This window comes from Thioalkalivibrio sp. AKL19 (assembly GCF_000420165.1).
Classification (GTDB): domain Bacteria; phylum Pseudomonadota; class Gammaproteobacteria; order Ectothiorhodospirales; family Ectothiorhodospiraceae; genus Thioalkalivibrio.
Genome location: NZ_ATUK01000010.1, coordinates 1 through 226551, shown reverse-complemented (window position 1 = coordinate 226551; position 226551 = coordinate 1). Strand labels below are relative to the sequence as shown.

Here is a 226551-nt window from a genome sequence, read left to right as displayed (position 1 = left end):
CCAGGACCGCGAACGGGAGCAACAACCCCATCAGTGCAAGACTGCCCCAGGCCCACCACCGCTGCCGGTCAAGTCCGTCGGTGGATGCCTGTAGTCCGGCCTGCCAGCGCCACAGGAAACGCAGCAGTAGCACGGTGGTGCCTGCCGCGGCGAAGGTCAGCAGCAACTCCGTGTGCGCCAGCCAGCCTGGCAAGGCCTCGGCAGCCAGCGGATCCTTCAGGGTGTTCTTGGCCAGCGCGCCGCTGGTGAACGGCAGCCCGGCCAGGGCCAGGGCCGGCAACAGGGTGAACAGGGCAAACGCGGCCCGGGCCAGGCGCGTACCCGGCCACTGGTTCTGCACGCCCGCCGTCAGGAACAGGGCCCCCTTGGCCAGGCCGTGATGCACGGCATACAGCGTGACCGCCGCGAGCAGCCAGCCGCGCGCCTCCGGCAGCAACAGGGCCAGGCCAATGCCGACCGTCATCAGCCCCATCTGCGAGATGCTGGAGTAGGCGAGGATGGTCTTCGGTCGTACCTGCAGAACGCCCACCAGGACCCCGAGGAAGGCCGCTGCCAGGCCCAGCAGGACCAGGGTCTCGCCCAGCACTGCATGCCCGGTGGCGTCGAGCGGCAGCAACCGCATCCAGCCCAGCAGCCCGGCCTTGATCATCGCCCCGGACAGCACGGCGCTGGCGGGTACCGGGGCCGCCGGGTGGGCCAGAGGCAGCCAGAAATGCAGCGGCAGCATGCCGGCCTTGATGCCCAGTCCCAGGACCAGCAGCGCCAGGGTCCAACCCTCGGGGCGGGCCGTCGCGACCGCCGCGAGGCTGGATTGACCCGCGGCGTGGACCGCCAGGATCAGGCCGGCGAGGAGCAGCACCTCGCCCAGTACCGCGAGGATCAGGTACACCCGCCCGGCGCGCCACGCCTCCGGCTTTCCGGAGTGGACCACCAGCCCGTAGGCGGAGAGGCTCATCAGGGAGAAAAACAGGTAGAACGATGCCGCGTCCTGCGCGAGGACCAGGCCCAGATTCCCGGCCAGTGCCAGCAGCCAGAACACGTAAAATCGATGGCGCCGGGTATCGCCCCGCCGCTCGCCGAGGGCGAACAGACCCGCCGCCAGCCACAGGCCCGCGGTCAGCGCCAGAAACGCCCGCCCGGTTGGGTCGACGGCCAGATGGGTCCCCATCAGCACGCTATCGAAGGTTGCCTCGAGCCCGGTCGGGGCCAGTGCGGCGAGCAGCAGCCCGGGCAACGCGGCCCAGGGGACCAGGCGGTTCAGGCGTACCTGTCCCGGGCGCAGGCCGATGAATACCGCCAGTAGCAGCGGGAGCAGCGGGACGGCGAGCAGGATGGCGGCGCTCACAGTCCGAACTCCGGCAGTGAATAGTCGCGTCGTACGATCAGGCTGACCCAGCCCAGCGGGCTCAGCTCCAGTCCGGCAAACAGTCCGACCAGCAGGCCCAGCGCAGCGGTGAAGATCACCGGGAACAGCAGCATCCAGTGGGTCTCGAAGCGGGTCGGGCCGGCATGCGCCTGCAGCGGTTCATTCCACGGCTTGCGGCGCTCACCGAGCCAGCCACGGATCACCGGCGGCAGGAAGTAGGCCGCGTTCAGCAGGCTGCTGAGGACCAGCACGCCGAGCACCCAGGGCATGCCGGCCTCCAGCGCACCCAGCCCCAGGTGCCACTTGGTCACGAATCCTGCCAACGGTGGCAGGCCGATCATGCCCAGTGCCCCCAGGGTGAAGGCGAGCATGGTCAGCGGCATGCGCCGGCCGACCCCGTTGAGCTCGCTGATGCGGTGGATGCCGAGGGTCTCGGCGAAGTTGCCGGCACAGAAGAACAGGGTGATCTTGGTGATGCCCTGGTGCACCAGATGCACCAGCCCGCCGATGATGCCCAGCGGCCCGGCCAGCGCCACGCCCAGGATGATGTAGGAGACCTGGCTGATGGTCGAGAATGCCAGCCGCTGCTTCAGATCGTCGGCGCGCAGGGCCTGGATGGAGCCGTAGATAATCGTGATGGCCGCGACCACCAGCAGGCCTGCAGTCAGGCCCAGTTCGATCGCCAGTTCGGCCCCGTAGACGTCGTTGACCACGCGAATGATGCCAAACGCCCCGGCCTTGACCACGGCCACCGCGTGCAGCAGCGCGCTGACCGGCGCCGGAGCGACCATCGCAATGGGCAGCCACGAATGCAGCGGTACCAGCGCGGCCTTCACCCCGAAGCCGATCATCAGCAGCACGAACAGGATCTGCAGGGTGGTCGCGTGGGTGTCGGCCAGGCCGTCGAGGTACCCCCCCGGGGTAAAGCCCTCGGCCCCGGCCAGGAGCGTGAGCCAGACAATCGCCGTGAACAGCACCAGCCCGCTGGTCAGCGTGTAGGCGAGATAGAGCCGTCCGGCCCGCAGCGCGGCCGGCGTACCGCGGTGGACCACCAGTGGCCAGGTCGCGAGTGTCAGGATCTCGTAGAAGATCAGGAAGGTGATCAGGTTGCCGGACAGGGCGATGCCGACCGTCGCACTGACGCAAAGCGAGAAGAACCCGAAGAAGCGACTGCGTCGGGGCGATCCTTCCAGATACCCGATCGCGTAGACCGTGGTCACGAACCACAGCACGGCGGACAGGCTGGCGAACAGCAGTGACAACGCGTCCGCGGCCAGGACCAGATCGATTCCCGGCATCAGCGGGAGACTGAAATAGTACTCGTCGCCGCGCAGCACCCCGTCCAGCAGGAACGCGACCAGCGCCAGCTTGGTGCCGGCGCCGCCCAGGTTCAGCGCGGTACGCAGGCCCTGGCGATGCTCGGGCAGGAAAAAGATCGCGATCCCCGGCCCGAGGGAGCTGAAAAGGATCGCGAGCAGCAGCCAGCCGCCGTCCATCAGGGAGCCCCCGGCGTCAGCGCGAGCGTGTTGAGGGTCAGCGGCCCGGCCAGCCCGGCGAGCGCCGCGACAGTCGCCAGGCCCAGCGGTACCCAGTCCATCCACGGCGAGACCGCCTCGCCGGCATCTGCGCGTCCGCGCTGGAACGACGGGGCCACCATACGCAGCACGTAGGCCGCCGCGAGCAGGCCGCCGCCGGCGATCGCCAGCACCCACAGTACGCCGATGAAGCTACCGGCCAGTACCGTGCCCAGGCCGGCCTCCAGGAGCAGGTACTTGGCGATGAATCCGCCGGTGAACGGCAGCCCCATCAGGCTGACGCCGGCCAGCCCCAGGGCGAAGACCGTGCGCGGCCGGGCCCGCAATACCTCGCCGAGATCGGCCAGCCGATCATGCCCGGCGGCGTGCTGCAGCGTGCCCGCCGCCAGGAAGACCGAGGCCTTGGCCAGCGCGTGGACGACCGCGAAGAACACCACCACCCGCCAGGCACCCGGATCCACCAGCATCAGCGGAAAGGCGACCAGCAGATAACCGAACTGGGCCACGGTGGAATAGGCCACAATCGATTTGAGGCGCCCGGCGCGCAGGGCCTGCAGCGAGCCCCAGACCAGCGCCGCCACGCCCAGCATCCCGACGAGGATGCCGAAGGCCGGGGTGGCCAGCGGGGCGAACACGCCCATCCACAGACGCAGGATCAGGTAGAACGACCCGGTGACCACCAGCCCGGAGAGCACCGCGCTGACCGGCGCCGGGGCCGAACCGTGGGCCGGCGCCAGCCAGACATGCAGCGGGAACAGCGCGGCCTTGAGCATCAGCCCGGCGGTCATCAGCACGGCCGCCATGCGTTCGGTGGGGCCTGCCTCGGTGCGCGCCTCCAGCAGCACCAGATCGAGGACCCCGTGCTCCCCAAACAGCAGCACCACGCCCATCAGGAAGCTGAGCGAGCCGAGGATGTTGATCAGCAGATAGCGCACCGCGCCGGAGACCGCCGCGGCCGTTCCGGTGAAGGCGACCAGCGCCACCGCGGATAGCGAGACCACCTCCAGCGTGATGTACAGATTGAAGGCATCGCCGGAGAGAAACAGCATGTTCAGGCCGGCCCACAGCCAGAGCCACAAGGGCCAGAACTGGCGCCGCTCGATGCGATCATGCACATAGCCCAGGCTGTAGAGGCTGGTCGCCAGCCCCACCACGGCAGTGAGCACCAGCAGGGTCATGGACAGCCCGTCCAGATGCAGCATCAGGCCCAGTGGCGCCTCCCAGCCCCCCAGTGCCACCCGTGTGGCCGCGGCCTCCGGATCCGGTCCGGTGTTCAGGAACAGCGCGCTCAGACCGAGCACCCAGGCCGTGATCGCGAGCGCCCCCAGCAGGCCGACGCGATGGGCCTGGCGCGGCCAGGCCGTCGCCAGGACCGCCACCGCCAGCGACAGCCCCACCAGCCCGGCGATCCCCGCCGGGAGCCATTCCGCGCCTGGCGGGCTCATGCGGGCCGATCCTCGTCGGGGGGGGGATCGGCCGGGCCACCATCGGCGTGGTGTTCCTCGCGCGAGATGTCCTCTACCGGGGCGTCGTCGTCCGGCGGGCCGGGCAGCATCACTGCGTGGCCGGTCAGCCGCGTCAGGTGCACCACCAGGGCCAGGGCGAAGGCGGTCGCGCTGACCGCGACCACGATGCCGGTCAGGGTCAGGGCCTGCGCCACCGGGTCCGGCGGGCCCTCGCCGCGGGCCGCCACGCCCAGCAGCACCATGAACACGCCCGAGCCCATGATGTTCAGGGCCAGGATGCGCAGCACCAGATGGTGCCGGCGGATCAGCCCGTACAGGCCGAGGGCGAACAGGATTGCCCCCCCGGTGGGATAGAGCAGGCCCGGGGCCAGGGTGTGGACAACCGTCTCGGCGAGGCCGCTCATGCGTCGTCCCCGGCCGGGCGCCCGGCCACGAACAGGGCCACCAGGGTCAGCGCGATGGAGAGCGTCGCCGCGACCTCGATCAGGATGATCAGGGGATAGGCCCAGGCCTCGGCATAGCCGAGGAAGCCGTGCCCGGCGGCAAGGCCGTACACCCCCACCAGCAGGAACAGGGCGACGCCGGCGGTTATACCCAGGCGCAGTGGTACCCCCGGCGCCATTGGCAGCTGGTGCGGTCGCGCCAGGACCAGCAGGATGCCGGCCGCGCCAAGGATGGCGCCGGCCTGGAAGGCCCCGCCGGGGGCGTGGCTCCCGGCCCACAGCACGTAGACCCCGGTGACGATCGCGACCGGGACCAGCAGCCGCAGGGTGCCAGGGAGGATCGGGCCCGGCGCCGGGCGCGCCGGGATCAGGTCATGTCGCCCAAGGGACCATGCGCCGAGCAGCGCGATCAGCACGATGGCCAGCTCGAGGAAGGTGTCGTAGGCGCGGAAGTTCAGCAGCACCGCGGTGACCGGGTGATCGACGCCCGAGACGTCCATGTGGGCATCCACCACCGGCTCGAGGCCCACCGACTGCGGCTGGTGCCACAGCGCGGTGGCCAGCAGGCCGCCGACCACCAGGGCGAATGTCAGCGCAGGGATGAAGGTCCGGCGTTCGGGCGGCGGGTCGTGCAGGGCGCGCAGCAGGGCATGCGGCCCGGCGGGATCGGGCGGGGGTGTATGCGGGCGGCCACTGCGCCGCTCGGCCATGATGCTGCGCAGGCGTTCCAGCGTGACCAGGAGCAGGGCGCCGGTGATGCCCGCGCCGATCGCGGCCTCGGCGAGCGCGATGTCCGGCGCCTCCAGCCGCACCCATGCCAGCGCCAGCAGCAACCCGAAGGTGATGAACAGCACCACGGCCCGAAACAGGTCGGTGCTCGCCAGGCAGCGCCAGGCCACCCCGACGATGCCGGCCAGCAGGACCAGATCGAAGAGGACCAGCAGGGCGTTCATCGATCCGACTCGAACTCTCCGTGGGTCCAGGTCCGTTGCGCCACCATGTGCGCGGCGGTGGTCCCCGCGGCCAGGACCAGAAGCCAGATCAGCAGCAGCTTGAGGATATCCGACGGTCCGCTGGCCTGGAACATCAGCCCGAGCACCACCAGCCCGAGCCCGACGTTGTCCGCCTTGGTCAGCGCATGCAGGCGCGAGTAGACGTCGGGAAAGCGCAGCATCCCGGCGGTGCCGGCCGCGAAGAAAACAAGCCCTGCCAGGATCAGTATCACGGTCAGGGTATTAGCGATCATCGTTTGGCTCCTTCGGCTTGGCGGATTCCGGCTGTTGGCGGTGGGTCGGGGTATCCGGCGGTTCTGGCAGGCCGTGCTGGCGGACGAAGGCCACGGCCGCGACGACTGCCAGCAGCGCAAAGACCAGCGCCACATCCACCAGGGCGGATTCCTCCAGAGCCAGCGAGAGCAGTAGCAGGATCGTCACGCCGGTGGTGCCGAACAGCTGTGCCGCCAGCATCCGGTCACCGGAGCCCGGACCGCGCAACACACGGACTAGACCCAGCAGGATCGTGCCCAGCAGGAACAGTGCTGCGAACAGGTAGAAGAGGCTCATGGCGTCTCCCCGTTGGTATCGTTCCGCCGGTGCCGCGGATCGCGGAAGGCCGCGCGGATGCGGCGTTCCAGCGTGCTCAGTGCCGCGCGGGTGTCGGCATGGCGGTCCAGTACATGCAGCGTCAGCAGCCGCCCTTCCAGGCGCACGCTGAGCGTGCCGGGCAGGAGACTGATCACGGCCATGAACAGGGTCAGGGGCGGACCATGGGCCAGATCGGCCCGATAGGTCACGAAGCCGGGATCGATCGGCAGGCGCGGGTCCAGTGCGCGACGCGCGACATCCAGTCCGCCCAGGAACGAGCTGCGCAGGAAAAATCCGAGAAGGCCCGGGAGGGCGCGGAGCCGCAACGGGAGCGGGCGCCCGGCCGGCAGAAGCAGGCTGGTGACCCCGGCCAGCAGGATGGCGAGCAGCGCCAGCGGCTCCAGGAGCGCCCCGCTGCCGGCGAGGATCCACCACAGCATTGCGGCCGCGGCCATTGTCGCGACCGCCCGCCGGGTGCGTGACCGCCCGCGCCCGGGGAAGCCGCGATCCGGTTGGCGCGGGGCCAATGCGCGTGCCATCGTTGAGTCGCCTGACGGTTCGGCCGTGGACGGGTGTCCGGGTTACTGCAACTGGTTGCTGGCGTCGGTGAAGCCCATCAGGGACACGTCAAAGACGAACGGCTGTTCCTGGTGCAGGGCGCGGAAGGCCACCGTCAGGGCCTGTCCACCGCGCAGCGCGCTCATCTGCCGACTGTTCAGTTCGCGTCCGGCGACACAGCCCTGCTGCACGCAGGTCACGAAGCCGGCGTCCATCTCCTCGCCCGCGTCATCGACCTGCATGCGGATGCCGGGTCGCAGATCCACGCCCAGCGGCACCAGCACCTCGATCACGTGCTGCTCGCCCTCGCGACGCACGGTCGCCTGCAGGAACAGGCCCTGGGCCTGTTCGTCCTGGATCTGCAGCGTCTGCTGCATCCGGCAGCGCTCGCCGTTCGGGGTGTCGATACAGGCGACCTCCCAGTCCTGGTAGACGGTGGTTTCCGGCTCCTGCTGCGCGGGTTGCTGCGGTTGGCCGGGTTGTCCCATGTCCTGTGCCGCCCCCGGGGCGGCGAGGGCCGTGAGCAGCAGGGCAACAATGGCAACGAAAGGGCTGCGGCGGGCGTGGGGAAAAGACTGGATGGCCATAGGCATGACAGGGGTCGCTCCGATGTTGAAACGTGGTCCTACTCTAGCGCGCCACGCAAGCGGGTGCCCTGAAGGCGCTCAGGTTTTGTCCAGAAGATCCTCCAGAGGTTCGGGGCGATGGAGTCCGTAGCCCTGGGCGAAGTCCACCCGCAGTTCGCGCAGCCGAGCAATGGTCGGGGCGTCCTCGGCGAATTCGGCGATGGTCTGTTTGTCCAGCAACCGGCTGATGCTGTGAATGTTACCGACCAGAGCACGGTTCACCGGGTCCTGATCAATGCCGCGCACGAAGCTGCCGTCGATCTTCAGGAAGTCGACCGGCAGGGTCTTCAGATAGGCAAACGATGAGAGTCCCGAACCGAAGTCATCAAGGGCGAAGCGACACCCCATGGCGCGTAGATCACGTATAAAGCGGAGGGCGGCCTGGAAGTTGGAAATGGCCGAGGTCTCGGTGATCTCGAAGCAGAAGATGGACGGCGGCAGGTGGTGCAGACTGAGCTGGTTCTTGATGAACGGCAACAGGCTTTCATCGCCAAGCGTGCCGCCCGAGAGGTTGATCGCGCAGTGACGGATGCTGTGTTCGCCGTGCTTAACGATATGGGCAGCCACCATCGAGAAGGCGCGGGTGATGATCCAGCGATCGACGATGCTGATCAGATTGAAGCGCTCGGCCGCCGGGAGAAACACGCCGGGTGCGATCAGGTTGCCTTCCGCGTCGCGCAGCCGCACCAGGATCTCGAATGCCAGTCCCTGTTGCGGAGATTCCGGTGACGGATCCGCCAGCGGATGGATCTCCTGCGCGAACAGGACCAGCCGGTCGTGTTCCACGGCCTCCGAGATCTGAGTGGCCCAGTCCATTTCGCGATGATGCTGCTGGAGGTCGGCATCGTCGCGATGGAAGACATGCGAGCGGTGGCGGCCCGCGTTCTTCGCTGCATAGACGGCCATGTCGGCGCGGCTCAGCAGCTCGGCCACGGTTTGGGCCCCGGGGCGGAATTCGAGGATGCCAATGCTGGCGCTGATGCGGAATATGCGCTCCTCCCAGCTGAAGCGGAATTCGTCCAGCACGGAGTGGATGGCATCCGCCACGCGCCGCGCATGCCCGACATCACAATGGGCGAGGATCACACCGAACTCGTCGCCGCCCAGACGGGCCAGCAGGTCGGTTTCGCGAACCTGATCCAGCATCAGACTGCCCACCTGGCGGATCATCTGGTCGCCGGCGGGATGGCCGGCAATGTCATTGACCACCTTGAACTGGTCGAGGTCGATATAGAGCAGCGTGTGATGTTCGGACCCGGTCGGGTTTTCCGGCCCCGCGACCAGTTGCTGCAGGCGGTCCTCGAACATCCGTCGGTTGGGCAACTGGGTCAACGGGTCGTGTGTGGCCTGCCAGGAGAGCTGGTTGGCCAGATCGCGCGCATGAGTGACGTCGTGGAACACCAGGACGACACCCGTGATCTCGCCGTCGCGCGCGCGGATGGGGGCAGCCGAGTCCTCGATGGCGAACTCCTCCCCGTCCGTACGCAGCAGGATCGTGTGATTGGCCAGGCCCACGATGCGTCCTTCGCGCAGACAGCGTGCGACCGGATCGATGGCCGGTTGACGCGAGAATTCGTTGAGAATCCGGAAGACTTCGGTCAGTGGCTTGCCACGGGCGCTTTCGTTGTCATGGCCGGTGAGGTATTCGGCCACCGGATTCAGGAAACGGACGCAGCCTTCGGTGTCGGTGGTGATCACGCCATCGCCGATCGAGGACAGGGTGACCTGGGCGTGTTCCTTCTCGCGGAACAGGGCCTCTTCGGCCTGCTTGGTCTGGGTGATGTCCTGGACCACGCCGTACATCCGCATGGGCTTCCCGGCGGCATCACGCAAGGTGTTGCCCTGGCCCAGAACCCAGCGGATCTCGCCATCCGGGCCGCGCAGGCGGTGTTCCACCACATAGCGCTCACCGGTCTCGAACGCCGAGTGGATCGCTTCGCGCACCCGTTCGCGATCCTCGGGCAGGATCTGATCCAGGTAGCGCTGGAAGGAGATGTCCGGGTCATCCGGTTCCACCCCGAACAGGCGATAGGTCTGTTCGGTCCAGATCACACGGTCACTGGCGATGTTCCACTCCCAGCTCCCGATCCCCGCATAGGTCTGCGCCAGATGCAGACGCTGTTCGCTGGTCCGCAGGGCCTCCTGTTCCGCGACCAGGCTGTCCGTCATGCGGTTGAACGCGCCGGCCAGACGCCCGATCTCGTCGTTGCCCGTGACCTCTGCACGCTGTCGGGTCTCGCCGGCGGCGATGCGCTCGGCGGCGTGGGTCAGCAGGCTCAGGCGTCGGCCGAGCACGCTGTACAGCAGCCACCACAGTGCAATGAACGCAGCCAGCAGCACGGGGCTCATGAGTGCGGCTGACTGAAGGGCCGCCTCGCGCGCCTGAGTGAACGGGTAGGACAGGTCCCAGACGAGGATGATCGCACCTGAAGGACTGGGTCCGAGCCGGGCGGCCGGCCCGATGATCTCGAGATGGGCGACGGCGATCAGGGCGGTGCTTTCGGGGACGTGTCGTACCCGTGCCGCGCGCTGTGCGCGTGCCGCTGACAGGAGGTCGCGGATCGGTTCCTCGAGTGCAGTGGTGTCAACCCCCTGCCGGCTGTTTATCAGAGGCTGCCCCACTGTACTGCGATCCAGGGCGGCCAGAACCCGGTCCTGGTCGTCGATGACCCGTGCCAGGCTGACCCGTATATCCGGACCCAGGGCGGCAACCTCTTCCTGGACTCGGGCGGTATCGGACTGGCTGATGGCGGCTTGTACGAGGCGCTGTAGACGGCTGATCTCGGTGGTCAGTTCGCGCTCGGCATTCGTCAGGATGGCTTCCTTCTGGTCTTCGATCAGCGCGACCGTGTAAAGCGTCGCCAGGACCAGGGCCGCCACGAACAGCAGGAGGGGCAGTGCGACATTGACCGGGAATCGGTAGAGCCAGCGGGTCATCCAGCATGCCCCGTCGACCCGGCGGGGCATCCCGCCGATTGTACGACCTGGTCATCGAACAGGGTGTCCAGTTCCACAACCCCGAACAGAAGATTATTCTTGCGCATATGCTCGACCAGCCGAGCGGTGGTGTCTTGCAGCATTTGGCCCTGGTCCGCCAGGGCGCGGCAGTTGTCCGCGAGCGACGGAAATTGCACCCCGTCCAGCGCCTGCTGCAGGTGCTCCGGGGAAAGCTCGGTATGACGCGCGATGATCGTGCGCGCATCCACGGGGTCCTGTTCCAGATGGTTCAGGGCCCGAAACCAGGCGTTCACCAGGTCCGCCAAGTGTCTCCGGTGGATTTGCAGGGCCGAGCGATGTGCGACCAGTACGTCGACGATCTCGCCCGGGATGCGGGTGCTGTCGAACAACTCCACGGCCCCTTCCTGCAACAGGCGGCTGCGGATCGGTTCGAAGGTGGCCAGGGCATCGACTTCGCCGCGGCGGAAGGCCTCCGCATGGCGTCCGGCATCCACTCGAATCACCTCCACCGCGTCGGCATCGAGATCGGCGTGCTCCAGCCCGCGTGCCAGCAGGTAAGCGGTTGCGGCCGAGTTCTCGACTCCAACGCGCCGACCTTCGAGTTCGGCGAGCGTCCCGATGCCCGGGCGGGCCAGGATGCTGTCCGCACCGTGGGAATAGTCCATCAGGAGGATGACCCGGATGTCGTGCCCATCGGCACGCAGCAGCAGGGCTTCGTCCAGTGTCAGCGCGGCCACATCGACGTTGCCGTTACGGAATGCCCGCAGGGATTCGGTGTTGGACGTGAAGTGAGCCAGCCGGATTTCGTCGCGCGGCAGTTCACCCCGTTCCAGGGCGATGTTCAGGGGCTGATACCCGATCCACTCGATGGTGGCGACCCGCAGGGGTGGTTCGTCGCGAGTCCCGCACGCGGCCAGTAACAAGACTGCTGCGACCAGAACAATCGCGGCATGCCGCCACCACGGGGACACGACGACCTTGTGACGGGATCGCCGGATCATTGAATTCACCATCAAGGGTCCTGGTTCGGGGGTCACCTGGCCGCGAGTCCTTTCGCCATCCGTGAGAAACATCGAGAGAGATGCCACTGGTCTCGAGTATCCCGACGGCGAAAGCCCCCGTCAACGACGGGGCGATTGGGGCCTAGTTGTAGCGGTCGGTGAAGGCGCAGCGGCCCTCGGGTAGCCAGTCCGGGAAGTCGTAGTAGCGCGCGAGCACGGGCTCCAGGACGCGATCGTGGTAGGCGGCGTAGTCGAAGCCGCGGCCCTCCGCGAGGGTCCAGTCGACGCCGCGGATGGTGACTTCGCGTATGCGCACCTCGTCGAAGAAGGGCTCCACATGCGCCGGGTCCAGCTCGCCGCGGGTGGGGACGTAGAGCAGGTTGGCACCGTCCAGGGCGCGGAAGTCGGTAAGCAGGTCGTCCTGGCGGCCATAGTGCGAGCCGGGGCCGAACACCCCGACCTCGCGGCCGGCGTAGTAGCCCAGTACCGCCGAGCGCGAGTAGCTGCGGGTGAAGACGTGCCAGTCCGCGTCGTATTCGCCCACCACCCCGGCCACCGATTCCGGGGCCAGGTAGAACACGGCGTCGGCGTAGCGGTCCTGGCCCTTCAGCCATTCCACCGGCATCAGCGCGAGGGTCAGGATCGCGACGGCGTGCAGCATCGCCAGGCCCCCGGAGAGCCAGACGCCAAGCGTCAGCGAGCGTCGGGCCAGGAACAGCGCGGGCAGCAGCAGGAAGGGCGCGAAGGCGGCGAGCCAGTGCAGCCCGATGCTCTTGAACGGGGCGAGCAGGGCAAACAGGATCAGCGGGATCAGCCCGGCGGAGAGGAACACGCCCAGTTGGTGCTCGCGGATGCCGGCGGCCAGGGCGCGCCACTGGCGGGCGTAGAACCACAGCAGCCAGGGCGTGAACAGATAGACGAGCAGGATCGCGTAGGTGAGCCAGTTGCCCGGATCGAAGCCGCCGTCGCCATGCCGGTTCACGACGTTGAACATCACGTTGTACCAGCAGTTGTCCCAGTTCCAGTACAGGTTGAGGGCGACCGCCGGCACCACGCCGAGGATGATCAGCAAGAGGCCGCGCCAGTGCTGCCGCGCGAACAGCAGGATGTGCAGCCCCAGCGCGATGCCCAGGAGCACCGCGAAGTACTTGGACAGGAACGCCAGCCCCAGGGCCAGCCCGGCGAGCAGGAAATAGGCCGCGCGCCCGGTGCGCAGCGCCAGCCAGGCGAGGCCGGTGGCGAGCAGGGCGAACAGGATCAGCGGGGTGTCCGTCGCGGTGATGACCGCGATGAAGAACAGCGGCATGAACAGCGCCAGCAGCGAGACCAGGCGCGCCCGGACCGGATCGGTATGTCGCCACCAGAGAAAGACCGCAAGCGCCGGGGCCATCGAGGCGAAGATGCCCAGGGCGCGGATCGCCAGCGGGTGGTCCGACAGCGGCAGGGTGGCGCCAAGCCACCAGCCGATCATCGGCGGGTGGTCGTAATAGCCCAGATCCGGGTGATGGCCCCAGATGAGGAAATAGGCCTCGTCGCCGGTGATCGGCAGCGCCCATGCCATGCCGATCTTGACCAGCAGAACGGCCAGCAGGATCGCGCCGTAGTGGCGCGCGAGCCACGGCCACGAGTTGGGTGTCGGTCTCACTCGGGGGTGTCCTCCAGGGCGGGTCCGTGGACGCGCCGGAAGCGGCCCCGACGCAGCCGGTAGCCGCTGCGGGCCAGCTCCAGCATTGGCTGGTCGGCGTCGCTGTCGCCGTAGGCCGCGACCAGGTCCACCGGCTCCTTCGGGCGCAGGGTCGCCAGCCAGGCGGCGATGGCGGCCGGCTTGGCCGCGCCCCGGCAGTTGGTACCGTCGAGGCGTCCGGTCACGCGTTCGCTGTCATCGACCGCCAGGCGCGAGCTGACTACGCCGGCAAGGCCGTGGCGCTCGGCCCAGGGCTGCAGCCAGAGATCCAGCGAGGCGGACACCAGCACGCAGTCATGGCCCGCGGCCTGGTGGGCCTGGATCGCGCGCATGCCCGCCGGGCGCAGCAGCCGGTCCAGGCGGCCCTCGGCGAACTCGCGGCCCTTTGCCTGCAGGTGGGCGAGGGTCTCGCCGGCCAGCATGCGGGTCAGCACGGCCTCCTTCGCGTCCTGGTTGGAGAGGCGCTTCAGCGCCAGGCCGGTCAGGGCGGGGAGGCAGTCCGGCAGGCGGCGCAGGAATTCCACTGTCCCCAGTGCGTGGCGCAGGAAGGGGAACAGGCTGTCGCGCCGGGTCAGGGTGCCATCAAAATCGAACAGCACGATCTGCCGCGCGGGGCCGGGCCGGGTGGAGGCGGACATGGCTAGGGAAACACTGATCCATGTACACGCTCGCGCTCGAGTCGCTTTTGCGTGCGAACAAGGCGCGGTGACTGGCGTGCAGTCATTCTGCACAAGGGAACCGCAACGCCGTTCCCACGCAAAAGCGGCCGAGCCCCTGCATTCAATCGCTTGTGGGGTTGGCACCCCAGGTTCCCCGATCCTGCGTTGCGGCCCTTGCCGGTAGAACCACTACCGGCTGCGCACCGCGCCTGGTCTCGGCAAACCTGGGGTTCCAACGCGAGTGTGTACATGGATCAGTGTTTCCCTAGAGCTTGAGGCGCTTGAACAGGTATTCGGGGATCAGGCGGATGATGGTCATGATGACCCACCACTTGCCGGGCAGGTAGGCCACGTCGCGGCCACGGTGCATGGCGCGGATGATGCCCCGGGCGACCGTTTCCGGTTCGGCCCACAGGGCGCCGGCGCGGTTGAAGCCCTCGGTCATCGGGGTGCGCACGAAGCCGGGTTTGAGCGTGACCACGTCCACACCGCTGAAGAACAGCCGGTTGCGCAGGCCCTGCAGGTAGATCGCGAGCATGCCCTTCGCCGTGCCATAGGCGTAGTTGCTCTGGCGCCCGCGGTCGCCGGCGACCGAGCCGATGGCGGCGATCACGCCCCGGCCGCGGGCCTCGAAGTCCGGCGCGATGCGGGCGAGCAGGGCGATGGCGCTGGTGCCGTTGACGTGGATCGCCTCGAGGGTCTCGTCCACCGAGGCGTTGCAGGCGGCCTGGTCGGGCAGGGTGCCCCAGGCCAGCAGCACGCTGTCCACCTCGCCCAGGGCCTCCTGCGCCTGTTGCCAGATGGCCGCGTGGCCGTCGATGTCGGCGAGATCCGCCGTGGCGCCGAGGATGCGGGCGCCGTCCGGGTCGTCGCCACGCACCCGCAGGTCGGCCAGCAGGGCCTCCAGCGCCTCGCCGTCGCGGGCCACGCAGAACAGCCGGGCACCGGTGTCCACCAACTCCCGCGCCACCGCGGAGGCAATGGCCGATGTGGCACCAAAAAGGACAACGTTCTTCATTGGGTTCATGCAGTCACCCTGCGCCAGAAGCCGGAGGAGAATTCGGGGTCCACATACTCGGCGAAGGCCTCCCAGCGGGGGAACCCCTGGCGGAAGACGTCGGTCGGCATGCGTGCGTCCTTCGCAGGGTACAGGGCACCGCCGGCCTCCTGCACGATCGCGTCCAGGCGCGCGAACAGGCGTTCGGTGTCGCGGCCCTTTTCCGGGAAGTCCAGCGCGAGCGTGGCACCCGGGCGCGGGAAGGACAGCAGGCCCGGGGCGGCGCGGTCGCCGAAGGTCTTGAGCACCGCGAGGAACGAGCCCTGGCCACTGGCGGCGATGGCATCCAGCAGGGCCTGCACGCCGTCCTTTGAAGCCGCCGGCGGCAGCACGCACTGGTACTGGTAGAACCCGTTGTGACCGTAGATCCGGTTCCAGTGCCGGATGGCGTCCAGCGGGAACAGCCAGGGCAGGTGATGGACCGCGCGCGGGGTCGCGTGTACCGGCTGGCGGTAGTAGAGGTGGTTGAACGCGCGCAGGGTCAGGCGGTTGACCAGCGACACCGGCGGGTCCAGCGGGATGCTGCGGCGGCGTTCGTGCCAGGCGTCCTTGCGCGGCGCGGTGGTCGCATGGCGCCCGCCGCTGTAGATGCCGCGACCGACCCGGCCGCCGGCTCCCGGGTTCAGGCAGTCGATCCAGGCCACGGTGTAGGGCCACTCGCGCTCGGACTGGGTGTTCAGTTCCCAGAACGCGTCCAGCGAGTCGAAGCGCTGCGACCAGGCGCGCATCCAGGCGCTGCGGATCGGGGCCAGCTGCAGGGTCACGGTCTCGATCAGGCCGGTCAGGCCCAGGCCGCCGACGGTCGCGGCGAACCAGTCGGGTGTGTTCTCGGGGGTGACCTCCAGCACCTGGCCATCGGAACGACGCAGGGTCAGGGCGCGTACATGGTCGCCGAAGCTGCCGGCCTGGTGGTGGTTCTTGCCGTGCACGTCATTGGCGACCGCACCCCCCAGGGTAACGAAGCGCGTGCCGGGCACCACCGGCGGGAACCAGCCGCGCGGCACGGCGAAGCGCAGCAACGCATCCAGCGATACCCCGGCCTCGGCCGTCATCCGTCCCGTGGCCGCGTCGAAGGCCACGAAGCGATCCAGCCCCGGCGTGTGCAGCAGCGAGGCCTCCGGGTTCAGGCAGACGTCCCCATAGCTGCGCCCCAGGCCGTGGGCGAGCAGAGGCCGCGGCACATCGGGCAAGGCCCGACCGCGCCAGCCCAGCGCGACCTCGGCGGCGTGCTCGACCCGCGGGATACGGTTCCAGCTGGCGGTCATGCAAGGCCTCCGGCGCCTTTCCCGTACCCGTCATTGCGAGGCCCCGCAGGGGCCGCGGCAATCTCCAGAAGCTGTTCCCGGCATTGGGGGATAACTCGCTGCACTCGCCCTTCGGGCCGGCCTGCGGCCGTTCGACGCGCTACGCGCTTTTGTACCCCGGCCCCTGCGGGTCCTCGCAATGACGGGGTTGTGGAATGTCGGTTGCGCACGACGATGTCGGGATGGCACCAGGAGAATCTTGCGGACCCTGCGGCTCTGTGGCTTCGAACCTGTAGGAGCCCGGCCCTCCGGGCGATTGGGGCATTGGTTGCACCCCATCGGCCAGGGGGCTGGCCTCCTACAGGGCTTCGCCATGACGTGGTGAGAGCGAGGCGCCTACGCATGGTGCTCGTCCGGGAGTTCGCGGCCGCGGGCCTCGGGGTTGGTGCCCAGCGCGATCAGGCCGAGGATCACCGCGAACCACAGCGTGGTGAAGCGGATCAGCATGGTCGCCGCGACCGCATCGGCCGGTGGCATGTCGGCCCATAGCAGCAGGGCGATCATCACCGCCTCGGTGCCGCCGAGCCCCCCCGGCAGGAAGCTCAATGCGCCCGCCAGCATGGCCAGGGCGAACACGAACGCGGCAAAGGCGAACGTGGCCTCGAAGCCCATGGCGTTGAGGATCCACCAGAAGGCCAGGGCCTCCGCGCTCCAGGCGATCACGCTGAGCACGGTGGCGCCGGCCAGCAGGGCGGGCCGGTGGCAGCGCCGCGCCTGCAGCAGGACGGTAACCAGATGGTGCAGGGTGCGCCACAGACGCTGGCCCGGGCGGTCGCTCACGGTTTGCAGCCACGCCAGCGGCCGGCGCCAGGCGAGCACCACCAGCGCGGCCAGGATGCAGGCGGCACCGATCAGGATCAGCCAGGTGCCCTGCGCGACCAGGGTCAGCCCCAGCATGGACAGCAGCACCACCGCGATCAGGTCGGACAGGCGTTCGGAGACGAACGCCGCGAAGCTGTCGGGGTAGGGTACGTGGCGACGTTTCAGCAGCACCCCGCGCAGGGCCTCCCCGGCCTTGACAGGGGTGGTGGTCAGGGCAAAGCCGGCCACGTAGATGTGCAGGCTCGCGGCGGCCGGGACCGCATGGCCCAGGGTGTGCAGGTACAGCTGCCAGCGGGTGAAGCGGAGGCTGTAGTTCACCAGTGAAAGTGCCAGGGCCAGCAGCAGCCCCCCGACGCCCACCAGCTTGAGGGCGCGCCAGACCTCGTCGGCCCCCGCCCACAGGGCGACCCCGAGATAAAGGGCGACGGCCACGATGATCGAAAGCACGAGCCCGCGCAGGCGCCAGCCGGAGAGCCGGATCGTGCTCATGCGAGCACGGCGATGGTGACCCCGAGCCACACCGCAACGGTGGCCAGCAGGTGGGGGTCGGTGACCAGGTCGCGCGAGGTGTCGTTGCCGCCGCCGCGGGCGTGCAGCAGGAACAGATAGCGGAAGATGCCGTAGATCACGAACGGCAGGGTATAGATCAGCCCGTCGGTGCCGTGCAGGGCCATGGTCTCCGCGCTGACGGTGTACAGGCCATAGGCGAGTACCGTGCAGGCGGCGCTGATGGAGGTGAACTGATCGAGCAGGCTGAGGCTGTAGTCGTCGAGTACGCGCCGCGGCCGATCGGCGTTGCCGCGGCGTTCGATGGTGTCGTCGGCCAGCTCCGCGCGGCGCTTGGCGAAGCCGAGAAACAGCGTCAGCATCAGGCCGCACAGCAGCAGCCACTGCGAGGGCTCGATGCCCAGGCCCAGGGTGCCGGCGAGGATGCGCAGCATGAAGCCGGCCGCGATGCTGAATACATCAAGGATCACGATGTGCTTGAGCGACCAGGAATAGGCCACGTTCAGCACCAGGTAGGTCAGGATCAGCGCGATGACCCAGGTGCTGACCATCGCCGCGAGGACCAGCGCGAGGACCGCCGCCGTTGCGAAGATCGCCCAGGCGGTGGGGACGCTGATCGCACCGCTGGCGATGGGGCGGTCGCGCTTGGTCGGATGCTGGCGGTCGGCCTCGACGTCGACGATGTCGTTCAGCACGTACACGGCGCTGGCGATCGCGCAGAAGGCGAGGAAGGCGAGACTGGCCGCCAGCACCGTGCCGGGTTCGCCCCACTCGTGCGCGAACACCACACCGAGGAACACGAACCCGTTCTTGATGTACTGGTGCGGGCGCAGCAGTTTGATCAGCGAATACAGCATGCAGGCGTCGGTCGTGAAGGTCGTTGCAGTCTACTGACGCACTCGATGCGTTACCATCGGCGGCGCTGAAGCGCGCCCGTGCTGCGCGCCCTGATCCCCATGTTCTGACTCGCAGGAGAACTGTCATGTCCCGTATCGCCCGATCCTTTCTGCCCGCCGTCCTGCTGGCCGCGGCCGGGCTTGTCGCCGGTTGCATGTCCGGCGGTGGCCCGGAGCCCGAGTTCGCCGAGGGTCAGCCGTTCCCCGAGCGCACCCTGAACGACCAGCACGGCAATCCGGTGGAGCTGCCGGGCGATGCCCGCGTGATCCTGAAGACCGTGGAGGCCGCGCCGGCTGGTGTGGCCAATGCGGTGCTGGATGGCATGGGCGCCGAGGCGCGCGATGCGCTGGGCATCATCTACATCGCCGATATCCACGAGATGCCGCCGCAACCGATGCAGAACGTGGTGCTGCCGCGCATGCAGGCACGGGACTATTCCATCGTGGTGACCTCCAGCGCGGCCGATGCCGGCTTCCTTCCGCATGAGCGCGAACAGGTGACCGTCGTCCTGCTGGATGGCGAGGGCGTGGTGACTGGCGTCAGTCACGCCGGTAGCGAAGAGGCCCTGCAGGAGATGCTCGACAATGCCCGCGACTAGGCGTCGCGCATGACGGGCCCTCGTCGGGCCCGGGCCTGACATGGCCTTCTTCCTGGGGCTGCTGACGGCCCTTGGATTCGGCGCCGGGGACTTTTTCGGCGGCCTGGCCTCCCGGCGTATCCCGGCACTGGTGGTGGCCTGCTATTCACAGATCCTGGCCACCGTCGCGCTGCTGGTGATTGCCCTCCCGCTGGCGGGGCTGCCGGGCACCCAGGCCCTGCTCTGGGGGGGTGCCTCGGGGCTCGCCCTGGCCCTGGGGCTTCTGGCCTACTACCACGGCCTGGCCGAGGGCTCGATGGGACTGGTGGCCGCCGTGACCGGTGTGATCTCGGCCCTGGTCCCGCTATTGGTCGGGCTGGTGATGGGCGAGCAGCCGGGACCGCTGGCGCTGGCCGGGGTCGCCGCTATCGTGGTGGCGATCGGGATGATCTCGGGCGGGTCCCGCAAGGCCAGCCCGCGACGTCTGGACGAGCCCGTGCGCGGCCTGATGGCGCTGGCCCGGGGCGAGCACCCGGTGCGCGGACTGGTGGACGCGACCATTGCCGGGGTCTGCTTCGGCCTGGTCTTCGTCTTCCTCAACGAGGCCGAGGCGGGTTCGCCGCTTTGGCCGGTGGTGGCCACGTCGGCGGTGGGCGCGGCGGCCTTGCTAGTGGTAATGCTGATCCGCCGCCCGCAGACCGGGATGAGCCGGTCCACCCTGGTGCTGCTGTCGCTGGCCGGACTGTTCCAGGCGGCGGCCACGCTCGCGTTCGTGGTGGCCGTGCGCATGGGGCTTTTGTCGATCATCGCGGTGGCCGGGGCGCTGTCGCCGGCCCCGACCGCGCTGATGGCGCGCTTGTTCCAGGCCGAGCGCATGTCGCGGGTGCAGCTGACGGGCTTCGTCTTCGCGCTCGCGGGCATCGTGCTCATCGTGCTGGGCGGGCCCGGGTAGTCAGCGGACAAGTCTGCTAAGTTGGCCGCGTGAGCCAATCTACAGGAGGTGCCAGGTGTCGGAAGATCCAGAACCGGAAGTCGTGCGCAGTGAGGTGAGCGAGCCCGCCGCCGGGCCGCGCAAGGACGTCACCATGGTCACGGTGGTCTACGTGCTGTATCTGGTGAGCTTCCTGACCGCGCTGACCGCCATCGCCGGCCTGATCATCGCCTATATCAAGCGCGGCGAGGCCGACTCGGTGAGTGTCTCGCACTTCACCTACCAGATCCGCACATTCTGGATCGGGCTGTTGTTTGCCGTGATCGGGGTCATCACGTCCCCGATCGGTATCGGGTTCCTGATCTTCCTGGCCCTGATCATCTGGATGTTGGTGCGCTGCATCAAGGGCCTGCTGGCCAACAACGACAACCGTGCCATCGAACAACCCGAAACCTGGCTCTGGTAAGCGGTTTGTGCCGTTCCGGTGCCGCGTTCGCGAATGCGTGAGCGGCTGGAGCAGTACCAGGTCCTGATCTACCTGGTGACCATTACCCTGGGGCTCTTCCTGGGGGTGTCCGCGCCGGGGGCCAGCGAGTGGCTGGATGTGGTGCTCTGGCCCGTACTCGGGGTGCTGCTGTACGCCACCTTCACGCAGACGCCGCTGATCCACCTGGGCGAGGCGTTCCGCGAGCCGCGCTTGCTGCTGGCCGCGGTGATCGGCAACTTCGTGGTGATCCCGCCGCTGGTCTGGGCGATCCTCCAGGTGGCGCCGGGTGATCCGGCGATCCTGCTGGGGATCGCCCTGGTGCTCCTGGTGCCCTGCACCGACTGGTTCATCACCTTCACCCATCTCGGCGGCGGCGATACCCGCCGCGCCATCGCCTTCTCCCCGATCTCGTTGCTCATGCAGCTGGCCCTGCTGCCGCTGTACCTGTGGCTGTTCTTTGGCGGCGAGTTCACCCTGGCGCTGGCTGGCGAGGACGTGCTCAAGGCCTTCGCGGGGCTGATCCTGGTCCCGCTGATCCTCGCCTATCTGACCGAACGCTGGGCCGGCGACGACCCCGGCCGCGGGCGTCTGACCGCGGGCCTGGCTTGGCTGCCGGTCCCGTTGCTGGCGGTGGTGGTGTTCATCATCGCGGCCTCGCAGGCCAACACTGTGCGTGACGGGGCCGACGTGCTGCTGCCCCTGCTACTGATCTTTGCCGGTTTCCTGGCGGTCGCGGCCCTGCTGGCGCGGGCGCTGGCCCGGGTGTTCGACCTGCCGGTGGCGCAGGGGCGGGTACTGGCGTTCAGCCTCGGCTCGCGCAATTCCTTCGTGGTGCTCCCGATCGCCCTTGCGCTGCCGCAGGGGCTGGAACTCGCCGTAGTCGTGGTGGTGTTCCAGTCCCTGGTCGAACTGGTCGGCATGGCGGTGTACCTGTGGTGGATCCCCCGGCACCTGTTTCCCGGTCGCCAGCCCGCCTGAGGCGGTGCTTCCGAGCCCCGTATCTTCCGTATCGGATCGACCCTCAAGCACGTGCAGGCGGGATGTCGGCGGCCGATACCGCCATCCGCGGAGGCGATCATGGCTGGAGCGCTTCCCGGGCGCGTAGTGCGAAGGGTGGGCGTCGTGCGCCGCCAGGCTGGACACAAGACTTGTTCCGCGGGTCGCGCCTCGTCCGAGCGCGGGCCTCGGCACGGGGCCGCGCGGGGTGGCCGGCTGACCGGGACGGGTTCGACCGGGGTCAGCGCTCCAGGTACTGCAGTTTGTTCTCGACGCCGTCCCATTCTTCGGCGTCTTCCGGTGGGTCCTTGCGCGCGGTGATCACCGGCCATGTGCGGGCCAGCTCGGCGTTGAGTTCTATGAAATGAAGCTGGTCCTCTGGCACGTCGTCTTCCGGGAGGATGGCTTCGGCCGGGCATTCGGGTTCGCACAGGGTGCAGTCGATGCACTCGTCCGGATCAATGGCCAGGAAGTTCGGGCCTTCATGGAAGCAGTCGACGGGGCAGACCTCGACGCAGTCGGTGTACTTGCACTTGATGCAGTTATCGATAACGACGAACGTCATGGTGTTTCTCCCTTGTAATTCAGTCTTATGACCGGTCGTTTCCGCTGACCGGTCGGGCCGTGGCGCCACCAGCCGGCAGGATTTCGCCGCATTGTAACGCCTCCCCCGCGGCTGTCGGGAATCCCGGGCGAACCCTGGCCACATTCGGGGGGGCGCACCAGCGCCCAGCCGATGGCCACGGCCCCTGCGGGACCTCGCAACGACCGGGTCATTCGGGGTCGCGCAGGGCCTCCTTCATCCGGTACAGCGCGTCCAGGGCCTCGCGCGGGGACATCTCGTCGGGATCCAGGGTGTCGAACAGGGCCTTAAGGGCGCGTTCTTCCGGGGTCGTTTGTGGTTCCGGTTCCGGATCGCTTGTTACCTCGGGTGGCGCGGGCGTGAACAGGCCGAGCTGGGGCGAGTCGGTGGCGGCCGCGCGATCCTCCAGTTCGCGCAGGTGGCTGCGCGCGAGCTTCAGCACGTCGGCCGGAACACCGGCGAGCTGGGCGACCTGCAGGCCGTAACTCTGATTGGCCGGCCCCTCGCGGACCTGGTGCAGGAACACGATGCTGTGCTCGTGTTCCATGGCATCCGTGTGCACGTTGGCGACCGCCGGTTCGCGTTCGGCCAGCGCCGTCAGCTCGAAGTAGTGCGTGGCGAACAGGGTCAGGGCGCGATTGTGGCGCGTCAGGCGTTCGGCGCAGGCGAGCGCCAGGGCGAGGCCGTCGAAGGTGCTTGTGCCGCGGCCGATCTCGTCCATCAGCACGAGGCTTTCGGGGCCCGCGTTGTGCAGGATATTGGCGGCCTCGGTCATCTCCACCATGAAGGTGGAGCGCCCGGAGGTCAGGTCGTCGGAGGCCCCGATGCGGGTGAAGATCCGGTCCACCGGCCCGATCTGCGCGCGCGCGGCTGGCACGAAGCTGCCCATGCAGGCCAGCAGCACGATCAGCGCGGTCTGGCGCATGTAGGTGGACTTGCCGCCCATGTTGGGGCCGGTGATCACCAGCAGCCTGCGCTCTTCGGGGTCCAGCCCGGTGTCGTTGGCGACGAAGGGCGCATCCAGGCCGGCCTCCACCACCGGGTGGCGACCCTGTTCGATGCGGATGCCGGGCGTGTCGACCAGTTCCGGGCAGTGCCAGTCCAGGCGCTGGGCCCGCTCGGCCAGGCAGGCGAGAGCATCCAGTTCGGCGAGCGCGTCCGCAATCACGCGCAGGCGCGGGGCGCGACCCTGGAGCTCGGCGATCAGGCCATCGAACAGGGCGCGTTCGCGGGCCATGGCCTGCTCGCGGGCGGAGAGGATCTCGTCTTCGAAGCGCTTGAGTTCCTCGGTGGTGTAGCGCTCGGCGTTCTTCAGCGTCTGGCGGCGCATGAAGCGCCCGGGCAGCTCCGCCGAGCGCGTGCGCGAGACCTCGATGTAGTAGCCGTGCACCCGGTTGTAGGCGACCTTCAGCGTGGGGATCCCGGTGGCCTCGCGCTCGCGCGCCTCGATCTCGCGCAGGAACGAGTCGGCATCGTTCTCCAGTGCGCGCAGGCGATCCAGCTCGGCATCGAAGCCGGCACGGATCATGCCGCCGTCGGTGACCCGCAGCGGGGGCTCCTCGACCAGCGCGGCGGCCAGGGTCGCGCTCAGCTCGTCTTCCGGGGCCAGGGCCTCGTGCAGCGCCTGCAGGGAGGCCGCGCTGGCGGCCAGCGGGGTCAGGGCCTGGTGCAGGGGCGGCAGGCGTTCGAGACTCGCGAGCAGGGCGGTCAGGTCGCGCGGCCGGGCGCTGCCGAGGACGATGCGCGACAGGATGCGTTCGACATCCGCGCTGCCAGAGAGGGCGTCGCGCAGGGACGTCGTCGCCCCCGACTCCAGCAGGGCGGTGATTGCGGTCTGGCGCTCGCGGATGATGACGCGGTCGCGCAGTGGCTGGTGCAGCCATTGCAGCAGCCGGCGTGAACCCATCGCCGAGCGGGTGGTGTCCAGCAGGGCCAGCAGGGATCCGTGGCGTTCGCCGCCCAGGGTGCGGGTCAGCTCCAGGTTGCGGCGGGTGGCCGGGTCCAGCACCAGCATCTGGCTGCGCAGCTCGTGCGCCAGGCCGGTGATGTGCGCGAGATCCCCGCGATGGCGGTTCTGCACGTAGGCGAGCAGGGCACCGGCAGCGGCGATGCCGAGGTCGAGGCCGTCGCAGCCAAAGCCGGAGAGGTCGCGGGTGCCGAAGTGGGTGGTGAGAACGCGCCGCGCGGAGACACCGTCGAAATGCCAGTCGGCGTGGCGCTGCGGGGCGAAGCCCTCGATCCCGGGGATGGGCGCGGCCTGGTCCGGGATCAGGCATTCCACCGGGTCCAGCCGTGCCAGTTCGGCGGCCAGTTCCGTCGCGTCGCGCACCTCCAGCAGGCGGAACTGGCCGGAGGCGAACTCCAGGCTGGCAATCCCGTAGCCCTCCTTGCGGCCCTTGATTGCGGCCGAGCTGGCGGGACACACCGCGACCATCCGGTTGATGCTGCGGGCGTCCAGCAGGGCCTCCTCGGTGACCGTGCCGGGGGTGACGATGCGCACGACCTCGCGCTTGACCGGGCCCTTCTGTTCTCCGACGGCGCCGGTCTGCTCGCAGATGGCCACGCTCTCGCCCAGTTTTAGCAGGCGTGCGAGATAGCTCTCCAGGGTGTGCACCGGGATCCCGGCCATGGGGATCGGCTGCCCGGCGGACTCGCCGCGCCGCGTCAGGGTGATGTCGAGCAGGCCGGCGGCGCGTTCGGCGTCGTCGTAGAACAGCTCGTAGAAATCGCCCATGCGGTAGAGCAGCAGCGTGTCCGGGTACTCGGCCTTGATGCCGAGGTACTGCTGCATCATCGGGGTGTGGGCGGAAAGGGGTTCGGCAGTGCTCATCGGTTCGGCGACGCTCGATCCGGGCAAACGCGCAGTATACGGATGCTGTGTGATTCTTGGCAGGTGGGTCAGCGTGGCCGTGGTTGTGCCACACTCTTGGCAGGGTAACTGACGCGACGCCAGGGAGGAGGGGAGCATGATCGGCGAAGAGGACCGACGCGATCACCGACGGATGCAGGTGAATGCCAGGGCGCGGATGACCTGGCGTTCCAGTGGCGAGTCCGTCTCCGTGCAACTGGAGGACCTGTCGGCCACGGGCTGTGCGTTCGTGGTCCAGCGCGAGACCGATCCCGGGGTCGACGTCAGCGTGGCCGTGCCGAGCCCGGATGGCCGGCTACCGGGACTGGAGCGCCAGGGTCGCGTGGTGCGCTGCGACGCCGTTGACGCCGCCGAAGGCGGCGGCTGGCGGGTTGCCGTCGCCTTCGATCCGGAGGGATGATCGCCTCATGACTGCCGAATCCAGCACCACCCTCCTGAGCCTGCGCGAGGCCGATGCCCCCAGCCTGTCGGCCCTGGTGTACGAGCTGGGCGAGCGCCTGATGGCGAAGGGCGAGCGCCTGTGTACCGTGGAATCCTGTACCGGTGGCGGCATCGCCCAGGCGATGACCGACATCCCGGGCAGCTCGCAATGGTTCGAATGCGGCTGGGTGGCGTACTCCAATACCGCCAAGACCGCGATGGTCGGGGTCCCGGCCGAACTGCTCGAGGAATACGGCGCGGTCAGCGAGGCCGTGGCCCGCGCGATGGTCGAGGGCGGCCTGGCCCGCAGCGGCGCGACGCACGCGCTGTCGGTCACCGGCATCGCCGGACCCGGTGGCGGGACCCCCGAAAAACCGGTCGGCACGGTCTGCTTCGGCTGGCAGACGCGCGGCCAGGCGGCGCGCGTTGAAACCCGCCATTTCGCCGGTGAGCGCCACGAGGTGCGCCTGCAGTCCATGCTCCACGCCCTGGGGCAGCTGCTTGCCCACGAGGCGAGCTGACGCCCCGGGGAATACCTCCTCATCCCGGTCCCCGGGCCGGCGTGCTCCGAACCCGGTCAGATTCCGGACCGGGTGTTCATGGCCCGGTGAACGGCAAGCCCGGAAAAGACTGCCCCGGCCTATTGGGACGCGGGCGCGTCGCGCCCGCGGGCTTCAGCAACGCAAGTCCGTCACAGACTTCGCTTTCGCGTCCGGACTTCGCGCCGGACCGTGAGCGGCTGCAACCTCCCGGCACTTCTCGCCTGCGGCCTCCTCGCGGCGGGCACGGCGTTCACGGCGCCCTGGATGGCGAACAGGCGAAGCGCTGCCGCGGGGTATATGTTGATTGTGTGGAGATCACGGACACCGGCGCGCAGCTGCAGCATGCCGGGTGCAGTCGCATTGTGCGGCGGGTCCGGGCGGACGCATGGGCGAGGGAAGGATGAGAGGGAACCGCGTATCGGGCAAAGGCCGCGGGTTTGCCAGGCTGGCGATCCATGCGGTGGCATTGCTGCTGTGGCTCGCGGCCGGCGGTCCGCTGGCCTGGGCGGACGAGGATCCGCTGCCGGAGACACCGGAGACACCGGAGGCGGCAAGCGTAAGCCCGGCGGAAGTGGATGCACTGGAGAGCGATCTCGCAGCCTTTCGTGAGCGTCTGCCCGAAATGCTGGATGCGGTGGATACGCAGGAGGCGGAGGCGTGGCTGGCGGCCAGTCCGCTGGAGGAACTCGAGCAGCACAGTGCCGATGAAGAACGCGCCGAATCCGAACGGGCCGTTTGGGATGAGGCCCGGGAGTACGAGCAGGCCGGCGTCGAACGGGTGCAGGGGGCGGTCGATCGCGCGGCCACCGCCCGGGCATTGCCCGAGCGCCTGGACGAGCTGGAGCGGACGCTGGCAGGGATTGGCGAATTTCCCCGCGGGCTCGGCGACGAGGTCTCGATCCGGCGCCTGGAGGAGGGCCTGGAACGGCTCGGGCGCGACCGCGAGCGTCTGGAGACCGAGTTCGATGATCAGCGCGTGCGCCTGTCGCAACTGGAGGAGCAGGCCGAGGTCCGGGCCGAAACGCTGGAACGCCTGCGCCGGGAGCGTCAGGAGTTGGAGGACGAGCTGCGCCCCCTTGCCGAGGGGGGCGACTGGGAGGCCGCAGGAGAGGCGGTGCAGCAGGCCCGGGTGAGGCGGGCGGATGCCGCCTTGCTGGCCGCCCGACTGGACGCCGACACTCTGCCGCCGCGCGTGCAGGCCCTGCGCCTGCTGGTTCGCGGCCTCGAACTGGAGCAGCGCTGGCAGCGCGTCCTGCAGGGGCGGCTGGAGCGGCGGCTGACCGAGGTTTCCAGCGAGGAACTGCAGGGGCTGCGGGGCGCGTTACGTTCGCTGCTGGAACGCGAACCGGAGGCACGGCGGCACTACGAGTCGGAGATCGACGAGCTGCATGCGACATTCGACCACGTCGCCGAGGCCCAGGCACGGATCCGCACCCTGCAGCGGGAACGGGATCGCCTGCTCCGGGTGGAGCGCGAACTCGAACAATCCCTCGGGCATGTCCAGGAACGGTTGGAGATCAGTGGCCTGACCGAGGCGCTCGGCGGCGTCTTCCTGGAGGAACAGCGGCGACTGCGCGACCTGGACCAGGTGCGGTTCCAGCTGCGGGATGTGGAGCGCGAGCTGGCGCGATCGCAGTTGCGCACCATCAGCCTTCGCGAGCGCCTGGCGGCCATGCCGGACGACCGCGAGATGGAATGGGAAGCCCCGGTCCGGTCTACGCTGCGCGACCTTCTTCGCCAGGCACTGAATGTCGAACTGCACACCGAGGAGGCGCGCACCGAGCAGTTGCGGCAGACCGACCTGCGCCTGCGGTCGGTGGTGGAACTGGTGGAGGAGCTCGACCGTACCCTGAGCGAAGCCCTGCTCTGGTGGCCGAGCCACTCCCCGGTCGGGGCTGCGTGGCTGGAGCGACTGCCCGCCGCGACCAGCGCGCTGCTCGACCCGGATGCCTGGGCCGATTTGCGCGAGACCTTCCTGCGCGAGACGCTGCACCGTCCGCTGATTATTGGCTTTCTGCTCCTGGTGACGGGGCTGCTGTACCTCGCGGGGCGTAACATCCACCGCCACCTGGAACGCCTCGCGGAGACCACGCAGCATCGGTACACCGATCGAATCGGGGTCACCCTCAGGGCCCTTGGCTGGAGTCTGCTGCGCGCGCTGCCGGTGCCGTTCCTGTTGCTGTCCGTCGCATTCCAGCTGCATGCGGTGCCGGAAACGGGATTCGGCGTGGAGGTCCTGTCCCGGACCTTGATCACTGTCTCGGTATGGTGGTTCACGGGACACCTGCTGCTGCTGTTTATCGGTCGCAACGGTGTCGGCACCACGCATTTCGGCTGGTCCGAGCCGTTGATCACCCGCCTGCATCAACACCTGCACTGGTTCCTTCCGGTGCAGACCTTCCTGTTTCTTCTGGTGGCGCTGACCTTCGGGCATCCGAGCGATGCGGTGTTCGATCTCTACGGGCGCGTGGCCTTGCTGGCGGTCATCCTGAACTTCGGTGTGCTGGCGTGGCTGCTCCTGGCCCCGAACCGCGCCAGTGGCGAACCGCTGATGGACGAGCGCCGGCGTCTGCTGCTGCGAGGGGTGGTCGTGATCGGCGTGCTGGCCCTGGTCACGCTCGCCCTGGCGGGCTACCTCTATACCGTCGCCGAGCTGCTGAGGCACCTGATCGGTACCGTGGTCGTGCTGATCGCGGTGGGCCTCGGCTATGGGCTGGCGGCCCGCTGGCTGCTGCTGGGCGAGACCCGGCTGGCGCTGTTCCGGATCCGTGAACGGCGCGAACAGGAAGGCATCACCGAGGGTGCGAGTGGCGGCGAGGCCGGGGTCGATGTGCCCGAGCCGCGACTGAGCATGGAGGACGTGAATGCCCAGAGTCGCACGCTGCTGCGGGTGGCGGCCCTGGGCGGCACCCTGGTCGGGCTGCTGTGGGTATGGTCGGATATCCTTCCGGCCCTGGCCTGGCTGGACGGCATTACGCTCTGGTCGCGCACCATCGAGATCGGCGAGAGCGAGATCACCACCAGCGTATCGCTGCAGGATCTGCTGCTGGCCACGTTCCTGGGGGTGCTGTTCGTGCTGGCCGCGCGCAACCTTCCGGGGCTGGTCGAGATCCTCCTGTCACGCAGCACGCGGATGGATGCCCCGGGGCGCTACACGTTCACGGTGCTGCTGCGCTACCTGATGGCCGTGGTGGCGGTGATCATGGTGTTCTCGCTGCTGGGGCTGCGCTGGAGCGAGATCCAGTGGCTGGTGGCGGCCTTGACCGTCGGACTGGGTTTCGGTCTGCAGGAGGTCGTGGCGAACTTTGTCGCCGGCCTGATCGTGTTGCTGGAACGCCCGGTGCGGGTGGGCGACACCATCACCGTTGGCGAATACAGCGGGACGGTATCGAAGATCCGGGGCCGTGCTACCACGATCGTCGACTGGGACAACCGGGAGATCGTCGTCCCCAACAAGACGTTCATCTCCGAGCATCTGATCAACTGGACTCTGAGCGACACCACCACGCGGCTGGTGATCCCGGTGGGGGTCAGCTATGCATCCGATGTCGACCTTGTCCGGGAGACCCTGCTGGAGGTGGCCCACGACGATCCGCACGTCCTGGCGGATCCCGAATCGGTGGTGTATTTCCTCCGGTTTGGCGACAGCGCCCTGCACTTCGAGCTGCGCGTGTTCGTGTGCCAGATGGCGGATCGGCTGGTTACGCTGAGCGGGCTCCACACCGCGATCATCAAGCGCTTCCGCGAACAGGGTATCGAGATCGCCTATCCGCAGATGGATGTGCATCTGAACAATCGAGATGCGGTCGGGGATCCGGCCGCCATGGACCCGCCGGCCTCCGGAAGTTCCGCACCGGGGAGCCCGCCGGCCGGGGGGTGACCGCCGGCGGCCACCGCGATCGAGCACGCCGGGGGCGCCTCGTTTGTCCATGGCGGATCACGGGTTGGGTCACTCTCCGCCCTGTGGGATACTGCGGCCCCGTATCCGCCCAAGGGAAACACTGATTAATGTACACGTTCCCGTCGGCACCCCAGGTTTTCCGAGACAAGGCGCGTCGTGCAGCGGGTAGTGGATCTACCCGCAAGCGGCGCAACGCAGGATCGGGGAACCTGGGGCGCCAACCCCGAAGGGGCTCGGCCGCTTTTGCGTGGGAACTGCGTTGCGGCTCCCTTGTGCAGAATGACTGCACGGCGGTCGCCGCGCCTTGTTCGCACGCAAAAGCGACTCGAGCGCGAACGTGTACATTAATCAGTGTTTCCCTAGGTTGGGCAACGGGTCGGAAACCATCGCTGCAAGTATCGGGAGGCATACCGTGGACGAGAATCGCAAGAAGGCCCTGACCGCCGCACTCGGGCAGATCGAACGCCAATTCGGCAAGGGCGCGGTGATGCGCATGGGCGATCAGGAGGCGGTCGACGTCCCCGCGATCTCCACGGGCTCCCTGGCGCTGGACATCGCACTCGGGATCGGCGGCGTGCCGCGCGGGCGCGTGGTCGAGGTTTACGGGCCGGAGTCCTCGGGCAAGACGACCCTGACCCTGCAGGTGGTGGCCGAGGCGCAGAAGGCGGGTGGTACCGCCGCTTTCGTCGATGCCGAGCACGCGCTGGACCCGACCTACGCCGAGAAGCTGGGCGTGAACGTCGACGACCTGCTGGTCTCGCAGCCGGATACCGGCGAGCAGGCGCTGGAGATCGCCGACATGCTGGTGCGCTCCGGCGCGGTGGATGTGGTGATCGTCGACTCCGTGGCCGCGCTGACGCCCAAGGCGGAGATCGAGGGCGAGATGGGCGACTCTCACGTCGGCCTGCAGGCCCGTCTGATGTCGCAGGCCCTGCGCAAGCTGACCGCCAACATCAAGCGTTCCAACACGCTGGTCATCTTCATCAACCAGATCCGCATGAAGATCGGCGTGATGTTCGGCAGCCCGGAGACGACCACCGGCGGCAATGCGCTCAAGTTCTACTCCTCGGTGCGCATGGACATCCGCCGCATCGGCGCGATCAAGAAGGGCGACGAGGTCATCGGCAACGAGACCCGCGTGAAGGTCGTCAAGAACAAGATGGCGCCCCCGTTCCGCGAGGCGTATTTCGAGATCCTCTACGGCGAGGGCATCTCGCGGGTCGGCGAGATCATCGAGATGGGCGTGAAGGAAGGCCTGATCGACAAGGCCGGCGCCTGGTACAGCTACAACGGCGAGCGCATCGGCCAGGGCAAGGAAAACGCCCGCCAGTACCTGAAGGACAACCCGCACATCGCCGAGGAAGTCGAAAAGACCCTGCGCGAACGCCTGCTGCCCAAGCGCAAGAAGGCCTCGGACGAGGACGTGCCGGTCGATGCCCCGGTCGAGGAGCAAGGCTGACCCGGCCGACCCCGAGGCCGCGCTGGAGGCGGGCCTGCGATTGCTGGTCCGACGCGAACACTCCGCGCTGGAGCTTTCTCGGAAGCTGGCCGAGCGCGGCTTCGAACGGGATGCGGTCGACGCCGCGCTGGAGCGCGCGCGCGAACTCGACTACCTGAGCGACACCCGCTACGCGGACTTCATGGCCCGCCACCGCACCGAACAGGGCTACGGCGAGCAGCGCATCCGCGCCGAACTCGCTCACAACGGTATCGGCAACGACACCGTCAACGCCGCCCTCGAGGCCCTGGAGATCGACTGGGTCGACCAGGCGCGCGGCCAGCTCGAACGCCACTTCCGCCACCCCCCCGAGACCCGCGACGAAGAGGCCCGCTACCTGCGCCACCTCGCCGGTCGCGGCTTCCCCGGCGGCGTCGCCCACCAGGCCCTCGCCGCCTGGAAGGACGACGCGGGCGACTCGTGACCGATGGCTTCGTCGCGCTGCTCCTCGCCATGACGCGTCAAGAGAACGTTATTGCGAGCGTAGCGAAGCAATCGCTTGACGGAACCACCTGATGCCGGTTTGGGCAGGCCCAGCCGATCGCCACGGCCCCTTCGGGGCCCGCAATGACGAGGAAGATGGCCGGAAACCGGGCCCGGCAATACGCGGGTGGGGCGCTTGCGTGATAGCATTCCGGGTTTGACCCCAACGCTCACCGGAACCGCATGAAAAGCGCCGACATTCGCCGGAGTTTCCTCGAATTCTTTGAAGGCCACGGGCACACGATCGTGCCGTCCAGCCCGCTCGTGCCGGGCAACGACCCCACGCTGCTGTTTACCAATGCGGGCATGGTGCAGTTCAAGGACGTGTTCCTGGGCCGCGAGAAGCGTCCGTACACCCGGGCGGTGTCCACGCAGCGCTGTGTGCGTGCCGGGGGCAAGCACAACGACCTCGAGAATGTCGGCTACACCGCGCGGCACCATACCTTCTTCGAGATGCTGGGCAACTTCAGCTTCGGTGACTACTTCAAGCGCGACGCGATCCACTACGCCTGGCAGTTCCTGACCGAGACCATCGGTCTGCCGTCGGAGAAGCTGTGGGTCACGGTCTACGAGACCGACGACGACGCCTACAACGTCTGGGCGAACGAGATCCAGGTGCCGGCCGAGCGCATCATCCGCATCGGCGACGACCCCGATGGCGGCTCCGACAACTTCTGGCAGATGGGCGATACCGGCCCCTGCGGGCCGTGCACCGAGGTCTTCTACGACCATGGCCCGGAGGTCGCGGGCGGCCCGCCCGGCTCCCCGGACGAGGACGGCGATCGCTACATCGAGATCTGGAACCTCGTGTTCATGCAGTACGACCGCGACGCGGACGGTACCCTGAACCCGCTGCCACGCCCGTCGGTGGATACCGGCATGGGGCTGGAGCGCCTGGCGGCCGTGCTGCAGGGCGTGCATTCCAACTACGAGATCGACCTGTTCCAGGACCTGATCGCTGGTGCTGCGCGGGTGACCGGTGCCCGCGAGAAGGACTCCGCCTCGCTGCGCGTGATCGCGGATCACATTCGCTCTATCGCCTTCCTGATTACCGATGGCGTGCTGCCGTCGAACGAGGGGCGTGGCTACGTACTGCGCCGTATCATTCGTCGCGCCGCGCGCCATGGCTTCAAGGTCGGCGCACAGGACGCCTTCCTTTACCAGATGGTCGGCGACCTGGTGCACGCGATGGGCGAGGCCTTCCCGGAGCTGGCCGAGGCACAGGCCCAGGTCGAGAAGGTACTGGAGAAGGAAGAGCGCAAGTTCCTCGAGACCCTCGACAAGGGCATGAAGATCCTCGAGGACGACCTGAGCGACCTGAAGGGCACGGTGATCCCCGGCGAGACCATCTTTCTGCTCTACGACACCTACGGGTTCCCGGTGGACCTGACCGGCGACATCGCCCGCGAGCGCGGCCTGGAGCTGGACATGGAGGGCTTCGAATCGGCCATGGCCGACCAGCGTGCCCGCGCCCGCGCGGCCAGCCACTTTTCCATGGAGGATGGCGGTCTGCCGCAGGTCGACGTCGAGACCGCGTTCTCCGGCTACGAGACCGTGGATGACGAGGGCCGTGTAGCCGCGCTGTATCAGAACGGCGCGGCGGTCGACCGTCTCGAGGTCGGCGCCGAGGGTCTGGTGGTGCTGGACCGCACGCCGTTCTACGGCGAGTCCGGTGGCCAGGTGGGCGACGTCGGCACGCTCAGCGGCTCCGGCGTGCGTTTCCAGGTCTCCGACACGCGCAAGCAGGGTGCGGCGCACATCCACGTCGGCCAGGTCCGCGCCGGCACGCTGGAGGTTGGCCAGACCCTGCAGGCTGCGGTGGAAGGCCCGCGCCGCGAGAACATCCGCCGCCATCATTCGGCGACCCATCTGCTGCACAAGGCCCTGCGTGACCAGCTGGGCGATCACGTGCAGCAGAAGGGCTCGCTGGTGGATCCGGACCGGCTGCGTTTCGACTTCACGCACATGGAACCGCTGACCGACGAACAGCTGCGCTCCATCGAGGCCCAGGTGAACGCCGAGATCCTGGCCAACGAGGCCACCGATACCCGCGTGATGGATATCGAGTCCGCGATGGAGTCCGGCGCGGTCGCGCTGTTCGGCGAGAAATACGGCGATCAGGTGCGGGTACTGAAGATCGGCACCTCGGTGGAGCTGTGTGGCGGCACGCATGTGGACCGCACCGGCGATATCGGGTTGTTCCGGATTACCTCCGAGGGCGGCGTGGCCGCCGGCATCCGGCGTATCGAGGCGGTCGCCGGCGAGGTCGCCCTGCGCTGGGTGGACCAGCAGATTGGCCATCTGGACGCGATCGCCGATCGCCTGCGCGCCGGGCGTGCCGAGGCGGCCGACAAGGTCGCGCAGCTGCAGGAACGCACCCGTGAGCTGGAAAAGCAGGTCACGCAGCTGAAGGGCAAACTGGCCAGCCAGGCTGGCGACGACCTTGGCTCGCAGGCCAGGGACGTCGATGGCATCCAGGTGCTGGCCGCGAAGGTCGAGGGCGTCGAGCCCAAGGCCCTGCGCGACATGGTCGATCAGCTCAAGCAGAAGCTCGGCAAGGCCGTGGTGGTGCTGGGCACCGCGACGGGCGAGGGCAAGGTCAGCCTGGTGGCGGGCGTGACCAAGGCGGAGACCGGCCAGTTCAAGGCGGGCGATCTGGTGGGCCATGTGGCCGCGCAGGTGGACGGCAAGGGCGGCGGTCGCCCGGACATGGCGATGGCTGGCGGCCAGAGCCCGGACAAGCTGGATGCCGCGCTGGCCTCGGTGGAGGCCTGGGTGCGCGAACGCGCCTGATTGTCCATCCCCGTCATCGCGAAGCGCGCAGCGCTGCGGCGATCTTCAAGGGTGGCCCACGCGGCAGGGCCTCGCAACGACGATGCAAATAGTGTTTAATGTTTGCTTCTTAAGTAAACGCTAATGGACGGGGCGCGCCCTGTCCGGACGGTCGCAAGGACCGGGCACGGAACGGAATCTTGAAATGGCGTTGCTGGTACTCAAATTTGGCGGCACCTCGGTAGGCTCTCCCGAACGCATCCAGGCGGTGGCGGAGCGCGCGCTGAAGTTGCGCGAGGAAGGCCATCAGCTGGTGATCGTGGTCTCCGCGATGAGCGGGGAGACCGACCGCCTGCTGGGCTTGGCGCATGCGCTGAACCCGCGCGCGGACGGCCGCGAGCTGGATGTGCTGTTGTCCACCGGGGAGCAGGTCACCATCGCGCTGCTGGCGATGGCGCTGGAGGCGCGGGGCTGCGATGCGCGGTCCTACACCGGGGCGCAGGTGACCATCCGCACCGACAGCGCCCACAACAAGGCGCGCATCCGCAGCATCGACGATGCCCGCGTGCGTGGCGATCTCGAGGCCGGGCGCGTCGTGGTCGTGGCCGGTTTCCAGGGCGTGGACGAGGAAGGCGCAATCACCACCCTCGGGCGCGGCGGCTCCGATACCACGGCGGTGGCCCTGGCCGCGGCCCTGAAGGCCGACGAATGCCGCATCTACACGGATGTCGACGGCGTCTACACCACCGATCCGCGCCTCGTGCCGACGGCCCGCCGCTTGCACAGCATCACCTTCGAGGAGATGCTGGAGATGGCGAGCCTTGGCTCCAAGGTGCTGCAGATCCGTGCGGTGGAATTTGCCGGCAAGTACAACGTCCCATTACGAGTGCTGTCCTCGTTCGAGGAAGGACCGGGGACCCTGATTACCACGGAGGAGGATGCGCAGGTGGAACAGGCGCTGGTAGCGGGTATCGCGTTCAATCAGAACGAGGCCCAGCTGACGATTCAGGGCGTCCCCGATCAGCCGGGGGTCGCGCATCGCATCCTCGGTCCGATCGCGGACGCCAATATCGAAGTGGACATGATCGTGCAGAACGTGGGCGCGGATCAGACCACCGACTTCACCTTTACGGTGCATCGCAACGACTACGACAAGGCCGTGGAGATCCTGCAGGCGGCGGCGAAGGCCCTGAATGCCCGCGAGGTCTCCGGCGATACCCACATCGTGAAGATCTCGGTGGTCGGAGTGGGTATGCGTTCGCACGCCGGCATCGCCAGCAAGATGTTCGAGGCGCTGGCGCACGAAACCATCAACATCCGGATGATCTCCACGTCGGAAATCAAGATCTCCGTGGTCGTGGATGAGAAGTACCTCGAACTTGCGGTACGTGCATTGCACGATGCGTTTGAACTCGAACAGACCCCAGTCGGTCAACAGGAGGACGGTTAAGGATGACAGACCGTAAAACGGTTACCGGACGACCGACTCCGTCCGACACAGGCACTGCGGAGAAGAGCATGCTCATTTTGACTCGGCGTGTGGGCGAGACCCTCATGATCGGCGAGGATGTGTCCGTCACCGTCCTGGGGGTCAAGGGCAATCAGGTCCGCATCGGCATCAATGCGCCCCAGGACGTCGCGGTCCATCGCGAGGAGATCTTTCAGCGCATCCAGCGCGAATCGAACGTCGCCGGTGGTGAAGGCGGCGGTGAGAACTCCGGTGGCGGTGGTACCGGGGCGGGGGGTGCTGCCGCAGGCGCACGCGACGACTGAACCTCTCGTGCGGGAATTGAAAGGCCCGGAGACCGCAATTGGTCTTCCGGGCCTTTCATTTGGCGGCTCAAGACCGTATCCTGTGCCGCGTTTCCGGAGAGTTGGCCGAGCGGTCGAAGGCGCTCCCCTGCTAAGGGAGTATGGGTCAAAAGCCCATCGAGGGTTCGAATCCCTCACTCTCCGCCAAATCCCGCGAAGGGGCCCGAGTGGCCCCTTTCGCATGTCTGGCCCCCGAGATTTCCGGGATTCGAACCCGAGATACAAGAACGATGGTTCGACCGGTGGCGCGTAGCGACACCGGAACGCCGCAGCGTAGCGAAGGCGGCCCGAAGGGCGACCGGCGCAGCCGGACGTAATCCTCACTCTCCGCCAAATCCTGCAAAGGGGCCCGAGTGGCCCCTTTCGCATGTCTGGCCCCCGGCGTTCCCAGTTTCCACTGTCATCCCGGACACCGCGCAGCGGAGATCCGGGATCTGGGCGGATAGGTGCTGTGGGCGTGCGTCATCCCGGCTCTTCGCTGCGCTACGGTCGGGATGACGCGGGCATCCTGGACGCCACGCAGGGCGGGTGCACCTGGTGGTCCCCAGTCATGCCCCAGTGGTGTGTGGAGGCAGGCGCCTGTGTATCGAGCCCTCGATCAGTTTCCCAGGCCGGTGAGGCGGGCGGGTTCGAGGATCTCGATCCAGTAGCCGTCGAGGTCCTTCACGAAGGCGATGTCCTTCAGGCCGCCCTCGTCGGGGCGCTTCACGAACTCCACGTTGTTATGGTCGAACCAGCGCACCGCGGCATCCAGGTCCGGGACCGAGAAGCAGATGTGGCCGAAGCCCTGCGGCTCCTCGTTGCCGTCGTGGTAGTGGAAGTCCGCGTCCTTCTCGGTCCCGTAGTTGTAGGTCAGCTCAAGGATGCCGCGCTGGCTGAACATCCAGCGGGTGGCCTCGCCGGCGTCCTTCGGCGGCTGCGGTTCGTCTTCGCCAAGCTGCGCGAGGAAGTAGAGCGTGAACTCGAACTCCGGGAAGTCCAGGGTCTTCACCAGCTCCATGCCGAACACGCGTTGGTAGAAGTCCAGCGCCTTCTGCGGGTCCTTCACGCGCAGCATGGTGTGGTTGAAGCGAAAGCCTGCGGTGGGATTGTCGCTCATGGTGCGTCCTTGTCTCGGCCAAAGGGGGTGTCCCGGAAGACTGGAACACAGGCGGCGAGGTTCCCTCAAGTGCGCCCGTCACGCGTTGCGCTCGGAGCGAGGGGCTCCGGCACCGCGAGTCGCACAGGTAGCGTCGCTGGCTTCAGGGAGTGCCCCGGCGCCGGTGGCTGCGTCGGGAGATCGCCACGGCGCTGCGCGCCTCGCGATGACGGGATTTGTGACGCGCCCGGCCAGTTCATTGTCCGTCACTGCGAGGAGGCGTAGCCGACGTGGCAGTCTGTTGGGGGTGCTCTCCGGCGGCGAGGCAGCGTTGGGAGATCGCTTCGCTTTGCTCGCGATGACGGGATGCTGGACTTGGGGCGCGTGCCCACGTCCAAAAGCACCGGCATCCCGGAAACCGCGCAGCGGTTATCCGGGATCTCCCGGGGCAGGTGCTGGTGTTCGTCGGTTCGGCTACTGCCGGCAGAACGGCCAGACCTGGTAGAAACGCCGGCAGCGGAACTCGGACTCGCAGCTCTGTAGCTGGGACTCGTAGCGGTCGGCGCGCTGCGCCACCTGGCGGGCCGCGGCCCGGACCTGCGGCTTGCTCTGGTAGCTGCCGCGGTTATAGCCGCCCTGGCCCTCGTGGTAGGCGAGGTAGAGGTGTTCCGAGTTGTACAACGACACGCCGGTCATGCGCCGGGTGCGGTCGTTGTACCAGCCGATGAAGTCGGTGGCGTGTTTCATGTGCGTGCGCCGCGCGGTCATGCTGCCGGCATCCTCGCGGTATTCGCCCCACACCGGGTCCTGGGCCTGGGCATAGCCGCGGGCGGACGAGGGGCGGCTCCATGGAATGAAGCCCAGCAGGCGTTCACGGTCCGGGCGGACGTGGCTGCGGAAGGAGGACTCCTGCTGGATGAACGACATCTGGGTCGCGATCGGCGTGCCCCATTCCCGCTCGGAATCACGCGCGTAGTCGTACCAGCGCGGCTGCTCGCGGAAGATCTCGCAGATGTTGCTCTGGTCATCGGGCGGGGAGGGCGCCAGCGTGGCACAGCCGGTGGTGATGGCCGCCAGTGTCAGCAGCATGCCGGCGCGCATGCCGGCGACGAGTGGCCGCCGTATCTTCCCTGATCCTGTCCCCTTCACCCGAATCTCCCGCCCGGTTCCCCAATGGCCCGCGAGTATAAAGCACCCGCCATCGAGAGCGGGGTTAAGCGAGCTCCCGACGCGTTCCCCGGGTCGGGGCACCCCCTGCAGACTGCCACGTCGGCTGCGCCTCCTCGCAGTGACGGGCAATGAACTGGCCGCGCGCGTCCATCATCCTGTCATCGCGAGGCGCACAGCGCCGTGGCGATCTCCGTCGGGGGACACCCGAATCGGCCGTCGTGCGCCGAGTCAGCGTTCATCGAATCCGGCCGCCTTTGTGGGAGTGGTCCCGCCCGAGAGGCGCCTGGGCGGATCTCCCGGTGGGAGCCTGCTTGCAGGCGAAGCCCCTGCTCGCGTCCGACTATGGCAGGGGCGTCGCCTGCAAGCAGGCTCCCACGGGGGGCGCAGGAATCGAGGGGTGCAAGGGGCGGGTCGGTATGCCACGGGTCTGGTTCGACGGGTTTGTTCGCGGTATTGCGGACGCGGGCGGCGGCTTCACCTGCGAGCAGGCTCTTACGGGACGGTGTTCCAGTCGGGGTCGAGGGCGCTCAGGGTCGGGTCGGTCCGCCACGGGCCTGGCTCGACCGGCTCGCGGGCGATGTCGCGGGTGCGGTCGATGAACGTCTGGCGGGGCAGGGTGGTGGCGCCCAGGTTGCGCAGGTGCGCGGTCTCCATCTGCACGTCGATCAGGGGCCAGCCCCAGGCGACCAGGTGGCGGCAGAGCCAGGCCAGGGCGATCTTGGAGGCGTCGCGCTCGCGCGAGAACATCGATTCGCCGCAGAACAGGCGCCCGACGCTCACCCCGTAGAGCCCGCCGATCAGGCGCGGGCCGTCCCAGACTTCCACGGAGTGTGCGTGGCCCGTGCGGTGCAGGGCGATGTAGGCGCGCTGCATGCTGGTGGTGATCCAGGTGCCGTCGGCGTAGTCGCGCGGCGCGGCGCAGGCCTCGATGACGGCCTCGAAGGCGCGATCGAAGCTGACGGTATAGCCGCGATTGCGGATGGCCTTCTTCAGGCTGCGATGCAGGCGGAAGTGCCCCGGTTCCAGCACTGCGCGCGGGTCCGGGCTCCACCACAGAATCGGCTGCCCGGCCTCGAACCAGGGGAAGATCCCGGAGCGGTAGGCGTTGAGCAGGCGCGGCACGGAGAGATCGCCCCCGGCGGCCAGCAGGCCGTTGGGCTCGACCAGGGCATGGGCCGGGTCCGGGAACGGCGCCTCCGGATGCTCCGGGTCCAGCCAGGGCAGGGTGATCTGCGGGCCGCCGTTCATGGGGCGCTTCCGTGCAAGACCCGAGATTGGAGGCGCGGGTTCTGTTGGAGCCTGCTTGCAGGCGAACGGCCTGTGGCGGAGCCCCGCGCGGGCAGGGGCTTCGCGGGCGAGCCCGCTCCCACGAAGATCGGCTCTGCGGGGCGTCCCGGGCCCCGGTGGTATGCCAGGCCCTGTAGGAGCCGAGCCCTCTCGGCGATTGCGGCATTGGGTACGCCCCATCGGCCAGAGGGCTGGCCTTCTACAGGTTGGGCCGGGCGTGCGGGGTGATGTAGGAGCGCAGCCCCCTGCGCGATCGGGCGTGAGGATGGCCCCCATCGGCCAGGGGGCTGGCCTCGTGCGACGGGTGATTCAGGTGCGTTCATCGTCGGGTTGGACCTGCCGGTAGGGCGAGTGTTCGTGCAGGCGTTCGCACTGGGCGCGCATCATCTGGGCCTCGCGCTCGCAGAAGTCGCGCACCGGCTGCTCGAAGCCCTCGGTCAGGATCAGGTGGGCGGAGTACGTGGGCGTGGGCAGGAAGCCGCGCGGGATCTTGTGCTCGCCCTGGGCACCCGGCTCGAAGCGGGCCAGCGCCTCGCGGATGCAGAACTCGATGCCCTGGTAGTAGCAGGTCTCGAAGTGCAGGTCGGCCAGGTCCTCGGTGCAGCCCCAGAAGCGCCCGTACAGGGTGTCGTGGCTGCGGTAGCAAAGCGCGGCGGCGATGGTCTCGCCGTCCCCATTCGCATCCGGGCGCTGCGCCTCGAACAGCACCACCTGGTCGCCCAGCTCCGCCGCCGTCTCCACGAAGAACGCCTCCGACAGGGTCGGGATGCCCATGTGCTTCTCGAAGGTGTCCACGTAGAAGCGGTGGAAGCGCGCCCAGTCCGCGGCCTCGCCGGTGGCCCCGGTCAGGGTGCGAAAGACGATCCCGGCCTCCTGCACGCGGCGGCGTTCGCGCTTGATGTTCTTGCGCTTCTTCGAGCTGAGCGCGCCGAGGAAGGCGTCGAAGTCCGCGTACCCCCCGTCCGGGGCGTTGGTCCAGTGGTACTGGCAGCCCATGCGCTCGGGCAGGCCCAGCTCGCGGGTCACGTCGAGATCGTCCTGGTTGGGGAACAGGATGTTCACGCCGGAGGCGTTCAGCTCGCGCCCGTGGGTGGCGAGGGCGCGCACGAGCAGGGTGCGCAGATGATCGAAGTCCGGCGCCTCCGGGTGCACCAGCAGGCGCGGGCCGGTGGCGGGGGTGTAGGGCACGGAGACGACCAGCTTGGGGTAGTAGTTGAGCCCGTGGCGGTTCCACGCCCCTTCCCAGGCGAAGTCGAACACGAACTCGCCGTAGTTGTTGGTCTTGGCGTAGGCCGGCGCCGCCGCGACCAGCGCCTCGTCGCGGAAGATCAGTACATGCTGCGGGAACCAGCCGAACTGCCGGCCCAGGCACTCGTGGCGCTCCAGGCCCTCCAGGAAGGCGTGGCGCAGGAACGGCTCGGTGCCGCCGGTCAGGGCGTCCCAGGCGGCCGGGTCCACCTCGGCCAGGCCGTCACGCAGCTCGACGCGCTCCGCCGTGTGGCCCGCGTCATCCTCCGGCGGGTCCGATGCCTGGGTGTCGCCCTCGGCGCTCACGCGATCAACCGAGCTTGTCCAGGTACTTCTCCGCGTCCAGTGCGGCCATGCAGCCGGTACCGGCGGAGGTGACCGCCTGGCGGTAGACGTGATCCATCACATCGCCGGCGGCGAAAACGCCCGGCACGCTGGTCGCGGTGGCGTTGCCCTCCAGCCCGCTTTGCACCTTGATGTAGCCGCCTTCCATGTCGAGCTGGCCCTGGAAGATGTCGGTGTTGGGCTTGTGGCCGATGGCGATGAACACGCCCATCACGTCGATGTCCTTCGTCTCGCCGCTCTGGGCGTGCTTCAGCCGCGCGCCGGTCACGCCCGTCTCGTCGCCGAGGATCTCGTCCAGGGTGTGGTTCCACTCGATGGTCACGTTGCCGTTCTTTTCCTTCTCGAACAGCTTGTCCTGCAGGATCTTCTCCGCGCGCAGCGCATCGCGCCGGTGCACCAGGGTCACCTCGGAGGCGATATTCGACAGGTACAGCGCTTCCTCGACCGCGGTGTTGCCGCCACCGATCACCGCCACCTTCTGGCCGCGGTAGAAGAAGCCGTCGCAGGTCGCACAGGCGGACACGCCCTTGCCGGCGAAGGTGGTCTCGGACTCCAGCCCCAGGTACTGGGCGGAGGCCCCGGTGCAGATGATCAGGGCATCACAGGTGTACTCGCCGGAGTCCCCGACCAGGCGGTAGGGCTTGTCCTTCAGGTGCACCGTGTGGATGTGGTCGAAGATCACCTCGGTGTCGAAGCGCTCGGCATGCTTCTGCATGCGCTGCATCAGCTCGGGGCCCTGCACGCCCTCGTTGTCGCCCGGCCAGTTGTCCACGTCGGTGGTGGTCATCAGCTGGCCGCCCTGTTCCAGCCCGGTGATCACGACCGGGTTCAGGTTGGCGCGCGCCGCGTAGACCGCGGCGGTCCAGCCGGCCGGGCCGGAGCCGAGGATCAGCAGCGGGCAATGGCGCGGTTCCTTCTCGCTGCCGCCCTTCTTTGGCTTGGACTCGGTGTCGCCGCCCAGCTGGACGGCACCGGTGGCGGCCTGCACGGCCCCGGTGGCGCTGGCCATCTTCGGGGTCTCGGCCTGGGCCTTGCCGGATTCGCTCTTGTTCTTGTCCTGCTTGGACTTCTTGTCCTTCTTGGCGTCGCTCATGGCGCTCTCCATCTCGCAATGTCGGATTTCGTGGCAGCGGCGGCGCGGCCGTCACCGCGGGTGATGCACACGATACCGGATCATCGGGCGGCGCCCGGGTTCCGTGCATCGGGTGGCGTGATCCGCAGTACGTGCCGCGCGGGCTGCCCCGGATCGGGGATCGATATGGCGGGGATTATTGGGACGCCGGACGGCTTTGTCCAACGGGGTCACGGGCACCGCGGGAACCGCGCGTGCGGGTGGCAACGGATCGGCTGTGGGTAATGGCGATTGATAAAACATTTTCATGATCGCGCCGTCCCGATGTGCCGGCCGGGCAGTCACTACATCAGCGTTTGGTGGATAACCCGGGCTGCCCGCCGGGAACGGCGGCAGGACGGGAGATCGCCGTTTTTATCCACAGCTTGCCCACGGGTTGTGCGCGGCTTGTTCTTTCGCCAGCCACTATATCTAGTGGCTATGCAGTTTCCGATCCCCGATCTATAGTACTTCACGTCCGATCCAACACCAGCGCGAGGCCGTCATGAACAGCGAACCCTACACCGCCGAAGCCCAGCAGGGCACCCAGTACCCGCCGCAGGCCGAACCGTCGGCCGAGGTCCTGGCGACCAGCCCCGGCCAGCATCAGGTGATTCGCCGCAATGGCAAGGTGACCGGCTTTGACGCCTCCAAGATCGAGGTCGCGGTGACCAAGGCCTTCCTCGCGGTGGAGGGCGGCAATGCCGCGGCCAGCCGGCGCATCCACGAGGTGTCGAAGGAAGTCGCCGGCCAGGTGGTGGACAGCCTGTTCCGCCGCGCCGGCACCCAGGGCATGACGGTCCACATCGAGGATATCCAGGACCAGGTGGAACTGGCCCTGATGCGCGGCGGCCACCACAAGGTCGCGCGGGCCTACGTGATCTACCGCGAGCAGCAGGCGCAAAAGCGCGCCGCCGAGGCCGCCGAGCAGTCCCCGGAAGAGCAGGAAGCGGCCGCCACCCTGAACGTGACCCGCGCCGACGGCACCCAGGCCCCGCTGGACGAAGAGCGCCTGCAGGCGGTGGTGGCCGAGGCCTGCGCCGGCATTGACCAGGTGGACGGCGAGAAGATCCTGACCGAGGCCCGCCGCAACCTGTTCGACGGCGTGGCCGAGAAGGACGTCTCCACCGCACTGGTGATGGCCGCGCGCGTGATGATCGAGAAGGAGCCGAACTACTCCGAGGTCACCGCGCGGTTGCTGATGGACGCGCTGCGCCGCGAGGCCCTGAGCTTCGTGCACGACCGTCCGGAAGAGGCCACCCAGGCCCAGCTGGCCGAGCGCTACGGCGAGTACTTCGGCGCCTACATCAAGCGCGCCGCCGAGCTGGAGCTGGTCGACAGCGAGCTGACCCGCTACGACCTCGAGCGCCTGGGCGCCGCGCTCAAGCCCGAGCGCGACCTGCAGTTCACCTACCTCGGCCTGCAGACCCTGTTTGATCGCTACTTCATCCATTCGGACGGCACCCGCTTCGAGCTGCCGCAGGCGTTCTTCATGCGCGTGGCGATGGGCCTGGCGATCAACGAGATCGACCGCGAGGCGCGCGCGATTGAGTTCTACAACCTGCTGAGCTCGTTCGACTTCATGAGCTCCACGCCGACCCTGTTCAACTCCGGCACCCTGCGCCCGCAGCTGTCCAGCTGCTACCTGACCAGCGTCCCGGATGACCTCGACGGCATCTACAGCGCCATCCGCGACAACGCGCTGCTGTCCAAGTTTGCCGGCGGGCTGGGCAACGACTGGACCCGCGTGCGCGGCATGGGCGCCCACATCAAGGGCACCAACGGCAAGTCGCAGGGCGTGGTCCCGTTCCTCAAGGTCGCCAACGACACCGCCGTGGCGGTGAACCAGGGCGGCAAGCGCAAGGGGGCCGTGTGCGCCTACCTCGAGACCTGGCATATCGATGTCGAGGAGTTCATCGAGCTGCGCAAGAACACCGGCGACGACCGCCGCCGCACCCACGACATGAACAGCGCCAACTGGATCCCGGACCTGTTCATGAAGCGTGTGGCCGAGGACGGTGACTGGACCCTGTTCTCCCCGAACGAGACCCCGGACCTGCACGACCTCGTCGGCACGGACTTCGAGAAGCGCTACTGCGAATACGAAGAGAAGGCCGCGCGCGGCGAGCTGCGCGTGCACAAGACCATGAAGGCCGTGGACCTGTGGCGGAAGATGCTCGGCATGCTGTTCGAGACCGGCCATCCATGGATGACCTTCAAGGACCCGTGCAACCTGCGCAGCCCGCAGCAACACACCGGCGTGGTCCACAGCTCGAACCTGTGCACCGAGATCACCCTGAACACCTCGGATGACGAGATCGCGGTGTGCAACCTGGGCTCCATCAACCTGGCCGCGCATATAGGCGACAACGGCGAGCTGGATCAGGACAAGCTCGAGCAGACCGTGAACACGGCCATGCGCATGCTCGACAACGTGATCGACTACAACTACTACTCCGTGCCGCAGGCGCGGCGCTCCAACCTGCGCCACCGCCCGGTGGGGCTGGGGATCATGGGTTTCCAGGATGCGTTGTACAAGCTGCGCATGCCGTATGCCTCCGAGGCCGCGGTGGAGTTCGCCGATACCTCCATGGAGGCGGTGTCCTACTACGCCATCAAGGCCTCGACCGATCTGGCCGAGGAGCGCGGGCGCTACGAGAGCTTCCCCGGCAGCCTGTGGAGCCAGGGCATCCTGCCGATCGATTCGGTGAACAAGCTGGCCGACTCGCGCGGCGAGTACCTGCAGATGGACACCACCCAGCGCCTGGACTGGGACACCCTGCGCAAGCGGGTGAAGAAGATCGGCATGCGCAACTCCAACACCATGGCGATCGCCCCGACGGCGACCATCTCCAACATCTGCGGGGTCAGCCAGTCGATCGAGCCGACCTACCAGAACCTGTTCGTCAAATCGAACCTGTCGGGCGAGTTCACCGTGATCAACCCGTACCTGGTGCGCGACCTGAAGGACCGCGACCTGTGGGACGAGGTCATGGTCAACGACCTCAAATACTACGACGGCTCGGTGCAGCCGCTGGACCGCGTGCCGGAGGACCTCAAGGCCCTGTACGCCACCGCGTTCGAGCTGGACACCCGCTGGCTGGTCGAGGCCGCCTCGCGCCGGCAGAAGTGGATCGACCAGGCCCAGAGCCTGAACCTGTACATGGCCGAGCCCTCCGGACCCAAGCTGGACGCCCTGTACAAGCTGGCCTGGGTACGCGGGCTGAAGACGACCTACTACCTGCGCTCCATGGGCGCGACCCACGTGGAAAAGAGCACCGTGGCCGACTCCTCGCGCGCCAACAAGCTGAACGCCGTCTCCGGCGGCCAGCAGGCGTCCGAGCCGGAAGCGCCGAAGGCGTGCTCCATCCTCGACCCGGACTGCGAGGCCTGCCAGTAAGGCGGGCCCGCGCGGGCACGCAGCGAACACGAACGACGCACTGACGACGACTCATTGAACAAGAGGCCCGGCCACCGCGCCGGGCCGCCACCGAAAGAAGAGGGGACACTATGCTTTCCTGGGACGATCCGATCGCAGCCATCAAGGGCGAAGGCCAGCAAGAGCCCGCCGTACGCCCGGGCATGGGCTTTCAGGAGAACGAAGCCCTGATGAGCACCGCCGGCGCCGCACCCAGCGTCTCGCCGGAGCCGGAAAACGCCGGCCAGCCGCTGGCCGAGCCGAACGAAGAGGCCCTGACCGGCACCGGTCTGGAAGACATCGAGATGGGTGCCGAGCGCATCCGCGTGGATGACAAGAAGATCATCAACTGCCACGCGGACCTCAACCAGCTCGTGCCCTTCAAGTACAAGTGGGCCTGGCAGAAGTACCTGGACGGCTGCGCCAACCACTGGATGCCGCAGGAAATCAACATGAACGCGGACATCGCCCTGTGGAAGGACCCGAACGGGCTGACCGACGACGAGCGCACCATCGTCAAGCGCAACCTGGGCTTCTTCTCCACCGCCGACTCGCTGGTGGCGAACAACCTGGTGCTGGCCGTGTACCGCCACATCACCAACCCCGAGTGCCGCCAGTACCTGCTGCGCCAGGCCTTCGAGGAGGCGCTGCACACCCACGCCTACCAGTACTGCGTGGAGTCCCTGGGCCTGGACGAGGGCGAGATCTTCAACATGTACCGCGAGGTGCCCTCCGTGGCCACCAAGGCCGAGTGGGCCCTGCCGTTCACCAAGCACCTGGCGGACCCGAACTTCCGCACCGGCACCCCGGACGCGGACCAGAAGCTGCTGCGCGAACTGATCGCCTTCTACGTCGTGTTCGAGGGCATCTTTTTCTACGTCGGCTTCGTGCAGATCCTCTCCATGGGCCGGCGCAACAAGATGACCGGCGTGGCCGAGCAGTTCCAGTACATCCTGCGCGACGAGTCCATGCACATGAACTTCGGCATCGACGTGATCAACCAGATCAAGGTCGAAAACCCGCACCTGTGGACCGAAGACTTCAAGAACGAGATGCGCACCCTGATCCATGATGCGGTCGAGCTGGAGGCGCAGTACGCCCGCGACACCATGCCCCGCGGCGTGCTCGGCATGAACGCGCAGATGTTCGAGGAATACCTGCACTTCATCGCCAACCGCCGCTGCGCCCAGATCGGCCTGGCCGAGCTGTACCCGGGTGCGGATAACCCGTTCCCGTGGATGAGCGAGGTGCTCGATCTCAAGAAGGAGAAGAACTTCTTTGAGACGCGGGTTACGGAGTATCAGACGGGTGGGGCGTTGAGCTGGGATTGACCGAGCCACGACCGCCGGAACGAACGGAGCCAGGGAAATGGCCGTGCAGCAAAAGAAGAGGGCGCCGCAAGACGGCGCCTTCTTCTTATGGTGCCTGAATTTAAGCATGTCTTGAATATTGAGAACGGCACCTCACTAACGCCCATCTTGCAAGCGATTAGAAAAATAAGGCCGAGCTATCCCAGCCTGTTGTAGGCGATCCGAAAGAATCAGTTCCCGTTCTGACCTTTAGATTTAAAAACAACCTATTAGGAGCTGTTCGTGGCGAAGAAAATAGCCTTTTTCAACCACAAGGGTGGCGTAAGCAAGACTACCAATGTGTTCCACTTCGGATGGATGCTTGCTGAGCAGGGGTATAAGGTCCTGTTGGTGGATGCAGACCCCCAATGCAATCTTACGGGGTTAATTCTGTCCTCGGGGAGCTTCGACCGGTTTGAGCAGCACTATCTAGACCGGCCGGACTGCAATTTAAAGTCTGCGTTATCACCGGTTTTTGATGGAGCTCTTTCACCCTTAACTGCGGCACCAAATCTCGAAATCGAAAGCCGTGATGGCCTATATCTTTTGCCAGGCCATCTGGCGCTATCGGAATATGAAATAACCTTGACCTTGGCACATGAGCTAAGCGGTTCTGTGCACGCGCTCAAGAATGTCCCAGGCGCAGCCGCTCACCTGCTAGATATAACAGCAGATGCCGTCGGCGCTGACTATGTTCTTATTGACTTGAATCCCAGCCTTAGCTCGATCAATCAAAACCTATTTCTTTCTTCCGACGGCTTCATTATTCCGAACTCGCCAGACTATTTCAGCCAAATGGCTATTCATTCCCTCGCTAGGGTCCTCCCTATGTGGAGCTCATGGCTTGACCGCGCTGTTGGTCATCCAGCCTTACAGGATGCGAGTTATACCTTGTCGGCCAGAAAGCCTAAATTCTTAGGGACCGTTGTTCAGAACTTCCGGCTTCGTGGAGGTGATCCAACAAAAGGGTTCCAAGACCAAATTAACCGCTTGTTCCGTGTTATCGATGAAACTCTGATGCCCGCTTTGTCCCAATCCGAGTTAGCATTCTCGCTAGAACGGTATAGCGAAGTGCTTGGGGAGCGATCTAGTGGATTTTGCCTCGGGTTGGTGCCGGATTTTAATAGTCTCGTGACCACATCGCATATCGGGTCTACACCTGTTTTTGCGCTGTCTGATGAACAGATAGGTTCCGTCGGATCGGTTCTTTCCCAGAATCGTGAGAAAAGGGGCGATTTCCACGATATATATGAGAAAGCTGTGAGGCAGGTGGTGGAGCTTCTGGGTTGAATATGAGGTCTGAAGCTTATCAGCGATTTCTAGCTTCGTACGATCGTGTTCATGGACTTTCCCATGTGGGAAGGGCATTAGAGGGGAAAGCCTTGGGTTCTGTCGATATGTCCGAGGCATTTCGGGCAGAGATTGTTTTGGCCGTTTCAGCATGGGACTCCTACGTGCACAACCTATGTGTTGAGGCGATTTATAAATCTTTCCTCGGGTCGAGAGAAAAAAATAAACATTATGGCGAAGCGCGGATCTGTCTTTCTTCGGCTGAGCAACTCGCGTCAGGTGGGTCTACATCTTGGGTTGAGGGTGAAGTGCGTGCACAGTTTTCTCGGGACACATTCCAACGGGCGGATGATATTGCCAAGGCGCTAAGGTTTGTCGACGATCGACCGAAACGTTTAGCTCGTGTGGCGGCTTCTATGACGTATTCATCAGAGGTGTTTCGGCAACGATTAAATGCTATCGTGGATAGGAGAAATATGATCGTACACGAAGCAGATATCGATCCTGTTTGGGGGTCTGTTCGGCCGATTGGAGCGGAGGAAGCGGAGGAGGCATCGGGATTTCTCTTAGATTGTGTTGTAGCGATTGAAGCGGAATGTTGGGAACCTCATAATGGAGAATAACGGGGTCGGGCCTCGGTAACCTACATAAAAACCGAGGGTAACCGGTCTAGAAAGGGCGGAATTCGAGCTTAAAGCGGTCATTTCGGCCATCAAATGGGCATACCAGGGTTGAAAAGAAGAGGAAGAAGCAGAAGAGGAGGACACCCACGATCTCTCCATGGCTTATATCTCTTGGTCATGGGGAATATGTTCGGTAGAGGGCTTATGCCGGATAGACAGCATTTACCATAGCTTCGTTACTATGACAACCCTTGGGTATGGAGATATATTCCCAGTTTCAGACCTGACGAAAATGCTCGCAACTGGTCAGACTCTAGTAGGTATGTTTATGTTTGAAATCGTAATAGGGCTGTTCCTGTCGAAGTCGAATCAAGGCCACTGAAAATTTAACAAGTGGCTGTTGTCGGACGCACCTACGCTGGCGCTCCGATGCGCCGCAAAGCCAAGTGTTGGGCGTAGGAGCCGAAGGCCATGCCACGGAAAAAAAGTATCCAGAATTCCGCAACCTCGTTCCAGAGTAATGCGGGCGATCTACTCGACTACGTCGCGGAGGCTGAGAAACATTTGTCGGATGCGCACGTTACCTGGTGTTATGAGTACGTGGTGATCCGTCTTTACCGTGAATTCGAGAATCTGATGCTCGAGGCACTTACTGGCGCCATCAACAACGACACGTCGACTATCTCTGAAACCACGGGAATCGAGTTCCCAGCTCACCTCACGGATGAGCTCTGTGAATACCTGATCGTGGCAAACGGGTATTTCGATTTTAAAGGACGTGACGGCCTGATAAAGATCGTCAAGAGATATGTGCCATCAACGCATTATCTTGTCGCGATACTCAAGAAGCGACGCTACAAGGATCCAATAGAATATCTGTCAGCACTTCGGAACTATGCTGCACACGATAGTTACCAAGCGAAATCGGCTGCCAAGAAGGCGACGGGATACGAAAGGATGGGGCCTTGTGGGGCATGGCTGAAGAAACAGGGTCGATTTAAATGGCTTGTTGACGAGCTCAATGCATTGGCCGGGGAGGTTCACGCTCATGCCCCATACTAGAGAAAACCCCAACAATTTCATCGAGGCGACGCTCGTACCTCGCGCGCCTCATGGATTTCGGCGTGGCATAACGGGGTCGGACCTCGGTAACCTACGGAAAAACAGCGGTAAACCGGTCTAGAAAGGCCGCGATTCGAGCTTAAAGCGGACATTTCGGCCATCAAATGGGCGTTCCAGGGAGGGAAGCCATGCCACGGGCGAATCGCCATCATCTGCCGGGCTATGTCTGGCATATCACCCACCGGTGTCATAAGCAGGAGTTTCTGCTGAAGTTTGCCCGCGACCGGAGGCTCTGGCGCTACTGGCTGTACCAGGCGCGCCAGCGTTACGGACTCTGTGTGCTCAACTACATAGTGACCTCCAACCATGTACACCTGCTGGTGCGCGATGGGGGCGGAGGCGAGATTGCGCGTTCCATGCAGTTGATCGCGGGCCGGGTTGGCCAGTCGTACAACCGGCGCAAGGCGCGCAAGGGCGCTTTCTGGGAAGACCGCTACCATGCCACTGCCGTGCAGACCGGGGCCCACCTCGCGCGCTGCCTGGTGTACATCGACCTGAATATGGTCCGGGCGGGGGTGGTGAAGCATCCATCGGAGTGGGAAGCCAGCGGATATCGCGAGATCCAGGCACCACCGGACCGTTACCGAGTCATTGATGAGCAGGCCCTGCTGGATGCGCTGGAGATCGGCGCCGGAGCCGAGCTGCGGGAGTGTCATCGTTTGTGGGTGGAGGAGGCGCTGGCCTCGGATCGCGCCAGTCGGGATGGGTGGTGGACGACGGCCGTCGCGGTAGGGGACCGGTCGTATGTGGACGAAGTGCGCCGGGCGCTGGGGGTGCGGTCGCCGGGGCGCCACGTTGAACAGACGGGGGATACCGCATGGGTGCGCGACGATGGGGCGAGTTATGGGGTTGATCAACGGTTTTGACGGCGAAATGGGGCGGATAAGCCTCTAGAAAGGCGGTTTGGCGCGATATAAATCCATTAAGTCAGTAGGTTGTCTTGGTCCGACCCCGTCGCCAACTGGCTATTTTGACGGCGAAATGGGGCGGATAAGCCTCTAGAAAGGGGGGTTGCGCGATATAAATATATGAAGTCAGTAGGTTGTCGTGGTCCGACCCCGTCGCCGAACGGTTGCGGCTCTCTTGTGCAGAATGACGGCACGGCAGTCACCGCGCCTTGTTCGCACGCAAAAGCGACTCGAGCGCGGGTGCGTACATTAATCAGTGTTTCCCTAGAGTGTGAGTCCGTGGACCAGAGATCCTTGACCAATGCCCGTTGACCTTCAAGCGCTCTCGGCCAGGCTGATCCATCTGATCCTCGACACGGTCTTTGTGGTCGATCGGGACAATCAGATCGTCTTCGTGAGCGATGCCTGTGAGGATCTGCTTGGTTATCGCGCGGAGGAGCTGATCGGAACCACGATCACCGACTATATGCATCCTGAAGACCTGGCGGCCTCACTGGCCTCCATTGTTCGGGTCATGGAGGGCAAGCCTCACGTCGATTTCCGTAACCGCTATATCCGCAAAGATGGCGGTGTCGTGTACATCCTTTGGTCGGCACACTGGGTCGAGGAGGAGGGTGTGCGGATTGGGGTTGCGCGGGACGTGACGACCCTGCGGCAGGCCGAGGAGGAACTGCGCTTCCTCGCCCATCATGATCCGCTGACAGGACTGACCAACCGATCGCTGTTCTATGACCGCCTGGATCTGGCGCTACATTCGGCCCATCGCTACCAGAACCACCTGGCCTTGCTGTTTCTGGATATCAACGACTTCAAGGTGATCAATGATGTCCATGGACACGCGGTGGGGGACCGTGTGCTTTGTACGATCGCCCGGCGGCTGGAGGGCTGCGTGCGGGAGACGGACACGGTGGCGCGGATGGGCGGGGATGAGTTTATTGTCCTGCTGACGGATATCCAGGTGGAGGGTGCCGTTTCCAGAAAGGTCGAGGGCATTCAATCGGCCATGGACGAGCCCCTGGGCGCCGAGTTCGGCGGGATCATACCGTCTTGTAGCATTGGCGTGGCCTGCTATCCCGCAGACGGAGAGGACGCCGATACCTTGCTGAGCCGTGCGGATGGCGAAATGTACCGGGTGAAGCGGAAAAGGGGAGAAGTAAGGGGGTCGGACCTCGGTAACGTACGGAAAAACCGAAAGAAACCGGTCTAGAAAGGGCGCGAGTCGGGCTTGAAGCGGTGATTTCGGCCATCAAATGGGCATTCCAGGGAGGGAAGTCATGCCGCGGGCGAATCGCCATCATCTGCCGGGAAGCGCGTGAACCGCCCCGGGTTTCCCGGAGACTCGTTGGTTGGGGTCACGCCACCTTGTGAGCTATGGGCTCAGAGCTCTCCTTTTGCCTCTGGAAGTTTCCGGCGGAAGGCAAGGTTTGACCCCGGCGTCTTTCCGCGGATGGAGTGGAACAGCTACTTCTGCAGGGCGGCTTCTCGATCGATGGTTGGGTACAGACCCTTGCGGGGCCGCTTGCCGGGAGGGGGGGGTATCGAACCCCTGCGGCCGGGGCACGGTGAGTGCGCGTTCGTCGTCGTGGCGGCTACCCGGAACGTCCATCGCAGGCGGGCGAGAAAAGGACACCCATGAGCTCGTTGCGGCAAACTCGGGGGCATTTCCTTTCCCTCGAGGACTCCATGACCCGAACACTGTTGCTGATCGTCATCTTCTACACGCCGTCGGTATGGGCGGAGCCGCCGGAGCCGATGGTGCCCGCCGACTATTACGACTTCGTGTTCGCGACCGAGCCGAGGCTTTCGCCGGATGCTGGCCATGTCGTCTTCGTGCGCAGTCGCGTGGACGATGAACGCCGCAATCGGGAATCGAGCATCTGGATGGTGCCGGCTGATGGCTCGGAATCGGCAAGCCAGTTCACCCAGGGTGAGTCCGATCGTCATCCCCGTTTTTCTCCCGATGGGCGGCAAGTGGCCTTCTTGAGGACCGTTGACGAGGACGCCCAGATTCATCTGATACCCATTGACGGTGGTGAAGCCCACGCCATCACCGAGATTGAACAGGGCAATCTTTCTCACTTTGCCTGGCTGCCTGATGGTCAACACCTGATCGTTACCCTGACCATCGACCCGGCCGTCGAGGATCCCGCGCAGGAGGAGCAGGGGGATGACGCACCGCAGGCGGATGTGAAGGTCTATTCGCGGCCGCTCAGCCGTCGTGAGTCGCAGGGTTGGCTGGATGAGAGCCGCCGCACCTTGTGGTTGCTGGATTCGGCAAGCGGCGAACTCGAGCGTTTGGCAGGGGACGCCGAGTGGAACCACAACAACCCGACGGTTTCGCCCGATGGCCGCTTCCTGGCGTTCAATGTCGACCGCAGCGGCCGCGAGTACGACGGCAGCTTCAATCAGGACATCTACCTGCTCGATCTCGAAAGCCGTGAGGAACGCCAGCTGTCCGCGCCCGATGGGCGTGTCACCGACCCACTGTTCTCGCCCGACGGGCGCCAGGTCGCCTTTCTCTATCAGTCCGACCGTTATCGTCCCGTGGAACTGCACCGCATCGGGATCGACAACGACGACCACAAGGTACTGCACGATGGCATGGACTTCTCCGTTACGCAGGCCTGGTGGCCCGAGGGGTTCGATCGCCCCCTGGTATTGGCGGACTTCCGCGGCAGCCGTCCACTGATTCGCTTGCATCCCGATGGTGACAGCGAGGTGGTCCTCGGTGATGAAGCCGCTCTCAGCGATATCGACTTTGCCGCCGACGGCGAGTCCCTGGCCTTGCTGGTCGAAGACGAAACCCGGATGCCGGAGGTGCACGTCGCCGACAGTGACGGGTTCGAGTCGCGACGCCTGACGGGCTTCAACGACACTCTGTTGGAATCACGTTACCGGACCGAGCTCGAACGCTTCAGCTACGAGGTCGAGGATGGCCGCACGGTGGATGCGTTCCTGCTACGGCCCAAAGGGCTCGACGCCGGCGATGACTGGCCGCTGGTGTTGAACATTCGTGGCGGTCCGGCGCATATGTGGGGCCATCGCTGGTTCCACGAGTTTCAGATGATCGCGGGCGCGGGCTACGCGATGCTGTTCACCAACTATCGGGGTTCGACCGGCTACGGTTACGAGTTCCAGGCCTCGGTGTACCAGGACTACGGTGGGGTGGACTACCGCGACAACATGCAGGCCCTGGACGCGGCGTTGGAGCGCTACGACTGGATCGACGAGGAGCGCCAGTTTCTGACCGGTGGCAGCCATGGCGGCTTTCTGACCAACTGGATCACCACGCAGACCGATCGCTTCCGCGCGGCGGTCACCCAGCGCAGTGTCTCCAACTGGATCTCTGAGGCCGGCACCCAGGACTACGTGCCGACAAGGATGAATGCCGAGTTTGGCGGCACGATCTGGACGAACTACGACTATTATTGGGGACGCTCACCGCTCAAGTACGCCGACCAGGTGAGTACGCCGACGCTGATCATCCACTCTACCGATGACCGGGTGACCCCGATCGGGCAGGGCCAGGAGTGGTTCTACGCGCTGCTTAATAACGACGTAGAGAGCGAGCTGGCGGTATTCGATGGCGAAGGCCACAACCTGTCCCGGGACGGCACTCCGGTGAATCTGGTCAAACGCCTGGAACTCATCCTCGAGTGGTTTGAGAGCCATAAACCGTGATCCGCAGTGCGAGGCATTGATTGCGAGGCGGGGGGCCAGTCGGGGAGAAGAGAGATGGGGATACGGAGGGATAACGGGGTCGGACCTCGGTAACGTACTGAAAAACCGAAGGAAACCGGTCTATAAAGGGCGCGAGTCGGGCTTGAAGCGGTGATTTCGGCCATCAAATGGGCATTCCAGGGAGGGAAGTCATGCCGCGGGCGAATCGCCATCATCTGCTGGGAAGCGCGTGAACCGCCCCGGGTTTACGGAGGGATAACGGGGTCGGGCCTCAGTAACGTACTGAAAAACCGAAGGAAACCGGTCTATAAAGGGCGCGAGTCGGGCTTGAAGCGGTGATTTCGGCCATCAAATGGGCATTCCAGGGAGGGAAGTCATGCCGCGGGCGAATCGCCATCATCTGCCGGGAAGGGCGTGAACCGCCCCGGGTTTCCCGGAGACTCGTTGGTTTGGGTCACGCCACCTGGTGAGCTGTGGGCTCAGAGCTCTCCTTTTGCCTCTGGAAGTTTCCGGCGGAAGGCAAAAGGCAAGGTTTGACCCCGGCGTCTGCGCGGACCCCGGCGTCTGCGCGCGCACGGCGGAAGGCAAAAGGCAAGGTTTGACCCCGGCGTCTCGCCGAAAGGCAAGGTCTGACCCCGACGTCTGCGCGCGACGTCTTGACCCCGACGTCTAAGTGGATGGCAAAAGGCAAGGTCTGACCCCGACGTCTGCGTGGGTCACGCCACCTGGTGAGCTATGGGCTCAGAGCTCTCCTTTTGCCTCTGGAAGTTTCCGGCGGAAGGCAAAAGGCAAGGTCTGACCCCGACGTCTGCGCGCAGTTGCACGCGAAAGGTGGAATCGGCGGGCGTCTCGGACATGGGACGCGGTTTCGAGGGATAAGCCGTTCATTTTGACAATCCGCGCACGCGGGGCGGCGTATGCCGCAGGCCAGACCTGGGCCCCTGCCTGCCAGGTACGGCCAACAGCCAGAGGCAAGGTCTGAAACCCGGGAGTCGACGCCGCAGCTTGGTCGCCGGAAAATAAACCGCTCGCTTTTTCGCAGTGCAGTCTTTAAAGCAAGGCGACCCGGTTGCGGCCGGATTCTTTGACGCTGTACAGCGCATCGTCGACGCGCTTGAGCAGACTGTGGGGCGATTCATCGGGACGGTACTCCGTGACTCCGAGGCTTGCCGTGACCTGCTCCTGTATCGGGAATCGAGTCCGGGCCAACAGGGCACGCAGGGTCTCGGCCAAGGCCCCGGCGTCCTCTGCTTTGGTCTCCGGCAGGAGTGCAAGAAACTCTTCGCCGCCCCAGCGTATCAGCACGTCGCTGCCGCGCAGATTGGCTCCCAGCGTGTCCGCTACCTGGCACAGGATTTCGTCACCGGTGGCATGACCATGACGGTCGTTAACGGACTTGAAGCGGTCGATATCACACATGATCAAGCTCAACGGCGACCCGTAACGGCGGGCGCGTTGGACTTCGAGCGGCAGCAATTCATCGAATGCCCCCCAGCTCATGAGGCCGGTCAGCCTGTCATGGTGGGCCTGATGATGCAGCTCGGCTTCGATCTGTTTGCGGGCAGAGATGTCGAATCCGGTCCCGGTAAGACAGGGTTGTCCGTTGAGTTCTACCCGCAGGCCGGTGAAGTAGTAGGGGATGTACGCCCCGGACGCACCGCGCATGGCTGCCTCGACGTCGGCCGAGCCGGTTTCGAAGACGCGACTGATCGACTGAGCCACACGAGGCTGATCCTCGCCGGCGAAGAGATCCACGGCATTGATGCGGGTCAGTTCGTTGCCCTCCAGGCCGGTCACCCGCTTGAAGTTGTGGTTCCAGCGGATGAAACGACCGGTGTCATCCAGCACACAGAACACCGCGGGCAGGCCGTCGATCACGGCGTCGCTGAAATCACGTTCCTGACGCAGCTTGTGCTGCAGTTCGTCATGTGCGGAGAGGTCGACGAGGGACGAAAGAAGAGGACACCCATGATCTTCTTGACGATTAGAACCTCCTTGGCGGCGGGAATCAGACATTAGCTAAAAATCAATTCCGCTATCGATCTTGTTGCTCTCCTGATGCGCAAAGCCCTCTGCTTGATCCAGCCAAGTATGTAGAGCCGGAATGATATCGACAGGATTTGTCGGATCATCATCGCGCGTTGGGTAGCGCCAGCCACGACACCATATTTCCTTTCTTTAATGTGATGGAACGTACCATGCACGAGTTCGAACGCCATCCCCTTCTCGAATTGCTTGGACGTGTAGTTCAAGGCGATCTCGATCTGGAAACCGCGTACGCAACTCGTCGGGACGGCCTCCCAGAGCCGGCGGGTCAATGCCCGATCGCCGCCGACAATTGGGAAGAATCGCAGCGCCTGGTTGAGCATCAGCGTCGATCGAGCCCGCAAGCCAACGTTCATCTCGACGCGTCCCTCGATGACGGGCTGCATAATCCGGGACAGGGTCTGCTGTGTGTGGCCAGTCACGTCAGCGTCGAGAAATAACAGGACGCTAGATTTCGCCGAACGCACGCCTGCATCCATCGCAGTCGCCTTGCCCGTGTTGCGAGCCAGACGGATGACGCGGGCACCCGCGACCTCTGCGACCTGGGCCGTCGCATCCGTAGAGCCATCATCGACTACGAGGACTTCCCCAACCCAAGGGTGCTGGCGTGCACACGCAATGACATCGGTGATGGTTCCGACCTCATTGAAGGCTGGTATCACTACCGAGACCATCGGTTCCTCAACACCCGGCTCGCGATATAATTGGCGGACACCGCCATCACGATGAATATCAGGAAGGCGAGCTCCAGATCGTCAATCAAATCGCCAAGTTGGCGCGTCGTGCCGATGACCGAATAGGCGAGAGCCACGAAGACGGCGGATAAGGTGAGGACGCCGAAGAAATTGACGATTATATAGGTGCGAAAACGCATATCGTGTACCCCTGCAAGCACTTGGGCCGCCGTTCGTGTTCCATATACAAACTTGGATAGAAACAGGATCTGTACGCCCTTGCGATTGAACAGGCGTTCCAGACCACGAACGGCACTATTGCTGTGGGCTCCAGGGATGCGGTCGAGTGCCGAAGCGGGGAATTTTCTTCCGAGCCCGTACCAGACGAGGTCCGACAAGATGGTGGCCAATATTGCCAGCGAGATGACTGCAGCAAGATCAAGGCGCCCGGTCGCAGCCAGGTATATCGCCGGCAAGAGCACGATTTCGCCCGCGACGAGCATGCCGAAGAAAATGAACAGGTACGGATAGGTCTGAAGCAGGCTGAGTACCTGTTGGAACAGTTCTTGCGCCATGGCATCCATCGGTAAATTAGGGGGGTGAGGGGGAATTCGCGGGCAGTTGGGTGGGCGAATGTTCGTGGTATTAGGGCGAGCTTTCAGGCTCACCGAGAGTCCGGTGGTGGCTAATAATTTGGATCACGAGTGGCTTGATGCGGTCGCCGGCGGAATGTTGGCTTGCGATGAGTCCCCTATCCGGAATCTGGTGTGGGCCGCCGCCAGCCGGGTGAAGCGGTTGAAAGCGGGTGTTCATTGCGGCCGCTCGTAAGTCCTTTAATGATCAATGGGAGATCCCGACGTACGTCGTCTGGCTTTGATGGAGCTTCATGCGGAGGCACTCGCCCCTGCCGATACCAGACGGCCACTCCGTGTCGAGCGCGCAAGCTCTTCTTACTACACGTGGAAACGATTCATCTGTTGGATAGCGCACAGATGAGCGGTTCTTGTTGGAATTTCAGTTTCCGCTGAGGCGTGAGGTATGGGTCCGCAGCAACGTGGATCTGAACCGCGGGCGTACGCGGGTGGCGGACACGCCCGAGAGCTCTGACATCACGTCGATACCGCAGCGATTCCGTACGCTGGCTTCCGATTGCGATGCGCGAGAGGAAGGCCCGTCCGATGACGAAGAAGAGAGACCGGAAGAAGAGGACACCCATGATCTTCTTGACGGTCTGGGGCGGTCGGGCTAGGTTTTGGGATGATTGCATGGACCAAGGAGGGTCCTGATGACGCGAGCCAGGAAGGAGCTCGTCTCGATCGAGGCGACGCCGTACTACCACTGCATTTGTCGTTGTGTTCGCCGCGCGTTCCTGTGTGGCGAGAATTTCTATTCGGGCAAGAACTACGAGCACCGGCGCGGCTGGGTGCTGGAGCGGCTGCGCGCGCTTCAGGGCGTGTTCGCGGTGGATGTGTGCGCTTATGCGGTGATGTCGAACCACTATCATCTGGTTCTGCGGCTCGACTCGGACCGGGCGGCGTCCTGGAGCGAAGATGAGGTGATGCAGCGCTGGGAGCGCTTGTTTGCGTTGCCGCTGCTGGTGGCGCGGTACAGGGCGGGGCAGACAGGCACGGTGGCCGAGCGCGAGCAGGCGCAGATCGCCCTGTGGCGGGAGCGCTTGCAGGACCTTTCGCGGTTCATGCGCAGCCTGAACGAGCATCTGGCGCGACGGGCGAACGCGGAAGATGGGTGCAAGGGCCGCTTCTGAGAGGGCCGCTACAAGAGCCAGGCGCTACTGGATGATCCGGCCGTGCTGACCTGCATGAGCTACGTGGATCTGAACCCGGTACGGGCGGGGGTGGCGGACACGCCCGAGGGGTCCGATTTCACCTCCATCCAGCAGCGTATCCGGGAACGTGGAAGCGTGCCGGACGCGAACGGAGCGGAAGGCAGCGATGGATCGCGGCCGGCGCTTTATCAAAGGTATCGGCGTTTCGGGTCGAATGTTTGTGGAGTCGCCAGAGTGTCCTGGATGAGACAAGGTCAGACTGAAGTGGACCCCAGCGTCAAGACAGAAAGTGCACGAGAAAAAGGGGTCGGACCTTGCCTTTGGCCCCGGGCGAACGTTGCCGGGGAAGAGGCAGGATCTTACTCCGACGTACAACGCTTGGTCTGGCTAAAGGCTGTTCATTAGCCGGCATCGGTCAACTCTATAGCTACCCTCTCGCCAGACGCCAACACCGAGGTTGCAGTCCACCTGTTGGCCGCGTTCCAGCGGATAGTATTTTTCGCTGCCCAGAATCTGGGACATGTCGGCTGGGTCGATGGTGAAGCGTGCGGCACCGGTCGAGACGTGGCCTACGCGGACGAGGTCGCCGTCGTACCACCAGTCGTAGACGCCGGTAGCGGGTTCTCCACGCACGGCCCCCAGCTGGAAGTACTTGCGCGTAAACCACACTCTCCCTTCCGCGCCTGGCTGGGTGCGCCATACCGGGTTGTCGTTGTGGTTGGGACGGCCCCTTAAGAACCGCATTTCCCATATGTGGTCGTAGCCGGCGTATTCGCCGGTGCGGCCGGAATGGATGGGGATCTGGGTGATCCAGAAGCCATCCAGAAGGTCGGCCTCGAAGTTTCCGCCGGTTGTCGCCTCGCTTGCGCTGGGTGCCTCTGTGGCGGTGCGTTGCTCGTTCTGCTGGTCAGGTTCTGTCCTGGCCGGGGCCTGGTCCGCGTGCGCGTGCGCGTCCTCGGCAGTCGGCGCGTCGTTCAGGTCGGCCGTGGTCGTATCGGCGGCGGTCGGGTCGTCGCCGGTGCCGGTGCCGGGGGCTTGGGCGGCGGATTCGGCAGTCGCGTCGGATTCGGGGCGGGTGCGCGATTCCAGCTCGGCAAGCTGGTGGTTCATGACGTGGGGGGCCGCGTCGGGGTACGTTTCGAGCAGCTCGCGGTATTGCGCCGCAGCGTCAGGGCGCTCGGAGATCCGCTCGACCAGGCGTTCGAATACTTCGTCGACGAAGGGCGGGTCGGGGTAGCGCTCGAGGAACTCGTAGTACGCTTCGACCGAATCGCGCTTCCGGTAGGTTTCGAAGTCCGAACGGGTAACGGTGGGTTCGAGGTCGAAGTGAATGTTGATGGGGTGCCCCATCAGGAAGGTCGGCTGCAGGTGGATCTCCGAATCTTCGTACCCGTCCTTGCGTGCCTGAAAGTACCGCTGCGACCAATTCAATGATTGCGAAGTGCGGCGCTCAAACGGGGTGGTCACGTAGTAGCCGAGCTGATCGGGCGAGGTGCCTACGTAGATCTCGGCCCCCTCGGGATCGGATGTGAGCCGGTAGACCGATTCGGGCGCGACAGGGGTGATGCAGCCTGCAATCAGCATGGTCGCAGGCAGCAAGGCCACTAGGGCTCTGGCGTGTCTCGCGTGGTTACGTGTCGCTTTGAAGGTGTTTGTTGTACGCATTGTTTTCCCCGTCGCTGCTTCCGTTCGTCGCCCGGTTGAGCGAAGTATAGCCTTGATAGGGAAATGGGTTTTCATACCATGACTGGAAAGCCGAGGCGTCGTCCTGGACGGAACGGCGGTGGGGTCTAAGTGGGAAAAGGTACCGAAGGTACGGAAAGGAAGGCGCGATGGATATCAAACCGGGCGAGATCTTCCTGAACGCCGCTTTGCAGTTCTGGTGGGCCTGGTTACTGGCTGCGCTAGTTGCGGTCGCCCGACTGCCGAAGGTGAAGGGGTGGCTGGGTGAGGTCTGGATCCGCCTGATCCTGGCGGTTGGCCTGGACGGTAAGTCCGGTCGCGTGGTTCACGACGTTACGCTTGAGACGGGAGAAGGCACGACCCAGATCGATCACGTGCTGGTTTCGCGGTCCGGGATATTCGTCATCGAGACGAAGAACATGCGGGGCTGGATTTCCGGCAGTGCGCGTGAGCCGCAGTGGACACAGCGGATCTATCGCCGATCATTTCGTTTCCAGAATCCGTTGCGCCAGAACTACCGGCATGAACGGGCGGTGGCCGATTCGCTGCAGGTGACGGCGGAGCACGTTCATTCGGTCGTGGTGTTCGTTGGTGGCAGCACCTTCAAGACGCCGATGCCGGAGAACGTGGTTCGAGGGCTTGGATTGCTGGGCTACATTCGGTCGTTTCGCACGGCGGCATGGAATGACGACGAGGTGCGGACCCTGGTTGAACGTTTGCAGGGCCAGCGATTAGCCCCGTCGCGACAGACACACCGTAACCACGTGCAGCAGCTTCGTGAGCGCCACGCCGAGCCTGCTTGTCCCCAATGCGGCAGCGCGATGGCGAAGCGCAAAGCCCGCCGCGGTAGCCGGGCAGGTCGGGAGTTCTGGGGATGCACGCGATACCCCGAATGCCGCGGAACGAAGGCTATCCAGTAATGCGACGAAAATGGGGTCTACCTTCGGATTTGGCAGGCCCGATTTTGGCGGGCGAAAGGCAAAGTGTGACCCCGACTTCGCGTGGACCCCTCGAGTTGACAGGACGATAACGATGGCGGGCCTGGTTAATATCCACAGAGTCAATTTGATCGCCGCGCGATCAGGTCCATCACCGCGCGGACAAGCTGCCACTGGCCGATGAACCCCACGCCTTGGGGATCGATGTGGGAAAAGCCATGGATCAGGTGCAGGTCGGTCTCGCCGATGGCACGGGCGAGGCGCTCGCTTTCGGTGTGGGGGATCATGGCGTCGGCGCGCCCGTGGATCAGGATGGCACCCCTGGAAAGGTGCGAGAGGTCACGGTCGGCCAGGGACAGCATCTCGATGGCCTCCCGGGCGCTGGCCGGCAGATCCTCCAGGAGTTTCGGCACGCGCTCCTGGTCATCGTTCAGGATTAATGCCAACAGGCTTCGCCCCGCGTCCCCAAGATCGTCGGCCACGTCGGTGATGGGCGCGTTGGGATCGGCCATGCGCCGGTGGGCAATCTCGTCGAGGATCTCGCGATCCTCGCGGTTATCGAGCATGTGCAGATTACCGCGCAGGAAGATCCACTTCGCCAGCGGGTCGGGAGTCCGCATCTGCCAGCGGTCCGATCCGGGCTCCCGGTAGGCCCCGGTGGTGGAGAAGGTGATCACGTTCTCGGTGTCGTAGTAGCCGCCGATCCCGACCAGGAAGTCGATGGCGTCCTCCCCCTCCGGTGTCAGCGTCGCCAGGACCGCCAGGCCCACGGCATACGAGATCGCGGCGACGCCGACGTCCTGTTCATCGGCTGCGCGCTCCACCTCCAGACGGGCCAGAAGGGCAGCGGCATCACGGATGGCAGAGGCATCCTCGTGGCGGACCCTGAGGTCTTTCGTGCCCTGCAGGTCGGGCACCAGCACGAGGAAGCGTGCCCGCGCCAGCGTATTGGCAAGTTGCACCAGCCGGCGGTCGTCCTTGCCCTGCGGCGTGAAGCCCGGCACGAGGACGATGCGGGCCCCTACATCCTGTCGGGGGTGGTAGAGGTCCGCCGCGATGTCGCCCCCGTCCGTCTCGAGCGTCAGCGTCTCGCGCGCGGGCTCGGGCGTACGGTCCTTCAGCGTGCTCGGTCCCGCACCGGCCTCGATGTCCTGGAGCACGCGTGTTGCCTCCCAACTTTGGGCGCCGATGTAGCCGGCAAGCAGCACGAGGCCCAACAACACAGCAGCGAGGCGAAGCATGCGCTTCTCCCGGACAGGGGACACCGATGATTATGATTGATCTGAGCGATCGGGGTTCGGGGTTCGGGGGGGGCGGCTGCAAGACCCGACCCAACGACCCAATGAGAAAGACCCAATGAAGACACCCACGATGCTCCCAGTGTTGGACACCGCACGGACGCCCGCCTGGCATCGGCCTATCATTGCGGCGTAGAAGGGTACGCCCGTGGTTTTCTGGCCGGTCTGCCCGAGGCGGGCCGGCGAATCTTCAGGGCGCAAGGACCTTGCGGAAGCGACCTGGCATCGAAGCAAGGTCCGGAAGGCGCCTCGTACGTTGCGTTTCGAGCTCGTAACACTGAGCGGGACAGTCGAAAGGAAGGAGCGAGATGATGGCCAGTGATAACTTCCCGACCGTGGACTGGCAGGACGGACAGAACGCGGATCGGGTGAAGTTCCAGGTGCGGCACGAAGAGCCGGTGATCCTGAAGATGCCAGTCGGCATGAATTGGACGGTGAACGGAAGCGAGTTCGAGTGCACCCCTGACCCGGACAAGGGGATGCAATGCGACTGCGAAGGCGGCCTGTTGCGGAAACTGGCTGAGCTCAACGACATGCCTGAGCTGAACGAGATCGCGGACGCCTGCGAATATTCGAGCTCTCGTGTGGATATCGACCCTGCCGGTGCGCGCATCATCGTCCACGACTGAGCTGCCCGAGAGAAGATCGCGGGGCATCGGCGTCAGACTCCGATGCCCCGTTGGCCGGCATTGCCCGAACGTTTTCGCGATACATCCAGGCCCGATCCGTCAGCGGCCCGTGGCGGGACCCGGGCTACATACCGGCACGGCGGATCTATACTCATTCTGTGCGGAGTGTTCTGGACGGATCGCGCGCGTGACCTGGAACGCTGGGGTCGCCCATGCCGGATCCGCGTTTCCCGGATCTACGGGCTGTCTGCCTGTGGATTGCCCGCCGGACGGTGGCCCCTTTCGCTCCCAGCCGTCGTCCGACAGCCCCTGATGCGGAGGGCTGAAATCATGAATACCTCCAGATGGTTAGCGCTCGTCGCGCTGATGGTGTTGGTGCCATCGGGCTGCGGCACAGAACCCTCGGCAGACACCGAAATGGAGGCCGTACCCGACGCCTCCGAGCCCTTGGCGTTGGATGCCAGGATGCTCGAGGGACGGCTGGTGCAAAACCTCCACGACCAGGCCGTGTTGTTTGAGGAGATCGGCGACGGGGTTGAGGCCATTGACAGCCAGTCGGCGGCCGATGAACTGGGAAGTCGCCTGGCGGGCGAGTATACGGCCCGGACGATCGCCCAGATGGACGCGATGATCGTATGGGCGGAGGCGCACTTGGCACCCCTCGAGCCCGCGGACCGGGCCGTGCTGGATCAGGAGGTGGAAGCGCTGCTGGTGAACTCGGACAGGCTCGAGGCCGCCGGGATGCGGTTCGATCGCGCGACCGACCGGGTGGCACAGCAACTCGAGAGCCTGATGATGCGGGACCCCGGGCAAGGGCAGGCGGTACTCGACGGGATGCTCGCGTTGGGGAACAACGTGGAGGCGTTCATGGACGATGAGCGCGTGGCGGCGCTGGATCTCCTGATGGGGCAGGATGCGGATCCCACACCCGTCGAGGCCGAACCATCGGGGACCGTGGGAACGCCGGCCTGGTGCGAGCGAATGGCGAACACGCCGCAGGCCCAGTGGACCATGAACGATGCCTTTGCCTTTGCGAACCACTGCACGGGCGGTTGAATAGCGCCGCCGGGTAGCGGGCCGGAAAGCCGGGTGACGGGGCGCCGGACTGACGTACTGTCCTGGGTGCGGTGCTGGCGCGCCGCACTGGACTGGCCGCCGCCCGAAGACCTCGCCCGTGTTGGCGCCCAGGGAAAGGCTGCTTCATGTGCACCTTCGTGCACGGCCCGCTTGCCGCTGCGCGAGGTGCGGCTCATCGCATCGCACGGATGTCGGCGATATCGCCGATCGCGATGGGTGCGTCGATGTAGCCGCTGCCGATGCGCCGGCGTACACGGATGTGACGGTCCTCGACGGTCAGCAACTCTCCGTGTCGGGCGCGACCGTCGGCCAGGGTGATCCGGAGGGAACGGCCGACGTGATCGTCCAGCGCATCGACGGCAATGGCGGGCGCCGGGGGCGGCGACGCGGACGGAGCCGGCGTGCCGGGCGCGGGTGCCAGGGCCCGGGGACCGGCGGGTGTGGACGGCGAGCGGGGCGCCCTGGGTGCGACGGCGCGCAGTTCGAGGCGGCCGAAATTTCGCCCTCCGACGGCAAGGCTGGATTCGACCCGACGCAGCCACTGGCCAGGGTGGTCGAGAGTGGTCCAGAGCAGGGCGGGGTTGTCGATTGGCCCGATGCGCAGGGAGTAGCCCGAGGGTTCCTGGATGAAGTGTTCGTAGGCCTCGACCATGCCGGGCCCCGGCTGCAGCCCGAAGGCGCGCCAGGATTCGAGCCAGGCGGCCTGATGATGCTCGATGTAGTCCTCGCGGGTCATGTCCATTTCGGCGGCGCACAGCTCCATCAGGGCCGGGTAGTAGCCCCGGTCTTCGTAGTCGACGGTCAGGGACTGCAGCGAGGCGGTCATCAGTGCCGGGGCGACATCGCGCGCCCGGTTCGAGGCCGTCTGGAGTTCGAAGTGACCGCTGGAGACGCCCTGACCCAGGGGGCCCATGCCGAGCGTGCTGTGGATGGTCAGGCGGTCGTGGCGATCCTCGAGGTGGTAGCGCATGCTGAAGTCCAGCGGGATGTCGCGATACCCCAGTGATGCCATCAGCTGATCCGGCGGGGCGCCCTCGTAGTGCCCGCAGCCGGCGGTGTCGAGCCACAGGGCCGGCATATCGCCCTGTCTGCCAGTGGCGAGGCCGGCCGGCGGAGTCAGGCCCTGTACGGAAAAGCCGAGCTGTCGCGGGAGACGGCGAGCGTCCAGCGTTTGCCGCAGTCGGGCGAGCTGCCACAGGTTGCCGGCTTCCAGCGTGATGCGGTCGGCGCGCATGCGGCCGATGGCCGAGTTGCGGGGTTCGAACAACAGCCCGTCGACATGCAGGTTGCCCTTCAGGCCAATGCGGACGTCCGTGTAGTGCAGCCGACCGAGGGGCTGCAGCGCCTCGGCCATCTCTTCGAGCTTTTGCTCGACCTGGTGTACCTCGTAGTGGTAATAGCCGATCCCGGCGGCGGCCACGGCAAGCCCGCCCACGATCCATTTCCCTGGCATGCAGTCCTCCTGTCCTTGCGATACGGGCCGCGCGATGTTGGGTGCGGCCACGGGATTTCCTGTCCCGCGGGTAGACGATAGCGGTTGTGCGGCCTTTTCGCACCTGCCGGGGCGGCGGGCATGTCCGGGGACGTGCCGGCGTCGCGCAAATCCCGGACCGGGGAGAGGCGGGAATGCCTTGGATTGACTGGCAGGCCGTGCGCGTCGAGGGGGGGCCCGAGGCGGGATCGGGCGAGCCGTGGAAAAGAGCGGAGAGTGCGGCGGACTTGCGCCCGGGCCCCGGCGCGTGGTGGGCGCACCGGGTTGCTTGCGTCACCGTTCGTGCATGGATCGTGGCCCGCGGCTGCACGCCGCGGGACGAAGGTGAGCCCCCGGAGGAGGCGTCAGCGGGAGATGATCCCGCCCTATTGGAGCCGCTCGAGATCGATGGCAACTCGATCCGGAACGCGGATGGCACCATGGTGCTCCGCATCCAGGATTGGACGGATGATATCCCGGTGGACGCGCGCCTCTCGCGTTTGGTGCGGCGGCGCGCCTTCAGGAGGTCGAGGCATCCCCGGACGCTGCCTGGCTGGTGGGTGAGGGCGGACAGCGACCAGGCACGCCCGACTGTTTTTAATATGGGGGGCGTCACGATCGAACCCTGGAGTGACGATGGGCGCCATGCGGTGTTTCCCTGTACCCGACCGAACCGACCGAACCGACCGAACCGACCGAATCGCTGTCGGGCTCGCTAGTCCTCGCGGGCGGACAGCGACGCGAAATAGGCCGAGACCGCGGCCATTTCGTCTTCTTCCATCTCCTGGATGATGCCCTCCATCAGGCCGGCCAGCGAGGTCTCGCGCACGCCATGGGCGTAGGCCTGGAGCTGGGCCATCAGGTAGCGCGGCGGGTGACCGGCCAGGGGCGGAAGGCCGGGGTTGCGTTCGCGCCCGTGCTCGCCATGGCAGGAGGCGCAGGACTGGACGTTGCGATCCGGAATGCCCTCAAGGGCAATCTCGCGCCCTTTTTCGACCAGCTCGTCGGGCACCCGGTACGGGCCCCCGGCGGGCTCCATCTCTGCGTAGTGGCGGCTTACGGCTCCGATTTCGTCATCGTCGAGATGCTGCGCGATCTGCGCCATGGTGGCATTCGGGCGCAGGCCTTCCCGGTAGGCTTTCATCTGCTCGACCAGGTAGGCCTCGGGCAGTCCTGCCAGGCGCGGGAATGGAGGTTGTCCCTGGCCCTGACCCTGTGCGCCATGGCACTGGATACACGCGGTTGCACCACGATCATTGCCTTCGCCTGCAATCCGCGCGCCCGGGTCATCCTCTGCCGTGGCGGGTGCCATTGGCAGGCACAGGGCGGCCAATAGTGCCAGTAGCCGGGGAATGCTTCCGTGGAGGGCCTGAGTGCGCGTCATCGTGCCGCCATGGTCATCGGAGATGATCCGGACACATTAAGACGGGACCGAAGACCATGCAATTGCGGCCATGCCGGGGCCCGGGGAGCCCGTGGGTCCGGTTACCGGTGGTATTTCGCCCGATCGGGGATGACGTTGCGGATGCCGCCGCGGGGGTCTTCGACGTCGCCCTTGTAACGTGGCAGGAGGATGACATGCAGGTGGTCGATGCTCCGCCCCGCTGCCCGGCCGTCGTTGTTGCCAATGGTGTAGGCGTCGGGCCGGTTCCCGAGGAAGGGCAGTTCCAGGACGCCTTCGATGTGGTCCTTCGGTCGCTCGCGCAGGTAGTCGCGGGTCAGCATCTCGCGATAAAGCGCGGTGAGGTCGGTGGATTCGATGACCGGACGGACGCCGTAAATGGCATCGAAGTAATCCGACTGCTCGGTTTCGTCGAGATCGAACAGGGAGACGACATGTCGCCTGGGGATGACGAGTGCATGCCCCGGATTGACCGGATTGGTATCGAACAGGGCGACGAACGAGCGGTTCTCGTAAATGATGGGGTCAGCCAGTCCGGCGGCAACGCGGCAGAAGTAACAGTCGTTGTGGGCTGGTTGGGCACTGGTCATTGGATGGCCTGTGTGGGGCTTGCGTCGAATTGAACGCGTTGGATTTTACGCGATTTCCTCGCGGGCGTATCCGTGCCCGTGCCCGCATCGTATCCGGCGTGCCGGGCCGCGGCGGTCCTGGTCCCTGATCGCCGGAACGAAGAACACCCCCTGATCGCCCCGATCCGGTCACCGGGAACGGCATTCCGGGTGCCGACGGGTTGTGCGCGACCCCAGCCACGGTTGAAGCACCGCTTGACTCATGGTAAGGCACCACGTAGGTTCCCTAGCATTGCAAGGGGTTTTTGCGGTCCGGCCACCGGAGTTTTCCAGCCCGATCCACCATCCCCCGATACGTTTGTCGAGGCTGCACGCCCGCGCTAGCGGAAGCCGCGCGCCTCGACAGGTCGCGTGGAGGCGCGACCTCGCAGCACAAACCGGATGCCCGGGATTGCGCCGGGCGGCCGTGTCGTGCCGACAGCCTGTCTGCCGGCCGTCACGGGTGCCAGGTGCGCCGGATCTTTTGTGTCACCACGTATCGAAGGGGGGAGTCCATGTCCATGCCATTTTTCGGCCTCGTGTTTGCGCTGCTGTGTGGCGTTGCCGCGCTCGCCTATGGTCTGTTTTCCATCCGCTGGGTGCTATCGCGATCGGAGGGCACCGAGGAGATGCGCCGCATTGCCCGCGCGATCCAGGAAGGTGCTTCGGCCTACATGAAGCGGCAGTACACCACGATTGCGGCGGTTGGGGTCGTCCTGTTCGTGGGTTTGTGGCTGGTGATCGGGATCGGATCCGCGATGGGTTTTCTGATCGGCGCCGTGCTCTCGGGGGCGGCCGGATTCATCGGCATGCACGTGGCGGTGCGCGCGAATGTACGCACGGCGGCCGCCGCCAAGTCGAGTCTGGAAGCGGCGATGGACGTGGCCTTCCGTGGCGGTGCGGTGACCGGCCTGCTGGTGGTCGGGCTCGGGTTGCTGGGCGTCGCGGGGTACTTCGCGGTGTTGTGGTGGTTTACGCCCGAGGGGGGTGATGTCGGGCTTGCGCCGTTGGTCGGGCTGGCGCTCGGGGGATCGCTGATCTCCATCTTCGCGCGTGTGGGCGGCGGCATCTTCACCAAGGGAGCCGATGTGGGTGCGGACCTGGTCGGGAAGGTCGAGGCCGGTATCCCCGAGGATGATCCGCGCAACCCCGCGGTGATCGCCGACAATGTCGGTGACAACGTCGGTGACTGCGCCGGGATGGCGGCGGACCTGTTCGAGACTTACGCGGTCACGATTATCGCGACCATGATTCTCGGCACACTGTTGATTCCCGAACTCGGGCTGATGGCGGCCGTGTATCCGCTGGTGCTGGGTGGCGGCGCGATCCTGGCCTCGATCATCGGCACGTTCGCCGTCAAGGCGCGCCAGGGTTCCGAGATCATCAAGGGGCTCTACAAGGGCCTGATGGTCTCCGGTGGCCTCGCGGCCGTGGCCTTCCTGCCCATTACCCTGATCCTGGTCCCGGACACCGCACTGGCCAGCAGCATGGGCATCGAGGAGGGTGCGGCGTTGCGCCTGTATGGCGCAGCCCTGGTGGGGCTGGCGCTTACCGGGGTCATCATGGTCGTGACGGACTACTACACCTCCACGGCGTTCCGACCGGTGCGGCACCTGGCCGAGGCCTCTACTACCGGTCACGCGACCAACATCATTGCCGGCCTGGCGTTGTCGATGAAGGCCACCGCGGCCCCGGTCCTGGCGGTATGCGCCGCCATCCTGGTGGCGTATGCCTTTGGCGGCTTGTATGGCATCGCCATCGCCGCCACCACGATGTTGTCGATGACCGGGATCATCGTGGCGATGGATGCCTACGGTCCGATCACGGATAACGCCGGTGGTATCGCGGAGATGGCGGATCTGCCGTCCGAGGTGCGCGAGACGACCGATGCGCTGGACTCGGTGGGCAACACGACCAAGGCGGTGACCAAGGGCTACGCGATTGGGTCAGCCGGACTCGCGGCGCTGGTGCTGTTCGCGGATTACACCCATGAGCTGCTCCTGCATACCGGAAGCGCGCCGAATTTCGAACTGAGCAATCCGAACGTGATCGTGGGCCTGTTTATCGGTGGCCTGGTCCCTTACCTGTTCGCGTCGATGACCATGGAGTCGGTGGGCCGGGCTGCCTCCGGCATCGTGAACGAGGTGCGGCGTCAGTTCCGCGAGATCAGCGGGATCATGGAGGGCACCACCAAGCCGGACTACACCCGGGCGGTGGACATGCTCACCAGCGCCGCGATCCGCGAAATGATCGTGCCTTCGCTGCTGCCGGTGCTGGTGCCGGTGCTCGTGGGCGTCTTCCTGGGCACCGAGGCCCTGGGGGGGCTGCTGATCGGGACGATCGTCACCGGGTTGTTCGTGGCGATCTCCCAGACCGCCGGTGGCGGGGCGTGGGACAACGCGAAGAAGTACATCGAGGACGGCAATCACGGCGGCAAGGGGTCCGAGGCCCACCATGCCGCGGTGACCGGCGACACGGTCGGCGACCCCTACAAGGACACCTCGGGTCCCGCGATCAACCCGCTGATCAAGGTCATCAACATCATGGCGCTGCTGCTCGTGCCTGTTCTGTAGGGCACCCCGAACCGAAAGGAGAATCGACATGCCGAGAATCCGCGTACAAATGGCCCCGGATGTGGAGTTCAACATGGAGCTGGACGTCGAAGGGGTTGATTGCGACAGCCGCGACTGGGACGTGCAACAGCACAAGGCCGAGATCTACGCCGAGTTCGAACGGCGCCTGAAGGCGGCGTTTCCCGAGGGGGTCAAGATCCATACGTTCGAGTACGGACTGGCCTGCAAGCCGGGCTAGACGAGGTCCGGCCAGACGGCGATGTGTGGGTTGTGAACGCGCGCCGTTCGGCTCGGTCACGTTGCGATTTGCGCCACACAACGAGCGTTTGAGGGGTGCGGGTCCAGGTGCGAAAGGCGGGAAGCAGCAACGTTTCGGGCCCGGCCTGCCCTGGGCAGACCGGGCCGGTTGGTGCACGGCCGGAAGGCGCGATCAGTCGTCCTGATCGACCGGATCTTCGGCCTGCTGCTGTTGCAGCCCCCAGGGTAAACCGTGGTAGGGGGCTGGATAGTAGTACCGGGCGTACCCATAACGTGGGTAGTAGTGCCCGTAGTGGCGGCCGTAGTAGTCGCCGTATCCGTGCCCGCTGCCGTACCCGTGTCCGCGACCGCGCATGCTGAAGTCGAAGTCGCCGAACATGTCGCCGAGGCCGAACCAGTCTCCCACCCCGCGACCCCAGCCAGGGCCGTACCCGTACGCGGGACCGTAGTAGGGGCCGTAACTCGGGGCGTGATATCCCGGACCCCACCACTGCGCCGAGGCGTGCATCGGGGTCGCGAAGGCACCGATCAACGCGGCGGTAGAGAGTGCTTTGGTCAGCTTGTTCATGGCATTGCCTCCTGAAATCAAGAACCACTTAAACAAGACCAAATGTCTCGGGGCATTCGGGCCCCGCCTGCTGGAGGGCGGGATTGATGAGCCCGCCAGAACCTGGCGACTCGCATATTAGAAAGAAGTACATCCAGAGAATCTGATATAGGTCAACAATTTGGCGGAAGGCTGGCCGCGTCGGGTTGGGGGCGTCAATGACTGTCGGAAAATTGGCGAATCGAGGACTGGCTGCTCAACCTTGCGCCGAGCATAGCGGGTTCTCTACAGCCGATCGCGGGTCGAGCGGGCGCTCCACCCGTCCGGTTACCAGGCGAGTGCCAGCAACCCGGCCCCGATACAGACGACGATGACCGGGATGATGGTCTCGCGGATTACCTGACCCTCGCGTGCCTGCAGGCCGGCAGCCGCTGCGGCCATCGCGATGTTGTGCAGCGAGATCATGTTGCCCACCCCGGCGCCGATCAGTTGCAGGGCGAGTACGGTCGGGAGCGCCATGCCCAGGGCATCGGCAGTGTCTGCCTGGAGTTGCGCAAACAGCAGGTTGGAGACGGTCGCGCTCCCGGTCATGAAGGAGCCCAGGGCGCCGATGAATGCGCTGAACATCACGAAGGTGCCACCCAGTGCTTCCGCCAGGCCATGGCCCAGCACCTGCGGCATCGATGGCAGGCCGGCCGCGTTATTGCCGGAGGTCAGCAGGAGCTGTGTGAGGGCGATGATGAAGGCCAGTACGATGGCCGCGACACGCAGCTTGCCCCAGGTGGCGGTCACCGCCTGCCCGAGGGTGGTGCGGCTCACACGGAACAGGATCAGCGCGGTGAGCAGGGCCAGGCCGAAGTAGAAATACGGCGTGTACAGGGGGGCGAGGCCTTGCCCGAGCTCAATGCCCTGGAACTCGCCGGGTGACCAGCGCACCGACTGCAGGGTCTCGCGCAGCGGCATGATGGTGCGCGACGCGATCAGTGCGACAGCCATCACCGCGAAGGGCACGAACGCCAGTAGCACGCGCCCGACCGGGGCGCGCTCGACCTCGGCCCGGCGCTCGTGTGCAGGGAGAAGGAAGCCGCGGTGCGCCGCCAGGGCGATCACGGCCATGGCCACCACGCCGCCGAGGATCGACGGCAGCTCCGGACCCACCAGCCAGGCGACCAGCAGGTAGGGGATGCCGAACGCCAGCGCCGATAGCGCGGCGAACGGCACGAACTCGCGGAAGCGCCCCCGTTCCTCGCCCAGCGTGGCCACCCAGACCATGAACAGCGTGATGAACGGTGCGAGGACGGTGTGGATGACGGCCGTCTGCAACACGGCCGAGCGGGTGGTCTCCGCATCCAGGCCGAGGCCGGCGAAGCCGATGATCACGGGGGTCCCGGCGGCGCCGAACGGGACGGCGGTGCTGTTGCCGATCAGGGCGATGGCCACCGCCTTCAGGGGGCGCATGCCGAAATAGACGAGCAGCGGCGCCGCCAGCACCGCCGGGGTGCCGAAGCCGGCGATGCCCTCGACGAAGCTTACCAGCCCCCAGCCCAGCAGCATGGCCAGCACCCGGTGATCGCGCGAGACGCTGGCGATGACCGACTGGATCGCGCTCATGTGCCCCGTCCCGATCATCACGTTCAGCACCAGCAGTGCCATGAGGATGATCAGCAGGACCTCCACGAAGACGATGGCAGCATCCAGGAGGCTCGCCACCAGCACCGTGCCGGAGACTTGCCACACCAGTACCGCCAGAACCAGCGTGGCGAGATAGGCGATGGGGGCGGCCTCGAAGGCGGGGCGCCGAAGCGGCACCAGCCACACGAACAACAATACGAACGGCACCAGCGTGAGCCAGAACAGCACGATCCCTCTCCCGTCATGCGCGAGTCGTCATCCTAACCCGCGGCTCGGCTCCGGAATAATCAGCCCGATACAACGCCCCACGGCGTTCCGTGATTCCACGCGAAGCGCCGTTTCGTCGAGCCGACTCCTCAGGGCCCGGGTCGAACGGGTGTGGTCCGCGCCGAAACCTGATGTTTACCCTGGCGGCTGCGCGGCCCCATGGGCTGCGGATACTTGTCTATATATTGACGCTGAGCCGCCCACGTTTAGGTCCGCATGATGCATAACTCCGAAAGACAGTCATCCGGGGATGCTTCGGATGCCCTTGATACGGGGTTTCTGACGAAACTTCCGAAGGCAATCAATGACCTCAAAGACCGCTGGTATAGCGTGCGCCAGCGCGGCTGCCAGCCACCGGACGTAATGGAGGTTCGGGGTATAACAAGGGCTCTGGTGAGTGGCCTGACCGGCTCGGCAATGGAGGCGTCCTTGGCCACTGCTCGCCGGATCGATGAACGTCTGGCGCAGTATGTGGACACCACGGTGTCTCCCAACCCGGCTGAGCTGGACAGCATGGGCGCCCTGGTCCTGCGGCTGCGGGAAAATGTGCTGGCAGAGCTTCCGGTGGCCGTGGACATCGCCGGCGACGCATTAGCGGCAGCCCTGACAGCCAAACGTCCCCTGGTGTGTCTATTCGGGGAGGGGGTGTCGCCCGAGAGCGAGATCGCTTTGTTATTGGGTATGCACGGGATTTCGGTTCTCGCGTGTGCGGATGAAGAGGCGCTAACGAACCCGAACGAGGCGATGTCCCCTGACATGATGGTGGTTGAACTGGCGGAGATGGATGACGCCGAACTGTCGCGTCTGGTCCATCTGCGCGACGGTTCGCTGCCCGGGGTCCCGCTAGTCATCGTGGCGCCCACTACTGGTGCGCCAGGCCAGGCCTGGCTGCAGGTCTTCCGTGCGGGAGCCGATGCCTTGCTCAATCCGCCCGTGTCGGATCTTGATCTGGCGGGCGTCATCCGCGGGCTGGTACAGGACGACTTTCTTGCCCCCTACCGGGTGCTCCTGCTCGGCGCGGACGTCGAGGCCGTCGAGGAGCCGGCGGCTATGCTGCGACAGGCTGGCCTGGAGGTGGCCACCAGCACGGCCCCTTTGGAGGTCGTCGATCAGGTGATGGACATCCAGCCGGAGGTCGTCCTGGTCGTCGGCCCTTTGCCGGGGGTCACCGCGGAGGATATCGGCTGCCTGCTGTTTCCACACGACATGTCTTTGGATATCCCCCTGTTGGTCCTGGACGCGGAGGCTGCGTCGGGGACGGCGGAGGGCGCATCCTTCAATGGGGTGATCGAGCACCTGCCGCCAGCCACTGCCGACGCGGACGTCGTGGGCCGGGTTCGTGCGCGGGCTGCATGGCATCGCCGAGTCCGGTCGCGGGCGCACGGGCAGGCCGCGAGCGGTCGGTCGTCGACGCTGGCGCATCCCCTGGAGTTCGAGCGTCTCGTGGCGTGCCATCTCGACCGTCTCGACGCTGCGGAGGGGACCACGGTGGTCCTGCAGTTGGCGTTCGACGAAGCCGGGGCACTACTCGAATGCCTCGGTCCGATCGACTACCAGAAGACTCGAAATCAGTCCCTGCGCTGGAGTCGCGAAGCCATGCGACCGGGCGATCTGGTGGTTAGCCATGGCGAGGCGGGCCTGATTGCAGTTGCCCAGCGCAAGGATCCCAAGGAGGTCGTCGAGCTCGCGCGCAGTTTGCACAAGCGGACCATCGGTGCCCGCGTGTCCGATTTTCCGGGCGAAACCGTTGCGGCCAGTATGGGTGTCGCGCAGGTGCCATGGGAACGTCCGCTCAAGGCTCTGGACCGCGCAAGCGCGCTTTGTGACGACGCCCAGAAGAGTGGTGGCAACCGGGTGCAACTTGATCCGGAGCTGCTGAAGCTGGACCTGGACGTCGAAGAGCGCAGTCACTGGCGGCACACTATTGCCCATGCCATCAAGGAGAAGCGACTGTTTCCGGTGTTTCAGCCGATCGCGAACATTAGTGGATCGGATCAGATCGAACGCCACGAGGTGCTGCTGAGAATCCGTGAGCCGAATGGGCGGATCCTGTTGCCGGGGCAGTTCGTGGAGATGGCGGAACGGCTCGAGCTCGACCGTCATCTTGATCGCTGGGTGATCAGTAATACCTTTGCCATCCTCAATGCCCGCACCGCCAGTCACCCCCAGTCCCGTCTATTCGTGAAGGTGTCCCGCGGCTCGCTGAGCGACTCGAGCTTTTTGCCCTGGCTGCGCAATAGACTTGCCGAACACCCGGTGCGCCCGGGAAGCCTGGTTCTGGAACTCCGCGAGAGCGATATCCTGCGTCGTCTGGATCAGCTTTCCGACTTTGGCGCCGCGCTGCGAGACATGGAGATCCGGGTGGCTCTGGAGCACTTCGGAGCCAGCACCGATGCCGATACCCGCCGGATGCTCGCCGAACTTCGGCCCGATTACGTCAAGATTGCCCGTGAACTGACGGTTGGGCTGCATCACTCTCCCGACGATCTCCTGTCACGCCTGACCAGTCTCCTTGGACAGGCCAAGGAGGTCGGTGCCTACACCATGGCCAGCTATGTGGAGGATGCCGACGGTCTCGCCTTGCTGTGGCAGGCTCAGATCGACCTGGTTCAGGGAAATTTTATCTGGCAGCCAGAGGAAGAGCTCCGCTACGAACTCGAATTTCCAGGTGACGATGACGTGGACTGATCGACGCGAAGGGCTCTCGGTCAAATGATGCGAACGAGAAGGAAGGGGAGCGCCATCATCGGGTTATCTTGGTCCGCCCCCTGTTCCGGGAAGGGCAGGACCTCGCGCAGCGGCATCATGGTGTTCGACGCGATCAGTGCGACAGCCATCACCGCGAAGGGCACGAACGCCAGCAGCACGCGCCCGGCCGACCGGGGCGGTTCACGGTCCCTCTCCCGTCATGCGCGAGTCGTCATCCTAACCCGGGGCTCGGTTCGGGAATAACCAAATTGGGCGGCGACAACGGGCTTTGGCAGTGTGCCGCACGAAGATCCGTTCGGTTGAGCCGTGTCCAGGAGGTCAGAGGTGCGGATACTTGTCTATAGTGACGTGGAATTCCTTCGTCGCGGTCCGCATGATGCATAACTCCGAAACCCAGTCATCCGGGGGCGCGCCAGACGCCGCTGATACCGAATTCTTGAGGAAACTTCCAAAGATGGTGGATGACCTCAGGGACCGCTGGTACATCGTGCGCCAGCGCGGGTTCCGGCCACCGGACGTGATGGATGTCCGGGGTGTAACGCGCGCTTTGGTGAACGGCCTGACGGGCACGGAAATGGACGACTCCTTTGCCACTGCTCGCCGGATTGACGAGCGTCTCGCGCAGTACGCGTCCACCACGGTGCGTCCCAAGCCGGCCGAGCTTGAGACCGTCGGAGCTCTGGTTCTGCGGCTGCGCGAAAGTGTGCGGGGCGAACTTCCGCTTGCCGCGCACGGTGCCGAGGAGGCCGCGATTGCCCCGGTGGCCCGGCGGCCTCTGGTATGTCTGTTCGGGGCGGAGGCATCGGCGGAGAGCGGGACCGCGTTGCTGTTGGGGATGCACGGTTATTCGGTTGTTGCGTGTACCGATGAGGACGCCCTGCCGCAACGGGGCGAGTCGGCCCAACCCGACGTGATGATCGCCGAACTGGCGACGCTGGACGATGCCGAACTGTCGCGTCTGGTTGGCCTGCGTGACGGGTCGCTGCCGGGGGTTCCGCTGGTCATCCTGGCGCCCGTGAATGGAGCACCCGGACAGGGCGAGTGGCACGTGCTCCACGCCGGGGCGGATGCCTTGCTGAACTGGCCCGTGACGGACCTGGACCTGGTGGGGGCGATTCGCGGGTTGGTACAGGACGACTTCCTGACCCCTTACCGGGTGCTCGTGCTCGGGGCGGATGCAGGGTCTGCCGAGGGACCGGCGGCCATGCTGCGCCAGGCCGGCCTGGAGGTCGCCATCAGTACGGAGCCCCTGGAGGTGGTCGATCGAGTGACGGAAAACCGGCCGGAGGCGGTCCTGATTGCCGGGCCTTTGCCGGGGATTACCGCGAATGCGATCGGTCGCCTGCTGTTTCCCCACGACATGTCCCTGGACATACCCCTCCTGGCACTGGGTATGGAGCATGCCCCGGGGGTGCCGGAGGGCGCGCCCGCCTGCGGGATGATCGATTACCTGCCGCCGGACAGTACCGATGCGGATATCGTCTCCCAGGTCCGTGCGGGGGCTGCATGGCACCGTCGGGTTCGGTCGCGCGCGGGCGGTCAGGCCGGACCGGGTCGGGCACCGACGCCGGCCCATCCCCTGGAGTTCGAGCGTCTCGTAGTGTGCCATCTCGACCGTCTCGATCCTGCGCAGGGGACCGCGGTGGTCCTGCAGTGGGCACTCGACGAACCGGGGGTATTATTCGAGCGTCTCGGCCCGATCGACTACCAGCAGGCCCGGAACCAGTTCGTGCGCCGGATTCGCGAGGCCATGGCCCCGGGCGATCTGGTGGTGAGCCACGGCGAGACGGGCGTGATTGCGATTGCCCAGCGCAAGGACGTGAAGGAGGTTGTCGAGCTCGTGCAGGGCCTCCACGAGCGGACTGCCGGTGCCGCTGTGGCCGGTCTGCCGGGGGGCGCCGTCGCAGCCAGTATCGGGGCCGGCCAGGTGATGTGGGACCGTCCGCTCAAGGCACTGGATCGCGCCATCGCGCTGTGTACCGAGGCCCGTAATAGTGGCGGCAACCGGGTGCAACTGGATCCGGAGCTGCTGACACCGGATCTGGAGGTCGAAGAGCGCAGTCACTGGCGGCGCACCATTGCCCATGCCATCAAGGAAAAGCGACTGTTTCCGGTGTTTCAGCCGATCGCGAATATCAGTGGGTCCGATCAGATCGAACGCCACGAGGTGCTGCTGAGAATCCGCGAACCGAATGGCAAGATCCTGTTGCCGGGACCGTTCGTCGAGATGGCGGAACGGCTCGAGCTCGACCGGCATCTCGACCGCTGGGTTATCAGTAATGCCCTTGGCATCCTCGATGCCCGAACCGTGAGCCATCCACAGTCGCGGCTGTTCGTGAAGGTGTCTCGTGGTTCGCTCGGTGATGCGAGCTTCTTGCCCTGGCTGGGCAAGCGACTTGCCGCGCACCGGGTGTGGCCGGGCAGCCTGGTTCTGGAATTCCGCGAGGGCGACGTGCTGGGCCGCATGGATCAGCTTTCGGCCTTCGGCGATGCGCTCCGGGATATGGAGATCCGCATTGCCCTGGAGCACTTTGGTACCAGTACCGATGCCGATACGCGCCGCATGCTTGCCGAAATGCGGCCCGATTACGTCAAGATCGCCCGCGAGCTCACCGTGGGGCTGCATCATTCCGGCGCGCCGTCGTCACGACTCAACGGCCTCCTGGGGCAGGCCAAGGAGGTCGGTGCCTATACCATGGCCAGCTATGTGGAGGATGCCGACGGTCTCGCCTTGCTGTGGCAGGCCCAGGTCGACCTGGTGCAGGGGAACTTCATCCGGCAGCCAGAGGAGGAGCTGCGTTACGAACTCGAGTTTCCAGGCCAGGACGGCGCAAGCTGATCGACCCGGTGGGACAGGACAGTGCGCCAGCGAAGAATGCGGTCAGGCCGGCAAGGTGCAGGGGGCGGTCACGAGCAACGGGTTTTCCATGAGGGCAGGATCGGCAGGCGGGGTCGCCAGGCCCCGCAGCGACGGACCGTTCCAATCACGTGACGCAGGGAGGCGTTCATGATTCTTCTGGTTGTATACAGTTTCGCGGTACTGGCCGCATTGGTGATGCTGTTGTCGCGACGGCGCGCCGCGCTTGGGGTGCGGGTGTTATATGCCTTCGCGACCTTGGTGCTGCCCTTTGCCACGGTATTGCTCGCGCATGCGCTGAACGGTGGCGAGACATCCGGGGCGGGGGCTTTCGGGCTGGTGCTGTTCGCGTTCCTTGGGAGCCCGCTGTTGATGTGGTGGGTGTTTGCCTGTCGCCACCCTGCAGGGGGCCGCGAGGGTCCTGCTGAGAGGGGCATCGCGCCGGGGTCGCCGCCGCCGGAGACGGCCACGTCGGCCGCGCTGGATGCCGTCCAGGAGTCCACGGTGGCCGCGGCACAGCGGCCGACTGTGCGGATGCACCCCTTCCGCCGTGCGGCGCTGGTGCAGACGCCGGCGTCGCTCCTGCTGGGGTTGGGACTGGCCGAAAAGCTCGGGGGTACTGATGGTCCGATCTTTCCGTTTCTGGCGAATGGCTGGCTGGTCGACGGCATGCTGGTGCTGGGGACGGTTCTGTTTGCCGTATCGATCCGTATGGTCGTCGCAGAATTGCGCCGGCGGTCCGAGCCGCAACGGGATACCGAAGCGCTGGGAATCCGTAACCCGCGTCGCTGAGCGACCCGCAGACGCAGTTCGCCGCGACCGCTTCTTGCACGCCAGGTGAACTGTTCCGGTGGGCTGGAGCTTGCGAGCTTTCTAACGGAACGGCGCTTCCGGGTATGACGGGTCGGTAGCGAGCCTCGCCGGCGCGGGCTATTGTCTGGATGGAGTGGCTGTGGTGGGCCAATTCCGCGACTCGCGGGGTCGGTGCGGATGGAGGCTGGTGCGGGGTCGTGGGTGTGGGTGAGTCACGCGGTTCGGAGGGTTTCGTCATGCAGGGGCGCGTCGTCGGCAGGGTGGAATCCGATTCGCGGGCAGGGCCTGGCTTGCGGTACCCATCACGTCGGTGGTTGTCACCGCGGCTGGCTGGGGGACGAAGGTATGACGACCGCATGGGGTGACCCCGCTTGAAGGTGCTCGTCATCCTCGGCCACCCGCGCACCGACAGCCTGTGCGGGGCGCTGGCCGAAGCCTACAACGAAGGGGCGCGCGCGGCCGGGACCGAGGTGATGTCCCTGAATCTGGCGAGCCTGGAGTTTGATCCGCACGTCCACACCCCTTCGCCCAATCAGCAGCCGCTCGAAAAGGACCTGGAGGCGGCGCGCGGCCTCGTCGAATGGGCCGATCATCTGGTGTTTGTCTATCCCACCTGGTGGGGCACCATGCCGGCGCTGCTCAAGGGCTTTCTGGACCGAATCATGACGCCGGAATTCGCCTTTCGTTCCTGCGAGGGTGGTACCGGGTACGAAGGGTTGCTGCAGGGCCGTTCGGCGCAATTGATCACGACCATGGATACGCCGCCGCTGATCCACCGGCTGGTGTATCGCCAGCCAGGTGCCAATGCGATGGCGCGCGCCACGCTGGGGTTTTGTGGCGTCCGGCCGGTGCGCTCGTTGATGTTCGGCTCGGTGCGCCATAGCGACGAGGCCCAGCGCAAGGCCTGGATGCAGCGCGCACGCCAGGAAGGGCTGCGTCTGGCCAAGGGGCGCGAAAGTGCGGGCGAGTGGCTCGCGCACAAGGCCGGTGCCTGGCTCCAGGCGTTGCGCTTGCAGTTCTATCCGATGACCTTTGTGGCCTACGCGGTGGGGGCGCTGGTGGCCGCCCCGGCGGGTGGGGTGTTCGGCAATCCGGTGTTCTGGCTCGGGTACGTGTGCCTGTTTCTTCTGGAAGTGGCCACGGTGCTGGTGAACGAACGCGTGGACTTTGGCTCGGACCGGCAAAACCGGTTCTATGGTCCCTTTACCGGTGGGTCGCGTGTGCTGGTGGAGGGGCTGTTGTCCGCGCGCGAGCTGGGCGTGGGGATTGCCGTCGCGCTGGTGGGCTTCGCCCTCGCGTTCGTGGCGTTGCTGGCGATCGCACCCGGAGATTCGGGGCCGATCCTGCTGGTGATGGCCGTCCTCGCGATCCTGGCGATCGGCTACACGGCGGCGCCGCTGAAGCTTAGCTATCGGGGGCTGGGCGAGCTCGATGTCGCGCTGACGCACAGCCTGGGCGTGCTGCTGTGTGGCTATGTGTTCCTGGCGGGCGACTGGACCGCGTCCTTGCCCTGGCTGCTGAGCCTGCCGCTGTTCCTGGCGATTGTGCCGTCGATCACGCTATCCGGCATTCCCGATCGCGAGGCGGACGCCGCGGTGGGCAAGGGCACCCTGGCCGTGCGGCTGGGGAACGACGGTGCGCTTTGGGTGGCGTTGTCGTTCACCATCCTGGCGGCCATCAGCGGCGCGTTGTTCGATGCGCTGGGATGGGCGCAGGGGGCCTATGCCGGGATCGGGTATGTGGTGGTCCCGTATGCCGCCTGGCTGGTCTGGCTTCTGTGGCGTGCGCTGCACCGAGAAGGTCCCCGGGGCCGGATCGACGGGCTGATGGCGGCATCCCTGGGCTATGTGCTCTGGTTCGGACTGTTCCCCCTGGTGAACCTCGCCATGGGCTGATGGTGGGAGCCATCGTGGGCCAGTGCGTGGCACGCGTTATTCGGACGGCGGTTCACTGGTGAGGCGCTGCTGGTTGCTGGCATCGGGGGTGCCGCGCAGCGTTCTCCGGTTCTTCTCCCGCCAGTTGGGGGCCAGTATCTAGCAATCGGCGGCAGGTCGATCTTGGCCGCACCGCCACGTGCAGAAAGCCTTTTCCGGAGTACCGAAGCCGAAGGGCTGTTGCCTTTCCGCGGGTCGTATTCTTTCGGCCCGATCAGGCACCCGTTATAGTCACAATGATCGGGGGGCATTTCCACCGCTATTGGCGGAAGGCCCCGTTGATGCCAGACGACGCATCGACACGCAAGGGGAGGGGGGGATGCGGGCACAACTCCGGTTACGGAACACCTGGCCGGCCTATGCGCGGTTCATCGGCATTTCGGTCGCGATCGTCACTCTGCTGGCGGTGGTTCAGATCCTGTTTGTCTATGGGGCCGATCGTTTCGAGCCGCGCTTGCTGGCGATCCCTTCCGTTGTCGGGATCCTTTTCGGGTTCATGCTGGCGCGCATGCACCTGCTTCGGTCGCAGACCGATCTCCTGAATACCTTTGTCGAAGCGACCCAGGCCAGGAGTGACCACGAGGAGGCCATTCGGCATTTGCTGCGGGTGGTTGCCGAGCAGCTGCGGATGGATGGGGTGGCCCTCTATGAACTGGACCCGGCCGGGATGGAGGCAAGACGACTCCGGCACTACCCGCCGCACCGCGCCTCGCCGTTGTCCGAACGTGCGCTGCGGGAGCTTGCGGCATTGTCCCTTGAGGAAGGCCGGTCCGGTACCTGCGAGGAACTGCGCTCCAGGGGCCTGGATTCGCTTCCGGCTTGCCTCGAGACGGTCGAACTTCCGCTTCCCGACAACCAGCGTGGCTTGTTGGTGCTCTATCGCGACGATGCGAGACGCAAGCCACCGGACGCGCTGGAACGGCGGTTCCTTCAGCTCAGTGCCGACTGGCTGAGCATGACCCTGACCCACATGCACCAGCGGGAGATCATCGCCACTGAACGGGAACAGAACCGGCGCGAGAAGGAGCGGGCCCAGACCACGCTGGAGTCGATTGGCGACGCGGTGATTACCACCGACGACCATGGGCGTATCGACTACGCCAACCCGGTGGCCAGCCTGTTGCTGGGCGAGCCCGCGGCACAACTGGCGAAACGGCCCCTCGACGAGGTGGTATGTCTGGAAGACGAGAGCGGCGGGGACTCGATGTCCGCGCGGCTCGGATCCAGTGGTCAGGTGCTCGCGGAAGCAGGCCACCCTGCCCATATGCGCCTGCACACCGCGAACGACCAGACCCGCCCGGTGCAGCTTTCCTTTACCCCGATCCTGAATCGCGCCGCCGACAGCCAGGCGAGCGTTCTCGTGATGCGTGACATCAGCGATCTGCGCGAGGTGATGCGCCGACTCGACTATCAGGCCACACACGATGCCCTGACAGGGTTGCTGAACCGGCCGGCCTTCGAGGCGTGTCTCGAGGACCAGCTACGTTCCGCGCGCACGCACGACACCCGGCACACCCTGTGCTATCTCGACCTCGACCAGTTCAAGATTATCAATGACACCCGTGGGCACACCGCAGGCGACGAGCTCCTGCGTCAGGTTTCGGCGCTCTTGCTTCATCTGTTGCACGAACGCGATATCGTCGCGCGCCTCGGAGGGGATGAATTCGGGATCCTGATGGTTGACCGGGACATCGAGGACGGACGAACCCTGGCCGAGGAGATCGGCCGCGAACTGGCCAGCTTCCGTTTCTACTGGGACGAGTCGACCTTCTCCGTGTCCGCCAGTCTGGGGCTGGTCGAAGTCAGCGGGGCGAGCGAGTCGACCCGGTTGATCCTGCAGCAGGCGGATGCGGCTTGCTATGTGGTCAAGGACACGGGGCGCAACCAGGTGCGCGTGTTCCGGGCGGAGGACGAGGACTTGCGTGACCGGGTGGGCGAACTGCACTGGGTCAGCAGCATTCCGGACGCGATCGAGCAGGATCGTTTCGAACTCTGGGCACAACCAGTTCGCAAGCTGGCGGATGACACGGATGCCTATTTCGAAGTCCTGCTGCGCCTGCGTGACAGCGATGGCCAGCTGGTCCGGCCGGATACCTTCATCCCGGCGGCCGAACGCTATGACCTGATGGGGCAGGTCGACCGCTGGGTGGTGTCCCGTACGCTGGCGTACATGCAGCAACTCCAGGCTGTCGGATGTGGTGACCTTCCGGTAATGGGGATCAACCTCTCGGGTTCGTCACTGAATAACGATGCCTTCCTGGTGTTTCTGCAGGAGTCGGTGGCGCAGTCCGGCCTCCCCGGTGACCGCTTGTGCTTCGAGATCACCGAGACCGCTGCGGTCCGGCACCTGCAGCGAACCGCCCGGCTGATGACCGAGATGCGGCGAACGGGTTGCCACTTCGCGCTGGACGATTTCGGCAGCGGCCTGTCCTCGTTTTCCTACCTCAAGCATCTGCCGGTGGATTATCTGAAGATCGACGGTGACTTTGTTCGGGACATCAACACCGATCCGGTCGACCTCGCAATGGTGCGTGCCATTCACGAAGTGGGACAGATCCTGGGGCTGACCACGATCGCGGAACACGTGGAAAATGATGCCATCCGGGCGCGCCTCGCGGAGGTTGGCGTTACTCACGGGCAGGGCTACGGCCTGGCGCGTCCGGAATCATTGGTCGGGCCGGTACGCGCCCATCGGGCGGCCGAATGGGCTACGCCCTGATGCGGATGGTGTATCCCGGATGGCCAACCGGGTTTACCGGTGATTCCTCGCGCCCCGGGGAAGGATGAGTTCGCGACGATGGTCTCGGTCGTTCTCCACCGGCATAAAGTGGTCGCCCGGCAAGGGAGCGCAGGCGCGCGAGGGTGGATGCGAGTGAGGGCAACGGGCTGATCAGGCGGGAGGGGGTCCGACGCCGATGATGGAATTCCAGTGCGGACGGACATGAGGGCAATCCCTGTCCCGCCTGCTCGGGCCATCGGAAAACGGGACGTGAAAGCCTGGTGACCGGGAAAATCGCCGGGTCTCTTCCGAGGCCCGGCGAGTTGATGGGCGTTGCCCTGCGTCAATCGATCTTGATGTAGGCAAAGCCCTTGTCATTTTGTAGTTCGGCGAGCCGAACTACACCGGATGGCACGAGATCCACGTTGCCGTGGACGTCACTTGCATCCAGCCGGACACGGGTCCGGGTGATGTCACACAGCTCGTACTTGACCCCATGCGTCTGGTGCAGGCCGGATAGTCGTGTGCGCAGTTCGTCGCGCTCCTCCTGAAATTCGGCATCCACCTCGAATGGGGTTTCCTCGAGGTTGTCGTCGGTGGCAAAGCGGATGCCATCCGACATGAACACGACCCGCACGTCCACATCCATGAACTCGTTCTGGTAGTGCGTCATCATGTTGTTGATGCTGGTAAGCATCGAGGAAAGCCGCTGGGGATCGCCATAGTCCACGTGGTAGACGACCTTGGCCTCGGGCTCGAAAGCCCCCGCGGACACGCTCCATCCGAGTCCGACAAGCGCGGCACAGGCAAGTGCGGCCAGATGCCGGGGTCGCGGCCTGGCGGGAGCCCGGCGGTCCCTGGCCGGGGATTCCGAATGTTTCATTTGAGTCTCCTTTGATGAGTTTTCAACGTTCGTTATTGGTTTTGTTTTAGTGGTTCGCCCGTTACACCCCTGTTCCGGGCATGGGTACTCTAAACCGAGCCTATCGGTGGCGCCAGCTCAGGCGCGGGGGCTGTCCCGGGGGCAGCACAACGGCAGACAGCAACCTCGGCAACCCGGGTTGAAGGAATTCTTCAGACCCGCGATGGGGGGCTTGTTGGCCGGCCTGTTGCCGGCAAGCATCCTGCAGGCGCATGCCTTGCACGTGTCGAATGTCATTTCGCGGTTTCGGTGCCGGAGCGGCCCGAGTCCCGCGTGAAGCTGGAGCGGGTGCTCTGCGCGGATGGAATGGCGGGTGATGATCGGCAAGCGCGCAGGCGCGGGATTGCGGAAGGTGAAGGGGTGCTTGCAGCTGTTACGGAGGGGTCGAATTGCTTGTGCCGGGCGCCCGGCTTCATTCGCGCTGGGCGGAGCACGGGGCCAAGGCGCCCGAGGGTTTTGCCGCTACAAGCGGTTGGGGCTTCTTCCGACCGTAGGCGTCACATCGCTCGAGCGGATGGTCGCGGTGCTTGAAAGGTCGGAACGAGACCTACGTCGCCGCCGAAGCACGATTTTCCGCAACGGCGTGCGCGGGCGGGACGCGTGTTCTCCCGTTTGGCAGGGGGCGGATTAGCGTTTGGCGGGCTCACCGGCGAGGCGCTGCTGGCTGCTGGCATCAGGTGCGCGGCGCAGCTTTCTCCGGGCCTTCTCGCGCCAGTTGGGGGCCAGGGTTTCGCAATCGGCGAGTAGCTGCAGGTGCTGGCGGCTCGGCTGTCGATAGACCGCGGTCATTGCGGCGGCGATGCTGAGGCTTTCCGGCAGGCGTTCGAGCCGTTCGATCGTGTCGCCCGCCGTGAGGTTGCCGGGTTCCAGCACGCGGTAGAACCAGCCGCAACGCCCGGTTTCCTGGACCTCGCGCGCGAGGCCCGTGATGTCGAAGCGGGCGTCGAGTTTCCAGCACGGGGTGCGGGGCTGGCTGACCTGCACCCGGGCGGTACCGATGCGATAGATGTCGCCGATGTGCACGCTGTGTTCGTCCATGCCGTGGCTGGCCAGGTTTTCGCCGAAGCCGGGGGGCACGAAGCGGGTGGCGCGGTCCGGGTACTGCTCCTGCCACCCGGCGTACCGATCGAGGCTGTAGTGGAGCAGGGCGCGCTCCGCGCCGCCGTGGTTTTCCGGGTCCGCCTGTTCGTCACCGGCCAGGCCGAGGGGGCCCAGCCCGACCGGGCCTTCCAGCGGCTGCTTGTCGATGGCGCTGGCACGGCCCCTGGCGTAGTCCGCGGTTACGCGGCCGGTGTAGATGCCGATGAGTCGGGTGGTGGTCATGCAGGGACACTCCCGGGCTGGCGCGGAGTCTCGACGATACAACAAGTCCGCATCCGGGGGACGACGGCTCGCTCAGCGCCCGCGCAGATACAGCAGGCGGGCGATAAAGGCGATACCCAGGATGATCCAGCCAATGGGATAGGGCAGTACGCCGGAGAAGAACGCGGTCAGGCTGGCGACGAGCAACGCGCCAATGACGAGCAGCGGGATGTCCATTCCCTTGAGAACCGCGATGCGGACCCAGGTTCCGCACGGACACCGGGTGACCGCCCGCAGGGTGGCGCGGCGTGCGGCCGGCGTGGTCGCTTGGTGGCGGGTCTCACGTGTCGGGGCCGTGGTGCCAGTGGTCGAGGATCTCCAGGATCGCGTCGATGGCCGGGGGCTCGTCCGTCAGCGGGCCGGGTACCAGCAGCCCACGATGCGAGGCCTCGAGTATCAGCGGGTCCGGATGACCGTCCAGGTGCAGGGATTCGACCGGCACCACGCCGTCGCCCAGTTCGTCGTCGGTCTGCTCCCACCATTCGCTGATGCGCCCGGCCACCGCCTCGAGGTCGATCTGTTCGTCCAGCGCGGCGAGACTCTCGCGCATGGCGGGCGTGGGTTCGGGCAGTTTTCCGCCGATGATGCGGACCGGTATGTCGTCCGGCCAGGGGCGTGCGTTGAGTTCGGCCAGGAAGTGGCTGCCCGGGCGCAGGTCGATCTTGGCCGCGCCGGTGCCGTCGCGCAGGCCGGCAAACAGCGAGAAGCGCTGCTGCTGGATGTCGGCCAGCCACTCGCGTACCTCCAGCCAGACCCGCAGCCGGGCCCACTCGGAGCCATGATTGGGGGTGGCCACCAGGATCACGCCGGCGACGGGTCGCCCCCCGACACGCGGAGTCGCATCCTCCGGATGCCGGTAGCGCGTCACGAAATCGCGGATCACCAGACCCCCCATGCTGTGGCCAATCAGGATCAGCGGGTCGTCGCCCTCGAGCTGCGCCCAGTGTTCCGCCAGCAGGTCCGCACTGTGGTCGATGGCCTGGTCGTTGGGATAGCGGAATTCCCAGCCATTGATTCCGGCGTCGTCCAGCGCGGGCGCAAGGGCGTCCCAGATATCGCCGGGCTCGTCCAGTCCGTGCAGCAGCAGGACGTCGGGCGGGCGCTCGTCATCGAACCGGTCCGAACGCGGCTGGAAGCCTCGCAGATCGTCGGGCAGCTCCATGGTCTCGGGGAACCATTCGTGCAGGCGGTCCTGGACTTCGACGCGCAGCTCGCGCTCCTGTTCCGGGTTCTGCTCGGCCCAGCCGACCCAGATGGCCAGGGCGAGCAGCGGCACGCCCACCAGGATCAGGAAGGCGCCGAGGCGCCGGCGGCGCCGGTTCGAATCGGGACGGCTGGCATTCATGGACGATCACCATCGGACAAGCCGAGCGCTACGGCAAGTAGGGCCCGGCACGGGCGATTGGATGCCCTGTGTATCATGGCGGGAAGTCCCTCATGGAAGTTTCGACATGCGACGCGCGTACCTGCTCCCCTGGCTTCTGGTCCCCCTCTTGCTGACCGCGTGCGCCGGGCTGGATGTCCGCGACTTCGGCCTCGACGGGGGTGGTGGTGATCGTGCCGAGGAGGCGATCCGCGAGGCCCTGCGGGTGGGCACCGAGCGCACGGTGGAGCGGACCGGCCGCGAGGATGGCTACTGGGGCAACGCGTTGATCCGCATCGGTCTTCCGCCGGAGCTGGAGCAGGCCGGCGATACGCTGCGGCGCGTCGGGTTCGCCAGCGAGGTGGACGATCTGGAGCGGCGGATGAATCGTGCGGCGGAGTCCGCAGCGCAGGAGGCCGTTCCGGTGTTTGTCAGCGCCATCCGCGGGATGCGGCCGGAGGATGTGTATGGGGTGCTGCGCGGGGCCGATGATGCCGCCACGCAGTATCTGCGCGATGCGTCGGAGTCCACCCTGCGCGAGCGCTACATGCCGATTGTGCAGGAGCAGATGGAGCGGGCCGACGTCTATCGGGTGTACCAGCCGCTGCGCGACGCGGCGGGCCGCATTCCGGGCCTGTCGGGGCTGGACGTCGATCTGGATCGCTACGTGACCGATCACGCCCTGGATGGCCTGTTTACCATCCTCGCGGACGAGGAGCGGCGCATCCGCGAGGATCCGGCTGCCCGCACGACCCAGCTCCTGCGCGACTATTTCGGTCAGTAGCACACCGCGTGCAGATGGCCGGTGTGCGGCGTGTCGGAAAGCAGCAGGGATGGGATCTCTTCGGCCCGTAACGGACGGGCGAAGTAGTAGCCCTGGATGCAATCGAATTTCAGTTCGCGGCCGATTGCCAGTTGTTCCTTCGTCTCCACGCCCTCGGCAATGGTCCGCAGGCCCAGTGACTCGGCCAGCAGGACCATGCCGCGCGAGAGGTCGTGGGCGGATGGATCGATCCCGAGTCCGGAGATCAGCTGGCGGTCGATCTTGAGGATGTCGATGGGGAAGCGGTTGAGGTAGGCCAGCGAGGAATAACCCGTGCCGAAGTCGTCGATGGCGAGCTGGATGCCGAGTGACTTGAGCTGCTTCAGGGCATCGGGGGCCGCGTCCATCGCCAGCACCGTTTCGGTCAGTTCGATGTGCAGCAACTCCGGCGGTAGCCGATGGCGATCCAGCGCGGCCGCGACATGGGCCGCCATTTCGGGGCGGACGATGTCGTGCGCCGAGAGGTTGATTGCCACGTACCATGCGGGGCGGCCGTGTTCGGCGGCCAGGGCCTTCCACGCGGCCGCCTGGCGGCAGCCTTCGTCCAGGGCCAGATCGCAGATGTCATGGATTAACGTGGAATCCTCCGCCACGTCCAGAAACTCCGCCGGGGATAGTTCTCCGCGGATGGGGTGTTGCCAGCGGATCAGCGCCTCGACGCCGACATGGCGCTCCTGCGCCAGGGAGTAAATCGGTTGGTAGCGCAGGAAAAACTCGTTGTGCTTCAGGCCCCTCCGAATATCGAATTCCTGCCGCATGCGCCGAAGCTCTTCCGTCACAGGGTGCAGGGCCGGGATGACCAGCCAGGCCATCAGCTGGCCGATGCCAATGAAAAAGCCGGTGCGGGTGAGCCAGCGTTCGGTCTCCTGTGCGATGCCGGCGGTGACATCCACCGGCGTCATGGGTCCGGCCAGCACGCCGGCCACCAGGGCCACGACCAGGGCGGCGCCCGCGCCGAAGCGCGCCGCGGCGAACAGGATGGGCACGTAATAGAAGTGCGGGACGATACTGTCGGCGCCACCGGCGGTGTAGACAAGCAGCCAGGACAGGGCGAGCCCGGCGAGGATCAGCAGACTGGCGCCCACGAAGGACATGCCCACCCACGCGCGCAGGGTGGTACGGGCCAAATGGTCCGAGTAGCGGATGGCGCTGGTAGCGGGGAGGGGCGAGTGGTACCTGCGCATCACGCACTTCCTTTGGCCAGTCCCGGGCCGGCTGCCGAGCCGCGCCACGCGTTCGCGCGGTCTACGCTCCGATCGGGGCTCCGAATGTCCGGAACCACGGTACCTTCAACCGAGTGTAGTACACCCGCGCAAAAACAATAGGATGCCGGTGCCTGTGCACGCCGGCGCTAGGGTTGTCGGGGCAAAGGACGGGATGCGGTGCGGGGCGCACCCCGCACCGGATATCACGGTTAGTCGCAGGCCGAGGCCGGGGCGGGAAGATTGCCGCGCACGCAGGTGCTGATCTCCGGCGGGTTCTCGTTGCTGCGCAGGCGCACAAAGCGACCGTCGAGTTCGCCTGTGGCATTGGTCGGGTAGTGATCGCCGAGATGCATGCCGGCCCCGTGCATGACCCAGTAGTTGAGGGTGTGCTCCTCGCCGTGGGGCTGTTCCAGGTAGACCAGCGTGGTCCCGTGGGTTGTCTCGGTCACGACCAGGCGCCGGACCAGCTCGCCGGCCTCAAAATCGGCGTAGCCCAGCGCGTGGCTGCTGGCATTGCCGCCGCGCATCCCGCGCATCTCGATGGTGTGGTTGGTCTGGATCAGCCGGAAGCGACCGTGGGGCTGGCCGCCCTGCATCTCGCCATCGAAGCGCATGACCATCTTCATGCTGCTGTCGGCGGCGGAGGTGGCGTACAGCCGACGCGCCTCCTCGATGCTGGAGACGGCCGCCGGCTCCATCGCCTGGTGGTTCTGGTACCAGGTCATCCAGAAGCTGACGGAGCCGTTGTCGACCGCATCCGGGCAGGCGCCGTCGGCGTGGAGCTCGAAGCGGTCAAAGCCCAGATCCACCGAGCCGCGCCCCTTGTTGGTGACCAGGGCGCGGGCAAAGATGACCTCGGGGGGCGTATCGAGGCTGGCCATGGCGCGGTAACGATCATCCCATGCGCATTGCGTGGCACCGCGTCCGGGCAGGGCCTGGCGGCTGACCTGGCGCGCCTCGCGCGAGCCACGCTCGGCGCGGTATTGGTCGAGCAGCGCCCGGGTGCCGGCGTCCAGCAGGCTTGTGTCCACCGCCTGGATGTTGCGGTCGAACTGGCGGTCGGCGCCCGGGGTGGCGTGCGCGGCCGAGGCCGCCATGCCGAGGGTCAGGGCCAGACCCAGGGCGAGTAGGCGGGCGGGTGTCGGGTGGGTACGCATCAGTCGGTTCTCCGTTGGGTTATTGCCATTGCAAGTCCATGCGTTGCTGCATGCGGTGCCATTCGGCGGTGATGATGTCGCCGGCCACGCGATGGGCGGCGTCCATGCGCGGGCGTGCCTCGGGGTAGAGGAGTATTACGGCCTCGCTGGCACGGGCGAAGTCGCGCCGCGTGCGGTAGTGCACCATGGTGTGCACCAGCAGGCTGTCGAGATCGTCGAAAGAGCGGTCGGCCGCCTGGCGGTAGCGCACCATGCGTTCCGGGGTCAGTTCGAGCTGACGGTGGGTCTGCGACAAGCCGTCGAACAAGGCGAAGAAGCCCATCCCCAGCTCGGCCCCCTGGCGCAGGGCCTGGTCGCCCAGCTGGCGCTGCAGGGCCTCGCCGGCGCCGAACAGCCCCGCGTTGTGATCGCGGGCCAGCAGGCCGAACAGGCTGCCGGGGGCACTGGACGCGAGGTTACGGGGTTGGGAGAGTTCGTGGATCTGGCGGTCCAGGCGCTGGTGGCCGGCGGCCAGCAAGAGTTCGAGGGCCGGGGCGGTGTCGTCACCCAGCGCGTGCAGAACTCCCTGCCGCTGTCCGGATGGCAGGCGCTCGAGATCCCGCAATACGCCGGCGACATCGCGCGATCCGATCTGCAGGCGTTCGAGCTCGCCGCGCACGGCGGCTTCCGGATCCTCCAGTACGCGCGCCAGCTTTCGCACCTGGTGCCCGGCGCGTTCGCCCACCACCCCGTGACGGCCGAACTCGCCGAGGATGGCGGTGACCTGTTCCAGCCCTCCCGCGGGCGTGTGGCCGGGTTCCGTGGCGGCGACCAGGGCGCTGCCAAAATCCATGGCGGGGATGCCGGAGGCGCGGCTGGCGTGATCGAGCATGCCGCTCATGCGGTGGGTCTGTTGCGCGCCGTAGGCCATCGCCGCAGTCTGCAGCAGGCGTCCGGCGAGCCCGGCGATATCGCGCGAGGACTCGCCCACCACCTCGTCGACCCAGCCGGCCAGATCGCCCTGCGCCGTATAGGGCGAGAGATAGGCGCCCCGGTTGTGGGGCAGGGGGTCCGGGCCCACGTCGGCCGCCGCGGATACGCCGAGCAGTATCCCCACCAGCGCTAGTAGACCAGGGCGAAGCGAGGTGCCGAACCTGGCGGTCGAGCCGGACATGCGCAGGGGCATGGGGCGTGTTCCTCCCTGTTGGGTGGTCGCGGCCCATTCGGATCCGTTCCTTCGTGTTTGCCACCGATCCCGGAGGATCACCACCTGATTCCGAGAGTAGGCGAAGCGGTGATCCGGGTCAAAGCCGGTTTCCGGGGCCGCATGGCCAGTGCGCCAGAGGTAGGGGATCAACCGGGGCGCGGATCCCTCTGCGCTGCACCGCCATATGGGCGTCCCGGGTGCAGGGCCCACCCGGGACGCCCATTCCCGGATTTCGTGATCTGTGGACAGGCCAGTGCCGCTGGCGCAGGGAAAAGACAGCGCGTTTTCGGAGGCGCTGGCGGCAGGGGTCAGAACAGGCCGCAAGCGGGTCCGGTGCGCGCCGCGCGGACTCCCCGGATGTCCGGGTGGGCCCGCAGCTCATCCATCATTTCGCTGTACAGGCCATCCGGGACATCGCGCGCAAAGGTGATGTCGACGCGGCCGCTGCGGCTCATGTTGTAGGCCGTAAAGGCGTCTGCGTCGTAGTCGAACAGGATGTGGGACAGCGCATTCTCGGACGCTCGCGCCTCCGGCGTGGTCGCATGGGTGGTAGCGCAGCCGGACAGGCCTAGAGGTAGAGCGAGAACCAGGATCAGTACGAGGGGCGATAAAAGGATCTGCATGGTGGACCTCCGTGCCGGACGCGATCAAATCGGCGGTTCCCGGGTTGTGCGGCTTTCCTGCGTCACCGGGTGGGAGGTGGCAACCAGGGGCCATCATTCACTTTTGAGCTTCGCCATCAGCTTTCATTTATGTCAAAACATGAAGGAAAGCAAGGGTTGTGCGCGGCTTAGAAGGGATACCCAGGGAGAGGCCGATTCAATCCGCGTCTCCCTAGGCGAGCAGGCGCAGGACGAGCTGGGGTGCCAGGTTGGCCTGGGCGAGGATGGCGATCCCGGCTTGCTGGAGGATCTGGGCACGGATCAGGGCGGCGACCTCGGCGGCATAGTCGGCATCCAGGATGCGGCTGCGCGCGGCCTGGAGGTTCTCGCTGCCGATGCCCAGGTTGTCGATGGTGGACTCCAGGCGATTCTGCACCGCGCCCAGGCGGCTGCGCCGGGCGCTGATCTGGTCCAGGGCCTGGTCGAGTCGGGCGAGTGCATCGCTGGCGCCCTGTGCGGTGCCCAGGTCGATCCCGGCCAGATGGCCCTCGACCGCGCGGGTGGCGGGCATGTCCAGGGCATTGAGACCGGCGTCGCCGCTGATGGTGATGGTCTCGCGTGCGGTGATTTCGAGGCGCCCATCGAAGGTGGCGGAGGCGTGGTTCGGGTCTCCGAGCTCGCGATTGATGGCGGTGGCCAGGGCCGCGACCGAGTCATAGTCCCCGTCCGGGACGTCGATCTCCGGCCGCTCGCCGATGCGGATGCGGAAGTCGGCCGCCACCGTGAACGGGCCGCTGGCGAACAGCGCTGTCAGATCCCCCGACCGGCTGGTCGCGACCGCGCCGAGCTGGCGCGTGCCCATGCCGTCGCCGAGGTCCACGGCGAGGGTCTGCCCGGCGTTGGCACCAACCTGAAAGAACGCGGTGGGGGCGCTGCCATCGAGCAGGGCCCGGCCGTTGAAGGTGGTCTGGCTGGCCACCCGGTCGGTCTCGGCCAGCAATTGCCGGGCCTCCTGGTTCAGGGCCCGGCGATCGGAGGCGGACAGGGTGCCGTTGGCCGCCTGCAGCGCCAACTCGCGGATGCGCTGGATGTTGCCGCTCATGGAGCCCAGCCCACCCTCGGCGGTGCGGGCCAGCGCGATGCCGTCCTGCGCATTGCGCATGGCCTGGTTCAGGCCGCGAATCTGGGTGGTGAAGCGCTGGCTGATGGCCAGTCCGGCGGCATCGTCGCGGGCCGAGTTGATGCGGCGCCCGGAGGCGAGGCGTTGCAGGGCCACCTGCAGGGCGCCCTGGGAAAGCCGCAGGTTGCGCTGGGTGTTGAGCGACAGGAGATTCGTGTTGATCACCTGGGCCATGTTGTCGGGTCTCACGGCCCGTCACCGGGCCTGTCGGTACCCGGTGCCATGCCGCCGGGATCAGGTCGCCGGATTCCCCCGGCTACAGCCCGTTGACGGCCGTCCTGAACCGAACTTTAGGGCCGGTGTTGGCAACCGGGAACGGGGAACGCCATACGCGCCCGGGGCGTCAGTGGCGAAGGACAGGCGGCGCGTCCCCCGCCGGGCGGCCCCAGAGGGCCTGCAGGCGCTCCTGCCGGCCACAGTTCGCTACGTAGTCGGCATAGCGCTCCGGGTTTGCCCGGTAATAGTCCTGGTGCGCGTCCTCCGCGGGGTAAAAGGGCGCGGCGTCGCGGATTCGGGTGACGACGGGCCGGTCGAAGTGTCCGGAGCGGTCGAGCGCCTCGCGCGAGGACTCGGCGATTGCCCTCTGGCGCGCGTCCTGCACAAAGATCGCGGTGCGGTAGTGGGGCCCGCGATCGCAGAACTGACCGTGGGCATCCAGTGGGTCGATACTGCGCCAGAAGACGTCCAGGATCTCGCGGTAGCCGACACGTGTGGGGTCGTAGTGGACGCGAACGGCCTCGACATGCCCGGTCCGTCCGGTGGTGACTTCCCAGTACGTGGGGTTGCGGGTATGGCCGCCGGTGTAGCCCAGCTCGGTTTCGAGCACGCCTTCCAGCGCGTCGAAAGGCGGCTGCATGGACCAGAAGCACCCGCCCGCCAGTACAGCCTGGTGACTCCCCTCCGTCTGGCTCAGGGCCGGCACCGGGATCAGAAGCAGGGCGACAATCAAGAGTGGTCGGATACGGGACATGATGGTTCACGAAGCGGCGTCGGCACGTTGGACCCGGCTTGACGCCAGAAGTGCACGAACCCCGGGAGCACGATGGGCGGTTACTGGCCCTCGCGGGGGATGGAGAGGACGGATTCGATCACGAGGTTGGCGTCGATGCGGATCTCGGTGGCTCTCGGCGACGGGATGAGCAGGGGGGCGCAAAGCGGGGGGTGGGCATCGCCGTTGCATCGTCGATAAAGGGCAGGTACAAGAACAGTACACAAGTTTCCAGCAAGGAATGCGGCGATGGGTAAACCGACACGATCAGGGGCATGCTCGGGCGCCCTGTGGCTGGGTCTTGCGTTGCTGCTGGTCGGGTGCGGCGGAACCTTTCCACAGCCCGGCCCGGAGGCGGAGTTCGACGATGGACTGACGGCGAAAGCGCTGTTCCAGCGCAGCCTGGCGGCCCACGGCGGAGATCTGCGCACGTTCGACGGTGACCTGAACCAGGCGACCGATGGCGAGTGGGGCCGCATGATCCAGCGCATCCAGCCGCTGGTGGCGGATGGCGAGTACCGCGGCCGCGGGGAGGAGCGCTACCGACCCGCCGACGACCTCTATGCCGTCCACTACACCGGACCCGAGGGCACCAAGAGCGTGTTCCGCCAGGGCGAAGAATTCCGCCTGTACTACGACGGCGAGCGCAGCACGGACCCCGAGCGTATCCGTGCCAGTGCGATGACCACCGATGCCGGCGAGCTGTTCCACTACGGCCCGAGCTTCGTGAAGCACCGCGCCACGGGGATGGAGCGGCTGCCGGACCGGCGCGAGGACGGGGTGGACTACTACCGGGTACTGGCCACCGTCGAGCCCGGTTTCGGCGAGGCGGATGCCGACCAGGTGGTGATGTGGATCCACCCGGAGACGGCCCTGTTGTATCGCGTGCACATCACGCTGAGCGGGTTTGGACCGACCCAGGGGGCCCACGTGGACACGACCTTCCTCGAGTACGCGGAGATCGAGGGATTTACCCTGCCCACGCGCTTCGAGGAGCGGGTGCGCGGCCCGCTGCGCCTGTTCGTGCACGAGTGGTGGGTGACCGGCCGCGACAGCGGCCGCGGCTGGGAGGCCGGGGATGTACGCGGCCCCGGATTCTCCGGGGCGGCGGCACCGGCTGCGGCCGAAGCCCCGGCCCCATAGCCGGGGACGGGGCATGGCATACTTCCCTCGCCATGAACGAGATGGACCGTAACGATTCCCCGCCGGCGAGCAAGTCGCCGGTCCGGGACGCAGAGGCCGACGCGACCCCGGCCGCCACGAGTGGCGCCTGGGGCAGCTGCTCGGCGGAGCCCTACTGGCTGGAGGTTGCCGAAGCGTTGGGGATCGACCCCGAGCCCGCGCCGGCGAAGTCGTCCTCCTGAACGCGACGAATGACCGCGAGGGCCGTACGCCGACTGTAGTCGTGGACCTTCCAGTGGTCCGGCATCCAGCCGACCAGGAAGCGGTAGAAGTCCGCCTGCGCGACGGGGAACAGGGCGCGCCACTCGCGCTCGATATCCGTGGCGATCTCTTTCCTTACCCGGTCATGCAGGGCCTCGCGCAATGCCGCGAAATAGGTATCCAGCAGGTCGGCCTCCCAGTTCTTTTGTTCCCGCTCGTCCAGGCAGCTCCCGAGGAAATAGGCCACGTCGCGCATCCCGCAGCCACCGCCGATGTACTGGAAATCCACGGCGGCGACGGCATCACCCGCCGGTGCGAAGCAGAAATTGGCCACCTTCGCATCGCCGTGGACGAGGGTGCGGTAGCGGGCGCCGGTCAGGGCGTTGTCGAGGGCCGCTGCCGTGTCGCGAATCGCCGGGTCCTCGATGGCGGCCCACTCGTCCGGGCGGGTGGCCAGGTGCCAGTAACTGCCCTCGGGCCACAGTCCCGTGGGCGCCTGTCCCATGAAGCGCGCGTGGAAACGGGCGAGCCAGTGCAGGCAGAGCCGCGCCTCGGCGCGGGTCAGGTGCTCCCTGCGCTGCGGGAAGCCGGCAGCATCGAGGTCCTCCAGCACGATCAGGTGCTCGTCGCCGATGGTCGCGGTATCCAGACAGCGGGGCACACGGCTGGTGGCGGCGCATGGGTTGGCCCAGTCGCGGTACCAGGCCATCTCCACCTGATAGGAGCGGACCTTGCGCTGATGCGAGCGGTTATTGCTCCAGCCGCGCGGATGGTCCAGTTCGTCGGGGAACACGATGTGCTTGAGGATGACCGTGGAGGAGTCGCCACCCTCAAGAAGGTAGCGCACGATCTCGCCGTAGCCACTCCACAGGGTCTGGATGACCGGGCCGCGCACCGCCGTGCGGGCACCGGTGGCCTGCAGGACAAAACGGGTCGCTGCGTCGGTCATCCGCGGTCGGGCAGGGCGCGGCAGCTCCAGAACACGCCCAGCATGTCGAGCATGGCGGCGTCGCCGCGCGTCCAGAACACGATGTCGTCGGTGGGATTGGCGTAGCGCCCGCCGTAGGCCGTCTCGGTGGCCTGCAGGCGGGCCCGCGCGCCGTTGAAGGCCAACAGGGCCTGGCCGTCCTCGAAGCTGGCGGTGAGTTCGGGACCGTAGGCGCAGATGTAGGCCACCTCGCGCGGGGCGTCATCGCCGCGCGGCAGCGCGCTGCAGCCGCCGATCAGCATGATTCCTGCCAGTATGATTGTGGCGCGCACGCGGTGCCCTCCGGTTGGTGGTGGTCCATCGTAGGGAAACACGGATCGATGTGCATGCTCGCTGCTGTGTCGCTCCTGATTAGCCACGAGGGTCAGCCAGGTCCAGGGACCGTGCGGACCTGGGTGTGTACAGCACACTACTCGAACGTGGCCCTGGAGCGCAGCGGTACGCGCCCCGGGGCTCCCCGCGCCTCCTGCTTCGTCATCCCGGAAACCGCGTAGCGGTGATCCGGGATCTCGGTGGCTGGGGTTACCTCGAAGGGGGAGATCCCGGCGCTTCGCTCCGGTCGGGATGGCAGGGCATGGGCAAGGCCGCCGGGGATGGTGACATTCCAAAAGCGCCCGGATTTAAAGCGACCGGCGACGGGCCATTTGCGCCCCCGGATGATCTCCGTGTCTGGCTGATTCTCGTTGTGAATCCAGTCGTCGCTTGGGCGCGCGAACAAAAAAGTGCGTGGGGAACCGCTCAGGCGCTGAAGCCCGGGTGCGCCGCCGCTGACTCGGGGCGGGCCAGCAAGTGTTCGCAGTCGGCGGCAGACTGGGGGCGGGCGAACAGGAAGCCCTGCAGGGTCTGGCAGCCTTCCTTCAGCAGGAACGCCTGCTGTTGTGCGGTCTCCACCCCTTCGGCGACGGACTCGAGGCCCAGGTTGTCGGCGAGGCCGAGGATGGTGCGCACGATGGCGGCGTCACCGGAGTCAGGTTGCAGGTCCGCGATGAAACAGCGGTCGATCTTCAGGACGTCCAGCGGGAAGCGACGCAGGTAGGCGAGCGAGGAATAGCCGGTCCCGAAGTCGTCGAGGGCGACCCGTACCCCGCGTTCGCGGAACTGGCCCAGGGTACGGATGACCTGCTCGATGTCGGCCATCAGCATGCTCTCGGTGACTTCCAGTTCCAGGGCATTGGGGTCGAGGCCGGTCTCCGCCAGGACCCGGTCGATGCAGTGGGCCATTTGATGATCCCTGAATTGCGGGGCGGCCAGGTTGACGGACATGCGCACCGCGGGCAGCCCCGCTCGGTGCCATGCGTGGCACTGGCGGCAGGCCTCGGTCAGGATCCAGTGACCCAGTTCGACAATCAGCCCGGTCTCCTCGAGGATCGGGATGAAGGCGCCCGGCGAATGCACCGTGCCGGCGGCGTCTTGCCAACGCAGCAGGGCCTCGACGCCGACGACGCGTCCGTCCCCCGCAGCGACCCGCGGCTGGTAGTGGAGGAAGAACCCTTCCTGGTGGTCGACCGCGCGCCGCAGCTGGCCTTCCAGCGAGACGCGGGCGCGTACATCGCTGTTGAGGTCGCCGGAGGAGAACTCGATGGCGTTGCCTTCGGTGCGCTTGGCCTGGTGCATCGCGGACTCGGCGCGGCGCATCAGGTCCGCGGTGTCCCGGGTATCGTGGGGATACACGGCGACGCCGATGGACCCCGGGATGTACAGCTCGTGTTCGCCGGCCTTGATCACCTGGCGCAGGGATTCCAGCAGGCGGGTGACCGAGCCGGCGACGGCCCCCGGGGTCTCCACCGGCAGCAGCGCGCCGAACTCGTCGCCGCCCAGCCGGGCGAGGACGCCGCCCACCGGGAGACGGTTCTCCAGGCGCCGCGCCACGTGCTGCAGGACCTCGTCGCCGGTGGCCTGGCCCATGCCTTCGTTGACGCTCTTGAAGCGATCCAGGCCGATGTGGGCCAGCACCAGCGGCCGACCCAGGCGTTCGGCATCGGCCACGGCCTGGTCGGTGCGTTCGCCAAACCGGGTGCGGTTGGGCAGGCCGGTCAGCGCATCGTGGTAGGTGATGAAGTGCAGCCGGCGTTCCGCCTCGCGCCGTTCGGTGATGTCGTGCACCACGCCGGCCATGCGTTGCGGGCGCCCCTGGGGGTCGAAGTCCACGGTCCCGCGCTGGTAGACGACGCGGATATTACCGTCCGGGCGGACGATGCGGTGTTCGAGGTCGTATTCCGGACCGTCCGGCGTCAGGGCGGCTTCGACCGCGCGCTGTACGCGCTCGCGGTCATCGGGATGTACTGCCTTCATGAAGGCCTCGTGGGTGGCACCCCACTGGTCGTATTCGAGGCCGAAGATCCGGAAAACCTCGTCGGACCAGCGGATGACGCCGGTATCGAAGTCCGATATCCAGTTGCCCAGGTGGGCAATCTCCTGGGCCTCCTTCAGCTCCCACTCGCGCTGTTCCAGCGCCTCCCGCGCGGCCAGGCGTTCGGTGATGTCCTGGAACGAGACCACCGCGCCGGTCACCCGCCCGCGGGCATCGAACAGCGGGGCGGCGTTGATCAGCACCGGGAAGCCGTGGCCCGTGCGGCTCCAGAAGTATTCCTCGCAGGCCTGCAGCGGCTCGCCGCTGTGCAGGACGCGGTAGACGGGGCACTCGGCGGGCGCGAAGGCCTGGCCATCGGGGCGGGTGTGGTGCGACAGCTCGTGCGAACTGCGGCCCAGGGCCTCGTCTTCGCTGGCGAACCCGAGCAACTCGCAGGCCGTGGGGTTGAGGAAGGTATAGTTGCCGTCGGCGTCGATCCCGAAGACGCCCTCGGCCAGGCTCCCCAGCAGGTTCTCGCGCAGGAGCTCGCCCTGCTTGCGGTCGGTGACGTCGATGCCGAGGGTCTGGAAGTGGGTGACCTCCCCGGCGTCGTTGAAGAAGGCGCGGCTGGTCCAGCGGATCCAGCGATCGGCTCCGTCGCCGCGGCGCACCGGATTCTCGATGGTGCGCACGGGCGCGTCGGGGGTATAGCGCAGCAGGTCGGCGCGGTTCTCGGACTGCCGGTCTTCGGGCAGGTCATGGATCCAGCGGTGCCCGAGCAGGCTGCCGGGGGGCGCCGCGAAGTACTCGTGGGCCGCCCGGTTGGCATAGAAGATGGTGGTGTCGGGCCGATAGCAGATGATGATGAAGGGGTGGTTCTCCACCAGGTCCTCGTAGTGGACCTCCACCCCGGACGAATCGCTCATGCATGTCCCCTCGGTCGGACGCGTCCTGGCGGCCCGTTCCACCCGCACGCGTTGGTCCGAGTCTGGCAGGGGACGTCCGGAGGCGCAAACCGTATTCGAGAGGCAGATTTCAGGGGTGGTAAAGCGGGGTGAACGCGGCGCGGTTCAGTGGGATGGCAGTACGGGCGGAGACGTCAGCGCGGGCGTTCGCCGGAATCGAGTTGATCCAGCGGGTCGTGGTCGTCCTCTCGCTGGCGGACGCGTTCTTCGTGTTTGCGGGGGTCGGTGAGGGAGGAGTCCGCCTGCACGTTCCGCACGACCAGGAAGGTCCATACCGTGGCGAACACCCACAGGAACAGACCGATCGCCAGCGGGAAGCCGCCGTAGCCGGAGATGCCCGCCAGGCCGGTCAGCAGGGCATAGGCGATGGAGACGAGGGCGGCCGCCCAGACGATGGCGATCGGCGCGGCGCAGCTGTGGGCGGCGGCGCCGTAGCGGTAGGCCCCCACGGGGGGCAGCACGATCCCGAGAAATCGGTAGAGCGCGGGTTCCCGAGCGGGGTGATGCAGGCTGGTCATGTCGATCTCTCCCTCCGGGGTGCCCCTTTCCCCGGAGTCTGGTCCGAATCCCGGATGTTTTCCATGTGGCCCGGCGAACGCTTCGCGAGATCCGACGTGGATCACGGCCCTGGCGCCCGGCCACGCCGCGGATGGACCGCGCTCGGGTCCCCGCCGGGCCCCGGCGTGGGGCGTGTGCCGGTGGCTATCCGTTCAGATCACCGGCGTTGGCGATGGTTCAGGTTGTCGGTGGGGCAGTGTCGCCCGCGGCGATGGCGACCCGGTCGCGCCCGTTGCGCTTGGCCTGGTACAGGGCGCGGTCCGCGGCCTCGACCACCTGCGTGGAGTGGCTGTTCTCGTCGGGGGTGATGCTGCCGACCCCGGCGCTGGCGGTCAGTGTGGGGGCCACGCGGGAACTCGCGTGCGGGATCGCCTCCTCGCGGATACGCTGCAGGCAGCGTTCGGCCAGCGCGTGGGCCGCGTCGATATCGGTGTCGGGCAGGATCAGTACAAACTCCTCCCCGCCCAGGCGTGCCAGCAGGTCCTGTTCGCGGCCGACGACGCCGGCGAGGCAGGTGGCGATCCGCTGCAGACAGCCGTCGCCGGCCGGGTGGCCGTAGCGGTCGTTGTATTCCTTGAAGTGGTCGATATCGAGCATGACGGCGGAGAGCGGGCGCTGGTCGCGCCGGGCGTGGGCCCACTCGCGTTCGAGTACGAGATCGAACTGCCGACGGTTGGCGATACCGGTGAGCGAATCGCGGTAGGACAGGGCCTCCAGTTCGGACTTCAGGCGCAGCAGCTCTTCTTCCTGTTGCTTGCGCTCGCTGATGTCGAACATAAAGCCCACGAGTGCCTCGACCTCGCCGTCCTTGCGCACCACGTGGACCACATCGCGAATCCAGATGTAGTGGCCCTCCCGGGTCAGGGCACGGTAATCGGCCTCGTGGTCGACCCCGGACTGCGACTGTGCCACACAGAAGTTGACGACCGATTCGCGGTCGTCCGGGTGCATACGCTCCACCCAGTCGTCGATACTGACCCAGCTCTCCGGCGTCCAGCCCAGCAACGCCTCGATCTGCGGGCCGATGTAGGTGAACCGCATGGTGGCCCAGTCGATGCGCCAGGGGATGGCACGGGTGGACTCCAGCAGCGTGCGATAGACGGTGCTGTCTGGCTCCATCTCGGTTCGGCGCGCGGGCGCTTCGGCGCCTGGCTGGATGGTCATCGGCTCCGGCGCATCGGATACGGCTTCGTTCATGGCCAAGGGCTCCAGTGGCGAGGGGGCTTAGCTGGCGGTCAGCGGCTGGATCAGCAGTTCGAGCCGCGGGGCGGGGATGAGGCTGGCGGGGTTGGCCCCCGCGTTATTCGCATCCGTGCCGCGCAGCACCAGGCGTTCGGGTGACACCCCGGCCCTTTCCAGCTGCTCGCCCGCGGCCAGCGCTGCGCCTTCCGCGGCGGTCCGCTGGTCGGTGTCGGGATCCACGCCGCCGCGATGCGCGACGACGGTCACCAGGCTGGCGCCGAACTCGTGGAGCAGGTGACCGATGGTCTCCAGCGCCCGGGTCTGGCCGTTTCCTTCCGCCAGGGTCACGCGGATGCCCTCGTCCCGGTGATCGATTGCGGCGGGTTGTTCCGCCAGTTCCTGGCGCAGCCGGGCGCCGAGGACATCCATGTAATAGCCCAGGCGGCCCGGGTCCAGCGTGTCGTGACCCTGTTCCCGCAGGGTGGCGCTGCGTTCCTGTTCCGCCTGGTCCGAGCGGGCGATGCGCAGGGGTGGGGGTGCCTCGGCCGGGGCCTCCGGGGTGGCTTCAGGCTCCGGTTCGGGCGGTGTTTCCGGGCTTTCGACGGACGGGGTATCCGCCGGCGAAGGCTCGGGGGGCAGGTGCTCGCCCGCGGGGGACGGGTCGTCCCGTTCGATCGGTAACAGACCGCAGCCGGTGGCGGTCGCGGCCAGCAACAGGGCGGGCGCCAGGGCGCGGGCCAGCGGGCGCAGAGCGGGGGTGTCGGGCATGATCTCCTCAGCGTTGGTGGCACCAGTCGAGGAAGGCCGCGGCGGACAGGGGACGGCTGAAGTGGTAGCCCTGTCCACTCTCCACGCCCTGCGCGCGCAGCCATTCGACCTGGTGGGGCGATTCGATGCCTTCGGCGACGATCTGCAGCTCGAGCGAACGGGCCATGTCGATGATGTGGCCGATCACGCTGCTGGTCACCGCCTCGTGGGCGATGGCGTCGGCGAAGGACTTGTCGATCTTCAGTGTATCCAGTTCGAAATGCTCGAGGTAGGAAAGGCTCGAATATCCTGTGCCAAAGTCGTCGATGGCGATGCGGTGTCCGCGCCGGCGAAGTTCCCGCAGCCGGCCGCGTACCGCGTCTTCGTTCAGCAGCGAGCGCTCGGTCAGTTCCAGCGTGATCGAGGTCGGGGCGACGCCCGCCTCGCGCAGGGCCGTGCGCAGGGCATCGCCGAAGCGGTCGGAGGCCAGATCGTGGCCGGTGATGTTGAGGTTGACGGTCTGTTCGGGGTGCGCCCGCAGGCGGTCGCCCAGGTCACGCAGGATGGCGCGCAGGATCGCGAGCGTCAGGTCGGTGGCCTGGCCGGTGTCCTCGGCCAGCGGGACGAAGACGTCCGGGCGGATGGTCTCGTCCCCCTCGCGATGCCAGCGGGCCAGGGCTTCGGCGCCCCGGCAGCGCCCGTCGGCGAGATCCACGATGGGCTGGTATTCCACGCTCAGGTGGCCGCGGGCGATGGCCTCGCGCAGTTCGCTGGCCAGGCTCAGGTGACGGCGGAGGTAGTGCACCACGAGGAGCAGCCACAGGGCCACCAGCATCAGTCCGAAGAGACCCGCCACGATCAGGGTCGGCAGGTAGCGGTCCCAGAAGGCGGCCAGTGGCTGGGCGGCGATGATGTCGATCGGGAAGATCGTGTCCAGCGAGAAGCGACTGACGATGCGCCCCCGGGCGCGGTCGACGCTCAGGCCAGTGGGGGTGGCGTCGGGCGAGGGGAGCTCGGCGTCCGCAGGGTGGTGGCTCATTGGCAGACCTTCCACCCAGAGGCCGACCTGCTGTTCCTGCAGCAGACCGGGGGTGATCAGCAGGCGCGGATCGATCGAGACGTCGTGCTGGCCGAAGCGCATCAGGAACAGCTCCACGCCGCCCACCGCGGTATCCGGGCCGGGCCACCAGGCGATGACCCCGCTGTCGTAGATGCGGCTGGCGCGCGGCGGTGTCAGTGCCTCGCCCTGGACGAACCCGGCCCCGCACTGGCGCTCTGCCGCGCGCCAGTAGCCGATGGCGCGCACGTGCGGCCGCGCCATGGCCGCGTCCTGAAGGTGTTCCAGGTGCTCCGGGGAACAGGCGTCCAGCTCCAGCTGGTTGAGGGTGTCCAGCAGCTCGCGGGCATCGACCAGGGCGGTCTCGGTCTGTTCGCCCAGGCGCTGGGCGAGCTCGGCCAGGCGTTTCTCCTCGGCGACCACGGACTCCTGCCACAGGAACCAGGCCAGCGCGGCCAGCGGCAGCAGGATGCCGAGCAGGGCCGCGGCCGAGACCGAGAGCAGGATCTTGTCGCGTCGGGCGATCATGTCCACCGGAAGCAGGGAAGGATCCTCTCGAGAGTAGCACGGGGCCGGGATTCGTCTGCTGGCCCGGGACGGGTGCCGGGGTCTATGCTCAAGGCGATGCGGATCCGCTTGGATCGCGTTTCTTGGCTTCAGGAGACTGCGCGTCGGGAGGTGCAGCCATGTCTCAACCTGAGGGCACGGCCGGAGGCCGGGTGGCGCGGGTATCCGGCAAGGCGCCGGAGGCGCGGATGGCACCCGCCGCGCGCAGCCGGCTCAGCATGCACGAAGGCGTGACCGTTTGGTGTGACTGCTGTTCCTGCGAGGCCGAGCCGTACTGGGTCGACGTGGCCGGCGAGCTGGGGATCGACCTGGATCCGGCCGGCGAGCGCGACGCCGAATAGGGCGCGTTGCGCGGCGAGCTAGTTGCAGGTGCCGATGGAGTCGCGGGCGCAGATCCGGCCGTCGGTCCATATGCTGCGGTCGAGCCGGGCATGGTCCAGGCGCGCACCGGACATCTCCGCGCCGGTCAGGTTGGCGTGTGCGAGGTTGGCGCTCTCCAGGCTAGCATCCACCAGGCGGGCCCGTATCAGGTCCGCGCCAGTCAGGTTGGCGCCCGCGAGATCCGCATTCTCCAGGCCGGCCAGGGAGAGGTCTGCAAAGCGCAGGTCGGCGTCGGCAAGGTGCGCGCCGTGCAGGCGTGCCCCGGCCAGCCGCGTGCTGTGCAGGGATGCCCCGGTGAGGTCGGCGGCGCGCAGGTCGGCCCCGGCCTTGTCGCAGTAATTCCAGTTGATACCGGGCGCCGGGGGTGCGTCGCAGTCGGGCCCCGTGTCGCGCTCGAAGGCGAGGCCGAAGCCGATCAGCAGCGCGAGGGCCCCGGCGACCGCCAGGCCACCCGCGATCCAGGGGCGTGGTCCGCGGACCCACTGGGTCCAGGGAGGTGACGGCCGTTCCAGGATCTCGGCCCATTGCTGCCGGTGGGAGACCGTTTCCGGCGATTCCGGGCAGCGGCGGTCGCCCTTGCGGCGTTCGCGGATCTCGGGGGGCGGGTCGTCGTGGCGGCGTTCGCGGCGGCGTTCGTCCTCGCGCAGGCGCGCCTGTTCCAGGCGCTCGCGGCCCTCCGGGGTATGGGCGTTCTGCAGTTCTTCCGGGATCAGGTGCGGGCGCTGGTCGATGCGCCACCAGGTGTCCCGGTCGAGGCTGACCTCGTCATCCGGGCGCAGGCGGCCGAGAATCAGGAAGCGGCCGATGGAGCGCTGCGGGTAGGGCCCGCAGACCTGGTCATCCCGCCGGGTGTACCACAGCTCGTGGCGTCCGGCTCCGGTCTCAAGGGGCGGATCACCCGGACCGGGCGGGTTATTGGAGTTGTCGTGGTTCACGCCTCTCCCGGGATGGCGTCGCGTCCGTTGCGACGGATGCCGCGATTATAGGGCACTGTCGCGGCCTGCACCGTGTCACGGCCCGGGCCGCTGGATGCCCCAAGCCTCGAGTTGTGCGCGCAGTTCGTCGGCGGTGGGCTGGGCCTTTTCGAGGATCTCGTCGATGCGGTTGAAGTGCAGCAGACGGATGCCGCTGGTATCCGGGACCAGGTAGAGGTCCGGCGGGTCCAGCCGCGTCATGTGACGGATGATGGAACCCTGCATGATGCTGAAGCTCTTGAACAGCAGGTCGCTGATGCCGATGTCGTCGGTGTCGTTCTGCGCGCCGTTGCCGGAGACGTCCACGGCAATCACGTAGTCGTATTCGCCCTGCAGCAGGTCGTATGGCAGCGGGTTGGAGGCGCCTCCGTCGATCAGGTACTGGGCATCGCCGTAGCGGACCGGCTCGAATAGTCCCGGTACCGCCATGCTGGCCTCGATGGCCTTGAACAGGTCGCCCTCGTCGATTACCACGCTTTCGCCGGTGCGAAAGTCGGTCGCGACCACCGCGAACGGGATGCGCAGGTCGTCGAAGTCACGGGCGTCGGTATGCTCGGCGAGGAAACGCAGGAATTCGCCGGAGTCGAACAGGGCATTGCGGCCGAGCCGCAGCGGGACGAGATCCATCAGCCGGATGTCCGAGCGCGCCAGGCCGGTCAGGGCGTCCAGCTCGGAGCCCGCGAAGTCGTCGAACAGGTCGAGGATCTCGTCGGCGGTCAGCCCCGCCGCATAAAGCCCGCCGATTACGGCCCCGATGCTGGTGCCGGTGATGCGGTCGGGCCGGGTATCGAGGTCGTCGAAGACCTGGAGGACGGCGATATGCGCCAGTCCGCCGGCGCCGCCCGAGCCCAGTGCCAGGCCGATGGTCGGGGGTGGGGCATCGGCGCGATCCGCCGCCAGTACGGCCGGGGCAGCCAGCAGCGAGAGGATTACGCAGAGGGCGGACAACGGTCTCATTGCGCAGCGTGCTTCCGAATCACGGGGTACATGCTGCTACCCTGAGCCCGAATGCAGCCGGGGGCAAGCGAAGTGAAGCCAGGGGGTTCAGTGGCGAGTGGTGGCGGGGTGCCGCACGGGGTCAAGTGGGGTTATCTCGCGTTCGTGCTGGTTCTGGTGCCGGTCTACGCGGCGGTGCATGGCTGGTTCAATTTCCTGTGGTTCTCCAATGTGGCGCTACTGGGCGGACTGCTGGCGGCCTGGCTGGAGAGCCGCCGGATCGCGAGCATGATGCTGGTGGCGGTCGTGCTGCTGGAACTCGGCTGGGTGCTGGACTTCCTGTTGAGCATGGTGGTCTGGGGCTGGGCACCGCTGGGCATTGTGCATTACATGTTCAACCCCGAGATCCCGTTGTTCGTGCGGTTGTTGTCGCTGTACCACCTGCCCCTGCCGTTCGTGCTGATCTGGCTGGTGTGGCGCCTGGGGTATGACCCCCGCGCATGGCGCTACATGCTGGTGCTGGGCTGGGGCATCCTGCTGCTGACCTTTGCGCTGGCCGATCCCGACAACAACGTGAACTGGGTACTGGGGCCGGGCGGGCAGGTCCAGGAGTGGATGCACCCCCTGGCCTGGCTGACGGTGGTGATGGCCGTGTGCGCCGCGGTGTGGTGGCTGACGCACTGCCTGTTCGGCTGGCTGCTGGGGCCGCGCGGGATCGCGCGTGCCCCGCGCGGTTGGTAGGCTGACGGGTTTCCCCCAGGAGGCAGGGCCGGCAATGATCGAGACCACCCCAGTGGAGCGGGTTGGGGCTGTCGCAGCGGACGCGTTCTTGCAGCAGTACAAGGCGGTCGCGCAACCGGTGATTCTGGAAGAGGTCACCCGGGAGTGGCCGGCGCGGGAACGCTGGACCACCGACTATTTTCGCAAGGTGGCCGGTGACGCCGTCGTGCCCCTGTACGACAGCCGCCCCGCGCGTGGCAACGAGCATCAACACGCCGCGTCCCTGCGCATGCCGCTGGCGGAATACCTGGACCGCCTGGCGGAGGGGGAACGCGATCTGCGCCTGTTCTTCTTCAATCTGTTCGCTGCCCGGCCGGCGCTGGCGCGCGATTTCGAGTTTCCCGAAATCGGGTTGCGACTGTTCCGCAAGCTGCCCGTTCTGTTCATGGGCGGCAAGGACGCACGCGTGCAGATGCACTTCGACATCGACCGTCCGGACATCCTGCTGTGCCACTTTGGCGGGCCGAAGCGCGTACTGCTGGTGGCCCCGGAATACACCGCGTACATGTACCACGTGCCGTTCTCGTTCAGCGCGCTGGCCTCGGTGGACTTCGAGAACCCCGACTACGAGCGGCATCCGGGCCTGCGCCATGTGCGCGGTCACCTGGCCGAACTGCGCCACGGGGATGTGCTCTACATCCCGCCTGGGTTCTGGCACTACGTGCTCTACGACGACGTCAGTTTTTCCATGGCGCTGCGGGCCTTCCCGCGCGATTTCCCGAATGCCTCGCGCATGCTGACCAACCTCCTGGTGACGCGGACGATCGAGGGGACAATGCGCAAATTGATCGGACAGCCCTGGAATGATCGCAACGAGCGCCGCGCAGTGGAACGCACCGAACGGTTCCTGGCCCGCCATCACGCGTCCTGACCTCTCGAGCGGCGCGCTTGTGGGATAAGATCGAGATACCGCTCTCTTACGATCTGGTCCAGACGAGGTGTTGCCGTGAGTGAAGCCCTGCATGTGGTCTGTCCGCACTGCGATGCGGTGAATCGAATCCCTTCCGCCCGCCTGGGGGCCGGACCGAAGTGCGGCCAGTGCCATCGGTCGGTGTTCGCCGGGGAGCCGCTGGAGCTGACCGCCGCGAACGTTCGCCGGCATCTGGAACGCAACGATATCCCGTTGCTGGTGGATTTCTGGGCGCCGTGGTGTGGCCCCTGCAAGATGATGGCCCCGCAGTTCCGGCAGGCGGCGGAGGATCTGGAGCCGGCCGTGCGGCTCGCCAAGGTCAATACCGAAGCGGAGCCCGGTCTTGGGCAGCAGTTCGGCATTCGCAGTATCCCGACGCTGGCACTGTTTCGCGGGGGTCACGAGGTCGCGCGCCAGGCAGGCGCCATGGGCGCCGCCGACATCGTGCGCTGGACGCGGGGGCAGATGTAGGGAAACACTGACTAATGCATGCGCCCGCGCCTCGTTTGTTAACCCAGGCGGCGCCAGGCCTCGTGGCCGCAGCTCATGCACTGGTACTGCGCCTCGAAGTGCCCCGGCTCGTCCGGGCGTTCCCGGATAGTGCCGTCCTGGAAGGTGAAGCTGCGCAGGGTGCAGCGCGGGCACTTCTCCACCGGGTCCCGCGGTGGGCGGGGTTCGCCGGGGGCGGCCGCGTGTCCGCCGTCTCCGGACCCGGTGGCTTCCTCCAGCGCGTGATTCAGCTCCCGGGTCAGTTCGGCGGCCAGGCGGTGGGCGGCTTCCGCGTGATCGTCCCGGGCCATGGCTTCCAGTTCGGCCAAGCGGTCGCGGATCGACTTCAGGCGGGATGCGAGTTCGGTCATGGATGCCTCCGCAGTGGTGGTGCCCGCAGCATAGCCGGTTCCGGGCGGGCCGGGGCGTCACGCGGTGCGGGCGTCCTCCGGATCCAGGCGGACCACTGTGCGCCCCCGAATCTGTCCCGCAAGGATCTGTCCGGCGAAGTACGGCAGGTCGTCCAGGCCGATCTCCGCGGTGATCGCGTCCAGGTCGTCGCCGGGTAGCAGGGTCGCGAGGCGTTCCCAGGCGGCCCGCCGCCGCTCGGTGGGGCACAGGACCGAGTCGATCCCCAGCAGGTTGACGCCGCGCAGCAGGAACGGCAGGACCGTGGTCCGCAGTTGCGCGCCGCCGGCGAGGCCGCAGGCCGCCACCGAGCGGCCGTAGGCCATGCCGGCGAGTACATGGGCCAGCATGTCGCCCCCCACCGTGTCCACGCAGCCGGCCCAGCGTTCCCCCAGCAACGGCTTGGGCGGGGTTTGGGCCAGCTCCGAGCGCGGCAGGATCTGCGTGGCGCCCAGGCGGTGCAGGTATTCGCCGTTCTCGGGACGGCCGGTGACGGCGGTGACCGCGTAGCCCAGTCGCGCCAGCAGGCACACGGCGATGCTGCCCACACCACCGGAGGCCCCGGTGACCAGGATCTCCCCGGCGTCGGGTCGCAGGCCGTGGTCCTCCAGGGCCTCGATGGCGAGCATGGCAGTGAACCCGGCGGTGCCCGCGGCCATCGCCTGGCGCGTGCTGTAGCCGGTGGGCTTCGGGATCAGCCAGTCGGCGCGTACCCGGGCGCGTTCCGCGTAGCCGCCCCAGTGAATCTCGCCCACGCGGTGCCCGGTGAGCACGACGGAGTCGCCTGGAGCGAAGCGCGGGTCGGCGGATTCGAGGACGGTCCCGGCCAGGTCGATGCCCGGCACGTGCGGGTATTCCCGGACCAGGTTGCCCTGACCCCGCAGGATCATGCCGTCCTTGTAGTTCAGCCCCGAATAGTGAACCTGGAGCAGAACCGCGCCCGCGGGCAGGTCGTCGAGGGAGAGGGTCCGGATCGTGGCTTCCGGGCCGTCGGGTTGCTGTTCCAGGAGCAGGGCCTTGAAGGATTCGGTCATGCGGATCAGCGTCTCGTGAGAGGGGAGCAACGGCAGCCTAACAAACAACCGTCTTTTCTGACGCGAAGGCCGGGGACTGTTGCTAACCTCATTGGGATGGGCGGACGGGATTGCGCGTGTTCGCCGGGCGGCGTTGCTGTGCGCGCCGATTGTTTCCCGTTGCGAGGATCATCATGGCGGCAGACCCCTCCGCGTGTTTCCATTCACAGATCATTGAATACGCTCCGGTTTGGGTAAACACCCTGGATACCGAGGGGCGGGTGACGCTGTGGAATCGCGCGGCGGAACGGATCAGCGGGTACAGCCGCGAGGAAGTCGTGGGACACGCGAGTATCTGGGAATGGCTTTTCCCCGACCCGGAGTATCGCGCGGCGGTCTTCGCCGAGGGGCAGGCCATCATTCACGAAGGCCGCGAGATCGCGGGCCTGGAGTCCACTATCTGCACCCGCAATGGCGAAGAGCGCACGCTGTCCTGGTATGCCCAGCGGTTTTTTGATGCCGAGGGCGCGCTGCTTGGGGCCAGCGTGATGGGCGAGGACATCACCGAGCGCAAGCAACTGGAACTCAGGGCACAGCACCAGTACCGGTTGCAGGAGGTGGTCTCGGCGATCTCCGCGCAGTTTGCGGACCTGTCGGCGGACGCGGTGGACGCGGCCGTTGTGCAGGCCCTGCAACGTCTGGGCGAGTTCTTCCGGATGGGGCGAGCCTACGTGATCTGTTTTCGCCCGGACCATGAGACGATGGACCTGGTGAGCGAGTGGTGCGCGCCCGGGGTCGGCCCCTTCCTCGACGAGATGCAAGGGATACCCATGGAGGCGCATGGTTGGGTGACCCGCCAGATTCGGCAGGGACACCCGGTGCACGTCCCCGATGTGGGTGCGCTCCCCGAGGCTGCGGTGGTGGAGCAGGCCGAGTTCCGGCGCCAGGATATCGAGTCCCTGTTGCTCATCCCGTTGATCAGTGATCAGAAGGCCTTCGGGCTCTTGGGCCTTGATTCGGTGGCCCGGCACTACGAGTGGAGCCCCGAACAGATCGCCGTGCTGCAGGTGGTGGCCGATATCATCGCCGGCACCTTCGCGCGCAAGGAGGTGGAGGCAGAGCTGGCCCGCCAGGCGCGGGTAGATGGCCTGACCGGCCTCGCCAACCGGCGCGAATTCGATGCCGTCCTGGAGCGCGAGTGCGGTTCGCGGCGCGAGGTGAACCTTGCGCTGTTGATGATCGATATTGACCACTTCAAGCCGTTCAACGACCGCTTTGGCCACCAGCGTGGGGACGACTGCTTGCGCCAGGTCGCGGAGGTATTGCGCGCCGCGGCACACCGGCCCACCGATCTGGTGGCGCGTTATGGCGGCGAGGAGTTTGCCTGCATCCTGCCGGACACCACCCTGGAGGGTGCGCGGGCGGTCGCCGAGCGCGTGCGCCGCAAGGTCGAGTCGTTGCAGCTGGGCCACCCGGATAATGTGACGGATGCGGTGACGGTCAGTCTCGGGGTATCCGCGGTCGACAGGGGGCGATCGGTGGCGCCGGAGGACCTTCTGGGAGAGGCCGACCGGCAGCTTTACTGCGCCAAGCGCGAGGGGCGAAACCGGGTTTGCGCGGCGGGGATGTGAGCCGGGCCGCCGGGGTTATTCGTCGCCGGCGGAGCGCGTCGGACGCTCGCGCGGGTCGGCGGATCGAGCATCGGTGCGCTCGAGCAGGGTGACCACCGGGGTCGATTCGGAGTCCTCGCTGGCCAGCTGGTCACCCTCCATCCACGGTGGGGGCAGTTGCGGGCGCATGTCCTGTACCTGGGCAAAGTTCGGGAACTCGACCTTGGAGAACAGTTCCGCGGCGGATTCCTGTGCCTCCGGGTTTTGCACGGTCAACACGAACCCGGTGGCCAGCACCAGCAGGGAAAACTGGAAGCGCTGATCGCGGTAGGTGGAACGTGAACGCAGCAGGTCGAGCATCGGGTGTTCTCTCGGGAGTCTTGCCTGTGTAGACAGTACGCCCGGAGACGGGTTTCCATCAAGCAGGCATGGCGATGGGCGGGGTTTTCGTCGCGCCCCCGCCCGGGGGTGGCTCCTGGGCCCGTGCGGGGAAGGTGCGGGCGGGCTCAGGGGCGGCGGCGACAGACCAGGAAGACCTCTTCCACGCCCTCGGTGGCGACCATGCCGGGGCGCAGTTCGAGCGGTTTCTGCAGGCGCAGGCCCAGGGGCATCAGGAACCGGTTGTAGACCTTCATCGCGACGGGCCGGTGGCGCTGCAGGAACCACATGCCGAGGTCATTGAGACGCGAGGATTTCGGCTTCATCCCGAAGATCGCGCTTTGTTCGATCTCCAGGTCGTGGCGTTCCAGCAGGTTCGCCAGCTTCGCCGGTTCATAACGCCGGTAGTGGCCGACGATGTCGTCGAATGGGGTCCAGTATTCCGGGTGCAGCGGGGTAGACAGCAGGAGCCGGGCGCCGGGCGCGGCGACTCGCGAGAGCTCCGCGAGGGCCGCCTCGTCGTCCTCCACGTGCTCGATGATGTCCAGTGCGCATACCAGATCGAAACTCTGGTCGGCGTAGGGGAGCGCGGAGATGGGCGCCGAGTGGGTCAACCCGCCTTCGCCTTTCAGCGCGGACAGGGCCGGGGCGCTGATATCGACAAAGTGGGTGTCCGCGATGGGCAGGCGTGGCCGCATCCCTGGCCCCACCTCGAGCCGGCGGGCATGGGACCGGGACAGGTCGGAGACGAGTGCCCAGGTATTGAAGCGCTCGGGGTGCACCAGGCGGGTGTCCGCCCACAGGCCGTCGTAGAAACGCTGATTGACGTCACCGATGTCCGAATGTGCTTGCGGGGCGGTATGGTGGGTCACGCGGTGGCCGGGCTTGAATGGTGTCCGACAGTGTAACCAACCTGACGGGTGGTCACAGACGGGCCGGGCAAACACCGCGAAGCAGTTCTCGGTTTGGCGGGGCCCTGTGCCATCCGCATGTGTCATGCGTCGGTCTTGATCGGCCGCGCATGCCGTTTCTGGATCCGGTAGCGCAGCACGGCGCCCAGCAACAAAAGGATCGCCAGTACGACCAGGGGCGCCAGGGTTTGTGGCTGAAGCGCATCGCCCGTCGCGAGGGCGTCCGTGGCCCCATGAATGGCGGTGGCGTACACGCCCCATTTGACCGCCAGCCCCAGCACGGCTGCCAGGAGAAAACGGGTGAGGGGAAGACCCAGTGCGCCACCGGCATAGTTCACCATCGAATGGGGAAAGCCGGGAAACACGCGCAGTGCGAGCTGCGTTGCGAGGCTGCTGTGACGACGCAGGAAATCGGCCAGCCAGGTCTCGTTGCCGGGGTCGCGAGCGGGCTTTCGGGCGAGGCGGGAGGAAACCCCGTACGCCGCCCAGGCACCACTGACGCTACCCGCGAGGAGCAGGCCGACCGCGACCAGGGGCGGATGGAACGGGGCGATCAGCCAGACGATCAGGGTGCCGGGGAGGGCGAAGGCGAGCATCAGCGCCATCAGGACCACCAGGGCCGCCGTGACCCAGGGGCCGCCGGCGATGGCCTCGCCCCAGGCCAGCAGTCGGACCGGGTCACCCACCCACAGGGCGAGCCCGATGCCCAGAGCGATCAGCAATACCAGCACGCCGCGTCCGAGGCTGGCGCGCGAGAGCCGGAAGGGCCGGGGGAGGGCAGACGGCATCGGGATGCCTCCGGGGCTGCAGCGGGCCGATGCCTCAGGGTACCGAATGCGCCGTCGTGGCGTGGGGCACGGCTCGCATCGGCGCGGTGAGTCGGTACACTCGGTGCCGACAATAGGGACCAGGCGGACGGGGCCACCCGGGGGAGAGGCGGATTGAGCAAGAAGCTCGAGAATCGGACGGCACACAAGATCCTGCGCGGACTCAAGTCGCATTATCCGGTGTTCTACCTGCTGGGCTGGGACGAGGACCGCATGGAACGGCTGCTGCGCTCGGTCGCGCGCTCGTTCTACGGCGAGGATGGTCACCTGGAGGTCTGGTCCGCGAGCCACGGGTTCGGCGAGCAAGACGACCCGGACGCGCCGACGAGGGACCCGGGCGCGGCGGTGGCCCGGGTCGCCGCGGGGGAGACGGATGCCCCGCGGATGGTCCTGCTGAAGGACCTTCCCATGTGGTTCGACGACGACCCGTCGCTGGTGCGCGGCGTGCGCGATCTCTACTACCAGCTGAAGAAGGGCCGCAACGTGGTGTTCCTCAGTTGCCCGTTGCTGAAGCTGCCGGAGATCCTGAAAAAGGAGGTCTTCCTGGTCGAGGTGGACCTGCCGTCCGAGGCCGAGGTGCTGGAGCAGCTCGAGCACACCCATGGTGCCGAGGCGGTCCCGCGCGAGCAGTTGTTCCGGGTGGCGGCGGGAATGCGCGGCCTGTCGCTGAACGAGGTCGGGCACTTGAGCGCGCGGCTGTTCCGCGGCAAGCCGCTGCCCGAGGCCGAGATGCTGGCCGAGATCCAGGAGGAGAAGGGCCAGATCCTGCGCAAGGAGAGCTGCCTCGAGTTCTATCCGCCACAGCGCTCGCTGGAGGATATCGGCGGTCTGGAGAATCTGAAGGAATGGGTGCGCACGCGCGCCGACCTGTTCACCGAGAAGGCCTGGAACGACAACGTCCCGCTGCCGGCCGGGGTGCTGTTCATGGGGGTCAGCGGCTGCGGCAAGAGCATGGCCGCCAAGGCGATCGCCACCGCCTGGGGGCTGCCGCTGGTGCGGCTGGACATGAGCCTGGTGCTGTCCGGCAGTTTCGGTACCCCGGAATACGCCTTTGCCCGGGCCACCCGGATCGCCGAGGAGATCGCGCCGATGGTGTTGTGGGTGGACGAGCTGGAGAACGCCTTCGGTTTCGACAGTCACGCCGCCGGCAGCGCCGGCAATGTAAACATCTTCTCCAGCTTTCTCACCTGGCTGCAGGAGAAGTCGCCGCGGGTGTTCGTGGCCGCAACGGCCAATCGCATCCAGCAGCTCCCGGCCGAGCTGATGCGCAAGGGGCGTTTTGACCAGCTGTTCTTCCTCGACCTGCCGAATGTGGAGGAGCGCAAGGAGATCCTGCGCATCCATGTCGAGCGCCATGGCGGCAACCTCGAGGACTTCAACCTGAACTACATGGCGGCCAGCACCGAGGACTGGAGCGGGGCCGAGATCGAGCAGGCGGTGAAGTCGGCGCGGATCGACGCCTACCAGGAGGGGCGGGTGTTTAACCAGCGCGATGTGATCCGCAACGTGATCAACACGGTCCCGCTGTCGCGGACCATGGTGGAGCAGATCCGCGAGATCAAGAGCTGGGTGTTCCAGCGCGCGATCAATGCCTCGAAGCCGGAGCCGAAGGGCGGCGTCGCCCCCACGCCGAAGAGTTCCGATTGATCGCAGCGATCCGGCCTCATGGGACACGGATAACGTGTCCCCGGTGGCCTATACTCCGACTCCGGTCTGGGAGATACGATGAGCGTGAGTGTCTCCCCTTGGCCCCGCGCACCCGCGGGGGTGGCCAACGGAGGAATGCTTATGTGGCGCAAGATCTTTTTTACGGTTGTCCTGGCCGCGTTTCTGGTTGTGGGTGGCTGTGCGACGCATCAAGGGTCGCAGGAGCGGGCCGGGATGGTGATCGGCGGCGTGCTGGGCGGGGCACTCGGCACGCAGGTGGGAGCCGGCCGCGGCCGCACCGCGGCGATTATTGCCGGAACCCTGGCGGGCGCGGCGATTGGTGGCTCGGTGGGTCAGTCCATGGACGAGGTCGACCGGTTGAAGACCGCGCAGACGCTGGAAAGCGTGCGGACCGGAGTGCCTTCGCAGTGGGTCAATCCGGACAGTGGCCACCAGTACACCGTGGTGCCGACCCGGACGTACGAGACCTCCGCCGGTCCCTGCCGCGAGTACACCATCGATGCGGTAATCGGTGGGCGGACGGAGCAGGTGTATGGCACGGCCTGTCGTCAGCCGGACGGCAGCTGGCGTATCCAGGGCTGATCAGCGGGCCCCCGCCTTGTCACGTGCCTCGGTGTCCCCCCTCAGCTGACCGGTTGCGCGGTCGGTTGTCCCGGCCCGGGCAAGTCGACGGCGGGGGTGCCTTGCTCGTCGGGTTTGGCGGCGGTGTCCAGGGCGCGGGAGACGACGCGGTCGCGGCCCTCGCTCTTGGCCCGATAGACGGCCTGGTCGGCGACCCGGAACAGGTCATTCATGCCGACGTCCTCCCCGGAGGGCCGGCTGGTCACGCCGAAGCTCGCCGTGATCGTGATCCCGGCCGGCTGCAGCTCGCGCAATTGCTGGCGCAGCTCCTCGGCCCGGGTGTGGGCATCGAACAGGTCGCACTCGGGCAGGACCAGCAGGAATTCCTCGCCGCCGAAACGCAGGGCCACGTCAGTCTCGCGCCCGGTGCTGCGCAGGAGTTCGCCGACGCCAACCAGGACCTCGTCGCCGACCAGGTGGCCGTGGCTGTCGTTGATCTGCTTGAAGTGATCGATGTCCAGAAGGATCAGGCTCAGGGGCATGTCCTTCTGGTTGGCCTCGGCGAAGAAGCGCGCGGCGCACTCCGCCAGCACGTTGCGATTGCGCAGCCCGGTGAGCGGATCGATCATCGCCATGTCGTAGAGTTTCTGGCGCTGGTCCTGTACTTCCTCGAACAGCCGCTTGTTGGCCAGGAGGTTACCGATGCGGGCCCGCACTTCGTCTTCCAGCACCGGTTTGGTGACGAAGTCGTTGACCCCCAGGCGGAAGAGCTCGGCGCGCCGGTTCTGGTCGTCCAGTCCGGACATCGCGACGATCGGCAGGCTGGTCTTGTCCGGGAATTGCTGTCGCAGCCGGCTGACCAGTCCCATGCCGCTGATCTCGCCCTCGACGAGGATGTCGGAGAGCACCAGGTCCCAGCTGCCGCGTTCAAAGGTCTGCAGGGCCTCGTCGGCGCTGCGGAAGTGCGCGACCTCGAGTCCCATCCCCTCGAGGATGCGGATCATCACGCGGGCAACGGTGGGGCTGTCCTCGACATACAGCACCTTGCCCTCGTGGGCATGTTCGACCGGGCGTCCGTAGCGGGCGGCCTGGTGGAACAGGTCGCGGATGTTGGTCTTGTCGTGGACATCGGTGGCACCGGCCTCGAACGCCTGGCGCCGGATGTCGTGGTCCTGCTTGGTCGTGAGCAGGATCAGTGGCAGGTCGTGGCCGGCGGCCCTGGCTCGGGCCTGGCGGCAGAACTCCACGCCGCTCATGTCGGGCAGCGTGATCGAGGCGCAGACCAGTTCCAGGTCGTTCTCGTCGATGCGCGCGAGCCCCTCGGCCCCGCTGCTGGCCATGATGGGCTTGTGTCCGGCGGCCAGCACCATGCGGCTCCACAGCGCCCGGAACACGCGCGAGCGGTCGACGACCAGGATCTTCATGAGCGGACTCCCGCTGCGGGTCTCCGGGGCGATGCGGTCGTGTCGGGCGGGCAGGGTGCGTTCGGCTTCATGGCGGGTTCTGACTCCTTTCAGGGATCCGCACGAAAACCCCGATCATGCGCGCCTTCGGTCCGCTCTTCAAACCGGGGCGGCGGGTACGGTGGACAGTGCGCACCGGCAGGGGAACAATGCGTTCAGACGGGTCGGTCTCGGCGCCCGTGGCTGAGGAAAGGAGTCCGGCATGAGTTACAGGCAGCGAATGGGCCGCCTGCTGCGCTTCGGCAAGGCCGGCGAGCGACGCAGGAAGTCGCGCCAGGAGGCCGCCCGGGGGCTGCGGGTGCTGGTGGTGGACGATTCGCGCACGGTGGTCGCGTCGCTCTCCGGCATGCTCGAGCAGAACGAACTGGAGCCGGTTTGCGCTGGTGATGCCGAGGAGGCGCTGGCACTGGCGCGCGAGAATCCACCGGACCTGATCTTCCTGGGTATCCTCCTGCCCGGGATGACCGGTTTTGCGATGCTGCGCCAGCTGCGCCGCGACCCCGCCACCGCGAAGGTGCCGGTGATCATGATCAGTGGCAAGGAGGATGCGGTGGAACCGTACTTTCTCGATCGCATCGGCTCCGACGACTTCATGCAGAAACCCTTCGGACGCGGCGAGGTGTTCTCGCGCATCGAGCGTCTGGTGGAGCAGGGTCGCCTGCCGGCGCGCCCGGCACGCTTCTCCGGGTAGTGTTCAGTGTTGGACCCACATGGCTATTTCCAATGGGATGCCTGCGCCGGCGCGGCGGCCGTGCGTGAAGGAGACACGACCCCCGAGGCCCTGCTGCGTTGCGCACTGGACCGCCTGGACGCGGTGAACCCGGTGCTCAATGCGGTCTGCGTCGATGCGCGGGCGCGTGCCAGGACGCAGATCGAGCGAGGGGTAGAGGGGGTGTTCGCGGGTGTCCCCTACCTGGTCAAGGACATCCTGCAGGACGTGGAGGGGTTGCCCAGCACCTGCGGTAGTCGCGCCTGCCGCGACGAGATTGCGCCAGTCAGCGCCGACACCGTGCGCCGGTCCGAGGGCGCGGGGCTGGTGATTCTCGGCAAGACCACCACCCCGGAGTTCGGGTTGAAGGGCGTCACCGAGTCCGCGCTTTGGGGCGCAACGCGTAATCCCTGGGACACCGAGCGCTCGCCCGGCGGTTCCAGTGGTGGCGCAGCCGCTGCCGTGGCGGCGGGGGTCGTCCCCATGGCTGGCGCCAACGATGGGGCCGGCTCGATCCGGATACCGGCATCGTACTGCGGCCTGTTCGGGCTCAAGCCCTCGCGGGGGCGGGTTCCCACAACCCCGTTGGCCGCCGAGGCCTGGGACGGGGCGGTCAGCGAGGGCGTGCTTTCGCGCAGCGTGCGCGACAGTGCGCGGATGCTGGATGTCCTGTCCACGGGGACGACCCCCTCCGCGCCCTTTCGCGTGGAACCGCCTCCCGCGTCCTTCGAGGACCTCGCGCGGCGCGCGCCGGGGCGGTTGCGTATTGGCTGGAACGTCGATTCGCCCGTGGCTGGGCGCGTCGATCGTGACTGCGTGGAGGCGGTTGAACGCACCGGTGCCTTGCTCGAGGCCGAGGGACACGCGGTCGAGCGTGTGGTGGACTGGCCGCTGGACGGTGAGCGCCTCGCGTCGGCCGTGCTTGCCCTTTATTTCGGGCAGGTCGCCGCGTTCGTGGCCCGGGCGCGTGAACGGGGCGCCCGCTGGAATGAGTTCGAGCTGGATACGCGCACGCTGGCACGCCTCGGCCGCGCGCTGACGGCGGGTGAGTACGCCCGGGCACGTCAGGGCTGGCAGCGCGTCAATCTGGCGCTGGCTGCGCTGTTCGAGCGCTACGATGTATTGCTGCTGCCCACGGTGGCGATGCCTTCGCCCCGGATCGGCGAGCTGGAGCCGGCCCCGAGCGTACGCGTCCTCCAGCGCCTGGCCCTGTACCTGCCCGTGGGGCGCTGGATGCTCAACAGCCGCTTTCTGGAGCGGCTGACCTTCGAGAGCCTCGAGCGCACCCCGTTTACGCTGGCGGCCAACCTGGCCGGGATACCGGCGATGTCGGTGCCGCTGCACTGGGATCGCGTGGGGCTCCCGGTTGGCGTGCAGTTCATGGCGCCATGGGGCGAGGAGGGGCGGCTACTGTCGCTTGCCACCCAGCTGGAGACCGTGCAGCCCTGGTTTCATCGTCTTCCGCCACCGATACCGGGAGCCGGGCCCGCACATCACTGACGAGTACCTCAGGGCATGCTCAGGCCAGGTTACGGCGCCAGTCCGTGATCTCGTCCTGCAGGCGCTGCCGGGCCGGCTCGTCCAGGAAGGATGCTGCGACCGCGTTACGGGCGAGTTGCTCCAGGTCGTCGAGGGACAGGGACAGCGCTTCGGTGGTCGCGCGGAAGTTCTCGCCGATGTAGCCGCCGAAGTAGGCGGGGTCATCGGAGTTGATGGTGACGCGCAGCCCGGCATCGAGCAGGCGCTTGAGGTTGTGATCCTCCAGCCGGTCGAACACGCAGAGCTTGATGTTGGACAGGGGGCAAACCGTCAGTGGTACCTGTTCGTCCACCAGACGTCGCAGCAGGGCGGGGTCCTGTTCGGCCTGCACACCATGATCGATGCGGTCGACGTGCAGCAGGTCCAGGGCCTGGCGAATGTATTCGGGCGGGCCCTCCTCGCCGGCGTGGGCGACCACGCGGAAACCGGCGGCACGCACCCGGTCGAATACCGCCTGGTACTTCTCCGGCGGGTTGCCCTGTTCCGCGGAATCCAGGCCGAAGGCGGTGATGCGCTCGCGGTAGGGTTGGGCCGCCTCGAAGGTCTCCATCGCGGCCTCGGCGCTGAGGTGGCGCAGGAAACACAGGATCAGGCGACTGGAGATGCCGAGCTCGCGTTCGCCGTCCTCCAGGGCGCGGGTGATGCCGTTGATGACCGTGTCGAAGGCCACGCCACGCTCGGTATGGGTCTGGGGGTCGAAGAAGATCTCGGTGTGCCGCACATGGTCCTGCTGACAGCGTTGCAGGTACGCCCGGGTCAGGTCGTAGAAGTCCTGCTCGGTCAGCAGGACGCAGGCGCCGGCGTAGTAGATGTCCAGAAACGACTGCAGGTCCTGGAACTGGTAGGCCGCGCGCACCTCGTCGATGGAGCCATAAGGCAGTTCCACCCCGTTGCGCTCCGCGAGCCGGAACAGGAGTTCCGGCTCCAGCGCACCTTCGATGTGCAGGTGCAGTTCGACCTTGGGGAGCGTGGCGATGGCATCTTGCATGATCGGCATCCGGCGTCTGGGCGTGGGTTGCGAATGGTAACGGCTCAGCGCGAATGCGCGAATTCGTCAGGGTCTCCTTGTGTCCGCGAATTGCGGGTATCCGGTTCGATTCGGGTCTGGCTGGCCCCGCCATGCTCGATCCAGCCATGGATCATGCGCGGTGTGGTGGTCCCGGCCGCGCAGCGTCCTTCGCGGTCGATCACGATGGCCCCGCCATAACCTTCGAGCCGTTGATGGAGTCGGTGGAGGCTTGCGGCGAGGGCCTCGGAGGCGTTCAGGCCCAGCAGATCGATGCGGTCGGCCAGATCCTTGGCGAAGACGCTGCGCAGGAAATGCTCGCCGAACCCGGTCGCGGAGATGGCGGCGGTGTGATTGTCGGCGTAAACGCCCGCACCCGGGATAGGCGAGTCTCCAACACGGCCGGGGCGTTGCCCGTTCATCCCGCCGGTCGACGTCGCCGCGGCGAGGTGCCCGTACGGATCGCGGGCGACGGCGCCGATGGTGCCGGGAGCAGGCTCGTCGTGGTCCAGTGTGGTTGTTCCCCGGCGCAGTGTTCGTTCCAGTTGCTCCCGCCGTTGCGGGCTGATCAGCCGGCTCTCGTCGACGCGGGGCCACCCGGCTTCCCGCGCGAACGCTGCGGCGCCTTCCCCGACCAACAATACATGTGAGCCGTCATTCAGGACCAAGCGTGCCACGCGGATCGGGTTGGCGATGCCGCGAACGGCCGCCACGGCACCGACCCCCAGGGTTGCACCGTCCATGATGGCGGCATCCAGTTCGATGGTCGCCTCGCGGGTCAGGACGGCACCGGTCCCGGCATTGAACAGCGGGTCGTCCTCGAGCCGCGCCGCGCAGTGCTCGACGGTATCGAGGGCGGTGTCGCCACGGGCCAGCCGCTCGCGCCCATCCTCCAGCACCCGACGGAGCGCATCGTGGTACTGCTCGGCGATCTGCGGGTCGCGTGCTTCCTGGATGCGCCCTGCGCCGCCGTGGACCATCAGCGAGAAGCTGTCCGACCGGGTCATTCGCCTGTCTCGACCTGTCCGCGTATCAGCAGGATGTCGCTATGACTGCCGGGGACAAAGCGGCTTTGCGCAATCGCGATCTCGCCGCTCGAATTGACGGCCATTCGCCGTTTCAGCTGGCCCTGAAGCCCGCCGCTATAGGGTGTACCGGTGGTGCCCGGGACGGGCTCGACGGGGCCGAATGCCGGGGACTCCAGCGGCGCGTGGGTAAACGCCAGGCCGTAGGGACGGTCGGTGGGGTGCGGATAGCGCTGCCACACCAGGTACAGCCGCTGGCCATCGCGGGCCAGGGTCGGGAAGCCGCCCGGCCAGTCGTCCGCGTCGAGCTTCTTCGCCGGTCCGAAGTCCAGGTCGTCGGCATCGGACTGGCTGACATGCAGGCGGCGGTGGTGGGGCTGACGGTAATCTTCCAGGTCATTGGCCGGGATCGCGCCGAAGGCGAGATGGACCGTGCCGTGAGCGTCCACCACCAGCGAGGGCGCATCGGCATGGCCCGGGTGTTCCAGCGCGGTGGTGGGCGTGGTAAAGCCCTGGCCGAGGTCGTCCGACGTGGCGATGCGGATGTCCGCATACGGGCTGTCGCCTTCCGACCAGGCCAGCAGTATCCTGCCGGAAGGGGCCTGCGCGAGGGTGGGTGCACGGGCCGGCACGCTGGCACCGTCGTTGATCGTGATGGCCTCGGAAAACGTCGCGCCGCCGTCGCTGGAGCGGGCCACGCGCAGCGGGCCCTGGTATTCCGTCCAGGCCGCAATCACGTGCCCTTCAGCGGCGCGCAGCAGGTCCAGGCTGCCGTTGTCCCAGCGATGCGCCGTGATACGGCCCTTGCCCGCGCCGTCCCGCGAGCGGGACAGGTTCTGGTGATCCTCGAAGGTCGCACCCCCGTCCGTGGAGCGTGCGTAGAGGATCTCGCCTCCATGATCCCCCCCGGTAAACAGGATCTCCTGCCAGAGCAGGTGAACGGTGAAACGGTGTTCGTCGTCCGGAGTGGGTTCAATCGCCACGCGCGGGAGCCAGGAGAAGGTATCGGGTTCGCCGCCGATGCGGGTGGCTTGCTCGAAGACGGGTCGGCCCTGGCGGTCATAACGTTGCAGGAAGATCGCCTGCTCCGTCTGGTCGGCCCAGACGACGACCACCTCGCCGTGATCGTTGATCGCGACCGAGGCATCGTCCACATAGCGAAAATCCGAAGCGTTCATCCGCCAGGGACCCCGGTAGGCCTCGCCCTGCGCGACCGTCACCGGTTCCTGCCACTGGATGTGCGGCTGGAGGTCGTCTCCGGACAGGCTGGGCGAGCCCCACAGGCCCATGCTGAGCCCGGCGACGACGCCCAGGGCGCGGAATGCATTTGGGTGCGTGGCGTGTGGCATGCGACCTCCCTACCCACCAAGCGGCGACAGCAGTTCCTGGAAGAAGCGGCCCAGCAAGGCGGGCTCCAGCAGCAGCATGAAGCCCACGCCCCAGGCCCCGCCCCACAGGTGGGCGCTGTGGTTGATGTTGTCGCGGTTTTGCCGCTGGGCATAGAGCGAATAGCCGATATAGACGGCCGCGAACACGATGGCCGGCACCGGGATAAAGAACACGAATAACAGCGACCAGGGCTGCAGCAGGATGTAGGCGAACAGCACCGCGGAGACCGCGCCGGATGCGCCCAGCGAGCGGTAGCCGGGGTCGCGCAGATGGCTCAGGTGGCTGGGCAGGCTGGCGAGCACGATGGCGGCCAGATAGAACAGCACGAAGCCGCCCATGCCGATCGCCGGCACCAGCACGCGTTCCATGGCCATGCCGAAGAAAAACAGCGTGATCATGTTGAACGCGAGATGGGTGCCGTCGGCATGGATGAAGCCGTGGGTCACCAGACGCCAGTACTCGCCGCGCTGCACCGACGGCGGGTGATGGATCATCGCCTGCAGCCAGCGCGGGTTCTGCCATGCGAGCAGGGAGACCACGACGGTGGCGACGATCAGGTACAGCGTGACGCTCGGTTCAAAGTTCACCGGCAACCTCCAGCGAGCCGTAGCGCCAGGCCTGTAGCTCCTCGGGCCAGCTCCCACGGGGGAGGCCGGCCTTTTGCAGCAGGGCATCCAGGAAGGCGTCGGGGTCCGGCAGCTGTTCCCAGACGGCCGGCAGGAAGGTGGCGCGCCGGGCGCCGGCCTGGATGACCAGTCCGTCGCGACCGGGTTGCAGTTGATCCAGCAGGGCCTCGCGGTGGTCGGCCTCGATCGGGCGCGAGGCGGTGAGCAGGGTCACCGAGTAGTCGAGACCCGCAAGCTCCGGGGCACGCAGTGGCGGGAAACGTGGATCGTTCAGGGCGGCTGCCCGCGCGTTGTGCAGCACGTCCGCGGCCAGGGGGCGGTGGGCCTCCAGCGTGCCGATGCAACCACGCAGGGCGTCCCCACGCTTCAGGGTGACGAAGCAGGCGCCAGGTTCGGGCAGCGGGTTGGGTTCCTGTGCCAGTGCAATGGTGTCGGCGGGGGTGTCGTGGGCGGCCCACCGGATGGCTTCCGCCGCCAGTTCCAGCAAGCGCTCGCGCGCCGGCGCGGGCAGGTCGATGGCGTGCTTCATTGCAGCATCCAGGCGCCGTAGCCGACCACTTGGTCGCGCGGTCCGGCGGTGTCGCCGGAGTTGCGCTGGTCCAGCGTGGTGATGGCAAGACCACGCTGCCGTGCCAGCCGCAACAGGCCCGCCAGCGGGCGGCAGCCGCAGGCCTGTTCCGGGCCGAGGGCGCGTTCATCCAGCCGTTCGATGGAGTGGGTGGTGGCCGCATCCAGGCGGCTGGCGGTGGCGTAGTCGTGGAAGTGGGAGAGATCCGAGCTGACGACGATCAGGGTCTCCGCGCCGCCCCACAGGTGTTCCAGCACGCTCGCGACCTGCTCGGCGGAGGCGTCTCCGACCACCAGCGGCACCAGGTCGAAGGTACCCAATGCAACCTGCAGGAACGGCAAGTGGGCCTCCAGGCTGTGTTCGGGGCCGTGGGCGACATCGAGTGCCTGCACCCCGGGCAGGTCCGCGATGGTGCCCAGGGCCTCGAGATCCACGGGAACGTCTCCAAGTGGGCTGCGGTAGGCCGAGGCCGTGGTGGTCGCGATCCCGTGGAAGGGCACGCGATGCGACGGGCCCAGAAGGATGACGCGCCGGATCCGGCCCGCCAGGGGACGGATGCGCGCATAGGCGGAGGCGGCCACCGGGCCGGAGTACGGGTAGCCGGCGTGCGGCGCGATCAGGGCTTTGGGCGGCGCCGCGCCGGATTCCACCGGAACCGCGTCCAGCAACCGGGTGACGGTGGCGCGCAGCTCGTCGGGGTCGGCCGGGTAGAACCGTCCCGCGATGGCGGGCTCGCGGACGCAGGGCTGTGCGGTCATTGGACGTCTCCGTCGAACATTATGTTGTTGAATATTGGGATATCGTCTTCATATTCAAGACCATGAAGAACGGGCTGGACCGGATATGAATGACACCCCCGAACATGATGATTTCACCGTGGCCACGCGCTATTGGCACGCCCTGGAGGACGGCCGCGTGCAGTGCGACCTGTGCCCGCGCTACTGCAAGCTGAAGCCCGGCCAGCGCGGGGCCTGTTTCGTGCGCGCCAACCTCGACGACGCGGTGGTGCTGACCAGCTACGGGCGTTCCTCCGGGTACTGCGTGGATCCGATCGAGAAGAAGCCGCTCAATCACTTTCTGCCGGGCAGTCCGGTGCTGTCATTCGGCACGGCCGGCTGCAACCTGGCCTGCAAGTTCTGCCAGAACTGGGACATCAGCAAGTCGCGCGAGATCCACACCCTGGCGGATCGCGCCGATCCCGAGACCATCGCACGTGCCGCCGAGGAACTGGGTTGTCGCGCGGTGGCCTTTACCTACAACGACCCGGTGATCTTTCACGAGTACGCCATCGACGTAGCGGCGGCTTGCCGCGCGCGGGATATCCGCACGGTGGCGGTGACGGCCGGCTACATCACCGAGCAGGCGCGCGGCGAATTCTTTGCCGCCATGGACGCGGCGAACGTGGACCTGAAGGCATTCACCGAGCGCTTCTATCACAAGCTGACCGGGGCCCATCTGCAGCCAGTACTCGACACCCTGGAATGGCTGGTGCACGAGACCGATACCTGGGTCGAGATCACCACGTTGCTGATCCCGGGGGAGAACGACAGCGATGCGGAGATCACCTCCATGGCGCAATGGGTCCGGGAGCATCTGGGGCCGGATGTGCCGCTGCATTTCACCGCCTTCCATCCGGATTTCAAGATGACCGAACACCCGCGCACGCCGATCGAGACGCTGCAGCGGGCGCGTCGCATCGCCCGCGAGCAGGGCCTGCATCACGTGTACACCGGCAACGTGCACGACGCGGACGGCCAGAGCACCTGGTGCGCGAGTTGCGGACAACGCCTGATCGGCCGTGACTGGTACGAGCTCTCGGACTGGAACCTGACCGCCGATGGCTGCTGCGATGCGTGCGGGGCGTCGGTGCCGGGGGTCTTCGAGGCGCGACCCGGCGAGTGGGGCGCCCGGCGTCAGCCGGTGCGTCTGGCCGATTTCCGCAGGGCCTGATTCGGGGGGGCTTGAAAAGTCCCTCTCCGCGACCTAGTTATTTCGGTAGACAGTAGTCTTTCCCGTGGAGGTGACGATCATGGACCTGCAAAAGCTCAAGCCGTGGAACTGGTTCAAGCGCGAGGAGACCGCGAGCCCGGAGGTGGTGCCGGCCCGGCGCGAGGCGCCCGATGCCCTGATGCGCGATCCCCTGGTGCGCATGCACCGGGAGATGGACCGGATGTTCGAGGACTTCTTTGGTGCCGCCCTCGGGGCGCGCGGGGGCGATGCGGCCTCGCTGCTGCTCAAGCCCAGCGTGGACATCGCCGAGACCCGCAAGGCCTACCGGATCACGGTGGAGGTGCCAGGGATCGACGAGGACGCGATCGACCTGACGGTGGATGGCGACGACCTGATCATCTCCGGCGAAAAGCGCCAGGAGACCGAGGAGGACGACCAGGGCTATCATCGTGTCGAGCGGGCCTACGGGCAGTTTCGCCGTATCCTCAGCCTGCCGGGCGACGCCGACGTCGATGGCATCCAGGCGCGGTTCAAGAATGGCGTGCTGAAGATCGACATCCCCCGGCGCCAGGAAGACGCCCGGCCGGGGGTGCGCCGGATCGAGATCGGCTCCTGAGGGGCATCCCACGGCGGTATGCCGTGCGATGAATGATCGCCGGCACCGCCCGACGACAAGGATGTGAGGCTGGCGAATGACACGACGGATCGTGATCTGTGCGGATGGAACCTGGAATCGCCCGGAGGAGGACGTCGAGTCGGACGTGCCGACCAATGTCTTGCGTCTGGCCCGTGCCATCGCGCCCGCCGACGCCAGCGGTGACCCGCAGCAGGTCTTCTACGACTGGGGTGTGGGGGCTTACTACGCAAAGATCACCGGAGGCGTGACCGGACGGGGCATCCACAAGAATATCCAGGATGCCTATCGCTACATTGTCCAGAACTATGCGCCGGGCAGCGAGATCTTCCTGTTCGGCTTCAGCCGGGGTGCGTACACCGTCCGCAGCCTGTGTGGGCTCATCAACAACTGCGGGATCCTGAAGCGCCCCGACGCCCGCCTGATCGAGCAGGCCTTCCGCCACTACAAGAACGTCGCAGCCAGCCATGCGCCCGAGGGCGAGGCCTCGCGCGAATTCCGGGCTGCGTATTCGCATCCCTCGCGGGAGATCCGCTTTGTCGGGGTCTGGGACACGGTTGGTGCGCTGGGCATCCCGTTCTCCCTGCTGGGGATGTTCGACCGCACGGACGAATTCTACGACACCAAGCTGGGTCCCAACGTGCGCATCGCCCGCCATGCCATGGCGATCGACGAGACCCGAGCCGACTTCGAGCCGACCCTGTGGGATCCGCGCCCGGGGCTGGACCTGGAACAGGTGTGGTTCAGTGGTGTGCACGCGGATGTGGGCGGCGGGTATGCCCCGGATACCAAGGGGCGCCTCGCGTCCGAGGTGCCGCTGGCCTGGATGGTTGAGCAGGCCCGGGCGGGTGGACTGGAAGTGGAAGGGCATCTCCCGGATGGCCTGCGCCCTGATCCACTCGCGCCGCTGCACCGCTCCCGGCGGCACATCTATCGCCTGCGGCGCCGCTATCGGCGTCCGCTGGACCCGCCCGGCCACCCGACCGAACTGCACCCCAGTGTCCTGCAACGCTACCGGCGGGATGCGGACTACCGGCCCGAGAACCTGCGCGTTGCCCTGGAAGCATGGGGCTGGCCGGACGCCGACTGAATTCCCCCGGGTGAAACAAACGCTCGCGCTTGGGGGGTGGGTCTCCGTTATCCTGTAGGCACAGCAGACGGAGAGTCCTTCAATGCAGCCATTTCCCTCGAAGAACGTGTTTGGCGGGGCGCTCGAGCCCTGCGGCCGGGACCCGGTCACCGGTTTCTACCGCGATGGCCGCTGCGCCACGGGCTACGACGACCAGGGCATGCACACGGTGTGCGCCGAGGTCACGCGCGAGTTCCTGGACTTTTCCCTGGCGCAGGGGAATGACCTGATGACACCGGTACCGGAGTTCGGCTTCCCCGGACTGGAGGCCGGCGATCGCTGGTGCCTGTGTGCGGCACGCTGGCTGGAGGCCTACCGGGCGGGGGCGGCACCCGGGGTCTTCCTGCGCGCGACGCACGAGGAGACCCTGGCGGTGATCCCGCTGGATATCCTGAAGGAACACGCCCGCGATCCGGCGGATTGACCTCCGCGGAGGGGGTTTCGCGAGCGGCCGGGGTGGGGCCGACTTGCAACCAGCGGACACAACGGGGAGAAGACGGATGGATCCGTATATGGCGGGGCTGACAGCAGGCGCCGTGGACAGGGGTGGGGCGCGATCAGCGGGGCAGGCCCATGGCTGATCCCGTGGCCGTTCCCGAGATCGAACGCTTCCGGATTACCCGGACGCTGGGCACCAGTGCTCGCGACGGTCTCTACGTGGCGCACGACCCGGTACTGGACCGCCAGGTGGCGATCCGCACGCTGACCGATGCCGCGGCCGATGCCGACACCCGTCGGGCGCTGCTTGAGGACGCGCGGCGTCTGAGCCGTTTCCGGCACCCGAACATCGCGCCGATCTTCGAGGCGGGGGACTATGCCCAGGGCGTCTACCTGGTCTTCGAGTACGTCGAGGGCGAGACCCTGGACCGGCTCCTCACCCGCGGCGCCCTGCCGATCGATCGCGCCCTGGCGTTGATGCGCGAGTTGCTGGATGCCGCGGCGGCGGCCCACGAGCAGGGCATCCTGCACGGGGCCTTGCAACCGGCGAACGTGACCGTGAACCCCGAGGGGCACGCGCGCATCACCGGCCTGGGCATGGCACTGCCCGAGGCGGCTGCGAGCGGCGAGAGCCATCTGCCGGATACCCCGTACTACCTGGCCCCGGAACAGCTGGCGGGAGAGGTAGCCAGCGAACGCTCCGACGTGTTCTCGCTCGGGGCCCTGTTCTTCGAGATGCTGACGGGCGAACGGGCGTTTGCCGGCGATACCCCGGTGGCCATCCGGCAGTCGATGCAGGCCGGCGCGCTGGAACCGCCGTCGGGCCGAACCGGCCATGGCGACGAGCGCTTTGATGCCCTGGTGCTCCGAGCCACGCGCCCGGAACCTTCGGAGCGTTTTGCGTCCGCGCGCGAATTTCGCGAGGCATTGCTGGCGGCCGTGCAGGGTGAGGGCTCGGTGGAGGATGGCTCGCAGGACTTCATCCTGCGAAAGATCCGGCGCAAGCCGGACTTCCCCGGAATCTCCAGCCACATCCGCGAGATCACCCAGTGTTCCGACGACACCATGAAGCGCTCGGTGGCGGAGTTGTCGAACGCGGTACTGAAGGACTACGCGACCACGCAGAAGCTGCTGCGGCTGGCCAATTCGCCCTTTTACAGCAATTTTGGTGGCAACATCCGGACCGTTTCCCGGGCGATCGTGCTCCTGGGCTTCGAGCAGGTGCGCACGGCGGCGCTCGGACTGGTGCTGTTCGAGAACCTCAAGGGCGGGCGCCATTCCGGCCGTCTGATGGAGGCCCTGGTCGGAACGCTGTTCAGCGCCATGCTGGCGCGCGAGCTGGCGGAACAGGTCGGCGGAGTGGAGAGCGAGCAGGCCTTTGTCTGTGCTCTGTTCCACGATATCGGCCGCATGCTGGTGCTGTACTACCTGCCCGAGGAGGCGGACGAGATCCGCATCCGTGTGGGTCAGGGTACGGGCGAGAACAGCGCGGCGCGGCAGGTGCTGGGGTTGTCCTACGAGGCCCTGGCGCGCAGCGTGCTGGAGGACTGGAACTTCCCGCGGGAGATCGTCACGTCGGTGGAACGGGCGCCTTCCGGCACCCTGCCGGCGGCCCGGGATGCCGATCAGCGCCTGCATCGCATCGTGACCCTGGCCTCCGAGATGGGCCAGTGCATTACCCGGGCGGACCGCGACCAGCAGGGTGCCCTGCTGACCGATCTGCGCCGGCGCTACGAACACGCCCTGGGCGTGGACGCGCGCGGCATGCAGCGGGCCATCAAGTCGGGGCGCGAGCACATGGATCATTTCCTGGCGGTGGTGAAGCTGCCGCCGGAAGGCCGCGAGCCGCTGAACCGCCTGAAGGCCAACCTGGGCGTGCGGATCGATGATGCTGATACGGCGGAGCTTGAACCCGCGCAGGGGAATGGCGAGGCGGCCGCCGAGGAGGCGAATGATCCCGCGGCCCAGGCCGCGGCGCTGATGGAGGCCCTGACCGACATGCTGGACAGCATGGTGGGCGAATTCGAGCTGAACACGCTGGTCCAGACGACCCTGGAGAGCCTGTACCGGACACTCGGCCTGCGCCGGGTGATGCTGATGCTCGCCGATCGCGAGCATCGGGTGCTGGTGGCGCACACTGCCTTCGGGCAGGACGCCGAGGCGCTCTCCGGGCGGTTGCGGCTGACGCTGGCCGGCAAGGGCGACATCCTGTCGCTGGCGCTGGAGCAGCAGAAGGACCTGGTCATCACCGACAGTCACGAGGCTTCGATCAGCCGCTACATCCCCGACGAGTTCCGCCAGGCTCTGGATGCGCGCAGCTTCCTGCTGTTGCCGCTGGCGGTGCGGGAGCGCTGCGTGGGCTTGCTGTATCTGGAGTTGCCGGAGGGCGCTGCACTGGAACCAACCGTCCTGCGCGCCCTCAAGGCGGTGCGCAACCAGCTGGCCCTGGCCATCCGGCAGGCGCGCGACTGACGCCGCCCCGGCCGCGCGCATCCGCGGGTGGTGCGGCCGGCGCAGTGTCGATCGCGCCCCTCAGTCCTCCGGATTGGGCCGGCGGATGCCGGCATTTGTGAACGCCTAGCGAGTTCTGCACTAAATCACTGTTCCGCCTCGAGAAGTAGCGCTAATGTAGAGGTGATGCAACGCTGGCCGAACATGGTAGCGGCCAGATGCGACGGTTGGACGACAGTGGTATGCCCTGGGGGCTGTTACAGCAGGAAATCCCGGTTTCCGATCTGCAGGTTGGTATGTACGTCAGCCGGCTCGATCGTCCGTGGCTGGAGACGCCCTATCTGGTCGAGGGGGTGCGGATTCGCTCGCAGGACGATATCGACGAGCTCGCCCGGCATTGTGCGCATGTATTCGTTGATCTGGACAAGAGCGCGCCGGAGTCGCTGAGCCGGCTGCCACCGGCCGCCGCGTCCGCACGGGCTGTCGCGACGGCTTCGGGCCAGCCCGAGGCCGCCCAGTTTCGCGGCATGACCGTTTATCGCGATCACTGCCCGGTGGAGCAGGAGCTCCCGGCGGCCAAGGAGGCTCAGGCGATTGCCGGGCGTGTGCTGGAGCAGATCCGTGCCGGCATGGAGCGTAACCCCGGGGTACCGATGGCGGCGGCCCGGGAGGCGTCCGAGGCGTTGCGCGAGAGCGTGGAGCGCAACCCGGACGCCCTGCTGCTACTGGCCAGGCTGAGCCGCTCGGACGATGTGCTGTACGCCCACTCGCTCAATGTCGCGATCCATCTTCTAGCGCTGGGCCGGCACATGGGGCTGGATCGAGCCGAATTGTCGATCCTCGGGCTGGGTGGCCTGCTGATGGATATCGGCAAGATGCAGATGCCGCCGACGCTCCTGGGGCGCCGCACGCGGCTGCCCCCGGATCAGCGGCGCGAGGTTCAGCGGCACGTGGAATATGGCGAGACCATTCTGCAGTGCTCCCGCGGGATCCCGGAGGGCGTGCGCGACATTGTCGCCCAGCACCACGAACGCGAGGACGGGCGCGGCTATCCACGGGGTCTGGTGGCCAACCAGATCAGTGCCTATGCGCGCATGGCGGCTATCGTGGATTCCTACGAGGAGATGCTGACGGAGGGCGGCCTGGCCGCGACCCCCTTCGAGGCCCTGAAGGAATTGCGGGAACACGCGCGCTGGGGGCTGAATTCGGCGCTTGTGGATCAGTTCACGCACTGCGTGGGGCTTTTTCCCGTGGGCAGCCTGGTGGAGCTGGACAACGGCGAGGTCGCGATTGTGTTGAGCCATCGCCGCACGCAGCGTTTCATGCCCCGGGTGATGCGCATCCTCGATCCGTCCCATATGCCGTATCCCGACCCGTGGGAGCTGGATCTGGGGCCGCTCGCGCCGGAGTCCGAGGGCGTGCAGCGCCAGATCCTGCGCGACCTTCCGGCGGGCGCCTACGGGGTCGATCCGGCGCGCTATTATCTTTGAGTAGATGCGGATCCCGTACCTTGGATCCGCATCTGCCAATTTCGCTGCATGGGCGCAGCAGCCGGGACTCTGTCGATGTCGAAGCTGTTTGAATATCACGATTTTCTCCGTGCCCTGGACGGGATTTCCCCGCGCCCGCAGGCGGCAGGGGCGCAAGCAGCCGTGACCGTCATCGAACTGGAGGGGCTAAGGGACGTGGACGCGGCCCTGGGGTACCCCGCGGGAGACGAACTGATCCGGAACGCGGGTCAGGCGCTGGCGAGCGCCCTGACCGACGGCCTGGTCGGGATCACCGGACGCCATCAGATCACCTGTGCGCAGCCGGCCGTGGCCGGGAGTGGGTTCGCCGAGCTGGCGGCCCACAAGATGCTGCGGGTGTTGAGTGAACCGTTTCCCTGTGGTGAGCGACAGGTGCTGCTGTGGCCGCGTGCCGGACTGGCGCTGGCGGCCCCCCGGGTGGTTGCCCCGCAGGAGTTGCTGGCGAATGCCTATGCCGCGGTTCGGCAGGCGCGCCGGGCCCGGGCGCGCCTGAGCCTGTATGCCCCGGAGGCGGCGGCGACCATGCTGGAGGGCGTGGGTCTGTGGTCCCAGCTGGGGCAGGCCATCGAGGAGGGAAGCCTGCACCTCGAGTATCAGCCACAGGTCGCGCTGGCATCGGGCTGCGTGCAATCGGTGGAAGCCCTGTTGCGCTGGGATCACCCGCAGTATGGCTCGATCCGTCCGGACACCATGGTGCGGGCGGCGGAGGGAACGGACCTGATGCCCCGGCTGACGCACTGGGTGTTCAACACGGCCCTGCGCCAGTGTGCCGAGTACCGCCAGGCCGGACTGGGCGCGGGGATCTCGGTGAACTTTTCCGCCGACGACCTGCAGGAACGGGAGGTGGTGGATCTGGTGGCGCAGTCACTGGAGGTCTGGCAGGTGCCGGCGGAGAGCGTCACAGTGGAGCTGACCGAAACGGCGGTGATGGAGAGCCACGACGCCGAGGCGCGTGCGGCCCTGCACGGTATGAAGGACCTGGGCTTGCGGGTGTCCATGGATGACTTCGGTATTGGTTATTCGTCGATGGAGCGGCTGCTGCGCATGCCGCTGGACGAGCTCAAGATCGACATGACCTTTGTCCACGAACTGGTGTCCAGCCGGCCGCACCAGCGCATCGTGGAATCCATGATCGGGCTCGGCCAGAAGATGGGCCTGAGCGTGGTGGCCGAGGGCGTGGAAGACCACGAGACCCTCGAGCGCCTGCGCGCTCTGGGCTGTGACCTGGTGCAGGGTTTTTATCTCGGCCGGCCGGCACGCCTGGCGCAATTCATGGAACAGACGCGTTCGGGCCTTGGCCCGGGCGTGTGCTGAACGCGCCCACCTCGTCCTCGTTGCGGTGCGTCAGCGCACCGCTCCCGCAGTCATGGAAACATGACGCGTGTTCCCGGGGCAGGCAGTCGGTGACGTCGACCCCCGCCCGTGGATGGTCATCCAGCAGGGGCAGGGCGGGGCTTGGCGGGCCCGTTCCCCCTGGATAACTGCTGGATGATCATGCGCCGCCCCTGCCGGCATCGCGGGAACGCAGGTACCAGTGGATGACGATCCAGTCATACAGGGCATGGGTGACGATCACCACCAGCAGGTTGCCGGTCAGGTGATAGAGCACCCCGAGGTAGAGCCCGATGACGGTGGCGAACACGAAGTACAGGCGGCTGATCGAATGGGCGAGTCCAAACACGATCGCCGCGGCAACGATGGCCCACTCGGGTGACCAGCGTTCGGTCAGCCAGCCCTGCAACACGCCCCGTACCAGCAGTTCCTCGCCCACGCCGGCGAGGATGGCGATCAGCAGCACGGCGCCAGGCAGGGCGTTGCGAAAGAGCTGGTGCACGAAATCGCGGACCTGGTCGGCCAGTGCGCGGTAGGGCTCCCAGCCGCTGAGTGCGAGCGTGCCGAGCAGCATCAGCATGGGCAACACGGCAAGGGCGCCCAGCGCGGCGGCCTCCAGGCTCCAGTCGATTCGCTGGTTGAGCGGGATGCCGGCCACCCGGGCCAGGATCAGGGCGAGCGGGATCAGCGCGGCCTGAAAGGCCATCCCGGCCAGCAGCGGGTGTCGCGCGACCGCTTGGCGGAGGCTCATGGGTGTTGGGCCGGGGCGTGTGGACTCATCCGCGAGAGGATGCCCGATTCCGGGGGTGGTTGTCCCCAACGGAACGACCCCCGCGGCGCCGAGACCGGCGGGCGCGGGGGCCGGGTGGGGAGGCTGGATGGCCTGTGGTGGCCATCCAGGCGGGGGGGGGGCGGCGTCAGGTCTTGGCTTCCTCGATGCGGATGAGGGCCAGTTCGTGGAACAGCCCCTTCATCAGGCTGACACACATCAGCAGCAGCACGATGACGAATGGCAGGCCGGTACTCACGGCCCCCGCTTGCAACGCGTTGAGGGCCGCCGCGCCGCCAACCGCCAGCAGGACCCCCGCGACCACGCCCTCGGTGGTGGCCCAGAACAGGCGCTGGGATTGCGGGGCGTCGGTCTTGCCGCCCGAGGTGATGGAGTCGATCACCAGGGAGCCCGAGTCCGAGGAGGTGATGAAGAACACCAGGACCAGGGCGATGGCCAGGAACGAGGTGATGGCGGTGAACGGCAGGTGCTCCAGCATCTGGAACAGCGCCAGGGAGGAGTCGGAGATGCCGTCCGCCAGGGCGCCAATGCCGTCGCGTGCCTGGCCCAGGCCGGAGCCGCCGAAGGCGCTCATCCAGATCACGGTGACCAGGGTCGGTACCAGCAGCACCGCGGTGACGAACTGGCGTACCGTGCGGCCGCGGGACACGCGGGCGATGAACATGCCGACAAACGGCGACCAGGAGATCCACCAGGCCCAGAAGAAGATGGTCCAGGCGTGGTAGAAGGTCTCGTCCTCGCGCCCGACCGGGTTGCTGAGCGGGATGAAGTACTGCACATACCCCGTGACCGTGGTGCCGATGTTGGAGAGGAATGCGAGGACGCCCCCGGCCACCATCACAAACAGCAACAGCAGTGCGGCGAACACCAGGTTGATGTTGCTGAGCACCTTCACCCCGCCGTGGATGCCGCGCATGATCGACAGCAGAGCGATGATGGTCACGCCGATGATGATGGCGACCTGGGTGTTCAGGCCGGAATCGATGCCGAACAGGAACTCCATGCCCGAGGCGGCCTGCTGCGCGCCGAGGCCCAGCGAGGTGGCCAGGCCGAACATGGTGGCGAGCACGGCGAGGGTGTCGATCACGTGGCCGATCGGGCCCCAGACGCGCTCACCGAGGAGGGGATAGAACGCCGAACGGATGGTCAGCGGCAGGCCCTTGTTGTAGGCAAAGAACGCGAGCGCCAGGCCGACGACCGCGTAGATTGCCCAGGGATGCAGGCCCCAGTGATACATGGTGGCGCCCAGCGCGGCCTGTCGGGATTCCTCGGTCCCGCCTTCGATGCCCAGTGGCGTTCCGAACCATTCGGTGAAGTAGCCCACCGGCTCGGCCACGCTCCAGAACATCAGGCCGATGCCCATGCCGGCGGCGAACAGCATGGAGAACCAGGAAATGACCGAGAATTCCGGCTTGGCGTCCTGGCCGCCGATGCGGATGCGTCCGATGGGCAGGAGGATCAGGGCCAGGCAGAACAGCACGAAGATGTTGCCGGCCGACAGGAACAGCCAGTCAAAGGTGCGGCCGATCCACTGACGTGTGTTGTCGAGGTGCTCGTTCGCCTGTTCCGGAAAGACCAGGGACAGGAGGACGAATACAACAATCAGCAGGGCGCTGACCACGAAGACCGGGTTGTGCAGATCCAGCCCCAGCGGGTTGATGTTCTGCTCGCCAATCTCGTGGTCGGTGTCGTATTCGGCTTCCAGTTCCTTTTTCTGTTCCTCGAGGTCTTGTGGATTCTCGCTCACCGTCGCCTCCTTGTGTCTTGTTCTTGTCGGTTGCCGTGGCCGAGGGGGCCGGTTTGGCAACCCCATCGAGTAAAGACGTGCAACAAGCAAAATGCAAAAGCGATGGCGCGAACCTCGTTTTGTCGCTGCGAGATACGGGATCAGGGCCTGCCGGACGTCTGACGCTCAGGCGCACAGCAAAGGACGCGGACATGGGCGGCCGCGCTGAGCCCGAGGGCGGGCAGGTCGTAGCCGCCTTCCAGCATCGAGACCAGTCGTCCGCCGGCGTGGCGTGACGCAACCGCGGCAAGCGCCCGCGTGACCCAGGCAAAGTCGTCCTCGTCGAGATTCAGGCTTGCCAGGGGATCGTCCCGGTGGGCGTCGAAACCGGCCGATACCAGCACCAGTTCGGGCATGAAACGGTCCATCGCCGGTATCCAGTCGCGTTCAAGTGCCGCGCGAAAGCCGGCTCCGGCGGTCCTGGCGGCCAGAGGCGTGTGTATCAGATGATCCCGTTCGGCGTGGGGCGTGTCGGGATAGTACGGATGCTGGAAGCTGGAGCAGTACAGCACCCGTGGATCATCGCGAAAGATATCCTCGGTACCGTTGCCGTGGTGAACGTCGAAATCGGCGATGGCGACGCGTGAGAGCGCGTAGTGTTCCAGTGCGTGGGCGGCGGCCACCGCCACGTTGTTGAACAGGCAGAACCCCATGGCGCGGGCGCGTTCGGCATGGTGCCCGGGCGGCCGAACGGCGCAGAAGGCGTTGTCCGCATCCCCCTCCATGACGGCCCGCACGCCCTCGATGCCGGCACCGGCCGCGCGCAGGGCCGCCTGCAGCGTGTGCTCGCCCATGATGGTGTCCGGGTCGAGTAGGGCCTGGTGCCCGGAAGCGGGGGTACTCGCACGGATGTGCGCCACATGCGCCGCCGTGTGGACCCGCTGGAGTTGTGCATCGGTGGCTGGCGGGGCGTCCAGCAGACAAAGGCCTTCCAGCAGGCCCTCGTCGAGCAGCGCGTTGCGAACGGCGTGCAGGCGCCCCGGCCGCTCGGGGTGATGCCGCCCTGGATCATGCAGCAGGCAATCGGGATGCGAGATGTAGGCCGTGTAAGGCATGGACGTGTCTCCGCCGGGTGCCTCCCACGAGTATAGGGGTGTGCGGGTCACGGACACGGTGGTCCTGTGGCGACGGGACCGCTACCGTAGTATCCACATGAATCGCGCCGGCAGAGGGGAACCGAATGAAGGCCTTGTTGATTGATCCCGAGCAGCAGACGATCGAAGAGGTGGACGTGGGAGGGCGCGAGGACATCGCGCGGCTGATCGGGTACGAAACGCTTGAATCGGACGAGATCGGGCCGCATGGCGATCGCCTGTTCTTCGACGAGGAGTGCTTTCTGCGCGGGACCACCGGGCGCTTTCAGATCGACAGCGTGATTCCGGTGTCCGGCAAGGGGCTGGTGGTCGGGAGTGCCGACGACGGCGCCAGCCTGAAGGATGTGGCCTCCGACCCGGCCTCCCTGCGGACGCGGATGAAGTATCTGTAGGGCAACCGGGATCCGTGTTGCCTGCCCGGGAGCGTCTCCCTAGCGTAGCTGGCTGTCCTTGGAGGCGCGCCGGTTGTAAGGGCTCGTGGCCTGCTGTTCGGCGTCCAGAGCCTCCTGGCAGGCCACGCACAGGCGCACACCCGGAAGGGCCCGGCGTCGACCTTCCGGAATCGGCGCGCCGCAATCCTCGCACTCCGACAGGCTCTCGCCTTCGGGAATCTGGCTGCGCACGCGCTGCAGGGCATCTTCCACCGTGTGGTCGATCTGCTCCTGCTCCGCGCCATCCTTCGCCCATCCGCCTGCCATTGCGTGCCTCGCGTCGGGGATCAATGTCTATCTGACCGCTGGAACCGGCCGTGAAGTTCCACCGGACGCGCGACTCGCTGCCGTTTGCGGGCGGGATCAGCCGTGCCCGAACTCGCGGGCGACGTAGTCGATGTCCTTGTCGCCGCGGCCGGAGAGGTTGGCCAGGATCGTCGTGCCCGGATTTTCCCGGCCGTGCTTCATGGCCCAGGCGACGGCATGGGCGCTTTCCAGCGCCGGGATGATGCCCTCGGTGCGCGAGAGCTGGTAGAAGGCATCCAGGGTCTCGTCGTCGTTGATGGCGTGGTAGGCGACGCGCTCGGTGGTCTTGAGGTAGGAGTGCTCCGGGCCGACGCCGGGATAGTCCAGGCCGGAGGCGATGGAGTGGACCGGGGCCGGATTGCCTTCCTCGTCGGCCAGTAGCATGCACTTGAATCCGTGGATCATGCCCGGCTTGCCGTAGGTCATGGTGGCGGAGTGCTCGCCCAGCTTGGTGCCGCGCCCCAGCGGTTCCACGCCGTTCAATTGCACCTGGTCGTCCTCGATGAAGCCGGCGAACATGCCCATGGCGTTGGAACCGCCGCCGACGCAGGCGACCACGTGGTCGGGCAGCTCGCCACCGCTCATCTCCAGGTACTGCTCGCGCGCCTCGATGCCCACCACCGACTGGAAGTTGCGCACCATCAGCGGAAACGGGTGCGGCCCGACCACGGAACCGATCGCGAACAGGGCCTCGTCCGCCTGCGACAGGTACGACTGGAAGGCGGAATCCACGGCCTCCTTCAGCGAGCGGCCGCCGAAGGAGACCGGTACCACCTGCGCGCCCATCAACTTCATCCGGGTCACGTTGGGCGCCTCCTTGGCGATGTCGATCTCGCCCATGTGGATCTCGCACTCCATGCCGAAGTAGGCCGCCGCGGTGGCCAGGGCCACGCCGTGCTGGCCGGCACCGGTCTCGGCGATCAGCTTCTTCTTGCCCATGTGCTTGGCGAGCAGGGCCTCGCCCATGCAGTGGTTCAGCTTGTGCGCGCCGGAATGGTTCAGGTCCTCGCGCTTGAGGAAGATATGCGCGCCCACCGACCGGCTCAGGTTGTGGGCGTAGTACACCGGCGTCGGGCGCCCCTGGTAGTGCTTGCGGATGTAGCGCAGCTCGTTGAGGAAGTCGCCGGAGCGGGCCAGGGTCCGGTAGGCATGGTTGATCTCGGCGAAGTGCGGTTCCAGCTCCGGCGGCAGGAACGCGCCGCCGAATTCACCGAAGTAGCCTTCCGGGTTGGGGAAATCCTTGAGATACGACATGGGCGGTCTCGATGCTGGATGGGTTGCGATCAGGGGCGTCCGGCTGCGCGGGCACCAGGGCGTATGATCCTTCGCGCGGCGCGGGATGCCAAGCCCGGGCGACTGGACCGGCATGCCGGTGGCGTCGGCGGGTGCTGCGGGACGCGCCATGACGCTGGAGCGGCGCCGTCGTCGCGCGGCGCGCAGCGCCGGGGGGGATCGCCGTGGTTGCCCGGCTGTCCGGGGAACGGTGGTAGCTCCACCCGATTCCCGCGGACCCTGCGTGGCCTCGCAACAACGGGGTCGCGGTTGCCTTCACGGTGGGCGGTGGTGCGGCCCCTTGCGGGGTGGGATCAGAAGGCGAGCTGGTTGTAGCGGATGACGCGTTCGAGTTCGGCGCGGTCCAGCGCGAGGCCGTAGTCCTGCTGCAGGCGGGCATGCAGATCGGCGGGGCTTGTCGGGGCCGGGTCCATCTCGCGGGCGAACTGGCCGACATCCTCGATGACGGCCCAGGGGTAGAGGATCCAGCGCCACTCCTGTACGGCCTGACTGCGGAAATCGGCGCGACAGCTTGTGGTGGCCTTTTCGTGCAGCACGGCGGTGCGCACCGCGACCGGCCCGAAACCCTCCAGATGGGGGCGGGCGGCCGCCAGGGTGTCCCCGGAGTCGTTCACGTCGTCCACCAGGAGCACGCGCTCGCCGCGCACGTCTCCGGCGAGCGGGACGGTGACCGCCGCGTGCTGCTTTTCGCGGGCGCCCGAGGTGTAGTGCTCGACCTTGAGGCTCAGCAGTTTGTGCACGTGCAGGAAGTCGCACAGGAAACGGGCCGGCATGAAGCCGCCCCGGGCGATGGCGACGATGCAGTCCGGCCGGAAATCGCTGTCCAGGATCTGGCGTGCAAGGCCGTCGGCGGCACGGACCACCTCCTCAACAGTGATCAGCTGGACCGGCATCCTGTTCGGTTCAGCCATGCGCTGCGGTCTCCACGCCGGCCTCTTTCATTTTAATTCGGGCCTCCGTGCCACCCTCCGGCGAGACCGGGAGCGAGGCATACGGGATCAGGTGCACGGCAAAGCCTTCCTTGCGCGCGTCCAGTGCCGTTGCGGCCACGCAGACGTCCAGGGCGAGCCCACCCAGCCAGATCCGCGCCACGCTCCGGTTGCGCAGTTCCTCCGCCAGGCCGGTCTGGTCGAACGCGGAGTACTGATCGTGATCGAAGCGGACTCCCTTGGTGACCTTGATCGTGCTCGCAGGCAGCTCGAGGTCGGCATGGAACCGGGCCCCGGGAGCGTCCTGCAGACAGTGCGGAGGCCAGGGACCACCCTGTTCCGCGAAGCTCGGGTGTCGGGACGGGTGCCAGTCACGCGAGGCGTACACCGGAATCTCCAGTGCAGTGGCTGCCTCCAGCCAGTGGTTGAGGACCGGGATCACGGTATCGCCGTGGTCGATGGCCAGGGCGCCACCGGGGCAGAAATCGTTCTGCACGTCGACGACCAGCAGGGCGTCCCCGGTTTGCAGGTGATCGCGTGGGTTGTCAGTCATTGGCATTCCCTCCGTGTATCGCTTGGCCCGATGCCGCATATCGGGCCCGGACGGTGCGGGTGACCGCATCCTGGTGTGCCTGTAGCGCCGGGCTGACGGACACCGGGTAGGGCGTGTCTGCGGGCTCGATAGCGCGGATCGAAGGGGGCAGTTGTTCCAGTTGGTGCGCGGTGTGGTTGCGCAGCACGTCCAGATCGCGAGTATGCGCGGGCAGGCGCTGGCCCTCGCGCATCACCGGCTGCAGTAACGGCTCCCCGGGTTGGTTTTCGTCCTGGCGACCGATGATGTCGCCCGCGAACAGGCCGTCTTGATGGCGGCGAAAGATCTGCTTGGCCCCCGGCAGGATGGGCTTGCCACTGGAGAGCTTCAGGCGGCCCTCGCCGGCGTATTCGGCCAGCTTGTAGGCAATGTCCAGGTCCGGCACGTCGGTGGAGATGCCCATGCTGGTGCCGACGCCGAAGGCATCGATCGGCGCCTCCTGTGCCAGCAGGCCGCCAATGGCGTACTCGTCGAGCCCGCCGCTGGCAAAGATCCGGACCTGTTGCAGCCCGGCAGCATCCAGCAGGTCCCGAGCCTGCCGGGCCAGGGCGCCCAGGTCGCCGGAATCCAGGCGCACGGCGTTCACGCGGAAGTCGTCGCCCAGCTCGTGGCCGAGCTGGATGACCCGGCGCACGCCCTCGAGCGTGTCGTAGGTATCGACCAGCAGGACGGTCTCCGGATAGAGCCGGGCAAATGCGGCGAAGGCCTCGGATTCGTCATGGTGCGCCTGGATATAGCTGTGCGCCATGGTGCCGCTCACCGGTATGCCGTACGCCTTGCCTGCCAGGACATTGGAGGTGCTGGTCACCCCGGCGACATGAAAGGCGCGCGCGCCTTTCACCGCCGCATCCAGCCCGTGCATGCGCCGGGCCCCGAAGTCGACCACTTGTCGACCTTCGGCGGCCGTCACCAGCCGGGCGGCCTTGCTGGCCTGGACCGTCTGCAGGTGGATCTGGTTCATCACCAGGGTTTCGATCAGCTGCGCTTCGGGCAGCGGTGCGGTGACCTCCAGGATGGGTTCGTTGGCGAAGACGGGCGTGCCCTCGGGCACGGCGCGGACCGATCCGGTGAAACGAAAGGCCTCCAGCCAGCGCAAGAACCGGTCGGAGAAGCGGTCGAGGCTGGCGAGGTAGTCGAGATCCGAGGGCTCGAAGCACAGGCCCTCCAGTTGTTCCAGGACCGTATCCAGCCCGCAGGCCAGCAGATAGTTACGCCGTTGCGGCAGGCGGCGCACGAACAGGCTGAATACCGCCGGGGCGTGCAGGCCCTCCTCGAAATAGGCCTGGAGCATGGTCAGTTCGTACAGATCGGTGAAGAGCGCCAGGCCATTGCCGTTCGGGGCCGTTGTGCGCCCGGTCCCGGTCATGATGTCAGCTCTTCCAGGATTCGCGCATGGATGTCGCGATCGGCGTCGGTGTGCAGGACAAAGCGGATGTGGCCGACCGCGTCCAGGCGCGGGGTGGCCTCGATGACCGTCTGCAGGGCGATCCGGGCGGCCTCTTCGATGGGGTAGCCGAACGCGCCGGTGGAAAGTGCCGGAAAGGCGATGCTGTAGACCCCGGCTTCTTCCGCCCGGAGCAGGGCGTTGCGGTAGCAGGCGGCCAGCAGCCGGCTGGCCGGCTCGTCATGCCCGTAGACCGGCCCGAGGCAGTGGATCACGAAGCGGTTGGGGAGGTTGTGGGCGTCGGTCAGGACCGCCTGGCCCGGTTCGATCGGGGCCAGGGGCTGGCATTCCCGCTCCAGCCCCGGGCCGGCTGCGCGATGGATGGCTCCCGCCACGCCACCGCCTGGACGCAGCCAGGCGTTGGCGGCGTTGACCACTGCGTCCATGTCGCGCTGTGCGGCGATGTTGCCGGTGGTGCATTCGATGGTGATGTCGTGGACCTTGACCCGCATGTGTTCCCCCGTCCGGGATAATCGTGGCCTTGCCAGCCCCTGCCCCAAGCATAGGGCATGCGTTCCGGGCGGGTGAACCGGTGCTCAGCGCGTCGCTCCGGCGAGCCGGTCGCGTACCGCGGCGGTCAGCTCCAGCGAGCGTCGCCTTGCCGCGTGGTCGAAGGTGGAGGTGGTGATGATCAGCTCGTCGGCGCCGGTCTGTTCGAGAAACCGGCGGATCCCTTTTTCCACCGTGTCCGGCGACCCGATCGCGGAGCAGGCCATGGTCTGCTCGACGATGGCGCGTTCAGCCCGGTCGAGCCGCTCGCGGTAGCCCTCGACGGGGGGCTGGATCGCTTCCGGGCGCCCGCGGCGCAGGCTGACGAAGGCCTGTTCCATGGAGCTGGCCAGGGTCCGGGCCTCCTCGTCGGTGCCAGCGGCGTACACGTTGTAGCCGAGCATGGCGTAGGGGCGGTCCAGCCATGCGGACGGCCGGAACTGGTCACGATACAGCGCCAGTGCATCCATCAGCTGCCCCGGGGCGAAGTGCGAGGCGAACGCGTACGGCAGGCCCATGCGGGCGGCGAGCTGGGCACCGAACAGGCTGGACCCCAGGATCCAGACGGGCACGCGCTGCCCGGCGCCGGGTATGGCCCGGATCACCTGATCCGGCCGCGGATCGTCCAGGTAGCCGAGCAGCTCGGCGACGTCCCGCGGGAACTGCTCGGGGTCGATATCCGGGGCCCGGCGCAGGGCGCGGGCGGTGGTCGGGTCGGTCCCGGGCGCGCGGCCCAGACCGAGGTCGATGCGGCCCGGGTACAGCGCATTCAGGGTGCCGAACTGCTCGGCAACCACCAGTGGGGCGTGGTTCGGCAGCATGATCCCGCCGGCGCCCACCCGAATGTGCTGTGTGGCTGCGGCGACCTGGCCGATCACCACCGCCGTGGCCGCGCTGGCGATGCCCGGCATGTTGTGATGCTCCGCCAGCCAGTAGCGCTGAAAGCCAAGGGACTCGGCGTGCTGCGCGAGGTCCAGGGTGTTGTGCAGCGCCCGGGTGGCGTCCCCGTCGGCGGTGATCGGGGCCAGGTCGAGGACGGAGAAAGCGGTCATGGGTCCGATTGTACCGGTGCGTGGCAGAAACGCAGGCGCCGGCAATCCAGCCGGGGTCTATAGTCAAGGGGAGGTACAGGGAAACCCGGATCAATTAGGCGCCTGCGGTGGTATGCCAGGTTTCCCGGGCCCAGGCGGGATCCGCCGCCGGTAGCGGTTCTACGGCCTGTTTTGACGGATTCGGGACGTAACGCGGGATCGGGAAACCCGGGATACCAAGCCCGAGAGGGCTCGGTCGCCCGTTGTGTGATGAGAGCGGGCGCGCACATGGCGTGGCGGCTTCCTTGTGCCGCGTGACTGCACGGCGCTCAAAGCGCCTGGCTCGCGCGCAAACGCGACTCGAACGCGAGTGCGTACGTTGATCCGTGTTTCCCTGTGGGAGGGCGCGCAATGAGTATTTCCAGGACCCTGAATGACTTCCTCGACGAGCACGCGGTGACCTACCAGCTGGTGCACCACCCGCATTCCGATTCGGCCAGCCGCACGGCCGAGGCGGCCCACGTGCCGGGTGACGCCGTGGCCAAGGCGGTCCTGCTGGTCGAGGAGGACGGGCAGTACCGCCTTGCCATCGTGCCCGCGACCCGCCGCGTGAAGCTGGGCCAGTTGCACCGGCTGCTGGGCGAGCACGTAGGCCTGGCCACCGAGGACGAGGTGGCCCACGTGTTTGCTGACTGCGAGCGGGGTGCGATCCCCGCGCTGGGCCCCGCATTCGGGCTGGAGACCCTGGTGGACGACAGCCTGCTGCAGCAGCGCGACGTGTACTTCGAGGCCGGCGATCACGAATCGCTCGTCCACTTGCGCGAGGCGGACTTCCTGTATCTCCTCGGCCGGCCCCGGCGCGGCGAGTTCAGCGCCCACGTTTGAGTGGCCCCCGAATGCCAGGCGGTCGACCATGCGGGGTCGCCCGGGGAGCGCGGATTCGGCTACTGTCTCCGGCAAACAGGTGAACCGGAGCGAGTGCATGACGACGATGGATCCGTTTCTGGAGATGGCGCTGGACGAGGCGCGCGAGGGTCGGGGCGAGGCCGGTATCCCGATTGGGTCGGTGCTGGTACACCGGGGCGAGGTGCTCGGTCGCGGGCACAACCGGCGGGTGCAACAGGGCAGCGCGATCCTGCATGCGGAAATGGATGCCCTGGAGCGTGCCGGGCGCCAGCCGGCGCAGGTGTATCGCGAATGCACGCTCTACACCACGCTCTCGCCCTGCGCGATGTGTAGCGGCGCGATCGTCCTCTACGGCATTCCGCGAGTGGTGATCGGGGAGAACGAGTCCTTTCGGGGCGAGGAGGAGTGGCTGCGCGGGCACGGCATCCAGGTGGATGTAGTGCAGGATCCGGGCTGTCGCGAACTGATGCGGTCGTTTATCGAGGTGCACCCCGAATTGTGGCAGGAGGATATCGGCCACTGAGGGATGTTTCCGGGCTGCGCGGCCTGTCGCTCGAAGATCCAGGCGATGGGATCAGGGGCTTTCGCGCGGGGGCGGATCGGCGTAGGGGTAGTCGCTGGCCTCGAGGTTTTCCTGGAAGCTCTCGAGCCGTTCCACGGCCAGATCGGTGCGGTTGAACTGGGCGATGTGGAACAGGGCGTCGCCCTCGTTGATCAGCGGCAGGTTGAGTTCGCCAATGATGATGCCGGACGCGGGGGCCAGGATCTCGGTCTCCGTCTCGCCGAAGGGGTCGGAGACGATCGCGAGCCGGGTCTGGTCGCGGAGAACCCGGTCGCCCTGGCGCACGAAGGTCCGCAGGATGCCGCTTTGCGGCGCCCGTACCCAGCCGCTGGTGCGCGCCATGATGGGCTCCTTGCGCGGTCGCCGGCGCACGGCGGGCAGCATCTCCAGGTGGCGCATCACCTCGATGATGCCGTGTACCCCGCCGCGGATGGAGAGTTCGTCGAAGCGCAGGGCCTCGCCGGCCTCGTAGAGCAGGATCGGGATCTGGCGTTCCGCGGCGGCCTCGCGCAGGGAGCCGTCGCGCAGGGCGGAGTTGAGGATGACCGGAGCCCCGAAGGCGCGCGCCAGGTCGAGAGTTTCGCCGTGATCGAGGTTGGCGCGGATCTGCGGCAGGTTGGAGCGGTGGATGGCGCCGGTATGCAGGTCGACGCCATGGGTGCTGCGCTGGACGATCTCGCGCATGAACAGCCGCGCGACCCGGGCGCCCAGCGAGCCCTTCTGCGATCCCGGAAAGCAGCGGTTCAGGTCGCGCCGGTCGGGCAGGTAGCGGCTCTGGTTGATGAAGCCGTGCATGTTGACCACGGGCACGGCGAGCAGGGTGCCCTTCATGCGCCGTAGCGCCGGCACCTTGAGTAGGCGGCGGATGATCTCGACGCCGTTGATCTCGTCGCCGTGGATGGCGGCACTGACGAACAGGACCGGCCCCTTGCGCCGGCCGCACAGTACCTGAACCGGCATATTGGTGGGGGTGTGGGTGTACAGCGCCCCCAGTTCCAGCTCCACCGTGCGGCGTTCGCCGGGACGGACCGTGGTGCCGCCGATCGTGATCGGCTTGTTGCGCAGCGCGCGCGGTATGCCGGGCACTAGTAGCCCCTGCGGTGAATAATGTAACGCTCAGAGCCCACTAGCCGCGTCCTTTGGTCTTGGTCCGGTTGGGCTTGCCGTTCTTCTCGATGAACTCAATGATCATGCCCGCGACGTCCTTGCCCGAGGCGTTCTCGATGCCCTCCAGGCCGGGCGAGGAGTTGACCTCCATGACCACCGCACCGTGATTGGAGCGCAGCAGGTCCACGCCACAGACGTTCAGGCCCATGACCTTGGCCGCGCGCACGGCGGTGGCGCGCTCCTCCGGGGTGATGCGGCACAGCGTGGCGCTGCCCCCGCGGTGCAGGTTGGAGCGAAACTCACCTTCCTTCGCCTGGCGCTTCATCGCGGCGACGACCTTGTCGCCGATCACGAAGCAGCGGATGTCCGAGCCCTTGGCCTCCTTGATGTATTCCTGCACCAGGATGTGCTGTTTCAGGCCCATGAAGGCCTGGATCACGCTCTCGGCCGCCTGCTTGGTCTCCGCCAGGACGACGCCGAGTCCCTGCGTGCCCTCCAGCAGCTTGATCACGCAGGGCGCGCCACCCACCGTGGCCAGCAGGTCGTCGATGTCGTCCGGCGAGTGGGCAAAACCGGTGACCGGCAGCCCGATGCCCCGGCGCGACAGCAGCTGCAGGCTGCGCAGCTTGTCGCGCGAGCGGGAAATGCCGACCGATTCGTTCAGCGGATAGACGTTCATCATCTCGAACTGGCGCAGCACCGCCGTGCCATAGAACGTGATCGATGCCCCGATGCGCGGGATGACCGCGTTGAACTGGTCGAGGATGTCACCCTTGTAGTGGATCTGCGGGCTGTGGGCGGTGATGTTCATGTAGCAGCGCAGCGGATCGACCACGCGTACCTCGTGGCCGCGCTGGTCCGCGGCCTCGACCAGGCGCCGGGTGGAGTATAGCTTGCTGTTTCGCGAGAGGATGCCGAGTTTCATTCAGGCGCCTGCTGGGCTGTTGGGTTGGGCGCACGGTGGCTGGCGACGAACGAGGCCTGCGGGTCGACCAGGAAGCGACCCCGCATGGCCTCGCGGCCGAGCAGCATGCGGAAGAGCATGGTATCGCGGCTGGTCAGGGAAAGTTCAACGGGCAGCATGATCGATCCGAGTTGTACCCGGGTGGCGATGAAGTAGCGCTCGGCGGTGTGCCCGCCCGAGTCGGTCACGCTGCGGATGTCCAGTACCGGCGCTTCGCACCAGACCTCGGTCTCGGCATCGTGCTGGTGCGGGTGGATACCGAAGCGCACCCACTCGCGACCGCCGCGGGTAAACGGATCGATCCGGAAGGTGTGCAGGGCGGAACTGCGCGCGCCGGTGTCGACCTTGCACTTGATCGCGGAGATGCCGAGATCGGGGAGTCCGACCCATTCGCGCCAGCCCAGGACGGACCGATGGTCGGCGGTGGCTGCGGTGAGGCTGGAAGGGGACGGGCGATCCACGTCGGCTCCCGGTGCGGGTGGAAGCCTCACTATAGGGAAACACTCATTAATGTACACGCTCGCCTTGGCACCCCAGGTTTTCCGAGACAAGGCGCCTCTGGCAGCGGGCAGTGGTTCTTCCCGCCCGTTTTTGATGTCTTCGGGGCGCCACACAGAATCGGGGACCCTGGGGTGCCAACGCGAGTGTGTACATTAATCAATAATCAATGTTTACCTAGCGAATCGCCCGCCCGGGGCGAGCGGCAAGGGCGCCGGGACCCGGGGTTCCCGGCGAAAGGCTCAGTCCTCGGCGATGGCCGCGTTGGTCAGGTTGTCCAACGCGTTGCTCATGGTGTCGAGGATGTCGTCGCGATCCTCGATCCCGTGCCGCTTGGCCATCCATTCCGGGTCGTTGTAGGCCAGCCAGGTCTGGCCGTCCGCGTCGGTCCAGGCCAGGGCCTTCATCGGGAGATCGATTCCGGCGGTCTGCTGGCTGGTGAACATGTGGCTGCCCAGCGCCGGATTGCCAAACAACAGCAACTCGGTGGGACCAAGATCGATATCCACGTCCGCCGCCTTTGCGGCGTGGTCCCAGCGCAGGGCGACACCGACATCGTTGGCCTCGAGCGCGTTCTCCAGCCGGTCCAGGGTCTCGGAGGCCGAATGCGGGCTGGCCTTGGCGATCATGCCGGGCACGTCGGCGGCCAGCGCCGGGGTCGCGGTCAGGGCCAGGGGTAGCAGGGCAGTGAGTAGTGTCTTATTCATGACGGTGTCCTTGTCTCGAGTGGATTGACGTGGCCGGGGAACGGATCGGCATCGCCGATCCCGAGGCGCCTGGATCACGAACGGCGTGCCCATGCCGCGGAAGGTAGGCGATGGATGCAGAACTTGCAGGGCTCGCGAACGTCGACCCTCCGCCCGGACAGTGGGACCAGCATGCGGGGATGGGCGGACGCCGGCCATGTCCGAGATGCGGAGAGACATGTTCCGGCGTCCGGCGGTGCGGAAGGATGGCAGGCGCAGGGGCCGGCCTTACTGCATCAGGAGGTAACCCTCGTGCTGGAGTTCGATGATCTCGGCATCCGCCATGGGCACGACGTTCACGAAACCGTGGATGTCGTCCAGCTCGATGCCGCGCAGGCGGGCCGAGGCCTCGCACATGCGGAATTCGATGTTGCCGGCCTGGGTCAGCGAGCGCGCCCGGCGCATCAGCTCTTCGTGCTCGTCGAATTCGTCGCGGGTGAAATACGGCACCTCGGCCCCGTGCAGCACCATGACGATATGTGATTCGAACGGGTCGGCCTCGTAGACGTTGTTCAGCATGCTTACGCGATCCAGCACCATTTCCAGCTCGCGCGGGCTGCTGGTGTAGACGTCATAGACCACCTTGCGGGGCTCGTATTGCCGGTCCATCTTCTCGGCCGAGCCCCACGGCATCGTGTCGTCCGCCCCGGCGAGCAGGGGTGCGGCCAGCAGGCTGGCGGTGGCCAGCAGGATCAGCAGCAGTCGGGTTAGCGAGTGATTGTTCCGGTTCATCGGGGACTCCTCGTTGCATGGGTTTGTGAAAGGTTGACGTTTTCCCGTGCCGAAGCGTTCCTTCTGGCCGCGGTTTCTACATCCGGCTCTCGGGTCCCTGACTGCGCAGGACGCGTTCGAGGATGGACTCCATGGCGAAGGTGATGCGCCGGCCCAGGGTCTGCGGGCGGTGATAGGTCAGTTCGAAGACGTCCGCCTCGCGGGTCAACTCCAGCAGCAGGTCGTCGCTGGTGCGGAGTTCGTCGGCCAGCCCCATCTCGCGTGCCTGTTCGCCGTACCAGTGTTCGCCGGTGGCAACCAGGTCCAGGTCCAGTTGCGGGCGGTAGCGGGCGAGAAAGGTCTTGAACAGCTCGTGGGCCTCTTCCAGCTGTTCGCGGAATTTCTTGCGGCCCTCGTCGGTGTTCTCGCCCAGCATGGTCAGGGTGCGCTTGTATTCGCCAGCGGTCAGCAGCTCGACGTCGATGTCGTTGCGCGACAACCAGCGGTGAAAGTTGGGGATCTGCGCGACCACGCCGATGGAGCCGAGCACCGCGAACGGAGCCGCCACGATGCGGTGCCCGACCGCCGCCATCATGTAGCCGCCGCTGGCGGCGACACGATCCACCGCCACGGTCAGGTCCAGTCCGCCCTCGCGCAGACGTGCCAGCTGGGCGGCCGCGAGCCCGTAGGAGGGCACCAGCCCGCCCGGGCTCTCCAGACAGATGATGGCGCGGTCCTGCTCCGGGCGCGCCATGGTGAGGATGGCGGTGACCTCCTCGCGCAGACTCTCGACGCTGGACGCGCGGATGTCGCCGTCGAAGCGCAGGACGTACACGCGCGGGCGCTCGGCGGTGGTGCCGTCGTCAGATTGCGCCTCGTCCGGGCCGCCGGTCGCTCCGACCCCGGACGTGGCGCCCTGGGGGGTCTCCGTGCCCGGGGCGGCGTTCGCGCGTCCCAGCTTGCGCGCGGTCCAGTTCCGCAGGCGCTCGATGCGGCCGCGGCGGCGTTCGACCGCGCGCCGCACGGTCTTTTCCATGCGTTCGAAGCGATCGTTCAGGCGCTTGACGTTCAGGCGGTCCGGCCGGCGCTCGCGCGAGCGGGCGACCAGGCCGCCGATTGCACTCAACACGATGAGCGCCGCGATGACGGCCGTGGCGGCCTTGGCGAGGAAGAGTCCGTATTCCTGAAGAAATTCCATTTCGTGTCCCGGTTGGATGGGGTGCTCGAAGTCGGTGCGTGCATAATGCCAGCATGGATACCGATACAGTTGAAGACCCCCGTAGTGCGGGACGGTTTCACGGGCGCGAAGGTTCCGCTGCCGGTCCGGTGCCGGAGCCGATTATCCACGCCGGCTATGCGACCCTGAGCCTGCGCCAGGTCGATGAGTGGAACGGGGTGCCCAAGGGCACGGCCTTTCGTCTGTTCAAGGCGCGCAAGGATCAGTTGCGCGAGGGGGTGGATTTCTTCTACATCCCCGAAGGCCGCGATCCCGAACTGACCGAGACCCTGCGCCTGGACGGCCGGATCTATCCCTCCACGGTGCACCTGGTTCTGCTGACCGGTGCGGCCTATGCCTCCCTGCGCGAGGAGTGGCACGCCCGCGCCCACAATCCGGGTTGTGGATGCCCGGACGAGCACCAGGGAAACACTGATTAATGTACACGTTCGCGTGGGTGCTCCCTGTTTTCCTGGACCGGGCGCGAACGTGCACATCAATCGGCGTTTCCCTATCGGGGCGCGAGCGCGGGCGGGCCGACTGATGCGTGTCACCCTGGAACAATGGCGGATGCTGCAGGCGGTGGTGGAGGCGGGCGGCTTTGCGCGCGCCGCGGAACGGGTGCACAAGAGCCCGTCGAGCATCAACCACGCGGTGCAGAAACTGGAAGAGCAGCTGGGCGTGGACGTATTCCAGGTGCAGGGGCGCAAGGCCGTGCTTACGCCCGCTGGCGAGGCGCTGCTGCGCCGGGCCGGGCACTTGCTGGAAGAGGCGGCGGAGATCGAGACCCTGGCCGAGGCACTGGCGGCGGGAGTGGAGTCCGAGATCCGGCTGGCGGTCGACCAGCTCCTCCCCCGCGAACCGGTGATCGGGGCCCTGGAGGCCTTCTCGCGGGCCTACCCGGCCACCCGGATTCAGCTGTACGAGGTGGTGCTGAGCGGGGGGCCCGACATGTTGCGGGATGCGGCCGTGGATATCCTGCTGGGGCCGGAACTGCCCTCCGGCTATCTCGGGAGCTGCCTCGGCGAGTTGTCCATGGTCTGTGTCGCGCATCCGTCGCATCCCCTGGCGCAGGCGGGCAAGGCGCTGACCCGGCGCGACCTGCAGGCGCATCGCCAGGTCGTGGTGCGCGATTCGGGTGACCAGGGTTCCGGCGAGGGCGGCTGGCTGGAGGCCGACCAGCGCTGGACGGTCTCGCACATGGGTACGGCCTGCGAGATCCTGCGCTCGGGCATCGGCTTCGCCTGGGTGCCGGAGGATCGCATTGCCGGGGACCTTGCCGCCGCGCGCCTGGTCGAACTGAATCTCGAGGCCGGGGCACGCCACATGGTGCCATTCCATATCGCCCATGCCGATCGCGACCGCGCGGGCGTGGCCAGCCAGTCCCTGATGGAAGAACTGGAGCGGGCTTTTCGCGCCGATCCCGCTTCCTGACAGGAAGTCCCGGGTAGGAGCGTGCTCGCACGCGAAGCCCCTGCCTGGGTCGGAGAATGGCGGCGCAAGCCAACCCAACAAGAATCAACAAGGAAATAACCGATGTGCGGGATCGCAGGAGAATTCGTCTGGGGCGAGCGGCGCGCGAGTGGCGAGGCCGTCGCGCACATGCTGCCCTGTCTGGAACGGCGCGGGCCGGACGCCGATGGGCTGTGGGCCTCCGGGCGTGTGGCCCTGGGGCACCGCCGGCTGTCGATCCTGGACCTCTCGCAACGCTCGCACCAGCCGATGTTCGACCCGGAGACCGGGCTGGCGCTGGTGTTCAACGGCGCGATCTACAACTTCCGCGCGCTGCGCACGGAGCTGGAAGGCCGCGGCCATCGTTTCTTCTCCACCGGCGATACCGAGGTCATCCTGCGCGGCTATGCCGAGTGGGGCGAGGGCATCGTCGCCCGGCTGCACGGGATGTTTGCGTTCGCGCTGTTTGACGGGAACGCCCAGCGCCTGTTGCTGGCACGCGACCGCATGGGCATCAAGCCGCTGTATCTGGCCCGCGTCGGCGATGGCATTCGCTTCGCTTCCAACACCCAGGCCCTGCTGGCGGCCGGCGACGTGGATACCGAGCTGGATGCCGAGGCGTTGCACATGCTGTTCTCGCTGCACGCGGTGGTGCCCGCGCCGCGTACCGTCCTGCGTGGCATCCGCAAGCTGGAGCCGGGGCACTACCTGAGCATCGATGCGCGTGGGCAGGAGCGTCTGCAGCGCTACTGGACGCTGCATGCGCACCGCCCCGCCGAGCCGGTATCGGACGGCGAGTGGCAGGAACGCATCGAGCATTCGCTGCGCCAGGCAGTGCGCAAGCGGCTGGAGGTCGCCGATGTGCCCGTCGGCGTGCTGCTCTCCGGTGGGCTGGATTCCTCCCTGCTGGTCGCGCTGGCGATGGAGGAGGGTGCGCAGGATCTGCGCACCTTTACCGTCGGCTTCGAGGACCAGCCGGAGGAGAAGGGTTCCGAGTTCGAATACTCGGATCCGGTCGCCGAGCGTTATGCCACCGACCACCAGGCCACGTTGATCCCCAACGATCAGGTGCTGGCGCGCCTGCCGGAGGCCGTGGGGGCGATGGCCGAGCCGATGTTCGGCCAGGATGCGGTCGCTTTCTATCTGCTGTCCGAGCAGGTCTCGCAGCATGTGAAGGTGGTGCAGTCCGGTCAGGGCGCCGACGAGGTCTTCGGCGGCTACTTCTGGTATCCGCAGATGGCGGAGGATCGCCATGGCGACTGGGTGGAGCGTTTTCGGCGCCACTACTTCGACCGCGACCATCCGGAGATGGCCGAGATGCTGCGTCACCCGCCGGCGAACGACGTCACCGGTGACTGGCTGCGCGAACAGTTCGCCGAACTCGAGACCGACCGCGCGGATTCCTTCATCGACGCCGTGCTGGCGCTGGACGTGACCACGCTGATCGTGGACGACCCGGTCAAGCGTGTGGACAACATGACCATGGCCTTCGGCCTGGAGGCCCGGGTACCGTTCCTGGACCACGAGCTGGTCGAGACCGCCGCCGCGATGCCGCCACACCTGAAGCTTGGTGATGGTGGCAAGGACGTCCTGCGTCGCATCGCCCGCGGCCGGCTGCCGGACGCGATACTGGACCGGCCCAAGGGCTACTTCCCGGTGCCGGCGCTCAAGTACGTGCGCGGCGACTTCCTCCAGTTCATGCGCGACATCCTCACCTCGCGCGCCTCGCGCGAGCGGGGCCTTTATCAGCCGGCCTACATCGACAAGTTGCTGGATGCACCCGACCAGTACTTCACCCGTATCCAGGGTTCCAAGCTCTGGCACGCCGCCCTGCTGGAGTACTGGTTGCAGACCCACGTGGACGGGTAATCGCCGTATGGAACGGGTGCTGATCCGGCGCGTCTACGACCCGGTCGATCCCGGGGATGGGACGCGTGTGCTGGTCGACCGCCTGTGGCCGCGCGGAGTGAAAAAGTCGGCGCTCGCGCTGGATGCCTGGGAAAAGTCGCTCGCTCCGTCCACCGACCTGCGACGCTGGTTCGGCCACGATGTGGAGCGCTGGCGCGAGTTCTGTCGCCGGTACCGGGCGGAACTGGGAGCGGCTCCCGAGGCCTGGGGCCGCTTGCTGGGGTATGCCCGTCGCGGCCGCCTGACGCTGCTGACGGCGACCCGGGACGTCGAGCACAGCCACGCGGTGGTCCTGCGCGATCTCCTCGACGCCGAACGGGCCGAGGAGGAACCAACGGACGAGCGTGCCTCGCCGGTATGCTTCGCACCCGAAAGCGGGGGGCGCGCGGGGTAGATCGTCTGGCCCCATGTCCCCCGCGCGTCCTGATCGGCGTCAGACCTTGAAGCGGTTGACGATCTCGCGCAGTTGCTCGGACAACCCGGCCAGGGTCTCGCTAGCCTGACCCATTTGTACGACGTTAGTGGCGTTGTGTTCCGAGACTTCGCTGACCGAGTGGATATTGCGGTTGATCTCGTTGGAGGTGGCCGACTGCTCTTCGGCTGCGCTCGCGATTTGCCGCGTCATGTCCTCGATCTTTTCGACCGCGGCGACAATCTGTTCGAGCGACGTGCCCGCCTGGTTGACCTGATCCACGCCATCTTGGGCCTGGGTCTGGCTGGCGGCCATCGCCGTTACGGCCTGATCCGCACGCTTCTGCACCGCCTCGATCATCTGCTGAATCTCGGTGATTGACTCCTGCGTGCGGACGGCGAGGTTGCGAACCTCCTCGGCGACCACCGCGAACCCACGACCGTCTTCCCCTGCGCGGGCTGCCTCGATTGCGGCGTTCAGAGCTAGCAGGTTGGTCTGGTCGGCGACGTTGTTGATGACCTGCAGGATGTCGCCGATGTTGTCGCTGTCACCCTTGAGCGCCGTGATGACCTCGGCGGTGCTCTGGATCTCGTTCGAGAGCTTGTTGATCGAGGTGACCGACGCGCTGACCACGTTGCGGCCACTCTGGGCCTGTTCCGTGGTCTCTCGCACGACATCTGCCGTGCTCTGGCTGTTGTGGGCGACCTCCTCGACGGTCGCGGTCATCTCGTTGATCGCCGCGGCCGCGTCACTGAGCTGGGCGTTCTGGCGATTCACACCCTTGTCGGTCTCTTCGTTGATGTGCGAAAGCTCGGTAGCGGCCGAGGCGACTTCCTCGGCATGGCCGCGAACGCTGCCGATCAGTTCGCGCAGGCGGGACTGCATGGTGGCGATGGCCGCGAGCAACGACGAGTCATCGCCCTTGCGCAGCTGGATCGGGACGGTCATGTCGCCCTCCGAGACCTGGCGGACGACGTTAGATGCGTAGGCAGGATCGCCCCCTAGTGTACGCAGGATGTTTCGGATCACCCCGAGGCTGATCAGCGAGGCCACGATCAGGATGACGATGGTGAGGCCGACGACCCACCACAGCGCGCGTTGCAGTTCGGCCAGTGCGACCCCTTCGTCGAGCTCCATCAGCAGGCCCCAGCCAAGCAGGGGGATGTCGGTAAAGCTACCGATCACCGCAGTCCCGATCGCGTTTTGGTAGCGTCCGACTCCGCTATCACCCGCGGCGATAGCCTGTGCAGCCCGGGTGTCGATTGGCTGGTCCGTATCGGGGGCCGAGTCCACCGGGGTCACGGGCTGGCGGTCGCGGTCCACGAGGTAGATCTCGGACCCCTCACCGAGATCGATCGCGTTGACCCGATCGAAGATCGTGTCGAGTTGCACCGCCCCGCGCATCACGGCAAGTGGTTCACCATCCGGCCCTTCGATTGGGATTGCGACGGTGCTGACCCGATTGCCCGTCGCGCGGGAAACCACCGGCCGCGAGAAGGTGTCCTCCCCACTGATCGCGCTCTGGAACCACGCCCGGTCGGGCACATTGAAATCATTCGCCTCCTCGCGGCTGAGGACGCGAGCCTGTCCGTCGAAGGCCACCCCGACCTCGCCCATGCCGTCGGCATTCACGACAAAGATCGTGTCGTATTCGCCGCGCAGCGAGGCGATCTGCTCGAGCAGGTGCTCGAGTTCATCGAGGTCCATGCCGCGGGCTGCATCGAGGCCTGCGAGGTAGCGCATTTCATCCTGCCGCCCCACGAGCCATTCGTTGAAGGACTGGGCGTTGGATTCGCCCATTGCGTGAAGCCGGTCGATGGTCGCGTCAGTGTAGGAGGCGCGGTACTGCAAGAAGATGAGGGTGGCAACGATGAGGATCGCGCCCACGATAAGAGAAAGGATCATCAGCGTCAGGCGGGTGCCGAAGCCGACACTGGAGAGGGGGGTCAGGGATGTCATCGCGTTGTCCTTCCATTTCGTTGTTCTAGTCGGAGGGCGACAAGCAGATCCGTGTGAGAGCCGCACCCGATACAGGGGGTAGCGGCACGCCCAAAGGCATTTTTAGAGCATTTTGGGCATTTTTCTTGTGGGAACCGTGTATAGCGTTTCGGTGCGGACGGATGTCCCGATAATCGTTATCCGGGATCCTGGCGGCAGGGGTTGTCCCGACGGGGGAGATCCCGGCCCTTCCCTACGCTCCGGCCGGGATGACGGTGCAGGGGCAAAGGGCCGGCGACGGTGATATTCCAGGAAAGGCCCGGATTACAGCGACCTGCGGCGGGCTATGTCGCCTCCGGATGATCTCCGTGACTGGCCGACTCTCGTCGCTCATCAGGTCCGCTTTTGACCTTGGCCTTCTTCGTGCCTTCGTGGTGAAATTCGTATCACCCTCAGGACTCCTTCAGGCGGGGCATCAGCATGGTGAGGTTGCAGGGCATGGTGCGGTCGTCGAGCTGGGCGCGGATGATGCGGTCCCAGGCCGTGCGGCAGGCGCCAGTGGAGCCCGGCAGCACGAAGATGTAGGTGCCGTTGGCGACGCCGGACAGGGCCCGTGATTGCAGGCTGGAGGTCCCGATCTCGTCAAAGGAGAGCATGCGGAACAGCTCGCCGAAGCCCTCGATGGTCTTGTCCAGCAGGACCGAGGCGGCCTCGGGGGTGCCGTCGCGGCCGGTAATGCCGGTGCCGCCGGTGGTCAGCACGGCGTCGATATCGGGATCGGCGATCCAGCGCGAGAGTTCGGCGCGGATGGCATAGATGTCGTCCTTCACGAGATTCCGCTCGGCCAGCCGGTGACCGGCACTTTCAAGGCGTTCCACCAGGGCGTCGCCGGAGCGGTCCTCCGCGAGCTCGCGGCTGTCGGAGACCGTGAGCACGGCGATGTTCAGCGGTGTCTTGACGGGGCTGATTTCCGGCGCGGAATCGGTCATGGCGACGTCCTGTTGGTGTATCGTGGCGCCCATCTTAATGAGTTGCTGGAGTTCCGGGAATGTCGGAGCGGGTACAGAAGGTCCTGGCGGCGCGCGGGCTGGGTTCGCGGCGCGAGATCGAGGGCTGGATCGAGCGCGGCGAGGTGCAGGTGAACAACCGCACCGTGAAGCTGGGCGACCAGGTCGACGAGCACGACGTGATCCGTGTGCGCGGCCGTATCGTGCGGCGCCCGGAGCATCCACATCGATGGATCGTGTATCACAAGCCGGTGGGCGAGATCTGCAGCCGCTCGGACCCCGAGGGGCGGCGGCCGGTGTTTGCCAGCCTGCCGCGCCTGAAGGGCCAGCGCTGGGTGGCCGTGGGACGGCTGGACCTGAATACCTCGGGCCTGTTGCTGTTCACCACCGATGGCGAACTGGCCAACCGACTGATGCACCCGAGCATGGCGCTGGAACGCGAGTACGCGGTGCGGGTGCTGGGCGAGGTGCCGGCCGCCACGCTGGACATGCTGCGCGAGGGCGTGGAACTGGAAGACGGCCCGGCGCGTTTCGACAGCCTGGAGGAGCAGGGCGGGGACGGCGCCAATCACTGGTATCACGTGATCGTGAGCGAGGGCCGCAACCGCCTGGTGCGGCGGCTGTGGGATGCCGTCGGAGTGACGGTGAGCCGCCTGATCCGCGTGCGCTACGGACCGGTCGTCCTTGGACGAGGCCTGAAGACGGGGGCGGTGCGGGATCTCGAGACCCGCGAGGTGGCCGGGCTGTACCAGGCGGTGGATCTGCCGGTTCCGGACTCCGTGCGCCCGCGCGGCCGCGGCGGGCCGCGCCGTGACGCGCCAGGCAAACGGCCTGGCAAGCCGGTGGCCAAGGGCAAATCCCGCAACAGCCGGGCGGCGCGCGAGGACGGCTGGAGTTCCTCGCCACCGAAGAAGCCGGGCAAGTCGTCAGCCCCCGGCGATCGCGGTGGGGCCCGGGGCGCGAAGTCCTCGGGGGGACGCCCCGACAGGGGCGGGAAACCGGGCGGGCGCCGCCAGCGGTAGGGCCGGGTGCGGATTCCCGATCTCCTGGACGCGCTGCGCGCGGAGTACGGCGACCTGCAGTGGTGGCCGGCGGACACGGCGTTCGAGGTGATGGTCGGCGCCGTACTGACGCAGAACACCAGCTGGAGCAACGTCGAGAAGGCGCTGGCCAACCTGCGCGCCATTGATGCGTTGTCTCCGGAGGGGCTGATGCGGCTCGATCCCGAGGCGCTGGCCGAACACATTCGCCCGAGCGGGTACTTCAACGTGAAGGCGGACCGGTTGCGCCACCTGCTCGCGTTCCTGGACCAGGCCGGAGGCGTCGAGGGCCTGGCCGCGATGGAGACGGATGCGCTGCGCCGCGCCCTGCTGGGCGTCAAGGGCGTGGGACCAGAGACCGCCGACGACATCGTGCTGTATGCCTTTGATCGCCCGGTATTCGTGGTGGATGCCTATACCCGGCGGCTGTTCGAGCGCCTGGATGTTGCGCACGCTCGGGCCCCATACGATGCGCTGCGCCAGCACGTCGAGGCGGAGCTGGGCCCGGATGTGGCGGGCCTGAATGACCTGCACGCACTGATCGTGGAACACGGCAAGGAGCGCTGCCGCCCGCGGCCGCGTTGCGACACCTGCCCGGTCCGTGGGTACTGTACCCACCCCGAGGCCTGAGAGGGCGCTTTCTTCCCGGTTGACGCCGGTGACGCGGCGCCCGAACCTGATTGCCTGGACCGACTGACCCGGGAGTTCGCATGCGCTACGTCTACACCCTCCTGATTATCGTGTTCGTCGCCGTGGTCGCGATCTTTGCGGTGCAGAACCTGCGGCTCGTGACCCTGAATTTCCTGACGCTGTACGTAACGCTGCCGCTGGCGCTGCTGATTGTCGGAATTTACCTGCTGGGCCTGGTCTCCGGGGGTGCGTTGGTCGCCTTGCTGAAACGCTGGATTCGCGGCGCCAGCCGCTGAACGGCCAGGCGGTCCTCTACCGCTTCACCGACTCCGCCCGCTCATGCCGTCACTGCTTCGGCGCCACCCACTCCTGGTGATCGTGGTGGCGCAGCTGTTCGGCACGTCGCTCTGGTTCTCGGTCAACGGGGTCGGGTTGTCGCTGCAGCAGGCGCTGGGGTGGTCGCCCGCCGAGATTGGCTGGCTGACGATGTCCACCCAGACGGGCTTCATCACCGGAACCCTTCTGGTGGCGGCGACCGGGCTGGCGGATCGCTTCCGCGCGAGCCGGGTGTTCGCGCTCTCCGCCCTGGCCGGCGCCGGGGTCAACGCGGTCTTCATCCTGCTGGCCGGCGTCTGGGAGTTGGCCCTGCTCGCGCGTTTCCTGGTGGGGCTCGCACTGGCCGGGGTCTACCCGCTGGGCATGAAGCTCGTGATCGCCTGGACCCCGGAGTACAAGGGCTGGGCATTGTCCTGGCTCCTGGGGATGCTGACGCTGGGGACCGCGCTGCCGCATCTGCTGCGCGGGGCAACACTGGATTTCCCCTGGGCGGTTCCGCTGTTGCTGGCCTCGGGCCTGGCGGTGCTGGCGGCGGCACTGATCCTGCGCCTGGGGGACGGGCCCCATCTGCCACCGGCCGGGCGTACACCGGGTCTGGGCAAGGGGTTTCGGGCCCTGAAGCGGCGGGACTTTCGCGCCGTGGCCGGGGGCTATTTCGGGCACTGCTGGGAGCTGTACGCCTTCTGGACGCTGGTGCCGCTGCTGGTGGCACGGGAACTGTCGCGCCTGGAGGCGGATGCCGGCTTGATCCCCTGGCTGGCCTTTGGCGTGATCGCGCTGGGTCTGGCGGGTTGTGTCTGGGGCGGGCGTCTGAGCCGCAGTCTGGGCAGCCTGCGTGTGGCGCGGGTGGCCCTGGCGACGTCGGGCCTCGCCTGCCTGCTGTACCCGCTACTGGCCGGACACTCGTCCTGGCTGCTGTTCGGTCTGCTGGGGCTCTGGGGGCTTGCGGTCATTGCGGACTCGCCGCAGTTCTCCGCATTGGCTGCGGACAGTGCGCCCGAGGATGCGGTGGGGTCGGCGTTGAGCGTGATGAACGCGATCGGGTTTGCACTGACCCTGCCCGGTATCTGGCTGACCGGCTGGTTATGGGCGGATGGCGGGGTGTGGGTGCTGTGGCTGTTGCTGCCCGGCCCGGTGCTGGGGCTCTGGGCGCTGGCCCGCCTGTCGCCACCGCGGGCCAGCGCGGCCTGATGGATGCCCGCGTCCGGATGGGCGCGGTGACGGGGTTCAGGCGTCGGGGTCCGTCGGCCCGGTGGTCGCGAGCAGGGCTTGTGCGCGTTGCAGAAGCTCGGCGGCTTCGTCCGGGCGTTCATTCAGGGCGCGGCTCCAGTGGGGGAACAGGTTCTGCTCCTCGCGGCCTTCGTGCTTGGCCAGCGCGCCGGAGATCAGCGCGAAGAACGGGGCCACCGCCCAGGCCTCGTCCACGCCTTCGCTGAATTCGTGCTCCAGCATCGTGGTTTGTTCCAGGATCTCGTCGTGTTCGCGCAGCATGATCGAGGTGGGATCCTGGCCGTTCGGGTTTCGGGGCAGATCCAGCAGGGGGACGATCAGTTCGTTTTCCACCTCCACGTGGCGCCGCAGGCCGTCGACGTAGGCGCGGAAATCCGGCGCCGCGCCTTCCAGGTCGCCGGCGTTGACCTTGTGCAGGGCGCTGGCGAACAGGCGGTCGATGCGCAGGTGATCGCGCTCCAGCAGGTCGACCAGGTTCACCGGGGCGACGTCCTCGCGGCGTTGCACCGAGAGTTGCCACAGTGGCGGGCCGTTCTCGCGGACCTGCCAATGGATGGCATGGCGCAACTGCAGGCTGACCGCGTCCATCAGCAGCTTCGGTTCCTGGTCCAGCAAGACCTCGAAGACCTGTCCGGTGCGCAGTTCGCGAAGGGTGTAGTAGGCGCGGGTATGCGCATGCTCGGCGAGCCCGCGCAGGTCGAGCACAAAGTCAGCCATGCCCGGGATTCCCGATACCGCGTCGCGCGGCCATGGAGGCCCCGATGGTGCGGCGTTCATCCGGACCCAGCAGGTACTCGGCGAACGGCAGGACGGCGCGCTCTTCGAGATCGAGATGGATGCGGTACTGGCGGATCCAGGCCTCTGCCCCGGTCAGGTCCGTAACCTTGCCGTGGGCAATGCGTTCCAGGGCCGGTTCCAGCCGGTCCCAGCCGGTCTCGATCTCGTCGTGCTCGGCGGTCAGGCGGTCCAGCCACTCGCACAGCTGCGGGTGACTCTCGGGGTGACCGCAGTGCTGGCGCAGCACGGGGAACAGGTCCTCGTCTTCGTCGGCGTGGTGGTTGGGGGCCGCCTCGTGGAAGTAGTTCAGTACCCGTTGCGCCGCGGTGCGCGCCTCCTCGTCGGCACCCTTTTCGGCGAGATGCGCAGGCAGACGCTCGAGGATATCCAGGGAGTTGAGGATCCGGCGGTGACAGGCCCGCAGCAACTCGATGGGCTGCTGGAATCCGGGAACGCTTTCGTAGAGTTGCTCGTGCATCGGGTATCGGACCTTCGCATGGTGCTCGGGAGACATACGACTGTCGCGGAAGCGCTCGCGCCCCGTCTTGATCTCGATCAATGTAAATTGAATATAGCTTAAAGTATGCTGTGCGAAACCTGCCCTGGAGCCTTTGATGCACCCTCGTAACCGGATGTTCATTCTCGCGGCCCTGATCTATGCCTTGCTGGGCGGGTTCCTCGGCATCCTGTGGCTGGCGCAGCCCGGACTGATCCCCGGCAACGTGCCGCGCATCCATGGACACCTGATGCTGCTGGGTTTCGTGACCATGATGATCTACGGCGTGGGTCTGCATGTGCTGCCGCGTTTTTCCGGGCGGTCGTTGTTTTCCGAACGCCTGGGGCACGTGCAGTTCTTGCTGGCGAATGTCGGGCTGTGGGTGATGGTCGCCGGCTGGCTGCTGTTCCACAACATGACGGTCGCGATCGGCGGTGCGATGGCCTGGGGTGCGATGATCCTGTTTGCGCTGAATATTGCGCTGACCGTGCGCCACTATGGTCCGAAGGGGGCGTAACCATGGCACGCGAGGAATACAACGGCTGCGAGCTGCCCGACGACCTGTTCTACGACCTGGATTATGTCTGGGTGCGCCCGGAGGACGACGGGACCTTCACCCTCGGGATTACCGATCCCGCCCAGACCATGGCGGGGCGGGTGCAGTACTTCCGGTTTCGCAAGCCGGGTTCGCACCGCGCCGCGGGCAAGCCGGTCGCGCGGCTGGAGTCCGGCAAGTGGGCCGGCGGTATCCCGACCCCGTTCGATGGCACGATCGAACGTATCAATCCGGCCGTGGAGGCGGATCCGGGGCTGGTCAACGTGGCGCCCTACACGGATGCCTGGGTGGTCGTGATGCGCCCCGACGACCCGGAAAAAGCCCTGGAACGGCTGCATACCGGATCCGAGGCGATCACGGGGCTCAAGCAATGGATCGATCGCTACGACATCCACTGCATGCGTTGCGCGGACTGAGGCCAGGGGAGACCGATTTATGAAGGTAGAGCTGCTGGTATCCGAATGGTGTGCCTCCTGCCACGATGCCGAGCGCATCTGGCGCGAGGTTGCGGAACACAAACAGATCGACTTCGCGGTGGTCGACATGGGCCAGCCCGAAGGGCGCGAGCTGGCGACCCGGCTGCGCATCCGCTCGATCCCGGCCGTGGTGGTCGATGGCGAGCTCAAGCACATCGGGCTGCTGGATCGCACGGCCGCGACCGAGCTGGTGGAGGAGGCCCCGGAACGCACTCAGAAGGCAGTGCGTCATGTCGGTCTGGGCCTGTCGGGCTCCAGCCGTGCCTCGGTGTTGGGGGCGATGGCCTGGTTGCTGATCGCGGGGGCGGCACTGCCACTGGGCGGGTTCTTCCTCGAGGGCGCGGCGCGCCCGGCCGCGCTGCACGGCTTTACGCTCGGGTTCCTCCTGCTACTGATCATGGGGCTTGGCGAGCATATGCTGCCGCGCTTTACCGGCCACCCGATCGCGGGTGGCTGGCTGTGGGCCTGGGCGCCGCAGGTCCTGGTGCATCTGGCGGTTGTGGGCATGGGACTTGGCTGGATGATGGGGGCGGCCATGCTGACCGCAATCGGTGCGGCAGCGGCCCTGGTCGGACTCGCGCTGTTCACCCTGCGGGTGTTTCCCCTGCTGGTGCGCCCCTCCCTCTGATCCTGCGCGATAGAATGGGGGCGCACCCACCATACGGAGTCCGTCCGTGAGTCTTTTCGAGAAGCGTATTAGCGATCTGGAGCAGAGCCTGCCGCATCTGGACCCGGCTGAGGTGGCGCGCTGGCGCGAGGCCGGGAAGCCGTTCCTGCTGGTGGACGTGCGCCAGCCGGAGGAGGCCGCCGCAGGGACCATCGAGGGCGCGATCAATATCCCCCGGCCCAAGCTCGAGGCGACCATCGAGTCCAGCATGAGTGGTCCCGGCCAGCCGGTCGTGGTGTTCTGCGGGGGGCGTGGGCGTTCGCAGCTGGTGGCCGACAACCTGCGGGCGATGGGGATCGAGGCGTATGTCCTGCGCGGGGGCTACGCGGCATGGCGGGACGCCGGATCGCGGTGATCCCCGTGGCGAGGCGAACCCGGCCGGGCACAGGTTGTGGTGAACGGCTGGATCGCTTTTTCGTCGAGACTTGGCTAATCTCGAACCTCGTTTCCCGGTTTCCGGAAAATCCTTGAAGATTCTTGCCTGGCGCGCCTCCCCGGAGGCGCGTCCTGCATTTGGAGTGTGAACGTGAACAAGCCGAAGATCATTGTCTCCGCCACGGACATGGAGCGCCTGGACAAGCTGCTGGAATCGCTGCCGGATGACAGCTTTCCCGGCAAGGCCGATCTCGAGTCCGAACTGGATCGCGCGGATGTCGTGGATTCGCATGATGTACCGGGTTCGGTGGTGACGATGAACTCGAAGGTCCGCTTCCGGGTGATCGAGTCCGGCGACGAGTTCTCGATGACACTGGTGTACCCGCGCGATGTAGACGAGAGCGGTGGCACGCTGTCGATCCTGGCGCCGGTGGGCAGTGCCCTGCTGGGCCTGTCCGAGGGCGACGAGATCGAGTGGCCGCGCCCGGGCGGGGGGCAGATGCACGTGCGCATCGAAGAGGTCGAGTACCAGCCGGAGCGCGCGGGCGAATACCACCGCTGACGCGGCGTCCCCCCTCAGCCCCAGTAACCCTGACGATACCACTGGCCGCTGCGCAGGCAGCGGTACAGCCAGAGCCGGCGGCCCTGGCGGTCGCGGGCGCAGGCGTAGTCGCGGCGCGCATCCTGCCCATGGTCCCACCAGCCGTCTTCCAGTCGTCCCAGCCATTGGGGCTGGTCGGGGGGCGCGGCGGGCTCGGGGCCCTGTAGCCAGAGGGCCGTTCCGCAGGCCTGTTGGCCCGGGGTTGGAGCGGTGGGGGCCGGAGTGGTGGCGAGATCGTGTCGCGGCCTCTGGGCATCCTCCGGTCTCGGTGTGCGGCGGTTGATCAGACGGGCGACGGCCTGCTCGCCCAGCCGGGCGCGCAGGCGAGCCAGCACGGCGGGTAGCTGATCGGCTGGTGGTCTTCTTGCTGGGTCTGCGGCGAGCAGACTGTCGCCCCGGGCCGGTGGGTCCAGCAAGCGGGGTGCCCGCAGGCGCAGGCCGATCACGGCCTCCGGCAGGGTCTCGCGATCCAGCCGGGTCTGCCACAGGGGCAGCCACTCGTCGGCGCGAATGCCCGGCTGCCCGCGTTCCAGCGTCAGCCGGGTGCGCGTCTCGCGGTGGGCCAGCTCCAGCGTCATCCCCTGCAGGCTGCGGTTCATGCCGCGCAACTGCGCCTCGGCCTGGCGCAGCAGCCGCTTGAGCGGGAAGGCCAGGGTCGCCGTGGCGTGGATCTCGTGCTCCAGGCGCAGGGACAGATCCAGCACCGGGGGTGGCGCAAAGCGGGGCAGGGTCTCCGCGCGCCGGGCCAGCAGGCGGTCCAGCAGATCCAGCAACTCCGGTCCGTGGCGCCGGGCCAGTTCGGGGCGTGACAGGCGCAGCAGATCGCCCAGCTGGCGCAGGCCCACGGCGCGCAGGCCCTCGCGGGTCGCGGCGGCCAGCGGCAGGGCTTCCAGCGGAACCGGGGACAGGATGAGGCGCAGAGCCTCGGGGTCTTCCGCGATCGCGGGGTTGCGCAGGCGGGCCAGCAGGCGCGCGGCGGCGGGGCTGCTGGCCAGGCCAATACGGGGATGGAAGCCCAGTTCAGTCAGGGTGTCCCGTACCTGTGCGCGCAACGCCTCCAGGCCGCCGAACAGGCGGCGGCTGCGTCCGACCTCCACCAGGATGCGCTGTGCCTCCGGTTCCGGATGCACGTGGTCGGAGAACCGCAGCAGTACGCTGGCCAGCATCTCCAGCTGGGCCCGCAGGGCGTCGGGGTCGTGCTCGACCAGTTCCGGGGTGTCCAGCACTGCCAGGGCATCCCCCAGCGCCATGCCGGGCCGTGCGCCCGCGCGGCGTGCCGCGCGGTTGGCGGCATGCACCCGGGGGCTGGCGCCGGATGCCACCACCAGCAGGGGGCGTTGCAATCGCTCCCGGTCCGGCTCCGCCCGGGCCAGGGTGTCCAGCGCGAGATGCGGCAGGTCGATCGCCATCCAGTGTTCCTGCCGCGCCCGGGTGGCGCCGGAGCTGGCGAGGCGCGTCTCCGGTGGCTGTGGTGCCGATACAGGCGCGGGTGTGGCGGCGGCCGGGAGCAAACTCAGTTGCTGTCGCGCCGGCTCCGGGGGCGTGGCCGCATGCGAGGGACGGGCGGGCTGCCCCACCTCAGGCCTCCGGCGGTTCGGGAACCCGCAGGGGGTGGCCGGAGCGGGCCCAGTGGCCGGCCCCCTTCAGGCAGTGCAGTTCCAGTCCGGAAGCCGCGGACTGCCAACGCAGTCGCTGGTGGGCCGGCGAGGGCTGTGTTGCGGCGTCCGGTGGCCGGTACAGGATGGCGCAGGCCCGGCTTTCGCTCGCGGCCAGGCGCAGCCGGCGCAGCAGGGCCGTCTCCACGGGGCGGCGCAGCCAGGCGAGCAGCACGCCAAAGGCCGGGTCGCGCAGGCATTGCTCCCCGGCCCACAGGGTGTCGCGGTCGTGCTCGGTGCGGATCAGTAGCACCCGTTCCGGCGGGATGCCGAGCGTCTGCCAGCCCGGCAGCCAGGGCGTGGCCGGGGGCGCGATCACCGCGATCCAGTAGCCGTCACGGCCGCAGGCGGCCAGCATGGGGACCAGCAGCCGGGTCTCGCCGCAGCCGAACGGGGCCCCCAGCAGTTCGATCAGCTGGCCGCGCGGCCAGCCGCCGCCCAGGGCCCGGTCCAGTTCCGCATGGCCGCTGGGCCAGACCGGGGCATTTGGGGCCGGGATGGCACTGCGGCCGCGCCAGAGCGCCGGGTGGTCGAGCAGGGTATCCAGCGCGCCCATGGCTTAGGGAAACACTGATTCATGTACACGCTCGCGCTCGAGTCGCTTTTGCGTGCGAACAAGGCGCGGTGACCGCCGCCGTGCAGTCATTCTGCACAAGGGAGCCGCAACGCCGTGCGCGCGCCCGTTTTCGTCAACAATGGGCGGCCGAGCCCCGTCGTTCAATCGCTTGTGGGGTTGGTGCCCCAGGTTTCCCGATCCTGCGTTGCGCCCCGAATCCATCAAAAACGGGCGGGTAGAACCACTACCCGCTGCACGACGCGCCTGGTCTCGGAAAAACTGGGGTGCCAACGCGAGTGTGTACATGAGTCAGTGTTTCCCTAGGTCTGGGGTTCGAGATCGCGCAGCACGCCCACGCCGATGCCCTCGATGGCCAGGTCCTGGCGCTCGAGGTCGATCTCGATGGGGCGGAAGTCGGGGTTCTCCGGGAGCAGGCGAACCTTCGGGCCGTCCTGTGCGAAGCGCTTGACGGTGACCTCGTCCTCGATGCGGGCGACCACGATCTGGCCGGGGCGGGCCTCCGGCGTCTGGCGCACGGCCAGCAGGTCGCCGTCGAGGATGCCGGCGTCGCGCATGCTCTCGCCGTGTACGCGCAGGAGATAGTCCGGGCGGCCGCGGAACAGGGCGTCGTCGACCCGGTAGTGGCGCTCGATATGCTCGGTGGCGAGGATCGGCGAGCCGGCGGCGACGCGCCCGACCAGAGGGAGTTCGGCCGGTGCGCCACGGGCGGCACCGGGCAGGCGGATGCCGCGGGAGGTGCCGCCCAGCAGCTCGATCGCGCCCTTCTTCTCCAGGGCCTTCAGGTGGCACTCGGCCGCGTAGGGCGAGCGGAAGCCGAAGGCCCGGGCGATCTCGCTGCGGGTCGGCGCCGTGCCCTGGGTGGCGACGGTCTCGGCGATGTAGTCGAGGATGGCCTGCTGGCGTTCAGTAAGCGACACAAGGCGCCCTCCGGTAACTGTCTATATATACAGTACAAGGGTGGCTCGCCGGAGAGCAAGGGCGATTTACAGGAAGGCTGGAAGATCGGAAGGGTCTCAGGGGAAAGACGATATCGGACAGGTACTCACATTTGCCTCTGACCTTCGTACCCGAAAATGCCCAGGATTACGATAATCCGTCTTCCAGCCTTCTTTTCTTCCTGTAGACCGTTTTTGATCTGGATCTGGGTCTTTCTGGTGCCTTCGTGGGCTTGGTGGTGAATCCGCGCCGGGTTTTCAGGCGCTTCAGGTGGGGGTGTAGTCCAGTGGCAGGGCGGTGCGGTCGACGACGCGGCGCAGCACGAAGCTGGAGTGCACGCTGTCCACGCCCTCCAGGCGGGTGATGCGGCGCAGCAGGAAGTCCTGGTAGGCGTCCATGTCGGGGACCACCACCTGCAGCATGTAGTCGGCGGACTGGCCGGTGATCAGGTAGCAGTGCTGGACCTCGGGGTAGCCGGCCACGGTCTCCTCGAAATGCGCGAAGCGCTCCGGGGTGTGGCGGTCCATGCCGATGTGGATCAGGGCAGTCAGCTCCAGGCCCAGGCTGCGTCGGTCCAGCAGCGCCACGCGGCGCAGCAGGATGCCGGCCTGCTCCAGCGCGCGTACCCGGCGCAGGCAGGGCGAGGGGCTGAGCCCCACGCGGTCCGCCAGGGCCTGGTTGGACAGGCTCGCATCCTCCTGCAGGATCTCGAGGATGCGGCGGTCATAGCGGTCAAGCGAGTGCGGTTGTGGTTTCATGGGGTGGATTATTGCGCATATTTCCCTTGAATGCGCAACGATAGATCCCAATTAAGGCCTCGATAGGGAAAAACGCAAGGTTATGCCCGGATAAATGCGTTAGGATGATGCACAGATAGAAATCCGGAGCGCGGCGTCCGACCCCACGGCGAGGCCGCGCCCCTTACAGGAGACGAACACGATGGCCTTCGATCACACCAAGTACGCCCCGTTCCCGCCGATCGACAAGTCCGATCGCCGCTGGCCGGCCCAGCGCACGACGGTTGCCCCGCGTTTTTGCGCGGTGGATCTGCGCGACGGCAACCAGGCGCTGGTGCACCCGATGAGCGTGGAGCAGAAGATGCGCTTCTTCGAGGTGCTGGCGGGCATCGGCCTGACCGAGATCGAGATCGGCTTCCCGTCCGCCTCGCAGATCGACTACGACTTTACCCGCCGCCTGATCGAGGAAGACCGCATCCCCGAGGGCGTGTACATCCAGGTGCTGACCCAGGCGCGCGAGGACCTGATCGCCAAGACCTTCGCGGCGCTGGAGGGCGCCCCGCGCGCGGTGGTGCACGTGTACAACTCCACCAACCCGGCGCAGCGCGAGCAGGTATTCCGCATGGGTCGCGACGGCGTGCGCGGCATTGCCGAGAACGGGGCCCGCTGGGTGCGGGATTACGCGGCGAAGTACCCCCAGACCGACTGGATCTTCCAGTACTCGCCGGAGAGCTTCTCCACCACCGAGCTGGACTTCGCGGTCGAGGTGGTCGATGCGGTAAACGCGATCTGGCGCCCGGATCAGGGCCAGAAGGTGGTGATCAACCTGCCGGCTACGGTCGAGTCCGCCACGCCCAACGTGTTTGCCGACCAGGTCGAGTGGTTCTGCGACCACGTGCAGTACCGCGAGCATTTCTGCGTGTCGCTGCATACGCACAACGACCGGGGCACCGGCGTGGCCGCGGCCGAGCTGGGCCTGCTGGCCGGGGCCGACCGCCTGGAGGGCACGCTGTTCGGCAATGGCGAGCGCACCGGCAACATGGACCTGGTCACCGTCGGCATGAACCTGTACTCGCAGGGCATCGACCCGACCATCGACCTGTCCGACATGGAGCGGCTGATGGACGTGTACAAGGAGTGCACCGACATGCCCATCAACCCGCGCCACCCGTGGGCGGGCGAGCTGGTGTACACCGCCTTCTCCGGCAGCCACCAGGATGCGATCCGCAAGGGGCTGGCGCAATACAAGGAGAAGGGCGGCCACTGGAACGTGCCCTACCTGCCGATCGACCCGGGTGACCTGGGCCGGCGCTACGAGGAGGTCGTGCGCATCAACAGCCAGTCCGGCAAGGGCGGCGTGGCGCATGTGCTGGAGCGCGACTACGGCATCGAGGTGCCGCGCTGGCTGGCAATCGAGTTCGCCCGCATCGTGCAGAAGGACGCCGAGACCTCGCAGATCGAGGTCTCCTCCAGGCGCATCCACGAGCTGTTCGAGCAGCACTACCTGACCCCGGTTGCCGGCTGGGACCTGGTGCGCTACGAGATCGAGAAGGAAGGTCCGGTGGTGCGGCTGGACGCGACCATGGGCCCGCCGGGGCGCGAGTCGCGCCTGCGGGGTGAGGGCCACGGCGCGGTCGAGGCGCTGACCGCCGCCATGCAGGCCGAGCGTGGCGTGCAGGTGACGGTGACCCATTTCGACGAGCACGCGATGGAGTCCGGCACCGAGGCGCGCGCGATGGCCGCGGTGGATGTGCAGGTGGATGGTGAACGCTCCGTGGGTGTCGCCCTGGGCGAGGACACCACCGCCGCCACCCTGCAGGCCGTGCTGAATGCCACCGGCCGCCGCCTGGGCGAACGCGCCGCCGACGAACCGGCCGCGGTCAACGCCTGATCCAGCGGCCCCTGCGTGTCCGGGGGCGCGCGGGGGGGGGGCGTTGCGCGCAGCGCAAGCACGGTTGTTGGGGTGAGGCGGGCTTTGGCGGGGCTTCGCCTGCAGGCAGGCTCCCACAGGGAGTGGGATGCGGTCTTGTAGGAGCCGCCTTGGCAGCGAAGCCCCTGCCCGCGCCGGAGCGCCGCAGCCGGGTTCCGTCCCGGGCTCTTTGCTTCACCCGCTTCTCCAGCGCGTCGGGTGCCGGAGACTTCAGAATCGACGAACGGTCAGGCTCATTGATGAAGCCGCGTCCGCCAGGACGTTGTCTGCGGTGGCGATGACTGGAATCTCGTGATGACGCGCGGTTGCGATGTGCAGCGCGTCCAGCGTCCGCAGAGGGTGTTCGGGATAGCGGGTGATCAGGTTGGCCGCTTCGTCGAACAGTGCGTCGTCGAAGGGATAGTGTTGTAACGAGGCGCTGGAGATATCGTCCTGGAAGGTGGCGAAGATGATTGCTTCCAGCTCCGGCGACAGCTCCCCCATGCATCGACGCCGCGCGAGTAGGGACCGTAGCTCGGTCGTCACCAGGCGGCTGATGATCGCGACGTCGATTCTCTGGAGATAGTCGACAAAGGCCTCGGATCCCGGTTCGTTCAGGTACCACTTGGCCAGGGCGCTGGTGTCGAGGTAGCTCCGTTCATCCGCGATCGTCACGCTCTTCCCTCAGGAGGGTTTCCGAGGGAACCAGTGGCCCGGTTCGCCGGCGAAGCTCGCAGTGGTCGGGCCGCTGGCGCCCACGATGAACGGGCAGGACCCGTGCAATGGCCTTTCCTCGACGGGTGATGGTGATTTCCCCGGACGCCTGGACGATTTCGTCCAAATGCCGAATGGAGGCCCGCATTTCGCGGACGTTCAGCTCTTTCATGGTGTGATCCCACATGTGCTGCATATATGGAAATTGAAGTACACCACCGAGTGTTCGGCAATGAAAAAGCCCAGCGCGGCACAAAAAACGTCTACCGTACGCGTTTCTCCAGCATGTTCTGCATGCGGGTGAGGCGTTCCTGCAGCTTGACGGTTTCCTGCTGGATTTCGTGGATCTCGGCGTGCAGGGCCTGGTTCTCCTCGTGCACGCTGTCGTGGATCATCTGCTGCTCGATCTCCATCGCGCGGTCGTGCATGCGCTGCATGGCGTCCACGATGATCGCGATGAACAGGTTCAGCACGGTAAACGTGGCGATCAGGATGAACGGCACGAAGAACGCCCAGGCCCAGGGGTAGACGTCCATCACCGGGCGGGCGATGTCCTCGGACCAGCCCTCCAGGGTCATCACCTGGAACAGGCTGTACATGGTGGCGCCGAGGGTGCCGAATTTCTGCGGGAACGATTCGCTGAACAGTCCGGTCGCGATGATCGCGAACACGTAGAAGATCAGCAGCAGCAGTCCGATGATCGAGATGATCCCGGGGATCGCCCGCAGCAGCGCCTCCACGATAAAGCGCAGCTTGGGCACCATGGAAACCAGGCGCAGCAAACGTAGTACGCGCAGTACCGAGAACGGACCGGACGCCGGGATCAGCGCGATCCCCACCACGAAGAAGTCGAACACGTTCCACGGATTACGCCAGAAGCTCAGCCGGTAGACGAACAGCTTGGCCAGCACCTCGGCGGTGAAGAGCGAGAGGATCAGGGCATCGGCGGTCAGGATGACCGGACCCATCCAGCCCATCACGGTGTCGGAGGTCTCGAGCCCCAGCGTCAGGGCATTGAGCAGGATCAGGCCGATGATGAAGCGCTGGGTCAGGCGGGCCTCGATGAAGCCTTCCAGGCGCGTGCGCAACGTGGGAGTCTCGCTCATGGTGTCGGGGGTCGTCGCAGTGCTCGGGGACGCGCAAGAGTAGGGTAAACCCGGGATTCCGGCAATCGTGCCGGCGGCGGCATGCCACGCCCGGTGCAGGGCGGGAGGCCGGCCCCCGCACGCAGACGGGTGAATGAAGGAGACGATGGATGTGGGATGAACGCTACGCCGCGGACGAATACGTCTATGGCACCGAACCGAACGATTTCCTGCGCGCTGCAGTGGCCAACGTCCCGCGCGGCCAGGCCCTGTGCCTCGGCGAAGGCGAGGGGCGCAATGCCGTGTTTCTCGCGCAGCAGGGGTTCGAGGTGCTGGCGGTGGACAGTTCCGCCGTCGGCCTGCAAAAGGCCGAGCGCCTGGCCGCGGACCGGGGCGTCCACATCGACACCCTGGTGGCGGATCTCGCGGATTACACGATCGAACCCGATGCCTGGGACCTGATCGTGTCGATCTTCTGCCATGTACCCCCGGCGATCCGGCGTCGCCTGCATGCCGAGGTCGTGACGGGCTTGCACCCCGGTGGGGTGTTCATGCTCGAGGCCTATACCCCGGCGCAGCTGGACTGGGGTACGGGGGGGCCGCCCACGGCCGAATTGATGATGACGCGGGATGCGCTGGTCGAAGAGCTGGAGGGGCTGGAATTCGAGGAGGCCGTGGAGCGCGAGCGCGACGTGATCGAGGGGCAGTTTCACACCGGTCGCGGCGCCGTCGTACAGATCCTGGCCCACAAGCCGCGGCAGGACTGGGCCTGACGCGGTCCACCCGGACGATGGCCGGGGTTCGCGGCCGGTTCAGTTCGCTGCGGGCGGGACGGCGATACCCGTCTCGCGAAGCCAGTGGCCCAGGGTAATCAGTGGCAGGCCGACCAGCGCGGTCGGATCGTCGCCGCTCATGCGCGCGAACAGGCTGATGCCCAGTCCCTCCGACTTGAAGCTCCCGGCGCAGTCCAGCGGCTGATCCAGGACGACGTAACGCCGGATCTCCTCCGGGGTCAGTTCGCGAAAGGTCACGGTGAACGGCACCTGCCCGGTGCGCGCCTGGCCGGTGGCGGTGTCCAGCAGGCACAGGCCGGTGTGGAAGGTGACGGTCCCGCCGGAAAGCACGGCGAGCTGCGCCTCCGCGCGTTCGGCGCTGCCGGGCTTGCCGAGGATGTGCCCGGCGTGGCTGGCGTTCTGGTCGGAGCCGATCACCAGGTGGTCGGGATAGGCATCGGCGACGGCGCGGGCCTTGGCCTCGGCGAGGCGCTCGACCATGGCCTCGGGCCGCTCGTGGGCCCGCGGGGTCTCGTCGACCTCGGGCCGTGCGGTCTCGAACGGCAGATGCAGGCGCCCCAGCAGTTCGGCGCGATAGGGCGAGGTCGAGGCCAGGACCAGTCTTCGCGGGGGCTCAGCCATCGTCGCTGTCGATCTCGATCAGGGCGTCGTCCGGGTTGGCGGCGGCTCCCTTGGCCACGTTCACCGCGGTGACTGTTCCGGACACGGGCGCGGCGATCTCGGATTCCATCTTCATCGCCTCCAGCACCAGCACCGGCTGGCCCGCCTCGACCCGGTCGCCTTCGGCCACCAGCACGTCGATGATGGTGCCGGGCATGGAGGTAGTGACATCGCCCGGCCGGGTCGCGCGGCGCGACTTCTTGCCTCCGCTGGCCCCGCGGCTGCGTTCGGCGCCGCCGTTGCCGGCGGTCTCGATGCTGTCCAGGGTCTCGATCTGGACCTCTTCCGGCATCCCGTCGACCGTCACGTACATTGGGCGGGTGTCCTCCCGGTGATGGCCGGAGCCGTTGACCTGGATATGGTAGGTCTCGCCGTGGAAGGTGACGTTGAACTCCACCGGCGCGGGGCAGCCGGCCTGGGTGTTTTCCGGCAGGTTGAGCGGTTCCGGGTCGAGAGTGCCGTCGCGGCGCTGCTCCAGGAACTGGCGTCCCACCTCGGGGAACAGGGCGAAGGTCAGCACGTCCTCCGGACCCCGGGCGAGATCGCCGATCTCGCGCGTCAGGCTGTCCATCTCGGGCTGGAGCAGGTCAGCCGGGCGGCAATCGATGACATCGGCATTGCCGATAGCCTGTTGCCGCACGACGCTGTTGATCGGGCCGGGCGCCCGGCCGTAGTGCCCGGTCAGGTATTGCTTCACCTCGTTGGTGATGGTCTTGTAGCGCTCGCCGGCCAGCACGTTCATCACCGCCTGGGTGCCGACAATCTGCGAGGTCGGGGTCACCAGCGGCGGGTAGCCCAGGTCCTCGCGTACCCGGGGGATCTCCTCCAGCACGGTATCGAAGCGATCCAGCGCGTTCTGGTCACGCAGCTGGTTGGCCAGGTTGGAGATCATCCCGCCGGGCACCTGGTTGATCTGCACGCGGGTGTCGACGCCGGTGTATTCGCTCTCGAAGCGCCGGTACTTCTTGCGCACCTCGTGGAAATACAGCCCGATTTTCTGCAGCGCGACCAGGTCCAGCCCGGTGTCATGCTCGGTGCCGGCCAGGGCGGCAACCAGGCTCTCCGTCGGCGGGTGGCTGGTACCGCCGGCAAAGGCGGAGATCGCGGTCTCGACATGCCGGCAGCCGACCTCGATGGCCTGCCAGTGGCACAGCTCGGACAGCCCCGATGTGGCGTGGGCATGCAGGTGTATCGGCACGTCCAGGGCATCCACTAGCTCGGTGACCAGTTCGCGGGTGGCGGACGGGGTCAGCAGTCCGGCCATATCCTTGATCGCGATGCTCTGCGCGCCCATCGCGACCAGCTCGCGGCCCAGGGCAACGAATTCGGCGGCCGAGTGCACCGGGCCGGTGGTGTAGCAGAGCGTGCCCTGCGCGTGGCCACCGGCCTTGCGGGTGGCCTCGATCGCGGTGCGCAGGTTTCGCGCGTCGTTCATCGCGTCGAAGATGCGGATGATGTCGATGCCACCCGCGACCGAGCGCTCGACAAAGGCGCGCACCACGTCGTCGGCGTAGTGACGATAGCCCAGCAGGTTCTGCCCGCGCAGCAGCATCTGCAGCGGGGTGTTCGGCAGCGCGGCCTTCAGCTGGTGCAGCCGCTCCCAGGGGTCCTCCTTGAGGAACCGCACGCAGGCATCGAAGGTGGCGCCGCCCCAGACCTCCAGCGAGTGGAATCCGATGGCGTCCATCTGCTCGCAGATCGGCAGCATGTCCTCGGTGCGCATGCGCGTGGCGATCAGGCTCTGGTGGCCGTCGCGCAGGGTGACATCGGTGATGTGAACTCGATCCATGGTCATTCCGGTGTCCGGGGCGGGGCTAAAGCCCGTGGTGAGCGGCGAGGGCGGCGGCGACGGCCACCGCGAGCTGGCGATCCGAGCGCTTGCCGGGGAACTGCGTCAGTTCCGGGTGGGCCGCCACGAATCCGGTGTCGAAGTGCCCGCTGCGGAACACTGGATGGTCGACGATCGCCAGGTGGAACGGGATGGTCGTCTTGACGCCGAACACGCCGATATCCCGCAGCGCCCGGTTGGCGCGGGCCAGGAGGTCGTCCCATTCCAGCGCCCAGCAGATCAGCTTGGCGCACATCGAGTCGTAATGCGGCGGGATGGTGTAGCCGGTGTAGATGGCGCCGTCGGTGCGCACCCCGGGGCCGCCCGGGGCGAAATAGCGGGTGATGCGGCCGAAGCTCGGCAGGAAGTCGTTCTTCGGGTCCTCCGCGTTGATGCGGAATTCGATGGCGTAGCCGCGGCGGGTGATGTCGGACTGGGTGTAGCGCAGCGGCTCGCCGGCCGCGATGCGCAACTGTTCCTGCACGATATCGATCCCGGTGATCATCTCGGTGACCGGATGCTCTACCTGAAGACGCGTATTCATCTCCATGAAATAAAAAGAATCGTCCGAGTCCATCAGGAACTCGACGGTGCCCGCGTTCTGGTAGCCGACCGCCCTGGCCGCGCGCACGGCCAGCTCGCCCAGATGCTGCCGCTGAGCTTCGGTCAGCTGTGGCGAGGGTGCGATCTCCACCAGCTTCTGGTGCCGCCGCTGCACGGAGCAGTCGCGCTCGAAGAGGTGGATCGCGTGACCGTGGGCATCGCCGAGAATCTGCACCTCGATGTGCCGCGGGTTGACCACGGCCTTCTCCAGGAAGATCTCGGTGCTGCCGAAGGCGCGGGTCGCCTCGGAGCGCACGCGCTCGAAGTTGTATTCCAGGGTGCTGGCATCCTCGCACAGGCGGATGCCGCGGCCGCCACCGCCGGTGGTGGCCTTGAGCATCACCGGGTAGCCGATGCGTTCGGCCACCTCCAGTGCGGCCCCGGCATCCTCCAGGTTGCCCTCGGAGCCGGGCGTGACCGGGACGCCGGCCTCGATCATCGCCCGGCGCGCCGCGACCTTGTCGCCCATGCGGCGAATCACCGCGGCATCCGGACCCACCCAGGTGAGGTCGCGCGCGGCGCAGGCGGCAGCGAAATCGGGGTTCTCCGAGAGGAAGCCGTAGCCCGGGTGGATCGCGTCACAGCTGGCGGCGCGCGCAACGCTGATCAGGCGGTGGATGCTGAGGTAGCCACCCATGGAATCCGGGCCGATGGCATAGGCCTCGTCCGCCTTCTTCACGTGCAGGGCGTGGCGGTCGGCGTCCGTATACACGGCGACCGAGATAATCCCCATTTCGCTGCACGCCCGGATCAGGCGCACGGCGATCTCGCCCCGGTTGGCAATGAGCAGCTTGCGGATCAAACGGAGGGCCCCGGGCAGGTCGATGACAACCCGAGTATCGACGTCGTTTGCGGGCGCTGCAAGTTTCTGTTTCGCTTTGACAGATCGCCCGCGCGCGCGTATATTCCGCGCCCTTGCAACCGAGCCGTTTATGAGTCGCATCCCCGTTTCTCTTGACCCGTGGCAACCGCGTGCGCGGCACTTGGAATTCGAGGGTGACCTGCGTGCGGAAGAGCTGCCGCGGTTACGTGCCGATGCCCTGTCGGGACACCCGTTGCGGGTGCACGCGCGATTCCAGCTGGAACGCGGGGCGCTGGACGAGATACGGCTGAGCGGGACGATTACCGGCGAGTTGTGGCAGACCTGCCAGCGCTGCCTGCAGCCGATGGCATGGGAATTCCGCCTCGAACCGGATGCCGTGCTGCTGCCACCGGAAGGCACGCCGGCTGGCATGAGCGAGGGCGATGACTTTGTCGCTCTCGAGGCGGATGGCCTGTTGCGCCCCGCGGCATGGGTCGAGGAAGAGGTCCTGCTGGCGTGGCCACTGGTGCCGCGCCATGCGGACTGCGAACCCGCCGCCGGGGCCGAATTCGAGGAAGGCGAGGGCGCCGAAAATCCGTTCGCGGTGCTCGAACAACTCAAGAAGGGCGGCCCGGACCGGGGCAGCTCATGACGTGAGCGCTGACCGGCGCATTGTCCGGGCCGAACCGTTATACTTGCGCCCGTTTTGATACCGGGCTCACTCCCGTCGCCACGGGATATTGATCAATCTGGAGATGCATCATGGCTGTTCAGCAACGCCGCAAGACCCGTTCCAAGCGCGATATGCGCCGTTCCCATGACGGTCTGACGGGCGCCACCCTGTCCACGGATCCGACGACCGGCGAGATCCATCGTCGTCACCACGTGACCCCGGACGGGTTCTACCGCGGTCGTCAGGTGATCCAGCAGGACGTCGAAGTCGACGAAGACGAAGATTAAGGTCCAGGACGTGACCGTCCCGGGGCCACGGCTGCGCTCGCACCGTGGCCTTTCCGCGTTTGAATACGGCCACACCGAGGCCGTCCGTCGGACCCGAACATGACTGCCAGTTTTACCATCGCACTGGACGTGATGGGCGGCGATCACGGAACGCCCGTCATCCTGCCTGCGGCACGCCGTGCCCTTGGGGTGGCGGATGACTTTCGTCTGCTGCTGGTTGGCGACCAGGACACCATCGAGGCCGGCCTGTCCGGCTGGACGGCCGCCGAGCGCGGGCGGATCGACATCGTTCATGCCAGCCAGGTGGTGGGCATGGACGAGCTGCCGGCCGTGGCCCTGCGCACCAAGCGCGATTCCTCGATGCGCGTGGCCATCGACCAGGTGAAGAACGGGGCCGCGCAGGCCTGCGTTTCGGCCGGCAACACGGGTGGCCTGATGGCCACGGCCCGCTACGTCCTGAAGACCCTGCCCGGCATCGACCGTCCGGCGATCGCGACAGCCCTGCCGTCCATGAACGGGCATACCCACATGCTGGACCTGGGCGCCAACGTCGATGTCGAGGCCGCGCATCTGTACCAGTTCGCGGTGATGGGCTCGGTCCTGGCGAATGCCGTGGACGGTCTCGAAGCACCCCGGGTCGGGCTGCTCAACATCGGCTCCGAGGCGATCAAGGGCAACGACCGGGTGCGCGAGGCCGGACGCATGCTGGAAGAGTCCAGCCTGAACTACATCGGCTTTGTCGAGGGCGATGACGTCTACTGCGGCGACGTGGACGTGGTGGTCTGCGATGGCTTCGTCGGCAACGTGGCGCTGAAGGTCAGCGAAGGCGTGGCCAAGATGATTTCCTCGAAGATGAAGGGCGAGTTCCGCGCCTCGCTCTATTCGCGCCTGGCCGGCCTGTTCGCGCTGCCGGTGCTGCGCCGCATCCGCCATCGGTTCGACCACCGCCGCTACAACGGCGCCTCGCTTCTGGGCCTGCAGGGCGTGGTCATCAAGAGCCACGGCAGCGCCGACGAACTGGCCTTCGAGCACGCGATCCGCATCGCGCGCATCGAGGCCGAGGCGAACATCTCGCGGCGTATCGACAAGCAGCTGGGCCAGCTCCTGGGGCAGGAGACAAGCGAGTGAAGCATGCACGCATCAGTGGGACCGGCAGCTATCTGCCCGAACGCATCCTGACCAACGCCGAACTCGAGGCGATGGTGGATACCACGGACGCCTGGATCCGCGAACGCACCGGCATCCGCGAGCGCCATATCGTCGCCGAGAACGAGGTCACCTCGGACCTTGCCCTGAAGGCGGCGGAACGTGCCCTGGATGCCGCGGGTATCCGTGCCGCCGATCTGGACATGATCCTGGTCGCGACCACCACGCCGGACCAGATCTTCCCCAGCACCGCCTGCATCCTGCAGGCCAAGCTGGGCGTGGGTGGCTGTCCGGCGTTCGACATCCAGGCTGTCTGCAGCGGTTTCGTGTACGCCCTGGCGACCGCCGATCGCTTCATGCAGAGCGACGAGATTCGCCACGTTCTGGTGGTGGGGGCGGAGACGCTCTCGCGTATCACTGACTACACCGATCGCGGCAACTGCATCCTCTGGGGCGATGGCGCGGGGGCCGTGGTCCTGTCGCGTTCGCCGGATCCCGGCATTATCTCCACCCACCTGCACGCGGACGGCCACCACAAGGGCCTGCTGGAGGTGCCGGGCGGCGTCTCCCAGCCGAACGATAACCCGGACCTGGAGTTCATCCGCATGGAGGGCCGCGCGGTCTTCCGCGTGGCGGTGAACACGCTGGACCAGATCGTCGACGAGACCCTGGAATACAACGGGATCGACAAGTCGGAACTGGACTGGCTGGTGCCGCACCAGGCGAACATCCGGATCATCCAGGCGACCGCGAAGAAGCTGAACATGTCCATGGACAACGTGGTGGTCACCGTGGATCGCCACGGCAACACCTCGGCTGCCTCCATCCCGCTGGCTCTGGATACCGCCGTGCGCGATGGTCGCATCAAGAAGGGTGACTTGATCCTGACCGAGGCCTTCGGTGGCGGCTTCACCTGGGGTTCCGCACTGATCCGGATGTAGTTCGCGCCTCAGGCTTTGGCGGGGGCTTCGGCTGCAAGCAGGCTCCCACAGGTGTTCACCAGGCGATTCGTCAAAAAGTGGAGTACTCGACGACATGGGGCGCGAAATCGAACGCAAGTTCCTGCTGGCCAGCGACGCCTGGCGTGCGCAAGTGGTGCGCTCGCAGTACATGCGCCAGGGCTACCTGTGCGGCAACGACCGCGCCTCCATCCGGGTACGGGTGGACGAGGAGGGGGCCAACCTCAACATCAAGAGCGCGACCCTTGGCGTGGAACGCGACGAGTACCAGTACGACATCCCGCTGGACGAGGCCCACCGCCTGCTGGACACCCTGGCGGGGCCCCAGGTGGAAAAGACCCGCCACTGGGTGGACGTGGACGGCTGGGAGTACGAGATCGACGTGTTCGAGGGCGCCAACGCCGGCCTGATCGTCGCCGAACTGGAACTGCCGAGCAGCGACGCTGAATTCCCGCGCCCCGACTGGCTGGGCGAGGAGGTCTCGCACGATCCGCGCTACTACAACACCGAACTCGCCCGGAATCCCTACCGCGAGTGGCCGGATGCCTCCTGAGCCACACGAGATCTTCGCGGCCGACTGCCGCGCCTGCCCGCGCCTGGCGGCGTTTTTGGAAGACGTCCGCACGAAGCACCCGGAATACCATGCCGCGCCGGTGCCGTCCTTCGGCCCGCTGGATGCGCGGCTGCTGATCGTCGGCCTGGCACCCGGCATGCACGGGGCCAACGCCACCGGGCGCCCGTTCACGGGTGACTATGCCGGCGTGCTGCTGTACCAGACCCTGCACGAACACGGCTTCGCCAGCGCACCGGAGAGCACGAGGGCGGATGACGGACTGGAACTGGTCGACTGCCGCATCACCAATGCGGTGAAATGCCTGCCGCCGCAGAACAAGCCGATCACCGAGGAGATCCGCACCTGCAACGGCTTCCTCGCGGCCGAGATGACGGCGATGCAGCCGCGGGTGATCCTGGCGCTGGGCAAGATCGCGCATGACGCCATCCTGCGCGCAAAGGGCCTGCCGCTGTCCAGCCTGCGCTTCGCCCACGGCGCCGAGCACGAGCTGGATGCGCAAACCCGCCTGATCGATTCCTACCACTGCTCGCGCTACAACACGCAGACCCGCCGCCTGACCCCCACCATGTTCAACGAGCTCTTCGCCCGGATCCGCACCCACCTCGGTTAGCGCCCTGGCCCGGAAGGCCTGGATCCTGGTGCCTCCAGGGCCTGCGTCCGGGGCGTCCGAGCAGATCGCCACGCGCCTGCGGCACTCGCGATGACGAACTTCTTTCCTCATCATTGCGAGGCCCCGAAGGGGCCGTGGCAATCGGGGGACCATGGCTCGCCCCGAGGCTTGGAACGTCAGGCGTGCGCAGACCCTGCTCGACCCGAGAGGGATGGTTTTCCGCTTGTTCGAGGGCATAGCGCAGGCGGGGGCTATGCCGGCTGGCCGGGCAGTTCCGGTATCCTGACGCGATCATGAGTACCCCCGAGACCGGATTCGATCACAAGGCCTTTCTGCAGACCCTGACGCAGTCGCCCGGCGTGTATCAGATGCTGGATGCGTCCGGGGCCGTGTTGTACGTGGGCAAGGCGCGCAACCTGAAGAGCCGGGTGGCCAGCTACTTCCGCGGCAGCGACGACCGCGGCCCGCGTATCCGTTCGATGGTGCGCCAGATCGCGGATATCCGTGTCGCGGTGACGCACACCGAGGCCGAGGCGCTGTTGCTGGAGGCCAACCTGATCAAGCGTCACCGGCCGCGCTACAACGTGCTGCTGCGCGACGACAAGAGCTACCCCTACATCTACGTCTCGAACCAGGAATACCCGCGCCTCGGGTTTCATCGCGGCGCGCGCAAGAAGGGCATGCGCTACTTCGGTCCGTACCCCTCGGCCGGCGCGGTGCGCGAAAGCCTGGCCCTGTTGCAGAAGCTCTTCCAGGTGCGCCAGTGCGAGGACAGCGTGTTCGCGCACCGCTCGCGCCCCTGCCTGCAGTACCAGATCGGGCGTTGCACCGCGCCCTGTGTCGGCTACATCTCGCCGGAGGATTACGCCCGCGACGTCGAGGCTTCGGTCAAGTTCCTGGAAGGCAAGAGCGAAGCGGTGATCGAGGAGCTGATGGAGCGCATGGAAGCGGCCTCGACGCGCCTGGACTTCGAACATGCCGCGCGCCTGCGCGACCAGATCGCGCGCCTGCGCCAGATCTCCGAACAGCAGTTCGTCTCCGGGGGCGAGGGGGATGCCGACGTGTTTGCCCTGGCGCAGGAGGCGGGGACCTGCGCGGTGGAGATCTTCTTTGTGCGCAACGGGCAGAACCTGGGCAACAGCGAGCTGTTCCCGAACGTGCCGGAGGCAACCGAGACCGACGAGATCATGGCCGCGGTCCTGGCGCAGTACTACGCGGAACGCGAACCGCCGGCGCGCATCCTGCTGTCGCACGAGCCGCAGGGGGCCGAGGCCTTGGAGGCGTTCCTGGCCGAGCGGCGGGGCGGGAAGGTGGCCCTGGCCTGGTCGCTGCGCGGCGATCGCGCGCGCTGGCTGGACATGGCACGCCGCAACGCCGAGCTGGCCCTGAAGACCCGGATCGCCAGCCAGGCGGGTCAGACGGCGCGTCTGGACGCGCTGACCGCGGAGCTGGGGCTGGAGGAGCCGCCCAAGCGCATGGAGTGCTTCGATATCTCGCACACCGGCGGCGAGGGTACGGTGGCCTCCTGCGTCGTGTTCGGGCCGGAGGGGCCGATCAAGTCGGATTACCGCCGCTTCAACATCGAGGGCATCGAACCGGGCGATGACTACGCGGCCATGCACCAGGCGCTCGGCCGGCGTTTCGCGCGGCTCAAGAAGGGCGAGGGCCAGGAACCGGATATCCTGTTCATTGACGGTGGCAAGGGGCAGGTGACCCAGGCGCTGAACGTGCTGGCCGATCTCGGGCTGGACCATATCAAGGTGGTGGGCGTGGCCAAGGGCGAGGAGCGCAAGCCGGGCATGGAAACCCTGATATTGAGCGGGGTAGAGGCGCCCTCTATACTCCCCGCGCATTCCGGTGCGCTGCATCTGATCCAGCAAATCCGGGACGAGGCGCATCGGTTCGCGATCACCGGGCACCGCGCCCGCCGCGCGAAGGCGCGCAAGGAATCGACCCTGGAGGCAATTCCGGGGCTGGGGCCGAAGCGGCGCAGCGCGCTGTTGAAGCACTTCGGTGGCCTGCGCGGGGTCAGCCGGGCCGGGGTCGAGGAGCTGACCAAGGTACCGGGGATCCACCGCCGGCTCGCGCAGTCGATCTACGACCAGTTTCACGAGAGCTAGGGAAACACTGATCCATGTACACACTCGCGTTGGTACCCCAGGTTTTCCGAGACAAGGCGCGTCGCGAAGCGGGTAGTGGTTCTACCCGCCCGTTTTTGATGACTTCGGGGCGCAACGCAGGATCGGGGAACCCGGGGTGCCAACCCCACAAACCCTTGAAAGCAAGGGCTCGGCCGCCAGTTGTTGTCGAAAACGGGCGTGCGCCCGGCGTTGTGGCTCGCTTATGTAGCTCGGCTACACTTCACTCATCGCGCCTTGTTCGCACGCAAAAGCGACTCGAGCGCGAGCGCGTACATTAATCAGTGTTTCCCTAGAACATGCTGCCCAAACTGCCCACCTGGCTGACCTGGTCGCGGATCGTGATGATCCCGTTGCTGGTGGCCGCGTTCTACGGCCTGGCGATGCCGCTGGCTGGCATCGTGGCCGCCGTGATCTTCGCGCTGGCCGGGCTCACCGACTGGCTGGATGGCTACCTCGCGCGGCGCTGGGAGGTGACCAGCCGGTTCGGGGCCTTCCTCGACCCGGTGGCGGACAAGCTGATCGTGGCCGCGGCCCTGGTGCTGGTGGTGGACCACAACCCGGGACTGGGCCTGGCGCTGGCGGCGATCGTGATCATCGGACGTGAAATCGCGATCTCCGCGCTGCGCGAATGGATGGCCGAGATCGGCGGCAGCGCGAAGGTCGCGGTGTCCTGGGTGGGCAAGGTGAAGACCACCGCGCAGATGGTGGCGATCTTCCTGCTGCTTTGGGCCGAGCCGATCGTGGGGCTCCCCACCTTTGTGATCGGCGAGTGGCTGCTCTATCTCGCCGCGGCGCTCACGCTGGTCTCGATGATCCAGTACATGCTCGCCGCCGCGCGCAATCGCTGACGCGAATCCGGTTCTCAACGCCGGAGCGTGCCGGCGCGAGGCGCTCCGGGCGGGGCATTGTGCGTTCCGCCGTGACGGGGTTGCGATACACTGCGAGGATTGACTACGTGTCGCCAGCGGGATCGCCCATGCTCGGCCCCCAGCTTGACCTCGACAACATGCAGACCCTGGAGGCGCTCCAGGATCTGCTGCCCGGGTTCGTGTACCAGCTGCGCATGCGTCCCGACGGGCAATTCGACTATCCCTACGTGGGCGACGTGGTGGAGCGCTGGTTCGGCGTGGACCGCGAGGCACTGAAGACCGACGGGGCGGCGCTTCTGGACTGCATCCACCCCGACGATCGCGACTGGGTCATGCGCTCCACCATGGAGTCGGTGGAGCAGTCCGAGCCGTGGAGCATGGAGTTCCGCATGCAGTGCCCCGGGGGCCAGGTGATGTGGCTCTCGGCGTACGATACCGTGCGCCGCTTCGAGGACGGGACTGTCGTCTGGACCGGCTTTGCCACCGACGTGACCGGCCGCAAGGATCTGGAGGCCTCGCTGCGCCAGAGCGAGGCCAAGTTCCGCGCCTTCGTCGAGACGGCCAGCGACGTGATCTACTCCCTGCGCCCGGACGGCGTGCTGACCTACGTCTCGCCCAACTGGACCGAGAACCTTGGCTACCCGATCAGCGCCGCGATCGATCATGCGATCGACGAGTACGTAGCCCCGGAGGATCTGCCGGACTGCTACGCCTTTCTCGACCGGATCGCGCGCACGGGCCAGAAGGCGGGTGGTATCGAATACCGCATTCGCCACCAGGACGGCCACTACCGCTGGCACACCAGCAATGTCTCCCCCGTGCTGGATGAAGACGGGCGGGTCACGGAGTTCCTCGGTATCGCCCGGGATATCACCGAGCGCAAGGCGACCGAAGTGCAGATGCAGCGCCTGGCCCATTACGACCCGCTCACCGATCTGCCCAATCGCACCCTGTTCTACCAGATCCTCGACCACGAGCTGACGGGCGCCCGGCGCGAGGGACAACAGGTGGCACTGATGTTCGTGGACCTGGACGAGTTCAAGCCGGTCAACGACCGCCATGGGCACGCGGTGGGCGACCTGCTGCTGCGTCAGGTCGCCCAGCGTCTGTCGGGCGCCATTCGCGATAGCGACGTCGCGGGACGGATCGCGGGCGACGAGTTCGTGGTGATGTTGCCGCGTTTCCACTCGCTGGAGGAGAGCCGGGCGCATGCCGCCGTGATCGGGGAGAAGATCCGCGCCGAGCTGGCCGCCCCGTTCGACTGCGACGGGATCGAGGTGCATATCTCCTGCAGTATCGGGATTGCTCTGTTCCCGCTGGATGCGGCGGATGGCCCGGCGCTGTCGCGGGCGGCCGATGCGGCGATGTACGTGGCCAAGAACGCCGGGCGCAACCAGGTGGTGGTGTTCGACCGGGCAGTGCACGGCGCGGAAGCGATTGGCTACCGTGGGTATTGACCTGACCCGAATCTGCGGTAGAATACGCGCCGTTAACGAAGAGCGGGAATAGCTCAGCTGGTAGAGCACAACCTTGCCAAGGTTGGGGTCGCGAGTTCGAATCTCGTTTCCCGCTCCAACAGATTCCTGAAACCCCGGTTCCGCCGGGGTTTTCTGTTTCGGCCCACGGCGATGCAAGGCGTCCTGCCGGGCCGGAACTCACCCGATACAGGCTGGGTGGCAGAGTGGTTATGCAGCGGACTGCAAATCCGTGTACGCCGGTTCGATTCCGACCCCAGCCTCCATCATGCAGTACCTGTAAAAGGCCGCCCCTGGGCGGCCTTTTGCGTTGGCGCCCATTGCTCCCGGGCCGGCAACTCGGCATGCTCGGGCAGGGTTGCTCAAGGACCTGCTCCAGGCGTCGATGACGGGCCCTTGTGCAGTGGCAGAATCGGGAAGGTGGCATGCAGGAAGAGATGACCGGGCGCGCACAGGTGGATGCGCAACGGCTACAGGCGCGCAAGCGGTTTGTCTATCTCGTCGCGTTGGCGGCCGGGGTCGTGATCTTCCTGCTCAGCTGGATGATCCGCACCCCGGGGGATGCCTTCCTGGCCTACCTGTATCCCCTGTTCGCGCTGGTGCTGGCCGCGCTGTTCGTGGCCGTGTGGCGCGCTCCCGGGGCCTTGTCGCGTCTCGAACCCTGGATGCTGGGTCTGGTGGCGGCCATGATCCTGAGCCGTCTGGCCTGGCATTTTCATGCCGGTGGCCCGCTGGACGCGCACCTGCTGGTCCTGGCGGGTGGACACTACTGGGCGGTGGGGATTGTCATCCTGGCCGCCTTCGTGATGCTCGAGCATCGCCGGGGGCTTCGGGCCGGGCTCGCCATCCTCGTGGTTGCCACCCTGATCGCGGTTTCCGGTATTGCGGGCGAGTTGCAGCAAGGCGAGTTCTCGCGCGAGGCGGCCGTCTATCTGCTGCGGATCCATCTGTTTCTGGCGGTCTTGCTGGGGCTGGCCAGTGTCGCGACCTCCATGCGCGACACCGTTAAGGACGCGCTGGTGCGTAGCGAGGCGCTGGAACAGGCCGCGCGGACCGACCCCCTGACCGGACTGGCCAATCGGCGAGCGGCGGAGGCGGTGCTCGAGCAGCATGCCGCTTCGGTTCGGCACGACGGGGTTCCGGTTTCCGTGATCAGCCTGGACATCGACCATTTCAAGTCGGTGAACGATACCCATGGTCATGCGACCGGGGATGCGGTGATCGCGGGGGTCGCGGCGATCCTCCGGGCGTCGGTCCGCAAGCCGGATCTGGTCGCTCGATGGGGTGGCGAGGAATTCCTGATCGTGGCGCCGCAGGTCGGACGCGAAGGGGGGCTGGAGCTGGCGGAGCGCTGCCGGCAGGCGATCGCCCGGGCGCCCATCGCCGAGGTTCCGGTTACGGCGTCTTTTGGGGTCACCACCTTCGAACCGCAGGACACCCTGGACGATGTCCTGGTGCGTGCGGACGGCATGATGTACCGCGCCAAGGAGGCGGGGCGTGACCGCGTCCTGTCCGACGACGGCCTCGCTTGCGCATGACGGGCTCGTCTTGCAGGACCGGTCGTGGTGGCTCGCCCGGCACCGGGCAGGTGGTGGCTTTCCGCCGCCTGTCTGTGTTCCGCGTGCCGGTGGAGGGGATGTGACGGCGGAATGCCGGGCAATGGTGGTGGCGGCCGTGACCCGGGTCCCGTTCCTGTGCGGGCCCGCCCGGCGCTGGATGGGTTGTTCGCCCCGCATGGTCGGGCCGGGCGTGGCACTATGCGGAGGTCGGTCGATTCGAGAGAGCACGGTGCGCCCAGCGGAAGGACCCCAGTCGCCCAGAGAAAGGAACTCCCGGTCGAGCCCTGCACGGAGCCTGTGTGCGGGCCCGGCCTCGGCTCTCGTGCTCCTCTTCGGGTTGCTGCTGGCCTGGACCACGCCCGCCGCGGCCGCCGAGACGGAGCTGCGCGTAGGCGTGTACGACAACGCGCCGAAGGTCAGCGTGGACGAACAGGGGGAGGCCGGTGGTCTGTTCGTGCGCCTGCTGAATTCCATCGCGCGGCGCGAGCACTGGGAGATCGAGTACGTCCCGTGCGAATGGGCCCAGTGCCTGTTGGATCTGCGCGAGGGCCGGCTGGATCTGATGCCCGACGTGGCCCTGACCGAGGTGCGCGAGGAATTCCTCGATTTTCATCAGGTCCCGGTGGTGCAGGGCTGGAGCCAGGTGTATGCGTCCCCGCAGTCCGGCTTCAGCAGCCTGGAGGCGCTCGGCGCGCGGCGGATCGCGGTGCTGGAGGGCTCCGTGCAGGAAAGCCATCTGCGTCAGCAACAGATCGGCAACCCCGGGCTGGAATACGAAATACGGACCTACAGCAGTATGCCCGCGGTACTCGGGGCGGTACGGGAAGGCGAGGCGTCGGCGGCCGTCAGCAACAATTTCTACGGGCGTCAGCATGCGCGGGCCTACGGGCTGGTCGAGACCCCGATCACCCTTGGCCTGGTGGGGCTGCACTACGCGGCAACGCCGGGGGCGCATGGGGAGCGTCTGGCGGTCATCGACGCCTATCTCGAACAATGGAAGCCACTGGCGGACTCACCCTACCAGGAGGCCCTTGCGGCCACCCTGCTCGCGGAGGACGCGCCCGGGTTGCCCGGGTGGGCGCTCTGGACGCTGCTCGCCGCACTGGCGCTGGTCCTGCTGCTGGCGGTGACGGGCCTGGCGTTGCGCTGGCAGGTGCACCTCCGTACGCGGGAGTTGGGGGCAGCCAACCAGCGGCTGGAACACGTGCTCGACAGCGGGCCCACGGTCATTTATCAGCTCTCCGCCGCGGATTTCCGTCCCCAGTGGGTGAGCCCCAACCTCGAGCGTCTGTTCGGGATCGATCCCGTCGCCGCCATGCGCCCCGGCTGGTGGGAGCAGCAACTGCATCCCGAGGATCGGGCCGGTGCGCTGCACGAGAATCAGCGCCTGCTGAAAGACGGCGAGATCGTGCGCGAGTTCCGCCTGTTCGACGGCTGGGGCAAGCTGCGCCACGTGCGCGACGAGATGCGGCTGGTCCCGGGCCGCAGCGGCCGGGGGGGCGAGCAGGAGATCGTCGGTAGCTGGACGGATCTGACGGACAGCGTCGAGCAGAAAGAGAAACTGCGCAGGATCTCCCACTTCGATGCCCGGACAGGGCTGCCCAACCGAGCCCTGCTGCAGGATCGCCTGGGGCATGCAGTGGAACGTGCGATGGCGGATGGCGAGGCACGCTGGGTCGTGCTGATGGATCTCGATCGCTTCCGCAACGTGAACGAAACCCTGGGCACGGCCGCCGGGGATGCCGTGCTGCAGGGCATCGCGCAACGGCTGGGCCAGACCCTCTCGCCGCAGGACACTATCGCCCGGATCGGCGCCGACGAGTTTTGTCTGATCATCGAGGATCCGGGCGACCAGGGTGCCGATACCTTCATGCAGCGGCTTCTGGACAGCCTGCGCGCGCCTTTCCATACGGCGGGGCGGACACTGGTGCTTACGGTAAGCGCCGGTTTGGCGCGTTTCCCGGGGGATGGCCAGACCCGTGACGAGCTGCTGACCGCGGCCGAACTGGCCATGCAGGAGGCCCGCAAGCAGGGTGGCGACAACTGGTGTGCCTACGCGCCGGAGATGGGCACGCTTACCGAACATCGGCTGTTCCTCGAGAACGACCTGCGCCAGGCCATCGCCAACAATGAGTTCGTCCTCCACTTCCAGCCGCAGTTCGACCTGGCCAGTGGCGCGTGCGTGGGGGTCGAAAGCCTGGTGCGCTGGAATCACTCGCGCCGGGGGATGGTGTCCCCGGCGGAGTTCATCCCCCTGGCGGAGGAGACCGGGCTGATCGTGTCGATCGACCGCTGGGTGCTCGAGGCCGCTTGTCGTCAACTCGCAGCCTGGGATGCGGCGGGCCAGATCGTTCCGATGATCGCCGTGAATCTCTCGGCCCGCGAGCTGCACGACGAGCAGCTGGTGGTGACGGTGCGCGAGAGCCTGGAACGCCACGGCATCGCGCCCGGGCGCCTGGAGGTCGAACTGACCGAGACCATGATCATGGAGGACCCGGAGCGGGCGCTGGCCATCCTGCGCCGCCTGGACGGCCTGGGGGTGCGTCTGGCCATGGATGACTTCGGCTCTGGCTACTCCAACCTGGCGCACCTGCGCCGCCTGCCGCTGCACCGGGTCAAGGTCGACCAGTCCCTGGTGCGCGATATCGGGCGCTCCCGCCACAACGAATCCATCATCCGCGCCATCATCGCGCTGGCCGAGGCCCTGGAACTGGACCTGATCGCCGAGGGTGTCGAGGAAGAACCGCAGCGCGCCTTCCTGCTGCGCGAAGGCTGTGCCATCGGCCAGGGTTTCCTGCTGGGCCGCCCGGCCCCCGCCGATCAGCTGTTCCGGGGCTGACAAGCGGAGGGCTCGCCGCGGTCAGGGAGCCGAGCCCTTGCGCCCGGCCTCCGCAACGACCCGCCGCCCATGTGGGATCGGCCGCGAAGCCCTTGCCAGAGTCGGTGGCTATTCGAGGCCTTGGGCAGTACTGCCGCCTATGGTCGAGAATGGCGTTCAAAGTGGGCGGCATTCAAAGTGGGTGTCCCTGAGAGAGCGGGGGAGTGCGGAAAGTGGGTGTCCCGGAGTTCGAGGTTTCTCGATGATCAGGCGCGCACCCAAAACGGCGCGGCTCTTCTTCCTGCTGGGTCAGAAAATATTCCATCCAAGACGACCGTTCATAGTGCGAAAACGACCGTTCATGAATTGTGTGGCCGTGTGACTGGAAATTCAGGCGGGTTCTGTTAGCTTGTGCGTCGGGGCAGGGAAGCCCCAAAAGGGTCGTCCAGGAAGGGAATCCGGGGCGGCCCTTTCTTGTTTCGGACTGCCCCGTCCGCACTTGGCTCGTCCACTGCGAACGTACTCGCCCGGGGCGTCACGGCACGGCCATACGCGGCGGCGCCTTCGAGAGCCGGTTCTGGCCTGCGCTCGCCGCAGGTCTTCGCCGGAATGGTATCCGTGGGTCGCTGGCACCTTCTTGCGCTGACAGGTGTACCGTTTCCGGCGGCGTCAGGCCGCGCGATGAGGGAAGAGCTTTCGGGCCGCGGCGATCCCCCGCAAGTAGCGGGTCTGGCGCGCGTCGCGTCGGGCGGTGATGCGAGCGGGTGTTCCGATCACGCTGCCAAACTGTCGCAGCATGTGGCTGGACGTGCGGATGAACTGGTCGGGGTCGATGCCCAGGCGCTCCAGCAACGGAGGGGTCTCCCCGTCGATAAAGCCACGCTTGTCCTCCCGAACCACGCGGCCGGTTGCATCCACAAGCTCCAGATAGTCCTCGAAGCCGAAGGGGATCGCTGGTTCGCTCCGGCCGGTAGCATCGAACGGTAGCAATGGAGCGCTTGTGAGCCCTTCCAGGGCCCACTCGGGGTTCAGGGATTCCGCAGCCTGTGGAGCGGTGCGCCGAGGAGCCACGGGCAAGCTGGACGCTTCGGAAGCCGTCGTCTTTGCCCGTCTCGTGGATTCTCTCACCTTGGTTCTCGAGGACCTGGATGGCGTCGGCTCCTCGTTCACGTGCGGCGCCCGAAAGAGGGCGGTCCTTTCGGCAATCGATGTGTAATCCGAGCGCTCGGGTGTCTTCGCGATCCCGGCGCGGATCGGATTCAAGTCAACGTACGCCATCGCCGTCAGCACGGCCTGGTCGTCGAGTAGCGCCTGGCTCTTGAAGCGACCCTCCCAGAAGCGTCCCGTCACGCCGTCCTCGGCGTTCGCCTGCCGCGCGATCGACTCGTTCAGCACACGCATGAACCACGACAGGTCCGCGAGTCGGGACCGGTACGTCTCCACCCAGGCATCCACGATCTTCATCTCGGCCGCGCCGAGTCTCTGCGGATCCGCCAAATAACGCTGCACCATCACCGGGCCCGAGAAGAGTTGCGTCCAGCGACGCAGGACCTCGTCGCGTTCCAGGCGCTCGAGGCGCGCCTCGTCCACCCGCACGACCATGTGGAAGTGGTTGCTCATGACCGCATAGGCCGCGATATCGACGGCGAACACGGACGCTAGCTGTTTTAGGCGGTCGGCGATCCAGCCGCGGCGATGCTCAAAGGATCGCCCGGAGTGGGCATCGTGTCCGCACAGAAACGCGCGGCGGACGCAGCGGGAAACGACGTGATACCAGGGCGTGTCATCGAGAGAGACGAGGGTCGAGCGGGGCTGGGTCATGATCGGCTCCTTCCGTGGAGTAGGTCTTGCAGCAGCGTAAGGTCCATTACGCTCCTGTAGATAGCATAGTGATTGTGTTGAAGTTTTCCAGGTCTTCGTGGCACGGCGTTCCGGGTTACGTATACAACAGCGCCCTGTAGCGCGAGGAAAGTGGGTGTCCCGGAAGGCTCCAATCCGGCTTATGTCAACAAGGTGGGTGTCCCAGAGAACAGTTCCAATCCGGCTTATGTCAATAAGGTGGGTGTCCCAGAGAACATACTGAGGATGGTCCGTAAGCGCTGCTTATCGACTATTGGAGCTCGGGGTGTGGTCCTTCAGCCAGTCTTTCAAAGCCGCATCCATGCGCGTTTGCCAGCCCTTTCCAGTTTCCCGAAATGCCTCCACGACCTCTGGGGACAGCCGAATCGTGATGCGCTCCTTGGTCACCGCCAGCGGTGGGCGGCCCAGGCGCCGCAGGTCTTTGGTCTCGGCATCGGAAGGTTCCGGCGCGTCGGGGTCCGCATCGATCCCGGCCTGAATCGCTGATTCTTCGTCGGCGTCGTTCAAGACGACGCGCCGACCGCTACGTAGCGTTAGTGATTTCGACATAGCGCACAATTTCCCGGTTATTGGCCTTGCGAAGGCTGATGATCCGGCGCACGGATGCCCGATCGGTGAACACGACGCAATACAAGCGGTTGCCCATCAATGCATATCCGAGCATTCGGCACTCGGCGTAGCTCTTCCGACGGTCTTCCATGGCCAGGAGCGTATCCCATTCGAGGCTCAGGGCCTCGCCAAGTGAGACCCCGTGTTTCGCGAGGTTGGCAGCGTCCTTGTCTGCGTCAAACTCGATCTCCATTGACTTATTGTATGCACACAAATGGCTGCGCGCAATCGGGAGAGCCGGATCCACTCGGAAGGGAACGGAATTCGTGTCACCTGGCGGTCAGTCCTGGACACGCCACGGCGGCGACCCTGGTGGATCCTGGTCGATTTGGGGAGTGGGGGGAGCGCGGCATGTAGAAGCGGAGTCTGAGCCAGGCGGCTTCGGCGAATCCGGCTTATGTGAACAAAGTGGGTGTCCGAGAGGATAAACAAAGTGGGTGTCCCAGAGGATTCTGAGGATGACAACAAAAAACCCCGGCACGAGGCCGGGGTTCGGGAAGGGGAAAAAATCTGTCCCCTTTTTGCTAGTTTATCTTACTAATCTGCGTTGGCGCGGCACGAGCCAGGCATGAACTCTTCCGGAGTACCCGTGCAAGTCCAACTGGTAATGTTCCCAGCATTGGCCAGCGGGGCAGGTGTGAGTGTAACGGTAATGAATTCGCCGCGTGCGTCGCCGGTGGCAGTGATGACTCCGGTATCCGAAACACTAATACCCGCATCTGCATCAGCATCGTAGTCTTCATCTACATTGCCACAGCTGGCGTAGTTCGCCGTGGCCGGATCCCGTGCGCCTTGGTTAATTTCCTGCACACAAGTGCGAGCAGCGCCTGCCGCCGTGACGATTTCCGATGCGGCTGCACGAACCGTATAGGTATTATAAGCCGGCAAAGCAATCGCCGCCAAAATCCCGATAATCGCCACCACGATCATCAGTTCGATAAGCGTAAAGCCCTGTTGGACGGATTTCTTCTGCATGGTCGTACTCCCTTGATGTGATGAAAGCTGGGCCTTCGGCCCGGCCACCCCGTGGGTAGCTGTCTCAGTAGATGCATCGGGCGTGCCAAGAGTGCGGAGATGCGTGAAAACGGCGCTCGGCCGCGGTGCGGTCTGTGGCATGGGTCACGCCCACACGCTTCCCGGGTGTGTCACGTGACAAAAATGGTCATGTTAAGTGACGCACGTTGTCACCTTGGGGGCTGGGGTGCCTCTGGTTGTCATAGCCGGGGGTCTTGATCTTGGGGGGGCGTTCGAGCGGTGGAGATCCCGGCTCTTCGCTGCGCTACGGCCGGGATGACGGGGGGGTGGTGCGGTGTCCGGGATGACGCGGAGGGGTGTTGGTGAGGTCGTGATCGCCTCGAGCTCGACTCCTGGCGTTCGGGGCAGTTCGTAGGGTGCGTTGAGCTTGGCGAAACGCACCGGGCGTTGGGGGTGGGGCGAGGTTGATGCGATTCGCTTTGCTCATCGCATCCTACGGGGGTGGGGTATGGGGGTTGGGGGAGCTAGAGGCCGAGGATGGCGACGGCGGTGGCGAAGTAGATGGTGATGCCGACGACGTCGACCACGGAGGTGATGAGCGGGGCGCTGGCGACGGCGGGATCGACGCCCAAACGGGTGAGGGTGAACGGCAGCAGCAGGCCGAACAGGGAGCCGAACAGGACGACCAGGAACATGCCCAGGGCGATGGCGTTGGCGACCTCGAGGCTGCCCAGCCAGTTGCCGGAGAGCCAGATGGCGCCGGCGAGGGTGGCGCCCAGCGCGGAGGCGACGAGGATCTCCTTGCCGCCCAGGCGCCACCAGTCCTGGAGCTTGACGTCGTTGGTGGCGAGCGAACGCACGACCAGGGTGGAGGCCTGGGCGCCGGCGTTGCCGCCGGAGGCGATGACCATGGGCAGGAAGAAGATCAGGGCGACCACGGTCTCGATGGCGGCCTCGAAATGGGCGATGGCCATGCCGGAGAGGATGTTCACGGCGACCAGGATGACCAGCCAGCCGATGCGCTTGCGGTAGAGCAGCTGCATGCTGGCGTCGCGCAGCGAGAGCACGACATCGCCCACCGCGGCCATGCGGTGGAAGTCCTCGGTGGTCTCGGCGCGCAGTACGTCCATCACGTCGTCGACGGTGATGATGCCGAGCAGGTGCCCGTTGTCGTCCACCACCGGGAGCACGTCCAGGTCGTAGTGGCTGATGCGGTGGGCGGCCTCTTCGCGGTCTTCCTCCGCCGTGATGCTGACGACATCCGTGTGCATGCGTTCGCGCACGCTGGTGGAGGGCCGCGACAGCAGCAGCTCCTTCAGGCGCACCCAGCCGAGCAGCTCGCCATTGGGGGTGATGACGAAGATGGTGTTGATGGTCTCGGCCAGGTCGCTGTGTTCGCGCAGGTGGTCCATGGCCTCGGCCACCGACCAGTCCGGCTGGACCGTCGCGAACTCGGGCGTCATCAGGCGCCCGGCACTCTCCTCCGGGTAGCCGAGCAGGGTCTCCAGGGCCTCCTGGTCGTCGTCCGGGAGGGTCTCCAGCAGGGACTCGGCCTGTTCGTCCTCCAGCCCGTCGATCACCGAGACCGCGTCGTCGTAGGACAGCGCCGCCACCAGGCGGCTGGCGTTATCGTCGTCCAGCGCCTGGAAGACCCGCGACTGGTGGTCCGGTTCCAGGTGGGCGTAGATATCCGCCGTGCACTCGACATCGAGGCGCTGGAAGAACGCCTCCATCTGCTCGGCCGGCAGCGCCTCCAGCGCGTCGGAGAGATCCGGCGCGGCGTGGCTGGCACAAATCGCCTGCAGGACGTCCGCTTCCGGTTCGTCCAGCGCGTTGGCGATGACCTGCCGCAGCGTGTCGAGATCGGGGTCGGTGGCGCTCATCCGCGGGAACCTTTAAGGAGTCGCCAGGCCAAGAATCGCCACGGCCAGCGAGAAATAGATCAGGATACCGCCGATGTCGGCGAGCGAGGTGACCAGGGGCACGCTGGCCGTCGCCGGATCGAGGCGCAGCTTGTTCAGGACCACCGGCAGCAGCATGCCGAGGATGCTGGCCACGGTGACGATGATGGTCATCGCCAGGGCCACCAGCAGCGCGATCTCCGGGCCGCCGCGCCACAGGCCGACCAGCGACACGGCAACGCCCATGCTGAGCCCGAGGGTCAGGGACACGCCCATTTCCTTCGCCCACAGCTTGAGCCAGTCGCGCGCGGTGACCTCGCCGGTCGCCATGGCGCGCACCATGAGCGTGGAGCTCTGCGCGCCGGCGTTACCGCCGGAGGCGATCAGCAGCGGCAGGAAGAACACCAGCACCACCACGGCCTCGATGATGTCCTCGTACTGCGAGATCATCAGGGCGCCGATGGTGTTGAAGGCGACCAGGCCCAGCAGCCAGCCGACCCGCTTGCGATAGAGCAGGAATGGGCTGGCCTCCTGCGGGGACAGGGGCAGGGTGCCCACGGAACCCATCTTGTGGAAGTCCTCGGTGGACTCGGCCTCGATCAGGTCCATCACGTCGTCGACCGTGACCACGCCCAGCAGCTCGCCGGTTTCGCCGACCACCGGCAGGGTCTCGAGGTCGTAGTGCTGGATACGGCGCGCGGCCTCGACCGCGTCCTCGGAGACGGCGATGGTGATCGGCTCGGCCTCGCCCAGCAGCTCGCGCACCGGGCTGTCGGCGCTGGCGCGCAGGAAGTGGCGGATGGGTACGGCGGCCAGCAGGACACGGTCCGGGTCGACCACGAAGATCACGTTGTTGGAGTGCTCGTCGGCGTTGCGGCGGATGAAGGCCAGCGCCCGCTTGAGGGTCCAGTCCGGGTCGACCGCGACCACGTCCGGCGACATCACGCGGCCAACCGAGTCTTCCGGGTAGTTGAGCTGCTTCAGCGCGCGGCGGATGGCCCGGAACGGCAGCAGGCGCAGGTAGCCGCGCAGGGTGTCCGGGTCCAGGGTCTGGAGCAGGGCGGTGAGGTCGTCCGCCTCCATCTCGGAGAGGATGAAGCGGGCGTCCTCGCGCGGCGAGGCCTCCAGCAGGCGGACCTGGTGCCCGGTATCCAGGTAGGCGAAGACATCCGCCTTGCGTCCGGGCGGCAGCAGGTTGAAGACGGCGCACAGGTCCTCGTCGCCCAGCTCCATCAGCGCGTGGGCGATATCCTGCACGCGCATGTAGTCGAGCAGCTCGTGGAGGCCGTCGCGGTCGTCCAGACGCAACAGCTCCTTCAGCTCGATGATGGACTGTTCGAGGTGAAGCTCCATGCCCTTCTCCCGGCGGCATCGGGGCGCCGCGGGTGGCCTGTGGTTGCGCACAGGCCCGCGCAGCGCCGCACGGATGCGGTGAATGGTCCAGGGTCGGGTCGGGCTGGGGCCCGGCCGCTCCCGGCTCTTTGATCAAAGAGGCCTGACGGAAGCGACCGGTCGGGGAACGGGCGCTTGCCGCTAGGCGCGGATAGATCGACTGCGTGATCGACGTTTCAAGGCGTGTTCCCGTGTGTGGAGACGGGACTTATTCTAACGGATGTCAGGCCTCAATCAACCGCTTGTGCAGGGTTTTGAAACATTCATCTACTCTTCATGGTCTGCAGTGGGCCGGAGGGTTTGGGGCGTTCGGTGAGCGCTGTTCGCCTGCAAGCAGGCTCCTGCAACGCCGGGGGAGCCCCCTGTAGAAGCCTGCTCGCAGGCGAAGATTCATGTGATTGAGAAGGTGGGTGCGATGGAGCAACAAGGCACGGCAGAAGGCGTGGTGCTGTCTCTGACCGATGTGGCGTTTGCGTACCCGGGCGAGGGCGAGGTGCTGCACGGCGTGGACTTTGATCTGGGCGCCGGCGAGCGCGTGGCGATCGTCGGGGAGAGCGGGAGCGGCAAGTCCACCCTGCTGCATCTGGCGGCCGGCCTGGAGGCGGCGGATCGTGGCGAGGTGCACCTGGCGGGCGAGGCGCTCGCGGGCTTGGACGAGGCGGCGCGTACGCGGCTGCGGAGGGTCCGCGTGGGGATCGTGTTCCAGTCGTTCCACCTGATCCCGACGCTTACGGTGCTGGAGAACGTGATGTTGCCGCTGGAGCTGGCGACGAAGGCCGGCGCGGCCGAGCGCCGTGAGCGCGCCGCCCGACAGCTGGCGGCGATGGGGCTTGCAGACAAGGCGGCGCGGTATCCGGAGGCCCTGTCCGGGGGCGAGCAGCAGCGCGTGGCGATCGCCCGGGCGCTGGTGCACGAGCCGACGCTGATCCTGGCCGACGAACCCACCGGCAATCTCGACTCGCGTACCGGCGAGACGGTCTTCGGCCTGCTACTGGAGCAGGTGCGGGCGACCGGCTGCTCGTTGTTGCTGGTCACCCACAGTCACGAGTTGGCCGGCCGGCTGGACCGGGCCCTGACGATGCGTGACGGGCTCCTGCAGCCCGCCGATCCCGCGGAAGCGGCATCCGGATGAGCGGTCTGGTCCTGCGGGCCTGGTTGCGCGACTGGCGCCGGCGGCCGCTGCAGCGGCTGCTGACGCTGGTGGGGGTGATCATCGGCGTGGCGGTCGTGCTCGCGGTGGATCTGGCGAACCAGTCGGCCCAGCACGCGTTCGACCGCTCGATGGACGAGGTGGCCGGGGCGGCCACCCACCAGGTGCTGGGGCCGGCGAGCGGCTTTGACGAGGGCTTCTACCGCGACCTGCGCATGGCCGGGTGGCGGGATACGGCCCCGATCGTGGAGGGCCCGGCGCGGTTGCCGGACGGCAGCACGATCTATGTGCTGGGCGTGGATCCGCTGGCCGAGGGGCCGTTTCGCGGGGCGGCCTCGGATATCGGCGATGCCCCGGTGCAGCGCCTGGTGACCGAGCCGGGGACGATCCTGCCGCCCGCGGGCTGGTTGCGGGACAGCGGCAAGGCGCATGAGGCTCGCCTGGAGCTGGACGCGGCCGGGGGCGAGCGCGAGGTGACCTTGATCGATCGCGCCGCCGAACGGGACGAGACAGACGCCGAGACCGATGACGGCGCTGGCGGCTCGCTCTGGGTGACGGATATCGCCACGGCGCAGGTGCTGCTGGACCGGCTGGGGCGACTGGACCGGATCGATGTCCGGCTGGCCGATGCCGAGGTGGGGGTGCTGGCCGAGGCCCTGCCCGCGGAACTCGAGCTGGTGCCGGTGGAGAGCCGGGGGCAGGCGGCACGCGAGCTGGCGCAGGCGTTTCGGATCAACCTGACGGCGATGAGCCTGCTGGCGCTGCTGATCGCCGCGTTCCTGATCTACAACACCCAGACATTTGCGGTGCTGCGCCGGCGCGAGGTGATTGCCAATCTGCGCCTGGTCGGTGTCGGGCGCCGGGCGATCTTCGGTGTGGTGCTGCTGGAGGCCCTGCTGGTCGGCGTGATTGGCACGCTGCTGGGGGCGCTGCTGGGGGTGGCCCTGGCGCAGGTGCTGGTCGCGCAGGTCGCGCAGACGGTCACGGACCATTTCTTCGCGGTGGCGGTGACCGGGGTGATGCCACGGCCGCTGGCGCTGGCCGCGGTGTTCCTGCTGGGCGTGGGCCTGTCGCTGGCGGCCGCACTGGCCCCGGCCTGGGAGGCGGCGCGGGTGGCGAGCCCGGCCGGCACCGGGCGCGGCGGGCTGGAACGGCGTGCCCGTGGCTGGGCCGCGTGGCTGGCGCTGGCGTCTATCGTTCTGTTGCTGGCGGGCGTCGGGTTGATCGTGACCGGTGCCGGGGCGCTGGTGGGCGGGTTTGTCGCACTGTTCCTGCTGATCGCCGGCTTCGTGCTGCTCCTGCCCTGGGTGCTGGCGTGGACCCTGCGCGGTCTGGCCGCCGGGGTCCGGGGGGTGACCATGCCACGCATTGCAGTGCGTAGCCTGGAGCGCAGCCTGTCGCGCAGTGCGCCCGCCACCTCGGCGCTGACGCTGGCGCTGGCGGCGGCGATTGGCGTGGCGGTGATGGTCGGCAGTTTTCGCGGGAGCGTGGAGCAGTGGCTGGGGCAGGCGCTGACGTCGGATCTGTACGTGGTGCCCGCCGCGCCGGCATCGGCACGCGCCGGCGCGCGCCTGCCGGAGGACTGGACCGCCGACCTGGTGGCCCGCTCCGGGGCGGTGTCGGTGAGTACCGGGTCCAGCCAGGAGGTCGTCAGCGATCACGGGCTGGTGGACCTCTACGTGGTCCGGCCGCATGCCGACTGGCTGGACTATCTGCCGCTTCTGGAGGCGGTGGCTGCACGCGGGACGCTGGGGGACCGGCTGGCGGCGGAGGATGCGGTGCTGGTGACCGAACCGTTTGCTGCGCATCACGACGTGGCGCCGGGGGATCGGTTGTCGCTGGTGGTGCCCGGTGGGCAACGCGCGTTCGAGGTTCTCGGGATCTACCGCGACTATGGCAATCCCAGCGGGACGGTGTTGATGACGCAGGCGGCCTTCGCGCGCGGGGGCGTTCCCCCGGACGGGGTGGGCTCGTTCGGGCTGCGCCTGCCGGACGGGGCCGACGCCGAGCAGGCGGTGGAACAACTGGAGGCGTGGTTGGCGGATCAGGACCATGCGGCGCTGGTGACCCGGCCGGGGGATATCGAGCAGGAGTCCATGGCGATCTTCGACCGGACCTTTGCGATCACGCATCTGCTGCGGGTGATCACGTTGGTGGTGGCGTTCATCGCGATCCTGGGGGCATTGATCGCATTGCAGATGGAACGGGCGCGCGAGTTCGCCACATTGCGCAGCCTTGGGCTTCTACCCGGCGGCGTGCGCGGGCTGGTGGTGCTGCAGGGCGGGGTGCTCGGGGTATTCGCCGCCCTGGCGGCGATCCCGCTGGGGCTGGGGATGGGCTGGTTGCTGATCGAGGTGATCAACCGCGAGGCCTTTGGCTGGGGGATGGATCTGCGTCTGCCCTGGATCGAGGTCGGGGAGACCGTGCTGCTGGGGATCGGAGCGGCCTTGCTGGCCTCGGTCATCCCGGCGTGGCGGATGGCGCGCATGCGGCTGGTGCCGGCGTTAAGGGAAGTGCCGTGATGCGGTGGCTTGATTTTGCAGGAGCGGGCTTGCCCGCGAATGGCTCGCGGCAGAATCCAGCGCGGGCGGGGGCTTCGCGGGCAAGCCCGCTCCTACAGGGGCTTCTGGTCATGTTGTTGGTGGGGTTACTGGCCGCATGCGGAGGTGCGGAGCCGCCGGAACGGGCCGATGCGGAGGTCACCGGCCTGCGGGTGAGCGAGGCCCTGGGGGGCGAGGACACCACGGGCTTTCGCCGCGCCGATGCGCCGCGGGCGTTCGAGTTTCCGCGCGATCATGGGCCGCATCCGGGGTTTCGCAACGAGTGGTGGTACCTGACGGGGAATCTGGACGGGCCCGAGGGTGAGCGTTTCGCGTTTCACGTGACGTTCTTCCGCGTGGGGCTCGCGCCGGCGCTGGCGGGCGATACGGCCTGGCACGCGTCCGCCTGGGCCAGCCCCGATCTGTGGATGGTGCATACGGCGGTGCTGGACCGTGACGCGGGGTTTCACGCATCCGCGGAGCGGTTCGTGCGCGATGGTGGCGGGCTGGCTGGGGCGACCGAGCCGGTGGGGCGCGTCTGGGCCGAAGACTGGGAACTGGCCGGGCTGGAGGGGGAGCGCTGGACGCTGCGCTTCACGGTCGAGGACTACGTGTTGTCCCTGGAACTGGAGCCGGCGCGCGAGCCGGTTCTGCAGGGCGAGGCCGGTCTGAGCCAGAAGGGGCCGGAGCCGGGCGATGCCTCGTATTACTACTCGATGCCGCGTATCGCGGTGGCGGGCGAGGTGCGCCGTGCCTCGGGGGTAGCGCTGGACGTGACCGGGCAGGCGTGGATGGACCGCGAATGGAGCACTAGTGCGCTGGCCGAGGATCAGGCGGGCTGGGACTGGTTCGCGCTGCAGCTCGATGACGGGCTGGACGTGATGTATTACCAGCTGCGCCGGCTCGATGGCGAGGCGCACGCGTTATCGAAAGGTCGCTGGATGCCGGCGGATGCCGGGGATGCCCTGCTGGAGCCGGAGCAGGTGCAGCTCGAACCGACCCGTTACGCCACCCAGCCATCCGGCAACCGCTATCCGGTGGAATGGTCCCTGCGCATCGAGCCTCCGGGTGGCGGGCCTGTGCGCGAGTGGACCGTGGTCGCGGTGCGCGAGGAGCAGGAGATGGATACGGTGGTCCGCTATTGGGAAGGGGCCGTGGATATCCTCGACGCGGATGGCGAGCCGGTCGGCCGGGGCTTCGTGGAGCTGACGGGGTATGAGGACGGGTGAAGGCGTTGGGTGGGGGCCTCTGCCTGCGGGGTTGATGCGATTCGCTCCGCTCATCGCATCCTACGAGAGTTCTACCCGCGCTTGTAGGATGTGATGAGCGGAGCGAATCGCATCGTTGGTGGGTACGCCAACAGGCTTCGGGAAAATCCCATGGAAGGGAGGTTTCAGGTGACGGATTATCGCCGTTTGTATGTGCCGGGGGGCACGTATTTCTTTACCGTGAATGCGGCCGTGCGTGACGGCAACACGCTGTTTGTCGATCATATCGAGGCGTTGAGAGACGCGTTTCGCGAGGTGCGGCATCGCCTCCGTTCGTGATCGACGCGATGGTGGTGTTGCCGGAGCATCTCCATTGCATTTGGCGCTTGCCGGACGGCGATGCCGACTTCAGCCGCCGATGGCGGTTGATCAAGGCGCGGTTCTCGCGCTTGGTGTGCGTTGGCGAAGCGCGCACGCGTAGCCGGGCAAGGCGCGGTGAACGGGGGCTCTGGCAACGCCGATTTTGGGAGCATTGCATCCGCGACGAGGACGATTGGGTCCGCCACGTGGATTACGTCCATTACAACCCGGTTAAGCATGGCTGGGTTGAATGTGTGGCCGAGTGGCCGTATTCCAGTTTTCACCGGTTTGTGCGCTCGGGTGAGTATCCGGTCGATTGGGGTGGTGTGCCGGAATTGGACGGCTTGGTTATGGGGGGGGCCGGGGGTGATTGATGTATCCGAGTGATGCGATTCTCGGGGCTCATCGCATCCTACGAGGCGGGGTGTTCACCGTAGGATGTGATGAGCGTAGCGAATCGCATCAGATGCCCGGGATGTGGGAAAGCGGGTTGGCCGCGGGGCCACCCCGGGGAACTACCACTCGAGGGCATCGTGGCTGGGGTCGAGGTCGAAGTCGTCCTGGAGGTGGGCGCGCAGGGCGCGCTCTTCCATCAGGCGTTCCAGGGTGCGGCGGGCGGCATGACGCGCCGGGCCGCGGTCGTTGACGAACTGGTTGTCGAACAGGCTGGCAATCTCGTCGGCGCCATCGGCCACGTCGTCGATCGTCGGGTCCATTGTCGGGTCTCCTGACAAGCCGGCCGGGCCACCCCGGACTGCGGTATCAGAAAAGCCTTATATATCGTTCCGGCCGGCCCGCAAGCAGAAAATTCTTATCGTTCGCCGGTTCGCCTTATGGACATCGCGGGGCGAACTCGGGCGATCGTTGCTGGTCCATGGTGCACGAGTGGCAGCGTTTCCCGCTGCCGCCGAAATCAGTTGCGAGGGCAGGCCATGCTGATCCGCACCCGACGTCGTTTCGATTGTTCCCGCGGCGAGATCACCCCGCCGGAGATCTATGCGCGACGGCGCGAATTCCTGCGGGCTGGGGTCGGGCTGGGCGCCGGCCTGGCGCTCGGAGGGCTGGGCGCGGCGCTGCCGGCATCCGCCGCGCTGCGTGGATACCCCCTGGAGTTCGAGTCCAGCGATTTTTCGACCGACGAGTCGAAGACCTCGTATGACGAGATCACCAGCTATAACAACTTCTTCGAGATGGGCCCGGGCAAGGGCGACCCCAAGACCTACGCCGATCAGCTCAAGACCGATCCGTGGACGATCACGGTGGACGGGCTGTGCGACAACCCGGGTGAGTACGCGGTGGAGGACTTCATCCGCCCGTGGTCGCTGGAGGAACGGATCTACCGCATGCGCTGTGTCGAGGGTTGGTCCATGGTGATCCCGTGGATCGGCTTCGAGCTGAATCGCATCCTCGACAAGGCCGAGCCGCGCGGGGGTGCCCGCTATGTCGCCTTCGAAAGTATCTACGATCCCGACAACCTGCGCGGACAACGCCGGCGGGGCAGCGGCGGGCTGGAGTGGCCCTATACCGAAGGCCTGCGCCTGGATGAGGCGATGCATCCGCTGACGATCCTGGCCGTGGGGCTGTACGACGAGGTGCTGCCGAACCAGAACGGCGCGCCGATTCGGCTGGTGGTGCCGTGGAAGTACGGCTTCAAGAGCATCAAGTCGATCCAGCACATCCGGTTCGTCGAGGAGCAGCCGCCGACGCTGTGGAACCAGGCGCAGCCCGACGAGTACGGGTTCTACAGCAATGTGAACCCGGACGTGGACCACCCGCGCTGGTCGCAGCGCACCGAGCGCCGGATCGGGGAATTCCGCCGCCGGCGCACGGAGATGTTCAACGGCTATGGCGACGAGGTGGCGTCGCTGTACGAGGGCATGGACCTGCGCGAGCACTTCTGACGGGGTGATGGCATGACCGCCTCAACCCGTCGGGCACGGGCCCGGCCGCCGCGCGGTATCTGGTGGGCGGTGCTGCTGGTTTCGTTGCTCCCGGCCCTCTGGATCGGCCTGCGCACGCTGGGCGGATTCGGCGGGCTGGGCGTGAATCCGATCGAGAAGCTGCTGGAGCTCTCCGGCACGCACGCGATGATCGCGTTACTGGTGGCACTTTCGGTGACGCCGTTGCGGCAGATGAAGGGGCTTGCGTGGATCGTGCGGCTGCGCCGGATGCTGGGGCTGGTCGCGTTTGGCTACGTCACCGCACACGCCCTGATCTGGCTGGGGGTGGACCTGTTCTTCGACTGGGAGCTGGTCCTCTACGACCTGACCGAACGCCCGTTCGTGATGGTGGGCTTTGCCGCCTGGCTGATCCTGCTGGCGCTGGCGGTCACCTCCACCGACGGCGCCCAGCGCTGGCTGAGGAAGAAGTGGGTCTGGCTGCACCGCGGCGTGTATCTGGCCGGCATGCTGGCAGTACTGCACTTCCTGTGGCTGGCCCGGGCCGACTACGCCGAGGTCGCCCTGTACGCGGCCATCCTCGCCTTCCTGCTCGGCTGGCGCATCGTCTACCGCTGGCGAACCCGCCGCCGCTTCCACGCCCGCCGCGCCACTGCCTGAGTCCGAACGCTGTAAAGCCAACCACGAAGCGATTCAAGGGCGAAAAGCAGTAACAGGAAGGTTGGAAGACGCGAAGGCTTTTGCAGTGGGGCGCCGGGCATAGGGTGGACGATGGCGGCCGCCCCGATGTCCTGGAGTATTTCCCGACTCCAATCAATAAATCTTCCTGACTTCGCGGCTTCCTGTTAACCGCTATTGATCTGGTCCTTCTTCGTGTCTTCGTGGTGAATAACCGCCCTTACGACGTGCGCTGGCCGGCGTTGAGCGTGATGAGGAATTCCAGCAGGGCCTTCTGGGCGTGCAGGCGGTTCTCGGCCTCGTCCCAGACGACGCTTTGCGGGCCTTCCAGGACGTCGGTGGAGACCTCTTCCTCGCGGTGCGCCGGCAGGCAGTGCATGAACAGGGCGTCGTCGTTGGCAAGCCGCATCAGGCCGGCATCGACGAAAAAGCCGGAGAAGGCCTGGCGCCGGGCGCTCTTTTCCTGTTCCTGGCCCATGCTGGCCCAGACGTCGGTGACGACCAGATCCGCGCCTTCGGCGGCGGCACGGGCATCGCGGGTCAGCTCGAAGTGCTCGCGCGTGGTCTCGACCACGCTGGGTTCCGGGTCGTAGCCTTCGGGGCAGGCGGCGACCAGCTGGAAGTCCAGCAGGCGGGCGGCGTACATGTAGCTGTGGCACATGTTGTTGCCGTCGCCGATCCAGGCTACGCGCTTGCCGCGGATGTCACCGCGGTGTTCGAAGTAGGTCTGCAGGTCGGCGAGCAGCTGGGCCGGGTGTTCCAGATCCGTCAGGCCGTTGATCACCGGAACCGAGGCGTGCTTGGCGAACAGCTCGATCTTCTCGTGCTCGTAGGTGCGGATCATCACGCAGTCGACCATGCGCGAGAGCACGCGGGCGGTATCCTCGATCGGCTCGCCCCGACCGAGCTGGGTGTCGCGCGGGGACAGGAACAGTGCGTTGCCGCCCAACTGCTGCATGCCCACCTCGAACGACACGCGGGTGCGGGTGGAGGACTTCTCGAAGATCATGCCCAGCGTCTTGCCGCGCAGCAGGTCGTCGTGGTGCTCGCCCGCCTTCAGCTGCTGCTTGAGCTCGATGGCGCGCTGCAGCAGGGCCCGGGTTTCGTCGCCGGAGAGATCCAGGAACGAGAGGTAGTGGCGTGGAGTCATGCGGAGACCTCGTTGGCTTGGGGGGATGCGAGGAAGGCATCTACCAGGTCGGCTACGGTGGTGGCGATCTGTTCCACCTGGTCGTCGTCGATGATCAGCGGCGGCAACAGGCGGATCACCCGGTCCGCGGTGACGTTCAGGATCAGGCCGCGCTCCAGGGCCGCCATCACCAACTCGCCGGCCGGGCGGTCCAGCTCGACGCCGATCATCAGGCCGCGGCCGCGCACGGCGACGACGCCCGGGTGATCGCTCAGGCGGTCGCGCAGGCGACCCAGCAGAAATTCGCCCTGGCGGGCGGCCTGTTCGCACAGGGCCTCGTCCTGCATGACGTCGAGCACGGCCAGGGCCGCCCGGCATACCAGCGGGTTGCCGCCGAAGGTGGTGCCGTGCATGCCCGGACTGAACAGCTCGCGCGCCGCTCCGGCGACCAGGTTGGCCCCGATGGGGATCCCGTTGCCCAGGCCCTTGGCCAGGCTGATCACGTCCGGGGTGATGCCCTCGTGCTGGAAGGCGAACCAGTAGCCCGTGCGGCCGATGCCGGCCTGGATCTCGTCCAGCATCAGCAGCCAGCCGTTCTGGTCGGCCAGCTCGCGCAGGCGTCGCAGGTAGCCGGGGGGTGGTACGTGGATACCGCCCTCGCCGGTGACCGGCTCCACCAGGATCGCGACGACGTCGGGATCGGCCGCCAGGGCTTCCACCGCTTCCGCGTCGCCGTGCGGCACGTGCACGAAGCCGGACACCAGCGGCTCGAAGCCGGCTCGGACCTTTGCGTTTCCGGTGGCCGAGAGCGTGGCCATGGTGCGGCCATGAAAGCTGCCCTCCATCACTACGATTTTCGGCTCGGCAATGCCGCGGGCGCGGCCGTGCAGGCGGGCCAGCTTGATCGCCGCCTCGTTGGCCTCGGCGCCGGAGTTGCAGAAGAACGCGCGGTCCATGCCCGCCAGCTTGCACAGACGCCGCGCCAGCTGTTCCTGCAGCGGGATGCGGTAGAGGTTGGAGGTGTGCACCAGGGTACTGGCCTGGTCACAGACGGCCTGGGCCACCTTGGGGTGGGCGTGGCCGAGGCCGCACACGGCAATGCCGGACAGGGCGTCCAGATAGCGCTTGCCGTCGGTATCCCACAGCCAGGCGCCTTCGCCGCGCTCGAAGGCAACGGGCAGGCGCTTGTAGGTGTTCTGCAGGGCATCGTTCATGGGGTTCTCCGAAACCAAAGAGCCGGCGGAGGACCGCCGGCTCGATGAAAGGCGCGGCCGCGTCATGCGGCCAAAGGCGCCTAGTCTAGTCCGCCTGGGACTTTACTTCATCTGCTGGGCCACAAAGTCCCAGTTGACCACGGCCCAGAAGTTCTCGAGGTACTTCGGCCGCGCGTTGCGGTAGTCGATGTAGTAGGCGTGTTCCCAGACATCGCAGGTCAGCAGCGGGGTCTTGCCGTCGCGCAGCGGATTGGCGGCGTTGGAGGTGTTCACGATCTCCACCGAGCCGTCATCGTTCTGCACCAGCCAGGTCCACCCGGAGCCGAAGTTGCCGACCGCGGATTCGTTGAACTTCTCCTTGAAGGCGTCGAACGAACCGAAGGCGCTGTTGATGGCATCGGCCAGCTTGCCGGAGGGCTCGCCGCCGGCGTTCGGGGCCATGCAGTTGAAGTAGAAGGTGTGGTTCCAGACCTGGGCGCCGTTGTTGAAGATGCCGCCGGCCGGGGCCTTCCGGATGATGTCTTCCAGCGAGGCGTTTTCGAACTCGGAACCCGGCAGCAGGCCGTTCAGCTTGGTCACGTAGGTCGCGTGGTGCTTGTCGTGATGGTATTCCAGCGTCTCGGCGGAGATGTGCGGCTCCAGTGCGTTCTTGGCATAGGGCAGATCGGGCAGTTCGTAGGCCATGAAAGACTCCTTGGACAGTGTCGTGAGAAACTGCAGCGGCGGCGCGCCCGGGGCGGGTTCGCCGCATAACGCGTCAACGATAGTCACGTTGCCCGGGTGATGCAATTCCCGATGATGCGGGTTGGTCTTGACCGGGCTGTGTCGAGCTGAGTAAAGAGGCCCATGGCGGATACCGACGACACGGAAAGGCAACGCGAGGCGGATGCGGCAAAGGCGGGTCCGGTCAACTGGCGCGGGCGCATCGGTCTGTTGCTGGGTCCGGCGATCTTTGTGTTCTTCCTGCTGTTTCCGGTGCCGGCCGGGTTTGATCCGGCGGCGTGGCACGTGTTGGGCCTGACGTTGTTCATGGCCACCTGGTGGATCAGCGAGGCCTTGCCGTTGCCGGTGACGGCGCTGCTGCCGATTGCCATCCTGCCGCTGCTCGGCATCGTCTCGATGGACGAGGCGACCGCTCCGTACGCGAACCCGATCATTTTCCTGTTCATGGGCGGCTTTGCCATCGCCCTGGCCGTGCAGCGCTGGGACCTGCATCGGCGCATGGCACTGGCGATCGTGGCGCGCGCCGGGAATCGCCTGCACATCCTGGTGGGGGCCTTCATGCTGGCCACGGCCGGACTGTCCATGTGGGTCAGCAATACCGCGACCGCGGCGCTGATGCTGCCCATTGCGCTGTCCGTGCTGGGCCTGATCGAACGCGGCGCGTTCGGGCAGGGCCCGGGGATGACGGCGGAGGCGCGCCGGCCCGCGCTGGCCCTGCTGCTGGGCATTGCCTTTGCGGCGAACATCGGCGGCATGGCCACCATCATCGGGTCCCCGCCGAACGCCCTGACCGCGGCCTATCTGGGGGATCGTCACGGCATGGAGATCGGCTTTCTGGAGTGGATGACCCTCGGGCTGCCACTCGCGGCGACGTTGCTGGTCCTCGCCTGGTGGTTGCTGACCCGCTGGGTATTTCCGGTGCACCGGGTGGAACTGAGTGGCCTGCGCGCGCTGCTGGACGAGCAGCGCGCGACCGTGGGGCGCTGGTCGCGGGCGGAGAAGCGGGTGGCCGCGGTATTCCTGCTGGTGGCGCTGGCCTGGCTGACCCGGCCGCTGCTGGAGGACTGGTTGCCGGTGACGCTCACCGATGCCGGCATCGCGATACTGGGGGCGGGGCTCTTGTTCCTGATCCCGTCGGGTTCGGCCGAACAGGGGCGACTGCTGGCCTGGGACAATACCCGCGAGCTGCCCTGGGGCGTGTTGCTGCTGGTCGGGGGGGGGCTCAGCCTGGGCGCGGCCATCGAATCCAGTGGGCTGGCGGAACTGGCGGCGGATGCCCTGGTGGTCGCGCAGGCCTGGCCGTTGATCCTGGTCATGGCCGGAGTGGCGCTATTGACCATGACGCTGAGCCACGTGACCAGCAACACGGCCACGGCCGCGACGCTGTTGCCGCTGGTCACCGCGTTTGCCATGCGCATGGATGTACCGGTCCTGATGCTGGCGCTGCCGGTGGCCTTCGCGGCCTCGGTGGCCTTCATGCTGCCGGTGGCCACGCCGCCCAATGCGATCGTGTTCGCGAGCAACCGCCTCCGGGTACTGGACATGGTGCGGGGCGGGGCGTTGCTCTCGGTGGTGGCGCTCGTCCTGGTCAGCCTCGTGGTGTACGTCTTCGCCGAGGCCTTGTTGCTGTAGGGATACCCGGGCGCGCGATGCCAATGGCCCGTCGCCGTGTTGTCCCCTGCGATCTTGTGGGGAAGGCAATCCCTGGGGGCTCAAGTTTTAGGATTCGCCGCCGCTAGGAGAGGCGAACGGCCTGATTTTCGATTGTGATGCCGGCACTGACCGGCGCAGGGAAGGACACGCAGACATGTTTGACAATATCCGGATTGGCGTACGGCTTATGGTGGGCATCATCGGCGTGGTGGTCCTCGCCGTGGTGCTGACCCTGGTCGTGGTGATGAATGCCCTGGGCACGATGGCGGATCGGGCGGAGGCGCGCGAACTGAACGATCTGGCCGGGCAGTTGCTGGACCGGCTGGACCAGGAAGCGGCGCGGGCCACGGCGATGGCCGAGACCGTCGCCCGTATTCCCGATGTCCAGGAGGCGCTGGCCACGGGCGATCGCGAACGCCTCTCCGCGCTGACCGTGCCCAGTTTCGAGTCACTGAGCACCGATTACGGCGTGCGCCAGTACCAGTTCCATACGCCGCCGGCGACCTCCTTCCTGCGGGTACATCGCCCGGACCGTTTCGATGACGACCTGTCCGGTTTTCGCCAGACGGTCGTCGACACCAACAGTAACCAGGCACCGATCTCGGGCCTGGAAGAGGGCGTGGCGGGGCTCGGTATCCGCGGGGTGGTCCCGATTGCCTTTGAGGGCGAGCATGTCGGCTCGGTCGAGTTCGGCCTGTCGTTTGGCGACCCCTTCTTCGAGCAGTTCACCGAGGAACTGGGCGCACCGGTCGCGCTGTACCTGCGCGATGACGGTCGGTTCAGCCGTTTCGGCGGGACGATCGAGGGTGAAGCGACCTTCAGCGCTGCCGAGATGCGCCAGGTGCTCGATGGCGAACACCTGGTTCGCAATGTGACCTACCAGGGCACGCCGGTGGCGGTGATCGCCCGGCCGGTCCGGGATTTCTCCGGTGATGCCGTGGGCGTGCTGGAACTGATGGTCGATCGCAGCGCCTATGTCGGCATGACCCGCAATGCCACGGGTACGGTCGTGATGGTGGGCGTGATCGCCGTGGTCCTGGGCGCACTGCTGGCCTGGTTCCTGACGCGCAGCATCGTGCGTCCGCTGCGTCAGACCGTGGCCCGCCTGGATGACATTGCCAGCGGCGAGGGTGACCTGACGCGCCAGCTGGAGGTTTCCGGCCGGAATGAGCTGGGCGACCTGTCGCTGGCCTTCAACCGCTTTGTCGAGAAGATCCGTGTCCTGATCCAGCAGGTGGCGGCCGGTTCCGACCAGGTGGCGGCGGCGGCCAACGAGTTGTCCGCGACCAGCGAGGAAACCAACGAGCAGGTGCGCCGCCAGAAGGCCGAGACCGACCAGGTGGCCACCGCGATGAACGAGATGACGGCCACGGTCCAGGAAGTCGCGCGCAACGCGGCGGATGCGGCGGCGGCCGCCCAGACCACGGATCAGGACGCGAATGCCGGCCAGCAGGTGGTGCAGAAGACCGTCACCGCGATCAATGGGCTCTCCTCGCAGGTCGACGGCGCCGCGGAAGTGGTCAGCCGCCTGTCGCAGGATGCCGAGGAGATCAACAAGGTCCTCGAGGTGATTGGCGACATCGCCGATCAGACCAACCTGCTGGCGCTGAACGCGGCCATCGAGGCCGCCCGTGCCGGCGAGCAGGGCCGTGGCTTCGCCGTCGTGGCGGACGAGGTGCGGACGCTGGCCAGCCGTACCCAGGACTCCACCCACGAGATCCAGCAGATGATCGAGCGGGTTCAAAGCGGCACGCGCGAGGCGGTGCAGGCCATGGAGGACGGGCGCACCAAGGCGCACGAGAGTGTCGAGCAGGTGAATCTGGCCGGAGAGTCGCTGAACGCGATCACCCAGTCGGTGACCCGCATCAGCGACATGAACACGCAGATCGCCAGCGCCGCGGAAGAGCAGTCCACCGTGGCCGAGGAGATCAACCGCAACGTGGCCAATATCACCGAGGTGCTGGACCAGACCGCGTCCGGTTCCGAGCAGATCCGCAACGCGTCCGAGGAGCTGTCCAAGCTCGCCTCCGAACAGCAGCAGCGCGTGGGTCAGTTCAAGGTCTGATCACCATCAGATGCCCGGAGCCGAGCCCGCCATCCCTCTTTGGGGTGGCGGGCTTTTTCATGCGTGTGGGGTTGAAAGGCTTGGTTCACCACGAAGTGCACGAAAGCACAAAGAAGGGATGGGTCAAGGGCGAAAACCGGTCTACAGGAAGAGGGGGAGATTGGGAGGGATCTTGGTCGGGTAGTGGATCGGGCACGGTCTGACGGGGAGTGCTGGTGCTCGAGCGGACGCGGGCGGGGGCTTCCCGGGCGAGCCCGCTCCCACAGGGGGCTCGGCCGGCGGGCTGGACGGATCACGGCGTCGGCCAGGCCCCGGGCGGTTTTAGCCGATTCATCCTTCAAACCTTCTGGCCTTCCTGTGAATCGCCCTTGACCTGGCCCTTCTGTGTGCTTTCGTGGGCTTCGTGGTGAATAAGGCCCTTACTGAGCGGGAAAGAGCCGTTCGCCGTTTTCGAAGGCGATGGCGCGCGCGACGTCCTCGGGAAGCTGGGCCAGCCACGCGCGGGTCTCGTCCTTCAGGCGGGTGTACTGGGCCCAGCGCGTGGCAGTGAAGGTGTCCACGCCGATCATGAAGCGGTCGGGGTGGGTCAGGAACAGCTCGAACCAGTCGTCGTCGATCTGCCCCTCGGGGTTGATGCGCGGGTTGCGCATGGACAGGTCCATGTTCATCCGGGGGTGGCGCTCGAGGTAATCCTGCACCAGGGGCGGGTAGGCATAGCTGCCGGCGTGGGCCCAGAGGATGCGCACCTCGGGGTGAGTGGCGTAGGCATGATCGATCACGGCAGGGTCGCCGTGGATCATGATGGTCAAATCGCGGGCGACGGCCAGATCCAGCAACTGTTCAAGGCCGGGCCCGAAGCGGTCGTCCGCGAGGATGTGGAACTCGCCCAGCCCGTGCCATTTCACTTCGGAGTCATCGAGCATGCGGGCGATGCGTTCGCCGAGGTCCTCGACGTGCATCCAGTCCATCTTCTTGCCCAGACGCTGCGAGACCTCCAGGAACGGGACGATACGGGTGTCGGTACCGGCCTTCAGGCGGCGGATGAGATTGTCCTCGGGGGACATGACGATGGCGCCGCGGACCTCGTTGGAGGCCAGGGTGCGGGCCACGTCGCTGATGCCGAAGTGCTCGGCAACGGCCGGGCGGTAGTGCAGGTGGGCATCGAAGATCCGCGGCTCGGCGCTGGCGGCCGCGAAAGGCAGGGCCAGCACCAGTGCAAGCAGGGAACGACGGACGGGATGCTGCATGGTCGGGCCCTCCACGAGCCGGTCCGCGTCAGGAGCGCGGCGGGGCGTCGGTCGCTGGTGTCTGCCCGGCCTGTTCCGGGTCGAAGCGGTCGCGCAGGTAGCGGATGATCGCGTCGGATTCGTACAGCCAGCGCACCGATCCGTCGTCTTCCTCGATGCGCAGGCAGGGCACCTGCAGGCGCCCGCCATCGTTCTGCAGCTCCTCGCGCCAGGGCCCGGCGGCTTGGGCATTGCGCAGTTCGATGTCCAGCGACAGGCGCTGCATCGCGCGCCGGGCCTTGATGCAGAACGGGCAGGCGGGGAAGTGGTAAAGCGCCAGCGCGCGGGTTTGTTCGTCGACCCGGGCCTGTTCGGCCGGGTCGCGCTCGATGCCGCGCGGGCGCGAGACGCGTTCCCCGATCAGCATGAACGGGGTGAGGATCAGGCGCACGCCGCGGAAGAAGGTTCGGATCAGGAATCGCATGCCGAAAGGATGCCACAGGAGGCCGACGCCGTTACAGCATCCTGGTAACCCGCGGCGTTAGTCATGCCGGGGTCAAGGGCGTTTTTCACCACGAAGCGCACGAAGGCACGACGAAAGGCCAGGTCAAAGGCGAAAAAGCCCGCTACAGGAAGAAGGGAAGATGGGAAGAGCGAGAGGGGCATGGATTCGGACTCGAAATACCGGGCACCAGCCGGGGTGGCTGGCGTGAAGGTGAGTGCTCGAGCCAACGCGGGCAGGGGCTTCGCGGGCAAGCCCGCTCCCACAGGGTGGCTTTGCCCGCGCGTTGGACGGATGGCGGCTTCGGCCGGGTCCCGGGCGATCAATCCATCGTGTCTTTCAGTCTTCCTGTTAACCGCCCTTGACCTGGCCTTTCTTCGTGCCTGCGTGTGCTTCGTGGTGAAAATGGCCTCTCGGCTGATTGGTCAGGGGGTGCCGAAGTCGAACTCCCACGGGTCTTCCTCCGGCGCGTCGAGCAGGGAGGGGCGCAGGCGGATGATCTCGAAGCCGAGTTCGCGGTAGTCGTCGAGGCGGTCCGGGGCGAGGTCGGCGACGTCGACGAATTCGGCAAAGGCGTCGGCCTCGATGCTACGCCAGTCCGCAAAGGTGCCGCAGACGGACACATCGACCCCTTCGTCGCGCACCAGCGACTCGACCTCGGCGTGCAGGCCGGGATGCTGCCCGGCCTCGCCGCGCGTCAGGGTGAACTGTTCCGCCCCGTGGGCGACGATGGCCACCGGGAAATACGGGTCGTGTTCGCGCAAGTGGGCGATGTTGGCGCGAATCTCCGGAAGGAGGGCGGATAAAGCCGCCCGGTCGTTTTCGATGATCTCGAAGACCACGCCTTCCGGCGGTTGGTCCCGCTGCAGGAGCTCGACAACGGCCGGCGAGGGTTCACCGGCTGGTGCCGACTGCGGGGCGCCTGAGGGGGCTGCATGCGCCAGGGTGGCCGTGACGAACGGAATGAAAAGCCCTCCGGCCAGCCAGGCGAGGAGGGGGCGTGACACACTGGAAGGGCCGCCTTTCCGCATAGCCCCATTCAAGCGGGGATTGGCGGACATGGCAAACGGCCGCGCAGGTGGCGGTGGATCCCCGTCTGGCGATGCGCGCGGTGGCTCCGACCGGGTTCAGTGACGGTCGCCGGTGGCCTCCTCGGCCATCTGTTCGTAGCTGGTGTGGCGCACGTCCTTGCCCTTGACGAAGTAGACGACGTATTCGCAGATGTTGCGCGCGCGATCGCCGATACGCTCCAGGGAGCGGGTGGCCCAGATGATGTCCATCAGGCGCGGTACGGAGTCCGGCGAGGCGGTCATCTGCTTCATCAGCTTCTGGGTGATGGTCTCGTACAGGCTGTCGATCTGGATATCCAGCTGGGCCACGCGCACGGCCTGATCGACATCCATGCGGGCAAAGGCGTCCAGCGCACCTCGGGTCATCTCGCGGGCGTGTTCGCCCATGCTCGCGATGTCCGCCATCGGGGCGCTGTTGCGGTCCGCGTCCAGCAGGTGCAGGCCCATGCGGCCGACCCGTTCGGCCTCGTCACCCATGCGTTCGAGGTCGGTGATGGTCTTGATCACGGCGATCACCAGGCGCAGGTCGGAGGCGGTGGGCTGGCGCCGCGCGAGGATGTGGGTGCATTCCTCGTCGATCTCGACCTCCTTGGCGTTGACCTGGTAATCCGAGGTCATCACCTTCTCGGCGAGTTCGACGTCCCCTTCGACCATCGCGTGGATGGCATCGGCGAGTTGCTGCTCGACCAGGCCGCCCATGGCCATCACTTGCTTGATGATGTCTTCCAGTTCGGCGTTGAACTGCTGCGAGATGTGCTGCTTGAAGAAGCTCTTGTCCATCATTCAATGTCTCCCTCAGCCGAAGCGGCCGGTGATGTAGTCCTCGGTCTGCTTTTTCGCGGGCGAGGTGAACAGGGTGTCGGTGTCGGCGTATTCGATCAGCTCGCCCATGTACATGAAGGCGGTGTAGTCGGAGACACGCGCGGCCTGCTGCATGTTGTGGGTGACGATGACCAGCGTGTAGTCCTTCTTCAGCTCGATCATCAACTCCTCGATCTTCAGTGTCGCCAGCGGGTCCAGCGCCGAGCAGGGCTCGTCCAGCAGCAGGACCTCGGGGTCGATCGCGATGGCGCGGGCAATCACCAGGCGCTGCTGCTGGCCGCCGGACAGGCCGAAGGCGTTCTCGTGCAGGCGGTCCTTGACCTCGTCCCACAGCGCGGCGCGTTTGAGCGACTTTTCCACCACCTCGTCCAGCTTGCGGCGGTTCTTCACGCCCTGCAGACGCAGGCCGTAGGCCACGTTCTCGTAGATCGACTTGGGGAACGGGTTCGGCTTCTGGAAGACCATACCCACACGGCGGCGCAGCTCGGGGATATCCACGTTCTTGTCGTAGATGTCCTCGCCGTCCAGACGGATGGTGCCCTCGATGCGGGCGGCGTCGATCAGATCGTTCATGCGGTTGAAGCAGCGCAGGAACGTGGACTTGCCGCACCCGGACGGTCCGATGAACGCGGTGATGCGGTTCTTCGGGATGCGGATGTCGATCCCCTTGAGCGCCTGGTCCTCGCCGTAAAAGAGCTTGAGGTCCTCCGCGGTGAGGCAGATGTCCTCGCGGTCGAGGCTCAGGCCGCGCGGTGCCTGATTGTTCTGGGCCACGTTGACGGCGTGGGTCTGGGTGTCACTCATTTCGGGTACTCCATGGGGAATGGGGTTCGGCGCATCCCGTCATTGCGAGGGTACGGAAAAGCAACGTCATCGCGAGGCGCGCAGCGCCGTGGCGATCTCCGTGGGTGGCCCGGGCGCCGGGCCCGACGGACGTCCGGGGTTGCGTCGCGAGGTTGCCGCGACTCCTGCGGGGCATCGCAATGACGTTGCGTGTGAGAAACGTTCTGCATGTCGTGTCTCAGTCGCTGTCGGCGCGGTATTTCTCGCGCAGGTGGTTGCGGATGGAGATCGCGGTGAGGTTGAGCACGATGATCAGCAGCACCAGGACCAGCGCGGTGGCGTAGACCAGCGGGCGGCCGGCCTCGACATTCGGGCTTTTGAAGCCGACGTCGTAGATGTGATAGCCGAGATGCATGAACGCGCGGTCGAGGTGCAGGTAGGGGAAGTTCCCGTCCATCGGCAGGTTGGGGGCCAGCTTGACCACGCCCACCAGCATGAGCGGGGCCACCTCGCCGGCCGCGCGCGCCACGGCCAGGATCAGGCCGGTCATCATCGCGGGGGCGGACAGCGGCACGATCAACCGCCATAGCGTCTCGGCCTTGGTGGCGCCCAGGGCCAGCGAGCCGTGCCGGATGCTGCTGCCAATGCGGGTCAGGCCTTCCTCGGTGGAGACGATCACCACCGGCAGCGTCAGCAATGCCAGGGTCAGCGAGGCCCAGATGATCGCCGGCGAGCCGAAGGTCGGCGAGGGCAGGGCATCCTGGAAGAAGATCTGGTCGATATTGCCGCCGATCAGGTAGACGAAGAAGCCGAGCCCGAATACGCCGAACACGATCGACGGCACCCCGGCCAGGTTGTTCACCGAGATGCGGATGGTGCGCACCAGCGGCCCCTGTTTGGCGTACTCGCGCAGATAGATGGCCGCGAGCACGCCGAACGGGGTTACCACGATGGACATCAGCAGCACCATGAGCACGGTGCCGAAGATGGCCGGCAGGATCCCCCCCTCGGTGTTGGCCTCGCGCGGGAAGCCGGTCATGAAGTCCCAGAAGGTGACCACGTAGTGGCCGAGCTTCTGCGGGATGCTCATGTCGTTCGGCCACCAGGCATTTACCACCTGGGACAGGTCGATGCTGGAGCGCCGGCCGTCCGCGGTCTGCAGGGTGAGCGCGTAACGCCCGACTTCCTCACGCAGGCGGTTGCGCTCGGCCTCGAGCTCGCGGTAGTCCGCGTCCAGTGCCTCGCGCTCTTGCTGGAGCTCTTCGTGGCGCTGGGCGCGCGCTTCCTCGGACAGGGTCTCGTCCCGTTCAAGGCCGCGCTCGGCCAGGCGTACCTGTTCCAGGGCGAAATTCACCCGGCCAATCTCGACCCGTTCGATGCGCTCGATCTGCTGGACCAGGGAGCGGGTTTCGGGGATGCGCTGTTCGAAGGCCGCGCGCGCCTCGGCCCCCTCGGCGACGACTTCGCCGTCGATCCGGAACTCGCGGATGTAGCCGTAGAAATTGCCCCATTGCAGGCGTTCGAGCACCACGGCGTCGCGGGGGCGCTCCCACTCCGACATGAAGTCCTCGACATACCAGCGGAAGTCGCGCGAGTCGACATCGCGGTTGCCGCGCTTGACCAGGTGCCGGACCACGATCTCCTGACCTTCGGGGACATCGAAGCCCGATTCGCGCATGGCCTGGGCGGTCATCGTCTCGGAGCGCGACAACTCGCCCATCACGCGCGCCGGCTCGGCCTCCTGGCTGGTCCGGTACTCGAATTCGATGACATCCGAGGGCCAGAAGAACGACAGCCCGTTGACCGCAATCATCAGGATCAGCCCGAAGACCATCGTCAGGGACACCGCCACGGCGCCCGCGTTGAGCCAGATCCAGGGGGTGCCCGTTTTGAACCATTTATTCATCGGATCGGAGCCTGTCGTCGATGCGGTTTAGAGGGAGCTGTACTTGTTGCGCAGGCGCTGGCGCACGATCTCGGCGACCGTGTTCACCAGGAACGTCAGCGCGAACAGCACCAGGGCGGCGAGGAACAGAATGCGGTAGTGCGTGCCGCCTACCGCGGTTTCGGGCATTTCCACCGCGATGTTGGCGGAGAGCGTGCGCATGCCCTCGAAGATGTTGAAATTGACCACCGGCGAGTTCCCGGTCGCCATCAGCACGATCATGGTCTCGCCGACGGCGCGCCCGAAGCCGATCATGACGGCCGAGAAGATGCCGGGGCTGGCAGTCAGCAGGACCACCCGTACCACCGTCTGCCACGGGGTGGCCCCCAGCGCCAGCGAGCCCTGGGTCAGGTGCTTGGGCACGTTGAATACGGCGTCCTCGGAGATCGAGTAGATGGTCGGGATCACCGCGAAGCCCATCGCGATGCCGATTACCAGGGCGTTGCGCTGGTCGTAGGTGTAGCCGGCGTCGGTCAGCCACTGGCGGGCGTCGCCGTTGAACAGCCAGACCTCGATCAACGGGCTCATCGACGCGGAGAACCAGCCCACCAGGATCACCACCGGGATCAGCACCGCGGCCTCCCAGCCGGCGGGGATCACGCGGCGCACGCCGTCCGGCAGCAGGCGGGTCCAGACGAAGGCGACGACCAGCATCATTACCGGCATCAGGACCAGGATGCTGGCGACTGCGGGCAGGTTGGACTCGATGTAGGGGGCCAGCCAGAGCCCGGCTAGGAAGCCCAGGATGACGGTCGGCAGGGCCTCCATCAGCTCGATGCTGGGCTTGGTCAGGCTGCGCATGCGGCTGGACATGAAGTAGGCGCTGTAGATCGCCCCCATGATCGCCAGCGGGGTGGCGAACAGCATGGCGTAGAACGCGGCCTTCACCGTGCCGAGGGTCAGCGGCACCAGGGAGAACTTGGGCTCGAATTCGTCGGTGGCGGAGGACGACTGCCAGACGTAATCACCCTCGGATCGGCCCTCGTACCAGACCTTCTGCCACAGGACGTGGAGGGAGACCTCCGGGTGGGGATTCGAGAGCCGGTGCAGGGTCCAGGTCTCGTCGGTGTCGATCGCGACCAGCAGGCGGTTGCGCGGGTCCATGTAGACCCGGTGCAGGGGCGTATCGCCGACCTGGTGCTGGACCAGTGTGCGCTGAGAAGTGGGGTAGTGCACGGCCAGGGCGCCGCTGGCGTCGGCGGTGGCGAAGCCCTTGCGGATGTACTCCGGCTGGATGTTGGTCACCGCGGCGGCGTGGCGGGGGAACTCGCGCACGCGGGTGATGCGGTTCACGTTGTCGTCGTCGCGCACCAGCATGTATTGCGCGACGGAGCCGTCCGAGCCGCCGACGATCACCGATACGGTTCCGAGCAGATACTCCAGCGAGGTGACCTCGGCATCCTCGCCGTGGATCACGCGCTGGGTGTCGACTCGCTGGGCGTTTCGCGGGTTGGAGATGTCGTAGAAATGCAGCCGCCCCTGGTTGTCGCCCACCAGCATGTTGCGGCCGGTGATGTCCAGCAGGATGCGCGATGCCGTCGCCCCATCCGGCAGGGACGGGAGGTCATGCGCCGAGCGGCGCACTTCGACCTCGCCGGTCATCATCGAGGTCCGTTCCTCGAAGTTCACCAGGCGCAACCGGCCGTCGGCCGTGGCCGCTGCGACGCGGACGCCGCTGGAGCCGCGCTGGATGCCGACGACCTCGATGGGCTGGCCGTCGCCATCCACATCCAGCAGGGACGAGCTCTCGTCCCCCAGTGGGTAGACCAGGCCGGGATCGTAGGCGCGGCCTTCGGGGGTGAAGCGTTCGTTGTATTCGTACTCGATGGCGAGGACCTGACCGTTGTTCAGTCCGATCGCGACCAGTCGGGTGCGCGGTTCGGCGGCGGTGAAGCTGGTGACCCGGGCGTCCTCGGGGATCGGCAGGGTCTGCTCCTCCACGATGTCGCCGCTGTCCGGGCGGAAGAAGATCGCCCGACGGTCTTCGGTCAGGCGCACGGCCAGCTCCCGGTGCCGGTTCACGGCCAGGTGGATGGTCCCGGTGTCGGCGCCGCCGGGCGCGTTGTACTGCGTGCGTTCCTCGATCTCCGCACCCAGGAACATGGGCAGCGTCTCGCTCAGGAGGTAGACGAACATCAGGGTCAGCGCGCCGACGACCGCCACGCCAAAAAAGCCGATCAGGTAGCGCGCCGAGGTGTCCTTGGCCCGGCGCCAGCGCTGGAAGCGGCCAAGGGTGGAGATCGCGTGGAGTCCGGACATTCGGGGTCCCCCGGGGGGTCGACAGGCGGAAGGCTTGAGATGGCCCGCATGCTACGGGCGCTTCGTGACAGAACCGTTACAGCCGTGTGACGGCTGTTTGAACGCCCCCCTGTTGGGATGGCTGCACAAAAAAGGCCCGGACAGAGTCCGGGCCTTCTGGTCCTGGCCGAGGCCGATAATCCTCGCGAGGACTGCCTTGGGGGCGAAGCCCTGCCAGAGCTCGATGCGGGCAGGGGCGTTCGCCTGCAGGCAGGGTCTACAGGCCGAGGGCCTCGCGCTGGCGCTGGGCGACGGTCTCGGGCAGCGGGACGAACCCGTCACGCACGACCACCTCCTGGCCTTCCTTCGACAGCACCATCTTCAGGAACTCGGCCTGACGCGGGGCGAGTCCGTCTTCCGGGTGCTTGTTGACCGCAACGTAAAGGAAGCGGGACAGCGGGTAGTCACCCGAGGCGGCGTTCTCCCCGGTCGGTTCGAAGTATTCGCCTTCGTTTTCGCCCAGGGGAACAGTGCGCACGCCGGAAGTCAGGTAGCCGATGCCGGAGTAGCCGATGCCGTTGAGGGACTCGGCGACACCCTGGACCACCGAGGCGGACCCGGGCTGTTCGTTCACGGCGTTCTTGAAGTCGCCGTCGCACAGGGCGTGCTGGCGGAAGTAGCCGTAGGTTCCGGAGACCGCGTTACGCCCGTAGATGGTGATGTCGCGGTTGACCCAGGAGCCTTCCAGGCCGAGCTGGCCCCAGCGGGTAATGTCGTCGGCACCACCGCAGCGCCGGGTGGAGGAGAACACGGCATCCACGTCCTGGATGGTCATCCCCTCGACCGGGTTGTCCCGGTTGACGTAGACCGCGATGGAGTCGATCGCCACGGGGACCAGGGTCATCTCGTAGCCGTGGCGTTCCTCGAAGGACGCCTGCTCGCTGTCGCGGGGCATGCGGGACATCGGGCCGAAATCGGCGGTGCCCTCGGTCAGGGCGGGCGGGGCGGTGGACGTGCCGGCGCCCTGGATCTGGATGTTCACGTTCGGGTAGAAGTCCTGGAACTCCTCGGCCCACAGCGCCATCAGGTTGTTCAGGGTGTCCGAGCCTTCGCTGGACAGGTTGCCGGAGATCCCGCTGACGGTCTGGTAGGCCGGCAGGTTGGGGTCCACGTCGGCCATCGCCGGGGTGATGGCGAGGGCGGCGGCCGCGGCTGCGGCAAGAATTGTGCGCTTGAACAGCATGGGTGTACTCCCTGGTGCTTGCTTTGAGGTTTGTTCGTAGCCGATCGGTCGGTCCTTGATGCGGGATTATCCGGAGCCGTGCTTGCAGTTGCGTGACGGCCACATGACAGCGGTGTGACATCTGGCGGGCCACGCCCATCGTGCTGTAACGGTGGGTGGAGATTCGGCCGGACCGGAGGCTCTGGCGCCTTGCTCGCCCGGGAGATTGCTTCCCTGCGCTCGCAATGACGCGGGTCCAGACAGGTCATTGCGAGGAGCGAAGCGACGCGGCAATCGGCTGGATTTGCCCGGGCGTTCGGGGATCTGGCGAACGATGGTTTGCGGTGCCGGCCCTTCAAGCCGCCCATTGGGCCGTTCTACTCGTGTCGCGGTTTGGTGCGCCGGGCCCGTGCGATGACACTAGCTGGGCAGGGCGGTGGCTTCCTGCTTACGGATGCGGGACAACGGGAACAGGCAGGTGAAGCGGCTGCCCTGGCCAACCTGGCTCTCGATGGCGAGGTGGCCTTCGTGGCGGGCGAGGACATGTTTGACGATGGCCAGCCCCAGGCCTGTCCCGCCGCGTGACTGGGTGCGTCCGGCATCCACGCGATAGAAACGTTCGGTCAGGCGCCCCAGGTGATGGCTGGCGATGCCCGGCCCGGTGTCCTCGACGATCAGGCGTGCGCCGTCGTCGTCCGCGCGCCAGCGCAGGGTGATGGTGGTCCCGCCGGGGGTGTATTTCACGGCATTGAACAGCAGGTTGGCGCAGGCCGAGCGCAGCTCGTCCGGGTTGCCCTGGAACTCCAGGTCGGGGTCGGCCTCGAGCACGATCTCGTGCCCCTCCGACCCGGACAGGACCCGCGCCTCGTCCGCCAGCTTCCGGAGCAGCGGAAACGGGTTGAACCAGTCCTGCGGGCCGGTGGTTTCGCCGGTCTCCAGGCGCGAGAGCAGCAGCAGATCGTCCACCAGCAGTTTCATGCGTTCGGACTGTTCGCGCAGCATCTGCACCGAGCGCGCCAGTTCGGGCTGGTTCTCGAGTTCATCCTCGAGCGTCTCGGTAACCCCATAGAGCACGGTGAGGGGTGTGCGCAGCTCGTGCGAGACGTTGGCGATGAAGTCGCGACGCATGACTTCCAGGCGATGCAGGTGGGTGGTGTCGCGCGCCAGCAGGAGGTACTGCGCATCGCCGTAGGGCAGCATGCGCATCTCCAGCTGGCGTTCGTCATCCAGTGGCGAGGGGACTGTGACGCGGGCCAGGGATTCGCGAGCGCGCTCCATGAAGGTCAGGAATTCCGGGTGGCGCAGCAGGTGGGTGATGCGCTGGCCCTCGTCGCGCGGCCAGTGGAGACCCAGGAGCTGGCAGGCCATGTCGTTGAGCCACTCGATGCGCAGGTCGTCGTTCAGCACGACCACGGCATCCGGCATGGCCTTGGCGGAGTCGCGGTAGCGCTCGAGCAGCTGGCGCAGGCGGTGCACACGGTTCTCGTGGCGTTTGCGGCGGCGGTAGAGGTGGTCGAAGATTACCCCCCACAGGCCGCGCACGTCGGGCGGTTCGGCACGCCCGCCGCGGCGCAGCCAGGTCTCCAGCCACAGCAGGTTGGCAATGTTCCACGCCAGCGCCGCGCCCAGCAGAAAGGCCACCGTGGGCCAGAACTGGCCGGTGGCCCAGCCCAGCGCCAGGATGGGTAGCGCGATCAGCAGGCTGGTGATGAGGATGTCGGGCCAGGTCTTGCGGGGCTGCACGGGGACCGCCGAGCGTCAGGGAGTTGGCGAGAAACGGTACCCCGAACCGCGCACGGTTTGCACCAGATGGTCATGGCCGGAGTCGGCCAGCGCCTTGCGCAGGCGGCGGATGTGCACGTCCACCGTGCGTTCTTCCACGTACACGTTGGTGCCCCAGACCTTGTCCAGCAGCTGTTCGCGGCTGAATACGCGGTCCTGATGGGTCATGAAGAAGTGCAGCAGGTTGTACTCGGTCGGGCCCATGCTGATGGCCTCGCCGTTACCGGTAATGCGATGTGAGACCGGGTCCAGGCGCAGCCCCTCGATCTCGATGGGTTCCTCGCTGGTGGTCGGGGAGGTACGGCGCAGCACGGCCTTCATGCGCGCGACCAGCTCGCGAGGCGAGAACGGCTTGGTCACGTAGTCGTCGGCGCCTACGTCCAGGCCGCGCACCCGGTCTTCTTCCTCGCCCCGCGCGGTCAGCATGATCAGCGGGATGTCCTTGGTGACGGGGCTGGCCTTGAGGGTGCGCGCCCAGTCGATGCCACTGATGTCGGGCAGCATCCAGTCGAGCAGGATCAGGTCCGGCGGGTCTTCCAGCAGCAGGGATTTCGCGCTGCGCACGTCGCCGGCCTCGCGGACCTCGTAGCCCGCCTTCTGGAATGGCAGCTGCAGCATCTCGCGGATTGCCGCGTCATCCTCCACCAGCAGAATTCGAGTGGCCATGGCGCTGTCTCGTGATTGCCTGGTCGGCATTAGATAACAGCCATGTTACAGCCGTGTGAACGCGGGTAACGGCCGCACGCGCGGAACAGCCAGGGGCCCCGGCCTGGTTATGAATGCGCGCCGAGTTCGAAGCGCTCGTCCCCGTGCAGGAAGATCATGCCGTCATGGTGGGGCGAGCGAGCCAGTTGCTGGCGGATGGCCTGCTCATGGCCGGGCTTGAGGTGGGTGATGGCGATGCGCGGGCGGTGTTCCAGCAGGGCAAGGTCCTCGCCCAGATGCTGCGGCGTGTAGTGCTTGGCCAGGTCGGCCATGCCCTCCATCTCGTCCGGGAGGCCGGTCTCGATCATCAGCAGGTCGAGATGGGGCAGGGCGTTGAGGGCTGGCCAGAGTTGATGCGATGAGGTGGTATCGCCGCTGAAGGCGAAGGCCGCGCCGTCGTGGTTGGTCACGCTGTAGCCGACCGCCGGCACGGTATGCCGGGCCGGCAGCACGTGGATCTCGCGATGGTTGGCGGCGATGGTCTGACCGGGCTGGAGCGATTCCAGCCGGATCAGGGGCTGGTCAGGACGGGGCAGCCGCGTGAAGTCCGGCCAGATCACCCAGTTGAACACGTGGTCGCAAAGCGCCTTGAGTGTGGCCGGCAGACCATGCACCTGGATGGGCGGGGCATTCGGGCTGTAGACCATGTCCGCCAGCATGGGCAGGAAGGCGATATGGTCCAGATGGGAATGGGTGAGGAACACGTGCCGGATGCGGCGTAGTTCATCCAGGCTCAGGTCGCCCACGCCACTGCCGGCATCGATCAGGATGTCGTCGTCGATGAGGATGGACGTGGTGCGCCGGCCCGGGCCGATGCCGCCACTGGCGCCCAGGATGCGAACGGACAAGCTCATGCCGGGGAGTATATCGACCCCGCGGCGGGTCGTCCCGTCGCGTGCCGGGCGGACCGGGGGACGGGGCCGGTCGCCCCGCGGTGCTTGAGGTAGGTGGCGGACATGCCCCAATGCTAGACCGGGTCCAACTCCGGCGTCCGTGACGTGTCGCTCGAAAAAGACAATTCCGCGGGCGAAGCGCTGGCGCCGATCGTCGTGCGGACAGGGCTTCCCGCCGCCCTGCGGAGTTGCTAGAATGCGCGTCCTGTTTGGGGCGGTAGCTCAGCTGGGAGAGCGTCGCGTTCGCAATGCGAAGGTCGGGAGTTCGATCCTCCTCCGCTCCACCAAACACCCCAGAAAATCAGGAAGTTATAGGGAAAAAACGCCATATATACCATCCTGTGTGCCATTCTTAGGAACGGTAGGCCCCGCCGGTAAATTACTGGCGGGGCTTTTTTTTGGTTCATCGAGCATTACCGGGGAAGGCTGCGCGGATTTTGAGGAAGAAGTATTCCTGGTCGCGATAGCCATAGGCCCGACGCTTGATGACCTTGATCGTGTTGTTAATGCCCTCGACGACGCTGGTGTTCAGCCGGTGGCGGCAGCGCGAGACGATGCCGGGCAGGTAGGGCTCCAGCAGGCGTGCGAAGCGCTGCAGGGCCTGGATTCCGCTCTCGTGCGCTTGCTGCACCCATTGCCGCCACGCCTGGTGCGTCCGCTCGGGGCTGCGCTGGAACCACAGTCTCTTGAGTTCGTCGCGTAAGAGGTAGACCGTCAGTAACGCTTGGTTGGCCTGCAGCAGCTCGTCCAGGTG

At 66.8% G+C, this 226551-nt stretch carries 204 protein-coding genes, 4 tRNA genes and 2 pseudogenes (1 of these 210 only partly in view); 91 read left to right on the top strand and 119 right to left on the bottom strand.

What is annotated here, in order from left to right:
- The 17 genes from F817_RS0103005 to F817_RS0102925 form a co-directional block, all read right to left on the bottom strand.
- A protein-coding gene (locus F817_RS0103005; protein WP_024326258.1) for a complex I subunit 5 family protein crosses the window boundary here: on the bottom strand, window positions 1-1345 show its 5' portion. The gene continues 374 nt to the left of window position 1, outside the view; the window shows 1345 of its 1719 coding nt (coding positions 1-1345); its start codon is at window positions 1343-1345; its stop codon lies off the left edge, out of view.
- Window positions 1342-2865: a complex I subunit 5 family protein gene (locus tag F817_RS0103000; RefSeq protein ID WP_369774202.1), complete on the bottom strand. Its 1524-nt coding sequence runs from the start codon at window positions 2863-2865 to the stop codon at window positions 1342-1344. The genes F817_RS0103005 and F817_RS0103000 overlap by 4 nt, the downstream gene beginning before the upstream one ends.
- Window positions 2862-4346 carry a complex I subunit 5 family protein gene (locus tag F817_RS0102995; protein WP_024326256.1) on the bottom strand — a complete coding sequence of 495 codons (1485 nt, stop codon included), beginning with the start codon at window positions 4344-4346 and terminating at the stop codon, window positions 2862-2864. Before F817_RS0102995 ends, F817_RS0103000 begins: the two co-directional genes overlap by 4 nt.
- A complete protein-coding gene (locus F817_RS0102990) occupies window positions 4343-4771 on the bottom strand; it encodes an NADH-quinone oxidoreductase subunit K (protein ID WP_024326255.1) in 429 nt (142 codons plus the stop codon). The genes F817_RS0102995 and F817_RS0102990 overlap by 4 nt, the downstream gene beginning before the upstream one ends.
- On the bottom strand, window positions 4768-5763 hold the full coding sequence (locus F817_RS0102985) for a hydrogenase subunit MbhD domain-containing protein (RefSeq protein ID WP_024326254.1): 996 nt from the start codon (window positions 5761-5763) through the stop codon (window positions 4768-4770). Before F817_RS0102985 ends, F817_RS0102990 begins: the two co-directional genes overlap by 4 nt.
- On the bottom strand, window positions 5760-6056 hold the full coding sequence (locus F817_RS0102980) for a monovalent cation/H(+) antiporter subunit G (protein ID WP_024326253.1): 297 nt from the start codon (window positions 6054-6056) through the stop codon (window positions 5760-5762). Before F817_RS0102980 ends, F817_RS0102985 begins: the two co-directional genes overlap by 4 nt.
- Window positions 6046-6372 (bottom strand): monovalent cation/H+ antiporter complex subunit F, encoded by a 327-nt coding sequence (locus tag F817_RS0102975; protein WP_024326252.1) that lies wholly within the window; start codon window positions 6370-6372, stop codon window positions 6046-6048. Before F817_RS0102975 ends, F817_RS0102980 begins: the two co-directional genes overlap by 11 nt.
- The gene (locus F817_RS0102970) at window positions 6369-6932 is read right to left on the bottom strand and encodes a Na+/H+ antiporter subunit E (RefSeq protein WP_024326251.1); all 564 of its coding nucleotides are present in this window, start codon (window positions 6930-6932) and stop codon (window positions 6369-6371) included. Before F817_RS0102970 ends, F817_RS0102975 begins: the two co-directional genes overlap by 4 nt.
- 42 nt (window positions 6933-6974) lie before the next feature.
- A complete protein-coding gene (locus F817_RS0102965) occupies window positions 6975-7544 on the bottom strand; it encodes an invasion associated locus B family protein (protein ID WP_024326250.1) in 570 nt (189 codons plus the stop codon).
- A gap of 72 nt (window positions 7545-7616) precedes the next feature.
- Window positions 7617-10514 carry an EAL domain-containing protein gene (locus F817_RS0102960; RefSeq protein WP_024326249.1) on the bottom strand — a complete coding sequence of 966 codons (2898 nt, stop codon included), beginning with the start codon at window positions 10512-10514 and terminating at the stop codon, window positions 7617-7619.
- Entirely contained in the window at window positions 10511-11536 is a 1026-nt protein-coding gene (locus tag F817_RS0102955) for an ABC transporter substrate-binding protein (protein ID WP_231369383.1), read from the bottom strand. Before F817_RS0102955 ends, F817_RS0102960 begins: the two co-directional genes overlap by 4 nt.
- Before the next feature lie 142 nt (window positions 11537-11678).
- A complete protein-coding gene (locus F817_RS0102950; RefSeq protein WP_024326247.1) occupies window positions 11679-13181 on the bottom strand; it encodes a glycosyltransferase family 39 protein in 1503 nt (500 codons plus the stop codon).
- Entirely contained in the window at window positions 13178-13858 is a 681-nt protein-coding gene (locus tag F817_RS0102945; protein WP_024326246.1) for an HAD-IB family hydrolase, read from the bottom strand. The genes F817_RS0102950 and F817_RS0102945 overlap by 4 nt, the downstream gene beginning before the upstream one ends.
- 286 nt (window positions 13859-14144) lie before the next feature.
- Complete coding sequence (locus F817_RS0102940; protein WP_369774201.1) at window positions 14145-14897, bottom strand: SDR family oxidoreductase; 753 nt, start codon at window positions 14895-14897, stop codon at window positions 14145-14147.
- Window positions 14898-14902: 5 nt separating this feature from the next.
- On the bottom strand, window positions 14903-16201 hold the full coding sequence (locus F817_RS0102935; protein WP_024326244.1) for an FAD-binding oxidoreductase: 1299 nt from the start codon (window positions 16199-16201) through the stop codon (window positions 14903-14905).
- Between the two features lie 375 nt (window positions 16202-16576).
- Entirely contained in the window at window positions 16577-17551 is a 975-nt protein-coding gene (locus F817_RS0102930; RefSeq protein WP_024326243.1) for a lysylphosphatidylglycerol synthase transmembrane domain-containing protein, read from the bottom strand.
- On the bottom strand, window positions 17548-18426 hold the full coding sequence (locus F817_RS0102925) for a decaprenyl-phosphate phosphoribosyltransferase (RefSeq protein WP_018950715.1): 879 nt from the start codon (window positions 18424-18426) through the stop codon (window positions 17548-17550). The genes F817_RS0102930 and F817_RS0102925 overlap by 4 nt, the downstream gene beginning before the upstream one ends.
- A gap of 125 nt (window positions 18427-18551) precedes the next feature.
- On the opposite strand from F817_RS0102925, the gene F817_RS0102920 reads away from it, so the two are divergent.
- From F817_RS0102920 to F817_RS0102905, 4 genes are read left to right on the top strand one after another with little or no spacing between them, the layout of a single operon-like run.
- Window positions 18552-19064 carry a hypothetical protein gene (locus F817_RS0102920; RefSeq protein WP_024326242.1) on the top strand — a complete coding sequence of 171 codons (513 nt, stop codon included), beginning with the start codon at window positions 18552-18554 and terminating at the stop codon, window positions 19062-19064.
- 40 nt (window positions 19065-19104) lie between these two features.
- Window positions 19105-19995: a DMT family transporter gene (locus F817_RS0102915; protein WP_024326241.1), complete on the top strand. Its 891-nt coding sequence runs from the start codon at window positions 19105-19107 to the stop codon at window positions 19993-19995.
- A 55-nt stretch (window positions 19996-20050) separates the two neighbouring features.
- The gene (locus tag F817_RS0102910) at window positions 20051-20440 is read left to right on the top strand and encodes a membrane protein (protein WP_024326240.1); all 390 of its coding nucleotides are present in this window, start codon (window positions 20051-20053) and stop codon (window positions 20438-20440) included.
- Between the two features lie 33 nt (window positions 20441-20473).
- A complete protein-coding gene (locus tag F817_RS0102905; protein ID WP_024326239.1) occupies window positions 20474-21439 on the top strand; it encodes an arsenic resistance protein in 966 nt (321 codons plus the stop codon).
- Window positions 21440-21698: 259 nt separating this feature from the next.
- Here F817_RS0102905 and fdxA read toward each other — a convergent pair whose 3' ends face one another.
- Together fdxA and mutS are read right to left on the bottom strand one after the other, a co-directional pair.
- On the bottom strand, window positions 21699-22022 hold the full coding sequence (fdxA, locus tag F817_RS0102900; protein WP_024326238.1) for a ferredoxin FdxA: 324 nt from the start codon (window positions 22020-22022) through the stop codon (window positions 21699-21701).
- A gap of 208 nt (window positions 22023-22230) precedes the next feature.
- Window positions 22231-24870: a DNA mismatch repair protein MutS gene (gene mutS / locus F817_RS0102895; RefSeq protein ID WP_024326237.1), complete on the bottom strand. Its 2640-nt coding sequence runs from the start codon at window positions 24868-24870 to the stop codon at window positions 22231-22233.
- A 136-nt stretch (window positions 24871-25006) separates the two neighbouring features.
- Between mutS and F817_RS0102890 the strand changes: the two genes are divergently transcribed.
- The 9 genes from F817_RS0102890 to F817_RS0102845 all read left to right on the top strand — a co-directional run bounded on the left by F817_RS0102890 (window position 25007) and on the right by F817_RS0102845 (window position 36484).
- The gene (locus F817_RS0102890; protein WP_024326236.1) at window positions 25007-25309 is read left to right on the top strand and encodes a PilZ domain-containing protein; all 303 of its coding nucleotides are present in this window, start codon (window positions 25007-25009) and stop codon (window positions 25307-25309) included.
- A gap of 7 nt (window positions 25310-25316) precedes the next feature.
- The gene (locus F817_RS0102885; protein ID WP_024326235.1) at window positions 25317-25850 is read left to right on the top strand and encodes a CinA family protein; all 534 of its coding nucleotides are present in this window, start codon (window positions 25317-25319) and stop codon (window positions 25848-25850) included.
- Between the two features lie 421 nt (window positions 25851-26271).
- Entirely contained in the window at window positions 26272-29751 is a 3480-nt protein-coding gene (locus F817_RS0102875; RefSeq protein WP_081644440.1) for a mechanosensitive ion channel domain-containing protein, read from the top strand.
- A 433-nt stretch (window positions 29752-30184) separates the two neighbouring features.
- Complete coding sequence (gene recA / locus F817_RS0102870) at window positions 30185-31231, top strand: recombinase RecA (RefSeq protein WP_024326232.1); 1047 nt, start codon at window positions 30185-30187, stop codon at window positions 31229-31231.
- Window positions 31206-31694: a regulatory protein RecX gene (locus F817_RS0102865; protein WP_024326231.1), complete on the top strand. Its 489-nt coding sequence runs from the start codon at window positions 31206-31208 to the stop codon at window positions 31692-31694. The genes recA and F817_RS0102865 overlap by 26 nt, the downstream gene beginning before the upstream one ends.
- Window positions 31695-31936: 242 nt before the next feature.
- Window positions 31937-34546, top strand: a complete 2610-nt coding sequence (alaS, locus tag F817_RS0102860) for an alanine--tRNA ligase (RefSeq protein WP_024326230.1) — start codon at window positions 31937-31939, stop codon at window positions 34544-34546.
- Window positions 34547-34730: 184 nt separating this feature from the next.
- Window positions 34731-35975: an aspartate kinase gene (locus F817_RS0102855; protein ID WP_024326229.1), complete on the top strand. Its 1245-nt coding sequence runs from the start codon at window positions 34731-34733 to the stop codon at window positions 35973-35975.
- A gap of 68 nt (window positions 35976-36043) precedes the next feature.
- The gene (gene csrA / locus F817_RS0102850) at window positions 36044-36298 is read left to right on the top strand and encodes a carbon storage regulator CsrA (RefSeq protein WP_024326228.1); all 255 of its coding nucleotides are present in this window, start codon (window positions 36044-36046) and stop codon (window positions 36296-36298) included.
- A gap of 95 nt (window positions 36299-36393) precedes the next feature.
- Window positions 36394-36484 (top strand) — tRNA-Ser (locus F817_RS0102845).
- A 451-nt stretch (window positions 36485-36935) separates the two neighbouring features.
- On the opposite strand, the gene gloA is transcribed toward F817_RS0102845, so the two are convergent.
- The 5 genes from gloA to trxB form a co-directional block, all read right to left on the bottom strand.
- Window positions 36936-37436 carry a lactoylglutathione lyase gene (gene gloA, locus F817_RS0102840; protein WP_024326227.1) on the bottom strand — a complete coding sequence of 167 codons (501 nt, stop codon included), beginning with the start codon at window positions 37434-37436 and terminating at the stop codon, window positions 36936-36938.
- 453 nt (window positions 37437-37889) lie between these two features.
- The gene (locus tag F817_RS0102835) at window positions 37890-38516 is read right to left on the bottom strand and encodes a hypothetical protein (RefSeq protein ID WP_024326226.1); all 627 of its coding nucleotides are present in this window, start codon (window positions 38514-38516) and stop codon (window positions 37890-37892) included.
- A 561-nt stretch (window positions 38517-39077) separates the two neighbouring features.
- Window positions 39078-39833 (bottom strand): leucyl/phenylalanyl-tRNA--protein transferase, encoded by a 756-nt coding sequence (gene aat / locus F817_RS0102830; RefSeq protein ID WP_024326225.1) that lies wholly within the window; start codon window positions 39831-39833, stop codon window positions 39078-39080.
- Window positions 39834-40181: 348 nt separating this feature from the next.
- Window positions 40182-41426 carry a GNAT family N-acetyltransferase gene (locus tag F817_RS0102825; protein WP_024326224.1) on the bottom strand — a complete coding sequence of 415 codons (1245 nt, stop codon included), beginning with the start codon at window positions 41424-41426 and terminating at the stop codon, window positions 40182-40184.
- 4 nt (window positions 41427-41430) lie between these two features.
- Entirely contained in the window at window positions 41431-42558 is a 1128-nt protein-coding gene (trxB, locus tag F817_RS0102820) for a thioredoxin-disulfide reductase (protein WP_024326223.1), read from the bottom strand.
- Window positions 42559-43081: 523 nt separating this feature from the next.
- On the opposite strand from trxB, the gene F817_RS0102815 reads away from it, so the two are divergent.
- The 9 genes from F817_RS0102815 (at window position 43082) to F817_RS0102790 (ending at window position 54967) form a co-directional block, all read left to right on the top strand.
- Window positions 43082-45976, top strand: a complete 2895-nt coding sequence (locus F817_RS0102815; protein WP_024326222.1) for a ribonucleoside-diphosphate reductase subunit alpha — start codon at window positions 43082-43084, stop codon at window positions 45974-45976.
- Window positions 45977-46086: 110 nt separating this feature from the next.
- Window positions 46087-47325 (top strand): ribonucleotide-diphosphate reductase subunit beta, encoded by a 1239-nt coding sequence (locus F817_RS0102810; RefSeq protein ID WP_024326221.1) that lies wholly within the window; start codon window positions 46087-46089, stop codon window positions 47323-47325.
- Window positions 47326-47586: 261 nt separating this feature from the next.
- Window positions 47587-48633 carry a ParA family protein gene (locus F817_RS13990; protein WP_196801204.1) on the top strand — a complete coding sequence of 349 codons (1047 nt, stop codon included), beginning with the start codon at window positions 47587-47589 and terminating at the stop codon, window positions 48631-48633.
- A 92-nt stretch (window positions 48634-48725) separates the two neighbouring features.
- The gene (locus tag F817_RS14500; RefSeq protein WP_155988432.1) at window positions 48726-49256 is read left to right on the top strand and encodes a HEPN domain-containing protein; all 531 of its coding nucleotides are present in this window, start codon (window positions 48726-48728) and stop codon (window positions 49254-49256) included.
- Window positions 49257-49413: 157 nt separating this feature from the next.
- Complete coding sequence (locus tag F817_RS14810) at window positions 49414-49638, top strand: potassium channel family protein (protein WP_081644437.1); 225 nt, start codon at window positions 49414-49416, stop codon at window positions 49636-49638.
- 89 nt (window positions 49639-49727) lie between these two features.
- Window positions 49728-50318 (top strand): hypothetical protein, encoded by a 591-nt coding sequence (locus F817_RS0102805; protein ID WP_024326220.1) that lies wholly within the window; start codon window positions 49728-49730, stop codon window positions 50316-50318.
- Between the two features lie 188 nt (window positions 50319-50506).
- Window positions 50507-51244 (top strand): transposase, encoded by a 738-nt coding sequence (locus tag F817_RS0102800; RefSeq protein ID WP_024326219.1) that lies wholly within the window; start codon window positions 50507-50509, stop codon window positions 51242-51244.
- A 343-nt stretch (window positions 51245-51587) separates the two neighbouring features.
- Entirely contained in the window at window positions 51588-52493 is a 906-nt protein-coding gene (locus F817_RS0102795) for a sensor domain-containing diguanylate cyclase (protein ID WP_024326218.1), read from the top strand.
- A 476-nt stretch (window positions 52494-52969) separates the two neighbouring features.
- Window positions 52970-54967: a S9 family peptidase gene (locus tag F817_RS0102790; RefSeq protein WP_024326217.1), complete on the top strand. Its 1998-nt coding sequence runs from the start codon at window positions 52970-52972 to the stop codon at window positions 54965-54967.
- Between the two features lie 1050 nt (window positions 54968-56017).
- Here F817_RS0102790 and F817_RS0102785 read toward each other — a convergent pair.
- Genes F817_RS0102785 through F817_RS0102775 form a run of 3 tightly spaced genes read right to left on the bottom strand, consistent with a single transcriptional unit; the run spans window position 56018 to window position 58262 of the window.
- Window positions 56018-56983, bottom strand: coding sequence for a sensor domain-containing diguanylate cyclase (locus tag F817_RS0102785; protein WP_231369382.1), 966 nt, complete (start codon window positions 56981-56983; stop codon window positions 56018-56020).
- A complete protein-coding gene (locus F817_RS13685; RefSeq protein WP_155988431.1) occupies window positions 56983-57687 on the bottom strand; it encodes a glycosyltransferase family 2 protein in 705 nt (234 codons plus the stop codon). The genes F817_RS0102785 and F817_RS13685 overlap by 1 nt, the downstream gene beginning before the upstream one ends.
- A complete protein-coding gene (locus F817_RS0102775) occupies window positions 57675-58262 on the bottom strand; it encodes a DedA family protein (protein WP_024326216.1) in 588 nt (195 codons plus the stop codon). The genes F817_RS13685 and F817_RS0102775 overlap by 13 nt, the downstream gene beginning before the upstream one ends.
- Window positions 58263-58972: 710 nt before the next feature.
- Between F817_RS0102775 and F817_RS13680 the strand changes: the two are divergent.
- Window positions 58973-59659 (top strand): annotated as a pseudogene (locus F817_RS13680) (transposase); the annotation flags it as partial.
- 201 nt (window positions 59660-59860) lie between these two features.
- Here the strand turns inward: F817_RS13680 and F817_RS13855 are convergent.
- Window positions 59861-61078 carry a hypothetical protein gene (locus F817_RS13855; RefSeq protein ID WP_024326215.1) on the bottom strand — a complete coding sequence of 406 codons (1218 nt, stop codon included), beginning with the start codon at window positions 61076-61078 and terminating at the stop codon, window positions 59861-59863.
- Between the two features lie 227 nt (window positions 61079-61305).
- On the opposite strand from F817_RS13855, the gene F817_RS0102760 reads away from it, so the two are divergent.
- On the top strand, window positions 61306-62076 hold the full coding sequence (locus F817_RS0102760; RefSeq protein ID WP_024326214.1) for a nuclease-related domain-containing protein: 771 nt from the start codon (window positions 61306-61308) through the stop codon (window positions 62074-62076).
- A 140-nt stretch (window positions 62077-62216) separates the two neighbouring features.
- Here F817_RS0102760 and F817_RS0102755 read toward each other — a convergent pair whose 3' ends face one another.
- The gene (locus tag F817_RS0102755; protein ID WP_024326213.1) at window positions 62217-63335 is read right to left on the bottom strand and encodes a S9 family peptidase; all 1119 of its coding nucleotides are present in this window, start codon (window positions 63333-63335) and stop codon (window positions 62217-62219) included.
- 365 nt (window positions 63336-63700) lie between these two features.
- Here F817_RS0102755 and F817_RS0102750 point away from each other — a divergent pair, with 365 nt between their 5' ends.
- Window positions 63701-64021, top strand: a complete 321-nt coding sequence (locus F817_RS0102750; protein ID WP_024326212.1) for a hypothetical protein — start codon at window positions 63701-63703, stop codon at window positions 64019-64021.
- 330 nt (window positions 64022-64351) lie between these two features.
- Window positions 64352-65077: a DUF3012 domain-containing protein gene (locus F817_RS0102745; protein ID WP_024326211.1), complete on the top strand. Its 726-nt coding sequence runs from the start codon at window positions 64352-64354 to the stop codon at window positions 65075-65077.
- A 193-nt stretch (window positions 65078-65270) separates the two neighbouring features.
- Here F817_RS0102745 and F817_RS0102740 read toward each other — a convergent pair whose 3' ends face one another.
- From F817_RS0102740 to F817_RS0102725, 3 genes are all read right to left on the bottom strand, one after another.
- Window positions 65271-66551 carry a hypothetical protein gene (locus F817_RS0102740; protein ID WP_024326210.1) on the bottom strand — a complete coding sequence of 427 codons (1281 nt, stop codon included), beginning with the start codon at window positions 66549-66551 and terminating at the stop codon, window positions 65271-65273.
- A gap of 733 nt (window positions 66552-67284) precedes the next feature.
- Window positions 67285-67953: a c-type cytochrome gene (locus F817_RS0102730; RefSeq protein WP_024326209.1), complete on the bottom strand. Its 669-nt coding sequence runs from the start codon at window positions 67951-67953 to the stop codon at window positions 67285-67287.
- 101 nt (window positions 67954-68054) lie between these two features.
- Window positions 68055-68561, bottom strand: coding sequence for an HIT family protein (locus tag F817_RS0102725; RefSeq protein WP_024326208.1), 507 nt, complete (start codon window positions 68559-68561; stop codon window positions 68055-68057).
- Window positions 68562-69094: 533 nt separating this feature from the next.
- On the opposite strand from F817_RS0102725, the gene F817_RS0102720 reads away from it, so the two are divergent.
- Window positions 69095-71152 carry a sodium-translocating pyrophosphatase gene (locus F817_RS0102720; RefSeq protein ID WP_024326207.1) on the top strand — a complete coding sequence of 686 codons (2058 nt, stop codon included), beginning with the start codon at window positions 69095-69097 and terminating at the stop codon, window positions 71150-71152.
- A 49-nt stretch (window positions 71153-71201) separates the two neighbouring features.
- Entirely contained in the window at window positions 71202-71390 is a 189-nt protein-coding gene (locus F817_RS0102715) for a hypothetical protein (protein WP_024326206.1), read from the top strand.
- A gap of 192 nt (window positions 71391-71582) precedes the next feature.
- Here the strand turns inward: F817_RS0102715 and F817_RS0102710 are convergent, their stop codons facing one another.
- Both F817_RS0102710 and F817_RS0102705 read right to left on the bottom strand, forming a co-directional pair.
- Window positions 71583-71978, bottom strand: coding sequence for a sulfur globule family protein (locus F817_RS0102710; RefSeq protein ID WP_024326205.1), 396 nt, complete (start codon window positions 71976-71978; stop codon window positions 71583-71585).
- Between the two features lie 306 nt (window positions 71979-72284).
- Window positions 72285-73817 carry an L-lactate permease gene (locus F817_RS0102705; protein ID WP_024326204.1) on the bottom strand — a complete coding sequence of 511 codons (1533 nt, stop codon included), beginning with the start codon at window positions 73815-73817 and terminating at the stop codon, window positions 72285-72287.
- 255 nt (window positions 73818-74072) lie between these two features.
- Between F817_RS0102705 and F817_RS0102700 the strand changes: the two genes are divergently transcribed.
- Entirely contained in the window at window positions 74073-76544 is a 2472-nt protein-coding gene (locus F817_RS0102700) for an EAL domain-containing protein (protein WP_024326203.1), read from the top strand.
- A 20-nt stretch (window positions 76545-76564) separates the two neighbouring features.
- On the opposite strand, the gene F817_RS14495 is transcribed toward F817_RS0102700, so the two are convergent.
- Window positions 76565-76723 carry a hypothetical protein gene (locus F817_RS14495; protein ID WP_155988430.1) on the bottom strand — a complete coding sequence of 53 codons (159 nt, stop codon included), beginning with the start codon at window positions 76721-76723 and terminating at the stop codon, window positions 76565-76567.
- A gap of 215 nt (window positions 76724-76938) precedes the next feature.
- Between F817_RS14495 and F817_RS0102690 the strand changes: the two genes are divergently transcribed.
- The 4 genes from F817_RS0102690 to F817_RS0102675 all read left to right on the top strand — a co-directional run bounded on the left by F817_RS0102690 (window position 76939) and on the right by F817_RS0102675 (window position 84888).
- The gene (locus F817_RS0102690; protein ID WP_024326202.1) at window positions 76939-79404 is read left to right on the top strand and encodes an EAL domain-containing protein; all 2466 of its coding nucleotides are present in this window, start codon (window positions 76939-76941) and stop codon (window positions 79402-79404) included.
- A 168-nt stretch (window positions 79405-79572) separates the two neighbouring features.
- Window positions 79573-80214, top strand: a complete 642-nt coding sequence (locus F817_RS0102685; protein ID WP_024326201.1) for a hypothetical protein — start codon at window positions 79573-79575, stop codon at window positions 80212-80214.
- A gap of 392 nt (window positions 80215-80606) precedes the next feature.
- Window positions 80607-82130 carry an NAD(P)H-dependent oxidoreductase gene (locus F817_RS0102680; RefSeq protein WP_024326200.1) on the top strand — a complete coding sequence of 508 codons (1524 nt, stop codon included), beginning with the start codon at window positions 80607-80609 and terminating at the stop codon, window positions 82128-82130.
- A gap of 358 nt (window positions 82131-82488) precedes the next feature.
- Complete coding sequence (locus F817_RS0102675) at window positions 82489-84888, top strand: EAL domain-containing protein (RefSeq protein WP_024326199.1); 2400 nt, start codon at window positions 82489-82491, stop codon at window positions 84886-84888.
- Between the two features lie 343 nt (window positions 84889-85231).
- Here F817_RS0102675 and F817_RS0102670 read toward each other — a convergent pair whose 3' ends face one another.
- The 4 genes from F817_RS0102670 to F817_RS0102655 form a co-directional block, all read right to left on the bottom strand.
- A complete protein-coding gene (locus F817_RS0102670) occupies window positions 85232-85771 on the bottom strand; it encodes a DsrE family protein (protein ID WP_024326198.1) in 540 nt (179 codons plus the stop codon).
- 666 nt (window positions 85772-86437) lie between these two features.
- On the bottom strand, window positions 86438-87133 hold the full coding sequence (locus F817_RS0102665; RefSeq protein WP_024326197.1) for an MOSC domain-containing protein: 696 nt from the start codon (window positions 87131-87133) through the stop codon (window positions 86438-86440).
- Window positions 87134-87205: 72 nt separating this feature from the next.
- Entirely contained in the window at window positions 87206-87349 is a 144-nt protein-coding gene (locus F817_RS14585) for a hypothetical protein (RefSeq protein WP_018175713.1), read from the bottom strand.
- Window positions 87350-87452: 103 nt separating this feature from the next.
- Window positions 87453-88517, bottom strand: a complete 1065-nt coding sequence (locus F817_RS0102655) for a lecithin--cholesterol acyltransferase (protein ID WP_024326196.1) — start codon at window positions 88515-88517, stop codon at window positions 87453-87455.
- 106 nt (window positions 88518-88623) lie between these two features.
- Between F817_RS0102655 and F817_RS0102650 the strand changes: the two genes are divergently transcribed.
- Complete coding sequence (locus F817_RS0102650; protein WP_024326195.1) at window positions 88624-89319, top strand: DUF4197 domain-containing protein; 696 nt, start codon at window positions 88624-88626, stop codon at window positions 89317-89319.
- On the opposite strand, the gene F817_RS0102645 is transcribed toward F817_RS0102650, so the two are convergent.
- The 6 genes from F817_RS0102645 to msrA form a co-directional block, all read right to left on the bottom strand.
- Window positions 89313-90542, bottom strand: coding sequence for an EAL domain-containing protein (locus F817_RS0102645; RefSeq protein ID WP_024326194.1), 1230 nt, complete (start codon window positions 90540-90542; stop codon window positions 89313-89315). The genes F817_RS0102650 and F817_RS0102645 overlap by 7 nt on opposite strands.
- A 230-nt stretch (window positions 90543-90772) precedes the next feature.
- On the bottom strand, window positions 90773-91720 hold the full coding sequence (locus F817_RS0102640; protein ID WP_024326193.1) for a hypothetical protein: 948 nt from the start codon (window positions 91718-91720) through the stop codon (window positions 90773-90775).
- A gap of 19 nt (window positions 91721-91739) precedes the next feature.
- A complete protein-coding gene (locus tag F817_RS0102635; RefSeq protein ID WP_024326192.1) occupies window positions 91740-92885 on the bottom strand; it encodes a hypothetical protein in 1146 nt (381 codons plus the stop codon).
- A 329-nt stretch (window positions 92886-93214) separates the two neighbouring features.
- On the bottom strand, window positions 93215-93529 hold the full coding sequence (locus F817_RS0102630) for a hypothetical protein (RefSeq protein WP_024326191.1): 315 nt from the start codon (window positions 93527-93529) through the stop codon (window positions 93215-93217).
- 211 nt (window positions 93530-93740) lie between these two features.
- On the bottom strand, window positions 93741-94862 hold the full coding sequence (locus F817_RS0102625; protein ID WP_024326190.1) for a flagellin: 1122 nt from the start codon (window positions 94860-94862) through the stop codon (window positions 93741-93743).
- Between the two features lie 169 nt (window positions 94863-95031).
- Entirely contained in the window at window positions 95032-95658 is a 627-nt protein-coding gene (gene msrA, locus F817_RS0102620; protein WP_024326189.1) for a peptide-methionine (S)-S-oxide reductase MsrA, read from the bottom strand.
- 267 nt (window positions 95659-95925) lie between these two features.
- On the opposite strand from msrA, the gene F817_RS0102610 reads away from it, so the two are divergent.
- Entirely contained in the window at window positions 95926-96819 is an 894-nt protein-coding gene (locus F817_RS0102610; RefSeq protein WP_042799057.1) for a hypothetical protein, read from the top strand.
- 151 nt (window positions 96820-96970) lie between these two features.
- Here the strand turns inward: F817_RS0102610 and F817_RS0102605 are convergent, their stop codons facing one another.
- The 7 genes from F817_RS0102605 to F817_RS0102575 all read right to left on the bottom strand — a co-directional run bounded on the left by F817_RS0102605 (window position 96971) and on the right by F817_RS0102575 (window position 105374).
- Entirely contained in the window at window positions 96971-98008 is a 1038-nt protein-coding gene (locus F817_RS0102605; RefSeq protein ID WP_024326187.1) for a phosphotransferase, read from the bottom strand.
- A complete protein-coding gene (locus F817_RS0102600) occupies window positions 98005-98289 on the bottom strand; it encodes an MliC family protein (protein WP_029681013.1) in 285 nt (94 codons plus the stop codon). Before F817_RS0102600 ends, F817_RS0102605 begins: the two co-directional genes overlap by 4 nt.
- 496 nt (window positions 98290-98785) lie before the next feature.
- Window positions 98786-101263, bottom strand: a complete 2478-nt coding sequence (locus F817_RS0102595) for an EAL domain-containing protein (RefSeq protein ID WP_024326185.1) — start codon at window positions 101261-101263, stop codon at window positions 98786-98788.
- Between the two features lie 173 nt (window positions 101264-101436).
- Entirely contained in the window at window positions 101437-101820 is a 384-nt protein-coding gene (locus F817_RS0102590; protein WP_024326184.1) for a hypothetical protein, read from the bottom strand.
- A gap of 217 nt (window positions 101821-102037) precedes the next feature.
- Window positions 102038-103057, bottom strand: a complete 1020-nt coding sequence (locus tag F817_RS0102585) for a sensor domain-containing diguanylate cyclase (RefSeq protein WP_024326183.1) — start codon at window positions 103055-103057, stop codon at window positions 102038-102040.
- Between the two features lie 27 nt (window positions 103058-103084).
- Window positions 103085-103810, bottom strand: coding sequence for a hypothetical protein (locus tag F817_RS0102580; RefSeq protein WP_024326182.1), 726 nt, complete (start codon window positions 103808-103810; stop codon window positions 103085-103087).
- Window positions 103811-103817: 7 nt separating this feature from the next.
- On the bottom strand, window positions 103818-105374 hold the full coding sequence (locus F817_RS0102575) for an EAL domain-containing protein (protein WP_024326181.1): 1557 nt from the start codon (window positions 105372-105374) through the stop codon (window positions 103818-103820).
- A 158-nt stretch (window positions 105375-105532) separates the two neighbouring features.
- Between F817_RS0102575 and F817_RS13675 the strand changes: the two genes are divergently transcribed.
- Complete coding sequence (locus F817_RS13675; RefSeq protein ID WP_155988429.1) at window positions 105533-105754, top strand: hypothetical protein; 222 nt, start codon at window positions 105533-105535, stop codon at window positions 105752-105754.
- A gap of 18 nt (window positions 105755-105772) precedes the next feature.
- Here F817_RS13675 and F817_RS0102565 read toward each other — a convergent pair whose 3' ends face one another.
- Together F817_RS0102565 and F817_RS0102560 are read right to left on the bottom strand one after the other, a co-directional pair.
- A complete protein-coding gene (locus F817_RS0102565; protein WP_024326180.1) occupies window positions 105773-106729 on the bottom strand; it encodes a pentapeptide repeat-containing protein in 957 nt (318 codons plus the stop codon).
- Window positions 106730-106804: 75 nt separating this feature from the next.
- On the bottom strand, window positions 106805-107725 hold the full coding sequence (locus tag F817_RS0102560; protein ID WP_024326179.1) for a patatin-like phospholipase family protein: 921 nt from the start codon (window positions 107723-107725) through the stop codon (window positions 106805-106807).
- 144 nt (window positions 107726-107869) lie between these two features.
- On the opposite strand from F817_RS0102560, the gene F817_RS0102555 reads away from it, so the two are divergent.
- The 3 genes from F817_RS0102555 to trxC all read left to right on the top strand — a co-directional run bounded on the left by F817_RS0102555 (window position 107870) and on the right by trxC (window position 109865).
- Window positions 107870-108445: a hypothetical protein gene (locus F817_RS0102555; RefSeq protein WP_024326178.1), complete on the top strand. Its 576-nt coding sequence runs from the start codon at window positions 107870-107872 to the stop codon at window positions 108443-108445.
- A 34-nt stretch (window positions 108446-108479) separates the two neighbouring features.
- Window positions 108480-109355, top strand: coding sequence for a cupin-like domain-containing protein (locus F817_RS0102550; RefSeq protein WP_024326177.1), 876 nt, complete (start codon window positions 108480-108482; stop codon window positions 109353-109355).
- Window positions 109356-109430: 75 nt separating this feature from the next.
- Entirely contained in the window at window positions 109431-109865 is a 435-nt protein-coding gene (trxC, locus tag F817_RS0102545; protein ID WP_024326176.1) for a thioredoxin TrxC, read from the top strand.
- A 38-nt stretch (window positions 109866-109903) separates the two neighbouring features.
- On the opposite strand, the gene F817_RS0102540 is transcribed toward trxC, so the two are convergent.
- Together F817_RS0102540 and F817_RS0102535 are read right to left on the bottom strand one after the other, a co-directional pair.
- Window positions 109904-110254 (bottom strand): hypothetical protein, encoded by a 351-nt coding sequence (locus F817_RS0102540; RefSeq protein ID WP_024326175.1) that lies wholly within the window; start codon window positions 110252-110254, stop codon window positions 109904-109906.
- A gap of 57 nt (window positions 110255-110311) precedes the next feature.
- Window positions 110312-111325 carry an MDR family oxidoreductase gene (locus F817_RS0102535; protein WP_024326174.1) on the bottom strand — a complete coding sequence of 338 codons (1014 nt, stop codon included), beginning with the start codon at window positions 111323-111325 and terminating at the stop codon, window positions 110312-110314.
- A gap of 173 nt (window positions 111326-111498) precedes the next feature.
- Here F817_RS0102535 and F817_RS0102530 point away from each other — a divergent pair, with 173 nt between their 5' ends.
- Entirely contained in the window at window positions 111499-112935 is a 1437-nt protein-coding gene (locus F817_RS0102530; RefSeq protein ID WP_024326173.1) for a diguanylate cyclase, read from the top strand.
- A gap of 15 nt (window positions 112936-112950) precedes the next feature.
- On the opposite strand, the gene F817_RS0102525 is transcribed toward F817_RS0102530, so the two are convergent.
- The 3 genes from F817_RS0102525 to F817_RS0102515 all read right to left on the bottom strand — a co-directional run bounded on the left by F817_RS0102525 (window position 112951) and on the right by F817_RS0102515 (window position 114991).
- Window positions 112951-113274 (bottom strand): hypothetical protein, encoded by a 324-nt coding sequence (locus F817_RS0102525; protein ID WP_019571700.1) that lies wholly within the window; start codon window positions 113272-113274, stop codon window positions 112951-112953.
- A 146-nt stretch (window positions 113275-113420) separates the two neighbouring features.
- Complete coding sequence (locus tag F817_RS0102520) at window positions 113421-114164, bottom strand: class I SAM-dependent methyltransferase (RefSeq protein ID WP_024326172.1); 744 nt, start codon at window positions 114162-114164, stop codon at window positions 113421-113423.
- Between the two features lie 122 nt (window positions 114165-114286).
- On the bottom strand, window positions 114287-114991 hold the full coding sequence (locus F817_RS0102515) for a TVP38/TMEM64 family protein (protein ID WP_024326171.1): 705 nt from the start codon (window positions 114989-114991) through the stop codon (window positions 114287-114289).
- Between the two features lie 153 nt (window positions 114992-115144).
- On the opposite strand from F817_RS0102515, the gene F817_RS0102510 reads away from it, so the two are divergent.
- Complete coding sequence (locus F817_RS0102510) at window positions 115145-116677, top strand: AAA family ATPase (RefSeq protein WP_024326170.1); 1533 nt, start codon at window positions 115145-115147, stop codon at window positions 116675-116677.
- 141 nt (window positions 116678-116818) lie between these two features.
- Window positions 116819-117280, top strand: coding sequence for an RT0821/Lpp0805 family surface protein (locus F817_RS0102505; RefSeq protein ID WP_024326169.1), 462 nt, complete (start codon window positions 116819-116821; stop codon window positions 117278-117280).
- A 41-nt stretch (window positions 117281-117321) separates the two neighbouring features.
- On the opposite strand, the gene F817_RS0102500 is transcribed toward F817_RS0102505, so the two are convergent.
- On the bottom strand, window positions 117322-118683 hold the full coding sequence (locus F817_RS0102500) for a diguanylate cyclase (RefSeq protein ID WP_024326168.1): 1362 nt from the start codon (window positions 118681-118683) through the stop codon (window positions 117322-117324).
- A gap of 241 nt (window positions 118684-118924) precedes the next feature.
- On the opposite strand from F817_RS0102500, the gene F817_RS0102495 reads away from it, so the two are divergent.
- Entirely contained in the window at window positions 118925-119413 is a 489-nt protein-coding gene (locus F817_RS0102495; protein ID WP_024326167.1) for a PleD family two-component system response regulator, read from the top strand.
- Window positions 119414-119422: 9 nt separating this feature from the next.
- Window positions 119423-120931: an amidase family protein gene (locus tag F817_RS0102490; protein WP_042799053.1), complete on the top strand. Its 1509-nt coding sequence runs from the start codon at window positions 119423-119425 to the stop codon at window positions 120929-120931.
- A 19-nt stretch (window positions 120932-120950) separates the two neighbouring features.
- Here the strand turns inward: F817_RS0102490 and F817_RS0102485 are convergent, their stop codons facing one another.
- The 6 genes from F817_RS0102485 to amrB are packed head-to-tail and all read right to left on the bottom strand — an operon-like array spanning window position 120951 to window position 126342.
- Entirely contained in the window at window positions 120951-121958 is a 1008-nt protein-coding gene (locus tag F817_RS0102485; RefSeq protein WP_024326165.1) for an adenosine deaminase, read from the bottom strand.
- 44 nt (window positions 121959-122002) lie between these two features.
- Window positions 122003-122983, bottom strand: coding sequence for an isoaspartyl peptidase/L-asparaginase family protein (locus F817_RS0102480; RefSeq protein ID WP_024326164.1), 981 nt, complete (start codon window positions 122981-122983; stop codon window positions 122003-122005).
- Window positions 122980-124350 carry a sialidase family protein gene (locus tag F817_RS0102475; RefSeq protein WP_024326163.1) on the bottom strand — a complete coding sequence of 457 codons (1371 nt, stop codon included), beginning with the start codon at window positions 124348-124350 and terminating at the stop codon, window positions 122980-122982. The genes F817_RS0102480 and F817_RS0102475 overlap by 4 nt, the downstream gene beginning before the upstream one ends.
- Window positions 124351-124359: 9 nt before the next feature.
- Window positions 124360-124977 carry a rhomboid family intramembrane serine protease gene (locus F817_RS0102470; protein WP_024326162.1) on the bottom strand — a complete coding sequence of 206 codons (618 nt, stop codon included), beginning with the start codon at window positions 124975-124977 and terminating at the stop codon, window positions 124360-124362.
- Complete coding sequence (gene amrA / locus F817_RS0102465; protein ID WP_024326161.1) at window positions 124967-125545, bottom strand: AmmeMemoRadiSam system protein A; 579 nt, start codon at window positions 125543-125545, stop codon at window positions 124967-124969. The genes F817_RS0102470 and amrA overlap by 11 nt, the downstream gene beginning before the upstream one ends.
- Window positions 125542-126342, bottom strand: a complete 801-nt coding sequence (gene amrB / locus F817_RS0102460) for an AmmeMemoRadiSam system protein B (protein WP_024326160.1) — start codon at window positions 126340-126342, stop codon at window positions 125542-125544. The genes amrA and amrB overlap by 4 nt, the downstream gene beginning before the upstream one ends.
- Before the next feature lie 85 nt (window positions 126343-126427).
- On the opposite strand from amrB, the gene amrS reads away from it, so the two are divergent.
- The 7 genes from amrS (at window position 126428) to F817_RS0102425 (ending at window position 135029) form a co-directional block, all read left to right on the top strand.
- Window positions 126428-127534, top strand: coding sequence for an AmmeMemoRadiSam system radical SAM enzyme (gene amrS / locus F817_RS0102455; RefSeq protein ID WP_024326159.1), 1107 nt, complete (start codon window positions 126428-126430; stop codon window positions 127532-127534).
- 79 nt (window positions 127535-127613) lie between these two features.
- Entirely contained in the window at window positions 127614-128150 is a 537-nt protein-coding gene (locus F817_RS0102450) for an Hsp20/alpha crystallin family protein (protein WP_024326158.1), read from the top strand.
- Window positions 128151-128226: 76 nt separating this feature from the next.
- On the top strand, window positions 128227-129258 hold the full coding sequence (locus F817_RS0102445; protein WP_024326157.1) for a DUF2235 domain-containing protein: 1032 nt from the start codon (window positions 128227-128229) through the stop codon (window positions 129256-129258).
- Between the two features lie 82 nt (window positions 129259-129340).
- Complete coding sequence (locus F817_RS0102440; protein ID WP_018866118.1) at window positions 129341-129721, top strand: DUF2237 family protein; 381 nt, start codon at window positions 129341-129343, stop codon at window positions 129719-129721.
- Between the two features lie 149 nt (window positions 129722-129870).
- A complete protein-coding gene (locus F817_RS0102435; protein WP_029681010.1) occupies window positions 129871-132207 on the top strand; it encodes an HDOD domain-containing protein in 2337 nt (778 codons plus the stop codon).
- A 221-nt stretch (window positions 132208-132428) separates the two neighbouring features.
- Window positions 132429-133676 carry an HD-GYP domain-containing protein gene (locus F817_RS0102430; protein ID WP_051132317.1) on the top strand — a complete coding sequence of 416 codons (1248 nt, stop codon included), beginning with the start codon at window positions 132429-132431 and terminating at the stop codon, window positions 133674-133676.
- A gap of 75 nt (window positions 133677-133751) precedes the next feature.
- The gene (locus F817_RS0102425) at window positions 133752-135029 is read left to right on the top strand and encodes an EAL domain-containing protein (protein ID WP_024326154.1); all 1278 of its coding nucleotides are present in this window, start codon (window positions 133752-133754) and stop codon (window positions 135027-135029) included.
- Between the two features lie 178 nt (window positions 135030-135207).
- On the opposite strand, the gene F817_RS0102420 is transcribed toward F817_RS0102425, so the two are convergent.
- The 3 genes from F817_RS0102420 to F817_RS0102410 all read right to left on the bottom strand — a co-directional run bounded on the left by F817_RS0102420 (window position 135208) and on the right by F817_RS0102410 (window position 138678).
- Window positions 135208-135798 carry a CPBP family intramembrane glutamic endopeptidase gene (locus tag F817_RS0102420; RefSeq protein WP_024326153.1) on the bottom strand — a complete coding sequence of 197 codons (591 nt, stop codon included), beginning with the start codon at window positions 135796-135798 and terminating at the stop codon, window positions 135208-135210.
- Between the two features lie 166 nt (window positions 135799-135964).
- Entirely contained in the window at window positions 135965-137584 is a 1620-nt protein-coding gene (locus F817_RS0102415; protein ID WP_024326152.1) for a BCCT family transporter, read from the bottom strand.
- 140 nt (window positions 137585-137724) lie between these two features.
- Window positions 137725-138678: a histone deacetylase family protein gene (locus F817_RS0102410; protein ID WP_024326151.1), complete on the bottom strand. Its 954-nt coding sequence runs from the start codon at window positions 138676-138678 to the stop codon at window positions 137725-137727.
- 125 nt (window positions 138679-138803) lie between these two features.
- Between F817_RS0102410 and F817_RS0102405 the strand changes: the two genes are divergently transcribed.
- Window positions 138804-139109 (top strand): hypothetical protein, encoded by a 306-nt coding sequence (locus F817_RS0102405; RefSeq protein WP_024326150.1) that lies wholly within the window; start codon window positions 138804-138806, stop codon window positions 139107-139109.
- Window positions 139110-139148: 39 nt separating this feature from the next.
- Here the strand turns inward: F817_RS0102405 and F817_RS0102400 are convergent, their stop codons facing one another.
- From F817_RS0102400 to F817_RS0102370, 7 genes are all read right to left on the bottom strand, one after another.
- Window positions 139149-139415, bottom strand: coding sequence for a DksA/TraR family C4-type zinc finger protein (locus F817_RS0102400; RefSeq protein WP_024326149.1), 267 nt, complete (start codon window positions 139413-139415; stop codon window positions 139149-139151).
- A gap of 96 nt (window positions 139416-139511) precedes the next feature.
- The gene (trpB, locus tag F817_RS0102395; RefSeq protein WP_024326148.1) at window positions 139512-140708 is read right to left on the bottom strand and encodes a tryptophan synthase subunit beta; all 1197 of its coding nucleotides are present in this window, start codon (window positions 140706-140708) and stop codon (window positions 139512-139514) included.
- A 332-nt stretch (window positions 140709-141040) separates the two neighbouring features.
- Window positions 141041-141658, bottom strand: a complete 618-nt coding sequence (locus F817_RS0102390; RefSeq protein WP_024326147.1) for a phosphoribosyltransferase — start codon at window positions 141656-141658, stop codon at window positions 141041-141043.
- Window positions 141651-142229 carry an isochorismatase family protein gene (locus F817_RS0102385; protein WP_024326146.1) on the bottom strand — a complete coding sequence of 193 codons (579 nt, stop codon included), beginning with the start codon at window positions 142227-142229 and terminating at the stop codon, window positions 141651-141653. Before F817_RS0102385 ends, F817_RS0102390 begins: the two co-directional genes overlap by 8 nt.
- Window positions 142222-143634 (bottom strand): nicotinate phosphoribosyltransferase, encoded by a 1413-nt coding sequence (locus F817_RS0102380; RefSeq protein ID WP_024326145.1) that lies wholly within the window; start codon window positions 143632-143634, stop codon window positions 142222-142224. The genes F817_RS0102385 and F817_RS0102380 overlap by 8 nt, the downstream gene beginning before the upstream one ends.
- Entirely contained in the window at window positions 143631-144164 is a 534-nt protein-coding gene (locus tag F817_RS0102375; RefSeq protein ID WP_024326144.1) for a macro domain-containing protein, read from the bottom strand. Before F817_RS0102375 ends, F817_RS0102380 begins: the two co-directional genes overlap by 4 nt.
- A gap of 84 nt (window positions 144165-144248) precedes the next feature.
- Window positions 144249-145253 carry an LLM class flavin-dependent oxidoreductase gene (locus tag F817_RS0102370; protein ID WP_024326143.1) on the bottom strand — a complete coding sequence of 335 codons (1005 nt, stop codon included), beginning with the start codon at window positions 145251-145253 and terminating at the stop codon, window positions 144249-144251.
- 390 nt (window positions 145254-145643) lie between these two features.
- On the opposite strand from F817_RS0102370, the gene F817_RS0102365 reads away from it, so the two are divergent.
- Together F817_RS0102365 and F817_RS0102360 are read left to right on the top strand one after the other, a co-directional pair.
- Window positions 145644-146117, top strand: a complete 474-nt coding sequence (locus F817_RS0102365) for an aminoacyl-tRNA deacylase (protein WP_024326142.1) — start codon at window positions 145644-145646, stop codon at window positions 146115-146117.
- Between the two features lie 106 nt (window positions 146118-146223).
- The gene (locus tag F817_RS0102360; protein WP_024326141.1) at window positions 146224-146661 is read left to right on the top strand and encodes a nucleoside deaminase; all 438 of its coding nucleotides are present in this window, start codon (window positions 146224-146226) and stop codon (window positions 146659-146661) included.
- A 51-nt stretch (window positions 146662-146712) separates the two neighbouring features.
- On the opposite strand, the gene F817_RS0102355 is transcribed toward F817_RS0102360, so the two are convergent.
- The 6 genes from F817_RS0102355 to sohB form a co-directional block, all read right to left on the bottom strand.
- On the bottom strand, window positions 146713-147786 hold the full coding sequence (locus tag F817_RS0102355) for a succinylglutamate desuccinylase/aspartoacylase family protein (RefSeq protein WP_024326140.1): 1074 nt from the start codon (window positions 147784-147786) through the stop codon (window positions 146713-146715).
- A gap of 40 nt (window positions 147787-147826) precedes the next feature.
- On the bottom strand, window positions 147827-148732 hold the full coding sequence (gene rimK, locus F817_RS0102350) for a 30S ribosomal protein S6--L-glutamate ligase (RefSeq protein ID WP_024326139.1): 906 nt from the start codon (window positions 148730-148732) through the stop codon (window positions 147827-147829).
- Entirely contained in the window at window positions 148729-149232 is a 504-nt protein-coding gene (locus F817_RS0102345; RefSeq protein ID WP_024326138.1) for an ATP-dependent zinc protease, read from the bottom strand. Before F817_RS0102345 ends, rimK begins: the two co-directional genes overlap by 4 nt.
- A 279-nt stretch (window positions 149233-149511) precedes the next feature.
- The gene (locus tag F817_RS0102340) at window positions 149512-149976 is read right to left on the bottom strand and encodes a DUF302 domain-containing protein (RefSeq protein ID WP_024326137.1); all 465 of its coding nucleotides are present in this window, start codon (window positions 149974-149976) and stop codon (window positions 149512-149514) included.
- A 267-nt stretch (window positions 149977-150243) separates the two neighbouring features.
- On the bottom strand, window positions 150244-150747 hold the full coding sequence (locus F817_RS0102335) for a DsrE family protein (protein WP_024326136.1): 504 nt from the start codon (window positions 150745-150747) through the stop codon (window positions 150244-150246).
- Between the two features lie 76 nt (window positions 150748-150823).
- Window positions 150824-151924 carry a protease SohB gene (gene sohB / locus F817_RS0102330; RefSeq protein ID WP_024326135.1) on the bottom strand — a complete coding sequence of 367 codons (1101 nt, stop codon included), beginning with the start codon at window positions 151922-151924 and terminating at the stop codon, window positions 150824-150826.
- A gap of 53 nt (window positions 151925-151977) precedes the next feature.
- Between sohB and F817_RS0102325 the strand changes: the two genes are divergently transcribed.
- From F817_RS0102325 to F817_RS0102310, 4 genes are all read left to right on the top strand, one after another.
- On the top strand, window positions 151978-152382 hold the full coding sequence (locus tag F817_RS0102325; RefSeq protein ID WP_024326134.1) for a hypothetical protein: 405 nt from the start codon (window positions 151978-151980) through the stop codon (window positions 152380-152382).
- Between the two features lie 103 nt (window positions 152383-152485).
- Complete coding sequence (locus F817_RS0102320; protein ID WP_255346987.1) at window positions 152486-153376, top strand: LysR family transcriptional regulator; 891 nt, start codon at window positions 152486-152488, stop codon at window positions 153374-153376.
- A 102-nt stretch (window positions 153377-153478) separates the two neighbouring features.
- Window positions 153479-155263 (top strand): N-acetylglutaminylglutamine amidotransferase, encoded by a 1785-nt coding sequence (locus tag F817_RS0102315; RefSeq protein ID WP_024326132.1) that lies wholly within the window; start codon window positions 153479-153481, stop codon window positions 155261-155263.
- Window positions 155264-155270: 7 nt separating this feature from the next.
- Entirely contained in the window at window positions 155271-155696 is a 426-nt protein-coding gene (locus tag F817_RS0102310; protein WP_024326131.1) for a DUF488 domain-containing protein, read from the top strand.
- 39 nt (window positions 155697-155735) lie between these two features.
- Here the strand turns inward: F817_RS0102310 and F817_RS0102305 are convergent, their stop codons facing one another.
- Together F817_RS0102305 and moaB are read right to left on the bottom strand one after the other, a co-directional pair.
- A complete protein-coding gene (locus F817_RS0102305) occupies window positions 155736-157673 on the bottom strand; it encodes a methyl-accepting chemotaxis protein (RefSeq protein WP_024326130.1) in 1938 nt (645 codons plus the stop codon).
- Between the two features lie 431 nt (window positions 157674-158104).
- Window positions 158105-158641 carry a molybdenum cofactor biosynthesis protein B gene (gene moaB / locus F817_RS0102300; RefSeq protein ID WP_024326129.1) on the bottom strand — a complete coding sequence of 179 codons (537 nt, stop codon included), beginning with the start codon at window positions 158639-158641 and terminating at the stop codon, window positions 158105-158107.
- Window positions 158642-158700: 59 nt separating this feature from the next.
- On the opposite strand from moaB, the gene rluB reads away from it, so the two are divergent.
- The 4 genes from rluB to F817_RS0102280 all read left to right on the top strand — a co-directional run bounded on the left by rluB (window position 158701) and on the right by F817_RS0102280 (window position 161856).
- A complete protein-coding gene (gene rluB / locus F817_RS0102295; protein ID WP_024326128.1) occupies window positions 158701-159681 on the top strand; it encodes a 23S rRNA pseudouridine(2605) synthase RluB in 981 nt (326 codons plus the stop codon).
- A gap of 6 nt (window positions 159682-159687) precedes the next feature.
- Window positions 159688-160329 (top strand): endonuclease III domain-containing protein, encoded by a 642-nt coding sequence (locus F817_RS0102290; protein ID WP_024326127.1) that lies wholly within the window; start codon window positions 159688-159690, stop codon window positions 160327-160329.
- A gap of 80 nt (window positions 160330-160409) precedes the next feature.
- Window positions 160410-160625, top strand: coding sequence for a lipopolysaccharide assembly protein LapA domain-containing protein (locus F817_RS0102285; RefSeq protein WP_024326126.1), 216 nt, complete (start codon window positions 160410-160412; stop codon window positions 160623-160625).
- A gap of 43 nt (window positions 160626-160668) precedes the next feature.
- On the top strand, window positions 160669-161856 hold the full coding sequence (locus F817_RS0102280; protein WP_029681009.1) for a nitrate/nitrite transporter: 1188 nt from the start codon (window positions 160669-160671) through the stop codon (window positions 161854-161856).
- Between the two features lie 36 nt (window positions 161857-161892).
- On the opposite strand, the gene F817_RS0102275 is transcribed toward F817_RS0102280, so the two are convergent.
- Window positions 161893-162612 carry a hemerythrin domain-containing protein gene (locus F817_RS0102275; protein WP_024326124.1) on the bottom strand — a complete coding sequence of 240 codons (720 nt, stop codon included), beginning with the start codon at window positions 162610-162612 and terminating at the stop codon, window positions 161893-161895.
- On the bottom strand, window positions 162605-163231 hold the full coding sequence (locus F817_RS0102270; RefSeq protein WP_196801203.1) for a hemerythrin domain-containing protein: 627 nt from the start codon (window positions 163229-163231) through the stop codon (window positions 162605-162607). Before F817_RS0102270 ends, F817_RS0102275 begins: the two co-directional genes overlap by 8 nt.
- A gap of 55 nt (window positions 163232-163286) precedes the next feature.
- Here F817_RS0102270 and F817_RS0102265 point away from each other — a divergent pair, with 55 nt between their 5' ends.
- The 5 genes from F817_RS0102265 to rnk all read left to right on the top strand — a co-directional run bounded on the left by F817_RS0102265 (window position 163287) and on the right by rnk (window position 165804).
- Window positions 163287-163685, top strand: a complete 399-nt coding sequence (locus tag F817_RS0102265; RefSeq protein ID WP_042799052.1) for a hypothetical protein — start codon at window positions 163287-163289, stop codon at window positions 163683-163685.
- 2 nt (window positions 163686-163687) lie between these two features.
- Window positions 163688-164140, top strand: coding sequence for a glycine cleavage system protein H (locus F817_RS0102260; protein WP_024326121.1), 453 nt, complete (start codon window positions 163688-163690; stop codon window positions 164138-164140).
- A gap of 19 nt (window positions 164141-164159) precedes the next feature.
- Window positions 164160-164828, top strand: a complete 669-nt coding sequence (locus tag F817_RS0102255; protein WP_024326120.1) for a thioredoxin family protein — start codon at window positions 164160-164162, stop codon at window positions 164826-164828.
- Window positions 164829-164874: 46 nt separating this feature from the next.
- The gene (locus F817_RS0102250) at window positions 164875-165222 is read left to right on the top strand and encodes a rhodanese-like domain-containing protein (RefSeq protein WP_024326119.1); all 348 of its coding nucleotides are present in this window, start codon (window positions 164875-164877) and stop codon (window positions 165220-165222) included.
- Between the two features lie 171 nt (window positions 165223-165393).
- On the top strand, window positions 165394-165804 hold the full coding sequence (gene rnk / locus F817_RS0102245; RefSeq protein ID WP_024326118.1) for a nucleoside diphosphate kinase regulator: 411 nt from the start codon (window positions 165394-165396) through the stop codon (window positions 165802-165804).
- A gap of 14 nt (window positions 165805-165818) precedes the next feature.
- On the opposite strand, the gene F817_RS0102240 is transcribed toward rnk, so the two are convergent.
- The 4 genes from F817_RS0102240 to F817_RS0102225 all read right to left on the bottom strand — a co-directional run bounded on the left by F817_RS0102240 (window position 165819) and on the right by F817_RS0102225 (window position 169769).
- Window positions 165819-167252 (bottom strand): DNA polymerase Y family protein, encoded by a 1434-nt coding sequence (locus F817_RS0102240; RefSeq protein WP_024326117.1) that lies wholly within the window; start codon window positions 167250-167252, stop codon window positions 165819-165821.
- A 169-nt stretch (window positions 167253-167421) separates the two neighbouring features.
- On the bottom strand, window positions 167422-168054 hold the full coding sequence (imuA, locus tag F817_RS0102235; RefSeq protein WP_024326116.1) for a translesion DNA synthesis-associated protein ImuA: 633 nt from the start codon (window positions 168052-168054) through the stop codon (window positions 167422-167424).
- A gap of 320 nt (window positions 168055-168374) precedes the next feature.
- On the bottom strand, window positions 168375-168992 hold the full coding sequence (gene lexA / locus F817_RS0102230; RefSeq protein ID WP_024326115.1) for a transcriptional repressor LexA: 618 nt from the start codon (window positions 168990-168992) through the stop codon (window positions 168375-168377).
- A 285-nt stretch (window positions 168993-169277) separates the two neighbouring features.
- On the bottom strand, window positions 169278-169769 hold the full coding sequence (locus tag F817_RS0102225; RefSeq protein WP_024326114.1) for an Lrp/AsnC family transcriptional regulator: 492 nt from the start codon (window positions 169767-169769) through the stop codon (window positions 169278-169280).
- A 181-nt stretch (window positions 169770-169950) separates the two neighbouring features.
- Here F817_RS0102225 and F817_RS0102220 point away from each other — a divergent pair, with 181 nt between their 5' ends.
- Window positions 169951-171639, top strand: coding sequence for a 2-isopropylmalate synthase (locus F817_RS0102220; protein ID WP_024326113.1), 1689 nt, complete (start codon window positions 169951-169953; stop codon window positions 171637-171639).
- A 249-nt stretch (window positions 171640-171888) separates the two neighbouring features.
- Here the strand turns inward: F817_RS0102220 and F817_RS0102215 are convergent, their stop codons facing one another.
- The 3 genes from F817_RS0102215 to F817_RS0102205 all read right to left on the bottom strand — a co-directional run bounded on the left by F817_RS0102215 (window position 171889) and on the right by F817_RS0102205 (window position 173477).
- Window positions 171889-172332, bottom strand: a complete 444-nt coding sequence (locus F817_RS0102215; protein WP_024326112.1) for a type II toxin-antitoxin system VapC family toxin — start codon at window positions 172330-172332, stop codon at window positions 171889-171891.
- Window positions 172316-172543, bottom strand: a complete 228-nt coding sequence (locus F817_RS13955) for a type II toxin-antitoxin system Phd/YefM family antitoxin (RefSeq protein WP_024326111.1) — start codon at window positions 172541-172543, stop codon at window positions 172316-172318. Before F817_RS13955 ends, F817_RS0102215 begins: the two co-directional genes overlap by 17 nt.
- 91 nt (window positions 172544-172634) lie before the next feature.
- Window positions 172635-173477, bottom strand: a complete 843-nt coding sequence (locus F817_RS0102205; protein WP_024326110.1) for an ion transporter — start codon at window positions 173475-173477, stop codon at window positions 172635-172637.
- Window positions 173478-173626: 149 nt separating this feature from the next.
- Between F817_RS0102205 and F817_RS0102200 the strand changes: the two genes are divergently transcribed.
- Complete coding sequence (locus tag F817_RS0102200) at window positions 173627-174229, top strand: cyclopropane-fatty-acyl-phospholipid synthase family protein (protein ID WP_024326109.1); 603 nt, start codon at window positions 173627-173629, stop codon at window positions 174227-174229.
- Between the two features lie 39 nt (window positions 174230-174268).
- On the opposite strand, the gene F817_RS0102195 is transcribed toward F817_RS0102200, so the two are convergent.
- The 3 genes from F817_RS0102195 to F817_RS0102185 are packed head-to-tail and all read right to left on the bottom strand — an operon-like array spanning window position 174269 to window position 178143.
- Window positions 174269-174871, bottom strand: a complete 603-nt coding sequence (locus F817_RS0102195; RefSeq protein WP_024326108.1) for a nucleoside triphosphate pyrophosphatase — start codon at window positions 174869-174871, stop codon at window positions 174269-174271.
- Window positions 174864-176699, bottom strand: a complete 1836-nt coding sequence (oadA, locus tag F817_RS0102190) for a sodium-extruding oxaloacetate decarboxylase subunit alpha (protein ID WP_024326107.1) — start codon at window positions 176697-176699, stop codon at window positions 174864-174866. Before oadA ends, F817_RS0102195 begins: the two co-directional genes overlap by 8 nt.
- Before the next feature lie 25 nt (window positions 176700-176724).
- On the bottom strand, window positions 176725-178143 hold the full coding sequence (locus tag F817_RS0102185; protein WP_024326106.1) for an acetyl-CoA carboxylase biotin carboxylase subunit: 1419 nt from the start codon (window positions 178141-178143) through the stop codon (window positions 176725-176727).
- Window positions 178144-178273: 130 nt separating this feature from the next.
- Here F817_RS0102185 and F817_RS0102180 point away from each other — a divergent pair, with 130 nt between their 5' ends.
- The 13 genes from F817_RS0102180 to F817_RS0102120 all read left to right on the top strand — a co-directional run bounded on the left by F817_RS0102180 (window position 178274) and on the right by F817_RS0102120 (window position 191275).
- On the top strand, window positions 178274-178795 hold the full coding sequence (locus F817_RS0102180) for a DUF177 domain-containing protein (RefSeq protein ID WP_024326105.1): 522 nt from the start codon (window positions 178274-178276) through the stop codon (window positions 178793-178795).
- Between the two features lie 110 nt (window positions 178796-178905).
- Window positions 178906-179103 (top strand): 50S ribosomal protein L32, encoded by a 198-nt coding sequence (rpmF, locus tag F817_RS0102175; protein WP_017942094.1) that lies wholly within the window; start codon window positions 178906-178908, stop codon window positions 179101-179103.
- Between the two features lie 99 nt (window positions 179104-179202).
- A complete protein-coding gene (plsX, locus tag F817_RS0102170) occupies window positions 179203-180231 on the top strand; it encodes a phosphate acyltransferase PlsX (protein ID WP_024326104.1) in 1029 nt (342 codons plus the stop codon).
- Window positions 180228-181190 carry a beta-ketoacyl-ACP synthase III gene (locus F817_RS0102165; RefSeq protein ID WP_024326103.1) on the top strand — a complete coding sequence of 321 codons (963 nt, stop codon included), beginning with the start codon at window positions 180228-180230 and terminating at the stop codon, window positions 181188-181190. Before plsX ends, F817_RS0102165 begins: the two co-directional genes overlap by 4 nt.
- Before the next feature lie 94 nt (window positions 181191-181284).
- Window positions 181285-181761: a CYTH domain-containing protein gene (locus F817_RS0102160; RefSeq protein WP_024326102.1), complete on the top strand. Its 477-nt coding sequence runs from the start codon at window positions 181285-181287 to the stop codon at window positions 181759-181761.
- Window positions 181751-182392 carry a uracil-DNA glycosylase gene (locus F817_RS0102155; RefSeq protein ID WP_024326101.1) on the top strand — a complete coding sequence of 214 codons (642 nt, stop codon included), beginning with the start codon at window positions 181751-181753 and terminating at the stop codon, window positions 182390-182392. The genes F817_RS0102160 and F817_RS0102155 overlap by 11 nt, the downstream gene beginning before the upstream one ends.
- Window positions 182393-182685: 293 nt before the next feature.
- The gene (uvrC, locus tag F817_RS0102150; RefSeq protein WP_024326100.1) at window positions 182686-184512 is read left to right on the top strand and encodes an excinuclease ABC subunit UvrC; all 1827 of its coding nucleotides are present in this window, start codon (window positions 182686-182688) and stop codon (window positions 184510-184512) included.
- Between the two features lie 317 nt (window positions 184513-184829).
- Complete coding sequence (gene pgsA, locus F817_RS0102145; protein ID WP_024326099.1) at window positions 184830-185381, top strand: CDP-diacylglycerol--glycerol-3-phosphate 3-phosphatidyltransferase; 552 nt, start codon at window positions 184830-184832, stop codon at window positions 185379-185381.
- 128 nt (window positions 185382-185509) lie between these two features.
- A complete protein-coding gene (locus tag F817_RS0102140; RefSeq protein WP_024326098.1) occupies window positions 185510-186859 on the top strand; it encodes a sensor domain-containing diguanylate cyclase in 1350 nt (449 codons plus the stop codon).
- A 42-nt stretch (window positions 186860-186901) separates the two neighbouring features.
- Window positions 186902-186977, top strand: a tRNA-Gly gene (locus tag F817_RS0102135).
- Between the two features lie 92 nt (window positions 186978-187069).
- Window positions 187070-187143 (top strand) — tRNA-Cys (locus tag F817_RS0102130).
- 159 nt (window positions 187144-187302) lie between these two features.
- Window positions 187303-188415, top strand: coding sequence for a diguanylate cyclase (locus F817_RS0102125; RefSeq protein WP_024326097.1), 1113 nt, complete (start codon window positions 187303-187305; stop codon window positions 188413-188415).
- Between the two features lie 364 nt (window positions 188416-188779).
- Window positions 188780-191275, top strand: coding sequence for an EAL domain-containing protein (locus F817_RS0102120; RefSeq protein WP_029681007.1), 2496 nt, complete (start codon window positions 188780-188782; stop codon window positions 191273-191275).
- A gap of 648 nt (window positions 191276-191923) precedes the next feature.
- Here F817_RS0102120 and F817_RS0102115 read toward each other — a convergent pair.
- The 6 genes from F817_RS0102115 to mgtE (F817_RS0102090) form a co-directional block, all read right to left on the bottom strand.
- Window positions 191924-193075, bottom strand: coding sequence for a transposase (locus tag F817_RS0102115; RefSeq protein ID WP_024326095.1), 1152 nt, complete (start codon window positions 193073-193075; stop codon window positions 191924-191926).
- 282 nt (window positions 193076-193357) lie between these two features.
- The gene (locus F817_RS0102110) at window positions 193358-193663 is read right to left on the bottom strand and encodes a BrnA antitoxin family protein (RefSeq protein WP_024326094.1); all 306 of its coding nucleotides are present in this window, start codon (window positions 193661-193663) and stop codon (window positions 193358-193360) included.
- Window positions 193638-193916, bottom strand: coding sequence for a BrnT family toxin (locus F817_RS0102105; protein WP_024326093.1), 279 nt, complete (start codon window positions 193914-193916; stop codon window positions 193638-193640). Before F817_RS0102105 ends, F817_RS0102110 begins: the two co-directional genes overlap by 26 nt.
- Window positions 193917-194260: 344 nt before the next feature.
- Entirely contained in the window at window positions 194261-194698 is a 438-nt protein-coding gene (locus F817_RS13950) for a prepilin-type N-terminal cleavage/methylation domain-containing protein (protein WP_024326092.1), read from the bottom strand.
- 524 nt (window positions 194699-195222) lie between these two features.
- Entirely contained in the window at window positions 195223-196581 is a 1359-nt protein-coding gene (gene mgtE, locus F817_RS0102095; protein WP_024326091.1) for a magnesium transporter, read from the bottom strand.
- 12 nt (window positions 196582-196593) lie between these two features.
- Window positions 196594-197952, bottom strand: coding sequence for a magnesium transporter (gene mgtE, locus F817_RS0102090; RefSeq protein WP_024326090.1), 1359 nt, complete (start codon window positions 197950-197952; stop codon window positions 196594-196596).
- Window positions 197953-198406: 454 nt separating this feature from the next.
- Between mgtE (F817_RS0102090) and F817_RS0102085 the strand changes: the two genes are divergently transcribed.
- From F817_RS0102085 to F817_RS13670, 4 genes and pseudogenes are all read left to right on the top strand, one after another.
- A complete protein-coding gene (locus F817_RS0102085) occupies window positions 198407-199123 on the top strand; it encodes an ABC transporter ATP-binding protein (RefSeq protein ID WP_024326089.1) in 717 nt (238 codons plus the stop codon).
- Window positions 199120-201663, top strand: a complete 2544-nt coding sequence (locus F817_RS0102080; protein ID WP_024326088.1) for an ABC transporter permease — start codon at window positions 199120-199122, stop codon at window positions 201661-201663. Before F817_RS0102085 ends, F817_RS0102080 begins: the two co-directional genes overlap by 4 nt.
- A gap of 110 nt (window positions 201664-201773) precedes the next feature.
- Complete coding sequence (locus tag F817_RS0102075; protein ID WP_029681006.1) at window positions 201774-202910, top strand: lipocalin-like domain-containing protein; 1137 nt, start codon at window positions 201774-201776, stop codon at window positions 202908-202910.
- Between the two features lie 168 nt (window positions 202911-203078).
- Window positions 203079-203623: pseudogene (locus tag F817_RS13670) on the top strand (transposase).
- Window positions 203624-203764: 141 nt separating this feature from the next.
- Here the strand turns inward: F817_RS13670 and F817_RS0102065 are convergent.
- Window positions 203765-203965 carry a PA3496 family putative envelope integrity protein gene (locus F817_RS0102065; protein WP_024326086.1) on the bottom strand — a complete coding sequence of 67 codons (201 nt, stop codon included), beginning with the start codon at window positions 203963-203965 and terminating at the stop codon, window positions 203765-203767.
- Window positions 203966-204181: 216 nt separating this feature from the next.
- Between F817_RS0102065 and msrP the strand changes: the two genes are divergently transcribed.
- Window positions 204182-205150, top strand: coding sequence for a protein-methionine-sulfoxide reductase catalytic subunit MsrP (gene msrP / locus F817_RS0102060; RefSeq protein ID WP_024326085.1), 969 nt, complete (start codon window positions 204182-204184; stop codon window positions 205148-205150).
- Window positions 205151-205162: 12 nt separating this feature from the next.
- Window positions 205163-205807, top strand: coding sequence for a sulfite oxidase heme-binding subunit YedZ (locus F817_RS0102055; RefSeq protein ID WP_024326084.1), 645 nt, complete (start codon window positions 205163-205165; stop codon window positions 205805-205807).
- Between the two features lie 238 nt (window positions 205808-206045).
- On the opposite strand, the gene argF is transcribed toward F817_RS0102055, so the two are convergent.
- From argF to F817_RS0102040, 3 genes are all read right to left on the bottom strand, one after another.
- Window positions 206046-206975 carry an ornithine carbamoyltransferase gene (gene argF / locus F817_RS0102050; protein ID WP_024326083.1) on the bottom strand — a complete coding sequence of 310 codons (930 nt, stop codon included), beginning with the start codon at window positions 206973-206975 and terminating at the stop codon, window positions 206046-206048.
- Window positions 206972-208168 (bottom strand): acetylornithine transaminase, encoded by a 1197-nt coding sequence (locus F817_RS0102045; protein ID WP_024326082.1) that lies wholly within the window; start codon window positions 208166-208168, stop codon window positions 206972-206974. The genes argF and F817_RS0102045 overlap by 4 nt, the downstream gene beginning before the upstream one ends.
- Window positions 208169-208270: 102 nt before the next feature.
- Window positions 208271-208852 carry a superoxide dismutase gene (locus F817_RS0102040; RefSeq protein ID WP_024326081.1) on the bottom strand — a complete coding sequence of 194 codons (582 nt, stop codon included), beginning with the start codon at window positions 208850-208852 and terminating at the stop codon, window positions 208271-208273.
- Between the two features lie 162 nt (window positions 208853-209014).
- On the opposite strand from F817_RS0102040, the gene F817_RS0102035 reads away from it, so the two are divergent.
- Entirely contained in the window at window positions 209015-210523 is a 1509-nt protein-coding gene (locus F817_RS0102035) for a DASS family sodium-coupled anion symporter (RefSeq protein WP_024326080.1), read from the top strand.
- A gap of 175 nt (window positions 210524-210698) precedes the next feature.
- Complete coding sequence (locus tag F817_RS0102030; RefSeq protein ID WP_024326079.1) at window positions 210699-212609, top strand: methyl-accepting chemotaxis protein; 1911 nt, start codon at window positions 210699-210701, stop codon at window positions 212607-212609.
- A 419-nt stretch (window positions 212610-213028) separates the two neighbouring features.
- Here the strand turns inward: F817_RS0102030 and F817_RS0102025 are convergent, their stop codons facing one another.
- From F817_RS0102025 to F817_RS0101975, 12 genes are all read right to left on the bottom strand, one after another.
- Window positions 213029-213856 carry an amidohydrolase family protein gene (locus F817_RS0102025; protein WP_024326078.1) on the bottom strand — a complete coding sequence of 276 codons (828 nt, stop codon included), beginning with the start codon at window positions 213854-213856 and terminating at the stop codon, window positions 213029-213031.
- Between the two features lie 28 nt (window positions 213857-213884).
- Entirely contained in the window at window positions 213885-214319 is a 435-nt protein-coding gene (locus F817_RS0102020; protein WP_024326077.1) for a glutathione S-transferase N-terminal domain-containing protein, read from the bottom strand.
- Window positions 214307-214591, bottom strand: coding sequence for a hypothetical protein (locus F817_RS14490; RefSeq protein ID WP_155988428.1), 285 nt, complete (start codon window positions 214589-214591; stop codon window positions 214307-214309). The genes F817_RS0102020 and F817_RS14490 overlap by 13 nt, the downstream gene beginning before the upstream one ends.
- Window positions 214592-214762: 171 nt before the next feature.
- A complete protein-coding gene (locus F817_RS0102015; RefSeq protein ID WP_369774200.1) occupies window positions 214763-215302 on the bottom strand; it encodes a hypothetical protein in 540 nt (179 codons plus the stop codon).
- Between the two features lie 162 nt (window positions 215303-215464).
- Window positions 215465-216187, bottom strand: coding sequence for a phosphate signaling complex protein PhoU (phoU, locus tag F817_RS0102010; RefSeq protein WP_024326075.1), 723 nt, complete (start codon window positions 216185-216187; stop codon window positions 215465-215467).
- Between the two features lie 15 nt (window positions 216188-216202).
- Window positions 216203-217033 carry a phosphate ABC transporter ATP-binding protein PstB gene (gene pstB / locus F817_RS0102005; RefSeq protein ID WP_024326074.1) on the bottom strand — a complete coding sequence of 277 codons (831 nt, stop codon included), beginning with the start codon at window positions 217031-217033 and terminating at the stop codon, window positions 216203-216205.
- A gap of 217 nt (window positions 217034-217250) precedes the next feature.
- The gene (gene pstA / locus F817_RS0102000; RefSeq protein ID WP_024326073.1) at window positions 217251-218918 is read right to left on the bottom strand and encodes a phosphate ABC transporter permease PstA; all 1668 of its coding nucleotides are present in this window, start codon (window positions 218916-218918) and stop codon (window positions 217251-217253) included.
- 27 nt (window positions 218919-218945) lie between these two features.
- Entirely contained in the window at window positions 218946-221216 is a 2271-nt protein-coding gene (locus tag F817_RS0101995) for an ABC transporter permease subunit (RefSeq protein WP_024326072.1), read from the bottom strand.
- A 256-nt stretch (window positions 221217-221472) separates the two neighbouring features.
- Complete coding sequence (locus tag F817_RS0101990; protein WP_024326071.1) at window positions 221473-222438, bottom strand: PstS family phosphate ABC transporter substrate-binding protein; 966 nt, start codon at window positions 222436-222438, stop codon at window positions 221473-221475.
- A 399-nt stretch (window positions 222439-222837) separates the two neighbouring features.
- The gene (gene phoR / locus F817_RS0101985; RefSeq protein ID WP_024326070.1) at window positions 222838-224160 is read right to left on the bottom strand and encodes a phosphate regulon sensor histidine kinase PhoR; all 1323 of its coding nucleotides are present in this window, start codon (window positions 224158-224160) and stop codon (window positions 222838-222840) included.
- Window positions 224161-224175: 15 nt separating this feature from the next.
- Window positions 224176-224865 carry a phosphate regulon transcriptional regulator PhoB gene (phoB, locus tag F817_RS0101980; RefSeq protein ID WP_024326069.1) on the bottom strand — a complete coding sequence of 230 codons (690 nt, stop codon included), beginning with the start codon at window positions 224863-224865 and terminating at the stop codon, window positions 224176-224178.
- A gap of 107 nt (window positions 224866-224972) precedes the next feature.
- On the bottom strand, window positions 224973-225758 hold the full coding sequence (locus tag F817_RS0101975) for a 3',5'-cyclic-nucleotide phosphodiesterase (RefSeq protein WP_024326068.1): 786 nt from the start codon (window positions 225756-225758) through the stop codon (window positions 224973-224975).
- Window positions 225759-226008: 250 nt separating this feature from the next.
- Here F817_RS0101975 and F817_RS0101970 point away from each other — a divergent pair.
- A tRNA-Ala gene (locus tag F817_RS0101970) sits at window positions 226009-226084 on the top strand.
- Window positions 226085-226200: 116 nt separating this feature from the next.
- On the opposite strand, the gene F817_RS0101965 is transcribed toward F817_RS0101970, so the two are convergent.
- The coding region (locus F817_RS0101965) for a transposase (RefSeq protein ID WP_196801202.1) at window positions 226201-226551 on the bottom strand (351 nt) is incomplete at its 5' end.

What these genes read in the sequence shown, in the direction of transcription:
- F817_RS0102995 (WP_024326256.1), bottom strand. Translation starts at nt 4,346, where the DNA reads ATGAGCCCGCCAGGCGCGGAATGGCTCCCGGCGGGGATCGCCGGGCTG.
- F817_RS0102990 (WP_024326255.1), bottom strand. Translation starts at nt 4,771, where the DNA reads ATGAGCGGCCTCGCCGAGACGGTTGTCCACACCCTGGCCCCGGGCCTG.
- F817_RS0102985 (WP_024326254.1), bottom strand. Translation starts at nt 5,763, where the DNA reads ATGAACGCCCTGCTGGTCCTCTTCGATCTGGTCCTGCTGGCCGGCATC.
- F817_RS0102980 (WP_024326253.1), bottom strand. Translation starts at nt 6,056, where the DNA reads ATGATCGCTAATACCCTGACCGTGATACTGATCCTGGCAGGGCTTGTT.
- F817_RS0102975 (WP_024326252.1), bottom strand. Translation starts at nt 6,372, where the DNA reads ATGAGCCTCTTCTACCTGTTCGCAGCACTGTTCCTGCTGGGCACGATC.
- F817_RS0102970 (WP_024326251.1), bottom strand. Translation starts at nt 6,932, where the DNA reads ATGGCACGCGCATTGGCCCCGCGCCAACCGGATCGCGGCTTCCCCGGG.
- F817_RS0102965 (WP_024326250.1), bottom strand. Translation starts at nt 7,544, where the DNA reads ATGCCTATGGCCATCCAGTCTTTTCCCCACGCCCGCCGCAGCCCTTTC.
- F817_RS0102960 (WP_024326249.1), bottom strand. Translation starts at nt 10,514, where the DNA reads ATGACCCGCTGGCTCTACCGATTCCCGGTCAATGTCGCACTGCCCCTC.
- F817_RS0102955 (WP_231369383.1), bottom strand. Translation starts at nt 11,536, where the DNA reads ATGATCCGGCGATCCCGTCACAAGGTCGTCGTGTCCCCGTGGTGGCGG.
- F817_RS0102945 (WP_024326246.1), bottom strand. Translation starts at nt 13,858, where the DNA reads ATGTCCGCCTCCACCCGGCCCGGCCCCGCGCGGCAGATCGTGCTGTTC.
- F817_RS0102940 (WP_369774201.1), bottom strand. Translation starts at nt 14,897, where the DNA reads ATGAAGAACGTTGTCCTTTTTGGTGCCACATCGGCCATTGCCTCCGCG.
- F817_RS0102935 (WP_024326244.1), bottom strand. Translation starts at nt 16,201, where the DNA reads ATGACCGCCAGCTGGAACCGTATCCCGCGGGTCGAGCACGCCGCCGAG.
- F817_RS0102930 (WP_024326243.1), bottom strand. Translation starts at nt 17,551, where the DNA reads ATGAGCACGATCCGGCTCTCCGGCTGGCGCCTGCGCGGGCTCGTGCTT.
- F817_RS0102925 (WP_018950715.1), bottom strand. Translation starts at nt 18,426, where the DNA reads ATGCTGTATTCGCTGATCAAACTGCTGCGCCCGCACCAGTACATCAAG.
- F817_RS0102920 (WP_024326242.1), top strand. Translation starts at nt 18,552, where the DNA reads ATGTCCCGTATCGCCCGATCCTTTCTGCCCGCCGTCCTGCTGGCCGCG.
- F817_RS0102915 (WP_024326241.1), top strand. Translation starts at nt 19,105, where the DNA reads ATGGCCTTCTTCCTGGGGCTGCTGACGGCCCTTGGATTCGGCGCCGGG.
- F817_RS0102905 (WP_024326239.1), top strand. Translation starts at nt 20,474, where the DNA reads ATGCGTGAGCGGCTGGAGCAGTACCAGGTCCTGATCTACCTGGTGACC.
- fdxA (WP_024326238.1), bottom strand. Translation starts at nt 22,022, where the DNA reads ATGACGTTCGTCGTTATCGATAACTGCATCAAGTGCAAGTACACCGAC.
- mutS (WP_024326237.1), bottom strand. Translation starts at nt 24,870, where the DNA reads ATGAGCACTGCCGAACCCCTTTCCGCCCACACCCCGATGATGCAGCAG.
- F817_RS0102890 (WP_024326236.1), top strand. Translation starts at nt 25,007, where the DNA reads ATGATCGGCGAAGAGGACCGACGCGATCACCGACGGATGCAGGTGAAT.
- F817_RS0102885 (WP_024326235.1), top strand. Translation starts at nt 25,317, where the DNA reads ATGACTGCCGAATCCAGCACCACCCTCCTGAGCCTGCGCGAGGCCGAT.
- F817_RS0102875 (WP_081644440.1), top strand. Translation starts at nt 26,272, where the DNA reads ATGAGAGGGAACCGCGTATCGGGCAAAGGCCGCGGGTTTGCCAGGCTG.
- F817_RS0102865 (WP_024326231.1), top strand. Translation starts at nt 31,206, where the DNA reads ATGCCCCGGTCGAGGAGCAAGGCTGACCCGGCCGACCCCGAGGCCGCG.
- alaS (WP_024326230.1), top strand. Translation starts at nt 31,937, where the DNA reads ATGAAAAGCGCCGACATTCGCCGGAGTTTCCTCGAATTCTTTGAAGGC.
- F817_RS0102855 (WP_024326229.1), top strand. Translation starts at nt 34,731, where the DNA reads ATGGCGTTGCTGGTACTCAAATTTGGCGGCACCTCGGTAGGCTCTCCC.
- csrA (WP_024326228.1), top strand. Translation starts at nt 36,044, where the DNA reads ATGCTCATTTTGACTCGGCGTGTGGGCGAGACCCTCATGATCGGCGAG.
- gloA (WP_024326227.1), bottom strand. Translation starts at nt 37,436, where the DNA reads ATGAGCGACAATCCCACCGCAGGCTTTCGCTTCAACCACACCATGCTG.
- F817_RS0102835 (WP_024326226.1), bottom strand. Translation starts at nt 38,516, where the DNA reads ATGCGCGCCGGCATGCTGCTGACACTGGCGGCCATCACCACCGGCTGT.
- aat (WP_024326225.1), bottom strand. Translation starts at nt 39,833, where the DNA reads ATGAACGGCGGCCCGCAGATCACCCTGCCCTGGCTGGACCCGGAGCAT.
- trxB (WP_024326223.1), bottom strand. Translation starts at nt 42,558, where the DNA reads ATGAGCGACGCCAAGAAGGACAAGAAGTCCAAGCAGGACAAGAACAAG.
- F817_RS0102815 (WP_024326222.1), top strand. Translation starts at nt 43,082, where the DNA reads ATGAACAGCGAACCCTACACCGCCGAAGCCCAGCAGGGCACCCAGTAC.
- F817_RS0102810 (WP_024326221.1), top strand. Translation starts at nt 46,087, where the DNA reads ATGCTTTCCTGGGACGATCCGATCGCAGCCATCAAGGGCGAAGGCCAG.
- F817_RS14810 (WP_081644437.1), top strand. Translation starts at nt 49,414, where the DNA reads ATGGCTTATATCTCTTGGTCATGGGGAATATGTTCGGTAGAGGGCTTA.
- F817_RS0102805 (WP_024326220.1), top strand. Translation starts at nt 49,728, where the DNA reads ATGCCACGGAAAAAAAGTATCCAGAATTCCGCAACCTCGTTCCAGAGT.
- F817_RS0102800 (WP_024326219.1), top strand. Translation starts at nt 50,507, where the DNA reads ATGCCACGGGCGAATCGCCATCATCTGCCGGGCTATGTCTGGCATATC.
- F817_RS0102795 (WP_024326218.1), top strand. Translation starts at nt 51,588, where the DNA reads ATGCCCGTTGACCTTCAAGCGCTCTCGGCCAGGCTGATCCATCTGATC.
- F817_RS0102790 (WP_024326217.1), top strand. Translation starts at nt 52,970, where the DNA reads ATGACCCGAACACTGTTGCTGATCGTCATCTTCTACACGCCGTCGGTA.
- F817_RS0102785 (WP_231369382.1), bottom strand. Translation starts at nt 56,983, where the DNA reads ATGTCTGATTCCCGCCGCCAAGGAGGTTCTAATCGTCAAGAAGATCAT.
- F817_RS13685 (WP_155988431.1), bottom strand. Translation starts at nt 57,687, where the DNA reads ATGGTCTCGGTAGTGATACCAGCCTTCAATGAGGTCGGAACCATCACC.
- F817_RS0102775 (WP_024326216.1), bottom strand. Translation starts at nt 58,262, where the DNA reads ATGGCGCAAGAACTGTTCCAACAGGTACTCAGCCTGCTTCAGACCTAT.
- F817_RS0102760 (WP_024326214.1), top strand. Translation starts at nt 61,306, where the DNA reads ATGGATATCAAACCGGGCGAGATCTTCCTGAACGCCGCTTTGCAGTTC.
- F817_RS0102755 (WP_024326213.1), bottom strand. Translation starts at nt 63,335, where the DNA reads ATGCTTCGCCTCGCTGCTGTGTTGTTGGGCCTCGTGCTGCTTGCCGGC.
- F817_RS0102750 (WP_024326212.1), top strand. Translation starts at nt 63,701, where the DNA reads ATGATGGCCAGTGATAACTTCCCGACCGTGGACTGGCAGGACGGACAG.
- F817_RS0102745 (WP_024326211.1), top strand. Translation starts at nt 64,352, where the DNA reads ATGAATACCTCCAGATGGTTAGCGCTCGTCGCGCTGATGGTGTTGGTG.
- F817_RS0102740 (WP_024326210.1), bottom strand. Translation starts at nt 66,551, where the DNA reads ATGCCAGGGAAATGGATCGTGGGCGGGCTTGCCGTGGCCGCCGCCGGG.
- F817_RS0102730 (WP_024326209.1), bottom strand. Translation starts at nt 67,953, where the DNA reads ATGACGCGCACTCAGGCCCTCCACGGAAGCATTCCCCGGCTACTGGCA.
- F817_RS0102725 (WP_024326208.1), bottom strand. Translation starts at nt 68,561, where the DNA reads ATGACCAGTGCCCAACCAGCCCACAACGACTGTTACTTCTGCCGCGTT.
- F817_RS0102720 (WP_024326207.1), top strand. Translation starts at nt 69,095, where the DNA reads ATGTCCATGCCATTTTTCGGCCTCGTGTTTGCGCTGCTGTGTGGCGTT.
- F817_RS0102715 (WP_024326206.1), top strand. Translation starts at nt 71,202, where the DNA reads ATGGCCCCGGATGTGGAGTTCAACATGGAGCTGGACGTCGAAGGGGTT.
- F817_RS0102710 (WP_024326205.1), bottom strand. Translation starts at nt 71,978, where the DNA reads ATGAACAAGCTGACCAAAGCACTCTCTACCGCCGCGTTGATCGGTGCC.
- F817_RS0102700 (WP_024326203.1), top strand. Translation starts at nt 74,073, where the DNA reads ATGATGCATAACTCCGAAAGACAGTCATCCGGGGATGCTTCGGATGCC.
- F817_RS0102690 (WP_024326202.1), top strand. Translation starts at nt 76,939, where the DNA reads ATGATGCATAACTCCGAAACCCAGTCATCCGGGGGCGCGCCAGACGCC.
- F817_RS0102685 (WP_024326201.1), top strand. Translation starts at nt 79,573, where the DNA reads ATGATTCTTCTGGTTGTATACAGTTTCGCGGTACTGGCCGCATTGGTG.
- F817_RS0102675 (WP_024326199.1), top strand. Translation starts at nt 82,489, where the DNA reads ATGCGGGCACAACTCCGGTTACGGAACACCTGGCCGGCCTATGCGCGG.
- F817_RS0102670 (WP_024326198.1), bottom strand. Translation starts at nt 85,771, where the DNA reads ATGAAACATTCGGAATCCCCGGCCAGGGACCGCCGGGCTCCCGCCAGG.
- F817_RS0102665 (WP_024326197.1), bottom strand. Translation starts at nt 87,133, where the DNA reads ATGACCACCACCCGACTCATCGGCATCTACACCGGCCGCGTAACCGCG.
- F817_RS14585 (WP_018175713.1), bottom strand. Translation starts at nt 87,349, where the DNA reads ATGGACATCCCGCTGCTCGTCATTGGCGCGTTGCTCGTCGCCAGCCTG.
- F817_RS0102655 (WP_024326196.1), bottom strand. Translation starts at nt 88,517, where the DNA reads ATGAATGCCAGCCGTCCCGATTCGAACCGGCGCCGCCGGCGCCTCGGC.
- F817_RS0102650 (WP_024326195.1), top strand. Translation starts at nt 88,624, where the DNA reads ATGCGACGCGCGTACCTGCTCCCCTGGCTTCTGGTCCCCCTCTTGCTG.
- F817_RS0102645 (WP_024326194.1), bottom strand. Translation starts at nt 90,542, where the DNA reads ATGCGCAGGTACCACTCGCCCCTCCCCGCTACCAGCGCCATCCGCTAC.
- F817_RS0102640 (WP_024326193.1), bottom strand. Translation starts at nt 91,720, where the DNA reads ATGCGTACCCACCCGACACCCGCCCGCCTACTCGCCCTGGGTCTGGCC.
- F817_RS0102635 (WP_024326192.1), bottom strand. Translation starts at nt 92,885, where the DNA reads ATGCCCCTGCGCATGTCCGGCTCGACCGCCAGGTTCGGCACCTCGCTT.
- F817_RS0102630 (WP_024326191.1), bottom strand. Translation starts at nt 93,529, where the DNA reads ATGCAGATCCTTTTATCGCCCCTCGTACTGATCCTGGTTCTCGCTCTA.
- F817_RS0102625 (WP_024326190.1), bottom strand. Translation starts at nt 94,862, where the DNA reads ATGGCCCAGGTGATCAACACGAATCTCCTGTCGCTCAACACCCAGCGC.
- msrA (WP_024326189.1), bottom strand. Translation starts at nt 95,658, where the DNA reads ATGTCCCGTATCCGACCACTCTTGATTGTCGCCCTGCTTCTGATCCCG.
- F817_RS0102610 (WP_042799057.1), top strand. Translation starts at nt 95,926, where the DNA reads ATGGGTAAACCGACACGATCAGGGGCATGCTCGGGCGCCCTGTGGCTG.
- F817_RS0102605 (WP_024326187.1), bottom strand. Translation starts at nt 98,008, where the DNA reads ATGACCGACGCAGCGACCCGTTTTGTCCTGCAGGCCACCGGTGCCCGC.
- F817_RS0102600 (WP_029681013.1), bottom strand. Translation starts at nt 98,289, where the DNA reads ATGCTGATCGGCGGCTGCAGCGCGCTGCCGCGCGGCGATGACGCCCCG.
- F817_RS0102595 (WP_024326185.1), bottom strand. Translation starts at nt 101,263, where the DNA reads ATGAGCGATTCGTCCGGGGTGGAGGTCCACTACGAGGACCTGGTGGAG.
- F817_RS0102590 (WP_024326184.1), bottom strand. Translation starts at nt 101,820, where the DNA reads ATGACCAGCCTGCATCACCCCGCTCGGGAACCCGCGCTCTACCGATTT.
- F817_RS0102585 (WP_024326183.1), bottom strand. Translation starts at nt 103,057, where the DNA reads ATGAACGAAGCCGTATCCGATGCGCCGGAGCCGATGACCATCCAGCCA.
- F817_RS0102580 (WP_024326182.1), bottom strand. Translation starts at nt 103,810, where the DNA reads ATGCCCGACACCCCCGCTCTGCGCCCGCTGGCCCGCGCCCTGGCGCCC.
- F817_RS0102575 (WP_024326181.1), bottom strand. Translation starts at nt 105,374, where the DNA reads ATGATCGCCCGACGCGACAAGATCCTGCTCTCGGTCTCGGCCGCGGCC.
- F817_RS13675 (WP_155988429.1), top strand. Translation starts at nt 105,533, where the DNA reads ATGTCTCAACCTGAGGGCACGGCCGGAGGCCGGGTGGCGCGGGTATCC.
- F817_RS0102560 (WP_024326179.1), bottom strand. Translation starts at nt 107,725, where the DNA reads ATGAGACCGTTGTCCGCCCTCTGCGTAATCCTCTCGCTGCTGGCTGCC.
- F817_RS0102550 (WP_024326177.1), top strand. Translation starts at nt 108,480, where the DNA reads ATGATCGAGACCACCCCAGTGGAGCGGGTTGGGGCTGTCGCAGCGGAC.
- F817_RS0102540 (WP_024326175.1), bottom strand. Translation starts at nt 110,254, where the DNA reads ATGACCGAACTCGCATCCCGCCTGAAGTCGATCCGCGACCGCTTGGCC.
- F817_RS0102535 (WP_024326174.1), bottom strand. Translation starts at nt 111,325, where the DNA reads ATGACCGAATCCTTCAAGGCCCTGCTCCTGGAACAGCAACCCGACGGC.
- F817_RS0102530 (WP_024326173.1), top strand. Translation starts at nt 111,499, where the DNA reads ATGGCGGCAGACCCCTCCGCGTGTTTCCATTCACAGATCATTGAATAC.
- F817_RS0102525 (WP_019571700.1), bottom strand. Translation starts at nt 113,274, where the DNA reads ATGCTCGACCTGCTGCGTTCACGTTCCACCTACCGCGATCAGCGCTTC.
- F817_RS0102515 (WP_024326171.1), bottom strand. Translation starts at nt 114,991, where the DNA reads ATGCCGTCTGCCCTCCCCCGGCCCTTCCGGCTCTCGCGCGCCAGCCTC.
- F817_RS0102505 (WP_024326169.1), top strand. Translation starts at nt 116,819, where the DNA reads ATGTGGCGCAAGATCTTTTTTACGGTTGTCCTGGCCGCGTTTCTGGTT.
- F817_RS0102500 (WP_024326168.1), bottom strand. Translation starts at nt 118,683, where the DNA reads ATGAAGATCCTGGTCGTCGACCGCTCGCGCGTGTTCCGGGCGCTGTGG.
- F817_RS0102495 (WP_024326167.1), top strand. Translation starts at nt 118,925, where the DNA reads ATGAGTTACAGGCAGCGAATGGGCCGCCTGCTGCGCTTCGGCAAGGCC.
- F817_RS0102485 (WP_024326165.1), bottom strand. Translation starts at nt 121,958, where the DNA reads ATGCAAGATGCCATCGCCACGCTCCCCAAGGTCGAACTGCACCTGCAC.
- F817_RS0102480 (WP_024326164.1), bottom strand. Translation starts at nt 122,983, where the DNA reads ATGACCCGGTCGGACAGCTTCTCGCTGATGGTCCACGGCGGCGCAGGG.
- F817_RS0102475 (WP_024326163.1), bottom strand. Translation starts at nt 124,350, where the DNA reads ATGCCACACGCCACGCACCCAAATGCATTCCGCGCCCTGGGCGTCGTC.
- amrA (WP_024326161.1), bottom strand. Translation starts at nt 125,545, where the DNA reads ATGAAGCACGCCATCGACCTGCCCGCGCCGGCGCGCGAGCGCTTGCTG.
- amrB (WP_024326160.1), bottom strand. Translation starts at nt 126,342, where the DNA reads ATGACCGCACAGCCCTGCGTCCGCGAGCCCGCCATCGCGGGACGGTTC.
- amrS (WP_024326159.1), top strand. Translation starts at nt 126,428, where the DNA reads ATGAATGACACCCCCGAACATGATGATTTCACCGTGGCCACGCGCTAT.
- F817_RS0102450 (WP_024326158.1), top strand. Translation starts at nt 127,614, where the DNA reads ATGGACCTGCAAAAGCTCAAGCCGTGGAACTGGTTCAAGCGCGAGGAG.
- F817_RS0102445 (WP_024326157.1), top strand. Translation starts at nt 128,227, where the DNA reads ATGACACGACGGATCGTGATCTGTGCGGATGGAACCTGGAATCGCCCG.
- F817_RS0102440 (WP_018866118.1), top strand. Translation starts at nt 129,341, where the DNA reads ATGCAGCCATTTCCCTCGAAGAACGTGTTTGGCGGGGCGCTCGAGCCC.
- F817_RS0102435 (WP_029681010.1), top strand. Translation starts at nt 129,871, where the DNA reads ATGGCTGATCCCGTGGCCGTTCCCGAGATCGAACGCTTCCGGATTACC.
- F817_RS0102430 (WP_051132317.1), top strand. Translation starts at nt 132,429, where the DNA reads ATGCCCTGGGGGCTGTTACAGCAGGAAATCCCGGTTTCCGATCTGCAG.
- F817_RS0102425 (WP_024326154.1), top strand. Translation starts at nt 133,752, where the DNA reads ATGTCGAAGCTGTTTGAATATCACGATTTTCTCCGTGCCCTGGACGGG.
- F817_RS0102420 (WP_024326153.1), bottom strand. Translation starts at nt 135,798, where the DNA reads ATGAGCCTCCGCCAAGCGGTCGCGCGACACCCGCTGCTGGCCGGGATG.
- F817_RS0102410 (WP_024326151.1), bottom strand. Translation starts at nt 138,678, where the DNA reads ATGCCTTACACGGCCTACATCTCGCATCCCGATTGCCTGCTGCATGAT.
- F817_RS0102405 (WP_024326150.1), top strand. Translation starts at nt 138,804, where the DNA reads ATGAAGGCCTTGTTGATTGATCCCGAGCAGCAGACGATCGAAGAGGTG.
- F817_RS0102400 (WP_024326149.1), bottom strand. Translation starts at nt 139,415, where the DNA reads ATGGCAGGCGGATGGGCGAAGGATGGCGCGGAGCAGGAGCAGATCGAC.
- trpB (WP_024326148.1), bottom strand. Translation starts at nt 140,708, where the DNA reads ATGTCGTATCTCAAGGATTTCCCCAACCCGGAAGGCTACTTCGGTGAA.
- F817_RS0102390 (WP_024326147.1), bottom strand. Translation starts at nt 141,658, where the DNA reads ATGGCTGAACCGAACAGGATGCCGGTCCAGCTGATCACTGTTGAGGAG.
- F817_RS0102385 (WP_024326146.1), bottom strand. Translation starts at nt 142,229, where the DNA reads ATGACTGACAACCCACGCGATCACCTGCAAACCGGGGACGCCCTGCTG.
- F817_RS0102380 (WP_024326145.1), bottom strand. Translation starts at nt 143,634, where the DNA reads ATGACCGGGACCGGGCGCACAACGGCCCCGAACGGCAATGGCCTGGCG.
- F817_RS0102375 (WP_024326144.1), bottom strand. Translation starts at nt 144,164, where the DNA reads ATGCGGGTCAAGGTCCACGACATCACCATCGAATGCACCACCGGCAAC.
- F817_RS0102370 (WP_024326143.1), bottom strand. Translation starts at nt 145,253, where the DNA reads ATGACCGCTTTCTCCGTCCTCGACCTGGCCCCGATCACCGCCGACGGG.
- F817_RS0102365 (WP_024326142.1), top strand. Translation starts at nt 145,644, where the DNA reads ATGAGTATTTCCAGGACCCTGAATGACTTCCTCGACGAGCACGCGGTG.
- F817_RS0102360 (WP_024326141.1), top strand. Translation starts at nt 146,224, where the DNA reads ATGGATCCGTTTCTGGAGATGGCGCTGGACGAGGCGCGCGAGGGTCGG.
- rimK (WP_024326139.1), bottom strand. Translation starts at nt 148,732, where the DNA reads ATGAAACTCGGCATCCTCTCGCGAAACAGCAAGCTATACTCCACCCGG.
- F817_RS0102340 (WP_024326137.1), bottom strand. Translation starts at nt 149,976, where the DNA reads ATGAATAAGACACTACTCACTGCCCTGCTACCCCTGGCCCTGACCGCG.
- F817_RS0102335 (WP_024326136.1), bottom strand. Translation starts at nt 150,747, where the DNA reads ATGAACCGGAACAATCACTCGCTAACCCGACTGCTGCTGATCCTGCTG.
- sohB (WP_024326135.1), bottom strand. Translation starts at nt 151,924, where the DNA reads ATGGAATTTCTTCAGGAATACGGACTCTTCCTCGCCAAGGCCGCCACG.
- F817_RS0102325 (WP_024326134.1), top strand. Translation starts at nt 151,978, where the DNA reads ATGGATACCGATACAGTTGAAGACCCCCGTAGTGCGGGACGGTTTCAC.
- F817_RS0102320 (WP_255346987.1), top strand. Translation starts at nt 152,486, where the DNA reads ATGCGTGTCACCCTGGAACAATGGCGGATGCTGCAGGCGGTGGTGGAG.
- F817_RS0102315 (WP_024326132.1), top strand. Translation starts at nt 153,479, where the DNA reads ATGTGCGGGATCGCAGGAGAATTCGTCTGGGGCGAGCGGCGCGCGAGT.
- F817_RS0102310 (WP_024326131.1), top strand. Translation starts at nt 155,271, where the DNA reads ATGGAACGGGTGCTGATCCGGCGCGTCTACGACCCGGTCGATCCCGGG.
- F817_RS0102305 (WP_024326130.1), bottom strand. Translation starts at nt 157,673, where the DNA reads ATGACATCCCTGACCCCCCTCTCCAGTGTCGGCTTCGGCACCCGCCTG.
- moaB (WP_024326129.1), bottom strand. Translation starts at nt 158,641, where the DNA reads ATGACCGATTCCGCGCCGGAAATCAGCCCCGTCAAGACACCGCTGAAC.
- rluB (WP_024326128.1), top strand. Translation starts at nt 158,701, where the DNA reads ATGTCGGAGCGGGTACAGAAGGTCCTGGCGGCGCGCGGGCTGGGTTCG.
- F817_RS0102285 (WP_024326126.1), top strand. Translation starts at nt 160,410, where the DNA reads ATGCGCTACGTCTACACCCTCCTGATTATCGTGTTCGTCGCCGTGGTC.
- F817_RS0102280 (WP_029681009.1), top strand. Translation starts at nt 160,669, where the DNA reads ATGCCGTCACTGCTTCGGCGCCACCCACTCCTGGTGATCGTGGTGGCG.
- F817_RS0102275 (WP_024326124.1), bottom strand. Translation starts at nt 162,612, where the DNA reads ATGGCTGACTTTGTGCTCGACCTGCGCGGGCTCGCCGAGCATGCGCAT.
- F817_RS0102265 (WP_042799052.1), top strand. Translation starts at nt 163,287, where the DNA reads ATGCACCCTCGTAACCGGATGTTCATTCTCGCGGCCCTGATCTATGCC.
- F817_RS0102260 (WP_024326121.1), top strand. Translation starts at nt 163,688, where the DNA reads ATGGCACGCGAGGAATACAACGGCTGCGAGCTGCCCGACGACCTGTTC.
- F817_RS0102255 (WP_024326120.1), top strand. Translation starts at nt 164,160, where the DNA reads ATGAAGGTAGAGCTGCTGGTATCCGAATGGTGTGCCTCCTGCCACGAT.
- F817_RS0102240 (WP_024326117.1), bottom strand. Translation starts at nt 167,252, where the DNA reads ATGGCGATCGACCTGCCGCATCTCGCGCTGGACACCCTGGCCCGGGCG.
- imuA (WP_024326116.1), bottom strand. Translation starts at nt 168,054, where the DNA reads ATGGGCGCGCTGGATACCCTGCTCGACCACCCGGCGCTCTGGCGCGGC.
- F817_RS0102225 (WP_024326114.1), bottom strand. Translation starts at nt 169,769, where the DNA reads ATGAAACCACAACCGCACTCGCTTGACCGCTATGACCGCCGCATCCTC.
- F817_RS0102220 (WP_024326113.1), top strand. Translation starts at nt 169,951, where the DNA reads ATGGCCTTCGATCACACCAAGTACGCCCCGTTCCCGCCGATCGACAAG.
- F817_RS13955 (WP_024326111.1), bottom strand. Translation starts at nt 172,543, where the DNA reads ATGAAAGAGCTGAACGTCCGCGAAATGCGGGCCTCCATTCGGCATTTG.
- F817_RS0102205 (WP_024326110.1), bottom strand. Translation starts at nt 173,477, where the DNA reads ATGAGCGAGACTCCCACGTTGCGCACGCGCCTGGAAGGCTTCATCGAG.
- F817_RS0102200 (WP_024326109.1), top strand. Translation starts at nt 173,627, where the DNA reads ATGTGGGATGAACGCTACGCCGCGGACGAATACGTCTATGGCACCGAA.
- F817_RS0102195 (WP_024326108.1), bottom strand. Translation starts at nt 174,871, where the DNA reads ATGGCTGAGCCCCCGCGAAGACTGGTCCTGGCCTCGACCTCGCCCTAT.
- oadA (WP_024326107.1), bottom strand. Translation starts at nt 176,699, where the DNA reads ATGGATCGAGTTCACATCACCGATGTCACCCTGCGCGACGGCCACCAG.
- F817_RS0102180 (WP_024326105.1), top strand. Translation starts at nt 178,274, where the DNA reads ATGAGTCGCATCCCCGTTTCTCTTGACCCGTGGCAACCGCGTGCGCGG.
- rpmF (WP_017942094.1), top strand. Translation starts at nt 178,906, where the DNA reads ATGGCTGTTCAGCAACGCCGCAAGACCCGTTCCAAGCGCGATATGCGC.
- plsX (WP_024326104.1), top strand. Translation starts at nt 179,203, where the DNA reads ATGACTGCCAGTTTTACCATCGCACTGGACGTGATGGGCGGCGATCAC.
- F817_RS0102160 (WP_024326102.1), top strand. Translation starts at nt 181,285, where the DNA reads ATGGGGCGCGAAATCGAACGCAAGTTCCTGCTGGCCAGCGACGCCTGG.
- F817_RS0102155 (WP_024326101.1), top strand. Translation starts at nt 181,751, where the DNA reads ATGCCTCCTGAGCCACACGAGATCTTCGCGGCCGACTGCCGCGCCTGC.
- uvrC (WP_024326100.1), top strand. Translation starts at nt 182,686, where the DNA reads ATGAGTACCCCCGAGACCGGATTCGATCACAAGGCCTTTCTGCAGACC.
- pgsA (WP_024326099.1), top strand. Translation starts at nt 184,830, where the DNA reads ATGCTGCCCAAACTGCCCACCTGGCTGACCTGGTCGCGGATCGTGATG.
- F817_RS0102140 (WP_024326098.1), top strand. Translation starts at nt 185,510, where the DNA reads ATGCTCGGCCCCCAGCTTGACCTCGACAACATGCAGACCCTGGAGGCG.
- F817_RS0102125 (WP_024326097.1), top strand. Translation starts at nt 187,303, where the DNA reads ATGCAGGAAGAGATGACCGGGCGCGCACAGGTGGATGCGCAACGGCTA.
- F817_RS0102115 (WP_024326095.1), bottom strand. Translation starts at nt 193,075, where the DNA reads ATGACCCAGCCCCGCTCGACCCTCGTCTCTCTCGATGACACGCCCTGG.
- F817_RS0102110 (WP_024326094.1), bottom strand. Translation starts at nt 193,663, where the DNA reads ATGTCGAAATCACTAACGCTACGTAGCGGTCGGCGCGTCGTCTTGAAC.
- F817_RS0102105 (WP_024326093.1), bottom strand. Translation starts at nt 193,916, where the DNA reads ATGGAGATCGAGTTTGACGCAGACAAGGACGCTGCCAACCTCGCGAAA.
- F817_RS13950 (WP_024326092.1), bottom strand. Translation starts at nt 194,698, where the DNA reads ATGCAGAAGAAATCCGTCCAACAGGGCTTTACGCTTATCGAACTGATG.
- mgtE (WP_024326091.1), bottom strand. Translation starts at nt 196,581, where the DNA reads ATGAGCGCCACCGACCCCGATCTCGACACGCTGCGGCAGGTCATCGCC.
- mgtE (WP_024326090.1), bottom strand. Translation starts at nt 197,952, where the DNA reads ATGGAGCTTCACCTCGAACAGTCCATCATCGAGCTGAAGGAGCTGTTG.
- F817_RS0102085 (WP_024326089.1), top strand. Translation starts at nt 198,407, where the DNA reads ATGGAGCAACAAGGCACGGCAGAAGGCGTGGTGCTGTCTCTGACCGAT.
- F817_RS0102080 (WP_024326088.1), top strand. Translation starts at nt 199,120, where the DNA reads ATGAGCGGTCTGGTCCTGCGGGCCTGGTTGCGCGACTGGCGCCGGCGG.
- F817_RS0102075 (WP_029681006.1), top strand. Translation starts at nt 201,774, where the DNA reads ATGTTGTTGGTGGGGTTACTGGCCGCATGCGGAGGTGCGGAGCCGCCG.
- F817_RS0102065 (WP_024326086.1), bottom strand. Translation starts at nt 203,965, where the DNA reads ATGGACCCGACGATCGACGACGTGGCCGATGGCGCCGACGAGATTGCC.
- msrP (WP_024326085.1), top strand. Translation starts at nt 204,182, where the DNA reads ATGCTGATCCGCACCCGACGTCGTTTCGATTGTTCCCGCGGCGAGATC.
- F817_RS0102055 (WP_024326084.1), top strand. Translation starts at nt 205,163, where the DNA reads ATGACCGCCTCAACCCGTCGGGCACGGGCCCGGCCGCCGCGCGGTATC.
- argF (WP_024326083.1), bottom strand. Translation starts at nt 206,975, where the DNA reads ATGACTCCACGCCACTACCTCTCGTTCCTGGATCTCTCCGGCGACGAA.
- F817_RS0102045 (WP_024326082.1), bottom strand. Translation starts at nt 208,168, where the DNA reads ATGAACGATGCCCTGCAGAACACCTACAAGCGCCTGCCCGTTGCCTTC.
- F817_RS0102040 (WP_024326081.1), bottom strand. Translation starts at nt 208,852, where the DNA reads ATGGCCTACGAACTGCCCGATCTGCCCTATGCCAAGAACGCACTGGAG.
- F817_RS0102035 (WP_024326080.1), top strand. Translation starts at nt 209,015, where the DNA reads ATGGCGGATACCGACGACACGGAAAGGCAACGCGAGGCGGATGCGGCA.
- F817_RS0102030 (WP_024326079.1), top strand. Translation starts at nt 210,699, where the DNA reads ATGTTTGACAATATCCGGATTGGCGTACGGCTTATGGTGGGCATCATC.
- F817_RS0102025 (WP_024326078.1), bottom strand. Translation starts at nt 213,856, where the DNA reads ATGCAGCATCCCGTCCGTCGTTCCCTGCTTGCACTGGTGCTGGCCCTG.
- F817_RS0102020 (WP_024326077.1), bottom strand. Translation starts at nt 214,319, where the DNA reads ATGCGATTCCTGATCCGAACCTTCTTCCGCGGCGTGCGCCTGATCCTC.
- phoU (WP_024326075.1), bottom strand. Translation starts at nt 216,187, where the DNA reads ATGGACAAGAGCTTCTTCAAGCAGCACATCTCGCAGCAGTTCAACGCC.
- pstB (WP_024326074.1), bottom strand. Translation starts at nt 217,033, where the DNA reads ATGAGTGACACCCAGACCCACGCCGTCAACGTGGCCCAGAACAATCAG.
- pstA (WP_024326073.1), bottom strand. Translation starts at nt 218,918, where the DNA reads ATGAATAAATGGTTCAAAACGGGCACCCCCTGGATCTGGCTCAACGCG.
- F817_RS0101995 (WP_024326072.1), bottom strand. Translation starts at nt 221,216, where the DNA reads ATGTCCGGACTCCACGCGATCTCCACCCTTGGCCGCTTCCAGCGCTGG.
- F817_RS0101990 (WP_024326071.1), bottom strand. Translation starts at nt 222,438, where the DNA reads ATGCTGTTCAAGCGCACAATTCTTGCCGCAGCCGCGGCCGCCGCCCTC.
- phoB (WP_024326069.1), bottom strand. Translation starts at nt 224,865, where the DNA reads ATGGCCACTCGAATTCTGCTGGTGGAGGATGACGCGGCAATCCGCGAG.
- F817_RS0101975 (WP_024326068.1), bottom strand. Translation starts at nt 225,758, where the DNA reads ATGAGCTTGTCCGTTCGCATCCTGGGCGCCAGTGGCGGCATCGGCCCG.